The sequence below is a fragment of the Paraburkholderia sp. TE9906 genome (assembly GCF_056279605.1).
Genome location: NZ_JBWCCT010000010.1, coordinates 1 through 229,559 on the forward strand (window position 1 = coordinate 1; position 229,559 = coordinate 229,559).

Consider the following 229,559-nt stretch of genomic DNA (forward strand, 5'->3'; position numbering starts at 1 on the left):
GCTGCCCGCCGCCTCACACATCGATCCCGTTCGCTAGCAGCCGATCCTCTCGCGCGTCAACAAAATCCGCGACGGTGTAGATCCAATGCTTACGCCACAACTGCGGAGCGTGTCTGCATGCGTGTCAGTACGCACCGCCGCATGAATTCGCCGTCAACGTGCCGCGCTCGATGGCGCAAGTCCGCGTGACCACTTACACGGATTACGCGTGGCCGTCCGCCTTCGGTGCGCTGTACAAGCGCAACGGGCTGGTGCTTGCGCTCGCGCTGGTGCTCGGCTTCACACTGTTCATGACGTTGGGGCTGGCCGCGAACGGCACGCTCTGGGGAACCGTGAACGGCAGCTTCTACGCGATCTTCCCGCATAACCTGCTGGTCGCGCTATTCGCGCCGGTGTTCGTCTTCGCGGCGCTCGCACTCGGTGTCGGCGTGCGCCGCTTCTGGCGGCAGGAGGAGGTTGGTTCGCCTTCCGGCGCCGCATTGAGTGAGGCCGCGCATAACGTGTTGTCGCTCAAGTACCTGGACGGCGGGCACGGAGAAGGATGCAACAACGCGGACGACGCCTTCACGCATGCGCGCAGACGCTTTCATCACCTGACGTTTTACGGCTTCATGCTGTGTTTTGCCGCTACGTCGGTGGCGACGTTGTATCACTATGTGATGGGATGGTCCGCACCGTATGACTTCGTCAGCTTGCCGAAGTTGCTGGGCATGTCGGGCGGAATTCTACTGGCGGTGGGCACGGCTGGGCTCTTCGTGCTCAATCTGCGACGCCATCCGCTGCAGCAGGACCCCGCACAGCGTCCGATGGATCGCGGCTTCATCGCGTTGCTGTTCCTTACCGCTGCGAGCGGCCTCGTGTTGATGCTGACGAGAGGCACTGCCGCGCTTCCGTTGGCCCTGTGCGTCCACCTCGGTTGCGTGATGGCGCTGTTCGCGACGATGCCCTACGGCAAGTTTGCGCATGGCATTTTCCGGTGCGCGGCATTGCTGAAATGGGCGATCGAACGGTGTCAGCCGAACCGGCTGCAACTTGGGGATGATTGACGGGGCGCGCAGGAATCACCGCATGGATATGCTCAAGCGCGAGGACGCGAGCGCCGCAACCTCACGAGGCCGTTTGTGCTTCGTTGCGCGTTGCGTTGCCACTCGATGACCCACCGTGCGAATGTCACGTGCCGGCCGGACCATAAGGCCATGCTACGCAGCTTTCACGAACGCTCGGCCTCGCCGTTTACCGCAGTCTCGACAGTCACGCGTTCGATAGCCTTGAACGTTGCGAGGCGCGCCGGATCGGCGCTCGCCGATGTAATCAGACGCCAGTCGCGCTCGATGGGCGTCCAGTGTTGCTGACGTGCGCGGCCTAGCTTGTCATCATCGGCGAGCACGAAGATTTGCGCCGCCCGTTTGATGATGCAGTCTTTCAGATAGGCCTGCTCCGCGCTGGCTTCACACAAGCCGAACTCGGCAACCACGCCATCGGCGCCAAGGAACGCCTTGTCCACGCTCAGCCGGCTGAGCGTCAGCTCGGCAAGCGGTCCGAGCGTGCTCATGCTCGAACTGCGCAGGTCGCCGCCGATCAGCGTCAGGTGCACGCCCGGCGCACTGGCGAGCGTCATGACAGCGAGCAGGTTGTTGGTCACGACGCGCAGATCAAGCCGTGAGACCAGGTGCCGGGCCAGCGCGGCACACGTCGTGCCGCCGTCGAGCAGCACGGTATCGCCGTCATGCACGTGGGCCGCCGCGGCCTTGGCAATCGCTTCCTTCTGTTCGCGCTGCGTCGACTTGCGTTCCTCGAGCGACGCTTCCGGCTCGTGCGAGCCGATCAGCGCCGTCGCGCCGCCGTAAGTGCGCACCAGCCGGCGCTGGTTGGCGAGCGTCGTGAGGTCGCGCCGGATCGTCGCTTCCGATACGCCGAGAGCGACCCCGAGCTCTTCCACGTTGGCGTCGCGGGTCAGGATGAGATCGAGGATCGCGCGGTGGCGTTCGGACGCTTTCATGTTTTTCGTCATGCGTGAACAAGGCTGCCGATGTTACACCACGGCGCCGCGCACCACGCGAGGCAATCACCCGCGGCGCGTCGCGAGTTCGGCGCCTTGGCGCAGTGCTTCGAGCAAACTGCCTTCGTCGGCGATGCCCTTGCCCGCGATGTCGAACGCCGTGCCGTGATCCACCGACGTGCGGATCACTTCGAGCCCGACCGTCACGTTCACGCCGGCTTCGAGTCCGAGCACCTTGACCGGGCCGTGACCCTGGTCGTGATACATCGCGACGACGAGATCGAAGTCGCCGCGGCCGGCGCGGAAAAACAGCGTATCGGCGGGCAGGGGGCCGGTCACGTCGAGGCCGCGCTCCTGCAATACCTTGACCGCCGGAATGATCTTTTCCTCTTCCTCACCGTAGCCGAACAGGCCGTTTTCGCCCGCGTGCGGGTTGATGCCGCACACGCCGATGCGCGGTCGCTCGATGCCGGCCTTGATCAGCGTGTCGTTGCCGCGCTCGATCGTGCGTTGCACGAGACCGGGTTCGATCTTGCGGATCGCGTCGATGATGCCGATGTGGGTCGTCACGTGAATCACGCGCAGTTGCGGCGCGACCAGCATCATCGAGACTTCGTCGACGCCCGTCAGGTGCGCGAGCATTTCCGTGTGACCCGGAAACTTGTGGCCACCCGCGTGCAGCGCTTCCTTGTTCAGCGGCGCCGTGCAGATCGCGTCGATCTGTTTGGCCTCGGCCAGTTCGACTGCGCGCGCGATATAGCGGTACGCTGCATCGCCCGCGACGGCCGACAGCTTGCCGAACGGCATGTCGGCAGGAATCAGGCCGAGGTCGATACAGTCGATCGTTCCCTGTTCGTAACGCGCTTCGGACGCTTCCTTGATGCGCCGGATCTTCGCGCTGCCGCCGACAATCACGTTCGCCTGTTCGAGCCGGCCCGCGTCACCGATCACGAGCGGACGGCATTGCTGATAGACGGTGTCGTGAGTCAGGCTCTTGACGACGATTTCGGGACCGACGCCGGCGGCGTCGCCCATCGTGATGCCGATGACAGGAAGATAGTTGCTCATGATGTTTTGCCCGAATCCTTGATTGCGTTTGTCTTGCGTACTCGATCGCATGAAGTGCCGCGATCAGATTGAATGGTGTGGGACTGCGCCGGCGCCGGCTTCTTCGTGAAGATAGTTCCATGCCGCGTACAGCGCGTGATCCGTGCCGAACGCCCCCGCTTTCGTGACGACCCGCAGGTGTTGCGGAACGTTTGCACCGACCGGGCGCCCGACCGCAACCCCCGCTTCGATTTCCGCGAGCAGCTCCAGACCGCCGATGCCGACCGTGCCGAGCATTGCCCGCGCCGTTTCACCGCCGGTCGCGACGAGGCCGCCCAACGCGGCAAAATGCGGCTTCGCGAGCGCGGCCAGCGCGGAAGAAAGCAGGGCGCCCTCGGCGGCGTCGAATGCGTCGTCGCGGCCGATGCGCAGCAGCAGATCAGCGCGTTCGCCCAGCGTCGCGGCGATGCGCGCCTGCCAGGCGGGCCAGTCCGCGTGGCGCTCCTGTTGACGCAGCACGGCGGGCGGCACGATCAGTTCATGCACGTGGCCGCGTTCGCGCAGCATCGCGCATTGGCGTTCAGAGACGGCCGACAGACTGCCCACGAGGATCAGCACCGGCGCATCGTGCGCATCGTGCGTGGCGTGCGTCGTTCGTTCGTGCCGCGCGTGGCCGTCGAACAGGCCCGGCAGGCTCGCCATTTCGCGCGCAAGGCCGCCCGAGCCGACCCAGAACAGCGGGGTATCCATGCGTGTCGTGACCTGCGCGAGCGTGAGCAGGTCATCACCCGTTTCCGCGTCGACGATCAGCGCTTGCGTGCCGCTTGCCGCAGTTGCCGCGATCCGCCTGGCCAGTGCGTCGCCGCCCTGGCGCAATGCATCCAGATCGAGATGGGCGCTCGACAGGCCGGCTTCGGCCAGCATGATGCGCGGCTCGGCCGGGCGACCGGCGTGTTCGAGCTTCCACGTATCCGTCGTGTCGAGCGGCTTGCCATGCACGATCACATGACCGCCGCGCAACGTGCGGCCGGTGGCGGGGAACGCCGGCGCGACGATGGCGAGACCGGCGAGCGGCTGCAAGGCGGCGACTTCGGCGGCCCAATTGCCGCGCAGTGTCGAATCGATTTTCTTGTACAGGCGCCGGCCCGGCGCGTGCAGCGTGCTCCAGACTTGGGCCGTGCGCACGCCTGCTGCCGCTGGTGTGAGGCGGCGCGTGTCGGTATCGGCGGCGATCACGTCGGCATCGAGCGAATCGACGGCGTCGAGCGTGACCACCGTGCGATATCCCGCGCTCGCGAAGCCGATGGCGCAATCGGCCGCGCCGGACAGATCGTCCGCGATGATCAGCATGCTCATCGTGCAAGTTCCCCTGCCTTGCGGCGTTCAGGTATCCGTTTGGCGACGGCCGCGGTGAGGAGCGGCGAAAGTATCGCGGTCACCACCACGCAGGCGGCAACGAGGAGTGTCGCGCTTTTCGCCGCTTCCGCGTAGACCGGATTGGCCGCGGCGATGAGCGCCGGCACCGCCGCCGCGTTGCCCGCTGTATTGGCGGCCGCCGTGCCGGCTACGCCGGTGCCGCCCGTCAGGCGGTCCACCAGGTAAAGCGGAATGCCGGTCACGATGACAACGGCAATGCCGAGTCCGATGCCGAGCAAGCCGGCTTGCCAGACCTTGTGCAAATCGAGACTCGCGCCGAGCGCCAGCGCGAAGAACGGAATCATCACCGGCACGGCCCTGCTGAGGAAGTCGCGCATCTCGCGATCGAGATTGCCGAGCAACATGCCGACAGCGAGCGGCAGGATGCTGCCGACCAGCGTCGGCCACGGGAACGCGGACAGGCCTGCGACACCCAGCGTGACCATGGTGAGAAACGGTCCCGACTCGAGCGACATGATCGTGTAGGCGCCGACGTCTTCCGAGCGGCCGTACTGGCCCATCAATGCCATGTAGAGTCCGCCGTTCGTGTCGTTCATCGCGGCGACGACGGCGAGCGTCGAGATGCCTGCGAACAGCCCCGACGAGATCGGCTGTTCGCCGAGAAAGTGGCCCAGTACGACACCGGCCACGACCGCCGCGCCGACTTTCGTTGCGAGCAAGGCGCCGCCTTTCTTGAGCAGATAGGGGGTGGCCTTGACATCGATGCTCGCGCCCATGCACACGTAGAACACGGCGAGGATCGGCAGCGCGCCGGTGAACAACGCGTTGGTGAACGAACCGAAGAACTTCGGCATGCCGGGCAGAAAAGTCGCCACCAGCGATCCGAGTAGCAGCGGCACGATCATCATCCCGCCGGGTACGCGCTCGATTGCGCGCTTTATATGTATTTGGGCCATGCGAGTCTCCTGATTGATCGGCAGAATGATCGAATCAGTCACTATTTTGATTGAATCGATCAAATTGGATGGTACCTCTTCGCTCGGGAATGCGCAAATCGAGCATTGTTTTGATCGATTCGCGCAGTGCGGTGATTTCAGGAGGAGCGGACCTGGCATCGGCGAGGGCGCCGGTTTTCTTCGGTCGCGGATGTCCGCACGCGTTGCCCGGCGTTGCAGGCAATGAGGCACCGGGAGGAGGTAGATCGTGCTGCAGGGAAGCCGAACTAGTGAGGCGGGCGCGTCATTCGTGAGACTCAAAAATCCAAATTGATGGCCTGCCTGGACTTGGATGATGGTCCATCGCTAAGGCCTGAAACCGGCCAGAAGACGCTTTTGAAATATCGTGTCGGCTTCGTTCGTGGCGTGCATTAACCGCGTAGAACATGGTGAACGATACCTTCTGCAAGCTGCCGTGGCTCGTCGAACATGGTCGCAAGCTCAAACAACATGACAAACAGGCAGGCGTACGAAATTTTTGGATACCTGTCGATGAGTCGCACGATGGCCGGAGCGAATCGCTCCATGATCGGTCTTCGCGTTACCACCCAGGTCACGCCGACGCCGAGGATCATTCCTGCCAGAACGTCGCTCGGATAGTGCAAGCCTAGATAAACGCGCGGAATACTGATAAGGAAGATGCAGTGCAGCAGCGCGACCACGCCCATCCATCTGGAGACGAGAAATATTCCCATCGCGACCGCCGCCCAGATCATGGCATGGTCGCTAGGAAACGAACTCCAGGTTCGAAGAACCGCTTCCGGAGCGGCCGCTATCGGAAACGTCAGGCCGAGGCTCGGGTCGTAGAGGGGGCGTTGGCGGAAGGGCAAACCGTAAGCGAGAACCCTGCCGATGAAGAGTGCCAGCAAACCGCCCAGCACGGTGGCAACAACCATCTCCCGTTGCCACTGCCGACGCTCCCTTGTGTCGAACCAGATGGCACACAGCATGGCTAGTGGCAGCACACCCTTGAACAGGTAGAAGTCCGCAGCGAGCCTGACTGCGTGGTTGAAAGACTCCGAGTGCATCGCATGGTGTGTGACGACGGTCAGTATTGACGAGTCGAAGCTGTTCATGATTTGGCCTTGGCGGGGCATGTTGATTTACGAATCGCCTACGTGTCGGTGGAGGCGGCCAGTTGCAACGGAACGCGAACTGAACGGTATGCTTGCACTTCGCAATTCGTTAATATGTTTGCGAGCGTACATCCGTTCATAAAATTGTCACCTGCGGGTTTTTCTCCGTGACATCGTTGGGAACCCCCGGTTACAGGCGGCACCGCTCATCCTTGGCGTTGGCATGCCAGATCTGCGGCGCGCCAAGAGGGCGGCCGGTTTGGAAGCGGCTATGTTCTGAACCACAAGCCGCCGCATGATCAGTCGGCGTCGTAGGGTAGTGCGCGACAATCGCCAGGCACCTTGATATCGACGCGGGCCGCGCTCGCGCGGCGGACAAATCCGCAGAGTGCCACGCAAGCAATTTGTAATAGACGCGGCAGTCGCGCGAAGGGCTGCAATGTCTTCGACGTCGTATCCAGAGCGCGCCCCGGCGGCCCCTCCCTCACAAATCAATCTGCCAGGCATATCAGTCGCGCTTCCGACACGCTGCGTCTCCTCACATTCAATCGCATTGCCGGAGCCCGGCAAGTTGTGTATCGCGAACTCGGATATTCAAACTTCGCGCCTTTGAGAAATGTCTGCACATCTACCGCGAATTTTCTGTAAGCGTGACGTAGCACGCTTCTGAAAAAGTGCTGCTCACTCCCGCGAGGCGACCGCCGCAAGTGAGGGAATACCCTCTCATCGTCTTGCTTGAACGCCCGCAAAGTCGTGTGCTACAGTAAAAATTGTTACCGGTAACTAAAATCCGGCAAATCAAAGCCCGATCACTTCAGAAACCCCCTCTCTGATGAGCATTATTCAAAACCCTGTTCTGCGCGGCTTCAATCCAGATCCCTGTGTGTGTCGCGGTAAAGACGCGTGGTACATCGCCGTATCGACGTTCGAATGGTATCCGGGCGTTCTGATCTACGAATCGAAAGACTTCGTCAACTGGGAGCTCAAGGCCACGCCACTGGACCGACTTTCGCAGCTGAACCTCATTGGCGAACAACCTTCCGGCGGCATCTGGGCGCCAGCCTTGTCGTATCACGATGGCCTCTACTGGCTCGTCTATACCGACACGAAGGCATGGAAAGGCGAACAGAAGATTTCGCCGCTGCGCGACATGCACAACTATCTCGTGACGGCCCCTGACATTACCGGCCCGTGGTCGGAGCCAGTGCATCTCGTGTCAGGCGGATACGACCCGTCGCTGTTTCACGATGAAACGGGCAAGAAGTGGCTGGCGTATATTCGCCGCGATTTCAGGGGCATCCACGCGGATCTTTTCGCGGGCATCATTCTGCGCGAGTACTCGGTGGAGGAGCAGAGGCTGGTCGGCGAAGAGCGTGTCATCTACAAAGGAGCGAATCTGAAGACCGATTACTTCATGAAGTGCCAGATCTACGAAGCCCCGCATCTGATGAAGAAGGGAGAGTGGTATTACCTCATCACCGCGGAAGGCGGGACGGGCTATACCCATGCGACCTGCGTGTCCAGGTCGCGCAATATTTTCGGGCCCTACGAGTTTCATCCAGAAACGCCCATGCTGACCTCGCGCGAGGCAAGCGGACGAATCCAGCGTACCGGTCACGGCAATCTGGTCGAAGGTCCGCATGGCCAGTGGTATATGACGTACCTCGGTTCCCGGCCGATCGACGCGCAGACGAAGCGCTCACCGCTAGGCCGGGAGACCTGTATTGCGTCGATTGAGTGGCGCAACGAATGGCCTTGTCTCAGCGGCGCGGGTGTGATTCCATCGGAGTCCTTCACGGTCGATTCCGACGTCGAGCAGAACCTCGATAGCAGCTGGCATATCGATTTCAACCACTGCGCCACGCTGCCTCTGGAACTGCAGAGTCTGCGAGCGCCGAAGAGCGACACCTGGTGCAACCTGAAGGAACGCCCCGGCTACCTGCGCATACGTGGCCAGGAGTCGCCGACGTCGCGCTTTCATCAAAGCCTGTTGGCGTGCCGCGTGCGTGACTGGCAATTCGAAGTCGAAACGACGCTGGAGTTCTCGCCCAGCTCGTATCTGCACATGGCCGGACTGATGGCGCGATACGACGAGAGCACGTTCCACTACCTGTTCATCACCCGCGACGACGACGGTACGAAAATCCTCTCCTACATGGAGATGGATGCGGGCAGCTTCGCCTATGACAATCGCCTTGCCGTCCTGCCGGAAGGCTGCGAGACCAGCTTGCGGGTGCGCGTGGAGAACACGAAACTGCGCTTCTCCTATCGCTCGGACGAGGGCGCCTGGATAGAGGTCGGCGTGGAAAAGGATTTCACCAGGCTAAGCGATGAATATGCGACTCCCATTGGTTTCACGGGGGCTTTCGTGGGGATCACGGTCAACGACATGCTCGGCTTCCGTGAGCCGGCTGACTTTAGACTTTTCTCGTATCGCCAGTTGCCGGGGTAGGGATTGAGTCCCCGCAATTTTGCAATGAGCCCGTGAACCTCGCATCGGCGGCTTCGTGCCGATCTGCGAGGTCGCCAGTCAGGGACAGTCGTGTGGGCAACCCATAGCACGGCGTCGACGAATTCCCTGTTACCGGCTGCTTGTCCGGGCGTGACTTCCTGCCGTGTCCGGCAGCACCTGCGCAGTGCGCTCGGGTCTTTCACCTCACAGAAACCTTTGAACCATTCCGGCTGCGAAAAATACGAGAACGTGAACAGCTTCACGAAAACTTGACGAGCCTTTGCACCGTCACTCGTTGTCACCGGACCAATTGAAGGCTTTGCTATTTTTGCGGCAATCACGCATTAACGTTCCAAAATACAATCAAGGAGACGAAGTGACACGCAAAATCATCGGTCTGAGATGGTGGATCATCGGGACCATCATGCTCGCTTCATGCCTGAATTTCCTGACCCGAAGCACGCTTGCGGTCACCGCTCCAACGCTCACCACGCAGTTGCACTTGACCGCGCAGCAATACTCTTATGTGCTGAGTGCCTTTACCGCCACGAACGCTTTGCAGCCAATCACCGGTTATGTCATCGATGTGATCGGGCTGAAGTCGGGCTTTGCGCTCTTCTGCTTCGCGTGGTCGGTCATCACCATGTCTCATGGTTTGGTCCACTCGTGGCAGGGCCTGGCAGTGGCGCGGGGGCTTCTCGGCTTGCCCGAGGGGGCGGTCCATCCTGCGGGGATGAAGGCCACATCGCAGTGGTTCCCCGCGAAGGAGCGGGGCCTCGCGGGCGGCATCTATAACATTGGTGCGTCGTTGGGTTCGATGCTCGCGCCGCCGCTCGTCGTCTGGGCAACGCTGTTCTACAACTGGCAATTCGCCTTCGTGCTCACTGGTGGACTCGGCTTCATATGGTTGGCCCTGTGGCTGTGGCTCTATGACTCGCCGGAGAAGCACCGCGCCATTTCCTCTCGCGAGAAGGAATACATACTTTCCGGTCAGGAAAAGCATTTGCAGGCGAGCGCGGCACGACCGTCCATCTATTCAATCATCAGTCAACGCAATTTCTGGGGCATCGCCTTGCCGCGATTCCTCGCTGATCCGACGTGGATCACGCTCAGCTTCTGGCTTCCGCTCTATCTGAGTACGGTACGGCATATGGATCTGAAGCAGATCGCCCTGTTTGCATGGCTACCATTCCTTGCAGCGGATATCGGCAGCGTTTTTGGCGGGGCACTCGTCGCAGCACTGCTTAAATATACCGGGATGAGTGTGGTCAACGCCCGACGGTGCGTCTTCACCTTCGGTGCTGCGATGATGTTGCCCGTGCCGCTCGTCGGATTTGTTGAGCATCCCTTGACGGCCATCGCGCTGCTATGTCTGGGCGGTTTTGCTCACCAGACGTTATCGGTGACTGTTATCACCATGTCGAGCGACCTGTTTCGAAAAAACGAGGTTGCAACCGTGACTGGTTGCGTGGGGACCGTGAGCGCCATCGGTCAATTCTGCTTTACGTTGGTCGTTGGAGCAGTGGTCAGTCATGTTGGCTACAAGCCGATTTTCATTCTTCTGGCCGTATTTGATCTGGTGGGTGCGGCTGTGCTGTGGACGTTTGTTCGCGTCAAACTAGACCAGATCATTCCACCAGCGCACGCGCCGGAAACCAGTCCGGCGCTTCTGAAGCAGTAGGCGTAGTCGACCAGTGAGAGCCTGGCGTAACAACCTTTACCTCTACATAAGGGCTGGACATGGATTTTTTGAGCGTCACCGGAAATCAGATCATCGATGCTAAAGGAGAGAGGGTCCGCCTCAGAGGAACCTGTCCGGGCGGCTGGATGAATATGGAGGACTTCATTAACGGCTACCCGGGAGCGGAACATACACTCCGCGCCGAAATGAAGTCAGTTTTGGGCGTCGCCAAGGCAGAATTCTTTTTCGAGCGTCTGCTCGATCATTTCTTTAACGAGAGCGACGTCATCTACCTCAAGCGTATGGGCGCGACAGTAGTCCGCCTTCCGCTGAATTTCCGTCACTTCGAGGATGAGAGTGCGCCCTTTCAATACAATGAAAAGGGCTTTGCCCGTCTGAATCAGGTGCTCAAATGGTGCGAGAGGCACGGTGTTTATGCCATTCTCGATTTGCACGCAGTTGCCGGATGGCAAAACGTCCATTGGCACTCGGACAACGCCTCCCGCATCAATCTGTTTTGGGAGAGCGCGCATTATCAGGACCGCTTCATCGCGCTGTGGCAGGAGTTTGCGCGCCGCTATCGGGACGAAGCGGTGGTTGCCGGCTACAACCTGATGAACGAACCGTGCGTCAATAACTACAGGGGGGATCAGCCGTGGAACATCTACAGGAACTACCAGCCTGACTGGGCGCGCTTTAATGCGCTTTACAAGCGGGCGGTTACGGCGGTACGCGAGATAGACGCGAAGCACATTATCTTTCTCGAAGGCGACTGCTACTCACAGCTGTTCGCGGGCATGGACGCGCCGTTTGCCGATAATCTCGTGTATAGCAGCCACAACTATACGTCGTGCGGATTCGGGCCGGGCTCCTATCCCGGCGTTATCCAGTCACAGTCCGCCAGGACGGAGGAATTGACCGAATTCTGGGATCTTGCGCGACAGGAGCGAACATTCCTCGATCACGAGGGTACGGTGTTCACGCAAAAGCACGGTGTGCCGCTCTGGGTTGGGGAATTCGGCTCTGCTTACAACGGTGCAACGGAAGAAATTCCTGACCGGTTGCGCGCGATGGATGATCAGATCTCCATTCTTGAGCGCCACGGTGCCCATTGGACGACATGGAACTACAAGGACGTCGGAGTCATGGGCATGCTCACGGTCGATCCGGATTCCCCGTACATGCAGCTTGTTGGCGATCTCATTCGCAAGAAGGAAATGATCGGTACCGATGACTGGATGCACTGGTTGCCAATGACGCCAGTCAAGGACGCGGCTGTCCAGCTGGCCGACCAGATTCGGGCCATCATCGGCGATGAAGAGCAGTCACAGGCGTACACCCGTCGTTGTCTCAGCCAAAATCTGATGTGCTTCTTCGTCGGTGGCCTGATGCAGCCGGCTTACGCGAAACTATTCAAGGGACTCTCGGAAAGTCAGATTGACCATATCTTGATGTCCTTTTCGCGTGAGCAATGCAGGCCGAACGAGGGGCTCACCCCTATCTTGAAGAAATATATGGCGTACCCCGCCTGATGTGGCTGTCCCGGCGTCGATGTGGTTCGACGCCGCTAGTATTGCAGCAAGTACAAGGCTCAGATGTCGTGCGGTCCTCCTGTGATTTCACGCGCCGCTACCGGGATTATTTCAGCGCCTTAAAAAACGACGATACCAGTACGCTATCGCGCCGCTCCCGCAAGCAGCACACGTGAATGTGTGTGCTAACCGGATCTCCGTCGATCCGCAACGGCCGCAGCCTGTCATCGGGAACGTATTCGGATTGCGACACCGTCCCCACACCCAACCCACGCGCAACGGCCTCGCGCAACGCTTCACGGCTGCCTATCTCCATTGCCGTGCGCGGATTCAATCCCGCATCGATAAAGGCGGTTTCGAGCGCCTTGCGCGTTGTCGAGCCGGGTTCGCGCATCAATAGCGGCTCGGCAGCGAGTTCGTCGAGGGTGATCGTGTCGCGAGAGGCGAGCTTGTGTGCGCAATTGACGAACGCTATGACCGGATATCGCGCATACGGTTGCATGTGATAACGCTCGTCGTCGAACACGCTGGCAATCACACCGACATCGCACGCATAGTCGTTCAGGTCGTGTAACACGGCCTCCGAATTGCCGAGCGTAACGGCGAGATGCATATGCGGATATAGCGCGTGATACGACTCGATCATTTCCGTCACGTGAAACGGGCCGACCGCGCCGATCTTCAGCGAGCCATGCTTGAGCGTGCCACTGTCGTGCAGCATCGAATTGGCGTCGGCTTCGAGGCCGCTGATCTGCCGCGCGATCGGCAACAGGTCCATGCCGACTGCCGATAACTCGACACGCCGGCCACGCCGGTGGAACAGTTCGATCCCGTGTTCTTCCTCGAGCGCCTGAATCTGCGACGTGATCGTCGTCTGACTGATCGACAGTGCGCGCGCCGCGGCCGTGAAGCCGCCGTGCTGGACGACTGCGATAAAGCTGCGCAACTGAACGAGTGTCATAGGCGGATAGGCGAATTCATCGCAAATATTGTCCCAGGCGATCCATCGAAAAAATCGGTTGAAACCCAGTAATTAATCGGGTGATTCGATCATAGGTGCGTCATGTGACAAAACTAAGCTGTGTTCATCGACACCTCGCCACTTTTCGGGTCATGAACACGATGCAGCTATCCCCCTTTCAAACCGCCTACTCATACGGGCGCACGTATCGCGGCCCCGTCACGACCGCAATTTTCGACTGGGCCGGCACCGTGCTCGACTTCGGCTGCATGGCGCCAGTCGATGCATTTCGTCAGTGCTTCGCGTCGGCCGGCGTGCCGATCTCCGAAGCCGAGGCGCGCGCGCCGATGGGTGCGGCCAAACGCGAACACATCGTCGCGATTCTGCGGATGCCCGACGTGCAGTTGCGCTGGAAAGCGCGTCACGGCGCGCAATCGAATGATGGCGACGTCGACGCGCTGTACGCCGAATTCCTGCGCGTCGACGAGCGCAACGTAGCGCGCTATAGCGACCTGATTCCGGGCGCGCTCGATTCGCTGGCAGCGCTGCGCGCACGCGGCATCCGCATCGGCAGCACAACCGGCTATCCGCGCGAGGTGATGAACAACCTGCTGCCGATTGCGAGCGACAAAGGCTATCGCCCGGACCATTGCTGCACCGTCAGCGAAGTGTCGCGCGGACGCCCGTTTCCCGACATGTGCCTCGACAACGCGTTGGCGCTCGGTGCGCCCGACGTGCGCGCGTGCGTGGTCGTCGACGATAGCCCAACCGGTCTCGAATCCGGTCTCGCGGCCGGCATGTGGACCGTCGGCATTGCGGCGAGCGGCAACGAAGTGGGCCTCTCGCTGGCCGACTGGCAGTCGCTCGATGATGACGGCCGACGCACGCGGATCGAACCCGCGCGTCAGCGTCTCGCGCGAACTGGCGCGCACTACGTGATCGACAGTATTGCCGATCTGCTGCCAGTGATCGATGCGATCGAAATGCGTCTCGCCGCAGGAGAAAAAACGTGAAAACGTGGAGCTTTCATAACCCCGTGCGGCTGCGTCTCGGCGTCGATACGTTAAACGAAATCGGTACGCTGCTGAACGGCCGCAGTTACGCGGTCGTCACCTACCACGACGCGCCATTCCGCGCGGTGACGCAGCGGATCGAAGCGATTGCAGGTCCCGCGCTCGCGTGTATCGACAACGTCGAAGCGAATCCCTCCATTTCAATGCTGCGCGCCGCGTGCGCGCAACTCGCCGCATTGCCTCAATTGCCCGAGGTGCTGGTCGCGTTGGGCGGTGGCTCGGTGATGGATTCGGCGAAAGTGCTGGCCGCCGAACACGGCGAGTTCGAGCCAATGCTCGCGTATCTGACGCAAGGGCGCGAAACCGGCCGCCGCGCGTTGCCGATCATCGCCGTTCCTACCACGTCCGGCACGGGTAGCGAAGTCACGTCGTGGGCCACCGTGTGGGACCCGGAGAACGACCGCAAGCTGTCGTTGTCACGTGACGACCTGTACCCGGAGGCGGTGCTGGTCGATCCGCGCCTCGTGGTCGGCCTGCCGCGCGTGCAGACCGTGGCGAGCGGACTCGACGCGTTGTCGCATGCACTCGAAAGTCTGTGGAACGTGCATGCCAATCCGGTCACGCGCGGCCTCGCTGTCGAAGCCGCGCGCGAAATCATCGCCGCGCTGCCGCAAGTCGCCGCCGCGCCCACGAATCTCGACGCCCGTAGCCAGATGGCGCTCGGTGCGTTGCGGGCGGGTCTCGCGTTCTCGAATACGCGGACCGCGCTCGCACACAACATTTCGTATGCAATCACCCTCGGCCACGGCGTGCCGCACGGTCTTGCATGTTCGTTCTGTCTGCCCGCCGTGATGCAGGCTGCTATCGGCGCCGATCCGGCGTGCGACGCCGCGCTCGGAGCAATTTTCGGCTCGCTGGAACATGCGCCGCAACGTCTCACCGAATTCCTGCGACTGCTGGACGTCGATACGCACCCGGCCGCTTACGGTCTGGCGTCAGCCGAATGGACCGGCATTGTCGACGAAGCATTCGACGGCGCACGCGGTCGGAATTTCATTGGCTCGCGTGCCCGCTTTCCCTCTTTCGATTTCGAACCGATGTTGCTCAAGGAACCATCGTGAACTCTAGAAACACGACGCAAACCGACGCGCTCGCGCGTCTCGACAACATGCCGTGGACTCGCTTTCATACCTTGCTGATCGTCGCATTGGGCGTTGGCTGGGCGCTCGATTCGTTCGAGACCAATATCATCGGCAGCGTATTCGGCGTTTTGAAGATGCAGTGGCATTTGAGCGCCGGGCAGGGCTCCATCGCCGTCAGCGTGTGGGTGTTCGGGATGCTGGTGGGGGCGATCGGCTTCGGTTATCTGGCCGACCGGTTTGGCCGCAAGCGGCTCTTTCTCGCCACGTTGCTCTGGTACGCCGCGTTCAGCGTGATGACCGTGTTCTCATGGAACTTCGACTCGTTCCTGTTCTTTCGCGCGATGACCGCGTTGGCCGTAGGCGGCGAATATTCGGCCGTCACCGCGACGATGGGCGAATTCGTTCCAAAGCGGCATCGCGGCAAAACCGATTCGCTGATTCTGTCGGGCTTTCCGCTCGGTGCGCTGCTGTCGGCCGCTGTGTCGTATCTGGTGCTGAACAACCTGCCAGCCGACATATCGTGGCGGGTCGGCTTCGGTCTCGGAACGACGATGGCATTGCTGTTCTTCTGGATTCGCAGAGTGATTCCGGAGTCGCCGCGCTGGTTGCTGCAACAAGGCCGCGTGAAAGAAGCGGAAGCAGTCGTCGATCAGATTGTGAGCAGTGCTTCGCCGGAGCAGGCAGCGCAAGCGGGGCGACGTTATCCCTCGGTCGGATTCATGCCTGAACAGGCCGCGTTCTGGCGCAACGTGCGGGCGCTCTTTGGCGAATATCGAGGACGCTGCCTGGTGGCCAGCGCATTCAATTTCTCGCAGGCGGCCGTTGTATATGGGGTGCTTTCGCTGATGGCTCTGGTGATTCTGCCGTTCATGAAAGTGCCGGCCGGCGATATGCCGCTCTACTACATGTACGGCAACGCAGCGGCGCTGATGGGCGGCGTGACCGCCTCGGTACTGGTCGAGCGTTGGGGGCGGCGCGCATCGCTGTTCGTCAGCTACACGTTCACGACGTTGTCGATTCTCGTTATCTACGGCACAAGTTCGCTGCCCGGCATGGTGATCGGCTATTGCATGATCCAGTTCGGCGTGACATGGGCCTATATTTCCGGCTACGTCGTCTCGTCCGAAATTCTACCGACTCGTGTGCGGGCGACGGGGTTAGGTGTTTCCGTGGCCGTGGGACGCGTCGGCGCGGTCGTGGCACCGCTGATGCTGACGAATGCGTATGCGAGTTCGGGCACGCCGTCGTCGGCACTGATTGCGCTGCTGGTGCTAGCGTTGCCGGGGCCGATTGCGGCTGCGTACTGGTGGATTCGTGGGAACGAGACACGCAATGTCTCGCTGGAAACGGGGAGCGGGCAGGTTATTGCCGGTGCATTGCAGTAGGAAATCCGGATGAGGCGGTCGGTGAGCCAGCCGCTTCGCTCAACCGCCCCAGCCACGATGCCTTCGTCCTTGAACAACCTTAGCGGTACTGGCGGTATGAACCAGCCAAGACACCACCCTGAAATGGCCGTTGCCGCCACATTCGCACCTGGATCATCGCTTGTGCCGGCGAGGTCCGACACCTGCGTATAAGACAGCGGCCGCGACAGGGGCTGAATGAACGTGCACATGCGTTCGAGCGAACTCAGTTTCGCGGGCGAGTGATCGTTTGCAAAAAAACGCCGCGAGTCTTGTGAACTCGTGGCGTTTTTTCCGACAATTGTCAGTGCAATCCGGACGACGATGATTGATAGTCGATAATCAATCAGTAGTCCCAAAGCACAGGCACAAAACGGAAGCTTTCACCGTTCTTTGCAACGTGACCGATGGACGGGAACGCGACATGCGCTGCGGCCAGCAGAGCGCCGGTTTCGGCGGCTTCGTTGAGCAGCGCGATACGCACGTCCGCAGCGACGTCAGGATCGTGCTCGAAGCCATTTTGCCATTCGGGATTGTCGAAGTTGACTTCGAAAATCGCGTCGCCTACGAACGTCAGCTTCTCGCCGTTCGATGCGATGTCCACGACGCAGTGCCCCGGCGTGTGCCCACCCGTCACGCGTGCCGACACGCCCGCTGCGACTTCCACGGTCTGATCGAACTGCAGGATGTTTTCATCGTAGAGTTTTACGAACTTTGCAGCCGCTTTGCGAAGCGCGGGAGGAACCGTTTCCGGCATCACCGTCCTGCTGAAATCCGGATTTTTCCAGAACTCCACTTCCGCGGCCGCCACGTGAATCCGCACGTCCGGGCTCAGCCTGGCTTTGACGCCATCAACGGTCAGCCCACCGACGTGATCCATGTGCATATGCGTAATCACGATGTCGGTGATCGCAGCCAGGTCGATGCCCGCCGATTCCAGGCGCATCACCGACTGACCGGCGCGAGTGAAATATTCGAAACCATCGCCCACGCCCGAGTCGATCAGGATCAGGCGTTCGCCACTGCGCACGAGCGCGATATTCAGCGCCCAGTCGAACATGTCACGTTGCAGGAAACGACCGTCGAACCATTCGTTGCGGTCCGCTTCACTGACGTTAGTGGACATGGTGGAGGTCGGCAGCGGCAATACGCCATCGCTGATAAGCACGACGTCGACGTCACCCACGCGCACGGCGTAGCGGGATGGCACGAGTTCGCCTGAGCCTTCTTTGCCAAGGCTGACCGTAACCGGCTTCACATTGCGGGTTGTTTCGCTCATCTTCAATACTCCTGTTGATTAAGTGGGGTAAGCCGCACTGCGCGGCACGGTTCACGAGCACGACCACGAATTTCGCGCGTTTCGTTTTGCTCGCGTTTCGACCGACCGTATGAAAGATTCTAGTCAGCGGAGGCGAATGCCAGTAGCGCTGCGAATGTGTTCAGCATGTTGTCCGAACGACAACAATCGACGACGGACAGGCAATGAGATGCGACGCGAGTAACAGGCTTAGTGATTAGCGGTTCCGTAGGAAACTCTTCATCCATGAGGCGTCCACTCCATTAACGGATCTATCCGACGCCGTCAGCGCCTAGGCTACTTGGAGACGGTTTCATAAGGGCTGTCGGTGTGCCGGAGGGTATGCCAGCAGATCAGGCAGCAACCGAGTTTGGGGATGGCCTCGTGAATGTCAGCACGGCGCTCGAAACGAATACGGAAGCGCGGGAAGTGATGCAGCCAGGCATGCGTGCGTTCAACAACCCACCGATATTTGGCACGGGCGCTGCCATGTTCGGTGCGATGCTCGCGATGCCGCTCGGAGTCGTAGCCGCGATCGGCGTAGATCACGCACGGGTGTTGCAGTGGATGGCCGCGCAATCCCCTAGCCGGCGGAGTCGCGTCGATCAGCGGCGCCAATTGCTGACGTCGTTGACGTTCGCGCCTGTCGGGATTGCCGCGAGTGGAGTGCCGTAGGCGTCGGTGACGATGCGGAGCCAGGAACCTCCACGGGCACAGAAGACACCTGCCTGGAAGGGCAGCGCTGCGGATAGGTGCGACGAGGCCGCTTAGTTGTGAGAGAAGCACCACTATTTGCTTACACCTCTGGGACCATCGAACCGTCAAACCGCAGCGGAAAAAAGCGGCTCAATCAGAAGTGAAATGAACCGACGCGCCGCTTTTCGTCGTAGTCGCAACGTTGCGTGAGAAAAGCGATACGCCGCAAGTCAGAGCAGCTTGCCGGGATTCATCCGGCCTTTCGGATCAAGCGCGCGCTTGACTGCACGCATCATGTCGAGCTCGACATCGCTCTTGTAATGTGACAACTCTTCGCGATGCGCCCGGCCAATGCCATGCTCCGCACTGATGCTGCCGCCGTACTGCACCGCCATGCCATTGACGATCTTGCCGATGGCATCCACTCGCGCATCTCGATCGGCAATCTGTGCCCATACCGCATGCGGAAACAGCACGATCGAATGAATGTTGCCGTCGCCCACGTGGCCGACGTACAGAAAGCGCGCACCTTCCACGAGGGCGGCGTCGAGCAGCTTCGCCTCGGTCTGCGCAAGGCACTGCGGGATCTGCGAAATGGGCACGGAGATGTCGTGCGTCACGCTGACACCGAAGCGCACGTTGGCTTCGGACACGATATGCCGGATATGCCACAGCGCGGCGGACTGCGCTTCGCTCGCGGGCAGTGCGGCATCGAGCGCGATGCCGTCTTCGAGCGCGGCGCCGATCACGTTCTCGAGCATCGTTTGCAGCGGCGCATCGTGCGACGGGTCGGCGAGTTCGATCAGCACGACCCAGGGCGAACTGCCGTCGAGCGGATCGCGCGTGTCGGGCACTTCCTGATAGACGACCTCGAGCTGGCTGCGCGACATCAGCTCGAACGAGGTCAGCGCATCGCCGCAGGCGGCGCGGCAGCGCGCCAGCAGGTCGATGGCGGCATCGGCGGATTCGAGCGCGACCCAGGCGCTCGCGTGCACGCGCAGCGCAGGAAAGAGCTTCAGCACCGCCGCGGTGACGACGCCGAGCGTGCCTTCCGCGCCGATGAACATCTGCTTCATGTCATAGCCGGTGTTGTCCTTGCGCAGCCCGCGCAGGCCGTTCCAGATGCGCCCGTCGGGCAGCACGGCTTCGAGCCCGAGCACGAGCGCGCGCATGTTGCCGTAGCGCAGCACAGCGGTGCCGCCCGCATTGGTAGAGATGTTGCCGCCGATCTGGCACGAGCCCTCGCTCGCGAGCGAGAGCGGAAACAGACGATCGACGGACGCCGCCAGCTCCTGAATCTGCTGCAGCGTGCAGCCGGCTTCGACGGTGACGGTGTCGTTGCCGATGTCGATCTCGCGGACCTTCGCCATGCGCGCGAGGCTGATGATCACGGCGTCGCCCGCTTCGGACGGCGTCGCACCGCCCACGAGACCGGTATTGCCGCCTTGCGGCACCACGCAGATGTCGTGTTGGGCGCACAGCGCCATGACCTGCGCGATCTGTTCCGTGCTCGACGGTTTGACGATCGCGCGGGCCTTGCCATGGTAGCGGCCGCGCCAGTCGTTAAGCAGCGCATCTGCGTCGGCGGGGTCGATGAGGCCGGCCGGCCCCACGATGTCGCGCAGCGATTCGATCAGATTCATGATTGGACGGCTCTGGGAACAACGGTGACGTTCGGTTTGACGGCAGGCGCCGAAGCGCCCCGCGACGTGCCGGGCTGCGTACCGGCAATGCGCTCGTGCAGGGTGTCGATGCCCGTGCAACCGAGCAGGGTCATCGTGGTGACCATCTCCTCGTACAACAGCGCAAGGACATGATTGACGCCGGCCTCGCCGCGCGCGGCGAGCCCATAAAGCGGTGCGCGGCCGAGCAGCACACCGCGCGCCCCGAGCGCGACGGCCTTGACGATATCGGCACCGCGTCGCACGCCGGAATCGAGCAGGATGGGCAGCGAATCGCCGAGCGCGTCGGCCGCCGCCGGCAGCACTTCGATCGGCGCGTGCGCGCCTTCGAGCTGGCGGCCGCCATGGTTGGAGAGCACGATGCCGTCGGCGCCGTGTTGGCGCGCAAGACATGCGTCCTCGACGGACATGATGCCTTTGACGATGAGCGGTCCTTTCCAGTGCTTGCGCAGCCACCCCATGTCGGACCAGGCGAGCGAGAGATCCATCTGGCGCGCGAGCGCCGCCGCCTGACGTTGCAGGTCCGGCGCTTCGCCAAGACTCTTCGCGAGGTTGACGAGTTGCGGCGTGCCCTGGCGCGCCATCTGCAAGGCCCAGTGCGGATGACGCAGCAGGTCCAGGATCAGTTGAGGCGTGATCGGCAGGGGCAGGCGGTAGTTGTTGTGGATGTCGTGATCGCGCTTGCCGTGCACGGGCGTATCGACCGTGACGAGCAGTGCCGTGTAGCCCGCCTCGGACGCGCGCCGCATGATGCTCTCGGCGATGCGGCGGTCCTTCTGTACGTAGAGCTGCATCCATAGTTCGCCGTGCGGCGCGGCTTCGCGCACGTCTTCGAGCAGCGAAGTGGAGGCGCTCGACAGCGCGAACGGCACGCCGCGGGCCATGGCGGCGCGCGCGAGCAGCTCGTCGGCTTTCGGCCAGAAGAGCCCGTTGAGTCCGGTCGTCCCGACGGTCATCGGCGCCGCTGCCGCATAGCCGAAAAGCGGCGCGGCGGGCGAGACGCGCGAGACGTCCACCATCGCGCGCGGCGTGAAATGCACGTCGGCGAAGGCGGAGCGGTTGCGCGCCAGCGTGTGGCCGTCCTCGGCACCGCCGTCGAGATAGTCGAAGGCGATCTTCGCCAGCCGCCGGCGTGCAGCTTGCCGATAGTCGGCGACGTTGGCGAAGCCTCGCGTGGACGAATAGAGCAGACTCATCGCGGGATCGGTTGAAGACGGACCTGTTGAACGGCGCTCAACGCAACACCCATTCGTTGAAGCGTTCGATCGCGACGTCCTGATGCGCGGGCCAGTAAGCCGGGTCGATGCGCACACCGCGGCGCAAGTTCTCAGCGTAGGTCGGCAGGTTCTTCGCACGCTTCGCGTCGATGAACTGGAACGCGTCAGGATGCGTCGGGCCGACGGCGAGCGCGCTCGCGACCTCCGCCTGGCGTTTCGGGTCGGCACAGAACGCGACGAACTGGCGGCATGCATCGACGCTGTCGCCGCCCTTCAGAATGCCGAACCCTTGCGGGCCATAAATGTGGCCGCCCCAGGAAATGGCGAGCGGCGCGCCGGCGTCGATGGCGGGCAGCACACGCGCGAGCCAGCTCGCGGCCATGGCCACTTCGCCCGAGCGCAGGATCTGCTCGCACTGGGCGCCCGTCGTCCACCAGATGTCGATGTTCGGCTTCACACGATCGAGGCTCGCGAACGCCTTGTCGAGATCGCATGGATACACGCTGCTTGTCGGCGTGCCGGCTGCCATCAGTGACTGTTCGATGGTGTCGAACGGAAACTTGCGCAGCGCGCGCCGGCCGGGGAAGTTCTTCACGTCCCATAGATCGGCCCACGACGATGGCGCCTTGCCGCCCTTGATCGCATCGGTGCGGTAGGTCATCACCGTGGTGTAGACGTTGTGGCCGACCGCATAGGTGTCGACGAACTGCGCGGGAATCTTCGAGACCGTGGCGTTGCCTTCCAGCTTGACCGGTTCCAGGTACGTCTTGCCGTTGCGCGACAACAGGTACACCGCCGGGAAGCTCAGTTCGGCCATGTCCCACGTCTTCGCCCCGGTATCGACGATGCTCCTGATCTGCGCCGTCGGCTCCGCGCCCGACGCCACGCCCACCACCTCGATGCCGGTGGCCTGCTGGAATGGCTTGTAGAGCGTGCGGGTGTAGATGTCGGTGTAGACGCCGCCGGAATCGCGGACCACGAGGCGCCGGGCAGCGGCTTTCGCCGATGTCCAGATGGCCGGCATCGCGAGCCCGGCGGCGCCGGCTACGCCAAGACGGATGAAGTCGCGGCGCGAAGCGGCGGACGGCTTGTTTCGTTCGTTTGCCATCGAAGACTCTTTCTGCGAGAAGTGGAACCGGCGCGTGCCGCAAGGCAGTGCGCTGCGAGAAGGACGGGTGAGTGAACTGTCGAGGCACGTCCGTGGGACGTGCCTCGAAGGCTGCGTCCAATGTTCGGGCCGTGCGCGCGTTGGGCCAAACGAAATAAAAACACCAGGTGATTCGGAAAACTCATGATGCTCCGCACAAAGGACTCGACGTATCGCCGATCGCCTGCGCATCATACTGGCTGGCCTGTTGCAGCAGCCACAAGCGGAACTGTTCGAGCGGCTTGCTGTGGCTCAACTCGGTGGGATAGACGAGGTAGTACGCGGAATCGACCTTGGTGGTGGCTTCGAACGGCACGATGAGTCCGAGTTGCCCGAGCTGTCCGTTCACGAAGAACTTCGGCACCAGCGCGATGCCCAGCCCCGCTGCGGCCGCGTTGATTGCCATGGTGTGCAGTTCGTAGCGCACGCCATGCATCGTGCTGGCGTCTTCGACACCGAGGTCCGCGAACCATTGGGTCCAGCCGTCGGGGCGCGTGGTGGAATGTAGGAGCGGATAGGCGAGCAGTTCGTGCGCTTTCCTGATCGGCTGATCGAGCAGCGAAGCCTTGCAGACGGGCACCACTTCCTCGCCAAACAGATAGTCCGCCGCCGTGCCGGGCCAGGTCGGCTTGCCGTAGTGGATAGCCGCTTCGAAGTGCGAATCGGCAAACGAAAACGTCTCCGTGCGCACGCCCATGTTGACGCGCACGTCGGGCGTGCAGTCGTAGAAATGCTTGATGCGCGGAATCAGCCACTGCGACGCGAAGGTGGGCAGCACCGCGAGTTCCAGATAGCCGCCGCCGCTGCCGTGCGCAATGATGGACAACGTATCGCGGTCGAGCTGTTCGAGCGAGCGCCGCACCTGCGTGCCGTAGATTCGGCCGGCGCGCGTCAGCATCACGCGTTGCCTCGCGCGCACGAACAGCCGCACACCGAGATTCGATTCGAGCGTCGCGATCTGACGCGAGATCGCGCTCTCCGTGAGGAACAACTCTTTCGCCGCGTGAGTGAAGCTCTCATGCCGCGCGGCCGCTTCAAAAGCCAGCAGCGCACCCATGTTGGGGATCTTGAATTTGCGCATGGTGATTCTGAACATTCAGTACGTGGCAATTTAATCGCGCTTCACGTGCAATACAACGATTCAAAATAGTGTCGTCCACGCTGACGCGCGTGCACCGCCGGCAGTGTGACGAAATATCAACACCTCGTGAATATTCCTGGTTTGACGTCGCGCTCGCATTGACAGACAGTTGCGTGCGTGGCGGACGGCCCGTCGACTGACTGGATACCCTACGCGGAGAGAGGCGCTTGAACGATCAGATTACGCGGCCCCTCCGTGCATCCGCAATCACCAAATGGCAGATAAGTAGGATCACGTAATGAAGAAGCGCCTCCTGACGGTGGCCTCCGTGTCGTCACTCAACGAGAAGACTGACAGGGCTGTCGGAGCAGCCGACGCGAATGCTCAGGATGCCGACCTGTGGCGCTGGTTCACGCTCCTTGTGCAGGACCGGCGTTTGCGCTGGTGTCAGGCGCAGGACCGGTGGTTCGTCAGTGTCGACAACCGGCATGTCGCGACCGAATCATCGTTCGATCAAGCGATAAGAAGTGCGAAGGCACGCGTTCAAAAGCCGGGCCGCGACGGCCGTGCGGCGTGCCTATCGCCTTGAAACAGGCTTTGCGCGGCCGCGTGAGTCAGCCCACCAGATGGCCGTGCCGACAAAATCATAGATTGCCTAAGTTGCTGATTATGAAAAATAAGTTGCCAACAGGAAAACAAACTGATTGCATTGCGATCGTTGTGATTTTATTACAATTTTGACGCTCGTATGCTTTGTTCGAACGGGGATGCATGCCCCGACTCATGGGGTTCGCCTTGACTGCTGAAACCGAATTGATTGGTCGTTTTCGAACTCTGCTAGGCGATGACGCGGTCATTGCCGCCGCTGCGGAGATGGAAGGCTTCGTCGAAGACTTTCGCGGCCGTTATCGCGGCGCGGCGCTGTGTGTCGTGCATCCGTCGTCGACGGAACAGGTAGCGGCGGTGGTGCGCGCGTGTGCCGCCGAAGGCGTGCCGATGCTCGCGCAAGGCGGCAATACCAGCCTGTGCGGCGGCGCGGTTCCCGCTGCCGATGGGACGCCGCCCGTCATCATCAGTCTTGCGCGCATGCGCCGTATCCGCCGCATCGATGCAGCCAACGGCTCGATGGAAGTGGAAGCGGGCTGTGTGCTCGAAACCGTGCAGAACGCGGCGGCGCAAGTGGCGCGGCTCTATCCCGTCAGCCTGGGCGCCGAAGGGTCATGTCAGATCGGCGGCACGCTCTCGACGAATGCCGGAGGCACCAGCGTGCTGCGCTACGGCAACACACGCGAGAACGTGCTGGGCCTCGAAGTGGTGATGGCCGACGGCACGATCTGGAACGGCCTGCGCGCGCTGCGCAAGGACAACACGGGCATCGATCTGAAACAATTGTTCATTGGCGCGGAAGGCACGCTCGGCATCGTCACCGCTGCGACGCTCAAGCTGCATCCGCTGCCGACTCATCACGCGCTGGCCTGGTTCGCCCCGACCGATCCGCAAGCCGCGCAGCGAGTCCTCGGCCTGTTCCAGGCGAATTGCGGCGCTCGCCTGACGGCATTCGAATTGATGAACGCGCGGCAACTGCAACTGGTGGTCGAGCATGTGGCCGATCGCCGTCAGCCGCTCGAAGGCGCGCACGACTGGCACGTCCTCGTGGAACTCGCGGACACGCAAGGCGCGGCCGACATGGAAGCGGCCCTGCAGGCGACGCTGGAACAGGCGGTGGAAGCAGGGCTCGTGGAGGACGCGATCGTCGCGAGCAGCGACCGGCAGCGCGCGGCGTTGTGGGACATCCGTCACAGCGTGACCGAAGCCAACAAGAAGGCGGGCGTCGGCCTGACGACGGATTGCGCGGTGCCGGTCTCCGCGGTGTCCGCGTTCATCGAACAGGCCACGCAGGCAGCGCGCGCGCTCGACCCGCAAATCGACGTCGTCATCGTCGGCCATATGGGCGACGGCAACATTCATTTCATCCCGATGTACTCGTTCGATGCCTGGCGTGCGCTTGCCGATGCGGCTGCGACGGGCGCCGCGATGCGCCGCAGCGTGAACGACGCGGCGCATGCGCTCGGCGGCACGTTCAGCGCGGAGCACGGCATCGGCCAGACCGGCTTGCCGGAGATGGCGCACTACAAGTCCGGCGCCGAACTGTCGATCATGCGCGCCGTGAAAGCGGCGCTCGATCCGCGTAACCTCATGAACCCGGGGCGTCTCATCCCCGATCCGCTCCATTGAGCCGCTGCGCCAGCCTACCGCGGCTATCCGCTTAACGCAGGAGATCACCATGAAGCCGAAGTACAAGAACGACAGCGAGAAGACGATTCTCAACCCCGCTCGCCGCTCCGCGATCAAAGCCGTTGGCGCGGGCGTCGCGGCGACGGCCTTTCCGTTCATCTGGACGCCGTCGCGCGCGGCCAGCAAACGCATCGTCGTGCGTGACGACGGCGGCATCTACACGAAGGCCTATGGCGCCGTGTACTACAAGCCGTTCTTCGAGCAGACCGGCATCGAAGTGGTGGGCGTGCAGGCCAATGCCGAGCCGACCGCGCAGATCAAGAGCATGGTGGAGTCGGGAACCTATTCGTGGGATATGGCGAAGATCAGCCAGCCCGCCATCCTGCTGCTCACCTCGGGCGGCAAGGAGTATCTGGAAAAGCACAATCTCGAATCCGATCCGACCATCGCAAGGATTCCGAAGCAGTACATGTCGCCATACGGCGTGGGCACCAACGTCTATTCGACGGTGCTCGCCTATCGCACCGATGCGTTCAAGGGCCGCAAAGCGCCCAGTTCGTGGGCGGACCTGTGGAACGTGAAGGACTTCCCCGGCCGCCGGGCGTTGCGCAAGTATCCGTTCGATACACTCGAAGAATCGATGATGGCCGACGGCGCCACGACCAGTCAGGTGTATCCGATCAACTTCGACCGCGCGTTCGCGAGCCTCGACAAAATCTCGAAGCAGGTGGACGTATGGTGGAACACCGGCGCGCAGGTCGAGCAGATGCTGAACTCGGGCGAAGTCGCGATGGTCGCGACCTGGGCATCGCGCGCGCAGTCCGCGATGGCATCGGGCGCGCCGGTGGGCATTGTCTGGAATCAGAACATCTGGGGTTGCGACAACTGGTCGATTCTCAAGGGCACGCCGAACGCCGCCGCCTGCCGCGAGTTCATCAAGTTCGCCAGCGATCCCAGGCGTCAGGCCGCGCTGGTCGAATATTTCCCGGCCGGCCTCACGCAGCCGGAAGCCTTCAGCTACGTGAAACCGGAACAGGCCAGAAATTGCCCGACGTTCCCCGACAACATGAAGACCGGCGTGCAGATCAACGCGAAGTACTGGCAGGAGAATCAAAGCGCGGCGCTTGAGCGTTTCAACCGCTGGATTCTCACCTAACGGTCGGCATTGTTCATCAAGGAAGTGACCCGTATGGCTAGTATCAATCTCCAGATCTCCGGCCTCGGCAAGCGCTACGGCGATTTCGTCGCGCTGGCCCCGACCGACCTCGACGTCGAGCAAGGCGAGTTCCTCACGCTGCTCGGGCCGAGCGGCTCGGGCAAGACCACGCTGCTCAGTCTGATCGCGGGTCTGGCCCAGGCCGACAGCGGTTCGATCCGCATCAATGGCGTCGACGTCACCGACGGTGCGCCGTATGACCGCGACATCGGCATGGTGTTCCAGAACTACGCGCTGTTTCCGCACATGACCGTGGCCGACAATATCGCGTTCCCGCTGCAGATGCGCAAGGTCGATGCGGCGAGCGTGAAGAAGCGCGTGGCCGAAGCGTTGGAGATGGTGCATTTGCCGCATGTGGCGGGCCGCTATGCGCGCGAGCTCTCGGGCGGGCAGCAGCAGCGCATCGCGCTCGCGCGCTGCATGGTCTATCGGCCGTCGATCATTCTGATGGACGAGCCACTGGGCGCGCTCGACAAGAAGCTGCGCGACCACATGCAACTCGAGATCAAACGAATTCACCGTGAACTGGGCACGACGATCATCTACGTCACGCACGACCAGGAAGAGGCGATGACGATGTCGGACCGCATCTGCCTGATGAACGCCGGCTCGATTGCCCAGCTCGGCACGCCCGCGGAGCTGTATTTCCGCCCGAAGAGCGTATTCGTCGCGGACTTCCTCGGCGAATCCAACCTGCTCGATGCGCGCGTCACGGAGCGCCAGGGCGACCAGGTACGCGTCGCGATACAGGGCATGGACAAGGGCGCGGCCATGGTCTACGACCCGCAGGTGCAGTCGGGCAAGGACATCAAACTCATGCTGCGCCCGCAGAATCTGCGCGTGAATGCCCATGACGGTTCGGGCGCCGGCGTCGAATCGATGTCGGCGGAGCTGACCGACATCATGGTCACCGGCGGCATGACCCGGCTCTACATGCAGCGTCGGCAGCATGACGCGGATGCGTCGGCGCTGATCGCCTCGTTCCCGACCCAACGCCTCGGCGCGCAGTACGAGATCGGTCAGACGCTCACGCTGTCGTGGTCGGCCGCCGACGCCGTCGCGATTGCGGGGTAAGCACATGAACCACTCCGCCATTGCCGTGCAGACCGAAGCCAGGCCGGCGCGACCCGCGCGCAGCCGGCGCTCGCGCGAGAAGCTGCGCGTCGCCGCCATGGCCGCGCCGGTCGTCGTGCTGCTCGCCGTGTTCCTGATCTATCCGGTGGGGCAGCTGCTGCTGCTGAGCATTCACAATCAGAGCGGCTTCACGCTGGCCGAATACAAGCGGCTGTTCGCTTCGTCGGTCTATGTGGACGTGTTGTGGGTGACGCTCAAGGTGTCGCTGCTCACGACCTTCTTCTCCGTGCTGATCGGCTATCCGGTCGCGTACCTGATCTCCACGCTCACGCGCGAGCGCAAAAACCGGCTGCTGTACTGGGTGCTGCTGTCGTTCTGGACCAGCTTTCTGGTGCGCACCTTCGCCTGGGTCGTCTTGCTCGGCCGCAATGGCGTGATCAACTGGGCGCTCAGGCATCTCGGTCTCGCCGACTCGCCGCTCGGGTTGCTCTACAACCTGCCGGCGGTGATCGTGGGCATGACGCACGCGCTCATGCCGATCGCGATCATGACGATGCTCTCGGTGATGGAGAACATCGATCGCCGTCTGCCGAGCGCCGCGTCGACACTCGGCGCCCGACCGGGCACCGCCTTCTGGAAGGTCTATTTCCCGCTCTCGCTGCCGGGCGTGTTCGCTTCGGCGCTGATGGTGTTCGTGACCGCGATCGGCTTCTTCATCACGCCGACGCTGCTCGGCGGGCGCCACGAAACGATGATCACGCAGCTCATCATCGATCAGGTGCTGCAGGCGCTGAACTGGGGGTTCGCGGGTGCGATCTCGGTGTTGCTGCTGGCGGTGGTGCTGGTGGTCTTCGTGGTGTACGACCGCATGGTCGGCCTCTCGACGATGACGGGCGGCAGCAGCGCGGCGCGCGCACCGAAACGCGGCGGCGGCCTGAGCCGCAAGCTCGGCAACGCGCTGCTCACGGCGCTCGGCAACGCCACCGACGCGCTCATCGGTCTGCTGCCGAAGCGCCGCAAGCGTGCGGGCGACGGTGCGAGCCGCACCTTGCGCACGGTGGTGCTGCTGATTATCGTGTTCCTGAGCGCGCCGGCATTCCTGATGATTCCGCTGTCGTTCGATTCCGCTTCGGGCCTCGCATGGCCGCCGCATGGCGTGTCGCTACAGTGGTACCAGCAGGTGATCGACTCGCCGCTGTGGATGCAGGCCGCGACGCGTTCGCTCGTCGTTGGCGTCGGCACGGGCGTGTTGTCGATGGCCATTGGCACACCGGTGGCGTTTCTTCTGGTGCGCGGCGGATTGCGCTGGAACGCGACGATGCTCGCGTTCGTGCTCGCGCCGATCGTGGTCCCGCGCATGATTCTCGCGGTGGGCATCTTCTACTTCTTCGCGAAGATCGGGCTGGTGGGCTCGTCGCTCGGGCTGGTGCTGGCGCACACCGTGGTGGCCGTGCCGTATGTGGTGATCACCATGATGGCGGTGCTGCGCAACTACGACACGCGCCTGGACCTGGCCGCGCAAAGCATGGGCGCAGGACCGTTCACGACCCTGCGGCGCGTCACGTTTCCGATTCTGAGCGCGGGGATGCTGTCTTCGTTCCTGTTCGCGTTCGCGACTTCGTTCGACGAACTGACGATTGCGCTCTTTTCGTCGGGTGGTCTCAGCACTACGCTGCCCAAGCAGTTCTGGGACGAAACCACGATGCAGATCTCGCCGGTTATCGCGGCGGTATCCACCTGCCTGTTCGTCTTCATTTCGATCCTGATCTCGGTCGCCGACCGCCTGCGGCGCCGGGGAACGGCCTCCTGAGCCCTTCAAACAAAGAGAAATCCGTATGTCGTTGACGTCTCAATCCTTGCACGGCATCTTGCCGGCGATTCCCACTCCGGTGCATCCGGACGACACGATTAACGTCGAGGCCACCCGCGCGCTGCTGGGCTATCTGCTCGCGCAGGGCATCGACGGCGTTCTGCCGCTCGGCGGCACGGGCGAGTATGGCGCGCTCTCGCGCGAGCAGCGTGTGCGCATGGTCGAAGTCACGGCGCGCGAAGCGGCAGGCCGTGTGCCCGTCATCGCGGGCGTGCTCGACCCGGGGTATCACGATGCGATCAAGGCGGCGAAAGACTTCGCCGCCGCCGGCGCCGATGGCTTGCTGGTCCTGACGCCGTACTACACCAACCCGACGCAGGCCGGCATTCGCGACTATTTCATGCGCTATGCCGATGAATCGCCGGTGCCGATCCTCCTGTACGAGATTCCGTATCGCACGCGCATTGCGATCACGCCGGAAGTGATTCATGAACTGTCGCAGCATGAACGCATCATTGGCATGAAAGCGTGCAACACCGACATGTGGCATTTCCTGCGCGTGGTGGCAGGCGTCGACGAAAGCTTCGCGGTCCTGAGCGGCGAAGACACCTTGTTCCCGCTGCATATCGCGGCAGGCGCGCGTGGCGGTATCGTCGTGACTGCTTCGCTGTTGCCGAGCGCGTGGCGCCGTATCTACGAACTCGCCAGCGCGGGAAAGACCCAGGAAGCGCTTGCCTTGCATCGCACGCTGATTCCGCTGATGAACCTGGCCTTCGCCGAAACGAACCCTGGTCCGATGAAGTCGGTGATGGATCTCATCGGCGTGAACGCGCCCGACGTGCTCGCACCGCTCGTACGTGCCGACGCGACGCTGGCGAATAACCTGCGCGCCGAGCTCAAGAAGCAGCTTGCTGTTTTCGAGGGACGCGAGTGACGCATTGAGGTTTGCCCCAACGCGTTGAGCGTCTAGCGATGGGAGGTGGGCAGACGCGACTTCGAGATCGAGGTCGCGGCCACCTGAACATGCTTGGCCAATTCCGCCTCGACGCGTTCCACTGTCCAGCGAGTCGTGGGCACGGAGATGTTGATCGCCGCAACCGCGGCGCCGCCGTGATCCGTGATGGGTGCGGCAATGGAGATATCTCCCAGCACCGTTTCGTTCTCGACGATGGCATAGCCCCGGCGGGATGCCTGCCGTATACGTTCAAGCAGTTTCTTCGGATCGATCTCCGTGTAGGGCGTCATCCGCTCGAGCCGCGTTTGCGCGATGATGGCCTTCAGTTCCTTCTCGGGCAGGCGCGAAAGAATGGCGGTGCCGGATGCGGTGAAGAGCGCGGGCAGTCTCGCCCCTAATGCAATGTCGACGTTGAAGAGATGGCGCCCGGGAAAGCGCGCGACGAACACGATTTCATTCCCGTCGATTTCCTGCAGATTCGTCGTCTCTCCAAGATGACGGCTGATGTCCAGCAGATAGGGCGAGGCCTTATCGACGAGTTCATTGGCACGGATGTAGTTGTAAGAGAACTGGAGCACCTTGGTGGTGAGCCGGTAATTGCGCGTCTCCGGTACACGCGACAGGTAACCGAGCGCTTCCAGCGTATAGACGATGCGTTGCGTGGCGCTTCGGTCGAGCGCCGACGCTTTGGCGATGTCGGCGAGCGTCATGTGGCGGCTCGCGCCATCGAACGCGTGGAGCACCCGGAATGTCTTTTCGGCGGACCCGATGAACAGGGAAGAGCGTTCGGAAGACGCGTCACGCGACGCTGGCGCCGCTGCGGAAGATGCCTTGGGCATTGAGTCGAACGATCGTATTGCGATACGTTTGATTGTAGTCCAATTGCAGCGCTCAGAATTCGCGGAATTTATTCATTGGCGAGGATGAAAGGATTTTCGCTAATGGGGCGAAGCGTGGCTATCCAGAGACGCTACATAGCGCGCGACGTCCCGCACATCGTCGGCGTTCAGAGGAGCGGGAAACAAGCTTGGCATGATGCCCGATGGTTCCCGGATGCGGGCTTCGATATCGGCTGTCTGGAAGCGGTCCGAAATGCCGATCAAAGTCGGACCCACCGCGCCTTCGCCGCTTGGCCCGTGGCATGCTGCGCAATGGGCGGCGTAGATCGTTGCGCCATGAGCGACCGGCGGAATGCTTCGGGAAACTGACGAACGGCTGTCGTGCGCGCTGGCTGATGACGGGCTGGTTGCTGCATCTCGGGGCAGCTACGCGCTGCCCGTGCCGGCGATTTTCGTGTTCCTCATGCTGGGCGCGACGAGTACGGTAGTGCTGTTGCGGCGGAAATGGGCGCCTGAAGTCAATGATTGCGGACTCGATCTGCAGCGGGGTGAAGGGGCGTTGGCACACATTGCGCTATGCGCCGACGCGCTGGGATCGGAAACCCGGCCGATGCCGCGCAGCAGGTGATGCACTACGATAACTTTCGCGCCGGGTCCGTCCACCCGATCTTCCCGACAACAACACGATACAGAGCCAATTTTTCCTCTAATGTTCTAGGACAATTGTTTCCGCACACCGTTTGGCCGCAATATTGGGGCGACGCAGACAAATGCGAAACGCGGAACCCATACATAGCGGAGGCGGCGGTGATCGAGCAGTGGCGCGAAACTCTGCGCGCGGTACACGGCGTGGAATCGAAATACAAGCGGCTGGTCAAGGCGATCGCGGGCGACATTGAAAGCGGGTCGTTGCCGGCCGGCGCGCGCCTGCCGCCGCAGCGCGACGTCGCTGCGGATCTGGCGATCAGCGTGCAAACCGTCACGAATGCATATAAAGAGCTGGAGCGGCAAGGGCTGATCCGCTGCGAAGTGGGGCGCGGCAGCTTCGTGGCAGCGCGCGTCACCGAAACGATGTCGAGCTATATGCTCGATACCGCCGAGCGCTCGGTGGTCGACTTTTCGATTGCGCGCATCATTCATACGGCGGAGCACGATGCGATGTGGCGCAACGTGTGCGCGACGCTTTCGACTATCGACGACCAGCCCTGGATTCGCGCGTTCCGGCCGATTGCGGGCTTCGAGCATCACCGGCAGGCCGGTATGGCTTGGCTCGCGTCGTTGGGCATGCCGGCTTCGGCGGATACGCTGCTCATCACGAATGGCGCGGCACACGGCATCTTTCTGGCGCTGGCCTCGCTGGTAGGACCGGGCGACACGGTGCTGTGCGAAAGCCTCACGGATCACGGCGTAATCGGCTCGGCCAACGTGCTGGGCTTTACGCTGAAGGGGCTCGAAATCGACGAGTACGGCATCCATCCCGAACACTTCGAGGAGATGTGCGATAGCGAGCGCATCACGGCTCTCGTCTGCACGCCTACGCTGAACAATCCCACGGTCGCGCTGATGCCGGACTCGCGGCGCCGGGCGATTGCAAAGATCGCAGAGCGCTATGGGGTGTACGTGATCGAAGACGATGTCTATGGTCCGTTGCCCGCGAAAACCGCCACGCCGATTTCCAGTCTGATTCCGGAATTGTCGTTCTACTGCACGAGCCTGACGAAGTCGGTCATGGCCGGTTTGCGGATCGGCTATCTCGCCACACCGCGGCGGCTCGCGCTGCGCGCCGAAAGCGTGCTGCGCGTGAGCAGCTGGATGGCGACCCCGCCAATGGCCGAGGTTGCAACGCGCTGGATTACCGATGGCACCGCCGCGCGGCTCGTGGAGATACAGCGCGAACGGTTGGGGCGGCGTCAGGCGCAACTGCAGAAAACGCTCGGCAAGTATGTGCTCGGCGCGCATCCGCAAGCGCTTTCGGCCTGGTTGCGCGTGCCCGATCACTGGCGCACGGATCGTCTGGTGAGGGAGTTGCGCAACCGCGATATCGCGGTGACGTCGCCTGATCCATTTCTGGTGCGCGGTGCGGACCGGCCCAATGCCGTGCGCGTTTGCGTGGGCGCCGAAGTCGGCGAAGAGGCCTACAACAGCGCGCTGGAGACGATGCTCGGCGTGTTCGAACAGTATCCCCAGGTGCACGATTTCGGATGACGTGGGCCCGTGTTCGCACGCTGTGCATGAAATGAACTAGGACAATGAAAATCGTTTTTTAGAACATTAGACTGGGCCGGACTGAGAACGATGCAGCCGCGCCTAACGTGACAGGACAGGCACGGCGGCATCGGAAGCGAACCCTTTCGTGCAGAGCCAGGCCCATGTCCGTTCCTTCGCAGGCCGATCTATCGTTGGCCGACATCTACCGCGCGCGTCGCCGTATCCAGGGGCATGTCCGTCATACGCCGCTGGTTGAATCGCCGAGCCTGTCGGCGATCGCGGGCGTGCCGGTCTTTCTCAAACTGGAGACCGTGCAGCCGACCGGCAGCTTCAAGGTGCGCGGCGCGACTAACGCGCTCGCCCAACTCGCGGAACAGGGCTGCCGCAAAGTCGTCACCGCCTCGACGGGCAATCACGGGCGCGCGGTTGCCCATGCGGCTCGTACGCTCGACATCGACGCGACCGTCTGCATGTCGGCACTCGTGCCGGCGAATAAAGTCGATGCCGTGCGCGCACTCGGCGCGCATGTGCGGATTGTCGGCAAAAGCCAGGATGAGGCCGAACACGATGCGTTGAGACTCGTGCGCGAAGAGCGCTTCGCCTATGTCCCGCCCTTCGACGATCCCCATGTGATCGCCGGGCAGGCGACGATCGGCCTGGAAATCGTCGAGGCGTTGCCGGAGGTAGCCAGCATCGTCGTGCCGCTATCGGGGGGCGGATTGTTCGCGGGCGTGGCGTTCGCCGCTAAAAGTGCGAACCCCGCGATCGGCGTGGCCGGCGTGACGATGGCGCGCGGCGCCGCGATGCACGCGAGCCTCGCGGCTGGCCAGCCGGTGCTGGTCGAGGAAGTCGAAACGCTCGCCGATTCGCTCGGCGGCGGCATCGGGCTCGAAAACCGCTATACGTACGCGCTCACGCGCGATCTGATCGACCAGACCGTGCTGCTCGACGAAGCGTCGATTGCGCGCGGCATCGCGCATGCCTATCGGCATGAGCGGCTCGTCGTGGAAGGCGCGGCGGCGGTGGGCATTGCCGCGTTGCTCGATGGCGTGCTGTGCGCCGGGCGGATCGCGCGCGGGCCGCTCGTGCTCATCGTGACCGGCGCCAACATCGATATGGACCTGCATCGACGGATCGTCGATGCCACTTCGACACAACCCGACCCGCAACCGACGCTATGACTTCCATCACGCTCCTCGGCGAAACCGAACTTCGTGAACTCGTGCCGCTCGATCTTGCCGCCATCGATCAGGTGGAAGCGGCCTTTCTCGCGCTCGCAACCGAAGCCGTCGCGATGCCGCCGATCCTGCGTCTCGACTTGCCCGACCACAACGGCGAAATCGACGTCAAGACGGCGTGGCTGCCACGCTTCGATAGCCTGGCGATCAAGGTGAGCCCCGGCTTTTTCGACAATCCGTCGCTCGGGTTGCCGAGCCTGAACGGGCTGATGCTGGTGTTGTCGGCGAAGACCGGCCTGACCGAGGCGGTGCTGCTCGACAACGGCTACCTGACGGCGGTGCGCACAGCCGCCGCGGGCGCGGTCGCGGCGCGTTGGCTGGCGAATCCGCACACGCCGCAAGTCGCGGTGCTGGGCGCAGGCGAGCAGGCGCGTTTGCAATTGCAGGCGCTCACGCTGGTGCGGCGCGTGGAGCAGGTGCGCGTATGGGCACGCAATGCCGCCAGCGCGCACGTTTTTGCGGAAGAGATGAGCGCGTCGCTCGGCGTGCGATGCGATGTCGCGCGCGATGTCCGCCATGCGCTCGCCGAGGCGGACGTCGCGATCACCACCACGCCAAGCCGCTCGCCGCTGATCGAAGCCGCCGACCTGCATCCCGGTTTGCACATCACGGCGATGGGTTCGGATGCGGAGCACAAGAATGAAATTGCACCGGCGGCATTGGCGGCTGCGCGCTATGTGTGCGACCGCGCGCAGCAAACGCGCGTGCTGGGCGAACTGCATCACGCGCTGGATGCCGGCGTGCTACCCGCCGACACCGCGATAACGGAACTGGGCCAGGTGATTGCGCAACAGGCCATCGGCCGCGCCAGTGAAGCCGAAATCACCCTCTGCGATCTGACCGGCACCGGCGCGCAGGACACCGCGATAGCCGCACTCGCATTGAAGCGGGCGCGCGCGGCGGACGCCGGGGCGACTTTCCGCAACGACGGGAAACGTTGAGCGGTGGCGACGCCCGGAACGATTCAACTGGAACGGCACGGGAGCGCGGCTCCGTAGCCGAAGCGTCATGAGAAACGCCGCGTGAGCGGCTCGTGAAGGAGCAGTGCAGATGCGGGCATCACCTATTCAACCAACCATCGATTTCAACGTGGACGGCGAACAGCACGGCTTTCTGAGGCTGCCCCATTCGCACGACGGATCCGCGTGGGGCGCGGAAATGATTCCGATCACCGTGGTCCGCAACGGCGCAGGACCGACCGCGCTGCTCACCGGCGGCAATCACGGCGACGAATACGAAGGTCCGATCGCGTTGTCGAAACTGGCTGCTTCGTTGAAGGCAAAAGACGTGACAGGGCGCGTGATCATCGTACCGTTCATGAATTTTCCGGCGTTCCGCGCGGGCAGCCGCACGTCGCCGATCGATCGCGGCAATCTGAATCGCAGTTTCCCGGGCAGGCCGGACGGCACGATCACCGAGAAGATCGCCGACTATTTTCAGCGCTATCTGCTGCCGCTCGCCGATTACGTGCTCGATCTGCACGCCGGCGGCCGCACGCTCGACTTCGTGCCGTTCGCCGCGATTCACCTGTTGCCCGATGCGACCCAGCAGGCCCGCTGCGAAGCGGCGATGCGCGCCTTTGGCGCGCCGTATTCGATGCGGATGCTCGAACTCGATAGCGTCGGCCTGTACGACACGGCGGCCGAAGACGCGGGCAAGGTGTTCGTGTCGACGGAACTCGGCGGCGGCGGCACGGCGACGGTGCAAAGCGTGGCGGTGGCGGAGCGCGGCGTGCGGGGTTTCCTGCAGCACGCAGGAATCCTCAGCCAACGCGAAGGTGAGCAGGATGCGGTGCATGTGACCGCGCGTGCACGCACGACGACGCTGCTCGACATGCCCAACGGCACCTGCTTCACGACGAGCGAGCACGACGGTCTGCTGGAGCTGTGCAAGGATCTCGGCGAAACGGTCGAGAGCGGTGAAGTCATCGCGCGGATTTACGACGCGTCGCGCACCGGCGTCGCGCCCGTCGAATACCGCGCGCGCCGTGCGGGCATGCTCGCGGCGCGGCATTTCCCGGGCCTCGTGCGAATCGGCGATACGGTGGCGGTGGTGGCCGACGTCGTCGAACGCGGCATACCGGTGACAGTGTGAGCGTTCGATGAAACTCGACCGCTACGATCTCGCGATCTTGCGCATCCTCGCGCGCGACGGACGCATCACGAAGTCGCGTCTGGCCGAGGAGATCAATCTGTCGATATCGCCGGCGTGGGAGCGGGTCAAGCGTCTGGAAGAGGCCGGCGTGATTCGCGGTTATCGCGCCGACATCGACTGGGTGGGCGCGTTCAAGGGCAGCCGCGTGGTCGTGGAAGTCACGCTCGCGCGCCATACCGCGCACGACATGCGGCGCTTCGAGGAGCGCATTGCCGCGGCCCCGCAGGTCGTGCAATGTCACGCGACAGGCGGTGGCGTCGACTATGTGATGCACGTGATGTCGCGCGATATCGACCACTATCAGCGCTTTATCGATTCGCTGCTGACCGACGAACTGGGCATCGAGAAGTACTTTACCTACGTCGTCACGAAGGTGGTGAAAAGCGGCGTGGAAGATTTACCGGATTGGGCGGAAGAGCATATCGGCGACACCCTTTGAAGCGCTCGCGAGGCGCGCCAGAAAATCACCACACGTCGCTGCGAATTCCAGAAAAAGTCCACGCTTTACCACGCATCAACCGAAAAAAACGCAGCACCGCAGCACGTACAGTGACAGACATACATCGCAGACAGGAGGCGGTCATGTTGCTGGGTCATCCGGTTCTATTCAAATCACTGTGCTACGTCGATGGACGCTGGGTTCATAGCGCGAGCGCCGCCAGCGTCGCCGTGCAGAATCCCGCCGATCAGCAGGTGCTCGGCCACGTGCCGATGCTCGACGCCGCGCAGATCACCGAAGCAGTGGACGCGGCGCATGCCGCGTTCTCCACGTGGCGCTGGCTGCCGGTTGGCCAGCGTTCGGCATTGTTGCTGCGCTGGCACGAACTGATCTTGCGCCATCAACATGATCTGGCCGCGATTCTGTCGCTCGAACAGGGCAAGCCGCTTGCCGAGGCGCGCGGCGAAATCGCCTATGGCGCCAGTTTCGTCGAATGGTTCGCGCACGAAGCGCGCCGCCTGAATGGCCGCACGATCCCGACGCATATCGACGGCGCGCATCTCGGCACGCTGATGGAGCCTGTCGGTGTCGCGGCGCTGATCACGCCGTGGAATTTCCCGTGCGCGATGATCACGCGCAAAGCGGCGGCCGCGCTCGCGGCCGGTTGCACCGTGGTCGTGAAGCCCGCGCATGAAACGCCATTCTCGGCGCTGGCGCTCGCGCAACTGGCCGAAGAAGCGGGCTTTCCCGCCGGCGTATTCAACGTCGTGCTCGGCGAGCCGCAAATGGCGATGGAAACCCTGGTGGGCGATAGCCGGGTGCGCTCGGTGAGCTTCACAGGTTCGACTCGCGTTGGCGCATTGGTCATGCAGTGCGCGGCCCGCGCCGGCATCAAGAAGACCGCGTTGGAACTCGGCGGCAATGCGCCCTTCATCGTGACCGGCGACGCCGATCTCGATCAGGCCGTGCGCGTGGCCGTTGCGGCGAAATTTCAGACCTCCGGTCAGGACTGCTGCGCGGCCAATCGCATCTTCGTTGCGCGGCCGCTGTACGAAGCGTTCGTCACGCGATACAGCGAAGCCGTGAGAGCGCTGAAAGTCGGCGCCGCCTTCGAGAGCGAAGTGGACGTCGGCCCGTTGATGCATCAAGCCGCGTTCGACAGCACGGCGCAGCGCGTCGCCGAGGCGCAGGCAAAGGGCGCACGCATCACCGCGGGCGGCAAGGCGCACGAACGCGGCGGCTGGTTCTTCGAGCCGACCGTGGTCGCGGACGCTGCACCCGGAATGCGCATCTACGACGAAGAAAACTTCGCGCCGATCTCCGCGGTCTCGCCGTTCGATTCGCTCGATGAGGTCGTCGAACGCGCGAACGATACCGAATACGGCCTGGCCGCTTATGTCTGCGCAAAAGATCTCAACACGGTGTTTCAACTGATCCGCCGTCTCGACTTCGCGATGGTGTCGGTCAACGGTGCGAAATTCACCGGTGCGCCGATTCCGTTCGGCGGCATCAAGGCGTCGGGCCTCGGCCGTGAAGGCGGGGCCGAAGGCTTCGAGCCGTTTGTCGAAACCCGCTATTTCTGCCTCGGCCAACTTGGTTTGCCGGTTGCCGACAGCGTTCCGGCTTACCGCATGGCCGCCGCCACGGCCTGAGCCCATCCAACTCATTCATCGATCACACGAAGGAGCTTCCGATGACCCAACTCAATCAACTTTTCGACGCCGACCGCGCGCACTTCATGCATCCGTCGACGCACGCCCACGATCACGCGAGCGGAGCGCTGCCTGGGCGCATCGTGACCGGCGCGAAAGGCATCCGCATCGAAGATCATCAGGGCAAGTCGTATATCGACGCGTTCGCCGGTCTGTACTGCGTGAATATCGGCTACGGGCGCACGGAGGTCGCCGAAGCGATCTACGAGCAGGCGAAGAAGCTGGCCTACTATCACACGTATGTGGGCCACTCGACGGATACGATCATCGAATTGTCGGCGCGCATCATCGGTTGGGCGCCGCAAGGCATGAAGAAGGTGTACTACGGCATGTCCGGTTCGGATGCGAACGAAACCCAGATCAAGCTCGTCTGGTACTACAACAACGTGAAGGGCCGTCCGAACAAGAAGAAGATCATCTCGCGGCAACGAGGCTATCACGGCTCCGGCATCGTTACCGGCAGCCTGACCGGCCTGCCGAGTTTTCATCAATGCTTCGATCTGCCGATCGAGCGCGTCAAACATACCGTGTGTCCGCACTGGTACAGGCATGCACCTGCCGGAATGAACGAGGCGCAATTCGTCGCGTACTGCGTCGAGGAACTGGAAAAACTGATTGCGCAGGAAGGCGCCGATACGATCGCCGCATTCATCGCCGAACCCGTGATGGGCACGGGCGGCATCCTGCCGCCGCCAGCCGGTTACTGGCCGGCTATCCAGCAGGTGTTGAAGAAGCACGACATCCTGCTGATCTGCGACGAGGTGGTGTGCGGTTTCGGCCGGCTCGGTTCGAAGATGGGCGCACAACACTATGGCATCAGGCCGGATCTGATTACCGTCGCGAAGGGGCTGACGAGCGCGTATGCGCCGCTATCGGGCGTGATCGTGAGCGAACGCGTGTGGGACGTGATCGACAAGGCGTCGCAGGAATTCGGCGCGATGGGTCATGGCTGGACTTACTCGGGCCATCCGATCTGCGCGGCGGCGGCGCTCGCGAACCTCGATATTCTCGAGCGTGAGAACCTCACGCAGAACGCCGCGCAAACCGGTGCCTATCTGCTCGAACAACTTCACGCGGCGTTCGATTCTCATCCGCTGGTCGGCGAAGTGCGCGGCGCGGGCATGCTGGCCGCGCTCGAATTCATGGCCGACAAGGATGGCCGTCAGCCGTTCGATGCCGCGTTGAAGGTCGGGCCACGCGTCTCCGCTGCGGCGTTGGAGCGCGGCCTGATCGCGCGCGCGATGCCGCACGGCGATATTCTCGGCTTCGCGCCGCCGCTGGTCACCTCGCGCAGCGAGGTCGACGAAATCGTGAAACTGGCGCGCGCGGCGGTGGATGAAGTCGCGTCCGTCGTGCTCGCGCCGGCCGCTTCTGCCTGATGTAACGATGGGCCGGTTGGTGTCGCGGTGGATCGCGGCACCGCTGGTTACCGGCGCATCAGTCGGGCAACGGGTGGGAATGATATCGAGTGAATCGGGTGAAAGAATACAGCCGGAACCGCGCACGTTCCGGCTGCATGTCGTTGGCGCCAGCTATTTCAGGCCTGTTTCGCCGTCGTTTCGCCGTAGTGCCGGTCAGGAACCACGACGATATTGCCCACGAAGCGCTTTGCCATGAACTGCGTTTGCGCTTCATGAAACTTCGACAGCGGATAGGTGGCGGCGAGTACCGGCTTGATCGTGCCGGCCTGAATGTAGTCCAGCACGCGTTTGAACGCGCCGCGCGTACCCTGCGACGATCCGTTCAGCTGTAGCTGCTTCAGATACATCGTGCGCAAATCCAGTTGCACCACCGGTCCGGCAATTGCGCCCGCCGTCGTGTAGCGGCCTTCGGCGCGCAACACGTTCAGCAGTTTGGCGAACAGCGTGCCGCCGACCAGATCGGCCACCACGTCGACCGGGCGGCCCTCTGTCATCCGTTCCACAGCCGCGGCGAAATCCTCGCTGTCGCGGAGCATCACGCCTTGTGCGCCGAGCCTGAGCACCGCCTCTTCCTTGCCCTTGCTGACAACCGCATAAGGGATCGCGCCGCGCGCCCGGCATAGTTGAATGATTGCCGAGCCGACGCCGCCGGATGCGCCGGTGATCAGCACCGTTTCACCGCCTGCGACGGCCGCGCGCTCCAGCATCTGTTCGCCGGTGTGATACGCGCACCAGAAGGTCGCGAGTTCGGCATCGGAGCACGTGGAATCGACGCGATGGGCGCTCTGCGCGGGCACCGCCGTGTATTCCGCGTAACCGCCATCGCGGCCGTGGCCGATGTAGTCGATATCGGCAAGGCTGTCGTCGTCGCGGTTATAGATCGAAGCATCGACGACCACGCGCTCGCCGAGACGCGCATCGCTGACTCCGCTGCCGACGGCGACCACGCGACCGACGATGTCCGCGCCCTGGATGCGCGGGAACGAGAGCGTCGAGCGGCCGCGCCGCCAGGTGGAGACGGCTTGCGGGTCGTCGTCCGTGCCATAGGCGCCTTCGCGGACCCATACGTCGGTATTGTTCAGTCCGCACGCGGTGACGTCGAGCAATACCTCACCCGGGCGGCAGACAGGCACCGGTACGTCGTCGCGATAGACGAGTTTATCGAGGCCGCCGTGCGCAGTCAGCACGACGGCCTTCATGGTTTTTGGAAGCATGTTTCTCCTCTCGTGGCTCCCGTTGCGCGGCGCGCAACGGGAGCGCCTGCAGGTTGGCGTCTTATGGTTTGACGAAGAGCTTGCGCGGCGTGTTGCAGAAGGTCTCGACGCCGGTCTCGGTAATCAGGATGCTTTCGGTGATTTCGAGGCCCCAGTCGTCGAGCCACAGGCCCGGCATGAAGTGGAACGTCATGCCCGGTTCGAGGACCGTTTTGTCCCCCGGACGCAGGCTCATCGTGCGTTCGCCCCAGTCCGGCGGATAGCTCGCGCCGATCGGATAACCGCAGCGGCTGTTCTTTTCGATGCCGTATTTGTGCAGCATCGCGAAGAACGCGTTGGCGATGTCTTCGCAGGTGTTGCCCGGCTTCGCCGCAGCCAGTCCCGCCTCAATGCCTTCCACCACCGCACGCTCGCCGTCGAGGAAATGCTTCGGCGGCTTGCCGAGGTAGACGGTGCGCGACTGCGGGCAGTGGTAACGCTTGAAACAGCCGGCGATCTCGAAGAACGTGCCGGCGTCCTTCTCGAACGGTGTGTCGTCCCATGTCAGATGCGGCGCGGCGGCATCGGCGCCGGTCGGCAGCAGCGGCACGATCGCCGGGTAGTCGCCGCCGTAGCCGTCCACGCCGGTAATACCTGTCGCGTAGATTTCCGCGACCAGGTCGTTCTTGCGCATGCCGGGCTCGATCCGCTCGACGATATGCGCGTGCATCCGTTCGACGATGCGAGCGGCGACGCGCATGTATTCGATCTCGCGTGGCGATTTGACCGCACGCTGCCAGTTCACGAGCGCGGTCGCATCCTGCCATGTCGCGTTGGGCAGATGAGCGACGAGGGAACGATAGGCCGCGGCGCTGAAATAGTAGTTATCCATTTCGACGCCGATCCTCAGCGCCCCCCAACCGCGCGTCTCGATCACGTCGCGGGCGAGGTAGTCCATCGGATGCCGTACGGCGGACTGCACGTAGTGATCCGGATAACCCACGATCTGCTCGTGCTGCATGAACACCGTACGCTTTGCGCCGTTGGCGTCCTGGCCGCGGCCGAACCACACCGGCTCGCCGTCGAGCGCGAGCAGCACACACTGGTGTACGTAGAACGACCAGCCGTCGTAACCGGTGAGCCAAGCCATGTTGGTCGGATCGGACACGATCAGCAGTTCGACCCCTGCTGCCTGCATCGCCTTGCGTGTTTTGCCGATGCGGGCGGCGTATTCGGCGCGGTCGAACGGCAGGCGTAACGTCGGCGCCGCGACACGCGATTCCAGTTGCGTTGTATCTGACATCTTTCCCTCTCTCTGAGCGTGACGTCGTTGCGGAAAAGTCGCGCCTCATGCACGCAATGAGGCGCTTGCGGGTGCTTGCGAGTGTTTGTGACTATTTCTCGCCGCAGTCTAATGCGGCGAAAAAGCGCCTTTTAATGTGCTAGTTCAATCTTCGTTGCGGGCCTGAAACGGACTGCGCGGAGCGTAAAAAATTGCGTCGTACGTTCGTGCTGCGTCGCATAGGTATTGCCCCTGATACGCACCGATCCGGACGCCGGGCTGGTGCATGAAAGCCCTGTCGTGCGGCATCGTATAGCCCGTTTTTGGGCGCGGAAAAATAATTGTTCTAGAGCAATCGGATCGGGAATATGGCTTTGTATTCTGATTTGCATAGCGGCCCTGCGTGCACTGCTGCACCGCATCCAATCAAGCCCTGGTATGAGGAACGGGAACCCGAATCGAGATGAATACCGCGCGAGTCACTGACCTGCTGAGCGTTTCCGATATCGCCTCAGCGACCCTTCCGCCCGGCTTGCCGGCGGCGCCTGGCAACACCTCTCAGCCACGCGCCGAGGCGCCGGTGACCAGTCCGTTGATCAGGATCGATCGCATGACGAAGCGTTATGGCGCGCTGACCGTGCTCGACGAGTTGTCGCTCGATGTCATGCCGGGCGAGAAGCTCGCGTTGATCGGGCCATCCGGGTCAGGCAAGACCACGATCCTGCGCATCCTGATGACACTCGAGTCGATCGATGGCGGTCACGTGGAAATGGACGGCGAGCAGCTGTTTCATATGCAACGCGGCGACCGCATGGTGCCCGCGAACGAGCGGCATCTGCAGATGATGCGCGAGAAGGTCGGTATGGTCTTCCAGCACTTCAATCTGTTTCCTCATAAGAACGTGCTCGACAACGTCACGCTCGCCCCGATGCTGACCAAAGGCGAGAGCCGCGAATCGGCAGAAAAGCGCGCGCTCGAACTGCTCGACATGGTCGGTATGGCGGACAAGGCAAATAGCCGCCCGGCGCAGTTGTCCGGCGGGCAGAAGCAGCGCGTGGCGATTGCGCGGGCGCTTGCGCTCTCACCGAGGATCATGCTTTTCGATGAAGTGACGTCGGCGCTCGACCCCGAACTCGTCGAAGAAGTACTGAACGTGATGCACCGGCTCGCCAGTGAAACCGATATGACGATGTTGCTTGTGACACACGAGATGGGTTTCGCCCACGATTTCGCCGACCGCGTGTTGTTCTTTGACCGCGGCAGAATCGTGGAGGAAGGCAAGCCCGAGGATATCTTCAGTCATCCGAAGCATGAACGAACCCAGACGTTTCTGCGCAAGATCATCGCCGCGGGTCACCGGCTCTGAACGACGCCGGCCACACAGGCCGTTGAAAACTACTACGCTCGAGGAGAATAAATCATGAAATTGAAGGGAATTCTGACCACGGGGACGTTGTCGCTACTGACGCTGACCGGCATTGCAGTCGCCGCGCAGGACAAGTTGGCCCAACTCAGGGAGCAGGGTTTCGCGCGCATCGCGATTGCCAACGAGCCGCCGTTCACCGCGGTGGGCGCCGACGGCAAGGTGACGGGCGCGGCTCCCGATGTCGCGCGTGCGGTGTTCAAAAAGCTCGGCGTCAATGACATCGTCGCGTCGATCTCCGAATACGGCGCGATGATTCCAGGCCTCGCAGTGGGGCGGCATGACGCGATCGCGGCGGGTCTCTTCATGACGCCACAGCGCTGCGCCGCCGTGGCGTATTCCGAACCTGTGCTGTGCGCGGTCGAAGCATTTGCCGTCAAGAAGGGCAACACCAAAAGCATCAAGACTTACGAGGAAATCGCCAAGGACCCGAAGGCGGTGATTGGCGTGGAGGGCGGGACTACCGAACAGAAACTCGCGAGCGCCGCGAATATTCCGGCCGAGCGCGTCGTCATCGTGCCTGATGGGCAGAGCGGGCTGAAGATGCTGCAGGACGGCCGCATCGACGCATTCGCGCTACCGCTGCTGTCGATCAGCGATCTGCTTGCGAAAGCGAAAGACGCCAATCTGGAATCGATCGCACCGGTGCAGGGCACACCCGTGCAATGCGACGGCGTTGCGTTCCGCAAGCAGGACACCGCGCTGCGCGATGCGTTCGACGTCGAGTTGAAGAAGATGAAGGAATCCGGCGAGTTCGCGAAGATCGTCGAGCCGTACGGATTCTCGGCCAAGGCGGCGATGTCCACGAGCCGCGACAAGCTGTGTGCTGCGAAGAACTAAGCCCAGCCGATCCTGTTCGATGTGCAGCGCGATAGCACGTCGAACAGCCAACCCGAAGCACGACGAGGTGTGTTCATGAACGATTGGTCCGGCTATCTGCTGCTGATTCTGAAAGGCGCGCAGACAACTGTCGAACTCACGCTGATGGGCACCGCGCTTGCGCTCGTGATGGCGTTCGTGGCCGGCCTTGGGCGGCTGTCGCGCTTCGTCGTGGTGCGCTCGCTGGCGACCTCGTATATCGAGTTCTTTCGCGGCACGTCGGTATTCGTCCAGTTGTTCTGGGCGTATTTCGTCTTGCCGATGATCGGATTGACGCTCACGCCGTTGCAGGCCGGGGTGCTCGCACTTGGCTTGAACGTCGGTGCGTATGGCGCGGAAGTGGTGCGCGGTGCGGTCGTAGCGATTGGCCAGGAGCAGCGCAACGCATGCGTTGCGTTGAATCTGTCCCGCTATCAGCGCATGCGCCATGTGATCCTGCCGCAGGCGTTGCCGCTGATGCTGCCGACCTTCGGCAACAACGCCATCGAGCTGCTCAAGGGCACGGCGGTCGTATCGCTGATCTCGCTTGGCGACATGACGTTTCAGGCGCAGGTCGTACGCTCGCAAACCGGCAATACGTTGATACCGTTCGCGATGATCCTCGCGCTTTACTTCGCGATGGCGTGCCTGATTGGGTTCGGCATGCGCAAGCTGGAGCGGCGCATGAGCCTGGGTCTCGACGGAATGAGGAGATAGGCGCATGGAATGGGACTGGAGTTTCGCACGCGAGATTCTGCCGATCTTGCTGCAAGGTATGAAGATCACCGTACTCGCGACCTTGCTCGGCGCGATCGTGGCGGGGGTGGTCGGTATGGTGTTCGCGATTCTGCGCCTGTCGCCGAATCGCGCGGTGGCGAGTGCCACGACGCTGGTGGTGAGCTTCATCCGTGGCACGCCTCTGCTCGTGCAACTGTATTTCGTGTTCTATGTGTTGCCCGACATCGGCGTGCGCATGCCCGCGCTCGCGGCCGGTGTGCTCGCGCTTGGAGTGCACTATGCGACGTATACGGCGGAGGTCTATCGCAGTGGCATCGAAAACGTGCCGCGCGGGCAGTGGGAAGCAGCCAAGGCGTGCAATCTGAGCCCGTCGCAAACGTGGCAGCACATCATCCTGCCCGAAGCGGTTCCGCCGATGTTACCCGCGCTCGCAAACTATCTGATTTCGATGTTCAAGGAAACACCGCTGCTGTCAGCGATTACCGTGCTCGAACTGATGAACGAGGCGAAGATCATTGCGAACACGGACTACCGTTACCTCGAACCGATGACGCTAGTGGGCGTGCTGTTTCTGTGCATCAGTCTCATCGCGGTGACCGGTGTGCGGTTGCTCGAAAGACGCTTTCCTGATGTCGGGCATTGAGCGATGCAGACCGCCATCCAGTCCTCAGCCCACCCGCCGCGTCTTGACGAACGCGCCGTCGACAAACGTATCGGGCTCGTGATCCTGGCAACCGATCACACGACCGAGCCGGACTTTGCGGCGCTCGTGGCGAGTGAACGCATCGGTATTTACGTGAACCGCGTGCCTTACGCGAATCCGGTGACGCCGGACAATCTGCGCGCGATGCAGCCCTCGCTGACTGCCGGCGCCGCGCTGATCCTGCCGGGCGAAGCGCTCGACGTAGTGATGTATTCGTGCACGTCGGCATCAGTCGTGATCGGCGATGCGGAGATCGAGCAGGCCATTCATGCGGCGAAGCCGCGGACGCGCGTGGTCACGCCGACGGCCGCCTCGGTGGCCGCGCTGAACGCGCTTGGCGCACGGCGCATCAGCGTCCTGACGCCGTACACCGTTGAAACGAGCCAGCCAATGGCCGCGTACTTTGCCGCGCAAGGTTTTGTCATCGACCGGTTCATGTGCATGGGTCTCACCGATGACCGTGAGATGGCACGCATATCGCACGACGACATCGTGGAGTTCGCTCGTGTCGCGACGGCGGCGCAGTCCGATGCGCTTTTCATTTCGTGCACGGCGGTGCGGGCGGCGGCGGTCATTGCGCGGATCGAGGCGTCGATTGGCAAGCCCGCTGTCAGCAGTAATCTTGCGACCGCCTGGATGTGTTTGCGCCTCTGTGGCAGCAGTGACGCCAAACCCGAACGGGGACGATTGATGACACTACCGTTGCCACCGGTTCTACGTTGAGGTTCGGCGAACGGCTTACCGATATTTGTGAATTCGACGCGGTTCTGAATGCGTCGCATAGCTCGACATTCAGGAGGAACGATGGACTACGTACAGTCATGGGACAGCGACAGCGAGACAGTGCAACACGAGTCACGGAGCCTGTTGCGGCGCGCCATTGCCGCATCGGCGCTGGGTAACGCGACGGAATGGTTCGACTACGGCATCTATGCCTACGGCCTGACCTACATATCGGCCGCGCTTTTTCCCGGCAGCACGGCTCAGGCCACGCTCTTCGCGCTGGCCACCTTTGCGATTTCGTTTCTGGTTCGACCGCTGGGCGGACTCTTCTGGGGCCCGCTCGGCGACCGGCTTGGACGCAAGCACGTATTGGCGCTGACGATCATCCTGATGTCGGTGGCGACGCTGCTGGTCGGACTCGTGCCGACCTATGCGCGCATCGGGTGGTGGGCGCCGGCGCTGCTGATCGTCTTGCGGATGATCCAGGGCTTCTCGACCGGTGGAGAGTATGGCGGCGCGGCCACCTTCATGGCCGAATATGCACCGGACAAGAAGCGCGGTTTTTGCGGCAGCTTCCTTGAATTCGCGACGCTCGCAGGCTTTTCGCTCGGCGCGTTTCTGATGCTTGGCTGTTCGGTCGCACTCGGCAACGCGGCCATGCACGATTGGGGATGGCGACTGCCGTTTCTGATCGCTGCGCCGCTCGGCCTGATTGGCTTCTATCTGCGCTCGAAACTGGAAGACACGCCCGTCTTCATCGAACTGGAGCAATCGAACCACAAGGAGCCGCAGACTTGCGTCTCGCTGAAAGCCTTGCTGACCGGATACTGGAAGCCACTGGTGTTGCTCGGCGGCCTGGTCGTGGCGCTCAACGTGGTCAATTATGTGTTGCTGGCTTATATGCCGACCTTCATGCAGAAGCAACTGGGCATGAGCGACAACATGTCGTTGCTCGTCCCGCTTATCGGCATGCTGGCGATGATGGTGTTTCTTCCTTTTGCCGGCACGTTCTCGGATCGGATCGGGCGCAAGAATGTCTGGTGGTTTTCGCTGGTGGGACTCTTTGTCGCTGCCATTCCGATGTTCCTTCTGATGAAGCATGGCATTGCCGGAGCCCTCATCGGGTTTTCCGTGCTAGGTCTGCTATATGTTCCACAACTGGCAAGCATCTCGGCAATGTTCCCCGCGATGTTTCCCACGCAGGTGCGTTATGCAGGGATGGCGATTGCCTACAACGTGTCGACGTCGATTTTCGGCGGGACGGCGCCGATGGTGAACGAGTGGTTTATCGCACGCACCGGCAATGTACTCGTGCCGGCGTACTACATGATGGCCGCGTGTGTGATTGGCGCATTGGCGCTGATCTTCGTGACGGAGACATCGGGCTGCTCGTTGCGCGGGCGGGAGATACCCGGAAAGGAAAAGGGAAACCGGACTCCGAAGCGTGTCGATGCGGCGGGAAGAGGAGCCTGAGTGGCCCCGCCGGGCGACTTCAGGTGACTGTGGCAGGGCAGAAGTGGCCCCATACGACTCTTGCTTTCGACAATGCGAGCCGACGGTGACGCGGATGGATTTCCGCGTCGGGCCGGCGGAAAGCGCTCGATCACGCCGCCGAATTTGAACCGATAACCATTCAACCGAATTCTTCGTGTTGTGGCAGCTGATCGGTGATGTCATGCCACGCTGCCTTTGAACCCACAAAAATGTGAGCAGTGGGGCGAATGGTAGGCGTGTCGGCGAGCGTCCCCAACGTGACGTGCACGAACTCAGCGTTACGAACCACTGAGAACATCAGGCTTCCGCATGTCTTGCAGTGAACATCGTGCGACGCTCGTTCGTCACCGAAAATCAACAGGTTGTCTTTGCCCTGAGTGATACACAACTTGTCGCGCTCGATCCCCGCGAATGGTTTGAATGCTGAGCCGGTCGCACGCCGACAGCTTGAACAGTGGCAGTTCAACGCATAGATAAACTCGTCTTTTACCGAGTAATGGACAGCACCGCAAAGGCATCCGCCAGCGAGTAATGGTTTCATGACTGTTTTTCAGGCAGTAGGCACATCGCAAATGGATTGGGGAATAGCACATCCATGATTATTGATGGGCCGAAGGTCGATGTCCAATAGCCTGAATCGGCCGCGAATCCTGCTCCAATGCCAAAACGATAATTGAAATCATCTGGGCTCGACCTGTTCTGCGGGAGCGATGCATCCACCGCGTTGACGCTCGAAATAGGGAGGTTTTCCTGGTGGTCGAGCTTTTTGATCTTGCGGATTCCGTGGTTTGAGTCTGCCGCGTCCGACGTCGTTGTCATGCGACGTCATATCACAAAGTTGAATGAAGAACCACGTCGCGCGACGCCGCGATTGCACCATTCGGCTAAAGAAGAAATCAGATTCCAGATTCGCTCACAGTATGGGATCCGGCACGCTATCTATCAAAATTGCCGTAGTTTTGAGCGTGGATTCGAGCTGAACGTAACAAATTGTTTGTCGAGGGTAAACTCTATTGTCTGACATCGCACCAATACCGAGAATGGCCTCCAACAAAATTTCGAGTTCTAACTTGGAAAGACAGGAGGGGGCATGAAAACAAGGTTGTTGGCGATTGCGTGTGCGTGCATGGTTCTGGCAGGGTGCGGTGGGGATGGGAAGCTGAGCAATGATCCAGGGACGCCGGCCGCGTCGGCGCCTCCGGTTACGCCCGCGGATCCAGGCATTAGCCAGACGTACAACGTCAAAGACTTCGGCGCCAAGGGCGACGGTACGACTGACGACACTGCAGCGATTCAGAAAGCGCTCAATGCGGCGAGCGCCGCGAAGGGGACGGTCGTGTTCCCGCAGGGCACGTTCATGACCGGCGCATTGTTCGTCGGTTCGGATACGACGTTGCAAGTCGATGAAGGCGTGACGCTGAAGGCCATCCAGGCTCAGACCTGGTGGAACATCGAAACGACCATCGCTTCCGGTGCAACGAATGGCTTTTACCCGGATGGCCTGTCTCTCTACCCACAGGTGCCGACCCGAGTGCAGGGCATCGAGATGAACTGGGCGTCGGCGATCATCAATGTTCGCAATGCCAACAATGTGACTATTACTGGTAAAGGCGTGGTCGACGGCAATGGGCAAGCGTGGTGGTCGCACTATTATGCCGATGGTACGTCGTTTCACAAGACGCTCGGCGTGACATGGGCGCTCAACTGGGACGAGCAGCGCCCACGCGGCATCGAGACGTTCAATTCGACGAATGTCACCATCAAGGACGTGACCGTTCAGAACTCGCCGTTCTGGACCGTGCACATCTGCTACTCGGATCAGGTGCATCTGGATGGCGTCAAAGTCTACAATTTCCCGAGCGCTGCGACCGGGATCATGCCGAGTACCGATGGTATCGATCTGGATTCGTCGACGAACGTGCTTGTGGAGAACGCGGATATCGTCGCAAACGATGATGGCTTCGTCATCAAGTCCGGGCGTGACGGCGACGGGCTTCGCGTCAACAAGCCGACCGCGAACGTGGTGATCCGCAATTCTGTGGTTCGGGCCGGTGCGACCGCATTTACCATCGGCAGCGAAACGTCCGGTGGCGCGAACAACATTGAAGTGTCCAACATTCAGGTCACGCCGCTTACCGGGCAGATCAACAGCAACGTCGGATACAAGGCGGGCGGACCGGCTGTCTATAGCGCGTTCGTATTCAAATCGGCGCCGACGCGCGGCGGCACGATGGAAAATGTCTATATCCATGACATTACCGTCGACGATGCGTACTACTTCATGCAAGGAAACGAAGCATGGCCGGCCGGCGGCACGGTTCCAGCCACGTTTGGTTCGACGTACATGGAGCCTTCGTACTGGCCGCCGATTCTCGTGATGCCGGCCACGCCCGAAGATGGATATCCGATTTTCCGGAACTTCAGATTCGAGAACATCACGATGAAGCGTGTCGAAACGGCTGTGTTCGGCGTGGCGGGCTATACGCTTGCGGGTGAAGCAGAGAAGGGCCGGTTCACGAATTTCACGTTCAATAACGTGAATATCACAGCCGTCAATTCAGCGGGCGCGTCGGTGGGGGCCGGGTCGATCGCCAATGGCGGGAATTGGGTGTTCACTAACAGCACGATCAAGAATGCAGGCGGTGCGAACATCGTTCCGACTTTGTCCTCTACCACGACAAGCAATATCACCGGCCTGCCAACGCAATAGGTCATGCAGCGAAGGGCGATCGCGGCCGCCTGGATGGGGGCGCGATCGCCTGGTTGATCTCGTTCTGAGCGAGTTCGGGACGACGGTGTTTTGATTGAAAGAGATGCCGTGGGGGAACTCGACGTTACGCGCGCTCCGACAGCAAAACCGCGAGCAGTCGCCGCAACTCAGCACTTTCCAGCGGAGAAAGCGCAGCGGTGAGGATGCGATCGACATTGTCGACGCGAGGGCGCAAAGTGGCGAGCTGCTTTTTCCCCGCCGAGGTCAGGAACAGGATATAGCTGCGCTTGTCGGCGGGGTCGTCCTGCCGCTCGATCAGGCCGTTTCGCACCATGCGTGCAACCAGATCGGCAATCGTCGAGCGGTCTACATCCAACTCGTCGCCAAGCTGTCGCTGGTTGACGCCCGGCGTCTCGTGAAGGACGACGAGCGCCGCGTACTGCACGCTCGTGACCTCAGCCGAAACCTCGCGAAGCCATACCGCTAGGTGTCGCTGCTGAGCGCGGCGTACCAGGCTGCCCGTGTGTCGGGCAAGCCCTTTGAGGTCATCGGATTTTGTTGGCAATTTCGCAGTGTTCCGCGCAGGTTAATTGATTCGGAAAATGGGCTGCAGGAAGCTGCTCAACTCCGCATAGGCGTTCAGCGGTAGAACGTGAGCAACGTATTGATCCGGGCGGACCACCACCACTGCGCCCCGCTCGCGGTCGATACCGCGTTCGTCGAAGATATCAGTCACCGCGTCGCTCGTAAATGCCTTCTCGTAGTCGATGAGCCCGTAGCGTCCCTTGCATGGCAGCAGCAGGTCGGGCAGTTCCTCCAGACGCACCTCCCGATGGTCTTGCTGAAGCACCGCGCGCAGATCGAGCACGCTGTCCGGGTCGGCGTCGGTAGACGTAATTTGCCGCAGGATGGAATCGGACGAGTTGGAGAGATGGTCGCACAACGCATCAAGCGCTTTTCGGCCGGCATCGGCGAAAACGTACAGACGCCAACGGCCGTCCGCCTGTGCGGCGTGTCCGAGATGGACCGGCTTGGCGTCGGCGACGCGAACCACGGGAGATGAGTGGAACCGGGTGCCGATCGTGAAGCCGCTCGCGAGCGTTTGATAAGTCGACTCGCCCGTGAGCATGCCGGGGCGGTAGCGGGTGGCGACGCCCGCGGTGTATCTGCCGGCGCGCACGAAGTACGCCTGCAATTCAGCCGGATCGACTCCGCCTGCTTCCGGCCGGGCTGGATCCTTGGGGGGCGCCGCCATCATCGCCGACCACTCCTTGTCGAACTCGATCAACTCCTTCGCGATGGGTTGCCGCTCGCCAGAATAGGTGCGCAGCAGATCGACGTTGCTGCGTCCCTGAAGAACCGCGGCGAGTTTCCAGCCGAGATTGAACCCGTCCTGCATTGAGACGTTCATTCCCTGGCCCGCTTTGGCGCTATGCGTATGACAGGCGTCTCCGGCGATGAACACGCGAGGGTCACGATCGACTCGATCTGCGCTGACGGAATCGTCGAAACGGTCGGTCAGGCGCTGTCCCACTTCGTACACCGAGAACCATGCGACCTCTTTCACGTCGAGCGTGTAGGGATGCAGAATCCGTTGTGCGGTAGCGATGATGCGGTCAACCGTAATCTGTTTGATCGCTTCACGATTTTCAGGCGTTACGTCGCCGAGGTCGACATAGAAACGCACGAGATGGCCACCTTCGCGCGGAATGATGAGCAGATTGCCTTCGCGGGCGGACTGAATGGCGACCTTCAACCGGATGTCGGGGAAGTTAGTGACGGCAAGCGCGTCCATGACGCCCCACGCGTGATTGGCTGCGTCGCCGCGCAACGTTTGCCCGATTGCGGCGCGCACCCGACTGCGCGCGCCGTCGCAGCCTACGACATAGCGGGCGCGCACGCATATTTCCTCGCCGAGCCGCGCTGCAGCGGTGCGGCGCAACGTGACCCGCACCGGGTACTCGCCGACATCGTCGCGTTCGACGGCCACGACTTCGAGATCGTAGTCCGGTTCCATTCGCCGCGGGGATAGCCGCATCACGTCCAGCAGATAGTCCTGAATACGCGCCTGATTGACGATGACGTGCGGAAACTCGGAAAGGCCTGGTTCGGTATCCTGAACACGTCCGGTACGCTGGATCGCGCCTTGGTCATCTGCGTCAGGACGCCAGAAGACAGTTTCGTTGACCCAGTATGCTTCGCGCAGCAAGCGTTCAGCGAGACCGAACGCGTTGAACATCTCAACGGTCCGGCAAGCGACGCCGTCTGCCTGGCCCATCAAAAGCGGCCCTGACCGGCGCTCGACGATACGGGTCTTAATACCCTGAAATTTCGATAGCTGAGCGGCGAGGACGAGCCCCGCGGGTCCCGTGCCGGCGATGAGCACGTCGACCTGGTCGGGCACCCCGGGGCCGTGCATGTTCTCGGCGACGGGTTCGATCCCTGGGTCGCCGACCCGAAAACCGTTGAGATGAAATTGCATGATGTCTTCCTCCATGTTGGTGCTTATCGCGTTGGAGGGAATATACTCCGTATGCCAACTATTTCAATAGTTCTGTGTATCATCTGGGTTTACCCTTATAAAAACGAGGTCTGTGTGATGCCGAGTTCCCAGCGAGGCCAACACGGTCTCACTGTCTCGAACAAAGCTCCGCGATTTCCGCCCGCGCTACACTTTTGCGTTCGAGCGTTTGCCGGTTCATCCACTCGAAACGATCCGACTCGAGCGCCTGTTTGCCGATGACCACGCGCTGCCGGCAGGCGATCAACTCAGCGTCGGCAAGCTTCTTTCCGGCTTGCGTCAGGCGGTCGTCCACCAGCACGCTCAAGCCCCTTGCCTGTAGTTCGTGTTGCAGCGCCTTAGCAGCCTCCTGGCGTTCCAATCGATCCCACTCGATGACCGTCAGAGCCACATCAAAGGTATTGAATGCCTCGGTGCCCCAAAAGCCTCGCTCGTCGCGCTGGCGACTAAGCAGAAGCATTGCGAGCCGAGAAATGCCCACGCCAAAACAGCCCATTCTGACGAATTTGCCTTTGGCATTCACAAGCCCGAGAACCTTCGAATAGCGATCGCCCAGATCGAAAATGTGCGCGCATTCGAGCGCTTTCTGACCGTCGATCTCGTCCTCGCCGAGATCGCTGAGTACATGAAATTCCTCGGAGCTTTGCCCACCGATCTCTCCGTTGTCGCTGGACTTAACTACCGCGTCCAGCCCCAGCCGTCTGAAGACGCGCAGATAGGCTTCGCGAACGGACTCATACGCTGCGCGTGAGCCGGATTCCGTGGCATTGAAGGAGTACGCGTCTTTCATGATGAATTCTTTGGCCCGGGCCAATCCGCCACGGGTTCTTAACTCATCACGATATTTGTTGCCGAACTGATATAGGCCAAGACTCATGTCGGTCCTGTTGTAGTGCGTCTTGACCATGTTGGTGGTCAACTCCTCGCACGTCGCTCCGAGGCAAAACAGCCGGCCGGAGCGGCTCTTCACCCGCATCAGTTCGTCACCGTAGATATCGAGCCGCCCGCTTTGCTGCCACAGGTCTGCGTCATGCAGCAGGCTCATCTGGACCTCGCAGAAGCCGGCGCGGTCCATCTCCTCGCGCACGATGCTCTCGATGCGTCGCTGCGCCCTCAGGCCAAGCGACATCCACGAGTAAAGCCCTGCAGCGTCCTGATGAATAAAGCATGCCTTGCGGGCGAGGTCCGTCAGCTCCAGCCGGGAGTTGTCCTGTTCAAAGAAGCCGTTTGAGAAAAGTTGCTGCGAGAATTTCATGATCTGCTCCGGATTTCGAATTCAGCTAAAAACAACGCCTGAAATGAAAAACGCCCGCAAGCGGGCGTCCGGATCGTCGATTCTGAGGCAGCGCGTAGGCAATCAGCCTTCTTCGCGCGCACCTTGAGGACTCGAGCAGACTCCGGCCGCCATTGCGGGCACCGGAGGTCGTTGCAGGAGGGTCCTCGAAAAATTCATGATGTGTTGCTTCTCGTTTGAAATCTGTTTCAAAGCGGAACGCCGCGCTGAGTAGCTCAAGTGCTCACGGTGGCATTCACAGCCAATGTTCGTCCGTCAGCGTCAGTATGTTTGAAAATAGGCTCGATCGCAACCCGGCACGATACCGGCATCGCGTTCGCACATTGGGAAGCAATCACTCCCTTTTGTCCTTTGCCGACCATCGAGCGCGATTGCAAGTTGGTGGGGTCATCAGGTCCAACTGGACCCGCGCGACGCGGAAAACACCATGCGCACAAATAGTCCTCCATCAGAATGATTGCCCAGAATAAGACGACCTTCAGCATCCGAGACGAGTTTTTTGACCAACGCCAATCCTAGTCCCCAATGGCGACCGTTGTTTTCAGTGCGAGCCAGGCGCACGAATGTCGAAGTTGCATTCGATAGCTCGGACGGTTTGATGCCGGCACCATGATCCCGGATGCTCAGGATCCACTCATCGCGCACTCGGGACGTTTTTATTTCAATCGGCGGGACCCCATGGTCCAGCGCATTGTCGACGAGATTCGACATGACGCGCTCCAGAAGCGTGCGCGGCAATCTGAACTCCGCGCCTGCTCCGAACGTGCAACTGAAGAGTGCCGCATCCAGTGAACTTGTCATCATGAACCGATCGCGTATGAATGCTTCCACCGATAAATCGGTGGCCTGCTTCGGCGAGCACCCGGCTACCTCGACGAACTGCCTGGCGATATGCGAGAACAGATCAACATCTTCTACCAGCGCAACACGTTTCTGCCATTCTTTTACCAGCAGCGAAGTTTCACGAAGGCGGATCGCCTGGGATTCAAGGTGCGTGGCGAGGGCGGCAAGTGTCTCCGACTGTGCCTTTCTCGCGTGGCAGCGTCGCGTCAGCATTTCATTGAATGTCCGGGCGAGTCTTCGCAATGCTTCGGGGCCGGTCTCAGGAATGGCATTGGAAGGATCGCAATCGCCGGAAATCTCGCGGAAGGCCGCCGCCAGATTCCGCAGTGGCCGACCGGCTACCCAACTTCCGGTTAGTCCGAGCGCAACTGCTAGCAGGACAATCATCCAGGCGGAGATCGCCGTGTTGTCTTCTGATAGAGATCCGGGGTTGTCCTCGAACGCAGGCGAATCATTTCTTGAGATGCCGCGCGAGGGCAAGAAAGGTTGCGCCGGGAAACTGGACCACGTGCGAGCGAATAACGTTTCATCGATCTCCTCGCGGAGGTTAACCAGCGTTGCCCGCTCGACAACCAGCACAGCGGGCGGCGCGATGGTGAAGGGCATCAGCGGTTCGGAGCCAGACAGGTGCCCGGTGTGGTCTCGCTGAGACTCCGGCCATGCGAGAGGACGTTGCGACACGTAGGCCTGAGAAATGCCCGTAGGGCTGGCCTGCTGCGAAGTCCTTGCCATGACGTTCGAATCGATGCTCGATATCAGCATCGCGGTCAATACGATGACTCGTTGAAGCAATCTAATCAATCGTTCCTCTTCGGCTCTAATCGGCAATAGGTGGATCCGACGAATGCATACAGACGGCGAGCATGACATCAATCCGTTCGAGCTATAGGGTATGCGATCGCCGCTACTTTTTCAGGCATCGACCTGCTGAAGGACGCTCCCCGGATGACACGGCCGACCAATCATCAATGGCGCAGACATTCTCGTTGGTCTTCCCTGTGGGGCAAAGTGAACGCCGAGGCGAGGCCGGGCTACGAACCGCAGGCTGAGCCGATGATGTGCGATTGGGACGGATCAGGAAGCTGCGAACACTGGCCGCATCGCCGAATTGCTTACCAAATGTTTCCTGCTGCCGTCGGCTCGACTCACTCGATGAGGAGTTCTTTTGCTGCATGGATACGTGACTGTGAATTCCAGCCGTGGGACGGGCACATCTCTTATATTTTCCTGTCAGGTAGTGGCCGCGTTGCTCGTAGGTAGCAGAGGGCTTTTATGGGGGAAGAAATGCTTTCCGGCCGTGTGATACGAACGGCGCCTATTTTATCGAATGATCGCTCCCGGCAAGTTCGATCGAACACACGCATCGTCAATTGATGGGCATGTGAGTGTGGCTGCGATGCGTGCCCGTCTCCATGACGGAGCGCTTTAGCTCGCGCGACGTACATGAACACATGTTCGTCGCGGCCCGACTTCCACTGAATATTTGTCGGCCACGCGCCGACACTTTGCCCGATCCGCCTCCCCGAAAGACTATTGAAAGTCCCGTCCCGCAAGGGATACGTAAGCATGGCATGGACTCTGCGCTACAACGCGTCCAGCCGTAGCACGACCCGCCCATCTGTCCGAACCCGGATACCCGCACCGGATGCACGCCTGGAATCCTCGTGTCGCGCCCCGTTCGTGCGTGACACGCAATCGACCAGGTCGCCTCCCGGAGGACGTTGTGTTCATCTTGCTCATCTATCTGTTCCCGCTCTTGAGAAAGGCGCTTGACCGCGCTGAATACAGTCGCCGTGACGCGTACCTCGCGTCCGCCGCTGACATGGGCGAACTCGAACGCCGAATGAATTCGATGGAGATCGATCGCTGAGGGGACAAAGCCGATGCGCCGTCCATCGATCAGTCCGGATGCCGGAGCATGCGCACCCGCGAGCCGAGCCCCGCCGTCCTTCACGTGACTCTTTCGCTTGCCGCCATCAAATTCAAAAGAGGTGAGGGGCGAGCGCGTCGATGGGCTGGGGAGCGGCAGGGCCGTCGTGGATGAGTTAAAGAGTGCGCGGGCATCGAAATGCACTTGCTCGCCTAAGTTTCCACACTATTCACAACGTCAGATTAACTAGCGGGTTGCGTTGCATATGTTGCATCAACGTTGTGTTACCAATCGGTCTTCGACGCTTACACCAGTTGAGTTGCTGCATTCCGGCCCTCGATGTCGTCTTCCGGGGCGGCGGCGTTAAGCCACCGTAGCCGCTCGCACAAGTGGGGGGTGAATTGGCGAGGACGACGTCGATGCAGGCATCAGGTCTGACATTTCTGTGGGCTCGACAACCGCCACCCCATGTTCCCTGGTCGACCCGGATAAATCGCACGCACTAATAGTGCGGATTGAAATTCGCGAGTGTTGCCGGTTTCCATTGAAGAGGACCGGAGCGCTCTCAACGGATCATCCACGTCGCTATCACAACTAGCGCCCGGATCGCTTCGTGCGCGGTGTAGTTCGACGAACTTTCTGTGCAGATTCGCTTCGAGCCGGCTCCAACGGATGTTGCACCGCCGCCGCCATGATCCACTTGCTGAACGCCATGACTGCGTCATCGTCCGCGCGATCAGCGTTCACGACCAACGTGTAATCGGGTCCGCGCCACGCCGGCTCGGATATTGGACACACGAGGCGCCCCGTTGCGATCTCGCGTTCAATGAGCGGCAACGACGCCAACGTCACGCCAAGCCCTTCAGCCGCTGCGCCGAGTTGGAGAAAAACATGATCGAAGTCGAAATGGCGGGCACCCCGTAGGCCTGGCGCACCGGCCTCCCGTAACCAATCGGACCAGGCTGTGCGAGTGCTCGTGGAGTGAAGGAGCGTGTGATTTCGCAAATCGGCGACCGTCCTGATCGGGTGGCTCAGCAGCACCGCTGGATGACAAGCGGGCAGGCGCAAGTCGGGCATCAGCGTCGTTGAGATGAGGCCTGCCGCGTCCTCGGGTCCCGAGCGCACACCGACGTCGAATGCATCACCGATATAGCGCAACTTGCGTGAAGTTGTCGAGAGCCGTACATCAATGTCCGGGTAGCGAGTCTGGAAATCTGCCAGGCGCGGTATTAGCCAGCACAAAGCGAAGCTCGCCAGCGCATTCACGCGCACAACACCCGTAATACGACGCGTAATGGATTCGTGGCGCAGCCGGGTGACCGAGCTGCTTAAGCGCGCAAACGCACCGTTGACATCATTGAGTAGAGCCGCGCCTTCGTCAGTAGGAACGACGCCGCGTGAGCGGCGCTCAAAGAGCGGAACGCCGAACCAGTCTTCCAGCAATCGAATCTGTTTGCCGACTGCCCAATGCGTGACATGCAGATCGCTCGCCGCAGCCGCGAAACTCCCCAGGCGGGCGACCGCCTCGAAGTGCCGCAGCGCATTCAATGGGGGCAACTTTTCCGCGTCTTTGCCCGTGCGTTTGTCCATGCTCATACGGTGACTTTTTCTCCCGTCCGACTCAATTTTACGTCAGTTGTGGCGCGTTCTGGACGAATCTAGACTGTGGGTGTCCTGTAACACAACGCCCGAGCTGTCGCCAATGCCTGCGTTCCCACGATTCGGTTGAACCATGAGACGTTTCTCTCTCTCCTCTCCAAACACAGGGGTAGCCGACGGACCCGGCCGGCCGACCTCCGTTTCACGCACGCGTGTATTGTGGCTCTCCTGCATGGCGCACGCGCTGCACGATGGGTACACCGACATGATCTACGCCTTGCTGCCCGTCTGGCAGGCGGACTTTGGACTCAATTTCGGTGCCCTGGCTATTTTGCGCGGCATCTATGCGGGCACGATGGCGATGCTGCAATTGCCCGCAGGACGCCTCGCTCGTGCATTGGGCACGCGCGCGACGCTTGCGTTCGGCACGTTTATGGCCGCGCTCGGCTACGCTGTCGCAGGCATGTCAGGAACCCTGCTGGGCTTATGCGTCGCACTCGCCATCTCGGGAAGCGGTTCGAGCACGCAGCATCCCCTAGCTTCGGGAGCAGTCTCGCGCGTGTATGGACGCAAGGCGCGAGGGCCGCTCAGCATCTACAATTTTTCAGGCGACCTCGGAAAATCTGCGCTTCCGGCGGCTATCTCGCTTCTGATTACCATCATGCCGTGGCGCCATGCACTTTGGGCCATGTCGACCGTTGGCGTTTTAGTCGCGACGGCGATTGCACTTTTTCTCCCATCGGTGCCGAGAAACGAGTCTTCGTTAGAGGAAACGCCTGGCCAGAACAGCAACGGTTCGCGCGCGGGCTTCTCACTGCTGCTCACGATCGGCGTGCTCGACACAGCCGTGCGTATGGGGTTATTGACCTTCCTGCCATTTCTCCTGAAAGCAAAAGGCATCTCGACACCGATGATGGGCACGGCGCTCGCGCTCGTCTTCATCGGCGGCGCCGCCGGCAAGTTCGTGTGTGCCTGGCTCGGCGCGCGCGTGGGCGTAATCGGCACTGTGCTCGCCACTGAAGGCGGTACGGCAGCGTTGATCCTTGCTGTGATCTGCCTGCCACTGGCGCCCGCTGTGATCTTGTTGCCGCTGCTTGGCGTGATGCTCAACGGCACATCGTCCGTTCTTTACGGAACCGTACCCGAACTGACTTCGGTCGAGCGTACCGAGCGAGCGTTTGCGCTCTTTTATACCGGCACTATCGCTTCGGGGGCGCTTTCTCCGGTTGCCTACGGTCTTCTGGGTGACCGAATCGGCGCGCACGGTGCCACTATCGCGACTGCGGCCACGGCGCTGGCCGTCTTGCCACTGGCGCTTCTTCTTCGTCCGCATCTGCGCATGACATGAGCTTCATTCGGGACACGCTCCCTCTGTTATTCGGCTCCGCTAAGGCGGATTTCAACAAGGGTCGCAGTTGAGGGTCGTTGAAGCTGCGTCGAAGTGGCCCAAGGTGTACCGGTTGCGGCAATTGCGAACGAACTCGGCTGTACGAGTTCGAGCGCTTGAATTACGATGTTCAGGAAGGCATCAGGCGAGACACCGCAGCGTTATTTGAAGAGTGAGTCTACCTAGTTTAGTCGCGTACCGCCGGTACCGGCACCTGTGCGGAAGGTCTTCCGCACCACCGAAAAACATCATTAAAGCGGGATATTGTACGGTACAGTCCCCCTCAGGCCGCCAACCTCGCGCTGCTCCACGACCACAAATCCGAAGGCGACAGCGCCTTCGAGAAAAGAAAACCCTGCAGCTCATCGCACCCGATATCACGCAGGATGCGAGCCTGGTGCTCGCTCTCGACACCTTCGGCGACTACCCGTAGACCCAATTCGTGGCCCAGATCGATGATTGCCCGGATGATAGCGAGGTCGGCCGGCGCCTCAAGCATGTCCTGTACGAACGCGCGATCGATCTTGAGCCGATCGAGCGGAAAGCGGTTCAGATAGCTGAGGCTGGAGTAACCGATGCCGAAATCGTCGAGGGACAGCTTGACGCCGAGCTTGCGAATCGCGTTGATCGTCGTGAGATAGTCTTCCGCACTGTCCATGAGCACTGTCTCGGTGATCTCGAGTTCGAGCCGCTCGGGGGCGACGCGATGCGAGGCGAGACTGTGTGCGAGTGTGTCGATCAGGTCCGGGTCGCGCAACTGGACCGCCGACAGATTGATCGACACGCGCAGGCGCATGTCCCCTTCCATGTCCCATGCCGCGATCTGCCGGCATGCTTCGTCGATAACCCAGGCGCCGAGCGGAATGATGAGCCGCGTGTCTTCGGCAATTGGAATGAACTGCGCGGGCGACACCGTGCCGATCTGCGCGCTGTTCCACCGCAGTAATCCTTCTACCGCGACCAGTTCGCCCGTGAGCGCGTCAACGCAAGGCTGGTATTCGAGCCGGAACTCGTGCGTGGCGATCGCGGTGCGCAGGCAGGCTTCGAGCTTCAGACGGTGGCGCGCGCGTTCGGCCATCTCGGGCGCAAAGAACTTGACGAGGTTGCGTCCCGCGCTCTTCGCCTGATACATCGCCGCGTCGGCATTCTGCATCAGTGTTTCGATATCCTCGCCATCGTCGGGGAACAGTGCCACGCCGACACTGCATGACACCGGCAACGCGACGCCGCCTAGTTCGTGCGGCTGACGCACGAGCGGCAGCAAACGGTCCTCGATCGTTCGGCTGACGTCCGCCGCATTGCTCACGCCATTCAGGATCACCGTGAACTCGTCTCCGCCGAGACGGCTTACCGTGTCGTTGCTGCGCACGGCCTGCAGGAGGCGTCGCGAGACCGAGCGCAGGAGGTTGTCGCCGATGTGATGGCCCAGCGAATCGTTGATGTTCTTGAAGCGGTCGAGATCGATGAACAGTACCGCGACTCGCTGCCCCGTGCGGCGCGCGCTATCGAGCACCACGCCGAGGCGCTTGACGAAGAGCTCGCGGTTCGGCAGTTCCGTCAGCACGTCGTGTTCGGCGAGGAACTGGATGCGGGCCTCGCTCTTCTTGCGGTCCGTGATATCGATCAACGTGCAGATATAGTGCGACAGGTTCGCGCGCCGGTCGCGCACCGCGCTCACCATGAGCCATGCCGGATAGTCGCTGCCTGCGCGCCGTCGCACGTGCGCTTCGCCATGCCATGCGCTCAGTCGATCGACGGAATCGATGATGGCCGGAAAGATGTCGCCCGGCTCCTGGGCGCCGAAAAGGAAAGCGGGCTCCTTGCCCGCCACGTCGTCGGCGCGATAGCCGGTTGCGCGATAGAACGATGCGTTCGCGGTCACGAGCCGCCGCTGCGCATCCAGAATCAGAATCGCCTCGGATGATGCCTCGAACACTTTGCCCCACAGCTCGAGGCGCTGTTCCATCAGCTTGATCTGGTTGATCGGGGTGAATGCGGTCAAGACGGCGTCGCGCCCCTGGAAGTCGAGGCGCCGCGCCGACAACATCGCCCAGGTCGTTTCGCTACCGGCCTTCCAGCGCACCTCGAACTCGTCCACGGCATCGCGGTCCGAGAGTTGCTGGAAGAAACGCGCGCGCACTTCCGAGTCGAGACCGAAACCCCATGGGTCTACGGTGCAGCCATTGAGCCAGGCAAGCGCCGGTCGGTTCGCGTGCAATACCTCATGCCCCGGGATTGCCGTGACGACCATCGGCACGGGTGTCGCCTCGACGAGCGCGTACTGCGCGGCCGACGCGCGTGCTGTCGCCGCAAGTTCCTTCTGCGCGTCACGCTCGCGGTCGAGTTGCGCGAGCATGTCGTTGAAGCCTTGCACGAGCTGGCCGATCTCGTCCTGGCTATGCCAGTTGGCGCGCAGAGAGTGATCGCCTGTGCGACGCACGGTGTCCATCACGCGCGCCAGCTGGCGCAGGGGCCGCGAGATCTGCTGCGCGACGAAGTACACCATGCTCAGGATCGCGCATAGCAGGAAGAGGGCGGTCCCGAGGTGTAGCCACATCCGCTCGAAGAGGCCGCGCACGCGCTCATGCAAAAGTATTTCGAGCTGATCGCCGGTCACGCTCCACGCGTTGCTGATGTTCGTCACCACGCGCTGCTGGGCGGCATCGAGCGCGGCGAGCCTGGCCGCGTCGGGGCCGTCGTCGACGGCGGCGCCGGCCGCCCTGCGATAAGCGTCGATCGCGGCGAGCATGCGCGCGGTCGGCGGTCCGATCGTGCCGCTCAGTGCGCCGTTCGCGGCTGCGGCTTCCGAATAGTCCGAGCGCAGCCCCTGCAACACCGCGTCGAGTTGTCCCTCCAGGACGAGGTAGCGGGTACGCATCTCGTCGCGGCTCATCGGCGCGGCGCGGCGACTCGCGCCGGCATCGTGCAGGTGGCGGCCGATCCGGTTGACGTCGGCGAGCAACTCCGGATAACGCAGAATCGACAGCGACATCGAATAGTAGCTGTCGAGGTCCGGATCCAGAATCAGATTCGACTGGTTACCGACGCGCGTCACCAGTGCGCGCGTTGCCTCGAGGCCGCCGTCCACCGTCGCTGCGCTCGCATGCGGCGCCGCGCTGGCCGCGAGTGCGTCGAGTATCCGTTCATTGATCGCGGCGCTCTGCATATTCGCGCCATAGTGGCGCTCGGCATCGGCGAGTTTGCTGGCCGTGCGCTGCAATTGAGCCGCAGTCTGCGGTTGCCCGGCCCCCGCGAGTGCGAAGTCGATCAGCGCGTCGTGCACGGCGGCGACGTAGGCGTTGCCAATCAACTCCTTGTCGGAGAAGTCAATCGCGATGTACTTCTCGTGGATCAGGATGCCGCTGATGTACAGCACCGCGCTCAGGTCGAGCAGATAGATCAGCAGCAGCTTGCGGCCGACGCGAAGGCGTCCGAGAAACCGGAAGAACAGGTTGCGTTTCATGGGTGTGGTCGCTCGATCGCGAAGCTTGCGTCCCGGGGGCGATAAGCCAGACGTTTCACTGCGTTTCTCCGTGCAGGGAACGTCGGACCTCGGTCAGGCCCGACGGGGGAAAAGCCCCTGATCACGCTATCGACCAGTTGGAGAAGTTCTTTAGCTTTTGCTTAAAACGCCCCGGAAAGGTGCTGGAAATGGGACAAGTTGGTGCGAGTTTTTTCTCTGCGGGCTCTCTGTAGATGCATTTGCACCGGGTGGTTGGCAGACCGTACATGTCGGGCTGCTGCTTGAGGTAGAACAGGTTGACCTGACCGCCACTGCCGCAAGCATGGAAGTCGCGAACTCGCGCCCACTGTGTTAGCGCGCCTTAGAAACCGAGCCCAACGCCGACGCCTCCGAAGCCTGAGCCGCCGAAACTGCCTACACCGATCCCGATGCCGACACTGGGCCGGGGTGCGAAGTACCCCGGCGGGTCGCCGTATCCGTAATAGGGCGGTTGGGCCGTGACGCAGCCCGCAACACCGATCGCGAAAGCCAGGATGCCGAGTAGCCTGATCATGACGTTCTCCCTTTCATAAGAGGGGCATGGATATCGCCAGCAAGATCTGATCCCTCGTGAGCCGGCAGTCCCCTGATATTCTGACTCGATCTCCGCATCGGCGCTTCGGGACTGCGCTTCAGCAGTCGCAACGGTTGGGGGCACGTTTCGGCTGGCAGCCGCGCGAGCCTCATTAGCGCACGCGGAGTGCCTTCAGCAACGGCTTTTTATACGTTACGGCCGCGCTGGCGTGTCGAACCTATTCGCCCGGCAGGTTGAGGCGATGGCAGGATTCCAGTCGCGCTGGGCACCCGGTCGAGCATTCGTCGATTGCGGCATTCTTGAATCCGCTTCACAAGCGTATGCAGGTTCCAGCACCTGGTCACACCGTCGCTCGCACAGTAGTCTCGCGGAGGCGTGCATTCAGCTTGCAGTCGGAAGCCCAGGCCGTGACTGCGATGGCGGCTCGTCGCAACCCGACCGCAGCAGCCATCCCGACCGTGGCGATGTCGGTCGGCGTGCTTGCGACAATTCCGACCGCATAGGGCGCCGCGATGATCCAGGTGACGCACGCCTGGAGATCGCCTTCAATCGTGCCGTCGCATGCGTTGCAAGCGCATGAGTTGATCACGCACGTTACGCTCGACGCACCGCTTGCGGGCAGCCGCTCGGGCTATCTGAAGCTGCGCGACCGCGCGTCGTATCAGTTCGCGCTGGCATCCAGTGCGGTGATCGTGGCGATGGACGGGCCACGCATTCGCGAAGTACGCATCGCAATGGGCGGGGTTGGGACCAAACCCTGGCGCGCCCCGGAGGCGGAAGCGGCGCTGCGCGGTCAGACCGCTTCGATGGAAGTATTCGCGCAGGCGGCAAGCGCAGCGTTTCGTGATGCGCGGCCCTATGCACACAACGCGTACAAGGTGCCGCTCGGACAGCAGGCCATCATCAGGAATCTTCGCGACCTGACCGCCAGGGAGACCGCATGAGCGAACAGATTATCGGGACCCCGCACAAGCGTGTCGACGGCCGCCTCAAGGTGAGCGGTGCGGCGCGCTATGCCGCTGACTATCCGATGAACGGCATGCTGTACGCGTACGGCGTCTTCAGCACGGTGGCCAGCGGAAAAATCCATGCAATTCACGACGACGAAGCGCGTCGCATGCCCGGCGTCGTGAACGTGCTGCATCATGACAATTTCCTGAAGCTGCATCGAACGCCGAATGCGCCGCTCAATTTTGCGGAGATTCTGTCGTCGGCGATGGTCGACGAACATCGACTGCCCTTCGAGGACGATCAGGTTGACTATCCGGGCCAATTCGTCGCGCTGGTCGTAGCCGATACGTTCGAGCACGCCCGTGCGGCGGCGTATCGCGTGAAAGTGGACTACGTCGCGAGCGAACCCGTGAAGAGTCTCGCGCAGGCGCTCGACGCGCATGGTTCGAACAAGGGACCGCGCGGGCACGCTCGCGGCAACGTCGAGACGGGCCTCGCCGCAGCCGCGCATCGCCTCGAACAGACCTATACGACGCCCGTCGAAACTCACAATCCGATGGAGATGCATGCGACGACCGCCTACTGGGAAGGCGGTCGTCTGATCGTCTACGAATCCAGTCAGGGTGTGCTGAATCATCGCAACGTGCTGGCGAATATCTTCGATCTGACCGCGGACCAGGTCGAAGTGCGCGCGCCGTTCATCGGCTCGGGATTCGGCGGCAAACTGTGGCCCTGGCCGCATTCCATCGCGGCCTGTGCGGCGGCGCGTATGACGAACCGGCCGATGCAACTCGTGGTGCCGCGCGCGCAGATGTTCAGCACCGTCGGGCACCGGCCCGAAACGTTGCAACGGGTGCGGCTTGCTACGGATGCCAGCGGGAAGCTGGTGTCGATCAGCCATGAGTCGTACAACAGCACATCGACGATCGACGCCTACACCGAGGCGTGCGGCGGCATGACGAAGAGCCTGTACGCATGCCCCAACGTGCTCGTGACGCACAACAACAGCGCGGTCCATCGCGGAACGCCCACGTCGATGCGAGCACCGGGTGCGGCGCCGGGGCTGTTTGCACCGGAGTCGGCGGTTGACGAAATGGCGCTTGCGATCGGCATGGACCCTTTGGCGTTCCGCCAGCTCAACCTGTCCACGCGCGATGAAAGCAGCAATCTGCCGTGGTCGAGCAACCATCTGCCCGAAGCCATGACCACGGCCGCGGAGCGCTTCGGCTGGCAGCGACGCAATCCGGCGGTCGGTTCGATGCGTGAAGGCGACGAGATCATCGGTTACGGGATGGGTGCGTGCAACTGGGAAGCCTTCCGTGTGGCGACGGAAGCGCGCGTGACGTTGCGCGCCGACGGCACCGCGCTCGCGCAGTGCGGCTTGCAGGACATCGGCACCGGCACGTATACGATCGTCGCGCAGACGGTAGGCGAGCTGACCGGGCTGCCGCTCGACAAGGTCGAGGTGGAGCTAGGCAGCTCGGCGTTTCCGGCTGGGCCAGTGTCGGGCGGCTCCTGGGCGACGACCAGCGCGATGTCGGCGATTGCTGGTGCGACGCGCGAGGCGCTCAAGCGCATGAAGCAGTATGCGGTGGCCGCATCCGGACCGTTGGCCGGCGCGTCGGCCGATTCGCTCGTCGTACGCAACGGTGCGTTGTCGGCGGGTGCGAAGCAGGTTTCGTTCTGCGACGTGCTGGCCAGCCAGCGGCTCGCGCGCGGAAGGCTGGTATCGCAGCGAGGCGGCCGATATGTCGAAATTTTCATTCCGTTCGTTCGGCGTGCATTTCGTCGAAGTGCGTTGGGACCCGGGTATTTCTCGTCTGCGAGTGGCGCGGGTGGTGAGCGCGATCGACGTCGGCAAGGTGATCAACCCGTTGGCGGCACGCAATCAGGTGGAGGGCGGAATCGTAATGGGAATTGGCATGGCGCTGTTCGAAGCGGCGGAGTTCGACGCGCGCAACGGCTTGCCGGTGAACAACAACTACGCGGAGTACATGGTGCCCGTGCACGCCGATCAGCCGGAGATCGACGTGATCCTGCTCGACTATCCGGACTACAAGCTCGGCGAATTCGGTGCGCGGGGAATTGGCGAGATCGGCGTGACGGGGCTGGCCGCTGCGGTGGCGAATGCCGTCTATCACGCAACCGGCAAGCGTATTCGTAATCTGCCGATCACGCTCGACAAACTGATGGACGGCGTGCCGCCGGTGTCGGCGTAGCGGGAGCGGTTACCGCGGCATTCATGGGGACGGCGTCAGGCGCTTTTTCTGCCGCCGTCCTCAAAGCGTGCTGCCACTCAAACCTGGCGGCGTCCGCTTCATTCCCGACTCGCGCGGCCGCTAGCGCGCAAGTTGCCAACCTGCCGCCCCAACTGTTCGGCGCGATGATAAACGGCCTCCATCAGCAGCATCGCGCCTCTGGGCGGCGGCGAGAATTTCGAATACACGAACGTCGGAATCATTTCGAGTTCCTCGACGAGCGGCCGCACGGCGCAATCGATGCCGCCCGCCGCGAACTCGTCGACGATAGTCAGTCCCAGTCCGCCTTGTACCAGCGCCAGAGCCTGATCGGCGCGAGTGACGTCGACGACCGAGGTGAGTTCGACAGCGGCCTGCTGGCAAGCCCTGACGATAGCCGTGCCGAACGGAATGTCGCGCCTGAAAAGAATCATCGGTTCGGTCTTGAGATCGGCGAGTGCGATGCGCTCCTTCGCCGCAAGGGGATGCTTAGCCGGCAGCACGCACATCATGCGGCCTCGCATGAACGGCGCGACTTCAAGATATTCGTGCTCGATCGGCGTCGACGTCACCGAGAGGTCGACTGCCTTGCTTGGCACCTCCAGCGGCATGTCGGACATGAGCGTCGTGTGCCAGTCGATCCTGAGCTTCGGCATGCTGCGTTTCAATTCGACGATCGCGGGCGCGACGATCGTCGGCCCCGGCGAAGGACTGCAGGAGACACGCAACAGGCTTGCCGGACCGAGAGCGAGCGCCCGTGCGAATTCGTCGACGCGCAACGCCGACTGATAGACCTGCTCGACCTCGCGAAACAGGGCCTGGGCCTCAGCGGTCGCATCGAGTTGCCCGAGGGGCGCGTCGCGGGAGGGAGGTCGTGAGCGCCGCCCGAGTAGTGTATGTATGATCTACCGCGTCAACCCTTCGAGGACAAACAGATGGAGCGTTCCGACTACGCACGTGAAGACATCGGCAATCTTGTGCTGCTGGAACACGTCAATCTCACGATCCCGGACCAGCGTCTCGCGACCGCGTTCTATGTCAGTGCACTCGGTCTGACGCGCGATCCGTTTCTGATGACGGGCGTGACCAACATGTGGATCAACGTTGGCCGTTCGCAGATTCACTTGCCGCACGGCGACGCTCAGCGCCTTCGCGGGCATGTCGGGCTGATTGTGGGCAGGCGCGCGGCGCTCATCGAGCGGCTGCGCGCCGTTCGGCCTCTTCTGGAACAGACCCGATTCGGATGGACCGAGCGGGACGACCGCGTCGAAGTGATCTGTCCGTGGGGGAATCGTTACGACTGCCTCGATTCCGATGCGTGCGCGGCGAGCGACCCGTGGGCGGGCATCGATCTTGGTATCGCGTATGTGCAACTCGATGTGCCCGTCGGCGGCGCGGCGTCGATTGCTGCGTTCTATCGCGAGATCTTCGATGCGTCTGTCGAGGTGCGCGAGCGTAACGGTTCGCTGCAAGCGGCGGTCGCGGTCGGCAGGCATCAACAACTCGTCTATGCGGAAACGCCCGCCGCAAGCCAGGAATACGATGGACATCACATTCAGATCTATGTGGCCAATTTCTCCGGACCCTACGAGCGGCTCGCCGGCCGCGGGTTGAGTTATGGCGAGGAGGCTCACCAGTATCGCTTCGCCGAGCTCGTCGATCCTGTGAGTGGAACGCCCTGCTTCACGCTTGAACATGAAGTGCGGAGTCTGCGTCATCCGCTGTACGCGAGGCCGTTGGTGAACCGGAATCCGGATGTGACCAACCGAAATTATGGAAGGGGCAGTGAGGGGTTTGGCGGGGTGGTCTGACGGGTGAGGCGGGCCTAACAATTGTCAGCTACGTCAATGTGAACAGGCACGTATCGCCGCCGCGATTGCATCCTGCTCCGATGGCGTCTGGGAAAAGGCTGCCAGGAGGATGTGCGCGTCGTCCATTTTTGTCTGGAAACACACCCGATTGAAGCGACGCGGAGTCGTAGCGACCGACAGGCCGGCGAGGACCAGAATGGTCATCAATAAACCGGTGAGCGTCAGCGCAGCTACCCATTGTTGCGTCTCCACATCGCTAGCGGACAGGTGCTCACCGATTTCCGGCCCTCGCACATGAGCTGGCAGGGTAATGCGCGCGTCGGCAGCACCGTGATTGTCGATGATTTAACTTTCGACTCTTATATAAGACATAAGACATTTGACCGTGCAGGGGTATTGCAATTAGAATCGCGTTAGAGCAGTGCCCGGCACGGCCTTTGGCGTGCCGTAAAAGCCTTCCCCCTGAAACGCAAATACCAGCAGGTCCCCATGCTTGAAAATTTTCGTACTCACGTGGCCGCCCGCGCAGCGCTCGGCATTCCTCCTCTGCCGCTGACGGCTCAGCAGACCGCCGAGCTGGTGGAACTCCTGACGAATCCGCCCGCCGGCGAAGAGCAGACCCTGCTCGACCTGATCACTAACCGCGTGCCCGCTGGCGTGGACGAAGCCGCTCGCGTGAAGGCCGGCTTCCTCGCCGCCGTGGCCAAAGGCCAGACCACCTGCGCGCTGATCTCGCGCGCCCGCGCCACCGAACTGCTCGGCACGATGCTGGGCGGCTACAACATCCATCCGCTGATCGAGCTGCTGTCCGACGCCGAAGTGGCCACGGTAGCCGCCGAGGCGCTGAAGAAAACCCTCCTGATGTTCGACCAGTTCCACGACGTCAAGGAACTGGCGGAGAAGGGCAACGCCAACGCCCAGGCCGTGATGCAAAGCTGGGCCGACGCGGAATGGTTCACCAGCCGTCCGGAAGTGCCGCAAAGCCTGACCATCACGGTCTTCAAGGTGACGGGCGAAACCAACACCGACGACCTGTCGCCGGCCCCGGATGCAACCACGCGTCCGGACATCCCGCTGCACGCGCTGGCGATGCTGAAGAACGCCCGCCCCGGTATCACGCCGGAAGAGGACGGCAAGCGTGGCCCGGTCAAGTTCATCGAGTCGCTGAAGGAAAAGGGCCACCTGGTCGCGTACGTGGGCGACGTGGTCGGCACCGGCTCCTCGCGCAAGTCGGCCACCAACTCGGTGCTGTGGTTCACCGGTGAAGACATCCCCTTCATCCCCAACAAGCGCTTCGGCGGCGTGTGCCTGGGCAGCAAGATCGCCCCGATTTTCTACAACACGATGGAAGATGCCGGCGCCCTGCCGATCGAACTCGACGTGTCGAAGATGGATATGGGCGACGTGGTCGAACTGCGCCCGTACGAAGGCAAAGCCCTGAAGAACGGCGAAGTGATCGCCGAGTTCCAGGTCAAGTCCGACGTGCTGTTCGATGAAGTGCGCGCCGGCGGCCGCATTCCGCTGATCATCGGCCGCGGCTTGACCGCCAAGGCACGTGAAGCGCTGGGTCTGGCTCCGTCGACCCTGTTCCGCCTGCCGCAACAGCCGGCCAACAGCGGCAAGGGCTTCTCGCTCGCCCAGAAGATGGTCGGCCGCGCCTGCGGCCTGCCGGAAGGCGAGGGCGTGCGCCCCGGCACATACTGCGAACCGAAGATGACCTCGGTCGGCTCGCAGGACACCACGGGCCCGATGACCCGCGACGAACTCAAGGACCTGGCGTGCCTCGGCTTTTCGGCCGACCTCGTCATGCAGTCGTTCTGCCACACCGCCGCCTATCCGAAGCCGGTGGACGTGAAGACCCACCAGACCCTGCCGAACTTCATCAGCACGCGTGGCGGCATCGCGCTGCGCCCGGGCGACGGCGTGATCCACTCGTGGCTGAACCGCATGCTGCTGCCCGACACCGTGGGCACCGGCGGCGACTCGCACACGCGCTTCCCGATCGGCATCAGCTTCCCGGCCGGTTCGGGCCTGGTCGCCTTTGCGGCCGCTACCGGCACGATGCCGCTGGACATGCCGGAATCGGTGCTGGTCCGCTTCAAGGGCAAGATGCAGCCCGGCGTGACCCTGCGCGACCTGGTCAACGCGATTCCCTTGTACGCCATCAAGCAAGGCATGCTGACGGTTGCCAAACAAGGCAAGAAGAACATCTTCTCGGGACGTATTCTCGAAATCGAAGGCCTGCCCGAATTGAAGGTCGAGCAAGCGTTCGAATTGTCGGATGCTTCCGCCGAACGCTCGGCCGCCGGTTGCACGGTTCACCTGAACAAGGAGCCGATCATCGAGTACCTCAACAGCAACGTCACGCTGCTGAAGTGGATGATCGCCGAGGGCTACCAGGACCCGCGCAGCCTGCAGCGCCGCATCAAGGCGATGGAGCAGTGGCTGGCCGACCCGCAACTGCTGTCGCCGGATGCCGACGCCGAGTACGCAGCCGTTATCGAGATCGACCTGGCCGACATCCATGAGCCGATCGTGGCCTGCCCGAATGATCCGGACGACGTGAAGACGCTGTCGGACGTGGCCGGTGCCAAGATCGACGAAGTGTTCATCGGCTCGTGCATGACCAACATCGGACACTTCCGTGCCGCGTCGAAGCTGCTTGAAGGTAAGCGCGACATCCCGGTCAAGCTGTGGGTGGCGCCGCCGACCAAGATGGACCAGAAGCAGCTGACCGAGGAAGGCCACTACGGCGTCTTCGGCACCGCCGGTGCCCGTACGGAAATGCCGGGCTGCTCGCTGTGCATGGGCAACCAGGCACAGGTGCGCGAAGGCGCGACGGTCATGTCGACCTCGACCCGTAACTTCCCGAACCGCCTGGGCAAGAACACGAACGTGTACCTCGGCTCGGCGGAACTGGCGGCGATCTGCTCGCGTCTGGGCAAGATTCCGACCCGGGAGGAGTACATGGCCGACATGGGCGTGCTCAACGCCAACAGCGACAAGATCTACCAGTACATGAACTTCGACCAGATCGAAGACTTCAAGGAAGTGGCCGACACCGTGACGATGTAAGCGTGCTGTCGGGCTACGGCGTGTCGTTCGCGTCGTAGTATCACAGAATGGCGCTGCAAGCTGAACGCTTGCAGCGCCATTTTTTTGCGGCACCGGAGTGGTACCCCTTGGCAGGCTTTCGAAAAGGAACGTCACCGAATGACTTTCTGGGCGCTCCGCATCCGCAACGAATGGTCTGTTCGCCCTTTCGTCGGCGTGCTTGCCTATCGGCCAGTCACCGTTCTCCACATAGCGGACCGGCGTCGGCCATGGTCCGCGCAGGTGCGCGACTAAAACATGTGGACGATCCCGACGATCCCGCTCGTGATGTTCTTGCCCGCGGCGACCGTTATGCCCGCTCCCCCTGCATTGTTGACCGTGAACGACGCCTTGCTGTGATTGCGAACTTCGGCGACACCCGCCTATACGCCCGTGCGCTTCGAGAGGTGATAGTCGTAACGAATCGCATAGGATGTCGAGTCGCCATCACCATGGGTTTTGAGGAAGTACTGGCCGCAATGTCAGGTCATAAACTCGACTTTCCCGCCGCTCAGGTGATACATCGCGCCTACCATCTTTATCTTTCCCTCCTTTTCCATTGACGCCAGGATTTCGCTGCGCTTGCGTAAGTCGTTGATCGTGTTCTGGACATTCGTTCTCGCAACCTTGTCTACGAATTCAATGTTGCTGCCCGTGCGTTTCCCTTCATACTGCGTGGCATCGATGGCAGGCTTTATCTTCGCCAGCAAGCCGGTCAGATTGCCGAGCTGGACGTTGTCTATAGCGCCCTTGATCGCGCCGCAATCCGTATGACCCATGACCAGCACGACCTTGGCTCCGGCTGCGGCGCACGCGAATTCGAGACTTCCGGCCAGATCCTCATTGGCAATATTGCCCGCGATACGCGCGTTGAAGGTATCGCCGATGCCGGAATCGAGAATGAGTTCTGCGGGGGTGCGGGAGTCGATACAACTGAGAATGACGGCGGCGGGGAACTGGCCACCGGCGCTTGCCCGTTTCTGTGCGAGATAGTCGTGCTGATGCGCATTTCCCGAGCGAAAGCGTTCGTTGCCTTTCTTCATGCTTTCGATGATCTGATCGGGCGTCAGACTGTCACGCTGTTTTTGCGTGAGTGCTGCGGCGAGCGAGACAGACGACACCGAGAACGCGGCGGTGCCGACCGCTCCGGCAAGTGCGATGCCGAGGCCTGTTTTCAGCGCTGTACGTCGGCCTTTTTCAATGGAATGTGGGGAATCGGGACAGGTGCAGTGACGAGACTCGCAAGCCATAATCGGTCCTCCATCGGGCAGACTGTTGAGTGTTCAGTCTATGTTGTCTTTCATACAATTCATAGGAGTTCTTGCCGTGTGTCAGATGAGGCGGGAGTTCGCCAGTCCCCAGGCCGCGAAGGATGCCGTCGCGCAACGCAGCAACGACAATCGAGGCCCAGGGTGACAAGCGAGTGCGCCAAGGCACAACGCACTATCGCGGAACACTCACTGTCATGTGCGGCGCCTGCAGAAAATCGAAATCGCAACCTTCATCCGCCTGGGTGACCGAGCGCAATAAGCAGCTTGCGATAGCCGCGTTCGTTCGTCTCGGTCGCGATAGGCGGCAACGGCAACGCGGCGAGACGTTCGGCGATCTGCGCGTCGTCCAGTTCGAGCGCGACGACGCGTTGCGCCACGCTCAGACGGATGCGGTCGCCGTTACGCACGATCGCGAGCGGCCCGCCGACGGCTGCCTCGGGCGTGACATGCAGCACGATCGTCCCTGCGGCGGTGCCGCTCATGCGGCCATCGGAGATGCGCACCATGTCTTTCACACCCTGTCGCGCCAGCTTCTTCGGGATCGGAATGTACCCGGCCTCCGGCATGCCGGGTGCGCTGACCGGGTCGATCCGCTTGAGCACGAGCACGTCGTCGGCATGCACGTCGAGGTCGGGATCGTCGATGCGGCGCGCGAGGTCCTCGGCATCTTCGAAGACGACCGCCTGCTAGTTCTATCAGCGCCGGATTGGCCGCGGACTGTTTGATGATCGCGCCACGCAGTGCCAGATTGCCGTTCAGTACCGCGATGCCGCCTTCGGGCTAGATCGGGTTCTGCATCGAACGCACGATGTCCTGCGGGAAGTCAGCGGGCGCGGCGTTCAGGTCCTCGCCCAGGGTGCGTCCGGTCACGGTGAGCGCGTCGAGATGCAGCAGACGGCGCATGCGCCGCATCACAGTTGGCAGGCCGCCCGAGCATCGCCTAATGAGCAAGATTGCCGAATCGTTGTATGCAGCACCATTGAATTTTGCTTTATTTCTAAGTGATTACCCTCGTAAACATCGATAAAATGCGCGCTAATGCTTGATGATCCAATTTGTCTGTATACAATTGACTCGTGCAAGTTACTGAATTCCACTCATGACCCAGCGCCGCTCAATACCGGTTCCCCCGCCTGACCTCGATGCAGATGCAGCCATCGGCGACGCCGCGGCAAGAGAATCTGCCGGCGAGGATGGGCCGGACGAGGCGAACGCACATCGCGCCCGAGCGCCCGGCACCGCGTCGCAAACGGAACGCGCGCTGCTCGGCTTGCGCGAACTGATCGTCGAAGGTCACCTGCTCGCTGGTGCGCGGATTTCCGAACTGTGGGTGGTCGACCGTCTTGGCGTGTCGCGCACGCCGGTGCGCGCCGCATTGAATCGGCTGGAAGAAGAAGGCCTGCTCGAACCGATCGCGTCGGGCGGCTTCGCGGTTCGTTCGTTCACGGTCGACGACATCGGCGATTCGATCGAATTGCGCGGGACGCTGGAAGGCCTGGCCGCGCGGCTCGCGGCCGAACGCGGCGTGGACGCCGCCCACCTGCAAGAACTGCATGCCTGTATCGATGAAATCGACGTGATCCTCGCCGGCGAACTCACCGACGACGCGTTCTCGGCCTACGTCGATGCGAACCGGCGCCTGCACGCGCTACTCGCCGCGGCGAGCAACAGCAGCGTGATCGAACGTCAGATCGAGCGCGTGATGACGATGCCGTTCGCCTCGCCGAGCGCATTCGTCATGGCGCAATCGATCGATGCCGGCGCGCGCGACATGCTGCGAATCGCGCAGTCGCAGCATCGCGCGGTCGTCGAATCGATCGAACGGCGTGAGGGCGCCCGTGCCGAGGCGCTCATGCGCGAGCATGCCCGCATTGCACAGCGCAACCTGCATGCGGCGCTGGAAAACCAGAATGTGATGACACAGGTTCCTGGCGGGAAGTTGATCCGCCTGCCGATCGCGCGTTAAGACGGTCCGCCGGAACACGCCGGATAGATTGCATGTCCGGATCATGAAATCAGTATAACTAAGGAGATAAGAATGTTTTTGAAGAACGCGTGGTACGTTGCCTGCACGCCTGATGAAATCGACGGCAAGCCGCTGGGCCGCACGATCTGCAACGAGAAAATGGTGCTGTTCCGCGGCGACGAAGGCAAGGTCGCGGCACTCGAAGACTTCTGCCCGCATCGCGGCGCGGCGCTGTCGCTGGGGTTTCTGCGCGACGGCCAGCTCGTGTGCGGCTACCACGGTCTCGTGATGGGCACCGATGGCAAATGCAAAGCGATGACCGCGCAGCGTGTGGGTGGCATTCCGGCGATTCGCCGCTATCCGGCCGTCGAGCGCTACGGCTTCATCTGGGTTTGGCCGGGCGACGAGGCGCTCGCCGATCCGGCGAAGATCCATCATCTCGAATGGGCCGACAATCCCGAGTGGGCCTATGGCGGCGGCCTGTATCACATCAACTGCGATTACCGGCTGATGATCGATAACCTGATGGACCTGACGCACGAAACCTATGTGCACGCGAGCAGCATCGGTCAGCCCGAGATCGAGGAAGCGCCGCCCGCCACACGCGTGGAAGGCGATATGGTCATCACCGGACGCCACATGAACAACATCATGCCGCCGCCGTTCTGGGCTGCGGCTCTACGCGGCAACGGTCTCGCGGACAACGTGCCGTGCGACCGCTGGCAGATCTGCCGCTTCACACCGCCGAGTCATGTGCTGATCGAAGTCGGCGTCGCGCACGCGGGGCACGGCGGTTACGATGCGCCGGCCGAGTATCGCGCCGGCAGTATCGTCGTCGATTTCATCACGCCGGAAACCGACACGTCGATCTGGTATTTCTGGGGTATGGCGCGCAACTTCGCGCCACAGGACGCAACGCTCACCGATACGATTCGCGAAGGGCAGGGCAAGATTTTCTCGGAAGACCTCGCCGTGCTCGAAGCGCAGCAGCGCAATCTGCTTGCCAATCCGCATCGAAAGATTCTCAGTCTGAACATCGACGCGGGTGGCGTGCAGTCGCGCAAGATCATCGAACGTTTGCTGAAAGAAGAGCGTGACGCCACTCAGGAGGTGACCGCGTCATGAAGGTTCAGCTTATTCGCAAGACTGAAGTGGCGCGCGACATCCTGTCGTTCGAATTCGCCGATCCCGCCGGCGCGGCCTTGCCCGCGTTTTCGGCCGGCGCGCACATTGACGTGATGCCTGCCGATGGCATCGTGCGCCAGTATTCGCTGTGCAACGATCCGCGCGAAACGCACCGCTACGTGTTGGGCGTGCTGCATGAACCGTCCTCGCGTGGCGGCTCCACGGCGATGCATGCATTGCGCGAAGGCGCGCTCCTCGATATCAGCGAGCCCAGAAACCACTTCCCGCTCGCGCACGATGCCGCCCATTCGATTCTGCTGGCGGGCGGCATCGGCGTGACGCCGATTCTGTGCATGGCCGAGCGGCTCGCGCATGCGGGCGCTTCGTTCGAGCTGCACTACTGCACGCGCGAGCCTGAACGAGCGGCGTTTCGCGAGCGTTTCGCCGCACCACATCTGAAGCCGCACAGCCGGTTGTACTTCGATACTGCGTCGGCCGACGGACGGCTCGATCTCAAACGCGTGCTGGCGGCGCCCGCCGCCGACCGGCATGTCTACGTGTGCGGTCCTGCGGGGTTCATCGACTTCGTGCTCGATGCGGCGCGCCAGCTTGGCTGGCACAGCGAGAACGTGCATCGCGAGTATTTCGGCGCGCCGGCGGCGAATGCGGTGGCGCACGACAGCGACGGTCCGTTTCAGGTGCGGCTTGCTAGCAGCGGCCGTATCGTCGATGTGGCCGCGACACAAACCATCGCGGCGGCGTTGGAGAAGGCCGGCGTCGCCATCGCGACTTCGTGCGAGCAGGGTGTCTGCGGCACGTGTCTGACACGCGTGCTGGCGGGCGAGCCGGATCATCGCGACGTGTATCTGACCGACGAAGAACGCGCCGCGAACGATCAACTGCTGCCCTGCTGTTCGCGTTCGAAGTCGCCGTTGCTGGTGCTCGACCTGTAACGCCGCTTCAACGTATGGCGGCCCCACGGCCGCCAACCGTCACGCTTCGCGCGCAGTCCGGCCCGCACGTTTCGTATTGCGCAGCGGCTCGTGCTGCTGCGGCCCATTGATCAGTTCGCTCATGGTGCCGCGCATCCAGCGGTTCGCCGGCTCATGATGAAAGCGCGAATGCCAGTGCAGATGCAGGTCATATCGCGGCCCGGGAAACGGCAGCGGCAATAGCTTGATATTGACGAACTCGGCAAAGCGCCGGCCGACGGCCAGCGGCACGGTCGCGATCGTGTCCGAGCCGGCGACGATGAACGGAATGCCCATGAAACGCGGCAGGTTGAAGCGCACGTTCACGCGAATCCCGAGGCGCTCATGCGCGCGCTCGAGGATGTCCTGCGCGCGTCCTTCCGGATGCACCATCGCATGAGGCGCCTCAAGGTACTGGTCAAGCGATAGCGTGTCGTGGATGGTCGGATGATCCTCACGCACGATGCACACGAACGAATGCTGGTAGAGCGCCTTGCGCCGCAGCGCCGCGCCCTCGAGACCCGGAAAATAGCCGACCGCCACATCCACGTCCCCCGATGTCAGCGCCTCTTCGAGCTCCGGTGTGCTGAGCGCGACCGTCTTGATCTTCACGTTCGGCGCATGCGCGTCGAGATGCTTCAGCAGGCGCGGCAGGAACACCATCTCACCAATATCGGACATGCACAGGACAAACGTGCGTGTGGATTCGCCCGGCCGGAATTCCGGCATCGGCAGAATTTCGTTCTGCACCAGTTCGAGCATGCGCGCGACCGGCTCGCTCAACGCCTGCGCGCGCGGCGTCGGCTCCATACCGCGGCCGGTACGCACGAACAGCGGATCTTCAAATAACTCACGTAGTTTCGCGAGCGCGTAACTCATCGCAGGCTGACTGAGCCCGATACTGATGCCGGCCTGGGTAACGTGGCGTTTTTTCAATAACGCGTCGAACACTTTCAGCAGATTGAGGTCAACCTGGCGGATATCCATGGATTGGATGATGCCTATCTACGTTGCATGATTGACGGATTTTAGTCCCGTTTTTACCATCAGTTGCATTAAAAAAAGGAGTGAGACGAATGTCCGAAGGACGCAAACCGCAACGCCCGTTGCGCAGCAATCTTCCTCGCGGTTCCTATCTCGGCGCTGTGCGCGCCGCCCAGTGGCTCAATCTCGGCATCGCCGAAGACGATCTCGACAAACCGAAGATCGCGATCGTCAATTCATCGTCCGAACTGGCGAGCTGCTTCAGCCATCTCGATGGCATCGCGGCCGAACTGAAGCAGGCGATTCGCGCGGCCGGCGCGCTGCCGTTCGAGATTCGCACGGCGGCGCCCAGCGACTTCATCACCGGTGTGGGCGCGCGTGGTGCATATATGCTGGCGGCGCGCGATCTCGTGACCAATGACATCGAAGTCGCGGTCGAAGGCGCGCAGCTCGACGGCATGGTGTGCCTCGCATCGTGCGACAAGACGGTGCCCGGCCAGTTGATGGCGGCCGCGCGCCTGAACATTCCGACGATCGTCGTTGCGTGCGGGTATCAGCCGAGCGGCGAGTATCGCGGCGAACATGTCGATATCGAAGACGTGTTCGTCGGCGCGATGCATACGCTGACGGGCAAGCTGCCTGTCGACGATCTGATCGGGATGAGCCGTAACGCGATCCGCGGGCCCGGCGTGTGTTCCGGACTCGGCACCGCGAACTCGATGCACATGGTGAGCGAGGCACTCGGCATGTCGTTGCCGGGCAGCACGCCGATCGCCGCCAACAGCGACAGAATGTTCGCCTATGTACGCGCGGCGGGCAAACGGATCGTACAGATGGTGCTCGACGATCTGAAGCCGCGCGACATCCTCACGCCCGACGCTTTCGCGAACGCGGTGATGACGGTGCTCGCGGTCGGAGGCTCGATCAATACCGTCAAGCATATGCAGGCGGTGGCGACGGAAGGGCAGATCGACGTCGACGTATATGGGCTTTTCGAGCGTTACGCGTCGCAGATTCCGGTGTTGACCGCGGTGCGCCCGGTGGGCCACGACACGATCGAGCAACTCGAAGCCGCAGGGGGCGGCCGCGCGGTGATGAAGCGGCTGGAGCCCTGGCTCAAACCCGGTGCATTGACGGTGACGGGCGCCAGCGTGGCGGACAATCTGCGCGACGCGCTCGTCACGGACGACGAGGTGGTGCGCACGCCGGAGCGCGCATTCGCGCGGCAGCCGGCCATCGTGCTGGTGCGCGGCAATCTCGCACCGCAAGCGGGCATCGTCAAGTTCGGCATTGCGCCCGACAAGCAGCGATCGTTCAGCGGGCGCGCGCTGTGCTATTCGACCTCCGACGCCGCGATCAAGGCGATCCAGGACGGCACGATTCAACCGGGCGCGGTGGTCGTTATGCGAGGCGCGGGCGTGTGCGGCGGCCCGGCAATGGGCGGCGGCGCGTCTCGCGTGGTGTTTGCGCTGGACGGCGCCGGTCTGTCCGACAAAGTCGCGATGCTGACCGACGGTCATCTGTCCGGACTCGTCTGCAAGGGCATCGTGGTGGCGGAAGTGGCGCCGGAGGCGGCCACCGGCGGACCGCTCGCGCTCGTCGAGGACGGTGACACGATCGAGATCGACCTCGATCGCCGCACCTGCGACCTGCACGTCGACGAAGCCGAACGGCAGCGCCGTCGCGCCGTGTGGCAGCGCCCCGCGCCTGTCAACGACACCGGCTGGCTGAAGATCTACCGTGCGAATGTCGGCTCCATGCCGCAAGGCGCCGTGCTGACCGGGGACAAGGCATCGGCTGCGCCCGGCACGGCCGAGGACGGCAGTCCATCGTCCAGCGCGCGCTCGATCCATGGCGGGGAGGCTTGAGATGAACTCCCCGGCAATCATCGACATCGGCGAGGTGATCGAACGCCAGAAGGGCGGCCGCTTCGCGACGCTGCTGATCGTGGCGATGGGCGTGATGATGCTCACCGAGGGCTACGATCTCGGCGCGATGGCCTTCGCCGCACCGGCGCTCGGCCGCGCGTGGCATATGGGGCGCGGCGCGCTCGGTCCTGTGTTCGGCGCGTTCGTGTTCGGCACGATGGTCGGCGCGTTCGTGCTCGGGTATCTCGGCGATGTGATCGGTCGCAAGCGCACGATCGTGATCGGCAGTCTCGTGCTGTCGCTCTTCTCGTTCGCCGCGGCCGGCGCAACGCGGCTCGATCATCTGCTGATCCTGCGATTCTGCGCGGGCATCGGCATCGGCGGCGTGGTGCCGAACGCCATCACGTACATGAGCGAGTTCGCGCCGCGCCGCTGGCGCGCCACGTGGATCACGCTGATGTACACCGGCTACACGATCGGCACGGGCCTGGGCGGCGTGGTGTCGGCGTGGCTGATTCCTTCGTTCGGCTGGCAGGTCGTGTTCGTGATCGGCGGCATCGCGCCGCTCGTGACCGGGCTGATGCTGCTTGTCGGCGCGCCGGAATCGATCCGTTTCCTGACGCTCAAGGGGAACCGCAACGCGGAGATCGCACGCATCGTGCGGCGGCTCGCGCCCGATATCGTCCTGACACCGGACACGACGTTCGTCATCGGCAACAGCCGCGAGGCGGCGCCGCATGCGCGTCAGAACGCGCCGCTGCGGCTGCTGTTCGCGGGCCGTCTTCGAATGGTCACGCCGGTGCTGTGGGCCGTGTACATCGCCAACTCGATGGCGCTCTTCTTTCTCAACAGCTGGCTGCCGATGTTGATCGAAAGCATTGGCTTGCCGGCGCAGCGAGCGGCGCTCGTGTCAGCGATGTTCCAGGTCGGCGGCACGCTCGGCGGCCTTGCGCTGATGCGCCTGGTCGATACGCGCGGCGCCGTGATCATCACCGTGCTGCCATTGCTCGGTACGCCGCTGGTCGCGTTGCTCGGCATCGGTCTGCCGGAACCGATGCTGATCGCCGTGGTGTTTCTGATCGGCTTCGCGGTGGTCGGCACGCAGTTTGGCCTGAATGCGGTCGCGCCGCTCGTGTACCCGACGGCGTTGCGCGCGAAGGGAACCGGCGCGGCCGTCGGCATTCAGAAGATCGGCGCGATCGCCGGACCCGTGATCGGCGGCATGCTGCTTGCCGGGCATCTGCCGGTGCGGGAGCTTTTCTATCTCGGCGCGGTACCCGTCGCGGTCGTCGCGCTGCTGGCTTTCGTGCTCGGCCGTCTGCATCGTCGCGACGATGAAGCCGGCGACGACGCGAACGACCGTGCCGACGAAAGCGCCAACCACGCCACGACCCACGCCGTCATCCAGGCGGCCGCGCAGACCAACACCGGAAAAGGAGCCGCCCATGCCGCTTGAAGTCACTCCCTTTGATCCCAGCCACCCCGATTTCGTCGGGCTCGCGAGCGGGATCGCGCTTGCCGCGCCGCTCGCGCCCGACACCGCGCGTGCAATCGATGAAGCGATGAACCAGTACGCAGTCCTCGTTTTTCGCGGACAACCGCTCACGCAGGACGAGCAGCTCGCGTTCGCGCGTGCGCTCGGTCCGCTCGATCTCGGCTTCAAGCGTGTCGCCCGTCCGCACGCGCGGCTTGCCTATCAGGAACTGGCCGATATTTCGAACGTCGACGAAAGCGGACAGATCGCGGATCGGGCGCACCGGCGCATCGTCGGCAATCTGGCCAATCAGCTATGGCATAGCGACAGTTCGTTTCAGCAGCCGTCCGCCCGTTATTCGATGCTGCACGCGGTCGTCGTGCCCGAGTGGGGCGGCGCCACCGAATTCGCCGACATGCGCGCGGCCTGGGACGCGCTGCCGGCGCGCGATAAGCAGGATCTCGAAGGCTTGCACGCGGAGCACTACGCGCTTTATTCGCGCTTCCTGCTCGGCGACACCGACTACAACGAAGACCAGCGCAACGCGTTGCCGCCGGTGCAGTGGCCCGTCGTCCGCACGCATGCGGGGTCGGGGCGCCGGCATCTGTTCATCGGCGCCCACGCGACGCATGTGGTCGAGCAGACGGTCGCCGAGGGCCGCATGTTGCTGATGGACCTGCTCGAGCATGCGACCCAGCGCGCGTTCGTCTACTCGCACGAGTGGCAGCCGGGCGACCTCGTGATCTGGGACAACCGCTGCACGTTGCATCGCGGCCGGCGCCACGATCTGTCGGCGCGGCGCGAATTGCGGCGCGCGACCACGCTCGACATCGACGCGGCCGACGCATTCGTCGAAGAGCCGGTGCGGGGAGCGGCATGACGATGCGACTGAACGACGACGAACAGGCGATGCTCGACGGCCGCGACGGCCCCGCCGTGCAACGCGCGATGGATCTGCTGGTGCGCTACGGCACAGCGCTGGGCGCGCAGCGGATGGTCGACACAAACAACGTGTGCGGGACGGTGGGCGCGACGATGCCGTTCCTGCGCGATTACGCGACACGCAAGGACGGCGGTCTCGACGCGGTCTTTTCCGAATTCAACCTCGACAGCCCGGACGTCCTGGCGATTCCGAAGGTGAAGGCGTATAGCAGTCATCTGCAGCAGGGGCTCGATCCAGAACATGCGGAACGGCAGAACGTCGGCAGCGAGATCGTGAAGATCTACCGGGCGGGCGCGGCGTACACGGCGAAGCTGGGCATCCAGCCGCTGAACACCTGCGCGCCCTATCAGGTCGGCAACGTGCCCGTGAAGGGCGAGCATTGCGCATGGATGGAATCGTCGGCGGTGATCTACATCAACTCGGTGCTCGGCGCGCGCACGAATGCGGAAGGCCGCGAGAGCGCGGGCGCGGCGATGCTGACCGGCAAGATCCCCTACTGGGGTCTGCACCTCGACGAGAATCGCGGCGGCACACACCGCATCGAACTCGAGATCGACGTCGTGAGCGTCGCCGATTGGGGGCTGCTCGGCTACTACGTCGGCGAAGCGGTGCAGGACCGGATTCCCGTCATCGACGGTCTGCACAGCGTGCCGAACCTGCCGAAGCTCAAGCATTTCGGCGCGGCTGCGGCTTCGTCGGGTGGCGTCGAGATGTACCACATCGTCGGACAGACGCCCGAAGCGCCGACCTACGAAGCGGCGATGCGCGGCCGCCGGCCGGTCGAAACGATCCGCTACGGCGCGGCCGAACGGCGTCTTGCGTACGAGCGGGTCAACACGACCGCGAAGGACGCCCAGGTCGATTTCGTGATGCTCGGCTGCCCGCATTACTCGATCGAGCAGATCTGGGAAGTCTGCCAGTTGCTCGATCAGCAGCGCCTGAGCGCAAACACCGAATTGTGGATCTTCACCGCGAAAGCAACCAAGCAACTCGCCGACCAGGCGGGCTACACGAAGATCATCGAAGACGCGGGCGGTGTGCTGATGACCGACACCTGCTCGTCGGTTGGGCGCGTGATGCCGAAAGGCACGCGCGTGGCGGCCGTCGATTCCGCGAAACAGGCGCACTACCTGCCCGCGATCATGAACGTGCAGGCATGGTTCGGGACCACGGCTGAATGCATCGCCGCCGCTGTGACAGGCCGCTGGAACGGAGGCTACGCATGACGAGCACGACAGCCATGAACAGCGCAGAGAAAAAAATCATCGTGCTGCGCGGCCGGAAAGTGGTGGGCGGGCTCGCCCAAGGGGAAGCGCTCGTCACGCGCGATCGCATCTCTGGCTGGGGCGGTATCGATCCGCGCACCGGCACGATCATCGAAACGCGGCACGAACTGCGCGGACAGAGCTTCGCGAACAAGGTGCTGGTGTTTCCGGGAGCCAAGGGATCGTCGGGGTGGTCGAGCCAGTTTCACATCGCGCGGCTCGCCGGCAGCGCGCCCGCCGCGATGCTCTTCAACGAGATGACCACGAAGATTGCCCTCGGCGCAGTGGTTGTACACGCGCCGGCCTTGACCGACTTCGATGCCGATCCGCTCGACATCATCGAAAGCGGCGACTGGGTCAAGGTCGATGCCGAGCGCGGCATCGTCGAAATCACCAAGGCCCGCGACCGGACCTGAACCACGAAGCGCCGCGCAAATCAGCGTGGCGCGCGGTACCCGGCGATGGCCGCCGGATCATCATCGATTCGCTCGTTGTCACTTTTTACGGAGAACTGTTTTGGAAACCAGCACCCGCACCGTTCGTCGCGACGTCAGCACGACCGGCTGGAAACTCGATGCCGACATCTGCATCGTCGGCGCCGGCATCGCCGGTACTTCGGCTGCTCTCGAAGCGGCCGCCCTCGGCCGCAAGGTGGTTCTGGTGGACAGCATGCCCGCGCTCGGCGGCCAGGCGGTCAATTCGATCATCGGCACTTTCTGTGGTTTGTTTTCGAACGGCCCGAAGCGCTATCAGGTGACACACGGCATCGCCGACGGCATTCTGCGCGATCTCGGCGCCAAAGGGGCATTGCACTACAAGGAAGGTCCGTTGACAACCGTCGTGCTGTACGACGAAGTCGCGCTGGCCCGCTGGATCGAACAGAAGATTCTCGAGGCTGGAATCACCGTGGTGCTCGGCGCGGTATTGCGCGACGTGGTGCGCGAAGGCCGCCAGTTGCGCGAACTCGAAGTCGCCACGCGCTACGGCGATGTGCGTATTGCGGCGGACGGCTTCGTCGACGCAAGCGGTGACGCGGCGCTCACGTGGCTGGCTGGGCTGGAATGCCAGGAGCCGCTCAAGCCGGTGCAGGGCACGCAGATGATCGTGCTCGAGAATCTCGACGAAACCGACATTCCGACACCGCCGGTGTTTCGCGAGCGCGTCGAGGCCAAGGCGGCGGACTACGGCATCGAGCGCAAGGACGGCCTCGTTTTCTACTTTCGAGGCCGCAATATTGGCATCGTGAACATGACGCATATTGAAACGCCGCTGGAGCCGATGGCGGCCTCGCGTGTCGCGCTCGCCGGCCGCGATCAGGCCGATCGCGCATTCGACTTTCTGCGCGGCGAGTATCCGCACATCTACCGCAACGCGCGCATCCGCAGCTACGGCTTGCCGGGCATCCGGCAGACACGCTGGATTGTCGGCACCCATCATTTGCGCTCGGAGGAAGTGATCGCCGCGACGAAGTTCTCGGATGCGGTGCTGCGCACGTCGTGGCCGATCGAACTGCATGACCGCGCGGAAGGCTACGAATGGAAGCCGTTCGGCGACGACCATCTGCATACGGTGCCGCTCGGCAGCCTGCTCGCGAAGGGCGCGGACAATCTGATCGCGGTGGGCCGCTGCATCGACGGCGATGCGACCGCGCTGTCGAGCGTGCGCGTGATGGGACCTTGCATCGCAATGGGTGCCGCGGCCGCGCATGCGTTCGATCTCGCCGATGGTGGCAACGTTCACGAGATCGACCGCGCGATGCTGCGCGAACGTTTGTACGACAACATCGAGCGGATCGATCCGCCGCATCTGCCGCAATAGCCTTTCGCCGTGCAAAGCAGCGCTCGCGCCAGCGGCCCGTTCAAAGAGGCTCGCGGCGCGCAGCCACCGCGTTGAACCCGTTGCCCGTCACAGGTAACGGTCGAACCGTCGCCGCGCTGCGTCAAGCGCACGTGCGACGGACATAAGGAGGAGACATGCTTGATCAGAAGGTTCTCAGCGGCGAGCCGATCGACGTATCGCGTCTGATCGACGGACAGAAGGTCGGCTGGTTCGCCGTCGTGCTGATTTTTTCGACGTGGCTCGTGATGCTCACCGACGGCTACGAGCTCAGTGCGCTCGCGTTCGCCGCACCTGCGCTCATCAAGGCGTGGCACATCGAACGCGGCGCGCTGGGGCCGGTGTTCGGCGCGAACATCTTCGGCATCATGGTCGGCTCGATTCTGTTCGGCTATATCGGCGACCGCATCGGGCGCAAGCGCGCGATCCTGTTCGGCGCCTGTTGGTATGGGCTGCTGACGCTCGCGACGATTTGGACCACGCAGGTCCATGAACTGCTGTGGCTGCGCTTCGCGGCGGGCATCGGCATTGGTGGCGCGGTGCCGAATGCGTTCGTGCTCGTCTCCGAGTTCGCGCCGAAACGGCTGCGCGCGACCTGGGTCACGGTGATGTTCACCGGCTATACGCTCGGCGCGGGCTTCGGCGGCGCGGTCGCCGTCTGGCTCGTTCCGCACTTCGGCTGGCCGGCAGTGTTCGTCGTGGGCGGGCTAGCGCCGCTCGTCGTCGCGGCGTCGCTGGCGGTGGTGATGCCGGAATCTCTGCGCTTTCAGGTGCTCAGGCAGTGGCCGCAATGCGGCATCGTCGCGACCGCGCGGCGCCTGCGGCCCGAGCTCTCGCTCGAAGCGAATGTCTCGTTCACCGTCGCCGACGAGCGCGCGTTCCGCACTTTCACGCCGCGCCTGCTGTTCGCGGGACGCCTGCGCTACATCACGCCGGCGTTGTGGCTCGCGTACATCGCCAACTCGATGGCGCTGTTCTTTCTGCAGAACTGGCTGCCGGTGCTGATCGAAGCTGTCGGCGTGCCGCCGCGCCAGGCCGCATTGATGGGCACGCTCTTCTCGATCGGCGGCACCGCGGGCGGCCTCGCGCTGATGCGTTTCGTCGACCGGCGCGGCGTGCTGCTGATCACGTGCCTGCCGGTGCTCGGCTTTCCGCTCGTCGCGGCGCTCGGCATGGGTCTCGAGGCCGGCTGGCTGATGGCGGCGGTGTTCGGCGTCGGCTTTTGCGTGGCCGGTACGCAGTCCGGCCTGAATGCGGTCGCGTCGATGGTCTATCCGACGAGCTATCGCTCGAAAGGAACCGGCACCGCGATCGGCATTGCGAAGATCGGCTCGATCTCCGGGCCGGTGATCGGCGGCATGCTGTTGGGCGCGCATCTGCCGGTGCCCGAGCTCTTTCGCGTCGCGTCGATTCCGGTGATCGCGGTCGCGGTGCTGTCGTTCATTCTCGGCAAGGTGTACCGGCCGAACGTTGACAGCATGGATGAGAGCGTCCGCGAGACGACACCGTTTTCCCGCGCCGGACCCGCCACTGAACATTGAAGCAGTGGCCGCGCCGGCGGCCTATACAAGGCTGCGTGCGGACACCGGCGACGAAGTGCGTGCCGCACCGCAGCCGTCATAACAACCACATCAATCCAGCCTGGAGAAGACAAATGAGGACAGCAGTCTGCGCTGCTGCGGTTTTGTGCGCCTGTCTCGCACCCGCCGCTCACGCACAGAGTTCGATCACGCTTTATGGGATCATCGATAACGGTATCGCCTATACCAATTCGGTGGCTTCGTCGATTCACGCAAAGGGCGCTTCGCGTTGGTCGATGGCGACAGGCTTCGGCAGCGGCGATCGCTGGGGTTTCTATGGCCGCGAAGACCTGGGCGGCGGGATGGCGGCGGTCTTCCGCCTCGAAAGCGGTTTTAGCGGCATCAACGGCACGTCGTCGCAAGGTGGGCGGCTGTTCGGCCGGCAAGCCTACGTCGGACTTTCCAGCGACCGGTACGGCACGGTGACGTTGGGGCGTCAGTATGATTTCACGTTCGACTATGTCGCGGTGCTGATGTCGTGGTTGCAGTTCGGCAGCATCTACGGCGCGCATATCGGCGATGTCGACGATTCGTTCCAAACCTTTCGCCTGAATAACACAGTCAAATACGAAGTCTCGCCGTTCAGCGGATTGAAGCTCGGTGCGTTGTACGGGTTCAGCAATCAGGCGGCGGGCGAGAACGGCGCGGGTTTTGCGAACAACCGCGCGTATGCGTTCGGGCTCGACTATCTACGTGGGCCGATGCATATCGTGGCGAGCTATCTCGAACTGAGCAATCCGTCCGCGGGACTGGCGACGTCGACGAATCCGGGAGGCACCGTCGGCGACGAATACAGCGGGTCGACCAGCATCTTCTACAACGCGGGCTTCGTCGAACGTCAGCGCATCTACGCGCTCGGCGGCGGCTATGCGTTCGGCCCCGCGACGCTGAATGTGATCGTAACCGACACCCATCTCGACTATCGCGGCGCGCATCATCTGCGTGTCGACAACTACGAAATCAACGGACGCTATCAGGTGACGCCGGCGCTGACCGCCGGCCTCGGCTATATCTTCACGAATGGTGACGGTTATACCGGCAGCGGCGCGGCGTCGTTCGCGACGGGTGACCATCCGAAGTGGCACCAGGTGAATGCGGGCGTTTCGTACCTGCTGTCGAAGCGTACCGATCTGCATTTTTCAGCGGTCTATCAGCGCCTGGCCGGCGATGCCAGCGTAGTTGCGATTAACGTGTTCGGGCCGGCGGGAGAGGGAAGAAATAGCCAGCTCGCGCTGCTCGCTGGGTTCAGGCATCGCTTCTGATGCGTTAAAAGAACTTGCAACGATGACGTGCCGTTGTCTGCCGCCACCGGTCACTTCGTCTCTGTACTCGACAAGTCTGCTTGCGACCCGTGAGGTGTCGCTCTCCTCGTATGGCGTCGCTCTTCTTGCGCGACGCTGTCGGTCTTTTTTCATTCCTGCCACGATGCGATAGGTGCGCTGATAGCCGGCGTATCCAACATGGGAATCAACATCGGTCGTTCACAGACTCACCTGCCGCATGGCGATGCGCAGCGCCTGCGCGAGCGCGTGGCACTGGTAGAGAGTAAGCGCGAATTGCAGGTCGAACGGCTGCGCCCAGTTCGGTCCGTGCTCATGGGAACGGCGTTCGGATCGACCGGGCGCGCCGACCGCGTAGAGGTCATCGGTCCATGGGGACACCGCGTGGCCGCTGGTGAACCGGAATCCGGATCAAAGTAACCGGTTGGCCGGGAGGTCAAGTCAGAAATGCGCTTCCAGCCGCGAGCGTGATCGTGCATTCGACCGTGTGCTGTTCTGGCGCACGAGGGTAAACTCCACGCCACACCATGTCATGCGCTGCCGATTCACGCCCCTGCGCGTCAAGTTCGGCGTTCTCCCGAACTGCACACATGGCGTTAACCCTATCAAGACAAGGCGCCTTTTCGCGCCTATTCTTTGGATACAGAGTTCGGAACACGAAATTCAGAGGTCGGCGTTCAGCAATGAACAGCCTGACCGGGCGTCCCTATCAATCACTGGAGGAAACCAGACATGAGCGTCAAGTCAGAGAAGATGGATGAGCAGAAGCGCACGGGTGGCTCCGCCCCGGTTGCGAAAAAGCTGATTCCTTTTGGCGGGTACTACACGAACAAGGTACCGGACCACGACCCCGAACTGACCGAGACGGGTCCCGGTACGCCGATGGGCGAATTCATGCGCCGCTTCTGGCATCCCGTGTGCATGTCGCTGGAACTGACCGATACGCCGCGTTTCCTCAAGATTCTGAACGAGGAACTCGTCGCGTTCCGCGACAAGAGCGGCAACGTCGGGGTGCTGCATGCCCACTGCGTGCACCGTGGCGCTTCGCTCGAATATGGCGCCATCCAGGAGCACGGCATCATGTGCTGCTACCACGGTATGGTTTTCGACGTCGACGGCACGTGTCTGCACGTTCCTTTCCCGAAAGGCGAGGAGAAGGAAGCCGAAAAATTCGCCTGCTCGATTCGTCAGGGTGCATACAAGGCGGTCGAGCGCAACGGACTGGTGTTCGCCTACATGGGCCCACCCGACGACGAGCCGCCGTTCCCCGAATGGGAAGGCGACTTCACGGTGGCCCAGGGAGACGAACTCGTTCCATACAGCAACTTCCAGCACTGCAACTGGCTGCAGGTTCAGGACAACGCCGCCGATAACTATCATCCGACAGCGCTGCATGCGGGCAAGAACGTCGTGGATGGGCACTATCAAGGTACGACGTTCGACGAAGTCGGCGCCGCGTCGATGGAAGTCGCGCCTGACATGAATTTCGTGCCGGTGCAGGGCGGCCGCAGCCTGGCTTGCGCAGGCGCCCGCCGGGTCGACAAGGACAAGCTCTTTGTGCGCGTCCAGCATCAAGTGCTGCCGAACCTGAGCCTGCATGCCTACACATCCGAAGACGGCTCGAAGAAAAAGCTGTTCAGCCGGTTTCACATCATCCGCTGGACAGTTCCGGTCGACGACGAAAACAGCAAGATGATCGGCTGGCGCGTGATGGGCCCGGGCATAGACACGCGCGGCATCGGCAATAAAGAACTGGTCGGCTACGAGTCCATCGACTTTCTGGAAGGGCAGGTCGCGATGCGCCGCCCCGAGCGCTTCGGCCAGTACAAGCTGGAAGACTTGCCGCCCATTCCGCCGAATCACCGTGAGCGCGCGAACTATAAGGCAGCGCAATATGCGCCGGGCGACTATGAAGCCATCATCAGCCAGCGTCCGATCGCCGTCCATGCGCTAGAAAATCCGACCCGGTTCGACGCGGGTCTCTATCAGTTCCGCAAGATGTTGCGCGACGCGGTTCGCGGCACGAATGCAGCTGCCTCCGCGCAGGGCTTCGCCGAATGGCTCCGCGAACTGGGAGGCGCGCCCAACAGCTATTGCACCGGCAACGTGTTCGAGATTGCCGAGGGAGAAACGCTCGAGGATGAAGTCGCCCGCCGCCGGAAAGTCTTGAAGACCGTCGTCGCGATTCTCACCGAGAGTGACCCTCTCAAGGGCAGTGCGCGTGCGGAGTTCGTTCGCGAGAAGTTCGACGAACTCGAGCAGTCGCTCAAGCGCTGAAATCGTTCGTCATATTGACCAGATTGCGTAGATATCAGCCGGGCCGGCCACTGCGTCGACGAGTGGCCGGCGACGAGCGAGGAAGGGAGATAACGATGGAAACCTCACTGGAAACGGACACGGAAGAGGCCATTCAGGATATCGAAGCCGGCACGCTGGATGTCCGCGTGAAGCAGGTGCGGTATGAAGGCAAAGGTATCAACTCGTATGAGCTGACCAGCCCGGCAGGTGCAGCGCTGCCGCCTTTCGAAGCCGGCTCGCACATCGACATCCACCTGAAAAACGGCGTGATTCGTCAGTATTCGCTGTGCAATCCGCCGGCCGAGCGTCACCGCTACGTCATCGCGGTCCTGAAGGATGAAGCCGGTCGCGGCGGCTCGCGCTCCATGCATGACGACGTGGCGGCGGGCGACGTCGTCACCATCAGCAGGCCGCGCAATCACTTCGCGCTGGACGGCAATGCGAAGAAAGTCATTCTCATCGCCGGCGGCATCGGCGTCACGCCGCTGAAGGCGATGGCGCATGAACTTGAAGCGCATCACGTCGACTTCGACATGCATTATTGCGCGCGCAGTCGCGAAGCGGCGGCATTCAGCGAGCAACTCGCGAACATGGAGCGCGCCGGCAAGTTGCACTATCACTTCGACGATGGTGACGAAAGCAACCGGCTGGATCTGACGAAGCTGCTGGCGCATCCCTCTGCCGGAACGCATGTCTACTACTGCGGCCCCGCCGGTTTCATGAAGGCGTGTGCCGACGCGGCCAGCCACTGGCCAAAGGGTACGGTGCACTTCGAGCACTTCAAGGCGCCCGAGCAGCCGAAGCGCGCGCCTGCCAGCGTGGAATCCGCGCACGGATGCGACGTGACCATCGCCAGCACGGGACAGGTCGTGCATGTCGGCGCGGATCAGAACTTCGCAGAAGTACTCAATGCCGCGGGCGTCGAACTCCCGACGTCGTGCTGCGCGGGTTTGTGCGCAACCTGCAAGGTCCGTTACCGCGACGGTGAAGTCGAGCACAACGACTTCATCCTTGGCGAGGAAGAGCGGCAGGAGTATCTGACCGCGTGCGTGTCTCGCCCGGTAAGCACGACGCTGGTTCTCGAGTTGTGAGAGAGACGGTCGAATCGCTTTGGTCGACCGCACGCGGAAAAGGGCCCCTAACGAAGCCGGCGCTGGATATCACCAGGATATGTCCACGCCGTCGACAAGGACGCTGAAACCATGACATCGAAGCTGCTCAAACTTCAACCGCGCCCGGATTACGTCGAAGAGGTCTATGAGGTCCTTCTCGACGCAATCTGTGATGGTTCGCTCGCACCGGGAACACGCCTGACGCAGGAAGACATTGCGGAGCAACTCTGCGTGTCGCGCTCGCCGGTGCTGCAGGCGCTGCGACTGCTCAAGAAGGACGGGCTTGTCCGGGACGCGCCGGGGCGTGGGCTGCTCGTCGCGCCGCTGGAACCAGCAGCGCTCGCCGACCTCTACGAAATACGCGGTGCGCTCGATGTGCTCGCGGCGAAGCTGGCTGCCGCAACCAGAGCAAAACTCGACCCGAAACTCATCGAGCGCGGCCGGAAAGCGGCGCAGACAGGCAACGTCCACGCCATGATCGACGCGGATATGACGTTCCATTTCGCCGTCTACACAGCGTCGGGAAACCGTCTGATTGCGCAAACGGCGCATGGTCATTGGGTGCATATCCGGCGTGTGATGGGTGCCGTCCTTCAGGCGCCGGATCAGCGTCCTTCGATCTGGGACGAACACGCAGCAATCGCCCACGCGATAGAGCAGGGCGATGGCGCGCTCGCAGCACGTCTCGCGGAGGCTCACTCTAAACGCGCAAGTCAGTTGGTCGTCGGCCGGATCGGTGCGTTGCCCGGTGTGCTCGATCCGTGCGCCGAGCCCGCTACCTCGGTCGCCTGATCAGCGAATTGCAGGTCATGCCGGCGGTGATGACTTCATTGCCGGAATCAAAGGTGCAGTGTCGGCAGCAGCGCGACTGTTGCCGACGTACTTCGTCAGTTCCCATTCAATACGTAGGAGATCGAACATGTCTACTGCAGTTGCCGAATCCAGAACAGAATCCATCGTCAAACCGGGGAAGGTTTCGATTTATCAGCCAGACCAGGAAGGGTTGATTTTCCCCGAGGTTCCCGAGTTCACTTCGGCGCAAGCGCACCGTCAGCATCTCAAGGAACGACTGGTCGCGGCATGCCGTGCGTTTGCATTGCAGGGCTTTGACTACGGATTCGCGGGTCACCTGACCATTCGCGACCCCGAACATCCCAGCCTCTACTGGACGAATCCGATGTGCGTGCATTTTGCGCAGGTCAAGCTCTCGAATCTCATCTGCGCCGACCACAAGGGGAATGTCGTCGAGGGCAATTACGCGATCAATCGTGCCGGCTTCGTGTTGCACGCGGCGGTCCACGAGCAGCATCAGGACATCGTTGCGATGTGCCATGCGCATACCACGTACGGTACCGCCTTCTCTTCGCTAGGCAGGCCGCTCGCGCCCATCTCGCAGGACGCCGCGGCGTTCTACGAGGACCACGTCGTCATCGGCGACGAGGCTGGCAAGGTGGCAGTGGAAGTGAAGGGCGGCAACAAGGTTGCCAATGCTTTCGCAGGGGTCAAGGCGGCGATTCACCAGAACCACGGCCTGCTGACGGCGAGCCGTCACAGCATCGATTCGGCGGCGTTCTGGTTCATCGCACTCGAGCGCTGCTGCCAGCAGCAACTGATGATCGAGGCCACGGGCATTACGCCGAAGGAAGTGACGCCCGAGCGTGCGCGCTATAGCCGTGAGCACGTCGGTAGCGACTACATCGGCTGGTTGCACTTCCAGACCATCTGGAATGACCTCGTTGCCACGCAGCCGGACATGTTCGACTAAACGCAACGGCGAACGCAGGCTCGCGGCGGGGCTTCTTCGGCTGCCGTCGCGAGTCACTACCGGTGGGCATAAGAAAGAGAGCAACCACCGTCATCGGAAGGCCCCTCAGGAGACAACAATGAGTTCCCACAGTCCGGCCGTATATCTGGAAGAGAGCGAATCATCCGCGTTTGCGAAAGCCGCGTGGCGCCTTATTCCATTTCTTTTTCTCTGCTATCTGTCTGCTTACCTCGACCGAATCAACGTTGCATTTGCCAAACTGCAGATGCTCAACGACCTCGGTTTCAGCGAGGCGGTTTATGGATTTGGTGCGAGTGTGTTTTTTGTCGGTTACCTGCTTTTCGAGGTGCCAAGCAACCTGATTCTGCTACGCGTGGGTCCCCGCCGCTGGATTGCCCGGATCATGGTCACATGGGGCATCGTTTCGGTCGGCATGATGTTCGTGAGGACGCCGACGACGTTCTACATCATGCGCTTCCTGCTCGGTGTCGCAGAGGCGGGGTTCTTCCCCGCCATCGTCCTGTACCTCACGTACTGGTTTCCGTCTTCCCGGCGTTCGAAAATGACAGCGCTTTTCATGACGGGTATCCCGATGTCCGGCGTGATCGGCGGGCCCCTGTCAGGCTGGCTGATGACGGCGCTCAGCGGCGCACATGGATGGGCCGGCTGGCAATGGCTGTTCCTCGTCGAGGGCGTGCCCACGGTCTTGCTCGGTGTGATCGCCTATTTCTATCTGGACGACAAGGTGCAGGACGCGAAGTGGCTGACCGACGAACAGAAAGCCGTCATCGAGCGCAAGCTCGTCGAGGAGAAGCCTGATGGCCTGCTGCACTCGGTCAAGGACGGTCTTCTCAATCCAAAGATTCTCCTCGTCAGCGCCATTTATTTTTTCTACACGATGGGCCTTTACGGCGTGAGCTTCTGGCTGCCCTCGCTCATCAAATCGAGCGGCGTAGCCGATCCGCTTCACGTGGGTCTGCTGACTGCCATTCCGTACGCGGTCGGCGCGCTCGCCATGGTCGTGGTCAGCGTGAGTTCGGACCGGATGGGCGAGCGGCGTTGGCACCTGATCGTGCCGGGCCTCGTCGGCGCGTTCGGGCTCGCGATGAGCGTCTGGTTCTCTGACTCGACCGTGCCGGCGATGATTGCGTTGACCATCGGAACAATGGGCGTGATGACGACCATCTCGCAGTTCTGGGTGCTGCCACCGGCATTCCTCGGCGGTGCCGCAGCCGCAGCGGGTCTCGCCTTCGCGAATTCTGTCGGCAGTATCTCGGGCGTGGTCAGCCCGTCACTGATCGGTCTCGTCAAGACCGCGACGGGCTCGGCTGGCGCCGGCGTAATCGTGCTCTCGGTTAGCCTCGTCATAGCGGGTCTGCTGGTGCTATGCGTGCCGCCGGCTCTCGTCAACCGCCGCCGCTAGTTGTCTGCCTATGACGCAATCGCCGCCGCGGGCCATGGGTCCGCGCGGCGGCTATCGCTTCGGAAGTCAATTGAAAATGCGCCTAGCGTGCGGAGCGAGCGGGGGTATCTGTTTCCGCCATCGCCTGGCTCATGTGGCGCACCAGGTTTTCGCGGGCGACTTCGGTGTGTTGCAGGCTGAGCTTCGCGGCGAGCTCCTCATCGCCCTGTGCGATCGCGTCTGCAATCGCCGCATGTTCGTCCCACACGGATTTGCGCTGGCCCACTACCTGATGAACCGCTCCCATCACTCGCCGCAGATGCATCCAGTGCAAGCGCGCGCTGTCGACGATGAGCGGGTTGCCCGCAGCCGTGTAAATGGCGGTGTGAAACGCCATGTCGGCCTCGATCATCGCCTTGATGTCATCGCCCTTCGAAAGTTTGCGCCCGGTCGCCACGAGCGCTTTGTCCAGCTTCACTTTCTTCCTTGCGGCCAGACGCGCGGCCTGGCTGTCCAGCGCGCCGCGAAGCTCGTAGAGGTGACCGATGCGTGTTCCATCGAGTGGCGTGACCTGCAATCCCCGGCCGGGCGCATCTTCCACCAGTCCATCTTTTTTCAGCAGCCGGAAGGCCTGCAGGACGGGCGAGCGCGAGACGGCCAACTGCTCGGCGATTTCTTCCTGGACGATTCGAGTCCCTGGGGCAATTGAGCCCTCGCTGATCGCATCGAGCAGGACTCGATAGACCTCGTCGACGTAGTCTGTACGCGCCTGGATTTTCAGGAGTTTTGCTGGCATGGCTGCAGTCGCTGTGGATACAGAATACTAGTAGCTTACCAGCATTGATTAAGGCTGTTCAGGTGGATATGCGCTCGATTTGATGTGATGCAAGCCGTTGATGGAGTGGGACGAGGGCGATGCCGGGATAGTCAGCTTTTGCCCGACAGACTGGCGATCCAGACAGGGGGGCTGGACCGCCTGCTGAGATAGAGCCGGTTCAGTTCAGGGACGTCTGTCCCAAAGGTCTTTTCCAACGCTTTGCGCCCGATTTCTGCCTCCTTGTCGGTCGCTGCCTGCACGAGAATGACGACGGTCTCTGCGGCGAAGCGCTGCGCCGCCTCAGTCGCGAACTGTGCATCGTCTGCAAGGCGGCCTGCAGTGCAATCGCGGGCATCGCGAATCGCAACGGAAACTAGCCCGGATGAAGCACGCGCAAGAATCCAGCCCGCGAAGAGAGGGCGTTGCTTATGTGACCCGGTTGGCACGCCGACAAGACCCACGATATCCACAAATTGCGGGTTTTTCGCGAGTACGTCGCGGGCGCCGGCAGGCAGACCCGTGCCGCTCGTCCAGGTATCCATGACTGATGGCGGTCTGTCCGAGCCGCTGAACGAAAACCCCGTTTCGCCAAGTACGAAACGCTGTGATTTGCCGTCGCTTGCGGGGCGCGCTATCAGGAAGTCCGCTTCTTTCATGCCGTCTCCGTTCTTCATCGTGGGGAGAGCCTGGCTTATCCGCTGGCGGTTTTTTTGGGGTATTGTGTTCGCGGAACTCAGAACTCTGTATACAAATAGAGTAGTGGGTGCGACGTTGGCGGCCTATCAGTGGAAGTACTGAGCCGAGCCCGTCGTTCAGGAGGCGACACCGCATGCCTTACCTGCGTGTTGACGGATTCCATATCTCTGACTAAAGTCAGAGATATGGAATCCGACATTCTTCAGATCCGTCGCTTTAACCGCATAGTCGCCGAAAGCATTGGCGCTATCGATGACCATTTCCTCGGACGTGGCCGCCCGATGGGCGAATCACGCCTGCTATGGGAGATCGGCGTCGAAGGTGCGGATATTCGTACGCTTCGCGCGCGGCTAAATCTTGATTCAGGCTATGTCAGCCGTACGTTGGCGTCTCTTGAACGGCAAAAGCTTGTCGCTGTCCTCGCTCATTCGGGCGACCGGCGGGTACGCCGGGCTTGCCTGACTCAGAAAGGCCTCACGGAAAGGGCCGAACTCGAACGGCTCTCTGATGAGGTTGCTTTGCGCGCGCTCGAACCGCTCGGCGATGAGCAGCGTCGGAGACTGCTCGCCGCCATGTCTGAGGTTGAGCGTTTGCTACAGGCATCCCTCGTGAATTTCGCGCTGGAGGATCCAGATGCTGACGACGCGCGATGGTGCTTTGAACAATATTTTGGCGAGCTTGATCAGCGCTTTAAAGGAGGATTCGACCCGTCCAGCAGTCTGCCGGCGGATGCGCATGAACTGAAGGCACCGGCGGGCGCGTTGATCGTCGCGAGACTGCATGGAAGCCCGATCGGCTGCGTCGCATTGAAATTTCATAAGAAGTCCCCGGCCGAGCTCAAAAGAATGTGGGTGAGCCCTTCCGCTCGCGGTATGGGTGTAGGCCGCCGGTTGATTGTCGAGGCGGAGAAACGTGCCCGGCAGGCCAAAGTGCGCATTATTCACCTTGAGACAAATCGAACGCTGGTCGAGGCGATTTCGCTATACCGGCAATCGGGATACGTGGAAGTCGATGCGTTCAGCGCGGAACCGTATGCCCACCACTGGTTTGAAAAGCGGCTGGTCTGAACAGCCGAAACTCGCTGCTCTGCGGACGTTCGACTGTCGCTGATGTTCGTCTCATGTGGCGCTTTCCCCCGCTGTCCAAGTTCGCTCGTCACGCCTCTTGAAGCAGTCGAGTCATCGTGCGCGGCGGTTTCGCCCGTGTGCGTGCTTCGATCGGGGCGTCTGCACTCACATCACAATTCGCACCTCCTATCTCCGGGCCGCGCAAAAAGGCGGGCGTGGCTTGAAGCGTCCTATTTTCAGACATCCTCGCGACGCCCTCCAGCGCAAAACGTCCGATTTTGCGACAGCGAACGGGAACGGCCACGGGCTCGCCGGGCCTTATCGCGCTAGCGCTTCATGCCTGCATGCCGACTGAGCCAGGTGTGTTCGTTTCCGCTTTCTTGGCATAAGCATTGCTTTATCAGCGTTCGCCGCGCGCAAAGGCGCCGCTCGTACGGTACGTGTATTTCGCGGCCATATCTGAACGGAGGAGACAAAAGTGAAAGCTGCTGTGCTGCACCAGTACGACGAGTCGTTGACTCGAGAAGAATTCGTGCGCTATGAAGACGTCGACGATCCGAGGATCGAGCGACCCACCGATGTGATCGTCCGGATTGGTGGCGCCGGTGTGTGCCGCACCGATCTGCATGTAGTGGAAGGCATCTGGCGCAGCAAGGTCGATGTGGCGTTGCCCTACATCATGGGCCACGAAAACGCCGGCTGGGTCGAGGCGGTGGGCCGCGGTGTCGAGAGCGTCAAGGTGGGTGATCCTGTCATCTGCCATCCGCTCGTGACAAGTGGACATTGCCTTGCCTGTCGGCGCGGCGACGATATGCACGCGACGGACAGCCGGTTTCCCGGCATCAACGCCAACGGCGGCTACGCTCAATATCTGCTGACCGGCGAACGCTCACTGATCCAGTTGCCGAAATCGCTCGCGCCGAAGGATGTTGCTCCTTACACCGACGCGGGCCTTACCGCGTATCGCGCTGCAAAAAAGGCTTCGCGTCATTTGCTCCCCGGTCAGTTTGCCGTCGTGATTGGTGCCGGTGGCCTCGGGCACATAGGCATTCAAGTCCTGAATGCGCTCTGCGCGGCGGAAATCATCGTCGTTGACCGCGCTGATGTTGCGTTGCAACTTGCAAAGGAATGCGGCGCACATCACACGGTCAAGGGCGACGGCAACGAGGTAGAGCGGGTGCTCGAACTGACGGGCGGCAACGGCGCAGAAGCGGTGATCGATTTTGTCGGTGAAGGTGACGCAATCGCAAAGGGTCTCGCAATGACGCGCAACGCGGGCTTTTACTACATCGTCGGCTATGGCGGAAAGATCGAGTTACCGACCATCGACATGATCACTAGCGAGAAGACCATCGTCGGCAATCTCGTGGGCACCTATCCGGAACTGGTCGAACTCATGGCGCTCGCCGACCGTGGTCTCGTTCATCTGGCGACACGGGAATACCGTCTTGGCGAGGCGAACCAGGCGCTCAAGGACCTGCATCACGGGAAGGTCAAGGGCCGGGCGGTGTTGATTCCGTAGACGCCAGGACGGGCGGGTCTGAACAGGGAGATCGCCATGACTGTGGAGCGTGACGCAGCCTCAGCCTCAGAGCGCATGCGTCTGGTTATCGCATTGACTGAAGTCAACTCCCGTCACTTGCGAGGTGAAAGCAGACGCGCCGGCGCGGAGATCGAACTGGCGTGCGCATTGGCTTGCGAGGAGCGCGACGGCGTCTCGCAAACAGGAACGGCAGATGTCGAACAGTTACGCGAGCGCCTCAGCGAGGCCGAGCGCACTTTACTGGCGATCGAATCCGAACAGCAGGGACTCGTGGACGAACTTGCCCGTTTGGACAGTAGCGCGTCAACCGGTTCACAGGGAGACTGGCAATGAATCGGATCCCGGTTACGGTGCTCACGGGCTTTCTTGGCGCAGGCAAAACCACGCTGCTCAATCGAATTCTGGGCGAGCAGCATGGGCGGCGCTATGCGGTGGTCGTGAACGAATACGGCGCGATCGGCATTGACGGTGGCCTCGTCGTTGGCGCGCAAGACGAGGTTATCGAGTTGAACAACGGCTGCGTATGCTGCAAGGTGCGTGGCGATCTGATTCGAGTCGTGTCTGCGCTAGTGAAGCGTAAGGATGGTTTCGACGGGATACTGATCGAAACTTCCGGCCTGGCCGACCCCGCACCGGTGGTGCAGACCTTCTTCATCGATGACGAGATCCGGCAACGCACGCGGCTCGATAGCGTGATCTGCGTGGCCGATGCGGTGCATTTGCCGGCGCGTCTCGCGGATAGCCGCGAGGCGGCGGAGCAACTCGCGCAAGCCGACATCGTGCTGATCAACAAGACCGACCTCGTCGATCCGGCCGCCCTCGCTTCGGTTCAGGATGCCGTGCGACGCATCAACCCGACAGCGGAATGGCTGACCAGTGTGCGATGCGAAACTCCGCTTGCCGCGTTGCTCGATCGCGGCGCGTTCGATCTCAAGCGCATGAAGCTGGCCACGTCGCCGTGTGAGAACGGCGAATTATCGCGCGGTGCGCGGACGTACCGCTATGTATCTGCTGGGACGGGCGCACGAGTCGATCAGGGACGTCATAGTCACGGAATAGATAGCGTGTCGTTGTGCGTCCGGCGTCCGCTCGAGCGCACGCGCTTCCTCTCGTGGTTGCAGCAACTGATAGTCGAACAAGGTCAGGATCTACTGCGCACAAAAGGTATCGTCGATCTCGCTGGATCGGCGCATCGCTTTGTTTTTCAGGGTGTGCACATGACGATGGATACGGATTTCGACCGACCATGGAGAGCCGGCGAACACCGCGAAAGCCGCCTTGTGTTTATCGGCCGCAACCTCCATCGGCGGGAATTGCGGGAGAGCGTCAGGCATTGCGAGATCGACTCATGAACGCGCCACCCGCTCTCGTGGAGCTGCTTGGAGCCCGGTGGGTCGCCGAGGCGTCCGTCATCGAAGTCGTTTGGGATACATCGGGTCAATGGGCTGGCTTCGCGCTCGGTGACGGTACGCTTGCGCTCGCTACCGGTGTCTGGGACGGCGGCCCCCGACTCAAATTGCGCGAGGGTGGCAGCGTCGAATTCCAGCAGGCACAGGCGCCGCCGGCGCCACTTGCTCGCTTCAGCGTGCATGAAAACACGTGTCTGGCTCTTGCCACCGACCCTGCAGGGGGATTTCTCAGCGCTGGCGACGATGGCCGTCTCGTTCATCTGCGCCTCGACGGTTCGAGCGAACTGATTGCGCACGAAGACGGCGCATGGATCGACCGCGTGGCTGCCAGTCCTGCGGGTGGGCGAGCCTATGCGTGCGGCCGAAAAGTTCATTGGCTGGGGCCGAAGCCAGCCTGCCTGATGCTGTCCGGCTCGGCGACATCGCTGGTATTCGACCCGTCCGGTACCCAACTGGCGATCTCGCATCACGGCGGTGTGACTATCTGGGCGGCCGATACGCTCAGAGAGCGTCAGCTTACGTGGCCGGGCTATCACCGTGACGTCGCGTGGAGCCCTGACGGCCGCTATCTCGTGAGCGGGATGGAGGAGAACGCGTTGCACGGCTGGCGGCTCCCGGACGGCGGTGACATCGAGATGGGCGGGTATCCCGGTCAGCCGCGCTCACTATCGTTTTCCGCTGATGGCCGTTTTATTGCGACGAGCGGCGGCATGCGCGCGGTGTGCTGGAGCTTTGATTCACTCGGGCCCAATGACGGGCCGCACGAATGCGGCATTGCCGGCAAGTCGCCGGTGAGCCGGGTGGCGTGTCATCCGGCTCACTCACTGATCGCGGTGGGATATCACGGCGGCGCGGTGTTGTTATGCCAGCCGGGCAGCAGCGACATATTACTCATCCAAGGTTCCGGCAACAGCGCTGTAACCGCGATGGCCTGGTCGCCGGATGGCCGCCGGCTCGCGCTAGGAACGGATGCTGGCGAACTGGCAATCGTATTTCTCCCTAACGAATTGTTCCGCTTCGGAGCTCGCAGGTAAGTCGGCCATGTGGCCACCCCAATTCAAATCGGAGGCGACTATGAGTAATGGAAGCACACCCAAGGAGCAGTTCTTCGAGCGCCTGGGCGCCGTAGCAGACGAGATGATCGAAGCGTACGGCAAGGACTTTGCGGTGGGCGCGCTGATTCTCACTGCCCGCTTCGTTGCCGAAGGGAAGACGCCTGATGATGCAGCCCACGGCGTGATCCTTACGCGCGAAAGCCACGGCAGTGTGGCGACGTAGAAAGCGTCACGCGGGTTCGTGATTGTTTGCTCGATAAATAGGGCGCGGAAGCGCTAGTGTTGACCAGTCCGGCATCTTCGCTCTGACTCAAATGTCCCAATATCGGACAAGCCTGCGAATCGGAGTTGTCGCAGAACACGACATGGTGTAGTGAGCGTTTTTTAACAGAAGGCTGTGCGCCTTGGCAGGCTTGACGTAGGAAAAATTAGCATTTCTGGCACGCTTATCGCTCTATCGGTACAGGTCAATCGGGAGCGTCGACGTCACGAAGTACAAAGTGAATACGACAGGAAACTCGATCGTCAAGACTGGTTAATCCAGTCTGCAACGCGATTCGGTATCCTAAGTTATTAAAATTCTGATGAGACGAATCGCCCCATGTTTTTGACTCCGGTCCTGGCACTGGCCGGCCCGCCCGAAGCGTCGCCTTGCGACGGTAATCGAAACGGAACTAGGAGATCTCAATGTCTGATGGATTAACGCTTAACAAGATCACGTCCCAGCGCGGGATCAGTATCGGCGAAGCGGCACGCCGCGTTGCCGATCTCGGCTGGACTCCCAGCTACGTCCAGGAGGCGATGACCTTCCCGACGGACTACAAGATCAGCAAGGCGCCGCGTGACCCGATGAAACAGGTGCTGCGCTCCTATTTCCCGATGCAGGAGGAAAAGGACAATCGAGTCTACGGCGCACTCGACGCGGCATTGCGCGGCGACATGTTCCGCAACGTCGAGCCTCGCTGGGTGGAATGGATGAAGCTATTCCTCGCGATCATTCCGTTCCCGGAAATCTCGGCAGCGCGCTCGATGGCGATGCTTGGCCGCCTCGCCCCCGGTGAAGAGTTGCGTACCGGCTTTACGATGCAGATGGTCGACGAGTTCCGGCACTCCACGATCCAGATGAATCTGAAAAAGTGGTATATGGAAAACTATATCGATCCAGCCGGATTCGATATCACCGAAGCCGCGTTTGGCAAGTGCTATGCGACCACGATCGGCCGTCAGTTTGCCGAGGGCTTTCTCACCGGCGATGCAGTGACTGCCGCGAACGTGTTCCTGCAGGTGGTGGCTGAAACGGCTTTCACCAACACGTTGTTTGTCGCGATGCCGTCGGAAGCCGCCCGCAATGGTGACTACGCCCTACCGACAGTCTTCCTTTCCGTGCAGTCGGATGAGAGCCGCCATATCGGCAACGGCCACTCGCTTGTGATGTCGATCATCAACGATCCGGACAATCATCTTTTGCTGGAGCGTGACCTACGCTACGCGTTCTGGCAGAACCACGCGATCGTCGACGCGGCGATCGGTACCTTCATTGAATACGGCACCACGGACCGCGACAAGAACAAGGAGTCATATGCGGAACTCTGGCACCGTTGGATCTACGAGGATTACTACCGGACCTACATGCTGCCGCTGGAGAAGTACGGCATCAAGATTCACCACGACGACATCGCCGCCGCGTGGGACCGCATTGTCAAGCAAAACTATGTCCATAAGGTCGCACAGTTCTTCTCGGTAGGCTGGCCCGTCAACTTCTGGCGCATCGAAGCGCAGACCGAGAAAGACTTCGAGTGGTTCGAGCACAAATATCCTGGCTGGTACGCCGAGTTCGGTGACTTCTGGAAGTGGTATGCGAAAAAGAGCGTGCCTGGCGAAACCAACATGCTGTTCGATCAGGAAAACGGCTACGTGTATCCGCATCGTTGCTGGAGCTGTCTCGTGCCCTGTCTGATTCGTGAAGACTTCGTCGTGGACGAGGTTGACGGCCAACTGTACACGTATTGCTCGGAGCTATGCCGCTGGACGCATAAGGTGGCGTTCGCACCGGAATACGAAGGCCGGCCAACTCCGGCAATGGGGCGCTTCAGCGGACGCCGTCAGTGGGAAGAGTGCTACCACGGCTGGGACCTGGCCGATTGCATCAAGGATCTCGGCTTCGTGCGCAGCGACGGCAAGACACTTGTGCCGCAACCGCATCTGCGCTTTGACGACAGGCAGATGTGGACGCTCGACCACGTGCGCGGTTACAAGATTCAAAGCCCGATTGTGCTGTTGCGCGGCATGACACCGGAACAGCGCGAGAAACACATTGCTGAGTATCGCGCCGGCTTCAAGATCAATCCGGTGACTTGACCAGGTTATCGGAACCGGCGGCGCCGATACCGCCGCCGGATGCGATCGGGAGCAAGAGATGAGCGACACGCAAGAGACGAGGCGCGCGATGGCGGACAAACGTGACGACAAGGTATTCCATACAGTGTACTTCGAGCCGGTCGGTGTGCAGATGTCGGTGGCGGAGGGCGAGACGGTGCTCGACGCCGCGTTTCGCCAGGGTATTGCGGTGATGCACGGGTGCAAGGAGGGGCAATGCAGCAGCTGCAAGTCGCTGCTGATCGAAGGCGATGTGGAACTCAAGAAGTATTCGACGTTCGCGCTGCCCGACTACGAACGCGAGTCCGGCCATATTCTGCTATGCCGCACGCTTGCCTATAGCGATTTGACCGTCGAGTTGTTGAACTATGACGAAGACCTGATGCGCCGATCGATCGCAGTGAGCGAATATGACGCGACGCTCACGAAGATCACCGCGCTGACACACGACATCAGGCTACTGGAAGTGAAGTTGTCGAGGCCGCTGCGATTTTGGGCCGGGCAGTACGTGGACCTGACAATTCCGGGTGTTGGCATCACGAGATCGTTCTCGATGGCGAATACCCCTGTCGGCGAATCGACGCTGCAGTTCATCATCAAGAAGTATCCCAACGGCGCGTTCTCTTCGCAGCTGGATGGCGGACTCAAACCCGGCGACAGGCTGATCGCGAAGGGGCCGTATGGTACGTGCTTTCGGCGCGAGGACCAGCCTGGGCCGATGGTGCTGGTCGGCGGCGGGTCAGGCATGTCACCGCTGTGGTCGATCCTCAACGATCACGTGCAAAGCGGTGAAGAGCGACCGGTCCGGTTTTTCTATGGCGCACGTAGTCGTCGCGACCTGTTCTATCTGGACGAATTCGAAGAGCTGGAAGAAAAGCTGCCGGATTTCCGCTTTATTCCGGCGCTCTCGAACGCCGAACCGGACGACGGCTGGACGGGCGAAACCGGCCTGATCCACGAGGTGCTTGGCCGACGCTTGCGCGAGGAATCGCTCGCAGGCGAGATCGATGGCTACGCGTGCGGGCCCACTCCGATGATCGAGGCGGTGATGCCGGTGCTTCAGGTGGCGGGTGTTGCGCCGGAGCGGCTCTATTTCGACAAGTTTACGCAGGCGGTTCGCTAACCGGATCTGGCAAAGCGCCTATTCGAAGTGCCTATAACCGAAACAGGAAGGAGGACTAACATGAGCACATTGGCAGAGCAGTCGCCGGCTAAGTCGTCGGGCGCGGCGGGCGCGGCCCAGTTCGCCGGCTGGGACAGCCGCAAGTACAACTACTTCGAGCCGAAGGGGCGCAAGGCTAGCCACTACGAGGACATGACGGTGGATGTCCAGCCCGACCCGAACCGTTATCTGCTGCAGGATTGGATTCTGTCGTTTGCTGACGGCACGCCGACGTATTCGCAAACCTGGACGGCGGCCAAAAGCTCGGACTGGCATCAGTTCCGCGCGGTCGATGAGGAATGGGAGCGCACCCATTATCAGCGTCAATCGACCATCGTCGGCATGGTTACCGGCGCGATCCAGAACGGACGGCGCTCGGGTGCTGTGAAGCGCTTCGATAAGACCTGGATAAAGGTTCTGGAACAGCATCTCGGCGCATACAAGCATGCGGAGTTCGGTTTGGGCACGGCCACGATGCACGCGCAGCGATACGGCTACACCCAGATGATCAATAGCGCCATCCTCACCAATGCATCGTACAAACTGCGCTTCGCTCAGGACTTGACCCTCTACCTTGGCGAGATCGCGCTTGACTTGCCCAATCTCGACCTCGATGCGGGCAAAGCCCACTGGCTGACCGATCCGATCTGGCAGGACACACGTCGGGCGATAGAGACGATTGGCGGCGCCACGGACTTTCTCGAGAAGTACTTTGCCGTGAATGTCGTATTCGAGCCGCTCGTGGCGGATCTGTTTCGCAGCGGTTTCATCATGCAGATCGCCGCCGCGCAAAACGATTTTCTGACGCCGACGGTGGTGTCCGCGGCAGAAGGCGATTATGAGCGCAACCTGGCCAACGCGGTCGAGTTGTTTCATATGCTCGCGAACGACCCGCAGCACGGCGAAGCCAACCGTCAACTGTTCGGCGAATGGCTGGAAAAGCACGGTGCGCTGGCTTCGGCCGCGGCAAAGCAGCTGCAGCCGATCTGGTCGATTCCGCATGTGAAGACTGCCCAGTTCAACGATTGCCTGAACAGCGCGGTCGAGCGCGCGGAGATGATCGCCAAAGAGATCGGCGTCGCCTTTCCCTCGTCGATCCGCGCCTGAACGCGTCTCGATTCATTCGAACCAACTGCAAGAGGAGTACGCAATGTCAGTGCATACCGACAATATTTTCAAATCGATGAAGGATGTTCGCTTCGAACAGACCATCTCGCACCAATGTGGCGTCACGATGAACGACAGTGTCGAGGCTCGGGCGATTGCCGAATTGATGTCCACCAAGCCCGGTATTACGGTGACCTATCTGCCCGCAATGATCCGCATTGATGGGCAAGGCAAGATCGAGTTCAAGATGGGCGAGATCAGCGAAGTGCTCGGCCGTGAAATGACGCCGCATCTGTTCGAGATATCCACCTCGACCCACTATGGACGGATGGTGATGATCGACGACGAGACAGTGGTGCTGTTCGGCAATATGGACGATGCGATGGCTTACGAGTGAGCGGAAAACCCCAGCAGCCAATCGGGCGTCCCGCTGGCCACGAGGAGGACGGGCCGCTCATGCAACCAAGGAGACGAAAGCCATGTATCGAACCACGGACGGCGAGGAAATCTTCATCATCGACGGGCACGTTCATCTATGGGATGGCAGCAAGGCCAATCTGAAGAACGTGCACGGCCAGCAGTTTATCGATTGCTTCTACGCGTATCACTCGAACCTGAGCCCCAAGGAATATCTGTGGCCCAAGGAAAAGTTCGACAAGTACGGTGAAGAGGCGATGTATCGCGACCTGTTTGTCACCGGTTACGACGACATGGCGATCTGTCAGCCGACCTATCTGACGGACTTCTACAAGAACGGCTTCAACACGACCGAGGGCAACTACGTGCTGAAGCAGAAGTACCCGCACCGGTTTATCGTCAATGGCGCGTTCGATCCGCGCGATGGGGAGGCGGGGCTCGATCGTCTCGAGGAGTTGGCGTCACTCTACAAGATTCAGGGGGTCAAGCTCTACACGGCGGAATGGCGCGGCGACAGCAAGGGATACAAGCTATCGGACCCCGGCGTGCAGCGTTATCTCGAGCGTTGCGAGAAGCTCGGTATCAGGAACATCCATGTCCACAAGGGACCGACTATCCTGCCTCTGAATCGCGACGCCTTCGACGTGGCCGATGTCGACGATGTCGCCACAAGCTTCCAGAACCTGAACTTCATCGTCGAGCACTGCGGTTTGCCGCGTCTTGACGACTTTTGCTGGATCGCCACGCAGGAAACGAATGTCTACGGTGGTCTCGCCGTGGTGCTTCCATTTATCCATACACGTCCTGAGTACTTCGCGCATGTGATCTCGGAACTGCTGTTCTGGATCGGAGAGGACAAAATCCTTTACGGCAGTGACTACGGCATATGGTCGCCGAAATGGTTGATCGAGAAGTTTATGGCTTTTGAACTGCCCGAATCGATCAGCAAGGAAACCGGCGTGCAGTTGTCGCTCACGGCCAAGAAAAAGATCCTCGGGCTCAATGCCGCGCGGCTGTATGGAATCGATATCGAGGCGCAAAAGGCTCTGCTGGAGGACGTTCGGCAGCCGGCGGCGGCTGGCGCATGAGCACCGTGCCTGTTTTTAAGGCGCTAGCCGCCATCGCGTCGAGGATCGCTTCGGAGCGTGTCGCTGAGGTCTGGGCCCGGCTCGAGACGGTCGCTGACCCGGAACTCGACGAGTCGGTGACAGAGCTTGGTTTCGTCTCCGGTCTGGAAGTCGACGGCGGTTGCGTGTCGATCGGCTTTCGCCTGCCGACTTACTGGTGCGCGGCCAACTTCGCCTACCTGATGGCGGACGACATGAGGCGGTCGATCGCGGACTTGTCATGGGTGACCAGCGTCACGATCACACTCGACGAGCACATGTATGCCACTGAAATCAATCGGGGCATGGCCGCTGGACTATCGTTCCAGGGGACCTTTGGCAATGATGCCAACGGCGACGTGGAGGACGTACGCCGCATTTTTCAGGTCAAGGCTTTTCAGCGGCGGCAGGAAGCGCTTCTAACCTGGTTGCTCGCACAAGGCAACGAGCCCTCCCTGCTGGTGCGATGGCGCATGGCGGAACTATCGGCGGTTGCAATCACGTGCACGGATGATGCCAATGCTCAGAGGCTGATCGCGCGATATTGCGAGCGGCGTTTTGTGGTGGGGCGGAGCGTCGACGAAGCGGATCATGGCGGCGAGCTCGCTTTCGTCGACACGGACGGTACGCCGCTGAATCCCGATGAGTTGGAGGCATATGTGCGTGCATTGCGAAGAGTCGGCATCAATGCCGAATTCAACGGTGCGCTATGCCGCGGTCTTCTTGCTGCCCGCTATGGCAAGACCGGTGACGCCGCGCCAAATGTCGAGATCAAACCGGTGCATTTCGTCCGTACTGGCGGGCCGAAGCCAGGAAGCGCGTTCGCGTTATCGCGAGGAGCGTGCGGAGCAGCAGAGTAAAAAAATCAGCAATTCGAACTAACCGGATCAGGAGAAGCAGGATCATGCCAAACATCATGTTGCATGACGACGACGCCCGCATGGCACTTGGTCGAGGCGTTGCGAAACTGGCCAAGGCGGTGCGGGGTACGCTCGGCCCGCGCGGAATGAATGCAATCATCGATCGACCGATCGGCACGCCAATCATCTCGCGCGACGGGGTCAGCATCGCCAATGAAATCGAACTCGAAGACCCGTTCGAGAATATCGGCGCGCAAGTCGTTCGCGAAGTGTCCAGGCAGACCAACGAAGTCGCCGGCGACGGCACGACCACGGCCACCGTTCTGGCCGATGCGCTAGTTCAGGACGGTCTCGCCTGCCTCGCGCAAGGGGCTAACCCCGTTGAACTCGTGCAAGGTCTGGAAATGGCCGTCAACGAGGCGATCGACGTGCTCAAGCGTCATGCTACGCCTCTACGCCGTGGCGACGAGGTCCGCGCCGTGGCGGTGGTGGCGGCCAATGACGAATTCACAGGGAAGCTGGTGGCCGAAGCCTTGGAGCGGGTGGGCGCGGACGGGATTGTCGATGTGGAATATGGCACCACGGTTGAGACTCGCCTGGAGGTGGTCGATGGCATGGCTTTCGACCGTGGATACCTGTCGCATCACATGGTGACCGACATCGAGAGAATGCAGGTGGTACTGGACAATCCGCTTATTCTGATGACAGACCAGCGGCTGCAATCTCTGGAGGAGGTCACAGCGCTTCAGACGCTGGCCGCTCGCAGCAAACGTCCACTGCTGATCATTGCCGAGGAGGTAGCGCCTGCCTGTGTGATTGCGCTCCTCGCATGGCGCGACAATGGCGGCCTGCCTGTGGCCGCTATTCACCCGCCAGAGTATGGACATTGGCGTAAGGCGATGCTCGAGGATATCGCGATCGCCACGGGCGGTAAGGTGGTCGCCCGCGATCTGGGCGGGAAGCTGGAAGCCACTGAATTGCGCGACCTCGGCAGCGCGCGGCAAGTCCGCATCTCGTCGAACCAGACGATCATCACGGCCGGAGGCGGCGATCCGGCGGCCGTGGCAGCGCGCCGTCAGCAAGTGGCCCGGCAGTACGAGATGGCGCCGGAGAACGTCGAGCGGGACAAATTTCAGGTGCGCCTTGCGAAACTGTCCGGCGGCACCGCACTGATTCTCGCGGGCGGGGCGACACCAGTCGAACAGAAGCGCCGACTGCATCTGATCGACGATGCGATTCACGCGGCGCGTGCGGCGATTGCCGAAGGTGTCGTGCCCGGCGGAGGGACGGCGTTGTTGCGGGCGTCATCCGAACTTGAGGGCGTCATTGCCCGCAGCGAGGGAAGCGTGCAGCAAGGCGCGCGGCTCTTGCAGCGTGCTTTGGCGAAGCCGCTCTTTCACATTGCGACGAATTGCGGCCTCGACGGTGCGGCTGTTGTAAGCGAAGCGATGCGGGCGAAACCCGGCATGGGGCTCGACGCGCGCAGCGGCGCCTTCGTCGATCTCGTCGAGGCCGGCATCATCGATCCGGTAAAGGTCAGCTACAGTGCGGTGCGCAACGCCGCGTCGGTAGCTGGGCTGATTCTCACCACCCAGACGCTGATCGCCAAGAAGCCCGAGACGATCGATCCAACCGCCGGGCCGGCGCTTGGGGCGGGCGCGGAACTGCTTGGCCGCCAATAGACACGTGAGACGGACAAAATAGCCGGCCCCTGTAATCGGGGACCGGCATAAAGGCTGATGGCGCAGACCAGGCAGCCGACAGTAAAAGGAGACGAACAATGACTACAGGAACGGCCCGCCGCTTCAACGCAATTGGGAAGACTGCCGAACATCTCGCCGCGATGCCTTCTACGCGACTCATCAAGCTCACCCTGGGCTGGGGCATCACACTGTGTGGGACGCTTGTTCTGGTAAGCCGTGCGAGCGCATCGATCGCTCCTTTTTATCATCATGTTGCCAGTGTGATTACTCAGGCGATGATGTGACTATCACGCCTGCATATCTGGACGGCCGCTTTCTCGATTTCCGTAGGCAAGGGGAACGCAAGCATGGATGATCGCGTTCGGCCGACCGGTTTCACGAATCCGGTAGCGAGCACCGCCCACACTGCGCGCGCAGTGCGTGAGGTACTGGAAGGGCGCCGCCGCGGTGCGTTGATTCTGCTACCGCTTGCCGGTCCGGCGGTCGTCGTATCCGTCGCCTATGTGGACCCCGGCAACTTCGCGACGAATATACAGGCGGGCGCCAGGTATGGTTATGCGCTGCTGTGGGTAGTCCTGTTGGCGAACCTTGTGGCTATGATGTTTCAGGCGCTGTCGGCGAAACTCGGCATCGTGACCGGGCGCAACCTCGCGCAACTGTGCCGGGAGAGGCTACCAAAGCCGCTGGTGTTGGTCATGTTGGGCGTGAGCGAGATCGCAGCGATGGCGACCGATCTGGCCGAGTTCATTGGCGGAGCAATCGGGCTCGCGTTGCTGTTTCACATACCATTGCTGGCCGGTATGACGATCACAGCAGTGATCACGTATGGTGTCCTGTTGTTCGAGAACGCGGGCTTCCGGCCTCTTGAACTGGCTATTGGCGCGCTGGTGGGCATCATTGGCCTTTCTTATCTCGCCGAGCTATTCATTGCCCCCGTGGATTGGCCGCAGGTATTGGTCCACACACTTTCCCCGCGACTGCCGGACTCGGATGCATTGATGATCTCGGTCGGTATCGTAGGTGCGACGGTAATGCCGCATGCACTTTTCCTGCATTCGGGACTCACGCAGGCTCGCGTGTCGGCGCGGACCGGGGAGGAGCGCAGAAAGCTGCTGAAGTTTTCGAATATTGAAGTGGTTATCGCGCTAAGCATCGCCGGATTGATCAATATGGCGATGGTGATCATGGCTGCGGGCGCATTTCATCACGGCCATCCAGAAGTTGCGGAAATCGAAGAGGCGTATCGCACGCTTGCACCGCTTCTCGGCGCGGGCGCCGCCGGCATCTTTCTGTTGTCCCTGATCGCCTCGGGCATATCCAGTTCGGTGGTTGGCACGATGGCGGGCCAGATGATCATGCAGGGGTTCGTCGGTTTTCGAATTCCTCTGTGGTTGCGCAGAGCCGTCACACTGGTCCCGAGTTTCGTGGTGGTGGCGCTTGGCGCCGACACGACGCACGCGCTTATCTTGAGCCAGGTGGTATTGAGTCTCGCGTTACCGTTGCCGATGGCAGCGCTGTTGTGGTTCACGAGTTGCGAAGATGTGATGGGCGGTTACACGAATCGCATGTGGGTGACGGTTGTCGCAACGCTGGCCGCGCTGGTGGTCTTGTCGTTCAACGTCATTCTTGTCCTGCAAACGTTCGGCGTTGCCATTCCCGGCCTGGCGGGGTAACGAATTGTTGACGAAGGGACAACAAAAGGAGACTAACGCGATCTGTCGAGCCGACCGTGTTTTCCCCAAAAGACGTGTTCAGGAAATAGGCCCATACTAGAGCGCGCGTTCGCTGCTGGGTTTGAAAAATCGAAAGAAACAGGCTAAGCCCAGACGTAACATTGTAGCTAGTCAAGACGAAGCCCGCCGCAGAGTTTGGTTCCGCGTTGACCCATCGCCCTGGAGGAGAGCTGTGGCGAGGAGACATCAGATTGGCAGCACGTTGGGTCTAGGTGATCAAGCCGCGATGCGCAGCATTGTGGCCAACGCACAGCGCGCTAATCTCCGTCATTCCGACCGGGGCACGATGCTTGCGTGGGAGCGCTTTCTGGCAGGCGAATCGTCGACGTCTGCACCCCCGGCGCTCATCGATTCATGGCAGCGCAGCCTGCAGTCCGGCGTTAGCCCGACGGCCGTCTCGGCGCCCATCGCGGTCCATGGCGACGCGCTTGCGGCGCTATGCTGGCGCCATCGGGACCTGCTGGCAGCGGCCGAGCGCCTGTTCGCCGTCACGGCTGATCTTTTCGCCGATTCACATTCGGTCCTGCTACTGACGAACCAGGACGGTGTGATCCTTAGAGCGGCCGGCGATCTGCGCACGCAAGAAGCAGGCGAAAAGATCCATTTGTCGATCGGCGGCGACTGGGGAGAAGGCAGGGCAGGCACCAATGGCATCGGCACCGCCATCGCAACCCGTGAGCCGACGTATATCCACGGCTCCGAGCATTTCTGCGAAGGCATCAAGTCGTGGAGTTGCGCGGCCGCACCTATTTGTGAGCCGGGCACCGGCGCGGTGATCGGTGTACTCGATATTTCTGGACCGCCTTCCACGTATCAGATCAACAACCTCACCTTGGCGGTGACGGCTGCGCGCCAGATCGAAATGGTGCTTGCCGAGCAGGCCGCTCGCGAGCACATGCGTTTGTTGGCCTTCTGTTTGCAACGCTTATCGCCGTCGGATGCTTCCGGGATGGTCGCGATAGACCGCACCGGCCGGCTTGTGCACACCACAGGCAGACTCGCATTGCCGGTCGGAATCGGCGAGCGTTTCCCGGGGATGAACGAGGCTTCGGCAGTGGAGGACTGGGTGCAACATTTGCCCACAGGACTGAACGCCGAATGGTTCAATCCCGTCGTTGTCGACGGCAATACGATTGGGGCCATGCTGGTTGTTCCTGCGCGAGCCCGATCCGTCAACGTGCGAGCAGTGGATCGGAGTAGCGAGGCTGATCCGCAGCGCAACTGTTTCGCGCAGATTCAGGGGCAAAGTGAGGCGATGCAGGCCGCCGTCACTCGCGGACGCCAACTTGCCAGCAGGCGCGTTCCAGTACTGATCGAAGGCGAAACCGGCGTGGGCAAGGAACTGTTCGCTCGCGCAATTCATGGTGAAGAGGGCGGAGGCGGCCCATTTATCGCGTATAACTGCGGGGCCGCGTCGAAAGAACTGATTGCCAGCGAGTTGTTTGGCCATGTGCGTGGCGCTTTTACTGGCGCGACGACAGAAGGGCGGCCCGGCCGTTTCGAGTTGGCTCATGGCGGAACGCTTTGCCTCGACGAAATTGGTGAGATGCCGCTGGAGCTTCAACCGGTTTTGTTGCGTGTGTTGGAAGAAGGCGTCATCTACCGTCTCGGAGATACGCAGCCGCGGCGGGTCGATGTGCGCCTGCTGGCGATGACCAACCGCAATCTGCTCGAAGAGGTCGAGTCCAGGCACTTCCGCCGCGACCTGTATTACCGGATCAGTGTTACGCGCATACGCATTCCGCCGCTGCGTGAGCGAGATATAGACATTGATCTGCTCGCCGGGCATTTCAATCAGAAGCTCGCCTTGCGGCACGGGGTGCCCGAGCGGCGACTGAGTGCCGAGATCATCGCGGCGCTGCGCGTCTATTCGTGGCCTGGCAACGTCAGGGAAATGCGCAACCTGATTGAGAATCTGCTTTTGACGTCAAGAGAGCCCGCTGTGTCACTCGACGAATTGCCACGCGAGTTGCTCGACGAAATCGCGACGTCTGGCGCCATGCCCTCGCTGCGCGACGAGGAGCCGAGTCTCGAGAAAACGGAACGTTTAGCCATTGCACGCGCAGTGCACAATGCGCATGGCAATCTTGCGCAGGCCGCGCGCGCTCTCGGTGTGTCGCGGAGTACGCTGTATCGCAAGATTGAACTCTATCAACTGGAAGGCATCGTCAAATCATCAGTCAGGGAATGACGTGTGAGCAGTCGGCACTATCGGTCATCCGCGCGTTGCCACGTTGCTGTGGTGGTCACAGAAAATCGGGGATAAAAAATTATGCTCGCCGCAGCGGATGGTTGGGCGGATTCAACCGGTGGATGCAACACACCGAAGACTGCGCATGCAGTGGGAGTGTTGCAGATGAAACAGCGACGGATGCTGCCGCGACCCATTCGGGCGTAGATGGAGGATACTTCGTAGCAGCAAGCCAACGCGTCCAGCCAGGACTCTGCACATGAAGACACTTTCTCTACTGACTCTTTGCGCAGCGTTGTTCTCGTTCGGCGGTACGGCGTACGCGCAAGTCGACCAATCGGAGCCTCAGCTTCTGATCAAGACCGCGACGCAACAGATACTCGACGAGGTGCGGACCCGAGCGATCGCGCCAGACGATATTCCTCGCATTATTGATATCGTCAACCGGGACATTATTCCCTACACCGATTTTCACCGCACCACGTCACTGGCGATGGGCCGTTACTGGCGCACGGCTACGCCCGCGCAACAGCAGCAACTGGTCGAACAGTTCAAGATGCTCCTGATCCACACTTATTCGGGTGCTATCGGTCAGCTCCGTCCAGACCAACGGATCGACTACCCGCCGATACATATCGCTCCAACCGATACGGACGTGGTGGTGCGCACGGTTGCAACCAGGAACGGCGAACCAGCGGAGATCGACTACCGGCTGTACAGCACGCCGCAGGGCTGGCGGTTGTATGACCTGAATGTGCTCGGCGTCTGGCTAATCCAGACATATCGGCAGCAGTTCAGTGACAAGATCAAGGAAAGCGGCGTTGACGGTCTGATCCAGTTTCTTGCTGAGCGCAACCAGCAGCTCGCTTCCGGCAAGCAGTAGGTGACCGCTGGGTGATGGCGCGGACGCTTACCGGCCGACTACCGACGTTCGCCCACGCTTGCGCGTGGATGCTCGAACGTCGGCTATATTCGGAATATCAGACTTCTGGGTACGGGTTAATCACGGCTTTCGTGGATGACAATGCGCTTGTCGAAGCGAATCGTCGTCCGTTAAACCAGCACGTGGCCACCGTCGACGATGACGACCTGTCCCGTGCTAAAGCCCTGTTGCATCAGGTAAAGATACGCTTGAGCAACGTCGCTTGCCTCCCCGACCCTTCGTACCGGCATTTTTTCCGCAATATAGTCATAAAGACCTTCGCGATCGACTTCGCTCATGTTGTCCCACAAGGCCGTGCGCAGGACGCCGGGCGCCACGGCATTTACACGCAGCGGCGCAAGCTCGACAGCCAATGTGCGAGTCAGAGACTCGATCGCACCAAGGATGCTGGACGGAATCGTCCAGGCAGGTAGAGGACGCGACGATGCCACCCCGCTTGTCAGGGTGATGGAGCCGCCCGTGCGAATGAGGGGAGCCCCATATTTGACGGCCTTGAGCGCGCCCCAGTAGCGCACCTCGAAGGCTCGCTGCGCGGCTTCAATGCTGAGCTCGGCAAGGTTTTGCAGGAGCAGTGTTTCGCCGGCGGTGTAGACGAGATGGTCGAACGCGCCGACGCGCGTGAAAAACGCGCTCACTTGTGCCTCGTCGGTAAAATCAAGCGGCTCGCCGCGAGTACCTTGAGGTAGTCGCTCCAGGGCCGCTGCGACGCGTTCCGGACTGCTCGATGCGATGATGACCTCAGCTCCGGAATGCGCTGCAGCTTCGGCCACTGCGAAGCCAATTCCTGACGTGCCGCCGGCTACGACGACTCTGCTTTGTTCAAGCGTGATACCCGAAAGGTGATTGTTTCCCATGTTTGACGATTTAGTAAGAAAGAAGTCCACACGGTGACGTCGAACGTCAGGCAGCACGTGCTGCCTGACCTGAATCGATGCGCTACCGCGGCTGCGGCAGAGTGTACGTGGTTTGCGGTAATCGAGTCGGAGGCGCTGCACCCGCAAACTTTATGTATCGGGAGATCACCTATGTTGGATCATGGTTACGAACGTTTGAGAGACACGGTGAAATTGACGGATGTCCTGTCTGAGAATTTTGACGACCGACCCGAAGGAACGAACGGCCGCAGCACCTCGGAGGCGGCCATCGACAAACTGTTTGGTCCGATGGCCGCCTTGGGTCCGACAGGCGCCAAGCGCATCGCCTGAACGCTTCATCCGTTGGCGGACACTTACCTGCCACGGCAACGAGCGGCAAGGCGTTACTGCTCTATCAATTCTGAGCAGCGGGTCAGATGCGAGACCTGTGCAAAGGCCCGTCAAGCTGTGCGGTGCCTTTCAGCCTCCCCATATTCGCCCTATGTCGCCATTCGCGTAAGTCCCGATAGTGAGAACCTGTTGCTTGACAGGGTCATAGCGAATAACGCCGCACATCACATCTCCAAACTGCGGCCCATAGGCCAAGTAGGAACTGATGAGAGTAAGTTCGACGTCGGTCGCGGTTGGCGGCACCGGGGCGAGGCTAAATTTCAGCTCTGGATTGTTCTTGAGGAATGAGACGATCTGCTCTGACGTAGAAAAGTACCTCGGTATAACGTCACAATTATCAATCAAGTTAAGGAATGCGAGCTTCACTTCGTAAAGCTTATTGTTAATTGCGTGCAGAATCATAACGACCTCGTGGAGAAAACGATCTGATTGGAGTCGCATCGTTGACTCGCGTACCTCAACTGGGCGAGCGACCCGAGGACTGGTGCTTCAAGATGCGCAACAATTTTCGCGTTCACCAGTATTCAAGATTTCTAGGCGGCTACAAGGAGATTTTCAAGGTCGGCACCACGGTGCTCACAGAGAAGGCAGAGCCTTCCCGGGCAGCGTGGACTGTACGAAGCAAATTTATCGTTACCTGCACGCGTGGAATCTGCTCCCTCAGGCGGTCGCGCCCAGTGGTAGCCGTAGCGACAAAGATCGGGTCGGCTGGGGCAGTTGCGCGCCGCGACACAGCCAAACACTCGCAGGACGGTGACGAACTTCTGAACTCGGCCAGGAGCCGCTGTTCACCATAGCCTCCACGTGGTCGTTTGAGCGGCTCTGCGCGCCCGAAACGGCCCCTCGCTCCAGGGAGCCCTGCGGCTTGCACCGCGAGGCGCAGCGTAGTTCCGGTGATAGGCCGCGAATTAGCTGGTCATTCCATTAACGCCAGCGGGAAAAAGAAATAGCCCGTCTTCAATGAAGTACGGGCCTCATCCAACCAGGAACAGCGTGTTTCTGTCAAAACATAGCGCTCTATAGTCCCGACGGTCGCATGCCGGCTTACAGCTTGCCTTCGGCGACGCTACCTGAAGCGCCGTCAGCGCGCGCCGATTGTGGTCCATGCGGATACGGATGAGAGTCCGGTTGACCTTGTTGGTGCGACGTGCATGCTCAGCCAACTTTTGCAGTTGCGCCCACAGGGCCGCAATGCGCGCATCCCTTCGGCTGATGAATTGCCCGGGAAGCGAAGAGCGAATGGCTGCTGTACTTCGGCGTTTATCGAGCGGAAGCAGCCACGAACGCGCCGGGGAATTGAGTCCATCACCCGTCGCTATTTAGTTCGAAAAACCGCATGCCGTCGTGGTAAGCACAAAACGCGGTTGCTCAACATCGCGAAAATCTGCGCATCGGCCAAAAGTTTGCTGTTTCACGCCACGCGGTCCGCAAGCCGCGCTACGGACCACTATGATCCACCACAGACGACGCAAAACGCGTGGCGAGCATGAGAGCGTGCAATGCACCACATGAAGTATGGTGTTTGGCGCTATGCCGCCGATCTACGACGGCCCAGAATTCAGACCCGCGAGAAAGTGCGAGCGTGATTAATTTCGTTCGTAGATATCTGGCGGCTTCGGCAACTTCCGTTCTTGCGGGGAGAACCAATGACCCACAGGGTGATTTTATTTCGAGGGCGCAGTATGCAATTGATTCGGACTACATTTAATCGACGGTCGGCGCTCAGGGCAATTGGAGAGATGAAGAACGCATGCGCAACACGCGGTGATTTACGGGGCTGTCACTTGGACGGAAAAACCGGACTAATTTCTTACTGAACGCCCGGCTCGGCCGGGGAACTACTGCGCTGATAGAAGGCCCGATAAGTCAACCTTAGACGCTCGATCAAGTTTGTTGCTAAGGGAGATGCCTATCGCAGATGCTTCGAGTCAAATTCCCCCTCATACCAGTTAATCGCCGCCTCGCCCCTTCCGGGCTATTTTATTTAGACATACGAATTGAGTCCGTCGAGGCGTAAAACCGTTGCGTCGTCGTACCGCAGTTGCGTTCGTCTCTCACTCGGTCTACCCAGCACGAATCTCGTGAACCGCAGGTTGCCTGGTCTTGTTTGCATTGCTCCCGCGCCTGCCTTTATGGTCAAACGCTTTCATCCATGAATCGCCGGCCGATATAAGCACGTTCATCGACGTAACAGTTGCCCAAGACCGCGACCTCCGCCGGCCCGCCGATGCAAAGGCAATCCCACTCGAAGCAGTGAGCTTCGAGGCCGTGCCGTCCACGCCACGCTTCTCGCCCGACGTTTGCGGCAAGTGCGTTGCTGAATTCGAGAGTTCTCACAATGACTGAATCGGGTTAAGTGCATGCCGACAGCGAAGCTCAATAGTGGTCGTTGGTTCAACGATGCGCATTTCTCTTTTGGCCTGCTATAACTTAACCAGTGCGCTGCGGGTGTCCACTGGCATCGTCGGATAGGGGATGTGCCGGCGAGTCCAGATGCTGGCCACACTAACGTTTACCGTAAGCCGTGCGCCGTGCGACCGGATGGGTGGCTTGCCTTGATTGCTACACGCTCAAGTCGGCTATTGCGTTGCGGAAAGCGCAGCAAGTGGACCACCGCCGGATTCAACGTCCTCATCGAGCCTTCAGGCGTTCGTGTTTTTCTGCACAACCCACGGACAGCCTGACGGCAACAGAACCGGAACAACGCCATGCGCTACATAGCGAGCGCGGAGTCAACCGCAGGCAGATAGGTGTTGCAGCCCGCTTCGACGAGAGCCGCGCGTGCGCGTTCGAGTTCGCGCCGCGCGGTTTCGCCAGAAGGGTCTTGCTGCGCGTAGGCGAGCGCACGGCCACGCATAGCAAACAGATCCGCCCACGGTAGCGGCTCGACGCGCGTGTAATCTTCGAGCGCGCAGACATAGCGCAACGCATTTGCCGGGTCGCCCGCAGCCAACATCGCTTCAATGGCATCGCGGTAAAACCACAAATGGTTGTGGCCGACCGCTCCGCATTGCAACATCGCGGCGCCTTCGGCAAGCAGACGCCTACGCTCGCCGTCGTCATCGACCGCGCGGCTCAGTGCGCTTACAGCCTTCGGCGCGCTGAACTGCGTTCCCACCTCGCGACAAATCGCTAGCGCTTCACGCAACAATTCGGCAGCCTCTCGCCGACGCCCGCTATCGAGCAGCACGCGCGCTCGCATTTCGATGTTCTGCGCTTCGAATCGACGCGCGCCCAGTTGACGGATGATCTGCAACTCACGATCGAGATGGACGAGCACAGATTTCATGTCGCCAATCTCATAGCTTGCAAAAACGCCAAGCGTTTCGCACAGCATCTGCGCACGCGGCTGGCCGACCAGCGCGGCAGCGTGTGCGGCGGCGCTTGCGTCTTCGCGCGCCGCGCGTGCCTCGTTGAGGAAAATCCGGCTGAAACCTGCCATCGAACGATTGGCAACCTCGATGCGGCCGAGGCCGTGTTCTCGACTCAACGTGACACACCGGCTGAAATGCTCGAAAGCGGTGCGCATGCGACCTTGTGCATAGGCGGCATCGGCGAGTCCGCCGAGCGCCCGCGCTTCCGCTTCCGGCAAGCCGAGTCGCTGGGCATGGGCGAGTCCGCGCTCGTGTTCGGCGCGGCAGTCTTCGATTCGGCCGAGCGGAAAGAGAATGTTGCCGCGAAGGTGATGCAGGTGCGCGAGTTCAGGAACCAGGTCCAGCCGTTGTGCGATTTCCTGGGCCGCGTCGAGCAGCGAGAGGGCTTCGACGAGGCCTTCACTGACTCTCAGCCCCTCGGCAAGGCCCAGTTGCGAGCGACAGAGAGCCGCTTCGTCGGGAGCGGCGGTCACGGCTGCCCGGTAGGTCGCGATCGAAGCGGCGATGTCGCCGAGGTCTCCTTGGAGTTCGCCTTTGAAGCAGATCAGCGCGTGACGATCCGTATCCCTTTGCGCGATCTGCAGACCTCGTTCGACTAGCCGGAATGCCGCTTCGGTGACGTAGGCCGCGCGTTGGAAGATCGCGGCGTCGAGGTAGGCGAGGGGGGCTCGCTGGTCTTCGGCGCGATCGAGATGCTGGGCGCGTAAAACCGGGTCAGTCGGGGCAAACCAGTCGGCGGCGAGGCGGTGCAGCTCGCGCCGGCGCGTGCGCAGGAGTGTCGAGTAAGCGCTCTCCTGGATGAGCGCGTGGGCAAACAGGAAATCTTCGCCTTCCGACAAAACGAGCGCGTTGGCGACGAGCGCGTGACAGTCGTACTCGGGTGCATCGATCATGCGCCGCAACAGGGCGAGCCCGAAGCGCTGTCCAATCACTGCAGCAGCCTGGAATGCCTCGCGATCACGTGTGCTGAGCCGGTCCATGCGCGCCAGCACGAGGCTCTGGATGGTCGCGGGGACCCCATCCTCGCTGCCTTCCTCGGCGTTGTGCAAAAGTTGTTCGAGGAAAAGCGGATTGCCGCCGGCTCGCTCGATGCAGGCACGCGCGATACGCCCGGTCGCTTCGATAAAGCCGCCGGCGAGACTCACCGCCTCGTCGCCGCGCAGCGGGCCGAGGTCGATCGTGGCGAAAGGCGTGCCGCGGCAACTGGCTCGCCACGCCGTATCGAGCGGATCGCCGTCCACGCGCGACGTCATCACGAGCAGCCCTGGCACGTCAGCCATAGCCGTCGCGAAGACCGCCAGATAACTGAGCGCCTGCGGGTCCGCCCAATGAAGGTCTTCCACGAGAATCAGGGTTGGGACGCGCTGGCACGCATCCTTGACGATCTCTGCGGCGACCGCCCGCTTCCCGCGCGTGCGCGCGGCGTTGTCCATCGCATCGTAAAGCGTGCGCCATTCGCCGGTCTGCGGCAGATCGAGAATGTCGTGGAGAAACATCAACTGATCGGCGCCAATGGCACCGGATGCCGCAGCTTGCGCAGCCGCGTCGCGCCGTTCATCGGCACTGGCTGCGAGCCGCAGTCCCAGCAGGCTGCCGACAACCGTGTGAATGGCATCCTGGCCTTTGCCCACGCCGAAGTCCAGCACGAGGCCTCGGTGGCAAGCAAAGCCCAGTGTTTCGACAAAGCGGCGCATCTCGTCGACGAGCCGCGTTTTGCCGATGCCAGCCTCGCCACGCACATAGACGAGATGGCCGGCCCGCTGATCGAAGCACGCGCGGGCGAGGCCCTTGAACTGTTCGAGTTCGGGCTTGCGGCCGACAAACACACTGCGGCTTGGCATGAGGGAGTCACCAGCGAGACCGCACAGACGCCATACGCGCACCGGTGAGTCGATCCCCTTGAAACGCATTGCACCGACAGCCTCGCTTGTCACGGAGTCTCCGAGCGCACGATGCACGCTGTCGGACAGCAACGTTTCTCCGGGGCCGGCCGCGGCGACCAGCCGGGCGGCAAGATTCACGGAGTCGCCGAGCACCGTATAGTCGCGAGCGTCGGCACGCTCCAACGAACCCGCGACCACCTCGCCGCAGGCAATGCCCACGTGCGCCCTCAGCGGCGGCGCTGCGGGTTCGTTCAGTCCGTTAAGCGCCTCATGAATTTCCAGCGCGGCGCGTGCCGCGCGTAGTGGATCGGTGTCGTGCGCGCGTGGCGCGCCGAAGATTGCCATCACGGCATCGCCGATGTGCTTGTCGATTGTGCCGCCGTAGCCGAGCACGATCCCATCGACGAGCGCCGTGTAACGCCCCGTCAACTCGCGCAACTCTTCAGGATCGAGCGTTTGGGACAGCGCGGTGAAGCCGCATAGGTCAGCGAACAGAATCGTGGCTTGCCGGCGCTCGCTCACAGGCGCATTCCCAGCGTGCGGCGGGACGCACGGAGCGGCGGCACGTTCATCGGCAATTGCCGCCAGCAGGCGCTTGCGATGGCCGAGCGAGGCGACGCCAAGCTCTTTGAGATCTGCGTCGTCGAGCTGCTTCAGCATGGCGAGATCGATGTCGTTCGCGGCAAATGCCGGCGCGTATTGTTCAAGGTCAAATGCATGCAGCCACTCATCGATATCCATCGCCGCCGCCCTATCCAGTCAATCGCGCCATCCGCTGCATTGACGCACGTGCTCCATCGCCGCTCGTTGTCGCGCAGCCTGTCGAGCCTGATGTCCGGAGCGCGCCGCCTGTACCAACAGATCATACGAATCGATGTGCAGCCCTTTGCCAGGCTGCGACTGTCTCAACGAACCCGTCTTCGAGCGCTCCAGACACAAAATACAGTGTAGATCCGGGGTTAAGCAAAGGGATGCTGGTTGTGAGCGGCGAGGCCAGATGCAGGTTAGGCCAACCCGGCGGTGTGCCGCAGTGCGTTTGACACGGCCAGCGGCCACGACGGATACTCATGTGGCAAGTCGGGCGCGATGCTGGGCGAGCAGGCATGCGCTATATGAAATCGTTCGTCATCCGGAACGATGGGCGACGGTCGAACCCGGCACGGCTCCAGCAATGCACGAATCGCGCGACCCAGGCGAGACTGCATCTGCCCTCATGGGGAAACACTGTGAAGCCCGCTACGACAGGTTCCTCACCCAATGTCCGCTCCGGGTCACGCATCACGGGCCTGGCCGGCGACCTGACGGCCGGCATGGTGTCGATGCTACTCATGCTCTGCTACGCAATGAGCTTGGGCACCATGATCTTTAGCGCGGATCTTGCCCGTTACGCCGAGCTTGGCGTGCCCACCGCCTTCATCAGCTGCGTAGTGACGGCACTCGTGATCGCCTTGATGAGTTCGATGCGCATGAACATCGCCGGACCCGACGGCAATGCGACGGCGTTTCTTGCCGGTGTTGCGGCCGGCGTCGCGAGCAGTGTGCGAGCCGACGGCGGTACGCCACAGACAATCCTGCTGACAGTGCTGATTGCCATCGCGTTGTGTTCGGTGGTGACGGGCATCATTCTGTACGCAGTCGGGTCGTCCAGGCGTAGCCGTTCGCTGCAATTCCTGCCTTTTCCGGTCGTCGGTGGTTTCCTTGCCGGGACTGGCTATCTCCTGCTGGCCGGTGCGTTTCGGGTCGTGACCGGTGAGCCGTTGAACGGGCACGCATGGGCATTGTTGACGCAGTTGAACTGGCTGACATGGTCACCTGCGCTGCTGGTGTGCGGGTTGGCCACGCTCCTGTCGCACACCTCGAAACACGCCGCTGTGCTGCCTGTCACGCTTGCACTCGGCGTTGCATTGTTCTACGTGCTCCTGTTTGCCGAAGGCCTGTCGATCGACGATGCACGCGACACGCGATTATTGCTTCCGCGCGTGGCACTGCATCCCATCAGGCTTCCCGACCTGCATCTGCCGGCGTTGCTGGCGCACGGAAGCATCGACTGGTCCGCCATTGTCGCGCACCTGCCGGAGACGCTCGTCGTCACGTCTATTTCGGCCATCACGATTCTCATGAATTCCACTGCGATCGGCGCAGCCAGCGGCGAAGACGTCGACCTGAACCGCGAGATGCGGGCGGCCGGCGTCGCCAACATCGCGAGCGGCATGCTGGGCGGCATGGTGGGTTACCAGTCGTTCAACCGCTCGATGCTCAACGCACGCGCAGGCGCGACAAGTCGTCTGGCGGGCGTGTTCGCGGCCCTAGGCTGTCTGTTCGTGCTGGCCGTCTCGCCGGACCTGGTCGCACTCTTCCCGGTGCCGGTGCTGGTCGGGCTCCAGCTCTTCATGGGGCTGCGTCTGCTGATCCAATGGCTGGTCGGTGCGTATCGCAAGCTCAACTGGCATGAGTACCTGCTTGTCCCGCTCATACTGTGTGCTATCGCGTTCTATGGTGTCGTCACGGGCGTCGTGGCCGGCGTGATTGCCGCCTGTGTGATGTTCGCGTTGCTATACGGTCGCGTCAGCTGCGTTCGTATGGAATTTGACGGCGGCACGCGCACGTCGAATGTCGAGCGCAGTATCGAGGCAACCGAACGACTTCGCGAACTAGGTGCACAGGTGTGCGGAGCGTGTCTGCAAGGCTTTCTCTTCTTTGGCACGGCCAATTCGATTTTGCAGCGCATGCGCGAACGGCTGGCCACGCGAGGGCCGGCACCCATTCGCTTCGTCATCCTTGATTTCGCGTCAACCAACGGCATGGACGCGTCGGTATCGGTCAGCTTTGTCAAGCTCAGGCAGTTGTGCGCGGCGAATGATGCGGATCTGGTGTTGACCGGGCTGCCCGCGCGATCGCGCGAACTGCTAGTGAAGACCGGCACGCTGAACCTGCGGATTCACGAGTTTGCGACGCTGGATGCCGGGCTGGAGTGGGTCGAAGACACGCTTCTCGCGTCGGATTCACGCGCGCTGTCTTGTGAAGAGGAAGACTTCCAGACGATGCTCGCGCCGCATTTCACTCCAGACGCGCTCGCAAGACTGCTGGCTCTTCTGGATGTTCTCGACCTGGGCGCAGGTCAGGCCGTGTTCCGGCGCGGCGACCCAGGGGACGCCATGTACTTTGTCGAGCACGGCCGTGTCGCCGTATTGTTGCCGCTGGCGGGCGGCGGGTTCCTCAGGCTGCGCTCGTTCGGGCCGGGTACAGTCATCGGCGAAATGGCGGTGTACACGCAGCACACGCGTAGTGCGGATGTTCTCGCCGAGGGGCCCGCGCGGGTCCGGCGTTTGACGCTCGAGTCGCTGCATGTGCTCGAACGCGACGATGCCGCGACCGCGCAGCAGTTTCATCGTTTTGTGGTCAAGGTCATGGCGTCGCGGCTTGCTGTCGCGGACGAGGCCTTGCGCGCGGCTCATTGACAGGCAGGGTGATCAGTGAGAACCGACAGCCACATCGTGTCCACGGGCGAAGGCGCGATCGGCGAGCCCGCGACTGCCCTTCAAGTGCTTTGGACCGGCCGGTTGAATCCGCCCCGGAAAGCTGACGTAGAAGTTGCGCCGCCTCGACGGGCCGCAACGGGTCCAGCTTGTGTGGAAACGGGTTTTTCACCGCTAAGCGAGCGATTGCCAATCAGGTCAATCTAGTTCGGCACAGACGCGTTGCACGATCGACCGTCGCATGCGCAACAAAGCCTCCTGGGGCTTTAGCTTTCGAGCATCTTCATGGCCTTCAATGTTCCCTGAACGCCGAGTATGTTCATGACCCGCTTGATGTTGTAAGCCAACACCTGAAGGCTCATTTCCGTACTTACCCGCTTGAGCGTCCTGGTCAGGAAGTGTGCAGGCCCCATCCAGTGCTTGAGCGTGCCGAAGACATGCTCCACGGTACTTCTGCGGATGGTCATGGCGTCTGGCTTCCGGTCGAGCCGGCGCTGCATCATTTCCAGCGTATTCTCGTGTTCCCACCGCCGAATTCGACGATAGTCAGAGGGTGAACATCGTTCCTTGAGATGGCAACGCGGGCACGCGCTGGGCCAGTAGACTTGCAGATTCATATCATGCTCGACAGTGGTGAATCGATGGATCGCCCGCTCGCCAGCAGGGCATCGATACGTGTCGCTTTTCGCTATGTAAATAAAGTCGGCCTTCGTAAACAGACCTTTTTTCCGGGATGCCGACGTGAGCGGTTTGGGAACATACGCGCTAATTTCATTCAGATCGCATGCTCTTATTTCTGGTCCGCTAAAGTACCCGCGGTCTGCAACAACCTTCAGCCTCGATCTGCCCATCGCGTGCTTCGCAGCTATCGCGACTTTGCTGAGTTGTCCATGATCGTTGCCGACATTGGTTACTTCGTGCTCGACGATCAGATGATGTTTCGTATCAACTGCTGCCTGAACGTTGTAGCCGACTATGCCGGAACCTCTCCCACTTGTCGCCATTGAGCGTGCATCCGGATCTGTCATTGACAACTGCTTGTCCGGCTGCTTTTCCAGCTGTTTGCTGATCTGCTTGAGCTCGCGCATCTGCTGGCGTAGCGCGGCGATCTTCTCGTACAGCCGGACAGTCTTCACATCGAATCCGGTAGGACTGGTGCGGTCCGCGGTTTCAATCAGGTCGAGATATCGCTGCACACTTTCCTCGATCTGCTTCTGGCGCTTGTCGATCTTGCCTGGCGTGTAGTTCCTGTCGCGGGTGTTTGATGCCTTGAATTTGCTACCGTCGATAGCCACCATGTCACTGGATAGCAGCTTGAGCCCGCGACACAGTTCAACGAAACGCCGACATACATTGCGGATCGCCGCGCCGCTGTCACGGCGGAAGTCCGCGATCGTCTTGAAGTCCGAAGCGAGCCTCCCTGTCAGCCACATCAGCTCGACATTACGTTGGCATTCGCGCTCAAGTCTCCGGCTCGACGGTATCCGGTTCAGATAGCCGTAGATATAGATCTTCAGCATCACGCCAGGATGGTAAGACGGCCGGCCCGTGAGCGCCGGAATGGAACCGTTGAAACCTAGCTCCACGAGATCAAGTTCGTCGACGAAGGCATCGATTACTCTCACCGGATTGTCCTGCCCGACATAGTCATCGACACATTCGGGAAGTAGTGCGACCTGCTTGCGGTCATCGCCTTCAACGAATCGCTTCATGAGTCACCCGGTCTCAGTGCGTTGATTCAGTTTAGGCGATCGATGTGTTTTCACACAGGCTGGGTCGCCTGCCGACGATCGACGTCACGCAGACCGGCTCGAAACGACATTCACGATTTTAGAAGCACGCCTGGATCGTGCGGAAACCGGGGCGTGAATGCATCCGGAATCGGAAGCCCGATGTTTTGCTTCCCGCGCTACACGCTGTTGCGCTCCGCACGCTGTGGCTCGACATCTTATGCGGCGCTCCTTAGCGAAGTGCAGCCGCCACGGCCTCGTCAATCTGCAGCGCAAAGCGCGCTTCGACATTGGGCACCGCGTAGCCAATCGACAATTCCAGATACGCGTCACCGAGCACCAACTGAACGAACGTCGCTGCCCGCATTACAGCAGTCGATTCGTCAAATCGCTTTCGCAGAATTTTCCCGGCGAAGGCACGCACGACCTTTGCACCATTTTCGTAAAACACCTGGCCAAGTTCCGGAAGACGCTCGGCCTCCGCAACGATGGCGCGGTAAAGCCGCAGATTTTCCAGCGTGATAAGGCTTCGTGCCAACACCCATCCCAACTCGCGCAACTCGACTTCGGGTGCGCCACCGGTTTGCTCGCCCTGAGCGCTGGCAAGCAGCACGCCCACCTGAGCGCACATCTCGCTGACGAGACCAGTGAAGAGTGCCTCCTTCGACTTGAAGTGACGGTAGACCGTCTGTTTTCCGACGCCAGCGGCCGCGGCGACATCGTCCATCGTTGCCAGGCCGAAACCCTGGCTTAAAAAAACGGCTTTCGCGCCGTCGAGAATGGCGGACCGCTTACGGCGTTGCAGCGGGCTCAGGTCGGGGAGAGGGGACGTATTCATGGCCGATAAATAACAGATCGTCGCGCAGTTGACAAGACTGGTCAGTCTCGTTTAGATTTGTCAAAACGAGACTGACAAGTCTCGTTTGTATGACTATTCAACTTCGCAGTCAATCAATGGAGAACGCTTTGAAACTGTTCATTACAGGTGGTACTGGCTTCATCGGGCAAGCGGTCGCGCGCAAGGCAATCAGCCTCGGGTATCAGGTGACGGCGCTGGTGCGAGACGACAGCTCGGCGGCTGCCGGCGCGCTGGCACGTCTCGGTGTGACACTGCATTCCGGCGACCTGCGCGAGCCACAGTCTTTCGCTGCGACTGCCGGTGGCGCTGATGGCGTGGTGCACACCGCGTCGACCAACGATGCTTGCGCCGCTGCTGCCGATGAGGCCGCAGCTGTAGCGATGCTTTCGCATTTGCGTCCGGGCGCAGCGTTTGTCTATACGTCGGGCACCTGGGTCTACGGCAGTACGGAAGGGGAGCCCGCGACTGAAGCATCGGCGCTGAACCCAACACCACTGATCGCCTGGCGGCCCGCAGTGGAGCACCAGGTGCTGGCGCTGGCAGCACGCCGCTCGATTGCCTCGATGATCCTCAGGCCGGGTATGGTGCACGGCCATGGCGGCGGCATCTTCGGCATGCTTGCCGGCATGGTCCGTCAGACGGGCAGTGTGAGAGTCGTCGGCGATGGTCGTAACCATTGGCCTGCCGTGCACGTCGATGATCTCGCCACGGCGTATCTGAGCGCGGTGGAGCGGTTGGCAAGCGGGGACGTCCGAGTCACCGGACAGATCTTCAACGTGGTTGCGGAAGAGGCCGTTGGCGTTGCCGAAATGGGCGAAGCGATCCGGGCCTCGGTGGGCGCCGACCGCGTCGAATTTTGGCCGCTCGACGATGCTCGCAAATCGCTTGGGCCATTTGCTGACGCATTGGCGCTCGACCAGGCGGTAAGCGGCCGGCATGCCCGGCGAGCTCTTGCGTGGGAACCCCACGGCCCTGGCCTGATTGCGGACCTCTCTGTACGGAATCACTTTCAGCAAAGCAACGGAGCATGACCATGACATGGAACGGTGTATCTTTCGAATCGATTCTCACGACGATCGTAGCGGTTCTGTTCGCGGTTGCTGGGGCGGTCAATCTCGCAGGACGCGGCGCGGTGAAGCGCGACTTCGCACGCTGGGGTTACCCGGCATGGTTCCGGTTGCTCTGTGGCGCGCTCGAACTGCTCAGTGCCGCACTTCTTCTTGGACAACAAACCAGAGTTTTAGGCCTAACGCTGGCCGGTGCGATCATGATTGGCGCGCTCATCACGTTGCTACGAAACCGGGAGCCGTTCCGGCATTTGGCGCCGGCGCTGATCTTCTCGGCTCTCATTGTGGTTACTATGGCGGTCCGCAGTTGAAGCCTCTCGCCATCAGGCGCGTGAGCCCGGTACGCGAAGCCTGGAACCCACATTGCCCTTGGCGAAGGTCCGTTGTTGAGAGCGGCGACCGTCGCTTGCGGGTCGCGTGCCGTCGGTCAATATCTCGGCGTAGGCGGCACGCTCATGCCGATCGAATGAGGCGATGATCGGCCATGAGCCGTCATTCGCCCGCCCGTCGCTCGGACGCTCAGATGTCAGCTCCGCCCCACCAAACGGCCATTCCGCTTAACCTGCCGCCGAGACGGGTCCGCAGAAATCCCCCTCCTATCTGTGCGTAATTCGCCTCACCGTACTGGTAATCAGGTCTACATAGAAAAGGTCCCCGTTCTGTCCAACTTTCAAATCCACTGGCCCTCCCTGCAGACCCTTTGCAAATGTCCGAGGCGTGGTATCCGGAGGCTGCATTGTCCAGATGCATTTCCGGAGAAGGTCGCCAAAGTACAGAGCGCTCTTGAACGGATGAGGATAGGTCGTGCTGGTGCCGTCAGTGAACCCGATGGCGGAGATCACACTGCCGTTCTGATCCGGGCCCCCGCCGGACGGCTTGGCGCCGCAACCCTTTCCTCGGCTGTCCTCGGGTGTAATGTAACTCTGATGAGCATACGCAAAGAACGGCGCGGTGACACCCCCCACGCTCCCACAATAGGCACTGCTCTGGTACTCGCTCTCAGGAGCCGGACCGAAGTTGTTATTGGGATCCCATCCTTCGAAGCACGGCCAGCCAAAGTTCTGCCCGGCGACGCTGACGTGATCAATGGCCTCCCAGGTGTTCCAACCCACATTGCCGACATACAGGTCATCCGTGTCGGGCATCCGGGCGAAACGGAAAGGATTGCGCAAGCCGTTTGCGACAACGGAAACTCTTTGGCTTGTGGTACTTGGGTTCGTTATCCGGAGAATAACGCCATCGCTGAAAGGCGAAACGCTCTGACTGCGAAATGCCCCCTGCGGCAGATTTGTACCATCGCCGCAAGCGCTATCTAACTGCCCGTAATCCACCTGGTCGAAGCTGGCGCCGTCGCCGGCACTGACATACAGGGTTCTGTTATCGGCTCCGAAGACTAAGGCCCCGATACTGTGAGACGTGTAGTAAAAGCACCACGTCTGATGGGTGGACCCGGCGGGGGGAAGGAGCTTCGTTTCGCCCGACACCGTCAAAAGCGAAAGTTGGCCGCGGGTCAGAACGTTTCCGCTACACGCTCCTGTAGCAGGAGCCGTAGTGTAAAGAACGTAGACATTGCCATCATTCTGAGGATCGATTGCAAGTCCAAGAAGTCCCCGGTCGCTATCGTTGCAGATTTCACTGCCAAGGTCGGCAAATAACGTGCAGGTAGGCCTCGCCAAATCACAATTCCAAACCTTGCCGCCCTTCTCGGCAACGAAAACCCTGGTCTTATTTCCGTTGAAACTTATCGCGGTCGGCTGATTAAGGCAGCCACGGTACATAATCTGCTCGGTAAAACCCCTTGGGAGGTTCGGTTGCGGCCTGGTGACGGAAGTGGGTTGACACGTAACCGACTGCGCAACAGCCGTGGCTTCGGGCGGAGCAGCACCCGGGCGAGCCGCGTGCGCCGCATTGGTCAAAAATGGCAACGTCAGCAGCAGTGCCAGCGCGGCAATTACGCGGCTTTGGAATAACCACTTTTCCATATGGCGCGACATTTTATCCTCCCGCACGGATCGAACCGCGAGGCAGCGCCACGCAACACGCGTGAATCGTTGGTTTTGACGCCGCAGATCATTCAATATTGGACCGTCCGCTCGCGGGCGGCGGACAAAAGACTGTCACCGCTCGCCACGCAAGTAACCTGAAGGGGCCGATGAGATGCAGCGCGGCACGCGCGCCCCTGGCAAAAACGCTGGATGCCCAAACCTGGTTTGTCGGTGGCGAGAAAAGCAACGCCGGCACTTGAGTCATTGCCCCACCACTGCGCTTTATTCACAAGGATGCGCGGCAGTGCGATCCTCTCGAACCAAACCGAAAGTTGTCGTGGCGCAGAGCAATGTCCGAATGGCCGCAGTGGGTCGAGACGACTCTTCGTCAATGACGAAAGCTGAGCTTCGCCGGCATCTAGTCGCGAATGTCGGCAAAGCGATCTGGAACGGCCGCACGTTTCCTGATCGGCCGCCGTCGGCTTTGGCCGAACAACGGTCCATGAATCGCTTGCGGGCGCGTTCGGCTTAGTCGTCTTCTCTGGGCGTCGACCTCAGTCGTGCATTGCGGCGGGTGGGCCCAGCGAGTACGACGGTCTCAGGGGGAGTTTCTGTTTGATGGCGTGTTGTCCCCAACCCCGAGTCCTCGTCACAAAGGCATCAAGGCGCGCCTGTATAGCCTGGGGAGAATCATCGATGGTTCGCGCGCGAGGTTTCTTTCGGCGCGCTGAGAGCGTTTCATATGTCGATCTTGCAAATTAACCCGATTTGGCGGCGGCGGAGCGTGCCGCGCGAGAACCGGTGACATGGGCAGCGAAAGCGCCAGCGATCAATGAGGTCGGCGGCCCTTTTATCCCGAGCGCCGCACGCATCGATCATGCAGCGTTCAGCAGACGTGCCTGATTATCTATTTCGCTGGTGCGAACCACTTCCCGTAGATCTGCTCATAGGTTCCATCCTCGTACATCGCGAGCAGCGCCTCGTTGATTCTCTTGCGCAACGGACTACCCTCGGCCACGGCAATACCGTATTTTTCCGGCCGGAATATTGGCCCGACAACCTGGAAAAAGCCATTGCCGCGCTTGGCAGCCCAGTACTGAAGGGTAGGCGCATCGTAGACGATGGCCTGCACGTCGCCTTGCGTGAGCATACGCATTCCTTCGTCGGCGGTCGTCACGTTGACAAAGGGCAAGCCGCGTTGAGTCAGGTAGTTTGCCGCGACGGTACCCGGCACCGTACCGATGGTTTTGCCGGGAAGATCGTCCGGACCCCGAATGGACGATTGCAGACGCGCGACGGTCTGCGAAGACGTGACCGTTGCCGTCAATTGGGCAATCAGCACGACGCCGATCAACCACATCGAGGGCACCAATATGCGTCGCCACATGTTGGCTGCGTCGCGTTCGCCGTGCTCTCCGGTTGCGATGATCAACATGGTCACCCATAGACCTTCGCCGATTGCGCGCACATACGGCTTCTGAAAATTACGGTCCTGTCGGCGCTCGATCAACCAGACCAGATTGGCGAGAAGGAAGACGATGGCGATCGCCACGCCCAGAAGCTCACCGATGAGCCGCCACGGAATTGACCAGAAAGTCGTCAGAAAACTGCTTTCGTTCTTCGTGCGGACGATGATCTGCAGGCCGGAGTCGAAATAGGGAAGCGAAAAGTCCACGATCTTTTCGCGCTCCGGCGTCATGGTGACAGCAGATATCGCGACATCCGCCTGACCGCGCTGCAAGGTGGGCAGCACATCGGCCCGCGCCGAAATCACTACCCATGTGAAGTCCACGCGCATGCGGCGCGCCACTTCGGTCCATAGGTCGATGCTGAAGCCTGCCGGCGTCGTGGTTTGCGGCAACACGAAGGGCGCGATCGGCGCAATCACGACCCGCAACGGACTGTCCGCGACCGAGGCCGTGATAGCCGCGCGCTCCACGGCGTAGCTGGGGTCCATCGCGGACGAAGCGAGCACGAGGGCACTCAATGTGAACGACCATTTCGACGGCGCGTGCATCCGTTCCCTCCCGAATTCGTATGGCGCGACATGTGCGAGCACGTGAATGGCCACGTCGAACATCGTCCATGCACGCCTGATCGATGTCGGGGCGATTCGAAACGGGACCGCGCGGCGACCCCATGACCAGACGCGGAAATCCGCCGCCATGTCGACGTCGGTGCGGGCTTCGAGCCAGCCTGAGCGGCGAGCTTCGACAAACACCTCGTAATCATGCTCCATCTGATCGGCGTATGCATCCGCGTACTTGACGAGCGCATCGACCATCTGTTCGCCACGTCCAATGTATCCGCCGATCTCCCCAGAGTTCGGTGCACCCGCCAGCGTGAGATTCGCTCACTCAAGCGTCGCTCGTTGCGCTCCTTTAGATATGCGAAGGACGTCACGCCTGTGGTGCCATTCACTTCAGCCCAGGCGGATTGGCGATCCGCAGCCTCCAGCCACCGTCGCGGCCCTTTTCCATAACCTGCGTAGCGGTGCCGCACTCTTCGTGCTCCCGGCCGTCCGGTAGCGTCACGTTCAGGGTCCAGTCGAGCAGGACGAGGGCTAGGTCGCCGCTCGTCAGTACACGACGCACGTCGTTACGGATGTGTGGGCGCAGTGCCAGCAAGTGAGCGAGGCCCATGCGCAAGTCGGCGGGGCTCTCCTGTACCACCTCGCCATTCGTCATCCGCATCGTGGCTCGATTGCAAAACATACCGAGCAGGGCATCGAGATCGCCGGCGTTCAGAGCGGCATCGAAAGCGGCCGGGACCTGCTCGGGCGAACTGCACACGACTGACTTGTTCTCGATGGCTGCGACGAATCGCGCGATGATCCGCGCCACCTCGGCCGGCGCCTCTAGCGGCGACAAGTGTCCCGTTCCGGCCAGGACGTGCATCGCCGCGTGCGGGATGCGAGGCAGCAGTTCCGCCTGCAGTGTCGCGACGCGATCCACCTGGTCGAGTTCGCCGGAGATGACGATGGTCGGCGCGTCGATTGACGCCACCGCGGCGGTGATGTCTTCGCGCATGGCCACATCTGGCCAGGCCGCTTTAGCCTGCGGTGCGGCCCTCAGGCTGTCCTCGATGACCTGCTCGCGGCGAGCGGCGTCGAGCGGTTTTGCGGTCAAGACGTGATCGATAACGAATTCGACCGATTCGCGCGACTGATACGCGCCGCTCAACGTCGCACGTTGCTCGTCGGAGAGGAACATCGGTGACGGAGGCGACGGCGCGACGAGCACAAGACCGTCGAGCCCGCCCGGCCGGCGCGATGCGATAAGTTGGGCAACCTTCCCACCCATCGAATGACCGACCAGCACGTAACGCCGCAGCCCCAGTGCTTCGATGACACCTTCGGCATCGGCGGCAAGATCGGCAATGCGGTAGCCGTCGGCGGGCGCCTCGGAATCGCCCCAGCCACGGTGATCGGTGGCAACGATTCGATACCGGTCGGGCAATGCGCTCGCTACCGCGTTCCATGTGCGCGACGAGCCGCCGTAGTAGTGCAGGAACACCAGCGCCAACTCGCCGCTGCCCCGCTGCATGACGTGAATCCGCGTACCGTTCGACCTGATTTCCATTTCCGTGCCCCTGTCCGTTAGCTGGTGCCCGAATAGTAGATTCAAGTTGTCAGCTTGATAATTGCCGGATTGGTGTGTTCAATCGATAATCATGTTATCGAATGGGGAAATCAAAATGGACCGGCTTACGAGCCTCGGCGTATTCGTCGCCGCTGTCGAGGAGGGTAGCTTTGCCGCGGCCGCACGCCGCTTCGGGTTATCGGCAGCGATGGCCGGCAAGCACGTGAGCGCTCTCGAGGCCGAACTGAATGCACGGCTACTCCAGCGCACCACCCGGCGCTTGAGTCTGACCGACACGGGTCAGACTTACTACGAACGCTGCAAGCGGATTCTCGAAGCCTTCGACGAAGCGAGGCGGGAAGCGAGCGACTCGCAAGGCACGGCGCGCGGTGTGCTGCGCGTCGCGGCGCCGGTCACGTTCGGGGCGATGCATTTGGGCGAGGTTGTGGCGCGCTATCTGGATGACCATCCGCACGTCAACGTGGAAGTGCTGCTCGGAGACCGCTACGTGGATCTCATCGATGCGGGCGTTGATGTCGCAATCCGGATCGGACGGCTGGAGGACCCGGGGCTTGTGACGCGCCGGCTTGCGCCGTGCCGAATGGTCGTGTGTGCGTCTCCCGCCTACCTCGAGCGCCATGGAACGCCGCGCAAGCCGGACGACCTGGTGCATGCGCAACGGCTTGCTTTCAGCGAGGCCGTCTCGGCAGGCGACTGGACGTTGCGCGACGGGAAAAACCGCGCGCACGTCATCAACGGACCTTGCCGGATGACGGCCAACAATACGCAGATGCTGCTCGCCTCCGCGCTTGCCGGAGCAGGCATCGTGTACGGTCCGACCTTCGTGTTCGGCGCGCACATCCGGCGCGGCGAGCTCGTAGCGCTGCTGCCGGCCTATCGCGCGGCTGATCTGACCATTCAGGCGGTTTATCCGAGCGCGCGGCGCATACCGCTCAAAGTGCGCCGGTTTGTCGACTACCTCGCCGGGGCGTTTGGCGATGAACCGCCTTGGGATCGACCACCGTCCGCTTAGGCCGATGAGCGGTACTTGTATCGCCACAGCCGAAGTGGGGCAAACGGCAGGTCGTGAAATCGCATCGATTCATGGCTATATAGACAACGAGGCCTTTCCAGAATGCTTCGCTGTCGACGCCGGTCCCGCTCAACGATCAATCAATCGATCAGCCGTTGAGACTGTTTGCTGCGGTTCTGGCCACTTGCGAATCCTGATCCGGCTTGACACCGGACACGCCCACCGCGCCCACGACGTGCCCGTCGATCAGAACGGGGACGCCGCCTTCCAGTGTGCCGGCCAGCGGTGCGCTCAGAAACGCGGTCCGCCCGCCGTTGATCATGTCTTCGTACTGCTTCGATTCACGTCGGCCGAGCGCTGAGGTACGCGCTTTTTCGGTCGCGATGTAAGCGCCTATCGGCGCACAGCCGTCGAGACGGAGCAGGCTCAGCAGATGACCTCCGTCATCCACGACCGCGATGGTGACGGCCCACTGGTTTTTCTCGGCTTCCGCGCGCGCGGCTTCGAGGATTCTGGTCGCTTCTACAACGGTCAATACGGGTTTGCTTTGCATGTCGGGGTTATCAGTCAGTGTTTCGAAGTGAGTGTCGCCACCGGCGCATGCCGGTGGCCGGGATACGTTTCGCGGCCAACCGGGTCATCCACCCAAGGCGCCCTGCGTGTTGACGTGCACCGCGTAAATGGACTGCGACGATGCCATGAACAGCCGGTTACGCGCGCGTCCGCCAAAACACAAATTCGCGCAGCGCTCGGGCAGGGCGATTCGGCCAATCATTTTTCCTTGCGGCGAAATGACCATGACGCCATCGAGTTCGTCATTGCCCATGCCCCAGCCGCACCACAAATTGCCGTCGATGTCCGCGCGCATTCCGTCGATCGTGCCGGCCCCCGCGTCATAGAACATTCGTCCTTTACCGATTCCGCGGCCGTCCGCGTCCATTTCATAAACGTGGATCATCCGGTTGGGCACACCGCGCGATTCGATGATGTAAAGCAGCTTCTCGTCGGGTGAAAAGCACAGGCCGTTCGGCCCTTTCAAGTCGCGAGTGACGATGGACGCTTCGCCCGTCACGCCATCGATCCGATACACGGAGTGCGGCAGTTCCTGCTCTGCCTTGATTCCTTCGTAGTGCCCGGAAATGCCCATCGGCGGATCAGTGAACCAGATAGAACCGTCCGACTTCACCACCAGATCGTTGGGGGAATTAAGCGGCTTGCCTTCAAAGGATTCGAGAAGGACGGTGATGCTGCCGTCGTATTCGGTGCGTGTAACACGGCGGCCGTGCTCGCATGTAACGAGCCGCCCTTGCCTGTCGCGAGTGTTGCCGTTCGCGTAGTTGGAGGGTTTTCGGAACACGCTGACCACGCCCGTTTCCTCCTCCCATTTCAGCATCTGGTTGTTCGGAATGTCGCTCCAGAGCAGGTAGCGCCCATCGCCGAACCATACCGGACCTTCAGTCCACCGGTAGCCGGTAGCCAGCCGCTCGACAGCCGAAAAGGCCACGCGGTATTTATCGAAGGAAGGGTCTAGCGAAATCACCCGGGGGTCGGGGTATCGCTCAGCTTGTTGCCACATCTCAATCTCCTGTTCGGGGGCCCGGCATTTCCGCCTCTGCGGCGGCACGACAGGTAGTATAAAGCGAAATGAGTAAGCGCTTTCTCTTGAATTCGAACTTGAAGTACCATAAGATGCCTGAAATGTTGATGTTTCTAGCAGTGGCGCATTGACTGTAGTGGCTATACGAGAAAGCGATTACTCGTCTTCCGCTATTTTTTGAGCGCCCGCGCGAATTTCTGGAAGGGCAATGCCTGATGACTGAGATGACGAGCAAGAATGTGACCGGGCCGGTGATCAGGTTGCATCCCGCTGACAATGTGGTAATCGCGCGCATCGACGTCGCAATCGGCACGCCGGTTCCGGCGGAAGATTTTGTTTGCCGCAGCCAGGTGGCCGCAGGCTATAAGATCGCGGCGACGCTCATCAAGAAAGGCGAGCCGGTTCGCAAATACAACGTGGTGATTGGTTTTGCGGCGACGGATATTGCGCCCGGCACGATGGTCCATAGCCACAACGTCGAGTTCCGCGAGTTCGACCGGGACTACGCATTCGGCGCGGACTACCGGCCCGTCGAGATGGTGCCCGAAGCCGCGCGCGCTACGTTCCAGGGGATCGTGCGAGATAACGGCGAGGTTGCTACGCGCAACTACATTGGCGTGCTGTCGACCGTCAATTGTTCGGCCACGGTCGCACACAAGATCGCCGAATGGTTCACGCCGGAACGGCTAGCGGACTACCCGAACGTAGACGGAGTGGTTGCATTTACGCACTCGATCGGTTGCGGCATGGAAATGAGCGGTGAACCGATGGCGCTGCTGCGCCGGACGATGGCGGGTTATGCGCGCCATCCCAATCTCGCCGCGGCGCTGATTGTCGGGCTGGGATGCGAACGTAACCAGCTGGCGGGACTGATGGATCAGGAAGGCCTGAAGGCTGATTCGCGGCTGCACACGTTCATCATGCAGGAGAGCGGTGGCACGCGCCGGACCATCGAGGCCGGCGTGGCCGCGGTCCGGGCGCTGTTACCCGATGCCAATCGCGTGAAGCGCACGACGGTTCCCGCCAGCCACCTGAAGATCGGTCTGCAATGTGGCGGCTCGGACGGCTTTTCGTCGATCACCGCCAATCCTTCGCTCGGCGCGGCGATGGACTTGCTGGTCCGTCATGGCGGCACGGCCATCCTTTCCGAAACACCCGAAATCTACGGCGTGGAACATACGCTTACGCGGCGTGCGGTCAGCCGCGAAGTCGGCGAAAAGCTGATCGAGCGGATCCGCTGGTGGAAAGACGTGTATTCGGTCGGCCGAGACGTTCAGATCAACGGTCAGGTCAGTCCTGGCAATCAGGTGGGCGGACTGGCGAACATCTTCGAAAAGTCGATTGGATCGGCGATGAAAGGCGGCACCGGGCCGCTGATGGATGTATATCGATACGCCGAGCTGGTAAAGCAACCGGGACTCGTATTCATGGACACGCCCGGTTTCGACCCCGTCTCCGCAACGGGTCAGATTGCAGGCGGTGCAAATCTTATTGCCTTCACCACAGGCCGCGGTTCGATGTTCGGCGCCAAGCCCGTGCCGTCGCTGAAGCTCGCCACCAACACGCCGATGTACACGCGTCTGACCGAAGACATGGATCTGAACTGCGGGGGGATCCTGGATGGCATTGCGTCGATTCAGAGCACGGGCCAGAAAATCTTCGACGCTATTCTTGCAGCCGCATCGGGCGAGCGCACAAAGAGCGAAATGCTTGGGTTAGGCGATCACGAGTTCGTGCCGTGGCAGATCGGCATCATGAGTTGAGTCCCCAGTGGCTCGGCGTGTCGCAAGGGCGAACGGCCATTTTCACCCATAAGAAAAACCGCCGCCCCTAGCTAGTCCAACCAAACAGTGGAGACAGCCCTTGAGTACCCAAACCCCGGCAATACGAATACCTGACAGCGCGGCAAGCAACTCCATCTACACGCGAGTGACCTGGCGCTTCATGCCCTTGCTGTTCGTCTGCTACGTGGTCGCGTATCTGGATCGGGTCAACGTGGGCTTCGCCAAGCTCCAGATGCTCAACGATCTGAACTTCAGCGAGGCGATGTACGGCTTCGGCGCCGGCATCTTCTTCATCGGGTATTTCTTCTTCGAGGTGCCGAGCAATCTGCTGCTGCACCGGCTCGGCGCACGCCGCTGGATCGCCCGGATCATGCTCACCTGGGCCGTGCTCTCGGCTGCGACCGCGTGGGTCACGACGCCCACGATGTTTTACGTATTGCGTTTCTTTCTGGGCGTGGCCGAAGCGGGCTTTTTTCCGGGGTTGGTGCTGTATCTCACCTACTGGTTTCCATCGCATCGGCGCGGCAAGATGATCGCGTTCCTGATGGCGGGCAACCCGGTGGCGGGCATTGTCGGCGGGCCGATCTCGGGCTTCATCATGCAGCGCCTGGCGGGGCATGCGGGGCTTGCCGGTTGGCAGTGGCTGTTCATTCTGGAAGCGGTCCCCGCCGTGGTCCTGGCAGCCGTCATTTTCTGGTTCCTCGACGACCGGGTGAAGGACGCAAAGTGGCTGCCGGTTCAGGACCGCGATTTCATTGCATCGGAAATCGAAGCGGAAGCACGCACCAAAAGTCACGGCTCCGTACGCGAGGTCTTCACGTCGCTCAAAGTCTGGACCTTGTGCACGATTCTCTTCGGCATTGTGATGGGCTCTTATGCCGTTGGCTTCTGGCAGCCAACCATCATAAAGAGTTCCGGAATCACGGACGCTTTCACCATCGGCCTGCTGACGGTCGTGCCTTATCTTGCCGCCTTGATTCTCATGATAGTGGTCGGCCGCCACGCGGACCGTACACGTGAGCGCCGCTGGCACGTCGTCGTGCCGCAATGCATGGCGGCTGCGGGCTTCGTGATGTGCGCCTACGCGGGCAACAATACATATATTGCGTTGCTTGGTCTGACGCTTGCCGCTTCGGGCGTGATTACGGCCTTACCCATGTTCTGGGCCTTGCCCACGTCCTTTCTCGGCGGCACCGGTGCGGCCGCGGGCATTGCCTTGATCAATTCGACTGGCAATCTCGCAGGATTCGTCAGTCCTGCGCTTGTGGGGTGGCTAAAGACGGTCACGCATTCACTTGATTCGAGTCTGTTCCTGATTGCGGGGTCGCTGATCGTCTCCGCATGTCTCATCTTGACGCAGCTTCCCGCAAGACTTGTCAACAAGTAGGACTTCCATGGCACTCGACAGAAGTGCCAGATAACAGAATTCGGTATCCTAAATTACATGGAATAGAGACAAAATGAAGACAGGGAAGTATCGCTATGTTGTCGCCTTGCTGCTGTTTATTGCGGGCGCGATCAATTATATGGACCGCGCGGCGCTTGGTGTAGTCGCACCTGTCCTCAACAAGGAGCTGAGTCTTTCGCCGTCGCAACTCGGCGTGGTGTTCAGCAGTTTTTTCTTCGGCTATTCCATCTTCGCATTCGTCGGCGGACAACTTGCCGACAAGTACGGACCGCGCAGGGTGTTTTCCTGGGCGATGGGCACCTGGTCCATTCTTTGCGGGTTGACTGCGGCCGCGACGGGATTCGGCACGCTGCTGATCTTCCGGGCATTGTTCGGTTTCGGCGAGGGTCCGATGAATTCGACGACCAACCGGACCATCACCAACTGGTTTCCCCGGCATGAAACCGCGACGATGGTCGGCTTTACCTTTTCCGGCCAGACGGTAGGCAGCGCGATCGCGGGGCCGGTGGTCGGACTGATTGCCATTGCTTACGGCTGGCGCACGTCGTTTGTCATTATCGCGGCGTTCGGCCTGGCGTGGATCGTCGCCTGGCGCATATTCGCGACCGACAAGCCGGCGCAAAGCGCGTGGGTCGGTCAGGCCGAACGCGAGATGGTCGAAGCGAGCCGCAACGCGGCACATCCGGCAGAAGGCGGCGACGAAAGCACGCCGCTGCGCAGCTACCTGTTTCGTCCGAGCACGCTCGCGCTCGGCGTCGGCCTGTTCGCGGTGAACTACACGCTGTTCGTGTTCATCTCCTGGATGCCGAGCTATTTCACCAATGCGCTGCATCTGGACATGAAGCACATGAGCATTCTGAGCGCAGTGCCATGGGCATGCGGCGGGATCGGATACTTCGGCGGCGGCCTCGTCGCCGACGCGTATTTCAAGCGCGCGAGCAACAAACTGCTGGCGCGCAAGGTCTCGGCGATCGTGCCGCTCGCGCTCTCGGGTCTCGCCCTCGTGGGCGTGAGCATGGTCGATTCCGTAACACCCGCAGTACTGCTGGTCGCGTTCGCCGTGCTGTTCCTGACGGCTTCGTCGCAAGCGTGCTGGGCCATCATGCACGAACTTGTGCCGGGCAGGCATCTTGGGGGCGTAAGCGGCTTTGTTCACCTGATGAGCAACATTTCGGGCATCGTCGGTCCGACCATGATGGGTTTAGCGGTCCAGTACCTTGGCGGTTACAGCAGCGGCTTCATGCTCGGCGCTGCGGTCGATCTGGTTGGCGTGCTGGCAATGCTGCTGGTCATCGGCCGGCGCGCGGCAGCCGGGACAGTCGAGACGCACACCACCGCGGCATAAGCGGCCCGCCCTGCCACGCGAGCCGTCAGGGCGACACGCGGCCAACCTACTGCGACCGTGCGCGCGGCTGCACGATCGGTCCCGTGAGCATCGTTATTTTTTCGAGTCGATCTATTGCTATGAAACACGTCATCGTTGAACCTGAGCATACCGACTATCAGGCCCCTGCGCGGATCGTTTCGGTGGAGGCGCGCACCATCCGGGTGCCGCTTGACCGTCACACAGCATTCTCGACCCGTCTCGTCACTGCCCGCGACTACACGGTCGTGCGCGTCAGGACAGCCGACGACCACTACGGCATCGGCTTTTGCTACAGCGGCAATCGCGCCGGCATGCTGGTCACGTATGCCGTGCGCGAATTGTTCGCGCCGCTGTTGCGCGGGCGCGCCGCACTCGATGTCGAAGGCCTGTGGTGCGCCATGTACGACGAGTCATTGCTGCAAGGGCGTGCCGGCTCGGTCATGCGCGCGCTGTCCATCATCGACATCGCCTTGTGGGATCGCAATGCACGCGCGACCGGCCTGCCGTTGAGCCGCTATCTCGGCGGCACATGTAGCGCCACCGTGCCGGCCTATGCCAGCGGTGGCTATTACCTCGAAGGCAAGACGCCAGAGCATCTCGGCGAAGAGATGGCGGGTTACGTGGCGCTGGGGTTTCGCGCCGTGAAGATGAAGGTGGGGCGGCTCGATCCGCGCAGCGAGGAAGCGCGGATCAGGGCGGCGCGAGAAGCGATCGGCGACGACGTGCTGCTGATGCTCGATGCCAACAACGCCTGGTCCGACGTTCCGACCGCGCTCGAATACATGCGCCGGTACGAGCCATTCAATCCGTACTGGATAGAAGAGCCCTTCAGTCCGGATGACGTGGAAAGCCATGCGCAACTGAGTCGGCGCACGCCGGTGACCGTTGCGACCGGTGAGATAGAAGCGGGGCGCTGGCGGCATCAGGCGCTGCTCGACAAGCGCGCGGCCATGATCCTTCAGTCGGACGCGGCGGTATGCGGCGGGATCAGCGAATGGCGACGGATTGCGGCGTCGGCCGCGGCCGTGGGCGTGACGATGTGCCCGCACTGGTTTCACGATCTGCACGTGCATCTGGTGGCGTCGACGCCGAACGCGCGCTATGTCGAATTTTTTCCTGACGATCAGGTGCTGAATTTCCGTCGGCTGGTGGATACGCAACTGTCGTTCGCGGACGGCAAGCTGACCGTGCCGACTCGTCCCGGCTTGGGATTCGACTTCGATGAAGCCGCGCTGAACGAATACGCGCTCGACGATTGGGCGTGAAGCCGAAATAACGAATAGCAGGTGAAACCGCCGGTTGTACGTGCAGCCGGCGGGTGTTTCTGCGCGACATCAGGCGACGACTTCGACCCCCGGCATCGAGAAGCCGATTTCGCGGAGGGCGGCGGCGAGCGCATCGCACTGCGCTGGCGTCAGATCGACGAGGGGAGGACGTACGACGCCCCACTCGGGGTCGTTCGAATACACGCCGATCGCTGCCTTGAGCGCGGGGATCATCGGAAACCTGGCGAACACCGCGCGCGTGGCATCCAGTGCTGCCTGACGGGCATCGGCGTCGGCCGATTGCCAGTGACGATACAACTGCACGATCGCCGCTGGATTGACGTTGCCGGTTGCCGTGATACAGCCGACGCCCCCCGCGCGCATGGTGGCCAGCAAAAAGGTTTCACTGCCGGCGAACACATCGAAGCCATGCGGCTGGAAGCGCTCGAGCATGGCCTGGGTGTTGCTCCAGTCGCCCGAACTGTCCTTCACGCCGGCGATTACGCCCGGGAAAGCAGCTAGCAGCCGCTCGATCAGCGCCAGGCTGAGCGGCACCTGGGACACCGGCGGGATGTGATACAGGTAAATGCGCAATGCGTCGGAGCCCACGCGCTCGATGATCTGCGCATAGCTGCGGAACAGGCCTTCGTCGGTGACGCCCTTGTAGTAGAACGGCGGTAGCATCAGCACATTGTTCACGCCCAGCGAAAGCGCATGGCGTGTCAGTTCGACGGTGTCGGTGAGTGCGGAACTGCCGGTGCCTGGCATCAGGCGATCGACCGGAATGTCCGCGCCAACCAACGTTTCGAGCAGTTTCATTTTCTCGCTGACGGCCAGCGAATTCGCTTCCGAGTTGGTGCCGAAAACAGCGAGTCCGACGTCCTGTTCGATCAGCCATCGGCAATGACGGACATAGCGCTCGTGATCGGGAAGAAGGTCTCTCGTGAACGGCGTGACCACGGGCGAGTAGACGCCGCGGGGCCGGTTGACTGAGGTCATCACGTGTTCCTTTTGATTGAAGTGACAGTATTTCGCGCCATTCAGCCGGCGATCTGTTGCGCAGACGAGCGGGCGTGGAGCGCTTCAGGATTGACACAGGTCGACGAGAGCTGGCCGTCGAGTGCATCGATGAGATTGCGCACCGCGCGCATGGCCATGTTCTCGCGCGTTTGTCGCGTAGCGGAACCGATATGCGGCACCGCTACCACGTTCGGTAACTGGAGCAGCGGCGAGTCCGGCGCCACCGGTTCGCGTTCGAACACATCGAGACCGGCGCCGAGAATGCGGCCTTCACGAAGATGCGCAATGAGGGCGGCCTCGTCGACGACCTGTCCGCGAGCGCAGTTGATGAGGATGGTCGAAGGCTTCATGGTCCCGAGTTCCGCGCTACCGATCAGGCGCTCGGTGGCGGGCGATAGCGGCACAAGCACGCAGACGAAATCCGCAGTCGCGAGCAGTTCGGGAAGCGGGCGCCATTGCGCGCCGTAGCGTTCCTCTGCTTCGGGGTTGCGCGAGCGGTTGGAATAGATCACGTCCATGCCGAAGCCGAGGGCGGCCCGCCTGGCAACCGCGCTGCCAATGCGCCCAAGCCCGACGATTCCCAGCGTTTTGTGATGCACGTCGACACCGAATTGCGCCTCGCCGACAGTACGCGTCCACTGGCCGCGCCGGGTCCAGTCGGCGAGTTCGGAGATGCGCCGGGCGGTCGCGAGAATCAAACTGAACACGAGGTCGGCGGTGGTTTCTGTGACTTCTTCCGGCGTATTCGTCAGAACGATGCCGCGGCGCGAGAGTTCGGGGACATCGAATGCATCGAAGCCGGCCGAAATGGTGGACGCGACCTGAAGCACAGGCGCTGCATCGAGGATCTCAGGCGTAATCTTGAGATTGTTGCCGACCATGCCGTGAGCCGTGCCCAGGGCGCGCCTGAACGGCGCGAGGTCGCCGGAGGATACGTCGACCAGTTCGACGGAACAGTGCTCACGGAGTAGCCCCAGCACGGCAGGAGGCAACGGACGATAGGCCACGACATGCTTCATGAAGACCTCGCGGAATGCTGTTGGAGAGAGTTGCCAGGCGGCATCGAGCGCGATCAAAAAGAATCGCTTGCAGACAGACTATAAGTATCGGTAACATTCCCGTCAAGATTATTGATAATCTCATTGACGATCTAGGAGCGATAATGAGCGAGAAGAAAAGCGGCTTGCGGCAGGGCCTGACGAACTACGGCGACGAAGGTTTCTCGCTTTTTCTACGCAAGGCGTTCATCAAGGGCGCGGGTTATACCGACGACGCGCTATCGCGTCCCATCGTCGCCATCGCGAACACGGGCAGCGCCTACAACCCGTGCCACGGCAACGCGCCGCAATTGATCGAGGCGGTCAAGCGCGGCGTGATGCTGGCTGGCGGGCTGCCGGTCGAATTTCCGACGATTTCGATTGCCGAGAGCTTTTCGCATCCGACCAGCATGTACCTGCGCAACCTGATGTCGATGGACACGGAGGAGATGATCAGGGCCCAGCCAATGGATGCGGTGGTGCTGATCGGTGGCTGCGACAAGACCGTCCCGGCCCAGTTGATGGGTGCGGCGGCGGCGGGCGTTCCGGCCATTCAACTGGTGACGGGTGCCATGCTCACGGGCTCGCATCGCGGTGAACGGGTGGGGGCATGTACGGACTGCCGTCGTTTCTGGGCGAGTTTCCGCGGCGACCAGATCGACGAAGCCGAGATCGAAGCGGTCAACAATCAGCTCGTGGCAACGGTCGGAACCTGTTCGGTGATGGGAACCGCGAGCACGATGGCTTGCATCGCGGAAGCCTTGGGCATGATGCTTCCGGGCGGTGCGTCCGCGCCTGCCGTGACCGCCGACCGCATCCGCATTGCGGAGCGCACCGGCGCGCAGGCCGTGGCCATGATCGGGCGGGACCTGAGTCCGGCGACCATCCTGACGCCCAAGGCGATCGAAAACGCGTTGCGGGTGCTGCTCGCAATCGGCGGCTCGACCAACGGCATCATTCACCTCACGGCAATCGCGGGCCGGCTCGGGATTCGCATCGACCTTCAGCAGCTCGACCGGATGGCGCGTGAAACGCCGGTGCTCGTCGATTTGAAGCCGTCTGGGCAGCACTACATGGAAGACCTGCATCGCGCCGGTGGGTTGACCACGGTGATGCGCGAGATAAGAGGGCTGCTGCATCTCGATGCGCTCACTGTGACCGGCCGTACGCTCGGCGAGGAACTGGATGCCGCTCCGGCGAGCTTCGCGCAAGAAGTCGTCCGCCCGTTTGACCGCCCGATCTTTCCGCAAGGCGGCATTGCGGTGCTGCGTGGCAACCTCGCGCCGGGCGGCGCGATCATCAAGCAGTCCGCGGCAAGCGCCAGCCTGATGGAGCACGAAGGGCGGGCCGTTGTTTTCGAGGACGCGGAGGACCTGGCTCTTCGCATCGACGATCCGGAACTGGACGTGGAGGCGGACGACGTCCTCGTGCTCAAGCGGATCGGTCCGGTCGGTGCGCCCGGAATGCCGGAAGCGGGCTACATTCCGATTCCGCGCAAGCTCGGCCGCCTGGGTGTGAAGGACATGGTGCGCATTTCGGACGGCCGCATGAGCGGAACGGCGTCCGGCACAGTGGTCTTGCACGTCACACCCGAAGCGGCTATCGGCGGTCCCCTCGCGATCGTGCAAACGGGCGACCGGATTCGCCTGAGCGTGGCCGAGCGGTCGATCGAACTTGCCCTTGGTGACGAAGAAATTGCAACTCGTCTCGCGGCGTTGCCGACGCGCGAGGTCAATCCTGACGAGCGTGGTTATCGCAAGCTCTTCCTGACGACGATCACGCAGGCAGACGAGGGCTGCGACTTCGACTTTCTGCAAGCTGCCCGGATGACTGCAACCGTGCCCGGCAACGGAAAGAAGGATTAAGGTCATTTTTTCGTATAGGCTCGCGGCTTGGATCATTTTGCGGACCCTTTTATGAGCAACGCTGCCACGCCCAAACGCTCCGATGCACCCACTGCGAAGACGGTCGAACGCGACCGCAATGTCGACGAGACGCTGCGCAGCGTCTCGGACGAGCTCGAGGAACAGATCGTTCTGGGCGTTCTGCATCCGCGCGAACGGCTCGTGGAAGACGATCTGTGCGAGCGCTTCAACCTGAAACGCCACGTTGCACGTCAGGTGCTGGCGGAGGTGGAGCGGCGCGGCCTGGTGGAGCGCCGCAAGAATGTGGGCGCGGTGGTCAAGTCGTTTACACCGCGCGAGGTCACTGAACTGTATGCGCTGCGCGAACTGCTGGAAGCCGACGCGGCGAGGCGTATTGTTTTTCCGGTCAGTAGCGAGGCGCTCGATGCGTTGACGGCAATTCAGGCAGAGCACGACGAAGCAGCCATCGCAGGCGATCTGCGGCGCGTGTTCCGCGCGAACATGGCCTTTCACCATGCGTTCTTTGCGTTGTCGGAAAGCCAGGTTCTAACCGAGGCGATTCGCGAATATGAACGCCGCACGCATGCCATCCGTTCGGTGTCTATCGTGTTTCCTCAGTATCTGGAGAAGGCGCGCGCCGAGCACCACCAGATGATCGAGGCGCTTCGAACCGGCGACCGGGAATCGTTGATCAAGCTGTGCCGGGAACACCTGGTGCCATCGCGCGACGCGTATCTTGAAGCGCACCATCGCCGCTCGGCCGGCTACGCGGTACAGAAGGGCGCAACCGATTAACCGTATTTGCTGAATCACAGAGAGGGTATCAATGACTCGAGTACTGATTACCGGCGCGGCCGGTCACATTGGACGTGTGCTCCGCGCCGGTTTCCAGGGGCACTATGCACTGCGCCTCGCCGATATTGCGCCGCAGGCGCCGGCGCAGGCAGGCGAGGAAATCGTGACCGCGGACATCACGCGGCTCGAGGATCTTCTCCCGGCCATGGAGGGTGTCGACGTCGTCGTGCATCTTGCCGGCATTCCTGACGAGGCTCGCTGGGAGCGCATCCGCGATATGAACATCGAGGGTTGCTACAACGTGTTCGAAGCGGCGCGGCAAGCGGGCGTCAAGCGCGTGGTGTTTGCGAGTTCAAACCATGCGGTGGGCTTTCATCGTCGCGACCGGATGATCGACAACAGCGTCGAGCCGCGCCCTGATAGCCGCTACGGCATCTCGAAGGTGTTCGGCGAGGCGCTTGGCCGGATGTACGCCGACAAGCACGGCATGTCGGTTGCATGCATTCGCATCGGCTCGTTCCGCCCGGACGACCGGCCAACCGCACCGCGTCACCTCTTCACATGGATCAGCCATCGCGACATGGTGCAGGTGGCGCGCCGCTGTATCGACTATCCGGAATTTCACTTCGCGGTCGTGTATGGCGTATCCAATAACGCGCGCAATCGCTGGGACAACGCCAATGTACGCTATCTCGGGTTCGTGCCGGAAGACGATGCCGAACTGTACGCGGCTGAGATCGCGGCAACGGGAAAGGCGGAAGATGCGCGTGAAGCGCTGTTTCATGGCGGCTTCGGCTGCCTGGTCGAATTCGACGGTGATCCGCTGCGGATCGATTGACAGCGGCAGCCAATGAGCTTCGGCGTGATGGACGGCGACATGCAAATGGCTCGCTCTGGACAGGGTGTGCGTGCGCTCAAGGGTCTCGGCCGTACTCGGCCTGAAGGCCACAATGGGTTCACCGAAACCAGGACGCGTATCGAGGATCGCGTGCAATTCGCGCGATTCGCGATCGCCCTCGTCATCGATGACGGAGAGCAGCAGCCCTGTCGTTCAGCTGATCGCCGGAGCGAAAGCGCTGCCGGTATTCGGCGGGACTGATCTGAAGCCGGCGGCTAAACGTACGCCGAAGTGTGTCCGCGCTCTCGAAGCCGCAACGCTTCGCGATTTCGCCAATCGGGTGGCGGGTGCTTTCGAGGTAGCGACGCGCGGCGTCGATGCGCGCGTCGTTCAGGAATGCGATCAAACTGACGCCGCATTCCTTGGTGAAGATGCGGGACAGATTGCGCGGACTCATTTTTAACCGGTGCGCAAGCGACGCGGTCGTATGGTTCAGATGAAGATTGTCGAGCAGGTACTCCTGAATTGACTGGATCTGGGAATCGCTGGCGGCTTGAGTTTCCAGCAGCGGGCTGAACTGCGATTGGCCGCCCGCGCGACGCACGTACACGATCAGATATTTCGCGACGTCGAGCGCCATTTTCTTGCCGAAGTCCTCTTCGATCATGACCAGTGCGAGATCGATGCCGGCGGTCACGCCCGCAGTCGTGTAGAGGCCGCTGTCTTTTACATAGATCTGGTCGGGTTCGACCTTCACCTTCGGAAACATCGCCGAAAGACGCGTGGCGTCCATCCAGTGTGTCGTGACCGTACGGTTATCGATCATGCCGGCGGCGCCGAAAGCAAAAACGCCGTTACAGATAGCGGCGATCCGCCTGCAACTCTTGTGCTGCTTCACGAGCCATTCGCTAAGCGTCGAGTCTTCGAGTACTTCGAATACACCGAGGCCGCCGGGCACGATTACCGTGTCGAAATGCGGACACGGATCGAAGATGGTCCGGTCCGGCATGACCGTCAGTCCGCTGGAAGACAGCACACTGCCCCGCGTCGTGCCGACTGTCAGCATCTCGTATTCGCACGCCCCCTGACTGAGAATGCGGACTTCCGCAAAGGCGTCCTTGGGGCCCGCGATATCGAGCAGCTGGAATCCTGGGAACAGGACCATTCCGACGGTGATCTTGCGCATAGGTGTCAGTCAAATGGAGCCGAGGCTGGCGCGGCGCGTGCCGCATGCGCTCGCCTAGCGGCTTGTCCCGAGTTCGTCGAAGCGCCGGGCCCGGTAAAGCACCATCGATACGATCCAGCTCGCGGCGAAGACGCCGATGATGACGTAGCCCAGCGTACCGAAGTTGTCGTTCAACGTACCGATAGCATCCCACAGCTTGCCTTCGAGCTTCAAGTGGTCAGAAATCAGGCCCAGCGCCTCGATCGTGCCGACCAGCAGCGCAACCGCGACCGACACCAGCGTGATCGTCATGTTGTAGTAGATCTTACGAATCGGCTTTAGATACGCCCAGCCGTAGGCGCCGAGCATCAGGTGGCCGTCGAGCGTATCGACCAGCGACATCCCCGCGCTGAAGAGCGCCGGGAACACCATCACCGCCCATGGCGAAATGCCGTGCGAAGCCTGCGACGCCGACATGCCGAGCAGGCTCACTTCGGTCGCGGTATCGAAACCCAGTCCGAACAGAAAGCCAAGCGGGAACATGTGCCAGCTGCGTCCGACGAGCCGGAACATAGGCCGGAAGATCCGCGCGAGGAAGCCGCGATCGGCTAGCAACATGTCGAAGTCGTCGTCGACGTAGGCGCCGCCTGCGCGTATGTGACGCCATGCCTGGAAGATCGATTTCATAATCAGCAGGTTCAGGAACGCGATGGCGAACATGAAGAGGGTCGATACCGATGTGCTGATCAGTCCACCCAATTCCTTGTATTGGACAAAGCGCGTGCTCAACACGCCTGCGACTGCCGCGACCGCGAGCGAGGCGACGACGATGATGGTCGAGTGACCGAGCGAGAAGAAAAAGCCCACGGCGACAGGACGCTTTTTATCCTGCATCAACTTACGGGTCACGTTGTCGATCGCGGCAATGTGATCGGCATCGACCGCGTGGCGCAAGCCGAGTCCGTAGGCAATCAACGCGGTGCCGAGCAGGACCGGGTGGTCCCGGAACGACACGAACGCCCAGATCCACGCGGCGGCATTAGTCACCAACAGCAGGCTGTAGATGCCGAGGAGCTTGCGCTGGACCTGCGGATCGGATCCGCTGAGTACATTGGACAGTTGCTTGAGCATGATAGGTATCCTGATGAAACGGCGTTGCGCGATATGGCGCGCGCTTCGCGCCCCTGCCTGAACGCCGGAAGCAAGGGCACGGCTCAGTTGCCGGACGGACGCAATGCGCGCAGATCCAGCGATGCCATGTCGGTGGCCGACAGCACCCCGGCCTGCGTCACGGTCTTTTCGAGGGCGAGCAGAAAGCGCTCGTAGTAATCCCACGGCGGCTGCCCCGCGCAGTATCCGTCTTCCCATTCGGCGATGGACGCCATGAGATTCTGACGGAAGTCTTCCCACTCGAAGTGCCCCGCCTTCGACAACGAAAGCGCGAGCCCGAATGCCTGCCGTTCCCATGGCTTGTCGAACAGCAGTTTGCCTTGCATGCGCGGCGGAGAGTCCGGACTACCAAGCATGCTGGAAGCGGCATATTCCTCGAAACGGGTAAACATGATCAGACCGCCTGCCACGGCGAGGCGGAAGGCGAGGGCACCAGCGCCACACCCATCATCGCTTCCGGCGTGACGAGCGCCGCCAGTTCCACTTCGCTCATGCCTTCGGTGCCGGCGGGCCGCTCCGGGATGACGAACCAGCGGATTTGCGCGCTGCTGTCCCATACCTTGACTTCCGTATCGTCCGAAACCGGCACGCCAAACTCCTTCAGCACGGCGCGCGGTTCGCGCACGCCGCGCGCGCGGAACACCGGGTCCTTGTACCAGTAGGGCGGCAGACCCAGCACCGGCCAGGGATAGCAGGAGCAAAGCGTGCAGATGATGAGGTTGTGAACACCGTCGCCGTTGGCGACTGCGGCCATGTGTTCGCCTTCCGCGCCTTCCATTCCGGCCGGGAAGTCCATTTCCGCAATCGCCTTTGGTGTGTCTTCGACAAGGCGTGCCTTGAACGCCGGATCGATCCATGCGCGCGCCACGATTTTCGCGCCATTGAACGGGCCGGCCATCGTTTCGAAATGACTGAGCACGGTATCGACCGAGTCGCTGCCCAGCACCCCTTTCTCGATCAGAAGCGCTTCGAGCGCCCGTACTTTGGCTGCGCTCGCGGCCTCGCGTTCTTCGTCGTATTTGAATAGTTCACTCATGGTGGTTCTGTATCAGATGATAGGTGTAGAGATTCAGTTCGATGCGTCGAGATACGCTTCGTATAGATCGGCGTAGATCGTCGTGTTCGGTTCGCTCTTGTCCTTGCCCCAGATGTCCTCGGCTTTGAACGCAATGCGATAGACGGGCATCGGCTCGCCGATGCCGTCGGGTCCGGTCGAAACGAAGTAGGAGTAGGCACCCGGATAGACGAAGTCGATCACGCCGCGCTTGTTGCGCAGATAGCCGGGCAAACGCGTGTGATCGACGGCGGCCGGATCGGCTATGCACACCTCGGCGCCGGATTCGAAACGCGGTGCCTGCTTCAGTGCGTTCAGTCCCGAATCGCCTTTTGCAAGGTAGTCGCTGATCTGCGAGGCGATTGCCGGACTCGGCTGTTCCGGCAGCGGCGCTTCCGGATGGGCGCGGTAATGCGCGGTCTTCTGCGCAAGTTCGTCGGCCGATACGTAACCCTGATCGATGAAGAATTGCGAAATCCCCATCAGCCACTTTTCGTAGTACCGGTATTTGAAGTATTCGAACGGCTGCATGCCTTCGGCGCCGGTGCGCAGCGACGCCCAGGTCCACGTATTCCTGAACGCGGTAGGCAACGTTGCTACCGGGTACTTTGGCAGCGCGTCCGACAGATGCGTGCTTTCCGCCATCATCACCGTATGAATGCCGAAAATGCGCTTCTCCCACGGCTCGACGAAAACTCGTGTCTCGACATTGACGGGGCCGAGGTTTTCGAGCCCCCCAAGGCTGTGCTGTAGTTTCATGGTGTGCGGTTCGTGAAGTGTGAGATCAGTTGAGTTGATGCTGAGGCTTGTGGCTCAGCGCGTCGCCGAACGCTTCGGAGACGATGCCGAATACGGCGCCGGTGACGAGCGCGGCGGCAGCCACCAGCGCGGGGTTCTGAATGCTGAGTGTGGTAATCGCCTTGCCCGTGGCGACGGTGGTGCCGACCGTCGAAGCAAAGCCCCACACGACGGCCGGCAGCACATTCAGCAGCTTCAGTTTCGATACCTGCACCATCGCCGCACTCCCGACACCGACGCAAATCGCTGCGACGAGCGGCGTCGGGCCGGCATTGGCGACGGCCAGCAGCGAGAGCGACGCGATGACGAGGCCGGTGAGGTTGGATGCGACGCTCTGCACGAAGCCGCGCGGACCGCCGCCGACCACGAAGAACGAAGCCCACGCGATAAAGGTGACCCAAACCGGGACTGGAAACACCGTTGCCGTGACGTAGGTGTCGACGACGGCGAGCAAGCCGATACTGACGGTAAGCGCATCAGTCTTCTTCATTGCAGAATCCTCGAGGTAAGTTGGGCTAGTGGATACAGCTGAGAAACGATTCACGTAGTTGCGAAAAATTCAGATTGCGACCGATGAACACGAACCTGTTCTCGCGCGGCTCGTCCTTCAGCCATGCGCGTCCTGGTTCGGCCTCCAGCAACATGTGCACGCTATGGAAATGAAACTGCCGCGCTTCGGCGTGGAAGTTGAGAACCCCTTTCATCCGCATCAGTTGCTGGCCTTGCTGTTGCACGAGTTCGTTGATCCAACGGCTAAAGCGCGTCGCATCGAGGTCGCCCTTTTCGACCAGCGCGCACGATTGAATCGACGCGTCGTGTTCGTGGTCGTGAGCGCCTTCGTCGAGCAGATCGGGCTCGATCGCAAGCAGCGTGGGGAGCGAGAAGCGGCGCATACCCAGCAGAGCGTCCGCGCGGATTGGCGAACGGGTCGAGGTGATGATGGCGGCGGTTGGATTCAATGAACGGATCGTTCGCTCGACAGCGATAAGCTCGTCTTCCGTGATCAGGTCGAGCTTGTTGATCAGAATGACGTCGGCGAAGGCCACCTGTTCGCGCGCAATGTCGTCGTCGAGTTGGCGGCGCAGATGCAGTGCGTCGACCACGGTGACGACCGATTCGAGATCCACGGCTTCGCGTAGGTCGGGATCGGCCAGGAACGTTTGCAGGACCGGCGCCGGATCGGCGAGTCCGGATGTCTCGACGATCAGCCGGTGCATGGGCGCAGCAGCGGTCCGCGGGCGCGCCAGCAGCGCTTTCACACTGCTGACGAGGTCCGCGCGCACCGTGCAGCACACGCAGCCGTTATTGATTTCGACCATCGCCTGTTCTTCGGCGAGGATCAATTGTCCGTCGATGCCGACTTCGCCGAATTCGTTGACGACCACGCCGATCGAACCCGGCGCGCGCTGCTGCAGCAACTGATTGACGAGCGTGGTCTTACCCGCGCCGAGAAACCCGGAGATGACGGTGACGGGAAGCTTGCGCAGTGTGGGTGTGCGATTCATGAGGAGTCCATTGCTGATCGAGACTGGCTCAATAGAGCGAGTACCGGACCTGTCGCCGTCATCCGTCTGCGCCGGAAATCAGCTTGTCTCGAATGCGCTGAAAATGTGGCGGCTTTTGTCCGAGTCGGACAATCAGGACAAAATGGCACGACGACGCGGCATGATTCCGATGCCAAGCGCTGGTGCAGGTGAGAGATTCGATGCTCCGCGACGGTGCGCAATGCTCCGCGAATATGCGGCGGGATGGACGACCACCTCGACAGAGCGCGATCCTGTTGAGCGCGGGCACCGCCGGTTCACGTGCTGACCGCTTGGGCGACGGTGGGCCGTATCGTCAACATGGCGGCGCTGCTGGAGCTCGCCCGGGCGTGACGCGCTGGGTAGTCTGCCGGTTCGGTGGATCCACCAGGCCAGCGCCCATCACTTTCTAATCGCCTCGGTCGCCATGCGACTCACGTGCGTCCATCCTGGGCGGCCTTTTGCGCGTGCCCGCTCCGTGCAGAATTCCCACCACGTTGCTCTCCTGCGGCGCCCCAGTGTCAAGATTCTTGCAGTCATTCGTCGGTTGACGACCATAATTTCTGCGATTGAATCGGAAGCTCAATCGGATAAATGGGGAGAAACCGCGAAAAACGGGTCGAATGTGCTCAGCGTGTCTGAGACGTTCGCTAACCAGATTTTTTTGCATATTCCGTATGTCGTCAATTGACGATTTATTTTCTCGGAGATATCTTCGCGTCTCAAGAGGTAGCCGAAGCAGCGGCTACGCCACGTGTGAACAGTGCCGCGCAAACGGTCGGAGCGAGCCATGAGTAACGTCGTCAATAGATCCGGGAACAGTCGTCGTCGATTTCTACAGGTGTCGGCGGGTGCGGGGCTCGCTGCTTCTGGTTTGATGGGTGGGATGTCCCGGGCCTTCGCTGCCGACAGCGTGAATCTGCATACCTGGTCGGCCGGCGTCGATACGGTGAAGCGCATGCTCGTGCCGTTTCAGAAGGAAACGGGGCTGAACGTCAACTACAACAACCTCCCGTTCGCACAGTATCGCGAGGCGATGGTGACGAAATTCGTAGGCCAGGCGCCGATCGACGTGCTGTGGGTGTCCGACGGCTGGCTGCCCGAGTGGGCCGACGCGGGCTGGCTTGCGCCGCTCGACGGCTATCCGCAACTGCTCAGGTACAACGGCGAGGTGCAGGATTTCTGCACCCAATCGATGCGCTACAAGGGTCGTCAGTACGGTCTCACCTACTACACCGACTACATGGCGTTTCTGTACGACGCCGACAAGCTCGCCAAGGCGGGCATCGCGGCGCCGCCTGCAACGTGGGACGAACTGGTCGCGCAATCCCTGAAGATCAAGAATGCGGGTCTCTCGCAATACCCGCTGATGCTCTCGATGGCACGCGAAAGCTGGCTGATCGAGTTCATGTCGTCACTGGTGTTTTCGAATGGCGGCCGCTTTGTCGACGACAGCGGCAAGGCGGTGATGGACGATCCGAAGCACGGCGCGGTGACTTCGCTGCAATGGGTTGCCGATGCGGTCAACAAGCACCACATCGTTTCGCCTGCGTGCGTCGAGTTGGGAGAATTGAACGGCTTCAAGGCCGTGGCGTCGGGCAATCACGCGTTCGCATTATTGCCTCGCTACCGGGTTCAGGCGCTTAACGATCCGCGCCAGTCGCGCGTCGCGGGCCATATCAGGCAGGCGTTGATGCCGGCCGGCCCGAACGGTTCGCACGCCACGGTTGCGTGGATGCGTATGCACGCGATGAGCGCCGCGGCCGGCGCCAACAAGACGCGGGCCGCTGAGGCGACGCGTCTGATCGAAGCGTTCGGTGGACGATTCGATGGCCAGTACGCGTTTCAGAAAGCGATGTTCATGGACACCGGCACGGCATTCGGCGTGAAGCCGCTCTTTAACGACCCCGAAGTCCGCACCGCGTATGAAAAGTACGGCGACTTCTCGATGTTTCAGAAGCAACAGGATCTGGCTCGCAAGAAGGATGTGATCACGCGCTGGTTCGGCGAATGGGACGAGACCAACGGGACGGCATGGCAAGCGGCGATCCTCGGTCAAGCAAGCGTGGCCGACGCGCTGAAACGGTCCGCGCAGAAGTGGACCGCGTTGAGCAAAGCCTGAGGTCGATATGAGCGTTCATGCCTTGGGCCGCCGCTGGCTTGCCAGACATTCCGTGGCGTCTTCCGATCAGCGTAGCGCAATGCTGCTGCTGACGCCGATGATGCTGGTGCTGCTCGCAGTCGCCGTGTTTCCGGTCCTTTACTCGTTCTGGACGAGCCTGTTCGACATTCATTTGACGCGCATGAACAGGGTGTCGTTCGTCGGCCTGGGCAACTACATCCAGACCTTTCGCGATCCGATGTTCTGGGCTGCGGTCGAGCGCACCGCATGGTTCACCGTCGTGTCGGTCCTTGCGATCATGATCATTGCGACGCTGATGGCGCTATTGCTGAATCAGGAGTTTCGCGGCCGGCGCATCCTGTCGACCGCCCTGCTGATTCCATGGGCCATTCCCTATGTGGTCGACGGTCTGATGTGGAAGTGGATCTACGACTCAGGGTACGGTGCGCTCAACGGACTGCTATTGCAGCTTGGCGTGATCGGCCAGTACATGGTATGGCTGGGCGACACGCACAAGACGCTGGCGTTGATCTCCAACGCATTCGTGTGGAAGGAAGTGCCGCTCGCGACCATTCTGCTGCTTGTGACGATGAAGTCCATTCCGTCGGACCTTTACGCGGCGGCGAGAGTGGACGGCGCCAACGTGTGGAGCCGATTCGTGCACGTGACGCTGCCGGCGATGCGTCCCGGCTTCATGCTCGTGATGATCTACGAAGCGATGATGGCGGTCCGGCACTTCGACCTCTTCTTCATTCTGACGGAGGGCGGCCCGGCCGACGCGTCTCATGTGCTCTCCTGGCACATCTACGTCGAGACGTTCCGCAACCTGTCGTTCGGCACCGGTGCGGCGGTCGCGTATGTGCTCGCGCTCGCCACGTTTGCGATGTCGTACGCGATCATTCGTCTACTCGGCAAGAGGCTTTAAGCGATGTCTTCTTCTGTTGTGAAGCGCCTTGCGCTGCTGGCCGGTTCAATCGTGATGTTGCTGTATGTGCTGGCACCGGTTGCGTGGCTGCTGTCGTCCTCGTTGCAGCGCGAAGCGGATATCACGTCCATTCCGCCACACTGGATTCCCCATCCGCCGACGCTGTCCAGCTTCAAGGCGATCGTCGCGGCAAGCACCGGCACGGCGTCGGACGACGGCAACGCCGCATTCGTTCCGTCCACCGCGCAGTATCTGTTGCCGGCGCTGCGCAATAGCCTCGAGGTCGCCGCTGCGGTGGTGCTGCTGAATCTGCTCGTCAGCGTTCCCGCCGCTTATGCGATGGCGAAGATCCGGTATATCGGCCGCGATCTGTCGGTGTATTTCATGCTGGCTACCCGCGTGATTCCCGATATCGCACTCGTCGTGCCGTTCTTTCTGTTCGTGCGCAAGCTCGGCCTGCTCGACAGCGTCGGGTCGCTGATCATCACTTATCTGGCGATCACGGTGCCGTTCAGCGTCTTCATGTTGCTTAGTTATTTCGAATCGCTACCCGACGAGCTCGACAAGGCGGCTCGGGTCGATGGCTGCTCGCGGATTCAGGCTTTGCTGAAGGTGTTTTTGCCACTCGCGGTGCCATCGCTCGTCGCCGTCATCATGTTCACGTTCCTGACTAGCTGGAACGAGTTCCTGTTCGCCTTGATGTTTACGCAGACCGCCGCGTCGCAGACCGTCCCGATCATCGTTGCGTCTTTCACGTCGGATTTCACGACGAGCTTTTCGTTCATCAACGCAGCGGGCGTGGTCGCGATCGTGCCGCCTGTGATCATCGCCGTGGTGTTCGAGCGTTACATCGTGTCTGGTCTGACTGCCGGCGCGGTAAAGGGATAAAGGGAAAGATCATGGCTCAAATCGAATTTCAGCAGGTGGGCAAGCGATATGCGAACGGACATGTCGCATTGGACAACCTGAATCTGCAGATCAGGGACAAGGAGTTTCTCGTTCTGCTCGGACCGTCCGGCTGCGGCAAGTCGACGACGCTCAACATGATCGCGGGACTGGAAGAGGTCACGCAGGGCAGCTTGCGGTTCGACGACGTCGAAGTCAACGGCTTGCCGGCGCACCGGCGCGACGTGGCGATGGTGTTTCAAAGCTACGCGCTCTACCCGCACAAGAACGTGTACGACAACATCGCCTTCGGCCTGCGGATGCGCAAATATCCGCAACAGGAGATCGATGCGCGGGTGCGCGCGGCCGCGCAGTCGCTCGAAATCGCGCATCTGCTGGACCGGCGGCCCGGGCAACTGTCGGGCGGGCAGCGCCAGCGCGTCGCGCTCGGCCGCGCCATGGTGCGCCAGCCCGCGGTCTTTCTGATGGACGAACCGCTGTCGAACCTCGACGCGGCGCTGCGTGTATCGATGCGCGCGAGCATCAAGGCATTGCATCAGTCGATGCAGACGACTTTCGTGTACGTGACGCACGATCAGGCCGAAGCGCTGACGCTCGCCGACCGCATCGTCGTGATGCGCCAGGGCGTCGTGCAGCAGATCGGCTCGCCCGATGATATCTACGAGCGGCCAGCCAATAAGTTCGTCGCCAATTTTCTCGGCAGCCCGCCGATCAACTTTATCGATGGCGTCCTCACGCAAGGCGACCATGGTTTGCATTTTCGCAGAGGTGATTTTTCGCTCGCCCTCGATGACGAGACGCGGCGCCTCCTCGCGGGATGCAGCGGCCGGGCCGTGTCGGCCGGCATTCGTGCCGAGGACATCGACGAGCATGACGACTCGACCGATTGTTCGCTGACAGGCGACATCGCCTCGTTGCTGCCGGTAGGCTCCGATCAGTTTATCGGCCTGCAATGTCTGGGGCAGTCAATGTTTTTTCGTGTCGGCAAGGAGCGTTCCTGCAAGGTCGGTGAACGCGTGACCCTGTCGATCAACCGCCGCCGTCTGCACCTTTTCGATCAGGCGAGCGGCGTGAACCTGAAGGTGCAGAACGCATGAAACCCGCGGTATTTTCGTATCACCGGCCTCGCACGCTTGAAGAGGCGCTGTCGCTGCTCGCGCTGCACGGCTTCGACGCCAAAGTCATCGCGGGAGGGCAAAGCCTCGCGCCGATGATGAACATGCGCTTTGCGCAGCCGGCACACCTGATCGACCTCAACGCATTGCCGCAACTCAGCGGTGTGACGCTTGCGGGTGAGTTGCTCTCCATTGGCGCGATGACGCGCCATCACGAGGTGGCCGTCAGCGGCACGGTGCGCGCCGTTTGCCCGCTGCTCGCGGAAGCGGCGGCGACCATTGGGCACTACGCGATTCGCCAGCGCGGCACGCTTGGGGGCAGCCTTGCGCATGCGGACCCTGCTGCGCAAATGCCGCTCATTGCAAGCACGCTGGGTGCGAGCATCGAGATTGCCGGACCGGACGGCAGCCGCGAGATGCCGGCCACGGAGTTCCTGATTGCAGTGATGACGACCGATCTCGCCGCCGAAGAAATCATTCGAGCGGTGCATTTCCCGGTTGCACGCCCGGGCGAGCGGCACGCATTTGAAATCTTTAGCAGGCGGCACGGCGACTTCGCGATTGCTGCTTGCGCACTGACCGTCATGCTCCACGGCAACAGATTTGCCAGCCTGCGCATTGGACTCGGCGGCGTGGCGGACACTCCGCTTGTGCTGGACGAACTCGCTGCGGGCTTCGTCGGCGCTCCGGTGGATGCGCCGACGCTTGCTGCAATCGCCGACGCGGTGGCTGGCGCTATCGATCCATACGATCAACCGGACATCAGCGCCGCTTACCGGCGCGATCTCGTCAAGGCGCTCACGGCGCGAGCGTTGCGACGCGTGACGCATTCGGCCAACACGACCGCCCATTGAGCCATGGAAAAGAGAACAATTTATCTCGATGTGAACGGTAGCCGTCACGAAGTGCACTGCGAGCCTCGCAAGCTCCTTTCCGATGTGCTTCGTGAAGACTGCCGTCTGACCGGCACGCACGTCGGCTGCGAGCACGGTGTATGTGGCGCATGCACCGTGCTGATCGACGGCCGTCCGGCGCGCTCGTGCCTTGCGTACGCCGTTCAGATGGACGAAGTGCGGATTACCACGATCGAAGCTGTCGCGCAGGATGGCCGCCTCTCGCCGCTGCAGCAGGCGCTGCATGAGTGTCATGGCCTGCAGTGCGGCTTTTGCACGCCGGGCATCGTGATGACCTTCGAGGCCTATCTGCGCGAGCACCCGAGCCCATCCGAGTCCGAGGTGCGCGAGGCGCTTTCCGGCAACCTGTGCCGCTGCACGGGGTACCAGAACATCGTCCGGGCGATCCTGCGCGCGGCCGCGCGGATGCGGGGGGAGAGCGCCGATGTCTGAGCAGACGTTTCGCTACCTCAACAAGGCGGTGCCGCGCACCGAGGACTATCGCCTGCTGACGGGCTATGGCCGGTATCTCGACGATATCGAAATCGCGGGCGCCCTGCACGTGAGCTTCGTGCGCTCGCCCCATGCGCATGCGCGGATCGTCTCGGTAGATACCGCCGCGGCTATCGGCATGCCTGGCGTCGTGACCATCGTTACCGGACGGGAGCTGGCTCAGTGGACCACGCCGATGCGTGTCGCTGCGCCGGTCGAGGGCTTGTTGCCGGTCGAGTTCGCGACGATGCCGACCGACGTCGTGCGCTTTCAGGGCGATCTGGTCGCGTGTGTGGTTGCGACCGACCGGTACCTCGCAGAAGACGCGGCTGAGCAGGTCATAGTCGAGTTCGAGCCGCTGCCTGTGGTGACCGATATGTGGCAAGCACTCGAAGCCCATGCCGCGCAAGTCGACCCAGGCGTGCCCGGCAACCTGGTGTCGCACCAGCGCTACTCGAACGGCGACCCGCAGAGCGTCGCCCAGCGAGCTTACCGCGTGGTCGAATCGACCTTCCAGCAGCAGCGGCAGACCCATGTGCCCATCGAAACACGCGGTTGCGCAGCAGTCTGGGACGCCGGGCGCCACCACCTGACGTTTCACATCGGAACCCAGGTGCCGCATCCTTTGCGCACTCAGCTCGCGCAACGGCTCAGACTCAGCGAGTCGCAGGTGACGGTGATTTCGCCTGACGTCGGCGGTTCGTTCGGTCAAAAAATCGCCTTGTACCGCGAGGAGCTGACCGTTGCCGCACTCGCACGTCATTTGAAGCGACCGGTGCGCTGGCGCGAAGACCGTCTCGAGAATCTGACCGCAGCGGCCAATTCCCGTGAAGACTTCTGCCGCACGCGCGCTTCGGTGGATGAGCACGGCACGCTGCTCGCGCTCGATCTGGAGATCCGCGAAGACTTCGGCGCGTATTGCTTCTTTCCGGCGAACTACCTCGCGCGCGTCGTCGCAATGGTGTTGAGTGGACCGTACCGGCTGCAGCACTACGCTTTCGACGTGAAGGTCGTGCTCAGTCACAAATGTGGCAATGCACCCATGCGCGCGCCGATGTCCATCACCAGCTGGGTCATGGAAGGCACGATGGAAGCGATTGCGCGCGAGCTGAAGCTGGATCCGGTCGAAGTGCGCCGCCGCAACCTGTTGACGCCGGAGGAACTGCCGTACCGCACCGCCACCGGCGAATTGCTGGCCGACATTACGCCGTCGCAGACCTTTGAGGCGGTGCTGGCGGCCTTCGACTACGACGCTTTTCGCGCGCGTCAGCAGGCGGCGCGGGCAGCCGGCCGCTATCTCGGGCTTGGCCTGTGCAACGTGGTGGAGCCGACGACGTACGGTTCGCGCTTTTATAAATCGGCCGGCATTCCGGGCTCGGGACACGAGGCCAGCTGGATTCGGATCGAGCCGAGTGGTGTCGTGAACGCGTCGGTGGGGCTCGGCCCCAGCGGGCAGGGCTATGAAAGCGCGATGGCCAATGCGGTGGCCGAAGGCCTGGGTGTGGACCCGTCGAGCGTGCGTATCCATCTGGGCCACACCGATATCGCGCCATACGGAATGGGCAGCCGCGGCGCCCGCAGCGGCACAGCGGGCGGCGGCGCGCTTTATTTATGCGCACTCGATGCGCGCCGCAAGGTGCTCGCCATTGCCGCCGGTTGTCTCGACCTGCCCGACAGCGACTCGCTTCGCCTTGTCGACGCGCGCATCGAGCGCCGCAGCGGCGACGCGTGGGTCGAGACAGGTCTAACGCTCGCCGACGTGGCGCGGCGCGCCTATATGGATCCAACTTCGTTGCCCCAAGGCCTCACGCCCGGCCTCGAGTTTCATTTGACCTATGATCCGCCGCCGATGACCTACTCGAATTCGACGCACGGATGCGAGATCGAGCTGGACGTGGCCACCGGCGCGATCCATATCGCGCGCTACGTGATCGCCGAAGACTGCGGCACGCTGCTCAATCCCACCGTGGTGACAGGGCAGCAACACGGCGCAGTGGCGATGGGACTGTCCGGCGCGTTGTTCGAGCATACGCGCTACGACGAAACGGGACAGAACGTGAGCGGCTCGCTGGCCGACTACCTGATCGCCACTTCGACCGAACTACCCAATTTCGAGATCATTCCGTTGCATACGCCTAGCCGCGCGACGGCGGCGGGCATCAAGGGGATGGCCGAAGGCGGCGTGATGGGCGCGCTCGGCGCCTTGACCAATGCCGTCAACGACGCGCTGGCGCCATTCGGCGTGGTGGCGGACCGTCACCCTTTGACTCCCATGCTGTTGCGCGACCTGCTGCGCGACAAACTCTGACCGGATCAAACAATCATGAATCAATCTGCAAGCAAACCCGCCGTCGGCTTTGTCGGCCTCGGCATCATGGGCGCCTCGATGGCGGCGCGGCTCGCCGCAGCCGGCTATCCGTTACACGTCTATAACCGCACGCGTGCGAAGGCCGAGCCGCTCATCGAAGCGGGCGCGAGCTGGCACGCCACGCCAAAGGCGCTCGCTGAAGCATCCGACGTGGTCATCTCGATCGTCGGCATGCCGGACGACGTGCGTGCGCTGTATCTCGGCGACGACGGTCTGATCGCGAACGCGCGGCGCGATGCCGTGCTGATCGACATGACGACTTCGAGTCCGCAACTGGCCGAGGAGCTGGCCGCGCAAGCCGCGGTTCGCGGCGTGCAGATGCTGGACGCGCCGGTTTCGGGCGGCGATGTCGGCGCGCGCGAGGGGCGGCTGTCCATCATGGTGGGCGGCGCGGCCGATGTGCTCGCGCGCGTCGAGCCGATGCTGCGCTGCCTCGGCACGAACATCGTGCTGCAAGGCGGACCGGGCTCGGGTCAGCACACCAAGCTGTGCAATCAGATCGTGATCGCATCGACGATGATGGGCGTGTGCGAGGGCCTCGCGTATGCGCACAGCGCGGGACTGGATCCGCAGACCGTCCTGAGCGCGATCGGCGGCGGCGCGGCTGGCGGCTTCCAGTTGAACAACCTGGGGCCGCGCATCGCGAAAGGCGATTTCGCGCCTGGCTTTTTTATCGAGCATTTCATCAAGGACATGCGGATTGCGCATGAGGAAGCCGCTCACATGGGACGTGAGTTGCCGGGTCTTGAACTGGTGCGCAGTCTTTATCAGAAGCTCGCCGAGCAAGGCTTCACGCGTAACGGCACTCAGGCGCTCTTCAAACTCTACGAGCGCTGAGGAATGGCGATGAAGTTGGCTGATCAATGCATCCTCCCGGCACGACCCGAGACCGTATGGCGTGCGCTGAACGATCCTGCCGTGCTCGAGGCGTGTCTGCCCGGGTGTAAATCGCTCGCGATGCTGGACGAGCGGCATTTCGAGTCGACCGTGCAGATTCGCGTCGGCCCGGTGGCCGCGACCTTCAAAAGCAATGTGGAGCTGTCGGATCTCGATCCACCCAGGGCCTACACGATCGTCGGCACGGGCAATGCGGGCGCAGTCGGCTTTGCCAGGGTCACCGCGCGCGTGCAACTCGAACCGCAAGCCGAGACGACCGTGCTCGCATACGACGCGGATGTCGAAATCGGTGGAAAGCTGATGAGCGTGGGGTCCCGGCTGATTCAGTCCGCGGCGGGCAAGAATCTCGACGCCTTCTTCGGCGCGCTGAAGGCGCACATCGAAAAGGAGGCGGCGCCTGCGAACGCTGTGCCAGATATCGAGCCGGCGCTGCCGGCTCGGCCGGACAACGTGCCACCGATCGGCGGCGTGCAATCTCAGCCGCACAGCGAGACGAAGCCGTTCACCGTCACAGCCAAACCCGGTCCGACACCCGGTCTGCGGGTCTGGCTGGTCGGTGCAGGTTCGGGTCTGGTCGGTTTGCTGGTTGGATTTTTGATTGGGCACGCGGGCTGACGGTCCGTGTCGCGCTGGCGGTGCCCGGTGAGCGTGCAGACCGGGCACCGTTCCGAAGCGTGAGCAGGCTCGGCGCCGCAATGCGTGAGCGCACTGCGCGTGGATCACATGCCGTTCCAGTGGCAACCTTGTTCGTTCTGTAGTTCAGCGTTTGATCAACTCCATTTTTCATTCGACGGGAATTTTCATGAGCAGAAAAATAGTTGTCCTAATGGCATTGACCTGCCTTGCAGAGGCGGCTCGCGCACAAAGCAGCGTGACCCTCTACGGCGTCGCCGACGATGGCATTACCTACACCAACAATCAGGGCGGACATGCCAATTACCAGACCTTCAGCGGTGGGATGGGCGGCAGCAAGTTCGGCCTGCTGGGCAGCGAGGATCTAGGTGGCGGCACGAGCGCAATCTTCCAGCTCGAGAGCGGCTATGACGTGAATAGCGGCAAGCTCGGCTATAACGGCCGGCTGTTCGGCCGTCAGGCATATGTGGGTTTGTCCGGCAACTACGGCAGCGTGCGCCTCGGGCGGCAGTATGACTTCATGGTGACCAACCTGCAGCCGCTGACCTCTTCGCTGGCGTTCGGCGGCTCGCTGTCGGCGCATGCGGGCGATGTGGACGGAATCTGGGGCACGTATCCCGTCAATAACACGGTCAAGTACGTGAGCCCGACGTATCACGGCGTCACGGCGGGCGCGCTCTATAGCTTTGGCGGCGTGGCCGGCTCGGTCGGCGCGTCGCGGCAGTACGGCTTCGGCCTGAGCTATGCGAACGGCCCGCTGAAGCTGGCGGCCGCCTATCTCTATGTGAACAACCCGGCGGTGACGCGATTTGACGGCGCCACGGGGGCGACAGCGGGCCAGGCGTTCACGAATCCCGTAACGACACCGATTTATAGCGGCTACGCCACCGCGCACAGCATGCAGACGCTCGGTGTGGGCGGCAACTATCAGTTCGGCACCACAACGCTGGGGGCGCTTTACACCAACACGCGCTTCAGCAACGCAGTAGCGACCAGCAGCACCACGTTCCAGGGGGCCGCGACACTCGACTCGTACGAGGCGTTCGTCAGCCACCGCTTTACACCTGCTGTCATGGGGGGTCTGACTTACAACTACACGTCGTCACCGCATGCGCACTACAACCAGCTGGCGGCGGGCTCGCAGTACCTGTTTTCGAAGCGTACGTTCACCTACCTGATCGTTGCCTGGCAACGCGCCAGCGGCGTTGATTCGACGGGACACGCAGCGGTAGCCGATCTGACCTATCTGTCACCTTCGTCGACGCCGAATCAGGTCGCGCTGCGCGTGGGCATACGGCACAGCTTTTGATTTGCGGTGGAGTGCAGGTCTGCCTGGCCGCGTGACGGTGTGCTCGGGCGGACGTCGTTTTGTGAATGTCTGAATGACAACAGGAGGCAATCATGCTGGTTGAAATGCGTGCATACCAGATTACGGCAGGAAAGGTGGGCGAGTTTCTGCAAATTTACGAGCGCGAGGGGCTGGAGATCATCAGTCGGTACGCACGGCTCAAGGGCTGCTGGACTAAAGACTCGGGGACGTTGAATTCGGTCGTGTTCTGCTGGAGCTATGACGACTATGCGCACCGTGCCGCGCAGCGCGCGAAGCTCGCCGCCGATCCGCATTGGCAAGCTTTCACGCCTCGCATCTTGCCGTACCTGGTGCATCAGGAATCAGTGTTCCTTTCGCCGGTGCCGTTTTGCCCGGCTGACTGAAGCAGCCGAGGTGGTGAATTCTTCTGACTGTCGGATGTGCAACGTTGCCTGTCGCGCCGCAGTCGGCCTGTGCTTGTGTGCATTTGAGGTTCGATCTGTTTTTCAGATCCCAAGGTAACGGTCGTAACTGATCTGAGCGGCATCTGGTTTCGATCCGGGCAACCGTCTATTCCGGTTTGAGACGACCGGTCATTTGAATGTAAGGAAGAGAGATTCAATGCAGAACTTTACGTTTCACAACCCCACACGAATCATTTTCGGCGAAGGCCAGATTGCCGCACTCGATGCTCACGTCCCACCGAACGCACGGGTGCTGATTACGTACGGCGGTGGCAGTATCAAGAGCAACGGTGTGCTCGCGCAAGTGCAGGCGGCGCTCGGTGAGCGCGCGTGGCACGTGTTCGGCGGCATCGAGCCGAATCCCACTTACGAAACGCTGATGGAGGCGGTTGCGCTCGCGCGTGAGAAGAACATCGACTTTTTGCTGGCGGTGGGCGGCGGCTCGGTGATCGACGGGACGAAGTTCATTGCGGCGGCGATGAAGTTCGACGGCGAGCCGTGGGACATTCTGGCCAGGCAGGCCCCGGTGCGCGATGCGGTGCCGTTCGGCTGCGTGCTGACGCTACCCGCGACCGGTTCGGAAATGAACAATGGCAGCGTCATCAGCTACCGCGCGAAGGGCGACAAGCTGTTTTTCACGAGCGACGCGACCTATCCGCTCTTCTCGGTACTCGATCCGACGACGACCTATTCGTTGCCGCCGCGGCAGATTGCCAACGGTGTCGTCGATGCGTTCGTTCATATCGTCGAGCAGTATCTGACCTATCCGGTGGACGCGCGAGTACAGGACCGTTTCGCCGAAGGCCTGCTGATCACGCTGACCGAAGTCGGCCCACAAGCGCTTGCCGAGCCGCACAACTATGCGGTGCGAGCCAACCTGATGTGGACCGCGACGTTGGCGCTAAACGGCCTGATCGGCGCCGGCGTGCCGCAGGACTGGGCGACCCACATGCTCGGCCACGAGATCACGGCGCTCCACGGACTCGATCACGCACAGACGCTCGCCATCGTGCTGCCGGCCATGCTGAGCGTGCGCCGCGAGTCGAAGCGCGCGAAGTTGCTGCAGTACGCCGAGCGCGTCTGGAACATCACAGCGGGCAGCGAGGACGAGCGTATCAGTGCGGCGATTACGGCGACCCGCGTGTTCTTCGAACGTATGTCGGTGGGTACCCGCTTGCGCGACTACCGGATTGGCGGACAGTCCATCGCGACGCTGATCGCGAAGCTCGACGAGCACGGGATGACGGCATTGGGCGAACGCGGCGACGTGACGCTCGACGTGAGCCGTCAGGTCTATCAATTCGCAGTCTGAACGGGCCGCGCATTCGCGCGGCTGATCATCTGGAGTGTCACTATGAAAATTGGATTTGTAGGACTGGGCGCGATGGGCGCCGCGATTGCGAAGAACCTGATCGACGCCGGGCATGACGTGCAGGTTTTCAACCGGAGTCCGGCACGCGCCGAACCGTTGCGCGAAGCCGGGGCGCGCGTCGCGTCGAGTCCCGCGCAGGCGGCGCTCGGGGCCGACGTGGTGTTCACGATGTTGGCCGACGATGCCGCGCACGCCGCGGTCACGTTTGGCGAGGAGGGCATCGCCAGCACGCTGAAACCGGGGGCGCTGCACATCTCGATGAGCACGATCAGTGTTGCCACTGCGCAGGATCACGCAGCGAAGTATCGTGAAGCGGGTCTTGCCTTCGTGTCCGCGCCGGTGTTCGGCCGGCCCGATGCCGCGGCGGCGCGCAAGCTGTTCATCATGGCGGCCGGAGCGGACGAGCACCTCAAGGTCGCCGTGCCGCTTCTGGAAACGCTTGGGCAGTCGGTGGGCATTGTCGGCGAGGAGCCTTCGCAGGCCAATCTGGTGAAACTGATCGGCAACTTCATGCTGTCCGTGGTCATCGAAACGCTGGGCGAAGCCTGTGCCGTGGCGGGCAAGGCCGGCATCGATCCGATGCGTCTGGTGGAACTGTTGACGAGCGCAAGCTTCAACGCGCCGCCATACAAAATCTACGGTGCGCTGATTGCGTCGCAACAATTTCAGCCGCCTGGCTTCTCGTTGCCGCTCGGTCAAAAGGACAACCGCCTGATGCTGGCCGCCGCTGAGGCGCTTGGCGTTCCACTGCCGCTGGCAAGTCTCGTGCACGACCGGTTCCTGACGTTGCGCTCGCAAGGGCTCGGCGCTGAGCATGACTGGTCGGCGGTGGCGCTTTGCGCGCTGTCCGATGCCGGCATGAGCAACGCGCTTCGCGGCGGCTGAGCGCAATGGGCACGAATGCCGCTCGTGATGAGCGGCATTCGACGTCTCGAACCGCGCGCGAACCGGGACGTCGAGTACTCGCGGGCCCAGGGTACTATCCTGGGCTCAGCTACGGCCCATATTCGGCTCCGCCGTCGCATCACGCTCACGTCGTGGTCTCGCAGTGTCCTTGATCAACATCACGAACGCGCTTGTGGCAATCAGACAGAAGCCCATTACCAACAGTCCGGCGGAAAACGAGTTGGTCAGCGAGCGCGCGAAGCCGACGAAGTAAGGCCCTCCAAATGCCCCGATCATCCCGATACCGTTGATCATGCCGCTAATTCGGGCCGTCACTTCAGAGGGCACCAGTTCGGTGGCGATCGACCACAGTACCGGCTGCGATCCGTAAAGCGTCGCGCCAGCGATGACGAGCAGCGCCATGTTCGCGACAAACGGATTGGACTCAAAGGTTTCGCCGCCAACCAGAAGGGCCAGGCCGGAAATAGCCAGCGGTATCGCGGAAAAGAGCCGCCGGTCCAGTTTGCGGTCGGACCAGTAAGTCAGGATCGGCATGAGCACGATCGCGAATGCGTAGGGAATCGATGAGAGCCAGCCGATGTCCGTCGGCGAAAGCCCCGGCTGTTGATGAATCACGCTGGGCAGCCAGATCACAAAGCCGAGGAAGCCGGTGTTCCAAAGCAGGATCGCGGTTGCGAAAAGCCATACTGCCGGGCGCCGCAATTGCGAGCCGAAGGATACCGGTATGGGTGACGGCGCTTGCGATGCGTGCCGCCTGTTTTCCGAGTCGAGGCGTTCGATCAGTTGCGCGCGATCGGCGGCTTTCAACCACTTCGCGTTGCGCGGCGAATCGGCTACGCCCCACAACCACACCAGTACCCACACGAGCGGGAAAATGCCCTCGACGATGAACAACGTGCGCCAGTCGCCGAGCTTCAGGATGTAGCCGGCGATGGGGCCGCTCGCCATCGCGGCGAACGGGTAACACAGCTGCCAGATGCCATTTGCGCGAGCACGCTCGGAAGGCGCGAACCAGTTCCTGACGAACAGCAGGAAAGTCGGAAATATACCGCCTTCGAATACGCCGATCGCGAAACGAACCACGACCAGCTGCTGCGCATTGTGCACAAACCCCTGCGCCATTTCGATCGTTCCCCACAGCACCATCAGCACGGCGATCAGCGCCTTGCCGTAGCCCTTGTCGGCGATCCAGCCGCCCACGACCTGCGAAGTGCCATAGCCGATAAACAGCACACCCGACGCGAATCCGAGAATCGAGGCGGTCAGCCCGAGTTCCTTGCCCATCGTCGGAATCGCAAAGCCGATGTTGGTGCGATCCATGAACGCGATGACAAGCGTCATCATCATCACGGGCAGTAAGCGAAACCATCTTTGCTCCATCGTCTGTCTCCATCCATGTTTTGCGTGCATAGCGACAAGGCGGCAAGCAGCCCTGCGCGACAGCACGTGTTTGTCTTTGTATAGCTACGTGTTGCAAACGATCCTGGCACTGCATCGCGACGGTCTTGGCCGCCTCGGCATGCGAGGCACTGCACGAACCTCCGCTCTGGCAACCCAACAATCGAATCCGGTCTGGCACCGCCCTGAGCGTGCGGAGCCGGACCGTCCGTCTCACGTGTAGCGATGCGGCGCCGGTTGCCACTTCTTCCAGAAATCGGGATCGTGGCAGATCACCAGTTCACCGCCGAAGAACTCGCGCAGCAGGCGCAGCCGCGCGATCGATGCGATCGCGAGTTCGGTGTTGTGCGCATTGCCGGGCGGCGAGTCGGGTTCGAGGTTGGCCGGGCAGAACACCGCGTCGCCGGTCATGAACATGAGCGAGCCCGACGGCAGACGCACCATCAGCGATTGATGTCCCGGCGTATGGCCCGGCGTCGTGAGCACGGCCACGCCGGGCTTTATCACCTGATCGCCGCGCAACAGTTCATAGTCGATTTCACAATCGAAGTAGGCGCGCTCGTACGGTCGCGCGGCAAAGCTGTCCGGTTGATACGCAAAGCGATATTCCGAACTCTGCACGAGGAAGCGTGCATGAGGGAATAACAGGTTGCCGCCCGAGTGGTCCCAGTGGAAGTGGCTGTTGATGACAATCTTGACGTCCTCCGGCGTACGGCCGAGCTCGGCCAGCCGTGCGCGAATGTCGTCCTGTCGCTCATAGCGCGCGATCATTTCGGAAAAGCGCTTCATCGACAGACAGAGAGGGGGACGATCATCCCGTTCGCAGTCGTGCGGCAGAAGACCGGTATCGAACAGGATATGTTCGCCGTCCGTCATCTCGATCAATGCGCCGGTCACGGGAACCTCGACCCGCGTACCCATTCCGCGCCGCATCGTCAATGACGACTGGTCGTTGATGAGCGTGCCGAGGTTGAACAGCGCAACGCTTTTGACAAGCGTTCCGATGGTGCCGGATAGGGCGGCTGGCACAGTCATCGTCTCCTTCCTTTCAGGAATCGCCGAGTTCCCGGTCGAATCTCTCGTGGTCCATCAGTCATGCCAACTGATGGCGCTCGCAGAACAAGCGGGCCGGGCGTGATCTTGCCAGCCGATCGCGTCATCGGTGATGCCCCATTTTCCATCAGCCGCCAGATGAACCGGAGGGCGCGTTTGCGAGGAGTATGCTGGTCATCGCCCCTCAGAAGAAGTAGTCTTTGCTTTCTTCAAAACATAAAATTTATTTCGATGGACTCCCGCTTTCTTCAGAGCTTTGTCTACGTGGTCGAATTTGGCTCGATCGCGGAAGCCGCTCGCCGGCTCGATCTGACGCCGGCCGCGGTGGCACAGCGCGTGAAGATGCTGGAGGCGGAGTTGGGCGGCCAACTCGTGCGGCGCTGCGGACGCACGGTCGGTACGACGGAAGCCGGCGAGCGCATCCTCGAACGCGCTCGCAAGGTGTTGCACGAGATCCGCGACCTCAAGTCGGATCTGGAGAATCCGTCGACGCTGGGTGGACAACTGCGCCTCGGCGGCATGGGAACGATGATGACGAGTCTGATCCCCGTCATGCTTGCGGAATTGCTGGCGCGTCATCCCGGAATCGACTTTTATCTCGAGCCCGGCACCTCGCTCGACCTGTATCGGAAGGTCGTCAGTGGTGATCTCGATGCCGCGGTCGTCGCACGGCCACCGTTCAATCTGCCGAAAAGTTGCAACTGGCACACGTTCAGGGAAGAGCCGCTCGTGCTGTTGACGCCTGCCGCGATGAATGTGACCGATCCGCACGTCACATTGCAGACGGAGCCGTTTCTCCGTTACGACCGCAATGCTGTCGGCGGGCAACTTGCCGAGAGCTACCTTCGGCAACATGGCATTACTCCGCATCAACGTTGCGAGCTCGACGGGCTCGGCGCGATTGCCGCGCTGGTGGACCGCGGTCTGGGCGTTTCACTCGTGCCCGACTGGACGGCCAAACCGCTCAGCGATCTATCACTTGCCAAATGGCCGCTGCCGCATCCCTTTCAGAAGCGCGTGGTCGGATTGATATGGCGACGCTCCTCAGTCCGTCTCCGACTGATCAAGGCCTTTCTGCAAGTGGCTTCGGAGTTCAAATATGGCTAATGCACGCAGTGCAAGCGTAATTGACGCGCATGCGGCCTCGGCGATATCGCTATAGAATTGTCGCGCCACAACCGTGAATGTCGACTATTAGCAAACCTGTTCGCAAACCAGTCGGGCCGTCTCGCAACTCTCTCTCTTCGATACACTCTCAATGTCTCATAGTACTCGCCGGCCCACGGGCCGCGCTTCTTCTGGTCGGCGTCATTTGAGCAAGGAAATGCTGCTCCCAATGACGAGGCAAGCCGTCTCTGATATCTCGCTCGCGAATCACCTCGCTCTTGCGGTCTGTCGCAAAGGGCAAGGGAATGCTCATCTGCTCAATGAACTGATCAGAGTCGTATATCTGACGTACTACTTACAAGATGCCGGATTCGGTAATGCGCCTGTCGATTTGTACCGACGTGCGGAGGCTGAATTGGATCAAGCTGTTGACAGGGCGCAGTATGACGGAGTGTGGCAAGTCAGCGCCGAGGTCGCATCCATGCTCGAAGAAATCCTGGCCATTCACGACCAGCAACTGACGGCGGCTGCGACCCGGCACGTGATGGAGGCCAACGCGCGGTTTTCCAGGTTCATCAAAAGCGATCTTCATTCGCCAATGTCGAAACACGCACAGCCGACCGCTCGCCACGACGACATCGAACTCAACGTCACCGCGAGCGCCAACAGGTTGCAATAGGCCTGACAGGGAACGTGCTCCGAAGTAGTCAAAATACTACGGGGCATACCGTTCCCACGCCGTGCAGAGGCGTTCAGTTAGCGCTGCGCTCCGTTGCCGTTGCGATGAGTGCCGGCGCCGCAGCCGCTTGCGCGAGTTCATCGCTCGACCATCCGCCGCCGAGCGCATCCAGGAGTTGCACATTCGCGCTCAGCTGGCGTGTCTGGATATCGAGCACGCTGCGTTGCGCGTCGAGTGCGACCGTCTGCGCCTGCACGACATCGAGGTAACCCACTACGCCCTGGCGATATTGACGTAACGCGAGGTCGACCGAGTACTGAGCGGCGTTTGCTGCATCACGTTGCTCACCAAGCGCGGTGCCGAGATACGACAGCAGGGCAAGGTTGTCTTCAACCTGCTGGAATGCGGACAGGACAACGCTGCGGTAACGTTCTCCCGCTTCTTCGGTTGCCGCCTTGGCGGCGTCGAGTTGCGCACGGCGGTACCCGCCGTCGAACACGTACTGCACCAGTTGCGGGCCGACCGCCCAGAACAGATTGGGCGCGCTGACCAGGCCCGCGTAGGCTGCGCTTTGCACACCCCCCTGCAAGCTGAGCGTGATGTCCGGAAAGTAGGCCGCCCGCGCGACGCCAATTTTTGCGTTAGCCTCGGCCACCCGTCGTTCCGCTGCAGCGACGTCGGGCCGTCGCTGCAGCAGGGTCGAGGGCAGGCCGGTCGGAATCGCCGGCAACGCGATGGCGGCGGTCTGGGACGGCAGGCTGAATTCCGACGCGGAGGTTCCAACCAGTACCGCGATCGCATGTTCAATCAAGGCCCGTTGCGCCAGGTTCTGCGACAGCTGCGACTTCGCCGACGAAAGTTGCGTTTGCGCCCGGGAAACGTCGAGGCCGGACACGATCCCGCTGTTGTGCAACGTTTGTGTGAGTTGCAGGGCCTTCGCAAATGCCACGACGGTCTCGTTCAACAGCTCGGTTTGCTGGTCGAGGCCGCGCAAGCGGACATAACTATCCGCCAGTTCGACCTGCAGGCTCAGCCTGACCGAGGCCAGATCGGCCTTGGTCGCCTGCGCCTCGTCCTTGCCGGCCACCACCGAGTCGCGCACGCGGCCCCAGAGATCGAGGTCGTAGTCGATTTCGCCGCCAAGCGTGACGGAGTTGTAGTTGTTCGGGCCGCCCACGCGCAACGGCCGGTTGTCGGACTGGCGCTCACGCAGCGGCACGGCACTCGCACTGATCGACGGGTACAGCCCCGACTGGACCTGCGCCACGAAAGCCTGCGCTTGCGCATAATGTGCGTACGCCGCGCGCAAGTCGGTGTTGTTGGCCAGCAGCCGTGCTTCGAGATCGTCGAGCTGTGTGTCGCCATACATCTTCCACCAACCGTTGCGGTCTATCCGGTCGGCGGGCTGTGCGGTGGTCCACGGACCAAACGTTTTGTATTGCGCAGCGATCGGCGCCGGCGGGACCTGATATTGCGGCGCGAGCGAGCAGGCACAGAGCGCGACGACGCTCGCGAGAAGCGCCGGAAGTCCATACTTAACCATGTGCAACTGCCTTCTTGTCGGTCGCCGTCGCAATCTGCACGCTGTCGCCGTTAGCGAGTCCGTCGGGCGGCGTATCGATCACGCGATCGGTCGCGGCGAGCCCAGCGCCAATCTCCACCGAATTGCCCAGGTCGCGGTCGATCTTCACCTGCTTGAACAGCACATGACCGCTCGCGCCAAGCGTGGCGACCATGACGCCACGGCCATCGAAGACGAGCGCACTGGCCGGTACACGGAGCGCATCGGCGGAGGCGGGCAACGAGAATTTCAGGCTGGCGAACCCACCCGGCAGCAGCTTGCCGTTGGCGTTGTCCACCAGTAGTTGAACGAGCGTCGTCCCCGAACTCGAATTGACCGAGTCTGACGCTGCCACCACGCGCGCGGTGAACTGCTGGTCGGGATATTCGGGAACGCTCAGGACGGCGGTCGTGCCGTCGTGTATCGCCGGTGCGTAGTTCTGCGGCACCTGGACATACACGCGTAACTGCTTGACATCGGAGACCGCGAACAGCTCCTGGCCTACCCCGCCGCTGCCGGCGTTGACCAACGCGCCGACGTCGGTATCGCGCGCGGTTACCACACCGTCGAATGGCGCGACGATGCGCGCGAAGGCCTTGGTGGCGACGAGGCGGTCAACGTTGGCCTTTGCGGCCGCTACGATCGCCTCCTTGGCGGTGTAGTCGGCGGTGCGCTGATCGACATCCTGCTGGGCGACGGAATCCGTGCCGCTTAGCGCTTCCCAGCGCTTGGCCGTCGTACCCGCCACTAATGCGTTCGCCTGCGCACTCTGGAGATCCGCGCGCGCCTGCAATAGCTGCTGGTCGAGCTCGGGGGTTTCGATTTCGGCAAGGACCTGCCCCGCTTTGACCGGCGCGCCGATATCGACACTCCATGATTTTAGATAGCCGCTGACCTGCGCGAAAATCGGCGCTCGCGTAAACGCTTCGAGGCGGCCGGGCAGTTGCAGCGATGGGCCGTTGGCGTCACGCAAGGGCTGGATCACGTTGACGGTCGGCACGGCCTGGGCGTCGGTCCAGGTTTTCAGCTTGCGGGCGTCGGTGGCTCGCAGCGTAAGGCCGGCAACGACGATGCCGAGGGCGACCAGCAGGCCGACCACCCCCGCTACCAGAAGCGGGCGGCGCGACGGTCTATTGGTGGGAAAAGTGGATTCAGACGACATGAGCAGGACCTCCCGTGACGGATGCCGGGGTAGCCGCGCGCCCGGGGCGCGCGTGCACGATACAAAAAATGACGGGGACGAGGAACAGTGAAGCGGTGGTGGCAAACAGCAGACCGCCGATCACGGCGCGGCCAAGCGGCGCGTTTTGCTCACCGCCTTCGCCGAGGGCGAGCGCCATCGGCATCATGCCGATGATCATGGAGAGCGCGGTCATGAGCACGGGGCGAAAACGCGTAAAGCCCGCTTCGAGTGCGGCCTTGAACGGGTCGCCGTGTGCGGCAAGTCGCTCGCGGCAGAAACTGACAACCAGAATCGAGTTGGCGGTCGCCACCCCCATGCACATGATCGCGCCAGTCAATGCGGGTACGGAGAGCGTCGTGTGGGTCGCGAACAGCATCCAGACGATACCTGCCAACGCGGCAGGCAATGCGGTCACGATCACGAACGGGTCGGCCCACGACTGGAAATTGACCACGATCAGCAGATAGATCAGCGCCACCGCGCCCAGCAGGCCGAACAACATGCCGGCAAAGGCGCTATTCATCGTCTGCACCTGGCCCAGCAGCGCGACGTTCGAGCCCTTGGGCAAGGTGCCGGCATTGTCATGCACGATGCGCTGGATATCGGCTGCCACCGCGCCGAGGTCGCGGCCCTGGGTGGTCGCGAAGATCTCGACCATGGGCTGGATGTTGTACTGGCTGACAACCTCGTTGCTGCCGGTGCGTTCGACTGTCGCCAGACCGCCGAGGATCTGGGCGGTGCTTCCGCCGCTGGCCGTGATCGGCAGATTTTGCAGGGCGGCGAGCGAATCGAGGCTGTATTGCGGCGTTTGCATCACGATCGGATACGATACGCCGTTCGCGTTGTTCAGCCAGAACGTGGGCGCGACCTGGCTGGAACCCGCGAGGTTCACCACCATGCTGTTCGTCACGTCGCGCTCGGTGATGCCGAGCAATTGCGCGCGCGTGCGGTCGACATCGACATTGAAGGTCGGGTTGTCGTGCGACTGTTCGATGCGCGCGTCGACTACGCCCGGCACATCGCGAACCTGGCGCAGCAGACGGTCCGCATAGGCGTAGTTGGCGTTCAGGTCATTGCCGCGAATCTGCAGATCGATCGGCGCCGGCGAGCCGAAGTTCAGGATCTGACTGATGATGTCCGCCGGTGGGAACGAAAACGTGACGCCCGGAAATTCGCGCGGCAGTCTTTCGCGCATGACGCGAACGTATTCGTCGGTGGGACGATGGCCATCATTCAGCGCGATCTGGATGTCGCCGTCTTGCGAGCCGACCGTACCGGTGTTGTTGTACGCGGTATTGATGCCGCTGACGGGCAGACCCATGTTGTCGACCACGGTGCCGAGATCCTCCGGTGGAATGATCCGGCGGATCGCGCCTTCGACATTCGCGAAAATCTGCGCGGTCTTTTCAACGCGAACGCCGACGGGCGCGCGCACATGCATCAGGATCTGTCCGGAATCGACCGAAGGGAAGAAGTTGCGGCCGAGGAACGGCACCAGCGCGAACGAGAGTACTACAAAGCCGAGGAAGCCACTGACGAACGGACGCCGGTGGGTCAGCGCGAGTTCGAGCAAGCCGCGGTAGGCGCTACGCACCTTTTCAAAGCGCGCTTCAAAGCCACGCTGGAAACGCGTGAGCGGACCGGGGCGCTTCGTTTCATGCGCGTGCTCGTCCTGCACATGCTGCTTCAGCAGGTATTTCGCCATCGTCGGCACGAGGGTTCGCGACAGGATGAACGACGAGATCATCGCGAAGATCACGGCTTCAGCCATCGGTACGAACAGGAAGCGCGCGACGCCGCTCAGGAAGAACATCGGCACGAACACGATGCAGATACACAGCAGCGAGACGAATGCCGGCGTGACGATCTGCGCGGCACCGTCGAGAATAGCCGTCTCCACCTCTTTGCCGTGCTCGAGGTGCCAGTTGATGTTTTCAATCGTCACCGTGGCATCGTCGACCAGAATTCCCACCGCTAGTGCGAGACCGCCGAGCGTCATGATGTTCAACGTTTCGCCGAGCGCGGACAGTGTCGCGATGGAGCCGAGGATGGCGAGTGGGATTGAGGTTGCGATGATGATCGTCGAGCGCCAGCTGCCCAGGAACAGCAGGATCATCAGGCTCGTCAGCACGGCCGCGATCACGCCCTCGCGCGCCACGCCGGTGATGGCCGCCCGCACGAACAGCGACTGGTCACCGATGGGTTCGATCTGCAGGTTATCGGGCCACGACGCTTTTCCCGCGGCAAGCCGCTGCTTAATGCCGGAGATGATGCCGAGCGTCGAAACCGAGCCGTTCTTGAGCACGGACATCAGCACCGAGCGCCGGCCGTCGACGTGCACGATATTGGTCTGCGGCGGACTACCGTCGCGCACATTCGCAATGTCACGGATATAGACCGTGGTGCCATTGGCCGCCTTGACCGGCAGATCGCCCAAGGCTTTGATTTCCGATGGCGCATTGTTCAATTGCAACGTGTACTCGTAGTCACCGATCTTTTCAGTGCCTACCGGCGTAATCAGGTTCTGGCCGGCAAGTGCATTCGCTACGTCCTGCGCGGATAAGCCGCGCGCCTGGAGCGCCGCCGGGTCGACGTCGATCTGTACCTGACGTGTCTTGCCGCCGAACGGGTATGGAATGGCTGCGCCTGCGACCGTCGTGAGAACCGGGCGCACCGCATTCAGACCCAGGTCGCCGAGATTCTGCTCGGTGAGTCCCTTGCCAGATAGCGCCAGCTGGATGATCGGTACGGTCGACGCACTGTAGTTCAGGATTAGAGGAGGCGTCGTGCCCGCAGGCAACTGCCGTAATTGAGTTTGCGCGACCGCGGTTACCTGCGCGTTCGCCGTGCTGATATTCACGCCCGGCTGGAAGAAGATCTTGATGATCCCGAAGCCGGCGACCGATTCCGCCTCGATATGCTCGACGTCGTTCACGGTTGTCGTCAACGTGCGTTCGAACGGCGAGGTGATGCGGCCGACCATCTGGTCCGGCGGCAGCCCCGTGTACTGCCACACGACGCTGATGACGGGGATATTGATATCCGGAAAGATGTCGGTTGGCGTCCTCATCGCGGACAACGGGCCGATGATGAGAATGAAGATCGCCAGGACTACGAAGGTATAAGGTCGCCGGAGGGCGATGCGGACTAGGCCGAGCATGAGAATTCCTGAGCTTGGGGTAGAACGTAAGAGTGTCCTGGTAAAGGCTAGCGCGGCGTGCGATGACCCGCAGCCGCGTGCTTGTACCTGACACAAGCACAGGACGAAATTGATCTGACGGTATATTCGACTGTGACGGAATACTGGCTAGGGATTCGCATAATCTGCATTTCTTGAGAACTGCTGTACTGCTTAAGATCAATCAAAAAGCTTGCGCGCATCTTTCAATTGCCCGGCGTTTGACAGAGAAATACAACAGGAAGAACATGCGCAACAAAGAAGGTTGCCTTGGGACGCGTGCCGATGTGCCGCAACGCAACCCAAGCGCGAATGTACACAAAGCCCGGCACTTCTGCTGAAGGACAAAATGAAACGCCAGGCTTGTGGATGTCGGATGGGCTTATCCCGCTTTGTCCGCATGCGCCGGCAATACCTTGTCGTTGTTGACAGAGCAAGGCCTGGCAAGAGCCAGCGCAGAAGTATGAGCGTCGTTTCCCTGAAGGCTAAACCCCCAACGAGTTTTTTATTACCGATTGTTCAAGAGGCGCATTCGCGCTCTGGACGCAGGCTCTAATCGGCAACCAAAAGAACTGACTTCCATGCCCGAGATGAAGTATTCCAGTCACTGTCACATTGTTCACGATGATCATCGCTGGCTAACTGGGACGTATTCTGGTGCGCCGAATTTAGCGGGAACGTAACGGTGAGTTGTAGAAGTGGCTTTTTGCGCAAAACAGTTGTGTGCAAAACCGGTAGACTGGGAAATGGCTTTCATACTGCCGACAGCGTAGGGCAATCGCCATTTGAGGCCGTCCTGGGAACATGATCCACGCGTGCATGGCTTCGACCTTGCGGATATCGAACTGCCATAACCATTCGCAGCAGCTCACAAGGTTCGGCCTTATCGTTTGAGCATCGCATGGTTGTTTTGAAACGCTCGCAATCGAAAACTTATCTACACCTATTTCGTGCGTCGGCCTCGGAGTTCGGAGCCGATGAAAAGCAATCGGTGGCGGTGACCCCCAGGGCTCGACGGCAGCATCGGCCACCGCGAGAAATATCCAGACTTCAATGAAAAGAGGAGCCGCGGGAGCTAGAGTTTCAAAGCAGCGGCCGGCGTGTCGCATTGTCGCCCGCAGGGATATCAAACTTCATTCGCGCAACACCAGATGCCTACGCGTGGCAGCCTACTTCGACATAACCCGGTACACGTCTGGCTGCCGCTTCTTTGGCGGCACGATCATTTCGATTTTGCCGACCAGGAAGATATACGAAAGGATGCCCAGAACCGCGACGATCGAGACGTACCACATCGCATAGTGGAAGCTATGCGTGCGTTGCAGGATCACGCCGAAAACGATGGGCGTGGCAATGCCTGACAGATTGCCGAACAGATTCAGGAAGCCGCCCATCGTACCGATGAAATTGCGAGGAATGACGTCCGTAAATACCACCCAGCCGAGATTCGCGACGTTGTTTCCAAAGAACGCCAGCGAAAGGATCCCGATTGCAATGACAGGCTGGTTCTCGAAGAAATTGACGGTGACGATCATGGCTGTCAACACGAGGCCGACTATCACGGGCACCTTGCGCGCGACAGTGACCGATTTACCTCTTTTCAGGAGGCTGTCGCTGAGGAAGCCACCCGCCAGCATGCCGACCATCGCCATGAGATAAGGAATGGATGCGCCTAGTCCCGCTTTGGAAAGCGTGAGATTCAATGCCTTCTCGAGGTAGACGATGAACCATGTCATGAAGAAGATCAGCGTCGAGTTATAGGCGAACTGCGTGATGAACAGGCCCCAGACAGTTTTGTTCTTGAGGAAGTACAGCACGTCGTCTCTCTGGACCACGGTGCCGACCGTGGATTGATCCTCAGACCCATAGCCACCCCCGGCCTTGATAAGGTCGAGCTCGACCTGAGCGGTTCTGCTGCTGTCTTTAGGGTCGCGATAAACAATCAGCCAGTAGACCCCAAAGACGATCCCTACGCCACCGGTTGCATAGAAAACCATTTGCCAGCCGTAGCGGCTCGTCAGAAAAGTCAGGACCGGGGTGAACAATGCAAGACCGATGTATTGCGAACTGATATAGGTCGCCGTCGCCCGTGCGCGTTCGTTCTTCGGAAACCAGTTCGCGACGATTTTCGTATTCGAGAGGTACGACGGCGCTTCAGCGAGCCCAATCAGGGCCCGGCAGACCAGCAGCACCGCAAACGAGGCGCCCAGGGCCGCGAAAAGATGATGCGAAGCAAAGCCCATCGCGAATGTACATGCGCTCCAGATGACTATTGCACTGCCGTACAGAACTCTCGATCCGATTCGATCCAGGAGATACCCGACGGGAAGCTGGGCGGCCGCATATGTCCACGTGAACATCGAAAAGAGCAGGCCGAGCTGGGTCGGCGAAAGGCCGAAGTCCCCCTGGATCCTGCTACCCGCGATCGATAGGTTCGCACGATCCATGTAGTTGATGGCCGTGACTATGAATAGTAGAAAGACAATGAAATAGCGGGTCTTTGTTGTTTTCATGATTTCGAATTAAAGAAGCCGTCCGGAGGCACGCCCAGACGTACATTGCCTGCCTGGAACACCGGCTTCGTTCTCCTGCTCAGAGTGGGAGCTTTACAACCGCATTGTTCTGCGTGCTGCGATAAATAGCGGTGAACAGTTCCACGGTCTTGCGGCCGTCCAGTCCGTCGATCAAAGGCTTCGTGCCGTTGCCGACGGCAGTCAGAAAATCATCTATCTGCTGCTCGTGATAGAAGTACAGGGAATCCGCGGAATTAAAAAACTCCGCATCCGCTTTTTTCCACTCGGCGAGCATTGCTTCTTCGCTTCTGATCGTCCAGATATCGTTGTAAGGCGGTTCGGTGATGGTCGAGACGCCGGCGATGAACATCGCGCCGCCGTCCGTCTGCACGCCGACCGACGCGCCGTTGTCTCCGTGAATATGGACCTTCCCATACAAAGCAGGATTCTGTGAATTGCTGACCAGGACGTTGGCAATCGCGCCGCTTTTGAACTTGATGATGGCCGCCGCGGTGTCTTCGACTTCGATGTAGTCGTGGTTGACGTTTTTCCACACGCCGTAGACCTCATCGATGTCGCCCAGATACCAGAGAAGCAGATCGAGCTGATGAGGTGCCTGGTTGACGAGCACGCCTCCTCCTTCGCCGGCCCACGAGCCACGCCAGGGATCGCTTTCGTAGTACTGGCGGTCGCGCCATCCGAGCATGACGACGTTGCCGATCACAGGGCGGCCGATCTTGCCCGCATCGATGGCCTGCTTGATTCGCATCGCGGACGGATAAAAGCGCCGTTGGCACACGACGCCGACCGTACGCCGGCACGCTTCGGCACATGAAAGGATGGCATCGCAGTCTTCGAGCGAAGAAGCGAGGGGCTTCTCCACGAGAACGTGACAGCCGCTCTTCAAGGCGGCGATCGCAACGGGGGCATGCTGAGGATGCGGAGTGCAGATGCATACGACGTCGACCTGCGCGGCCTCGATCATCTCTTCGACGTTATCGAACGCACGCACGCCGTATTGGTTGCCGAAGGCGATTGCTCGATCGATAGAGGTGCCGCATACCGCGACGAAGTCCGAGTTCTCGAGATTCGAGAGAGCCCGGGCATGAAAATGACCGACCTTTCCGCAGCCGACAATGGCCGTTCTGAGTTTTATCATGGCAATTCGGTGTTACGTTGCTGGTTTGAGAGCGAGCGAGGCGCCGCCACCAGACCTGGTGGCAGCGCACGATGTTGGTCGTGGATTGCGTGGCGCCTGGCGTGAAGGCGCATCCGTCGGCTTGATGACGTGGCAGGCGGCCCGACGGCGCACGGTCAAGTGAATGAAGTCTCTGCAGACACAAGTCGACTTCACGATGGAGCTACTGCGATCCGGCCGAAGGTGGGCATCGGTGTATGACTTGCGATCTCGCAGGGCGGACCGGGAGCGATCCCGGCCGCATCACACGCTACGCCTTGAGATGGGGCCCCAGCAGCGACAGGTCAGCAATTGAAAGACGATCGTGCGCGGTCTGCACCTGATGCCAGTACGGGTAGAGCAGGGGCGGCGCGCTCACCTTGTCGAGCCGCTCGCGCTGTTCGGCGCTCAGCCTGAGATTCGCCGCGCCGAGGTTGTCGAGCAACTGCTTCTCGTTGCGGCCGCCGATGATGACCGACGTAACGGCGGGGCGACCGAGCGTCCATGCGAGCGCGACTTGAGCGGCCGAGACGTTGTGCTCGCCGGCGATCTCGACAAGCGTGTCGACAATCGACCACAGTCGTTCGGCGTCGCGAATCGGCGGCTCCGTCCAGCCCGCTAGCTGACGCGTGCCCTCGGGCGTCGAGTCGCGGCGGTGCTTACCCGACAGCAGGCCGCCTGCGAGCGGGCTCCAGACGAGAATGCCCAGGCCTTGATCGAGCGCGATAGGCGCGAGTTCGTACTCCGCTTCGCGTGCTTCGAGCGTGTAATGTATCTGCTGGCTCACGAAGCGCGACAGACGATCGCGTTCGCTTACATGCAACGCTTTCATCAGGTGCCAGCCTGAGTAGTTCGAGCAGCCGACATACCGGACCTTGCCATGCCGGACCAGCAGGTCGAGCGCTTCAAGCGTTTCTTCGAGCGGCGTGAGTCCGTCCCATTCGTGCACCTGATAGAGGTCGATCACATCGGTCTTGAGACGGCGCAGGCTCGCCTCGCAGGCTTCTATCAAATGATGCCGCGACAGGCCCCGGTCGTTCGGGCCGTCACCCATGGGAAAGCGGGCTTTCGTCGCGATCAGCACGCCGCCTTTGCGCTTGCCGCCGAGCGCCTGGCCGACGATTTCCTCCGATGCACCGTTCGAATAGACGTCCGCGGTATCGATCAGGTTGACGCCCGCGTCGATGCATATGTCGATCTGCCGGCGCGCGTCGTCGAGGCCGACCTCGCCGACGCTCGCGAATTTGCCTTTGCCTCCCATCGTCATCGTGCCTAGCGTGATGGTCGACACCTTGAGGCCCGAACGGCCCAGTTGACGGTAATCCATGATGAAGCAATCTCCATGTATGTTGCGAGGATTCGCAGCCGGCGTGCGGTCGTTAAGGTTTATTGCGCCCGAATTTCGTGCCCAGTGTTCCTTGACGTCCCCGGAGGTCCGACGATAGCGGAGATTGACTTACCATTCCAATAGAAAGATATGATTCAATTGTGCGGTTTTCGTGATTAATCGTCTCTTTGAGAAAGAGTGTCAACGTGGATTTGAAGCAGTTGGAGCATTTTATGGCGGTCGCGGAAGAGCGGCATTTCACGCGCGCGGCGCGCCGCCTCAACCTCGTGCAGTCCGGCTTGTCTGCGTCGATCCGCTCACTGGAAGAAGACCTGGGCGGACCGTTGTTCAATCGCAGCACGAGGCGAGTCGCTTTGACGCCTGCCGGCGAAGTGCTGTTCGCAGAGGCGCGGCGGGTACTGGCCGCCGCGCGTGACGCGCGCCATGCCGTCACGCAGGTTCACGGGCTCGCACGCGGCCGGCTGAGTATCGGTGCGATTCACGGGCTCGCGCCTTTCGTCGACTTGCCCGCTTCGCTAGGGCAGTTTCGGGCTGCGTTTGGTGGGATCGATATCGAATTGACTCTGGACGGATCGCGCGCATTGATCGACGAGGTGCGGGAAGGACGCCTCGACCTCGCGTTCACACAGCCCCCGGATACGCTGCTCGACGATCTCGGATCGCACATGTTCGCATGCGAGGCAATGGTCGTCGTCTGCGCGACGCATCATCGTCTTGCTGGCGCCCGCGAGCTGGCGCTAGCCGATCTCGTCGACGAAACATTCGCCGACCTACGCCCGGAGTGGAGCGTGCGGCGGCTTGTCGATCGATCTTTTGAGGCGGCAGGGCTGCAGCGCCGGACCAGCTTCGAGGTCAACGACATGCCGATGTTGCTTGAACTGACCGCACAGGGGCTTGCGATCAGTATGGTGCCCGAATCTGTGGCCGCCACAAGGGGAATCAACACGCGCGGCGCGCCGGTCGCAACGGCGAGCCTGCGCGAGGCCGAGGAACCCTGCTGGGAACTCGCGGCCGTTTTTAAGGGAAGCGCGGGAGAGCCGCTCATACCTGTCGCCCGTGCTTTCCTGGATTTGCTCAAATTGCCCGTCGTGGCGACTTGACGCTCGCCATATGCATGCGCGATTGTTCGAGGCGTAAAAGATCCGGCACGATGTCCGGCGCCCCGGGGGAAATGGACATCCTGCGAACCTGGCCGGATGGTCGCCAGAAGGTCGCAGCCTTCCGCACTATACTTAGGGTCGCTAACCAACGAGAGCCCTGTCGGTCGCGCTAAATAGTTCATGCTAGGATCGCTAACTCACTGTTCCAACAGATCGGAATCGCGGTCGTTTGTTGGCGTCGCGATTCCTGCACCAACGAGGATTCTGATGACTCATTCTGCGATGACCCCGGGCGGCGTCGCCGTGATCACCGGCGGCGCCGCCGGCATTGGCCTGGCTGCTGCCAAACGCTTTGCGCGGCTTGGGCTGCGCATCTGCATTGCCGATCTCGGCACCGACCGCATTGCGCAAGCCGTAGAGGAAATCGCGGCGCTGACCGCAAACGGCACACAAGACGTCTTCGGGGTTGAGACCGACGTCAGCGTCGCCGACGATGTTCGCCGCCTGCATGCATCCGTCGTCGAACGGTTCGGTGGAACAGATGTGCTGATGAACAACGCCGGCATTCAGCCCGGCAGCGGGATGTTCGGTCCAACCGGGAACTGGGAGCGCGTGCTGGGCGTCAACCTGTGGGGCGTGATCCACGGTACGCAGATCTTCGTACCGGACATGATCAAGCACGGCCGTCCGGGGCTCGTGATCAATACCGGTTCAAAGCAAGGCATCACGACGCCGCCGGGCGACCCCGCATACAATGTTGCGAAGGCCGGTCTGAAAACGTTCACTGAAGCGCTGCAACATGAATTGCGCAACACCGCCGACTGCCGGATTAGCGCTCATCTGCTGATTCCCGGTTTCGTGTTCACGGACCTGACACGGAAAGGCCGCGCGGAAAAGCCCGTCGCCGCATGGACGCCCGAGCAGACCGTCGATTTCATGTTCGAGCGTCTCGATGCCGGCGACTTCTACATACTGTGTCCCGACAACGACGTGCCGCGTTCGCTCGACGAACTGCGCATTCTATGGGCGGCAGGCGATATCGTAGAGAACCGGCCCGCGTTGTCGCGCTGGCATCCGGACTACGCCAGGGCGTTCGATGCGTTCATCAAGCAGCCCCGTTGACTCAAGCGTCGGCGCCAAGCGGCAACAAAGAGAAACGTATCCCGATCCGGCCGTGGATGTACTCGATCCGCGCTTCCTGAAATACCGGATCACGAACGCGGCAGTCGAACGGCTTGCGACGGGCATGCGCTTCGGCGAGGGACCGGTGACGGCCGCTTCCCGCTATGGTGCGACATTCCGAACACAATCGCAGCCTGTCGCCTCATTCCGCCACGCCGAAGACGTCACACGTTTTGCCGGCAGTTCAGCAGGCCGGCCGTCTGTGGGTCGTATACGTTGATCTTCGAGCGCAGCAGCGCTCTTTCCGTGAGATGCCGGAATAGGGTACGGGTAAATCGATAGAGGACACCTGTCCATATAGTCCGGAATTACCGCTACGGGTGGACTCACCGGATGCGAAGGCAAACCACGTTGATCATGGACGCAGTGACTGGCTAGCCACAACGCGAATTTCAAGATTGATAGCGCGCGGATGCGACTGCGAGAGGAAGCAGCCAGAAGTGCGCGTGGTGCCGATTTGTCGTCAAGATAACAAAAACGTAATCCCAAGGTCAGATTTCGGTCGAGGTGCGTCTACAACAATAGGAATGGCAAGACGCTTCGCGCCTAACACCGGAATGTGACACAGGACGACGCCGTGAATCAATTAGCTGCAATTCGTATATTCGCCAAGGTCGCCGAGTGTTTGAACTTCGCGGAAGCGGCCAAACAGCTTGGCATTTCGAACTCGGCCGTTACGCGTAGCGTGGCAGTACTGGAGCAACACCTCCGTGTTCGCCTGGTTAACAGGACGACTCGCCGCGTGTCACTGACGGCTGCGGGTCAATCGTACTCAAAACATTGCGAAGAGCTGCTAAGGCAGATTTCCGTGATGGACGAGTTCATGGCAACGGCCGCGGGCCAGACGGGCGGATCTCTACGTATTGCGTCGTCTTCTTCTTATGCCTCCATCGATTTGCTGGAGCTACTGGCGGCTTATCGGCTGCAAGAGCCACGTATGCAGTTCGAGTTGACGGTATTCGATAACATGACGGATGACATCATGGCGAATTCCGATGTTTGCTTCAGCGCTGAGCGCGGCGTGCGCGATTCGTCGCTGGTTTGCCGTCCGCTCGCGCAGACGCGGGATGTGATTGTCGCGTGTCCCGCATACCTGTCTCGCCGAGGCCTACCGCGAACACCATTGGAGCTCTCTTCGCATGATGTACTCGTGACATCGGACGCGCCTGGCCGTTACTGGGATTTCCGCGACAAGCACGGCACACAACGCGTGGAGGTTCGACCTATCCTGAACACGCAGAGTCCGCTTCTGGTAAAGCGCGCGGTGCAGGCGGGCCTCGGTATAGCGCGCCTGTCAATGTCGCTCATTCAAAGTGAGTTGTCGGATGGCACATTACGGCCGCTACTGACGCATGTCGAATTGTGCGGCGATGAGCGGCCTGTATGGCTTTTTTACTCCGGACAACCGCGTATGGCGCTGACGCTCAGAAGATTTATCGACTTCGTCGTCGAACGCTACCGTCAAAGTGAGGCTGAAGAAAACAAGGAGGCCGTTATCCCCGTGTGATCGACCGGGTCTCCAGTTCACGCAAGCTGTCGTGCAGAACTTCGACGCGCTGCAAATGACTGTTACCGCGCTCAAGCAGGCGTTCCGCGACCAGCGAGCAAATCAGGTTGACCACTGACGTCATACCCGCCTTGCTGTCGAACAGCATCAAGCCATCGGTATGGCATCGGATCACCCAGCGCGCCAGCCGCGCAGGTTTGCCCGCGATCACATCCGACATATACAGAACCGGCACGCCTGCCTCGGCCAGCGCGGTGGCAGCCAGGCCCACCGCCGGCACGCGGCGCCGCAAGCCAATGATGATCGCGAGATCCTTCGCGTTCAGATCGGCCAGGTACTCGCCGATGGTGTCGCCGGGCGCGGGCAATAGCATCACGTCCGAACGCACCTGAATCAGTTCGCGCCGGATCATCGTGGCGACCGTGTGGCTATGTCGATAGCCGATGATCGCCACGCGTCGTGCTTGCGCGATTGCGTCGACCACCTCGCTTAGCACTTGCGTATCGAGCGAACGATAGGTGTTCGCCATGTTTTCGACTTCGTGCTGCAGATGGGCCTGGATGATGTCGTCGAGTTTCGAGCCTGCCGTCTTGCGCCCCCTGTCCTGTAGATATAACGGCGAACCGCCGACCTGTGCCGCTCGTGCAATCGCTCGGGCATCGTCATAAGACGCATACCCTAGTTTCTGAAAGAACCGTGTGGCGGTTGCCTTCGACACTTGCGCGGTCGCCGCCAGTTCGGTGGCGGTTTGCATCGCCAGTTGTCCCGGTGAACTCAGAATCACATCGGCAAGCCGCTGATCGATTTCAGACAGTTCGTCATAGCATTCCGCAATCCGACTTTCGATCGATGGTAGGGGTCGCTTCTCTTTTTTTGCCTGAGCGTTTGACATTTGGCTTGTGGATAAATTGGTTGCCCGTGATGGTGCGATGCCAGCACCGGAAGCGTGCATCTAGGCTTGTCCGCACGAGACAAGTGCAGATAAGCGCCATCTCGCATGAACTTCATTATAGGTCCGGCATCGAAAACGTGAAATCAATGTTTCTCTCAAGTCCATATGGAAACACATGTTTTCATCCAATAATTCTTGAAACGAACGTTTCAGATATCCCGCTGGTACGGATCATGCATTGCATCCGGCATCGTCCACCTGTCTACAGGAGTTCTACTGATGTCGAAGCACCGCCTCTCCAGCATTGCCCTTGCCGCGTTGTTGCCGTTTGCCGCGTTGATTCACTCGGTCGCCGCGAGCGCCGATACGCTCGACGACATCAAGAGTCGCGGCACGATGACGGTCGGCATCGATCCGACCTTCGCGCCATACGAATACACAGATGCCAGCAGCAACATCGTCGGCTTCGATCCGGCCATCCTGGCGGCTGTCGCGAAACATCTCGGCGTGAAGATCGAATATCAGCGCATGGCGTTTAGCGGCATCATTCCCGGCCTGCTCGCGCATTCGTTCGATATCGAGGGTTCGGCGCTGAACGTGACCGCCGAACGCGCGAAGCGTCTCGCGTATGTCGTCCCGACCAGCAAGACCGTCAACGGCGCACTCGTACGTGCCGATTTCAAGAAGATTCCGGCGAACGCCACCATCGAATCGCTCGCGGGCCTGACCGCGGCGGTCAAGAGCGCAAGCGCGCCCGAGCAGATCCTCAAGCAGTTCAACGAAACGCTGAAGGCCAAGGGTCTTGCGCCAATCACGCTGATCAGCGTGGATAGCGTCGATCAGACGGTGGCCGCATTGATGACGCGCCGCGCCGATTTCGTGTTCGACGATATGACCGTGCTCGCGGGCGTGGTCAAACAGAACCCCGGCAAGCTCAAATCGACCGGTGAGCTCGGCCCGTCGCAATGGATCGCGTGGGCGACTCGCCCCGACGATACGCGTCTGAACAAGGCGATCAGCGACGAAATCATCGCAATGAAGAAATCAGGCGAACTCACACGCCTGCAAAAGGCCAATCTCGGGGTGAGCTTCGATACGCCGACGTCCGACTTCATTCCCAAGCAGTAAGCGCGAGCAGGCCGAATCAAATGACAGATCCAGTTCAGACTCTCACCGTCAAGGCGGGACATGGCCGTACCTTCGAAGTGAAGGCCGGCCAACGATTGACGATCATAGATGTGGAAGGCCAGCAGGCCGCCGATTTCGTCGCGGTCGTCGCCTCGAACCATACCGAGAAGCTGTCGCCGACCCACACGCGTCGTCAGCTTCGCACGCTGTTTTTCAATGTCGGCGACGCGCTGTATTCGTCGTTGGGACGGCCTCTGCTGCGGGTCGTCGAGGACACGGTCGGTGTTCACGATGCCAATGTGCCCGCGTGCGACGACACGCGTTTCACGGTCGATTTCAACGTGATCGGGCATCGCAACTGTCTCGACAACATGCACGCGGGTCTCGCGCTGTACGGTCTGTCGCCGTTCGACGTGCCCGAGCCGTTCAATCTGTTTCAGAACGGCCCGGTTACCGCCGACTGCCGGATGCAGGTCACCGATCCGACCAGCAAGCCGGGCGACCACATCACCTTCGATGTACTCGAAGACCTGGTGTGCGCGGTGTCGTCGTGTCCGCAGGACATTATCCCCGGCAATGGCCTTAAGGTCACCGACATTGCCATTTCCATCCTGCCCGCGGCGCCCGTCGCCGCCTGAACGGACTCAACCATGCTGCTTCTCAAAGAACCGCCCGCACGCCCCGCGCTGCCGCCGCAAACCATCGCCGTGCCCGCCGGCGAAAGCCGCGCCATCGAAGTCAAGGCCGGCCAGATTCTGCGCATCGAGGCGAAAGAACCCGGTGCGGTTGCATCGATGTTCGGCTTCAGCCGCATCAACGACGACGTCTACATGTCGGTCCATCACACGCGTGTCTTCAGCAATTCGTACGTGTTGCAGGCGGGCATGCGAATCGTCAGCAACCGTCGTCGCGCGATGATGGTGCTCGGCAAGGATTCGAGCGGCAAGCACGACTTGTTGCTGCCCGCATCCACGAGCGCGTATCTCGCCGAACAAGGCTACGTCGGACAGACCGGTTGCGTCGAATCGGTCGGCGCGGTGATCGGCACGCTCGGCCTCAAGCCGCCGAAGATGCCTGATCCGGTCAACCTGTTCATGCACGTCGCACTGCATCGAGACGGCCGCATCGAACCGCTGCCGAACACCACGCGCGCGGGAGATTTCATCGCATGTCGGGTCGTCACGGATATGACGTTCATCGTGTCGGCGTGTTGCACCGGAATTGCGGGGAACGACACGCCTGGTGCGCTCGAACTCTCGAGCGCAGAAGAACTCGACGAACTCTGATTCCGGGAAAACGCCGCAATGGGCTTCGACCCGCAAGTGATCCATAGCCTGCCGACGTTGATCGACGGCTGGTTGCTGACCGTGGAACTGACGCTCCTTGGCGCGACTGGCAGCGTCGTATTCGGCCATCTCGCACTGGCGATGCAACTGACGCGTATCGCGCCACTACGCTGGGTCGCGCGCCTCTACATCAGCTTCATGCGGGGCACGCCGGCGCTCGTGCAACTGTTCATGCTGTTCTTCGCGCTACCGCTGATCGGACTGGGCGGTCGACCGATGCTGGCCGCCGCGCTGACGCTCGGCCTGAACAGTGGGGCGTACACGGCCGAAATCCTGCGCGGCAATCTCCGGGTCGTCACGGCCGGTCAGTATGAAGCGGCGATTGCGCTCGGCATGGCGCCGTGGCGCATCGCGTTGCGGATTACGTTGCCGCAGATGCTGAAAGCGAGCTTGCCTGCGTTCGTCAACGAATTCACGATCCTGCTGAAGACCACGCCATTGGCGTCGGTCGTGGCTGTCACCGAACTCACGTATGCGGGACAAATGGTGATCGCGCGCACCTACACGTCGACGCAGGTGATGTTGTTCGTCAGCGTCGGCTATCTGGCGGTCGCGCTTCCCGTCATCTACGCCGCGCGACGCATCCAGCGTAAGCCGCGCGTACCGCGCGCCGCAGGCATCGCAACCGGAGTCGCACGATGAGGTTCGACCTCGGCGTTCTGTCAGGTTATTGGCCCGAACTCGTGCAGGGACTCGGCGGCACGATCTGGCTCTGTGCGGCCGGCGCGGCGATGTCGGGCGTACTCGGTGTGTTGCTGACGATCGGTCAGCGTCGCGGCGCGCCGTGGCTCGTCGCGCTGATTCGCAGCTATACGGCGTTGACGCTTGGTTTGCCCTTGCTCGTATTACTTTACGTGACGTTCTTCGTCTTGCCGGATTTTGGCGTGCTGTTGCCTGCGCCGCTCGTCGGCACCATAACGCTCGCGATCTATTACGGCCCGTACGTCGCGGAAGTGATTCAGGCCGCCATCGCCGCCGTGCCCGCGGGCACCGTCGAAGCCGGTGTCGCCATCGGCATGTCGCCGGCGAAAATCGCGCAACGCATCATCACGCCGCAGGCGCTGCCGCTGTTACTGCCCACGTTGACCGGCCTGTTGATCGGTCTGGTCAAGGATTCCGCGTTGCTGTCCGTGATCTCGGTTCATGAGTTCATGTTCGCCGCGAAAGCCGTCGTGTCCGACACCTACGCACCACTCGAAGTCTATTTCATCGTCGCGATGGTCTACTGGGCCGCGACATCCGTCATCCATCTCTCGACCCGTCATTGGGAACGCCGCCTCGGGCGCCCCCAACGGGTCGCCTTGCCCCGGTGATCAGCATGAACCTATCCGGCAACACGACGCGCGTGGCGTTGAAGGCGAGCGGCATCGTCAAGTCGTTTGGTCCGAATCGCATCCTGGACGGCGTCGACCTGACAGTCGCGCGCGGCGAAACGATCTGCGTACTCGGCCCGTCCGGTTCCGGCAAATCGACCTTGCTGCGCTGCCTGAACTGGCTTTCTCCGCCCGACGAAGGCGCGGTCTGGATCGGCGACGAGCGGATCGGTTTGCGTGAAAACGCGAACGGCTCGACCGGACCACGTCCTGACCGCGAGATCCGCGCGCAGCGCAGCCGGATCGGCATGGTGTTTCAGAGCTTCAATCTGTGGCCGCACATGACGGTGCTCGAAAACGTGGCGGAAGGCCTGCTGTCGGTCAAGCGGATGAGCCGCCTTGCCGCCAGCGACCTCGCGGTCGAAGCGCTGCGGCAAGTAGGGTTGAGTGGCAAGCGCACAGCGATGCCCGCGGACCTGTCGGGCGGACAGCAGCAACGCGTGGGCATCGCGCGCACTCTGGCGATGGCGCCGGAAGTGATCCTTTTCGACGAGCCGACCAGCGCGCTCGACCCGGAACTTGTCGGCGAAGTACTCGCGGTGATGCGCGGTCTCGCCGCGAATGACACGACGATGATCGTCGTCACGCATGAGATCGGCTTCGCGCGCGATGTCGCCGACCGCGTGATCTTTATGGACGGCGGACGCATCGTCGAACAGGGGCCGCCGGCCGAGGTGCTCGACGCACCGTCGTCGCCCCGTCTCCAGCAATTTCTCTACCGCTTCAACTCGGAATCTAAAAGCTCATGAGCTACACGAATCAACCCACATCGACCGTTCCCGCCGGCCACGGCAAAGCCGTTCGACTCAAAGCAGGCCAGGCCGTGCGCGTCATCAATACGCATGGCACCCAGGTGGTGGATTGCTGGGCCTGGAATGCGTACGACCTGAACGAATACATGTGCATGGAAACCACGCGCGTGTGGAACCAGCGGCTGAACCCGATCGTCGGCGACAGCTTCGTGACGAATCAACGTCATCCGGTGCTGACCGTAGTCGAGGATACGACGCCTGGCGTTCACGACACCTTCATGGCGGCCTGCGATCGCAAACGCTATGAACTGCTCGGCGTGCGCGGCTATCACCGCAACTGTTGCGACAACATGTTCGAAGGTATGTTCGAACTCGGCGTCACGCCGCCGCGCCAGAACCTCGCGTCCTTCAACATCTTCATGAATATTCGCGTGCAGCCCGACGGCATCACGCTCCATACCTTGCCCACCGTGACGAAGCCCGGCGAGTACATCACGTTGCGCGCGGAAATGGATTGTTTCGTCGCGTTTTCCGCCTGTCCGCAAGACATCGTGAAAATTCAGGGGCAAGGCGACAACACGCCAAAGCCCGTAGAAATTGCGGTGCTCGACAACTTCGAGTCGGATTTGCAAGGCACGCAATCGTGGGTGCCGGCCGCCTGAGCGTCCCAGTCCCTTAACCGATCACTTCGCGTACAGACACATGGCACTTCCCACTTTCGATCCCGACGCACCCGCCTTCACACGCACGGGCATCAACCTCGCGGACCCGCGACTCGGCGCGCAGGCTGTATTCACCAGTGACGATTTCTTTGCACCGATGGCACGCATGCTTGACCCGGAACCGGCCGTCTTCATTCCTGGCAAATACGACGAAAACGGCAAATGGATGGACGGTTGGGAATCGCGCCGCAAGCGTGAGACTGGCCACGATTTCTGCATCGTCAAACTGGGGGTGGCGGGCGAATTGATGGGCGTCGATATCGACACGAGTCATTTCACCGGCAACTTTCCGCCGGCTGCGTCGATCGACGCATGCCGTTGCGACGACGATATTCCGCCCGCCGAGGCACAATGGACTGAAGTGCTGCCCGCGACCGCGCTCAACGGCAACGCACATCATTATCACGCGATCGATTCGGCCACTCGCGGAATCTATACGCACGTGCGCCTCAATATCTATCCTGACGGCGGCGTAGCCCGTTTTCGCGTGTATGGCCGGCCGCGCCGGGAACTCGCGCCACGCGCGGAACTTGATCTCGCGTCCGCGATGAACGGTGCGCGAATCGTCGCCGCGAACAACCAACATTACGGTTCAGCGTCGAACCTGCTGCTGCCGATGCGCGCGGCCAACATGGGCGAAGGCTGGGAAACCCGGCGACGCCGCGAACCAGGCTGCGACTGGTGCATCATCGAATTGGCGACACCCGGTGAAATCAGTCAGGTCAGCGTTGACACCGCGCATTTCAAGGGAAATTTTGCGGACCGATGCTCGCTACAAGGCGCGTTCGTCAGCGCGGGAACGGACGAGTCCCTGATTACGCAATCGATGTTCTGGCCGGTATTGCTCGACGAGCAGAAGCTGGAGATGGACAGGGTACATACCTTTGCGCCAACCCGAAACATGTCTGTTACACATGTGCGTTTCAACATATTGCCGGATGGTGGCGTCTCGCGGCTGAGTCTGATGGGGCGCACCTCGACTTGATCGCGGGCAAGGCTTCGCCTGCATTAATCCGCAGTCTGCTCACGCCGGTTGCCCGACTCGCTCGTAAGCAGCCGCCCGTTGGCCGGCCGCGGGCGATTCCAGGCTCGCGCACAGCCGCGTTGCAGGGATCATCTGGCGATTTTGCTAAGGTAGTGCTGGGCGGCGCGCAGGACGTGCCGCTCTGCGAGCATGGCGGCCAGTGCCGCATCGCCCGACTGGACGGCGCGCAGAATGGCTGCGTGCTCTGCCCAGGTTATGCGGATTTCCTCGTCGTTGGTGTTGACGAACAGCATGCGTGTGCGATCGCGCAGCGAGCGCATCAGGTCGGTAAGCATGGAGTTTGCACCGGCCGAGTAGAGCAGATCGTGAAACCGCGCATTGAGGTCGAGCAGCCCGGCGGTTTCGCCCTTGCTCACCCGCGCATTGCCCTCGGCGAGCACTTCCTCGATTTCCGCGACCAGTTGCTGCGTGCAGTGCTCGGCAGCGAGACGGGCGTTCAAGCCTTCCAGGGTGGCGCGGATCTGCACCATCTCGCGTGCGGACGACGGTTCGAGCGAAGCGACCACCGCGCCATGACGCGGCCGCACTTCAACGAGTCCTTCCGCCGCCAGCGCCCGCAGCGCTTCGCGCACCGGCACGCGCGACACATTCAGATCTTCGGCAATGCGTCCTTCAACCAGACGGTCGCCTGGTGCGTAAGCGCCTGTCATGATGGATTCGCGGATGCGAACGAGGACAAGTTCAGACAGTTGCTTGTGCCGAATCGGGGCGGATCGCTCCTGCTTGCCTGTGGAGGCCGGCGAATCGGGGTGGGTGCTCATTAAGTCTCCATACGCTGGACGTCGCCGGCGGCGCCGGCATATCGAATATTCTAACTCAGTGACGGAGCGTTGTAGACAGTACACGGCATACCACATTCGGCTGATTCGAAGGCCGCCGCCCTGATGCCGCGATCGTTTGCGAACCGCATGCATACGGAATCGCGTGCGGTCAACCGCGCGGCACGCTGGCTAAAAAGGCAAGAATTTCGCTGCCCAGATAGGTTTCCCCAGAGTTGAAGTGCGCCACGATCGACGTGTGATTGTGGCCGCGCAGTTGCACGAACCTGGGCGGCACGCCGCGATGGCGCAGCACGTCGACGAACATCTGCGCGCCGTATTCATCCAGATACGGGTTCTCGTATTCCGCCACGGCGATCATCAGCGGTACAGACGAGCGCGTGACGTGGGTGAGCGGCGAGCGTGCGGCATACAGCGACTCGTCCGCGCCGAAATAGGTGCGCACCGGTTGCGCGTTGGGATTGCCAGGCCGCACATCGGCGACGACACGGGCGCTGATGAGTACCAGTCCCGCGACATCGGTTTCGCCGACCCGGCCGGCTAGTGCTGGATCGAACAGATACGCTGCGGCATGCGCGCCGCCTGCCGAATGACCGATGACGAAGATCCGGCGCGGATCGAATCTCGTGTGCGAAGCCAGTCCGCGGACAAAGACAAGTGCGTCCGCAACGTCTTGCGCGCCACCCGGGTAAGGTGCCTCGTCGGCCAGCCGGTATTCGATATTGAACGCGACGACGCCCTGGTTGGCGAACCAGTGGCACACGTTGTCGTAGATTTCGCCATTCACGCTCTTGTTGCCGCGGACGAAGGCTCCGCCGTGTACAAACACCACGGCGTCGCGCAACGCGCCGTCGCCATGTTCGTGAACGGATGCGGGCGGCAAAAAGATGTCGAGCGTATGCCGCGCGTGCGGACCGTAACGCACGTCGCGCTCGACGGCCGCGAGCTTGGGCGCCGCGGCCGCTATCGGCGTATAGGCGTCCACCACCATTTTGCGATTTCTCACGATATCCTCGCCCCAACGAGGACCGAGCGCATGCATGGCGCGGCGGTCTGTTTCGGCAAGCGCGCTGAACGGTTCCATGGCGGGATCGGGCTTCACCATGACACGCTCACGTCGCCTTTGACGAACGTCTGGCAGGCCATGCGATAGCCCGCCGCGAGTTCCTCCGCACTGAGGTGGCGTTTCTCCTTGGCCTTCACGGTGTCCGTATTTTCCATTCCCTGCTCGACCTTGCATTTGCAGGTGCCGCAGAGTCCACCGCCACATTTGAAGGGAATGCCGCCCTGCTCGCGCAACGACACGCGCAGCAGGTTGCTATCGGGCGGCGCTTGCACGGTTTTGCCGCCGTTCGTGATGAAAGTGACCTGAATCATGAGATAAACCTGTTCAAGAAGCGCCGGCCGGCTTGTCGAGCGGCACGATCTCCGCATCGGCGTGACTCGCACCTGCGAGATGGGACAGTGATTGAAAAGCCGCTTCGAGCGTGTCGAAGTGGTCGAAGAACTTGGTCGGCACGAAATTGACATTGGCGGGTGTGGCTTCATCGAAGATCCTCACGCGCGTTTCGCGCTGCAACTCGGCAATTGTGAAGGTGGCGACGTGTCGACTGTCGTAGCGGTACACGTACGACTGCAAGGGTTGCAGGCCGTCGGTGACTTCGCTGCGGTATTGTCCCGGCTTGCTGGTCAGAATGATGTACATGGCGCGATGGCTGAAGTCATGCAGGTAGTGTGTCGTCAGGGGGCGTGTCGTTCTGTGCCAGTTCGATGTCGTGATCAATCCATAGCTGGCAGGCGAGGCGATAGCCTCGTGCGAGACGCTCGCCGAGCTGCTTGCGCTCCTTCCAGTTCGGTTCGGGCAGATGCTCGGCCCCGCTGATAACCACGCATGCGCATTGCGCGCATTTCCCCATGCCGCACCCATAACGCAGGTGCGGATATGGAAACTGCCGGATGCCGGCGCGCACCACGAGATTGGTGTTGTCCTTGACCGAGTCACGGTACGACTCGCCGTTTCTGTGAAAGACCACGTTTGGCATTGCTTTCTCCTGGCTCTAGCCGCGATTAAGTAAGGCGGCACGCCGAGTGACATTAAGAATGTACATCGTATACAATAGCGGCGATCGGCGTTCTCAATTTTTGCTCTGCATCACGTCGATCCACCCAACAGTCCTTTTGGGCGGCGCGGTAAAGGCAACTCACCAATGCCCAAGCTCTATTTGCAGTATACCGTATACTTTAATTTGATCGTCAAGTTGTCAATTTGTCGGGCGCACGCATCTGGCGACCCGTCCGGCGTTTTTTCACCCTTCAAGGAGTGGCATCCGATGATTCATCTGACCGACCAGCAGATCGACGAACTGATCGGCTTTGACGACGCAATTCCCGCGCTCGACATTGCCTTTCGCACCTTCGCGCGCGGCGACGCCGCCGTGCAGCGGCGCGTGCGCACCGAGGCCGGCGGCGTGAAGCTGTCGACGCTCGGCGCAGTCGTTCCGGAGTTGGGCGTAGCCGGCGCCAAGGTGTACTCGACCATCGCTGGGCGATTCAACTTTTCGATCATCCTTTTTTCAACCGACGACGGCCGGCCGCTCGCCACGCTCGAAGCAAACGCAATCACCCGCTTGCGCACCGCGGCGACGACGGTGCTCGCGCTGCGGGCGCTGGCCAAACCCGGCGCACGCACCGTCGCCCTGTTCGGCACCGGCGTACAGGGACGTGCCCACGCGCACGCGCTTGCGGCGTTCACGTCGCTCAGAGAGTTTCGAATCGTTGGACTGGAAGGAACGGCTGAGCTTGCCGACGACCTCAATCGCACGTATGCGGAGCGCGGCGTCCAGGCGTGTCCGGCGTGCGCCGGGGACGCGGTTGAAGGCGCGGACGTCGTCGTGACGGCGACCCGTGCGACTGGTGCACTGTTCGACGGCAATCTGCTGTCTCCGGGCGCCACGATCGCCGCGATCGGATCGAGCCTGCCGTACACGCGCGAACTCGACGATACGACGGTGTCGCGTGCATCGCGAATCGTGGTGGAGTTGCGCGAACAGGCGCGAGAGGAAGCGGGCGATCTGATACAGACTGCGCCGGGCACGTTCGCCTGGGACGACGTGGTCGAACTGGGCGCGGTGCTCGAAGACCCCGCCACGGCACGCCGCGACGACAGCGACATCGTGTTGTACAAGGCTGTTGGGATCGGCTTGCAGGATGTCGCGCTGGCCGCCCGCGCCTATGCGCGCGCGACCGGCCACGCTGCCGCGCCGGGCGTCGCACCGACTTTGGCGTGACTGCCATGAAGGTCTCCCGTGAGCCGGCCGTGTGGGTGTTGCGCGCTTGCCGCTGATTGAACGCGTTGCGAGAGAGAAGGGCACGCACGGGAAGCGCGCCGGTCCAACCGGGTGAATGGCCGCCGGCGCGTTTGGTCGAACGCCGGCGGCGCGTCAGAGATAGCGCCAGCAGTTGGGCACGCCGCCCGCGCTGCCAGGTCTCAGCCTTGCACCTGTCGCCGCATGAGCATGTGACCGACAAGCGGGACTAAGATGGCGATCGCCACGCTGACCAGAAATCCCGCATCGATGCCAAACGGTGAGCCGGACATGCCGCCACCAATCTGCTGTAACGCGCTATCGACATGGCGGTCGGCTTGCAGTATGTCGCCCGCAATCCAGCCGAGCAGCGCCGCACCAACATAGGTCAGCGCAGGCAGACGTTTCAGAACCGCGATCATCGCGTTACTGCCAAAGGCAATGACCGGCGCGCCCACTGCGAGACCCATGAACACGTAAAACAGCCGAGAGGCTTCCGGCAGCGTTTGCGCGATGGCCGCCGTGGCAACCGCATTGTCCAGACTCATGGCGAAGTCGGCGCAGACGATCGTAAGGACCGCGCGCCACAATGCCGAGGCGGCGTGCGTGGTTTCCTCGTCGTTCTGATGCTGGAGCATTTGCACGCCGATCCACACCAGCAGCGCAGCGGCGATCACGTGCATGTATGGCACGGCGAACACCGCGCCAATCACGCCGATCAGCAGTAACCGGAGCACGATGCCGAGGACCGTGCCGAGCATGATGCCGATACGTCGCTGACGCGGCGCGAGGGAGCGGCAGGCCATCGCGATGGCGATCGCGTTGTCTCCGCCCAACAGCACATTGAAGAACACGATCTGCAGTACGGCCCAGCCGTCATGAGCGAGCGGGGCCGGCAAGCCTGGAAACGTCATTGGAAATGTGTTCCTTCAACTGATTGCAATTGCGACGACGGTAGCCGCGATCAGCCCGCAAATGACCGGCAGGAACAGCGCGCGCACCGCTTCGAGTACGGGAACACGGGCGAAGCCAGTCACCGCGATCAGCGAGGACCACGCGATCAGCGTGCCACCGCCCGTCCACACCGCGCCCATCTGTCCGATCGCGGCAAGCGTGGCCGCGGGCATGTGCGCCATCGGTGCAAGTGCGCCGGAGAGCGAACCCGTGAGCGGCAGCCCCGCGAAACCGGAGCCGTCAATACCGGTCACCATGCCCGTCAGCAGCACGCCGAATGACACGAAGACCGGGCTTTGCGGAATGAACTGGCTACACGCCTGGACCAGTTCGAACAGCAGCGAAGGCACATGCTGGCCCGGCGCAATGCCGAGAATCGTGCCCGCCGTGCTGCTGTCGCCGACGAAGAAGAAGCCGGCAATCGGCAACACCGCGCCCATCGCCTTGAATGCGAACACGAGGCCGTCGATGATGTGTTCCGCCGTGCGATCGAGAAAGCCGCGGCGACCGCTCGACAGCGTCGTCAACATCATGAGGATCGCGGCCACCCCGCCGATCAGCGCGGCTGCGTCGCCGCCACGGATCGTGTCAGCGCCGATGATCTGCGGGCGCGTCATGACAATCACGACGGCAAGAAACGCGAGCGGCGTAACGACCGAGAAGGTCTTGGACCACATTTCATGGCGCGACATCGCGGCGCCGCCGATCATGCCCGGCATGGTCAGCGCTGCGCCGCCGCCCGCCGAGGCGAGCGCCGGCTGCGGTTCGTTCAGGTGTCCACCGCTCGTGCTGCGGGCCAGTTCAGCCTTGGCGAAGCTGCCCTGGTGCAACTGCGGCGCGGGTTCCGCCGTGCCAGATTCGCCTTGCGCTTCCCACGAGATCAGATTTGCCGCGCCGGGTTTGCGCACGCTGCGCCGCACGGTCATGAACCAGGTCATGCCGAGCGCGACCGCGCCTGCCACGATCGAAAGCAGAAAGGCCGTGTTGGCGACAGTCAGCATGTCGGCGCCGGCAGCCTTCGCACTGATTCCGGGCGCGACCTTGATCACGTAATCCGACGAGAGCGCCATGCCCTGGCCGGCGATCGCGATGGCGGCCGCAGCGCCCAGCGGCGAGAGGCCAGCGTAGATCGCAGCGGGAATCAGAATGGCGCCTACCAGCGGCACCGCCGGCGTCGGCCAGAAGAACAGCGAGATCAGGTACGTGATCAACGCGAGGATGAAAAACGCCACGTGTCCATTGACCATGATCCGTTTGAACGGCCGGACCATGCGCACGTCGGCGCCGATTTCGCGCAGGCCGTTGAGCAGCGCCGTCATCAGCGCGATCACGAGGAAAATGTTGAAGAGTTCGTGCGCGGCGGTGAGGCTGCCCATGAAAATGGCCTGCAGGCCAGTCAACAGTTTGCCCGACGAGGCGACGGCCACCGCAAAGGTAGCGAGAATCGCGGGTACGACCACATTGGCCCGGAAGATCATTGTCGCGATGATGGCAACCACGCCTATCAAATAACAGTAATGGGCCGGTGTAAGTGACGAGAGGAGGTGCATGGGGGGAACCTCTGTTTGTAAGAGAGATAAGAGCGGTTGATCGGTATGCTATGTGCAGCTTGATGCGTGTCAAAAATGCGGGCTTTTTTTCTTTCTGTGGAATTGGCTGTCAGTCCGGCTCAGTTGCAAATTATTACGGATGACTAACAAAATACGACGTCGCCCGCCGCGAGTTGGTCTCTGTTTTGCTTTGCCGACGCTGATCCGTAGCGCGACGCGGTCCGCCAGGCCCGTCGGACCATCGACGCTCAGGCCTGCGCGTCTGACTCGGCCTGCTGGAACGTGAATCCGTCGGCGTAAAAATAACGGGCGCTCACGCCAAGTTCGGCGAACGCGCGTTTGGCCGAGGCGATCATGTCTGGCGAACCGCACGCGTAGACCGCATGCTCGGACAGGTCGGGAAACTGCGTGGCGACTGCCTGCTGCACATATCCTCGCGCGCCGGTCCATGTCTCATCCGCTCGCGACAGCACCGGCGTGTAGTCGAAGTCGTCGTGCTGTGCGGCGAGCGCCACGAGCGTATCGTGCAGATACAGATCTTGCGGCGTGCGTCCGCCCCAGAACAGCGCGATGGGCGGACGGTCCGGATCGGCGAGCAGTTCGCCGAGCATCGCGTAGAGCGGGGCGATGCCTGTGCCGGTCGCGATCATCACGATCGGGCGGTAGTCCTCTGCGTGATAGCCAAAGCCGCCGAGCGGCAACTCCACGTCGAGGGTGTCGCCGACCGCGAGCGTTGCCAGGCGCTCGCCCGTGAAATAGCCGCCTTCGATCCTGCGAATGTGAAAGGCAACGGTCGCCCCGTTTGGAGACGAGGCCATCGAAAAGCTGCGCACGCCGACTTCGCCGAGATGCACGTGCATGTATTGTCCTGGCCTGAACGCGATGCGCTCCTGTCCATCGATGGCAAGCGTGAGCGTGACCACATGGGTGGCGGCGTCCTCCAATGCAACCACCGACGCGCGATGCCGGGCGGCCGGCACCGGCGATGCAAGCGGACGGTCCGTACTGACGACAAGCGAAGACGTGGCGCGGGCCTGGCAAGCGAGCGCATAGCCTTCAGCCGCCTCCTGTTCGGAGAGTCCCGGCGGCATCTCGTCGTAGCGCACCGAGCCGCTCAGCAGCTTGACGCGGCAGGTGCCGCACGCGCCGAAACAGCATTCGGAGGGCAGCATCACACCGGCGCGAACGGCCGCGTCGAGCACGGTCTCGCCATCCGCGGCATCGAACGTGCATGCTTCCTCGATCCAGGTAACCTGATGATTCACGGCGCTACCTCTGCGTCAGTTACAGCTTGATATCGCTTTGAACGAGAACCTCGCGGCCCGAGTCGCGCAGCAGGTCGCGCAGCGCGGCAAGGCCGGCGAGCCCCGCGGCGGTGTCCTGCTCGCCGTTGCCGCCGCTCAGACCGATGCCGCCCACCACCTGCTTGTCGACAACGATCGGGAAACCGCCGACGAACACCGCGAATTTGCCCTCAAAGCTCCATTGAATGCCGAAGGCTTCGTTGCCGGGCAGCGCAGGGCCGTTCGGCGCAGTGTTGAACAGGTGCGTCGAGCGCTTGTGGCCCGCCGCGGTAAATGCCTTATTCCAGGCGATTTGCGGACCGGTGACGCGGCCGCCGTCCATGCGTTCCATGGCGAGCGGAAAACCGCCTTCGTCCGTGATGCAGATGGTTTCGAGCACGCCGATTTCCTGCGAGCGGGCAATGGCCGCGGCAATCATGTGACGGGCTTCAGCCAGTTCGAGTTTGAAGAAAGGTTTCATGAGAGACGAATACGAATAGGTGGACCGGGTGGCGTCAGACGCCGCGATAGACGGTTTTGGTCTGCAGATAGAACTCGAGGCCGTCGCGTCCCGACTCGCGGAACGTAGCCGTGCTCGAACGTTTGAGTCCGCCGAAAGGCGCATTGACGAGGTTGCCGGTGGTGGTGCGGTTGATCTTCACCGTGCCGGCCTCGATGTCGCCGGCGAAGCGGTCCATCAGCGCGGCGTCACGCGTGACGAGCGCGGCCGAGAGGCCATATTCGGTGTCGTTGGCTACGGCGATTGCGTCGGCGTAGTCGGCTACGTCGATCACCGCGATAACCGGGCCGAAGATCTCCTCACGGGCGATACGTGCATTGCGCGGCACGTCGATGAACACCGTCGGCTGGACAAAGTAGCCGTGCGCAAGTTCGCCGTCGATCAACTGCTCGCCGCCGGCGGCAAGCGTCGCTTCGCGCTTGCCGGCTTTGATGTACTCGAGCACCGTGTGCAACTGACTGGCGGTGGCCAGCGGACCGATCTGGGCGTCCGCTTCCATGCCATTGCCGATTTTTAGCGCGGCAGTCTTCTCGACGAGTTGCGCGACGAACGCCGCCTTGGCTTGGGGTGTGACGAGTACGCGGCTCGTGCCGGTGCATGCCTGGCCGGTCAGTGAAAAGCCGCCTTTGATCGTCAGATCGACCGCGAGCGGCACGTCGCTTTCTTCCAGCACGATCAGCGGATTCTTGCCGCCCAACTCCATCTGCGTACGCGTGGATAGCGACGCGGCGCGATGGATCTGCTCGCCCGCGGCGGTCGAACCGGTGAACGAAATGGCGCGGATTTGCGGCGCCTCGATGATCGCGGGACCGACCTCGCCGGCCTTGCCGGTGACGAAGTTCAACACGCCGCGCGGCAGGCCGGCTTCAATCAATGCTTCGGTCAGGCGCAATCCGGCAAGCGGCGCATCGGACGACGGCTTGAACACCACCGTGTTGCCGCACACCAGCGCGGGCGCGATTTTGCGCGCGGGGATCGAGACGGGGAAATTCCACGGACTGATCACCGTGACGACGCCGAGTGGTTCGCGTAGCGTGTAGACGCTCATCTTCGGATCGTCGTTCGGAAAGGTTTCGCCGCCGAACGATTGCGCTTCGATCGCGTAATAGCGCAGCGTCTGCGCGGAGCGCATGAATTCGTCGCGTGCAAGCGTGCGCGGCTTGCCTTCCTCGCGGGTGAGTTCGTCGCCGAAACGCTCGGCGTGCTGTTCGAGGTAATCGGCCGCTTTCAGCAGATACTTCGCGCGTGTTGCCACCGACAGCTTTTTCCAGCCCGCGAACGCAGCCGATGCCGCCTTGACGGCCGCCATCGCGTCCGCAGCGTTCGACGCCTGGAACCGGCCGACGAGGTCGCGCGTATCGGCGGGATTAAGGTTGTCGAAGGTGAGACCGGACAGGCTGGCGCACCATTCGCCGTCAATATGGTTGAAATAGGTGGGAGCGTTCATCATGATTGTTGCGTCCTGCAAATGGGGAAACCAGCTCATCTGAAGCGGCGAGACCATCATTGCGGCCCGGCGAACGGACTCCTCCGCGGGTTGCCGGCGGCCCGCAGCCCATGAGAATCGGCCTGACGCGACATGCGTCGGGCCGATCGAACCGTCAGGCCGCGAGACCCAGTTCCGGCAGCGAGATTTCCTTTTCCACGTAGTCGTGATAGAGCGCGGTCGTGTAAAGCAGCCGCATCTGCGCGCCCACTTCGCAAATCTTCAGGCAGCGCTGCTGCAGCTCCGGGGTCGTCGCGTGTTCGAGGACGATCTGGTAGCCGCGCTCGCCGTGAATTTCGTCGGACACGATGTGCAGGTCGAAGAACTCCACCTCCTCGTCCGTGAACTTGTACTTCTCGCGCAGCGTCGGCGTCTGCTTGCGATAGATGGACGGCACCTGCGATTCGAGACCCACCACCAACGCGGCGACCGCAACGATCGGGTCTTCTCGCATCGCCACCGAGTAGCACCAGCCTTGCAGGCCGCGCGTGGTGGGCGACATGTTGTCCGGATCGGTGACGCGTTCGCGCGTCGTGCCGCATGCTTTCGCGAAACGGATCAGCAGATCCGTGTGACGGTCGCCGCCGATCTCTTCCTCGTACATGTTGGCGAGCAGGAAGTCTTTCGCCTCGGTCATGTGTTCCGGCATGCGGGCATACAGGTAGCCCAGGTAATCCGCGAATGGGCCGACGTAGTGGTAGTGGTTCTCCGCCCAGCGCGCGAGGTGCGCGCGGCTCAGCTTGCCACTTGCCCACGCGATGCTGAACGGTGCCTGATTCGCACTCTTGCCCTTGATCGCTTGTTCCAGTGCGACGCGGAACGCGTCGCGGCTCATCAGTTCAGCCATAAAAAACTCCTTGTTCGTGAAGAGGAGGTGTTGATCCAAGTGGATCCGTCGTGCATTTCAGTACACTGTATACTGTCCGCTTCGCGGTGCCAACACTTTCTGATCGTTTTGCGGCTAGAACGCGTGACGCAGGCCGATGCCGGCCGCAGCCTGATTTTGCGTGCTCGACGCCGAGACGAACTGCGTGACCTGGGCGACCAGGCCGGCGGTCATCGCGTGCTGATAAGTGGCGAATGCGTAGACCTGCGTGCTCTTGGACAACGCGTATTGCGCGATCGCGTTGTACTGAAGGTAGCGGGGATCGCTGTCGTTCGCCTCGACGGTGCCGTCCGTGTAGGTCACGCCAAGGCCGGCGGAAAGCGCGGGCGTAAAGGAGTACAGCCCGTTCACCTCGTAGTTCATGAAGTGCACGTTCTGCCCTTCGAAGCCCTGCTTGTAGCTCGTGCTGGTGATGTTGGCACTGGCCTTGAGTGCGCCGAATTTGTACGATGCGCCGCCGCCGGCCGTCAGGAACGAGTGCGCAGCAAGCGCGTAGGCACCCACGGCGGAGTTCGTGTCCTTCCAGAACGTGCCTGGCGACAGATTGCCCGGCTGTCGCGCGTAGGTGGCGCCGAAGCCGACATACAGCGGTCCTTGCGCGTAGCTGCCGCCCACGCTCCACATGCTGTTTTCGCCGAAACTGCCGGCCACGCCGCCGAAGCTGTACATCGCGCTGCCCGTGAAACCGCCGTAGCTGTTCTGGTAACGCACGGCGTTATTGACGCGCACGCCGCGGTTGGTCAGATCCATGTCGCCGGGATGTTCCATGTACACAGACCAGTCGGCGGCGGTGAGTTGCGCCACGTAATCGACCATCGACTCGTACTGGCGGCCCATAGTCAACTGGCCCCAGCGGTCGTTGGCAAGACCCACGTACGCTTGACGCCCGAACAGCAAGCCACCTTGGCCGAGCGAGCCGTCGGTCACGTCAAAACCGTTTTCCAGCCGGAAGATGGCCGTGGTGCCGCCGCCGAGGTCTTCGGAGCCGAGAAAGCCGACCCGGCTGCCGCGCGTCGTGCCGCTGGAGGCGCCCCATGTGCTGCCGCCGCCCTGGTTGTTGACGTAGCCGAGCGAAGTATCGATCAGGCCGTACAGAGTGACGCTGCCTTGCGCGTAGGCCGCACCGGCCGAACCGAGGCAGCCGATCGCGGCGGCTGTAGACAGGAATTTCTTCATCGTAAACCTTGTGTAATGGCCGGCGGCGGGCGCGGCGCGGGGGATGGAAACAACTAAACGCTGAATTCGGTAGGAAGTATGCGGTATACAAAAAAGACGCAATTGTTTTTTGGTACGAGACAGGAGCGTGTGGAGCTCTCGCGGCCAGGCAACGAATTTAAGAGTGAATTGTTCTTCCAGAAGGCACGCGGAAAGGACTTGACGTCACGATCGGAAAACGCTGGCCGAGGGAAGTATCGGTGTGTCGCACCCGGAAGCAGCGGTCGTCACCGTCATGGGATTGCTGCCCGGCAGGTGAACATGTTCGTTCATCCGGCGACGCAGGAAGAGGTGCCAGGTGCGCGGCTCCATGGGAGCTCTATCGGGCACGGCAAGGCGGATGAAGCATGGCTTGCTGCCCTTCATGAACGGACGTCACCGCATGGCCACCCGAGCAGACCGTCGGTTTCATGTTCGAGCGTCTCGACGCCGGCGACTTCGACATGCTGTGTCCCGACGACGATGTGCCGCGTTCGATCGACGAACTGCGCATTCCAAGGGCGGCAGGCGATATCGTAGAGAATCGCTCCGCGTTAGCGCGCTGGCATCCGGACTACGCCAGGGCATTCGAAGCCTTCATCAAGCAGCTGCGTCGACTCAAAGCTGCGTCGACTCAACGGGCGGCGCAGCGCACAACCGGCTGTTCATGGCCTGCGGGCAGTAGCTGTACGCGCTATACGTCGATGCAACCGCAGCGGTCTCAACCTGAGCGCGTCGGCGGGTTGCGCCCGCGCCCGGTCGGCCGCGGCGCCACCGCATACAGGCCGGTCACGATGCGAACTCATACGACCTCAAGACGTGCGCTGGCGCTCGCTGAACGGAACGCCACCTCTTGATTTGGAATCTGGTGAAGACTCGACGATCTGCACGACAACCTGTTCGGCGGCGACACCGAAGCTGTCAACCACAGCTTTGGTAATCCCCGTCATCAGCGCTTTCTTTTGCTCGGCCGAGCGGCCCGCAACTGCGTAAACAACGACTTCCGGCATAACGTACTCCAATGGGGTGGTAAGGAACTGCAGTTGGAATCCTGGCGGCACTGCACGTCTTGATCTTCGCCTCGGGATCGGCCCGGGCCGCGCTACGGGCGGAAGTCTACCTGCGTAAGCTCTTCGCACACCTGCCATAGTCGGCCGGCAATCGACGCGTCCTTTGCCGGCCTGGCGACGTTCGCTTCTCCAATCCTGCTTCCCCGTGCCTCCAGAAAGCCTTGCGGGCCATAGTAGCCACCGTCGCTGACGTCAGGCGAAGTGGCGGCGTAAAGGGTCGGCAGGGCGCCGGCATGATCCGTATTCAGCAGGCTACCGATGACATGACCAAGAAGCTCGCGAGCAACTGCTGAAATCGCGGAGCGATCCCCAGCCCGAAACAGATTCGTGTTGGCGACGCCAGGGTGAGCGGCAACCGACATGACACGCGAATTCGCAGCGCGCAAACGCCGGTCGAGCTCGAACGCAAACATCAGATCCGCGAGCTTCGATTGCCGATAGGACTGCATTGGCGAATAGGTCTTTCTGGATTGGAGGTCGTCAAAATCGATGCGTCCGTGTTTGTGCGCGATGGAAGCGATCGTGACGATGCGCGGTCGATCAGGCGAATCGGCCGCCGCCAGTCTGAGAGCGGGCATCAGGAGCGCGGTCAACGCGAAATGGCCGAGTACGTTGGTGCCGAACTGGAGCTCGAAGCCGTCGGCAGTCTCAAGCCGTTTTGGCGGCGCCATGACGCCAGCGTTGTTGACCAGAATGTGAATGTGGCGTTGGCTGGCCAGCTCCTTACGTGCGAACTGGCGTACGGACTCGAGGGATGCGAGATCGAGAATCGCGAGTTCGGCGCGAGCGTCGGGCACGGCAGCGTTCAGCCTGGCTAAGGCGTCTTTACCGCGCTGTTCATCGCGGCACGCGAGTATGACTTGCGCACCTTTGCGCATCAACACCAATGCGGCATGGTAGCCAATGCCGCTGTTCGCTCCGGTGATGAGCACTCGCTTGCCGGTCTGCGGCGGAATATCGGTGATGGTCCACTGGTTGTTCATAGTGCTTCGGCTCGGCATAGTGATAGTCGCCTTCGAGACTACCATTAGCGAGTCGCGGGCGTCGCTATCGGCCAGGTCGCGTACTGCATGCGGAGGATGCCGGTTCGCGCTCCGGGAGGGGTGGTGCGTTCCGAAGTCACGGCGCGTGCTGGTGAGGCGCTTCTGTACGTGATCGCCGGTCAGCTATCACGAACGCCGATGACCTGGACGGAGATGAATAGTCGAAGGCCATCGCGTCACTCCGCTGCCAGCCGTCCTGCACCGTGCACGACACTCCGTGGATCGGGCCGGGCGCGCGAACGCGCCGGCGGTCAACCCGTTCGGCCAGCCGGCAACCCGGTGCTCGACTGTGCGCCTGACCCGCAGCCGCACCCCGCTCCATGCTGGTGCGTGTAAACCGCGCGTTCGTTGATTTGACGTTCGGCGCTCCCGGCCGACGACATAAAGGCCAGCGCAGGCATGGCCAGCATCCGCTGCGCAATAGCGCTACACGTGGGGCAAGTACAGATCGCGTCGCGTTCGGCGACGGCACGCATGACGGAGAACGCGCCACAGGTTTCACAACGATAGGGATAAATCGGCATGGCCTTTCTTTCCTCTTTCCTCGAAATAAGAAGTTCTGCAACAGACTGGCGCATGCCAGTTACGCGGGCCGTAACCGTTCGGGAATCGATGGTGTTCACGGCACGATCGTCCGCGCCAGGCCGGCCATGCCCGCGCGCGGCGACGCTGACGCAACCGGGTGCGCAAGCGTCGCGAGCCGGGGAAGCCGCCCGATACGACGGGGCGGACAGGAACACCGACTCGAGATTAGTGGGTGACCCGATGTCATTTCCTCAACGCTTGGGCAAGTACTTTTTGTCGACCTTACAGATATAGGTGTATTTCGGATTCACCATCTGGGTACAGCGCGCTTCCGCGATCTGGCCGAGCAGCATGTAGGCTTCGGCACCCGGAATGCCGTAGCCCTCCTCCAGCCAATAGACCATTTCCTCGAACGCGATACGCAGCGCGTCGTCGAGCGGCCGCGCGCAGCCGACCGTACAGATGTGCGTCGGTGTCTCGATGCGCGGCCAGGTCATGCGGCTCGGTGCGCGCACGAGATCGACCTTGAGCTTCAGGTGGCCACGAATTTCGATTGCGCCCATGCCGTTACACTCGGCATCGCCCTGCAACGCGTGCACGTCGCCGAAATACAGATACGCGCCTTCATGGAACACCGGAAACATGATGCGATTGCCGTTCGTGACTTCCTGGATGTCCAGGTTGCCACCGTGGGTGCCGTTGTCGACGGTGAGCGTGCCGCCCGCCACCGGGGCCACACCGATCACGCCGATCATGGGCTTGGCTTCCAGCTTGAGCGAGTCGCTCCAGTGAACAATGCCATTTTCGACGACGACGTTGCGATTCTGGATGCCGAATTCTTTCTTGCGGACCCAATCGGGAAAAATGCCGATACCCGGCCACAGGGCGGTATAACCAAGACCGTGCACGCCAACTTCGAGGACGTCGATCACGACCATGTCGCCGGGCTTCGCGCCGCGCAGGCGCACGGGCCCGGTGGCTGGATTGACGAACGGAAGCTTCACTTTCGACTCGTCCAGCTTTTCGTCGAGCTGCGTGATCAGGTGGCCGCCAATGTTCAATTCGGTTTCGACCTCGAAGGTTTCGCCAGGCGAGACTTCGGCGATGAAACCGTCGGTAGCGGACAGTGCGTACTTCAGGTCATCTTTGCGGATGATCTGGTGATGGCTGGATAGCGTGCTCATAGGATGCTGCGTACTCCTTCAGGGGTTGCTGAATGCCGGCCGCCGGCAACGTCGCCGCGGATGGCTTAACTCAATCAAACTTGTGCCAGGGCATGAGGAATCGCTCGAGCCGACCGACGAGAAACGATAGGAAGAGCGCGAGTGCGATGGTTACCACCACGCCGGCAAACACTTTGGGGATGATGTAGAGGCTGCCCGCCTTGAAGATGGCATGGCCGAGCCCGTCGTCTGAAGACATGAACTCGCCGACGATGGCACCAATCAACGCAAAGCCGACCGTGAGCCTGAGGCCCGCGAAGATGTCGCGCAGCGAGGCGGGGATCACCAGCTTGCGGAAAGTCTGCCGCTTGGTCGCGCCGAGCGTGCGCATCTGATTGATCTGGTCGTCATCGACGCTGGTCGCCCCCTTGTACGCGGTGACCAGCGCGACCACCACGACGGATAGCGTCGACATGGCGAGCTTCGAGCCGAGTCCGGTACCGAACCAGATGATGACGATGGGCGCGAGTGCGACGATCGGAATCGAGCCCAGCGCAACGATGAACGGCTGCATGACCTTCGAGACGAAGCGCGAATACCAGAGCGACAAGCCGAGCACGGTGCCGATGACATTGCCGAACAGAAAGCCGAGCAGCGTTTCCATGCCAGTCACGCCGGCGTCGTGCACGAGACTGCCGTCCTGCTGCATCTTGACCAGGTAGCCCCAGATCTGGCTGGGCGAACCGAACAGGAAGGCGAGCGCCTGACTCGAGGTCGCAACTTGCCACAGGGCGAGCAGGGCAGCGAGTAGGGCGATCTGACAGGCGGCCACGACGAGCTTGCCGCGGCAGCGGCGCACCAGCCTGCGCCATTTGACGGATGCCGGCGCATACGGGGGGGCCGGGGAGCGGTTTTCTTGCACGCGGGTTCCTTCTCAACGGTCGCCCATGCGCACGTCGAGCTGGGACCAGATCTCGCGCACGTGGGCGGTGAAGCCCGCAGCATCGCGGGCGGCCATCATGTCGTTGCGGTCGCAATCCAGGTTGATTTCGTGGATCGCCTTAATGCGGGACGGACGATGGGTGAGGACGATCACACGGTCCGACAATGAGACCGCCTCCTCGACGTCGTGTGTGATCAGCAGGACGGACCGACCTTGGCCCCTGACCAGCCGGGCCATGTCGCTCTCCAGCACCAGTTTCGTCTGGAAGTCGAGCGCGGCGAACGGCTCGTCGAGCAGCATCACCTCGGGGTCGGTCACCAGCGTGCGCGCGAGCGCAACGCGCGCACGCATGCCGCCCGATAGAGCCGAAGGGTAGTAGTTGTAGTACGGTCCGAGTCCGACCTTGCCGAGCATCGCATGCGCTTTTTTCTCGCGATGCGCGCGCGGCATTCCGGTCAGTTCGAGGCCAAGTGTGACGTTGGCCAACACGTTGCGCCACGGCATCAGCATGTCCTTCTGCAACATGTAGCCGATGCCCTTGGGGACGTCTTCCAGCGCCTGGCCGTGCCACAGCACCGCGCCACGCGTCGGTTGTGTAAGACCGCTCATCAGGTTCAGCAGCGTGGTCTTGCCGCAACCGGAGGGGCCCACCAGGCTGACAATTTCCCCGGCGCGCAGGCTGAAGGAAATATCACCGATGACCTGATTCAACTCGCCGTCGTCTTCGCCATATGCTTTACCGACCCCGCGCGCAACCAGCGGCGCAGGCGGGCGGGACGGCCCGCCCGCCTGCGCTGGAGGCGCTTCCGCACCCGCTACCTTCATTTGGACCCCGCCACCGTGACGCCTGCACCTGCCACGGCGGTTTTAACCGCTTTGCTGGAAAAGGTGTTGTCGATCACGTCGTTGTAGGACAGCGTCCCTTGTACATTGCCCAGGTACTTCTGCATCGATATCAGCTTGTCCCACTGCTGCCGATCGACCGGCAGCGTCTGCGCCGGGATCTTGTACTGCAACTCCATGTCGATTGCCTTGTTCACTACCTCGGGCGGCAGGTCCGGGAACTCCGCGCGGGCAACTTCCTTCGCGTAGTCGGGCTTGGCATACGTAAGACGCGCGGCTTCTTCGAGTGCGTTCACGAGAGACTGCACGATCTCGGGATGGGCTTTGGCATACTCGGGCAGAACCATGATGCCCGTATTGCAGAACGGACCCATGTAGCTCGAGAAGTCGAATACCACTTTCGCCCCTTGCGCCATCGCCGCCGCCACCATTGGCTGCTGCGCGAACGCGATGTCGGCGCGGCCCGCGAGCATGGCGCCGATCTCCGTGCCGGGGGTGACTTCGACGATCTTCGCGTCCGTACCGACTTTCAGGTGATTGTCCTGCAGCAGTTTCTTCGTGACGCTGTACTCGGTATTCGGATCCGGCGACGTGACCAGGGTCAGGCCTTTGAAAGCCTTGGGATCGGTGATAGGCGCCACGGTCTTCGATACGCCAAAGTAATGTGCTCGCTGCACCAGCGTCCCGACGACCATGCCCGGTCCGCCGCGCTCGCGAGACATCTCCACCATGGTCGGATCGCCCACGGCGAACTGCGCGGTCTTGCCGAGTACCGCGGCAAAAGCCTGCGTGTCCCCACCGGCTGCGGTGAGGTGCACCGTCAGCCCGTACTTCTCGAACAGCTTCGCGTGCTGTGCAACGTAAAGGTCGATGTAACCAAGGTTATGCACGGCTTCGGAAAATTCGATGGGTTGCAGCGGTGCCGCGTAAGCGGGGTGAGCGAACCCAATAGCGCAGGCGCTGAGCGTAGCGAGCAGAACACGCCCGAGCGGGGGCACAGCACCGGTAGCAGAGCCCAGACCATCTGTTGAAAACGCACGTCTTTTCATTGCTTCGACTCCGACAATAATGAGAGCGCAAAACAAAAAAGGTCCGGCATCAGACGCGCTGATGTCGGACCTTTTTGGCCGGTGTCATCCAGGACGCCTTTGTCCAGGACAACGGAAGTGTTGTTTGACGCTCGCCGTGCACAGCGAACCTCGGCGAAGCTTTAAGCAACGGCTATGCCAATCGGCGCGATGCCGTGCGTATGGAGTTCGTCGATCCTTGCGAACCTCCGACGGAAGTGGGATTGCTCACATTTCACGCGAAGCAAACAAGGCCACGCGAACGACCTGCGCAAGCGCCGGGGGTGCACCACTTCGCGCGTACATTCGCGTTACAGCACGCCAATGGTGCGACGATGCACGGGAAACCGGCATTCGATAATGTCGCGAGGCTCACGGCGATACTTTGGGCTGGCGCTGTCAAATTAGCGGAGAGTTCGGCGAGCCGTCACGCGAGACCGAACAACTCGCGATGAAGTGGACTGCTCGCCGAATGAAGCGTAAGACGCACTACTGCAACCCGCCGATCAGCCGCGCGAGAAATGCATCGCACGCGTCGAGCTGCGCGAGCGCGACGTATTCGTCCCGCTTGTGCGCGACGTCGAGGAGACGCTCGGTGCGCGGCTGTGCGCGCTCCATATCTATCGCGCCCGCAAGCGCACCATCAACCGGGCAGCTTCGCTGTATGAGGTTGCCAGTCGGCCTGCAGCAGCTGGGCGCGCGCGTAGACTTTCTCCATCTCCGCACGCAGCGGCGCGACGGATTCATCCGCGAGGTCGAACTCCGCGCCCAGCGCATGGTAAGCGGCGTTGATCTCCCGCAGCAGCGCGCCTTCATCGACACACGTGAGTCGTCCGTTGCGCATGACTGCCTCGCCCGCAACAAACACGCTGTCGATAGCGGCGCCGCGCTCGGCATACACCAGTTGCCGCACCGGATCGGTGAGCGGCGTGAAGCTGATCGCGTCAGTCCGGTAAGCGACCAGGTCGGCGCTATAACCCGGCTTGATTACACCGAGCTTGCTGCCTAGTCCGAGCGCCGTCGCGCCGCCAATTGTCCCCGCATGCAGCGCTTCAGCCGCGGACAACCAGCGCGAATAATCGTCGCCGCGTATCTTCGACACCGCTGCGGCGCTGCCAAGCACGTTGAGCATATTGGTGGTGACCGTCGACGCGCAGCCGTCGGAGCCGAGACTCACGTTGACACCCGCATCGAGCAGCGCTCGCACTGGTTGAATGCCCGAGCCGAGCATGAGATTGCTCCATGGATTGTGCTGAACGCTCGCACCCGATTGAGCCAGACTGGCGATCTCAGCATCCGACAACCAGACCGCGTGGATCAGCGACGTGCCTGGCCGCAGAAATTCCAGTTCGGCAAGGCGCATCACCATGGACTTGCCGTAGAAGGCTTGCGCCGTTGCCACCTGCAAGCGCGTTTCCTGAACGTGGATGATGACCGGCAGATCATGCGTGTCGGCGAATTCGCGGCAACGCGCGAGAAATTCTGGCGTGCAGCGCTGCGGTGCGGAAGGGGCGATCAGCATGCCCACCCGATCATGCTGGGGATGGCGATGCGCCAACTCGCTTTCCAGCAGCGCGAAGAACGCATCGGGAGAGGGCCGCGGCTGCGCACGTAGTTGCGCAAGCAGCGCGGGCGGGAAAATGCTGTCGACCTCCGGGAAGTTATCAACGATCGCGCGATCCATCATCGAGAACCCCACGAGCGCGCGAATCCCCGCGTCCTCGTATGCCTGGAAGATGGCGTCGACGGCGGCGGGGTCAATGGCCTGACCGAGGCTCACGTCGTCGACCAGTGTGGTTGCGCCGCTGCGCAGCGATTCGAGCGCGCCGATCAACGTTCGCAAATAGATTTGGCGCGGCGTCAGCTTCACGGGGCGCGGCGCGCGCACGTAGTGCATCCACAACTCGAGCGGCAGGTTTTCGAGCCGTCCCTTGTGAAAATGCTCGTGCGAATGTTGATGGCCGTTGATGAGCCCCGGCACCAGCAGGCAGTCGTCGAGCGGTATGCATTCGCCGTCGGTCGCGCTGCCGCCCGGCACGATAGCGGCGATGCGCTCGCCTTCGATCACGACGTCGACGCGTCGCGGCTCATAACGCTGTTCGGTGCCGTGTAGTGCCCTGACGTTGGAGAGTATCTTGCGCACGGTTTCTGAGTGATCAAAGGAAGGGGTTGACTGCGACGGCTAGCGAAACTGCCGCGACAAGCCGGCGAGCCGCTCCATCAGCAGCATGGAAATCAAGGTGGCGATGATCAGCACACCCGAGGCCGCGGCCGCCCGCACGTCGAGGCTGTCCTCGATGATATGCCACAGGTGGATGGGCAACACTTCAGATCGCGCGTCCGACAGGAACAGCGACAGCGCGACGTTATCGAACGAGTTCATGAACGCAATGAACGCCCCCGACGCAATGCCTGGCACCAACGCCGGCAGTACGACGCGGCGGAACGTGAACCAGCCGCCAGCGCCGAGGCATGTCGAGCTGTCGAGCAGCGCGGGATCGAGCTGCGCATAACTGGCCGACGTCGTGTAAAGCACATACGGTGCGCACAGCACGATATGTCCGGCGAGCAGACTGTAGAACGAGAGCCCCGCGCTTTCGAGGTTGAACAGGATCAGGATACCCAACCCCAGTGCCAGCGACGGAATGGTCAGCGGCGCCATGAAAAACGAATCGAGCAGTCGCGCAGAGAACGTGCGGCGGCGCGCGAGCGTCACCGCGGCGGCGACCGCCAGCACGGTCGCGCAGGCGGTCGCGGCGGCAGCGAGCCTCAGGCTCAACAGCAGGTCGTCGATGATCTCCGGCGAATCGAAGATCAGCGCCTGATACCAGCGCAATGACAGTCCCGGCGGGGGAAACTTCAGCGAGTAGCCCGACGTGAGCGACGTCACCAGTACGATCAGCGTGGGCCCGATCAGCATCAACAGCCCGATGCCGCCCATCAGGCCCATCACCGCATTGAAAGACAGGCGACCCGGCTGAGTGCGGCGCGCCGGCATGACGCCGGGCGCGGCAAGCGTGGAATTAGCCATGGACAAACCCTCTGGTCTTGCGGCCGAAATAGTTGAGCAAGGTCACCATGAGCAGCACGCTCACCAGCAGAATCACGGCAAGCGTCGCCGCAAACGGATAGTTCTGCGTCTGGATGGCCTGTTCGTAGATGTAGAACGGCATGTACATCAGCTGGCCGCCGCCCACCAGGGTTTGAACCACGAACGCACTGACCGCGCCGGTAAACACCAGCAAGGTTCCGCTGAGCAGACCCGGCATCGCAAGCGGCACGGTGATCTTCCACCAGGTGCGCCAGCTGCTGGCGCCCAGCGCATGCGACGCCTCGGGCAGGCGCGTGTCGAGCGACGTGAGCGAGGTGACGAGCGGCAACACCATCAACGGCAATTCGATCTGCGCAAGCGAGAGGATCACCGCCAGCGGCGTGTACAGGAGCTTGACCGGTTGGCCCGTATACCCGAGCGCCACCAGCAGCGCGTTGACCAGTCCTTCATTGCCGAGAATGACGACCCACGCAAACGTGCGCACCACCGAACTGGTCAGAAGCGGCAGCAGGATCAGCACGATCAGCACACGCCGCCAGCGCGGCGGGCTCACCACGTACAGATGCGCGACCGGATAGCCGAGCACGATCGTCACCAGCGTGGTCGCGACCCCAAGCCAGAGTGTTTGCCAGAGGATGCCGCGGTTATAGCTGTCGCCAAAGAAGACCATGTATTGGCGAAAGCCGAAATGCGTCATGGCGGTGTCGTTGTGCAGGCTGATCAGCGCGACGAGCAACAGCGGCACGCCCACAAACGCAATGAAGAACAGACCCAGTGGCAGCACGAGCAGCCAGTCGCGCGGCATCCGGTGATTCGCGTTCATGATGCGTCAGGCCTTGACCAGACGGTTGAACCGGTCGATATATTCAGCGCGGCGCGGATTGATGCGTGCCCAGTCGACCTGCACGAACGACGTCATCTCATTGGCGTTATGAGCGACAGCGGCGAGCGCCGCACCAAACGGCACCTTCGTGTTGGTCGGCGCGACGTAGTAGGGCGCGCTCGTCATCTGCTGCTGCACTTCGACGCTCAACGCGGTGTTGATATACGCCGCGGCGAGATCCGCCGCCTGGGTGTTCTTCACGATATTCATCGTGCTGCGCACCATGCCCCAGTTGCTTTCGGGGCGCGCGAGCGCCACCGGCACGCCCTTGGCCTTCAGCGATTCCACATTGTTGATGTAGTGGCAGGCAATATCCACCTGACCTTGCTGGAACAGCGTGCCGAGTGCGCCCGGATTGGCGGCAACCGCGCCGACGTTCGGCATCAGCCGCTTGATGTAATCGAAGGCCGGGTCCATATGATCCTCGTCGCCGCCCAGCATCTTGGCGAGCGCCACCATCCATACCGTGCCCAAGGTGGAGTCGAGACTCACGAGGCCGACGCGGCCCTTGAATTCCGGCTTGAGCAGATCATTCCAGGATTTCGGCGCGGTCTTCACGCGCTCCGTGTTGTACGCGATGCCATAGACCTGCGCGGACACATAGACGCCCAGACCCTTCGGGTCGACGAAGCGCGCGGGCAGATTCGCCAGGTTCGGCACCCGGGCTGCCGGAATGGGTTCGAACACGCCCTGCGCGACGCCCTGCAGGTAGGGTCCCTCGTCCATCATGACCACGTCGAACGGCGGGTTGTTGCGCGCGGCCACCAGCTTGGTCAGCGTATCGACCGCTTGCGATGCGGTCAGCACGGCGCTCACGCCCGCAGCCTTGCGAAACGCGGGCAACAGTATCTTGCGTTGCGACTCTTCCCATGCACCGGGAAACGTGGTGGCGGCGAGGGATTGGGACGCCGCCATGGCAAGCGGGCTGCCTGGCGACAGGCCGACAGCCCCCGCTGCGCCCATCAGTTGCAGGAGCTTGCGACGTTGGTGATCGATCAGCGACATAGAACCTCTGGATGGATAGTTAAACAGGATGATCCGGCGATAACGAAGCGGGCGGCAGGTTGGACCAGGACGATCGTGACCGTGCGCTAAACACCTGCGGTATGGGGTTGCGCCGCCTTGAACGTGCGCACTCGCGCACCCGGCTTGAAATCGAGCGCGACGCGCATGCCAGGGCGCAACTCGGCGCCCTCTGCGCGCGGCACGGAAATCTTCACGGTCTGTCCGGCATCGGTCTGCAGATCGACCACCAGCGTGGGACCGATAGGCATCGCCAATTGCACCGTTGCCAGCAGCTGACGCGCGCTGGCGCCGGGCTGCGGCAACTGCCACGCCCATTGCTCGGGGCGAACCGCCAGTAGCGCCGCGCCGGCGTCGCGCCACGGGCCGGGCTGGGCAACGGTCAGCACGGCGCCGTCGTCGAAGGTTGCCAGGCACTGGTTGCCGTGCACGCGCAAGGTGACCGGCAGCAGATTCGCCGTGCCGACGAAGGTGGCGACGAAGGGGGTTGCGGGCCGATCGTAGATCGCGACCGCCGGGTCGTATTGTTCGAGCCGCCCGCGATTGAGCACCGCGACCCGGTCGGCCATGCTCATGGCCTCTTCCTGATCGTGCGTCACCATCACGGTCGTGATGTTCAGTTCGCGCTGCAGACGGCGGATTTCGATCTGCATATCGAGCCGCAGGTTTTTGTCCAGCGCCGCAAAAGGTTCGTCGAGCAGCAGGATGCGCGGCTCGACGGCAAGCGTACGCGCCAGCGCGACGCGTTGCTGTTGACCGCCCGACAACTCGCGCGGATAGCGTTTCGCCAATGCTTCCATGCGCACCATCTCCAGCATCTGCATGGCCTTCTGAGCAGCATCCCGACGCGCGACGCCATTGGCTTCGAGACCGTAGGCGACGTTGGCGGCGACCGTCATGTGCGGAAACAGCGCGTAGTTCTGGAAGACAATGCCCACGCCGCGCTGGCGTGGCGCGAGGCCGTCCACGCGTTGCCCGCCGATATGCACTTCGCCCTCGGACTGCACCTGCAGACCGGCAAGGATGCGCAACAGGGTGCTCTTGCCGCAGCCCGATGGGCCGAGCAACGCAACCAGTTCGCCTGCGGCAATTTCAAGCGTCACGTCTTCGATCACCGGCACGGCGGCGAAACGATGCCGGATGCCACGCATCTGCACGGCGGCGCCGGCTTGCGAGGTGCGTGCTGGCGAAGCTGCAAGATGGGCGCCCGCTGCGCCTTGCTTCGGCTGTGAAACGACAGTGTGCGGGGTGCTCATGCGCTGGCCCTTTTCCATAGTTGCGTGGCGGCGTGCTTTCCAGCCGCGATGACGGCATCGGCGTCGCAACGCGTGGGGGCACCGCCGTCCACCACGATCTCTCCATCCACGACGACCATCTCGACATCACGCCCAAGTCCCGTGTGCACCAGCGTGCCCAACGGATTGGGGTGCGGAGTCAGATGCGCGCGCTGGAAATCGAATACGGCGAGGTCGGCGAGCCAGCCTGACTTGAGGCAGCCGAGTTCGTCGCCAAGCCCCATGGCGTGCGCGCCGTTGTGCGTCGCCATGGTGAGCGCATCGGTGGGTTGCCAGTCCGCGGCGACTTCGCCCAACTGGATGCGCGCGATGGCCAGCGCCCAGCGCATGACCTCGGTCATATCCGCGTGCATGTTGTCGGTGCCCAATGCAATGCGCGCGCCGGCCGCGCGCAGACGCGGCGTGGGCGCCATCGTGCCGCCCGTCGCGTTGCCCTTGGGGATGTGCGCCACCGTGATGCCGGCCCGTCCGACGCGTGCGATGTCGTCGTCGTCCAGATACAGACAGTGCGCAGCCACGAGCCTTTCATTGAGCAGCCCGACCTCGTCTAGCAACTGCGCGGGGCTCTTGCCCGAACGCTTCTTCACCACGTCGACTTCGGTGCCGCTTTGCGCAAGGTGAGTCGTCACGCCGAGGTCATGCGTACGTGCCGCCTCGGCGATCAGCCGCAGAAAGTCGTCGGAGCAGGTGTCGGGCGCATGAACGGCGAGTTGGACGCCTGTGCGCCCGTTGCGCTTGCGATGCCAGCGCCCGGCCAGCGCCAGTGCGTCGTTGAGCGTGCGCTCGCCGGTCGCGGCATGGTATTCCCAGCGTCCGTCCGCGACGCCGGAGAAATCGACGTCGTGCAGGCGGCCGCATGAATACACCCGCAGGCCGAGGTCGGCCATGGCATCCATGGTCAGATCGGCGTGGACGTAGCTGTCGTTGATCAGCGTCGAGCCGAACAGCATCGCTTCGAGTGCGCCGAGACGCGCCAGCGCGATCGCTTCGTCTGGGCGCACGTCATGGCCGTGGGGAATCCCTGGCGTGTAGGCGGGCGCGAAGCCCAGGTCTTCGGCGACGCCGCGCACCATTGTCAGAATGGCGTGGGTATGGACGTTCACGTAGCCGGGCACGATGACGCGTCCGGCAAGCCGGCGCGTGGTCCGCGTGCGTGTCCGCACCGGCAGATCCTGCGCGTAGCCGACAAAGGCGAGCCGGTTGCCGCGAATGCCGATGGCCGCGTCGTGCAACAGCGGTTGAGCCGGGTCCATCGTCACGACGGTGGCGCCCAGTAGCAACAGGTCAAGGTCAAGCTCGATAGGTGGGGCAGTCATCAGCCAGGTGGTCCGGTTCAGTTCAGGTGTGCAGGTGCTGCAGGAAACGCCGCGTGCGCTCTTCGCGCGGACGGCCGAAGACGTCGCCGGGCGTGCCTTGTTCGACGATGGCGCCGGCGTCCATGAAGACCACCCGATGCGCGACGTTGCGCGCGAAGCTCATTTCGTGCGTCACGACCATCATCGTCATACGGGCCGCGACGAGATCGCGCATCACGTCGAGCACTTCGTTGACGAGTTCCGGGTCGAGCGCCGAGGTCGGCTCGTCGAACAGGATCACCTGCGGCTCCATCGCGAGTGCGCGGGCAATCGCCACGCGTTGCTGCTGGCCGCCCGAGAGTTGCGCGGGCCGCTTGTCGGCATGCTGCGCGAGGTGGACTTTTTCCAGGGCAACTTGCGCGCGAGCGCGGGCCGCGTCACGCGAGAGTCCCAGCACGCGCTGCGGGCCGGCGGCGACGTTATCCAGTGCACTCAGATGCGCGAACAGGTTGAAGCGCTGAAACACGAAGCCGAAGCGGCTGCGCTGCCGCGCCAGTTCGGCTTCGGGCAGCGCGCGGCCTTGCTCCGACAAGCCGATACGCTGGCCGCCAAGGCGGATCGTGCCGCCGTCCGGTCTTTCCAGGAAGTTGAGACAGCGCAGGAGCGTGGTCTTGCCCGAACCCGACGGCCCGATCAGCACCACGGTTTCGCCGTGCCCGACCTCCAGTGAGACGCAGGGCAGGATGACCTTGTCGCCGAAGCGCTTGTGCAGCCCTTCTATGGACAGCAGCGTTGCAGCCCCGCCTTCATGCGCGCGCGCGGTGGCGTCCATAGCGGACGCCGCGGGCCGGTCAGAGACGGTAACGATGGAAGACATGCGGGAACCCGAGCTCATGAAGTCAGTATTGCGGCAGTCGCCGCTCGAGGTAGCGCGACAGCCACGCCAGCGCCGAGATCAATGCGTAGTAGTAGAGGGCGATCAGCAGGAAAATCTCGAACGGCGAAAAATACGTTGCGATGATTTCCTGACCGGCGTGCGTGAGCTCATACACGGAGATCGCGGACAGCAGCGCCGAACCCTTGATCAGCGAGATCAGTTCGTTGGTGAGCGGCGGCAGGATGCGCCGCCACGCTTGCGGAAAGAGCACGTGCAGAACGATCTGGCCGTGACGCATTCCGATCGATTGCGCGGCTTCAGTCTGGCCGCGATCGATCGACTGCATGCTGGCGCGCACGATCTCGCAGATGAAGCCGCCCGCGTTCAGACTGAGCGCGATGACGCCGGCCCAGTACTCGTCGAAGTTGATGCCGATGACGGGCAGCGCGAAATAGACGAGAAAGATCTGCACGAGCAGCGGTGTGCCGCGCACGAAATCTACATACGCCAGTACGGCGATGCGAACCGCCCTGAAGCGGCTGAGCGCACCGAAACCCAGCGCGAAGCCGAGCACGATGCCAATCGCGATGGCCGCGAGGCAAACCTTCAGCGTGGCGAGCAGGCCGACCGCGAGGATCGGCAACGCCATGACGATAATGCTCCAGTCCATGGACGCCGCGCTCTCAGGACAGCACCGGAATCGCATCCGGCAAGTTCATGTCGAAACCAAACCATTTCTGCTGCAGCGTACGCAACGTGCCGTCTGTTCTGAACTTGCGCAATTGCTGGTCAATAAAGCCGATCAGCGCGGTGTCATCCGTACGTGCTGCGATGCCCGCCCAGTTATCCGCGCCGATGCCCTTGACGATCGCGTATCTGCCCGGCGCATTCTTCAGAACGAGCGAAAGCGTCGGCAATGTGTTGAGCACGCCGTCCACTTTGCCTTCTGCCAGCGCGATATAGGCGGCTGGATGGTCGTCGAAGGTTTTCACTCCCTTGAAACCCGCCCCGCCCGCTGCTTTCAATTGCGCATCGAGCTTCGGTTCGAGTATCTGACCCGGCGAGCCGAGCTTGAGTCCGAGCACCTTGCCGTTCATGCTGTTGAGGCTCGCGACGCTCTTCAGATCCGCCGCGCGAATCAGCAGCGCCTGCGAGGCCTCGACGTAAGGCACGGAGAAGTCCACGTGTTTCTCGCGTTCGGCCGTGTAGCTCAGACTGCTCATCACCAGATCGAACTTCTTCGTGTAGAGCGACGGAATCACGCCCGACCAGACCGTGTCGATGAACTGCGCCTTGACGCCGAGATTGCGGCAAAACGCGTTGGCGAGATCCACGTCGTAGCCGATCATCGCGCCGCTCGCGTCGCGATACGTCAGCGGCGGATAGGTCGCTTCGCAGCCGATGCGCAGCACGCCGGCCTTCTTGATGTCGTCAAGCGTGAGCCCGGTGGCCATCGCAAAGCGGGGCAGGCCAATCGACACCATGGTTGCAGCCGCGCCAGCACGCCGGAGGAATTGGCGACGCGAAAATCGTTCGAACATCAGGCTCTCCAGAGAAAATCACAGTACGCAGGTTATAAAGACAGCGTGTAAAGCGGCGCGGAAGGTGCCGAATGCGCTGCACGTTCCGCGCGAGCCCGCCAAGCCATTCCTGCTTGCGATAGACGGCTGGCAAGGCAAAGCGAGGTAGCTCCCGGTGCGCGTCAATGCGTGGGTTCAACGGCCGAAGCGGTTGCGCCAGTTGCGGGCGCAAGAATTTCCTCGTCGTCGAACTGGGCCAGCGCCTGTTCGGACAGTGCGATCCGGGTCACCCGGAAGCGGCCGAAATGCGCACTGACGTCGGGCAGGCCCGCGAGCATCGTCGAAGTGACCGGCTCGAGAACCGTGTTGGAAGACGAGGTCAACATGCCAATCAGAGTGCGTTGCGTCATGATTTTCCATATCAAGGGGAGCTTCTGGCGGACCACGCCGGAAAAGGCTGCCTGAGGGATTCTCCTGATGCAAACTTTGTGCCAACATAAATCTGCGTATTTGTACGCAATACAAACGAGATTGTATGCAATGTTGGATGCGCGTTCGATAGCGGAGGCGCCTGCTTCCTGAGCACCTTCTCTGGAACGAACCTCAATGAATCGTGGCGGAAAATACGATAAGTACGCGGGCAGGAAGATGGTGCGAGCGCGCACCAAAATTGAATCATTGGCACCAAATGAGGGTTGTTGCGGGGGCCAAAATGCTCCGCAAAAAGAGGTCTCAAAGTTGTCAGACCCGACAAGCACCATTGAATGGTTGCATACAAAAAATTGCGATTTCCTCCGGTGTAAAATGGTTTCGATGCGCACGCTCAATCGAATTTTTGTGTACAAAAACGCGCGTGATTGGTCTATCATCGATTCATTTCCCCAGTTGCGAGAAACCCTTTGAGCCGAGCCTCCTCCATGCCTGCCAGTAAGGTTGCCGCGCCCAGGGCGCCGTTTACGAACGAGGAAATCTACGGCCGCATCCAGAAGGCGGTGCTTGAACATCGCCTTGCACCCGGGACAAAATTGATTGAGGAGCGGCTCGCGGAAGTCTCGGGCGTGAGCCGGACCAAGATTCGCGAAGTGCTCAACAAGCTTGCCCATGAGGGGCTGGTCGAGCTGGTGCCGAATCGCGGAGCCTTTATCGCCAGCCCGAGCGTCCAGCAGGCGCGAGACGTATTTGTCACGCGGCGCATGATCGAGCCGGAAATGGCCAGACTGTTGAGCCGTACCGCAACGTCGGCGCAAGTGCGTGCGTTACGCAAGCACGTGCGGCAGGAAGGCGACGCGCGCAAGCAGAATGACCGGCCCGCCATCATCCGGCTGTCAGGCGAGTTTCATGTGCTTATCGCGGAGATGATCGGCAACGAAATCCTCTTGCGGATGATGCGAGAACTCGCGCCGTTGACGTGCCTCGTCATCACGCTTTACGACAAGCCCAACGCGCCGGCGTGCCCGCATCACGAGCACAGCGATCTGATCGATGCAATCGAAGCGCATGACGAAGCAAAGGCTGCGGCGAGCATGCTGGAACACCTGCAACATATCGAAGCGACACTGAACTTCGACGTGGTGAAAGACGCGTCGCCGGATATTGAAGCGATCTTCTCCTGAGATAGCCCGGCCTCACTCTGTTGTTTTTGCCTGGCGCAGTGCATCTGCCACCGCCGTATTGCGCTGTGCGATAGCCATTTGCAGCGCGGTGCCGCCGCGCGCATCCAGATGGTTCGTGTTGGCGCCGTGCGCCGCCTGGCGCCCATTCGACGTGAATAGCCTACGGCCGGGTGTTCGGTTTGGCTGCGCTTAGCTTGTCGAAGTCTTGAGCGGAAATGCCGCGTCCTTTGTAGAGGAACGCCGTCAAGTCCCAGATCGTCTGCTCGTCTTGCGTTTTGCCGAACGCGGGCATCGCGGTCATTTTCACGCCGTTTTTGATCACCCAAAACATCATCTGAGGATTGTTGCGGCGTGTTGCGCTTAGCAATTCCGGCGCCATCGGAAGGATGCCCTGGCCAATTGGGCTCAGCGTTTGCCCCGGTGCGCCGTGACACGCCGCGCAGGTGCTCCGATAGAGACGGGCGCCGGCTTCGACGTTGGCGACGGTCATCAGGTCGGTCGGCACATGGATACCGGCCGCATGGCGGTGCAGAGACTGAATGTAGGTCTTGTGCAGCGCCCAGGCGACAAATGGGTTGTGTCCGGATGCCGCCGACACATCGTACAGGCCCGAATACATAACGCCGAATCCGGCCGCCGCGGCCGCGACAATGACTGCAACGAAAGCGCTGAGCGTGGGATGACGGACAAGAAAAGAGGAGCCTTTAGCTATGCTCATGTTTGATCACCTGTTGGAAGCGATATAACTGTCGGTTTGAATCTTGAAGGAGATGCACGCAAACAAGGTGGCCATCAATTCTCGAACAACGGATATGCCGTGAAACAAGCAGCAGTTTCAGGCCGGGCAGTTCGCCTGCACGTGCAGGGACTGGCATGCGACGGGCGTCCAGGACGACGTTCGCACGCCTGTTCGAGGTGTCCCTGTTCCGGATTCAGTCGGGCGAGTACTCGCACAACCGCCGGTGGAAAGCGCGACGAGAACGATCGCAAGGCAAAGCGGGCATTCATGAGAATCCAGATATTCGGCGAGAGTCGTCGTCTGCGACAAGGAGGCCCGGCGATACCGGATGCCTCTTTAAGCGGGACGTAAACGTTCGTGCGATCAAGGTGCACACGCGCGCTCCGTCCGCGATTGCGATCGACTCGGGCGACTGAACCTGAACGCGCCTTGCTGGCGTTGAGACAGTGCGGTCATTATGGGATCCGGTAAATGACGGCACTCTTGCTCGCTGATTACAGATTCGTCATTGACCGGTGGCGAGCAGACATTCGGCAGCGCTCGTTATTGGACAAAACGCGCCGTGGCCCGGTATTGCATGACGTTGGCGCACGTCAAGGCCGCCGTTACCTGTCCTGTGATTGCGTCGAACCGTATCAATACGCCCGATGGAGCTGAAAGGATTCTTGCAGTGGGCTCGGCCGATCTCGTATCCATGGCGCGACCACTGCTAGCCGATCCAGACTTCGCACAGAAGTCGCGCCTTGGTCGGCCGGGAGAGATTAATACCTGTATCGCTTGCAACCAGGCGTGCCTCGACGGGATCTTCACTGATCGTTCCGCTACTTGTCTTGTCAATCCGCGAGCCGGACGCGAGATCGAGTTTGTCCCGAGTCCGATTACGAGAAGGACGAAGCTTGCCGTTATCGGCGGCGGTCCAGCCGGAATGGCGTTTGCAATCAATGCGAGCGGGCGGGGGCACTATGTTTCACTATTCGAATCGGCGGCGTCGCTTGGCGGACAGCTGAACCTCGCACGTGCGGTTCCGGGAAGGAGCGAATTCAACGAGATGCTCAGATATTTTCGTACGCGTCTGGCAACGTTTGGTGTCGACGTTCGCCTTGGCGCGGATGTGATGCCATCCGACTTCAGAGGCGGAGGGTTTGACGAGATTGTGGTTGCAACTGGCGTGCGACCGCGCACACCGGACATTGAAGGTGCGGACCATCCGAAGGTGCTGTCTTACATCGATGTGCTCGGTGGTAGCAGTTCGGTCGGCAATAGCGTAGCGATCATTGGCGCAGGTGGAGTCGGGTTCGATGTCGCTGAGTTTCTCGTCGGCAATGCACACGGGTCCTCACAGACCCGGACGAGCCTGAGAAGATTCTGCGTAAGATTCGCCTTCGTACCAGACCTTCTTGTTCGTCATGCCTGTCTCCTCTTCAGATTCGGCGTTCGCAAGTCGCCCTGTTTCTCTAGTCTGCCGGCCATTCTCGGCATTGATCTTGGCGGCACCGTCGAAGCGGTGGGTTCCGGAGTGACGGATTTCGTGCCCGGCGACGAGGTGTACGGCATGGCCGGCGGCGTCGGCGGACTGCAGGGCACGCTCGCGGAATATGCGGCAGTCGACGCAGACCTTCTGGCGGCAAAACCGGCGAACCTTTCGATGCGGGAGGCGGCTGCGCTCCCATCCGTGGTCATCACCGCGTGGGAGGGTCTGGTTGATCGTATGGCCGTTGGTGCAGGAGATACTGTTCTGGTCCAGGGTGGTGCCGGCGGCGTCGGCCATGTTGCGGTCCAGTTCGCGCGCGCTTTCGGTGCAGAGGTTTTCGCGACCGGATCGGCGCATAGCCGCGCGGTCATCGAGCGCTTGGGCGCGACCTTCATCGAGCGGACT

At 61.7% G+C, this 229,559-nt stretch carries 198 protein-coding genes and 7 pseudogenes; 112 read left to right on the forward strand and 93 right to left on the reverse strand.

Annotated features, from left to right (window positions below):
* Nucleotides 1-89 precede the first annotated feature (89 nt).
* A pseudogene (tcuB, locus tag ACZ9H4_RS25270) lies at nucleotides 90-1,046 on the forward strand (tricarballylate utilization 4Fe-4S protein TcuB); the annotation flags it as partial.
* Nucleotides 1,047-1,210: 164 nt separating this feature from the next.
* Here tcuB and ACZ9H4_RS25275 read toward each other — a convergent pair.
* The 5 genes from ACZ9H4_RS25275 to ACZ9H4_RS25295 all read right to left on the reverse strand — a co-directional run bounded on the left by ACZ9H4_RS25275 (nucleotide 1,211) and on the right by ACZ9H4_RS25295 (nucleotide 6,494).
* Nucleotides 1,211-1,999 (reverse strand): DeoR/GlpR family DNA-binding transcription regulator, encoded by a 789-nt coding sequence (locus ACZ9H4_RS25275; RefSeq protein ID WP_408141161.1) that lies wholly within the window; start codon nucleotides 1,997-1,999, stop codon nucleotides 1,211-1,213.
* Nucleotides 2,000-2,065: 66 nt separating this feature from the next.
* Nucleotides 2,066-3,067: a 4-hydroxythreonine-4-phosphate dehydrogenase PdxA gene (gene pdxA, locus ACZ9H4_RS25280; RefSeq protein ID WP_408141162.1), complete on the reverse strand. Its 1,002-nt coding sequence runs from the start codon at nucleotides 3,065-3,067 to the stop codon at nucleotides 2,066-2,068.
* Between the two features lie 63 nt (nucleotides 3,068-3,130).
* A complete protein-coding gene (locus tag ACZ9H4_RS25285; RefSeq protein ID WP_408152231.1) occupies nucleotides 3,131-4,402 on the reverse strand; it encodes a four-carbon acid sugar kinase family protein in 1,272 nt (423 codons plus the stop codon).
* The gene (locus ACZ9H4_RS25290; RefSeq protein WP_408152232.1) at nucleotides 4,399-5,379 is read right to left on the reverse strand and encodes a 2-keto-3-deoxygluconate permease; all 981 of its coding nucleotides are present in this window, start codon (nucleotides 5,377-5,379) and stop codon (nucleotides 4,399-4,401) included. The genes ACZ9H4_RS25285 and ACZ9H4_RS25290 overlap by 4 nt, the downstream gene beginning before the upstream one ends.
* A gap of 410 nt (nucleotides 5,380-5,789) precedes the next feature.
* A complete protein-coding gene (locus ACZ9H4_RS25295) occupies nucleotides 5,790-6,494 on the reverse strand; it encodes a phosphatase PAP2 family protein (RefSeq protein WP_408141165.1) in 705 nt (234 codons plus the stop codon).
* Nucleotides 6,495-7,326: 832 nt separating this feature from the next.
* On the opposite strand from ACZ9H4_RS25295, the gene ACZ9H4_RS25300 reads away from it, so the two are divergent.
* From ACZ9H4_RS25300 to ACZ9H4_RS25310, 3 genes are all read left to right on the forward strand, one after another.
* Nucleotides 7,327-8,946 (forward strand): glycoside hydrolase family 43 protein, encoded by a 1,620-nt coding sequence (locus tag ACZ9H4_RS25300; protein ID WP_408152233.1) that lies wholly within the window; start codon nucleotides 7,327-7,329, stop codon nucleotides 8,944-8,946.
* A gap of 376 nt (nucleotides 8,947-9,322) precedes the next feature.
* Entirely contained in the window at nucleotides 9,323-10,627 is a 1,305-nt protein-coding gene (locus tag ACZ9H4_RS25305; RefSeq protein WP_476121516.1) for an MFS transporter, read from the forward strand.
* A 59-nt stretch (nucleotides 10,628-10,686) separates the two neighbouring features.
* Nucleotides 10,687-12,159: a glycoside hydrolase family 5 protein gene (locus ACZ9H4_RS25310; protein WP_408152234.1), complete on the forward strand. Its 1,473-nt coding sequence runs from the start codon at nucleotides 10,687-10,689 to the stop codon at nucleotides 12,157-12,159.
* Nucleotides 12,160-12,265: 106 nt separating this feature from the next.
* On the opposite strand, the gene ACZ9H4_RS25315 is transcribed toward ACZ9H4_RS25310, so the two are convergent.
* The gene (locus ACZ9H4_RS25315; RefSeq protein ID WP_408141169.1) at nucleotides 12,266-13,120 is read right to left on the reverse strand and encodes a LysR substrate-binding domain-containing protein; all 855 of its coding nucleotides are present in this window, start codon (nucleotides 13,118-13,120) and stop codon (nucleotides 12,266-12,268) included.
* A 161-nt stretch (nucleotides 13,121-13,281) separates the two neighbouring features.
* On the opposite strand from ACZ9H4_RS25315, the gene phnX reads away from it, so the two are divergent.
* The 3 genes from phnX to ACZ9H4_RS25330 are packed head-to-tail and all read left to right on the forward strand — an operon-like array spanning nucleotide 13,282 to nucleotide 16,660.
* Nucleotides 13,282-14,133: a phosphonoacetaldehyde hydrolase gene (gene phnX / locus ACZ9H4_RS25320; RefSeq protein WP_408152235.1), complete on the forward strand. Its 852-nt coding sequence runs from the start codon at nucleotides 13,282-13,284 to the stop codon at nucleotides 14,131-14,133.
* The gene (gene psrA / locus ACZ9H4_RS25325; RefSeq protein WP_408152236.1) at nucleotides 14,130-15,254 is read left to right on the forward strand and encodes an iron-containing alcohol dehydrogenase PsrA; all 1,125 of its coding nucleotides are present in this window, start codon (nucleotides 14,130-14,132) and stop codon (nucleotides 15,252-15,254) included. Before phnX ends, psrA begins: the two co-directional genes overlap by 4 nt.
* Nucleotides 15,255-15,301: 47 nt before the next feature.
* On the forward strand, nucleotides 15,302-16,660 hold the full coding sequence (locus ACZ9H4_RS25330; RefSeq protein WP_408141268.1) for an MFS transporter: 1,359 nt from the start codon (nucleotides 15,302-15,304) through the stop codon (nucleotides 16,658-16,660).
* 364 nt (nucleotides 16,661-17,024) lie between these two features.
* Here the strand turns inward: ACZ9H4_RS25330 and ACZ9H4_RS25335 are convergent, their stop codons facing one another.
* The 6 genes and pseudogenes from ACZ9H4_RS25335 to ACZ9H4_RS25360 all read right to left on the reverse strand — a co-directional run bounded on the left by ACZ9H4_RS25335 (nucleotide 17,025) and on the right by ACZ9H4_RS25360 (nucleotide 23,798).
* Nucleotides 17,025-17,957, reverse strand: a complete 933-nt coding sequence (locus tag ACZ9H4_RS25335; RefSeq protein ID WP_408152237.1) for an MBL fold metallo-hydrolase — start codon at nucleotides 17,955-17,957, stop codon at nucleotides 17,025-17,027.
* A gap of 315 nt (nucleotides 17,958-18,272) precedes the next feature.
* A pseudogene (locus tag ACZ9H4_RS25340) lies at nucleotides 18,273-18,688 on the reverse strand (transposase); the annotation flags it as partial.
* Nucleotides 18,689-18,901: 213 nt separating this feature from the next.
* Nucleotides 18,902-20,314, reverse strand: coding sequence for an FAD-binding oxidoreductase (locus ACZ9H4_RS25345; RefSeq protein WP_408152238.1), 1,413 nt, complete (start codon nucleotides 20,312-20,314; stop codon nucleotides 18,902-18,904).
* On the reverse strand, nucleotides 20,311-21,549 hold the full coding sequence (locus ACZ9H4_RS25350; protein ID WP_476121520.1) for an alpha-hydroxy acid oxidase: 1,239 nt from the start codon (nucleotides 21,547-21,549) through the stop codon (nucleotides 20,311-20,313). The genes ACZ9H4_RS25345 and ACZ9H4_RS25350 overlap by 4 nt, the downstream gene beginning before the upstream one ends.
* Nucleotides 21,550-21,586: 37 nt before the next feature.
* Complete coding sequence (locus ACZ9H4_RS25355) at nucleotides 21,587-22,678, reverse strand: ABC transporter substrate-binding protein (protein ID WP_408152240.1); 1,092 nt, start codon at nucleotides 22,676-22,678, stop codon at nucleotides 21,587-21,589.
* A gap of 181 nt (nucleotides 22,679-22,859) precedes the next feature.
* Entirely contained in the window at nucleotides 22,860-23,798 is a 939-nt protein-coding gene (locus ACZ9H4_RS25360; RefSeq protein WP_408152352.1) for a LysR substrate-binding domain-containing protein, read from the reverse strand.
* 298 nt (nucleotides 23,799-24,096) lie between these two features.
* Between ACZ9H4_RS25360 and ACZ9H4_RS25365 the strand changes: the two genes are divergently transcribed.
* The 6 genes from ACZ9H4_RS25365 (at nucleotide 24,097) to dapA (ending at nucleotide 31,067) form a co-directional block, all read left to right on the forward strand.
* A complete protein-coding gene (locus tag ACZ9H4_RS25365) occupies nucleotides 24,097-24,387 on the forward strand; it encodes a hypothetical protein (RefSeq protein WP_408141177.1) in 291 nt (96 codons plus the stop codon).
* Between the two features lie 194 nt (nucleotides 24,388-24,581).
* Nucleotides 24,582-26,033: an FAD-binding oxidoreductase gene (locus ACZ9H4_RS25370; protein ID WP_408141269.1), complete on the forward strand. Its 1,452-nt coding sequence runs from the start codon at nucleotides 24,582-24,584 to the stop codon at nucleotides 26,031-26,033.
* Nucleotides 26,034-26,082: 49 nt separating this feature from the next.
* The gene (locus ACZ9H4_RS25375; RefSeq protein ID WP_408141178.1) at nucleotides 26,083-27,189 is read left to right on the forward strand and encodes an ABC transporter substrate-binding protein; all 1,107 of its coding nucleotides are present in this window, start codon (nucleotides 26,083-26,085) and stop codon (nucleotides 27,187-27,189) included.
* Nucleotides 27,190-27,222: 33 nt separating this feature from the next.
* A complete protein-coding gene (locus tag ACZ9H4_RS25380) occupies nucleotides 27,223-28,323 on the forward strand; it encodes an ABC transporter ATP-binding protein (protein WP_408141270.1) in 1,101 nt (366 codons plus the stop codon).
* A 97-nt stretch (nucleotides 28,324-28,420) separates the two neighbouring features.
* Nucleotides 28,421-30,133 (forward strand): ABC transporter permease subunit, encoded by a 1,713-nt coding sequence (locus ACZ9H4_RS25385; protein ID WP_408141271.1) that lies wholly within the window; start codon nucleotides 28,421-28,423, stop codon nucleotides 30,131-30,133.
* A gap of 25 nt (nucleotides 30,134-30,158) precedes the next feature.
* Nucleotides 30,159-31,067, forward strand: a complete 909-nt coding sequence (gene dapA / locus ACZ9H4_RS25390) for a 4-hydroxy-tetrahydrodipicolinate synthase (protein WP_408141179.1) — start codon at nucleotides 30,159-30,161, stop codon at nucleotides 31,065-31,067.
* Nucleotides 31,068-31,099: 32 nt separating this feature from the next.
* Here the strand turns inward: dapA and ACZ9H4_RS25395 are convergent, their stop codons facing one another.
* Together ACZ9H4_RS25395 and ACZ9H4_RS25400 are read right to left on the reverse strand one after the other, a co-directional pair.
* Nucleotides 31,100-31,927, reverse strand: coding sequence for an IclR family transcriptional regulator (locus tag ACZ9H4_RS25395; RefSeq protein WP_408141180.1), 828 nt, complete (start codon nucleotides 31,925-31,927; stop codon nucleotides 31,100-31,102).
* Between the two features lie 99 nt (nucleotides 31,928-32,026).
* Nucleotides 32,027-32,353, reverse strand: a complete 327-nt coding sequence (locus ACZ9H4_RS25400; RefSeq protein WP_408141272.1) for a c-type cytochrome — start codon at nucleotides 32,351-32,353, stop codon at nucleotides 32,027-32,029.
* Between ACZ9H4_RS25400 and ACZ9H4_RS25405 the strand changes: the two genes are divergently transcribed.
* The 8 genes from ACZ9H4_RS25405 (at nucleotide 32,280) to ACZ9H4_RS25440 (ending at nucleotide 41,057) form a co-directional block, all read left to right on the forward strand.
* Nucleotides 32,280-32,555, forward strand: coding sequence for a hypothetical protein (locus ACZ9H4_RS25405; protein WP_408141181.1), 276 nt, complete (start codon nucleotides 32,280-32,282; stop codon nucleotides 32,553-32,555). The genes ACZ9H4_RS25400 and ACZ9H4_RS25405 overlap by 74 nt on opposite strands.
* 179 nt (nucleotides 32,556-32,734) lie before the next feature.
* On the forward strand, nucleotides 32,735-34,132 hold the full coding sequence (gene ehuR, locus ACZ9H4_RS25410) for a MocR-like ectoine utilization transcription factor EhuR (protein ID WP_408141182.1): 1,398 nt from the start codon (nucleotides 32,735-32,737) through the stop codon (nucleotides 34,130-34,132).
* A 164-nt stretch (nucleotides 34,133-34,296) separates the two neighbouring features.
* Entirely contained in the window at nucleotides 34,297-35,316 is a 1,020-nt protein-coding gene (gene eutB, locus ACZ9H4_RS25415; RefSeq protein WP_408141183.1) for a hydroxyectoine utilization dehydratase EutB, read from the forward strand.
* Entirely contained in the window at nucleotides 35,313-36,314 is a 1,002-nt protein-coding gene (locus ACZ9H4_RS25420) for a cyclodeaminase (RefSeq protein WP_408141184.1), read from the forward strand. The genes eutB and ACZ9H4_RS25420 overlap by 4 nt, the downstream gene beginning before the upstream one ends.
* A gap of 109 nt (nucleotides 36,315-36,423) precedes the next feature.
* Nucleotides 36,424-37,467 (forward strand): N(2)-acetyl-L-2,4-diaminobutanoate deacetylase DoeB, encoded by a 1,044-nt coding sequence (doeB, locus tag ACZ9H4_RS25425; RefSeq protein WP_408141185.1) that lies wholly within the window; start codon nucleotides 36,424-36,426, stop codon nucleotides 37,465-37,467.
* A 7-nt stretch (nucleotides 37,468-37,474) separates the two neighbouring features.
* Nucleotides 37,475-37,966: an Lrp/AsnC family transcriptional regulator gene (locus tag ACZ9H4_RS25430; RefSeq protein WP_408141186.1), complete on the forward strand. Its 492-nt coding sequence runs from the start codon at nucleotides 37,475-37,477 to the stop codon at nucleotides 37,964-37,966.
* Between the two features lie 143 nt (nucleotides 37,967-38,109).
* The gene (locus tag ACZ9H4_RS25435; protein ID WP_408141187.1) at nucleotides 38,110-39,618 is read left to right on the forward strand and encodes an NAD-dependent succinate-semialdehyde dehydrogenase; all 1,509 of its coding nucleotides are present in this window, start codon (nucleotides 38,110-38,112) and stop codon (nucleotides 39,616-39,618) included.
* 41 nt (nucleotides 39,619-39,659) lie between these two features.
* The gene (locus tag ACZ9H4_RS25440) at nucleotides 39,660-41,057 is read left to right on the forward strand and encodes an aspartate aminotransferase family protein (RefSeq protein ID WP_408141188.1); all 1,398 of its coding nucleotides are present in this window, start codon (nucleotides 39,660-39,662) and stop codon (nucleotides 41,055-41,057) included.
* Between the two features lie 158 nt (nucleotides 41,058-41,215).
* On the opposite strand, the gene ACZ9H4_RS25445 is transcribed toward ACZ9H4_RS25440, so the two are convergent.
* Complete coding sequence (locus ACZ9H4_RS25445; protein ID WP_408152242.1) at nucleotides 41,216-42,313, reverse strand: alcohol dehydrogenase family protein; 1,098 nt, start codon at nucleotides 42,311-42,313, stop codon at nucleotides 41,216-41,218.
* A 61-nt stretch (nucleotides 42,314-42,374) separates the two neighbouring features.
* Nucleotides 42,375-43,595, reverse strand: a complete 1,221-nt coding sequence (gene doeA / locus ACZ9H4_RS25450) for an ectoine hydrolase DoeA (RefSeq protein ID WP_408141190.1) — start codon at nucleotides 43,593-43,595, stop codon at nucleotides 42,375-42,377.
* 442 nt (nucleotides 43,596-44,037) lie between these two features.
* Between doeA and ehuA the strand changes: the two genes are divergently transcribed.
* The 6 genes from ehuA to ACZ9H4_RS25480 all read left to right on the forward strand — a co-directional run bounded on the left by ehuA (nucleotide 44,038) and on the right by ACZ9H4_RS25480 (nucleotide 49,492).
* Complete coding sequence (gene ehuA, locus ACZ9H4_RS25455) at nucleotides 44,038-44,940, forward strand: ectoine/hydroxyectoine ABC transporter ATP-binding protein EhuA (RefSeq protein WP_408141191.1); 903 nt, start codon at nucleotides 44,038-44,040, stop codon at nucleotides 44,938-44,940.
* Nucleotides 44,941-44,994: 54 nt separating this feature from the next.
* Nucleotides 44,995-45,837, forward strand: a complete 843-nt coding sequence (gene ehuB, locus ACZ9H4_RS25460) for an ectoine/hydroxyectoine ABC transporter substrate-binding protein EhuB (RefSeq protein WP_476121528.1) — start codon at nucleotides 44,995-44,997, stop codon at nucleotides 45,835-45,837.
* A gap of 75 nt (nucleotides 45,838-45,912) precedes the next feature.
* Complete coding sequence (gene ehuC, locus ACZ9H4_RS25465) at nucleotides 45,913-46,572, forward strand: ectoine/hydroxyectoine ABC transporter permease subunit EhuC (RefSeq protein ID WP_408141193.1); 660 nt, start codon at nucleotides 45,913-45,915, stop codon at nucleotides 46,570-46,572.
* Nucleotides 46,573-46,576: 4 nt separating this feature from the next.
* Nucleotides 46,577-47,236, forward strand: coding sequence for an ectoine/hydroxyectoine ABC transporter permease subunit EhuD (gene ehuD, locus ACZ9H4_RS25470; protein WP_408141194.1), 660 nt, complete (start codon nucleotides 46,577-46,579; stop codon nucleotides 47,234-47,236).
* Nucleotides 47,237-47,239: 3 nt separating this feature from the next.
* Complete coding sequence (gene eutA / locus ACZ9H4_RS25475) at nucleotides 47,240-48,019, forward strand: ectoine utilization protein EutA (protein ID WP_408141195.1); 780 nt, start codon at nucleotides 47,240-47,242, stop codon at nucleotides 48,017-48,019.
* 81 nt (nucleotides 48,020-48,100) lie between these two features.
* Nucleotides 48,101-49,492, forward strand: coding sequence for an MFS transporter (locus ACZ9H4_RS25480; RefSeq protein WP_408141196.1), 1,392 nt, complete (start codon nucleotides 48,101-48,103; stop codon nucleotides 49,490-49,492).
* A 160-nt stretch (nucleotides 49,493-49,652) separates the two neighbouring features.
* On the opposite strand, the gene ACZ9H4_RS25485 is transcribed toward ACZ9H4_RS25480, so the two are convergent.
* Entirely contained in the window at nucleotides 49,653-50,054 is a 402-nt protein-coding gene (locus ACZ9H4_RS25485; RefSeq protein WP_408141197.1) for a GFA family protein, read from the reverse strand.
* Nucleotides 50,051-50,332, reverse strand: coding sequence for a hypothetical protein (locus ACZ9H4_RS25490; protein ID WP_408141198.1), 282 nt, complete (start codon nucleotides 50,330-50,332; stop codon nucleotides 50,051-50,053). Before ACZ9H4_RS25490 ends, ACZ9H4_RS25485 begins: the two co-directional genes overlap by 4 nt.
* 307 nt (nucleotides 50,333-50,639) lie before the next feature.
* Between ACZ9H4_RS25490 and ACZ9H4_RS25495 the strand changes: the two are divergent.
* Nucleotides 50,640-50,867, forward strand: a pseudogene (locus ACZ9H4_RS25495) (glycosyl hydrolase family 28-related protein); the annotation flags it as partial.
* 3 nt (nucleotides 50,868-50,870) lie between these two features.
* A complete protein-coding gene (locus ACZ9H4_RS25500; RefSeq protein WP_408152354.1) occupies nucleotides 50,871-52,223 on the forward strand; it encodes a glycoside hydrolase family 28 protein in 1,353 nt (450 codons plus the stop codon).
* 124 nt (nucleotides 52,224-52,347) lie between these two features.
* Here the strand turns inward: ACZ9H4_RS25500 and ACZ9H4_RS25505 are convergent, their stop codons facing one another.
* The 4 genes from ACZ9H4_RS25505 to ACZ9H4_RS25520 all read right to left on the reverse strand — a co-directional run bounded on the left by ACZ9H4_RS25505 (nucleotide 52,348) and on the right by ACZ9H4_RS25520 (nucleotide 57,643).
* Entirely contained in the window at nucleotides 52,348-52,788 is a 441-nt protein-coding gene (locus ACZ9H4_RS25505; protein ID WP_408141200.1) for a MarR family winged helix-turn-helix transcriptional regulator, read from the reverse strand.
* A gap of 21 nt (nucleotides 52,789-52,809) precedes the next feature.
* On the reverse strand, nucleotides 52,810-54,705 hold the full coding sequence (locus ACZ9H4_RS25510; protein ID WP_408152356.1) for an FAD-binding monooxygenase: 1,896 nt from the start codon (nucleotides 54,703-54,705) through the stop codon (nucleotides 52,810-52,812).
* Between the two features lie 148 nt (nucleotides 54,706-54,853).
* A complete protein-coding gene (locus ACZ9H4_RS25515; protein WP_408141202.1) occupies nucleotides 54,854-55,999 on the reverse strand; it encodes an aminoacyl--tRNA ligase-related protein in 1,146 nt (381 codons plus the stop codon).
* 429 nt (nucleotides 56,000-56,428) lie between these two features.
* Nucleotides 56,429-57,643 carry an ATP-binding protein gene (locus ACZ9H4_RS25520; RefSeq protein WP_408152358.1) on the reverse strand — a complete coding sequence of 405 codons (1,215 nt, stop codon included), beginning with the start codon at nucleotides 57,641-57,643 and terminating at the stop codon, nucleotides 56,429-56,431.
* 961 nt (nucleotides 57,644-58,604) lie between these two features.
* Here ACZ9H4_RS25520 and ACZ9H4_RS25525 point away from each other — a divergent pair.
* Nucleotides 58,605-58,751, forward strand: coding sequence for a DUF3563 family protein (locus ACZ9H4_RS25525; protein WP_408152243.1), 147 nt, complete (start codon nucleotides 58,605-58,607; stop codon nucleotides 58,749-58,751).
* 594 nt (nucleotides 58,752-59,345) lie between these two features.
* Here the strand turns inward: ACZ9H4_RS25525 and ACZ9H4_RS25530 are convergent.
* The gene (locus ACZ9H4_RS25530; RefSeq protein WP_408141205.1) at nucleotides 59,346-60,347 is read right to left on the reverse strand and encodes a LysR substrate-binding domain-containing protein; all 1,002 of its coding nucleotides are present in this window, start codon (nucleotides 60,345-60,347) and stop codon (nucleotides 59,346-59,348) included.
* A gap of 235 nt (nucleotides 60,348-60,582) precedes the next feature.
* On the opposite strand from ACZ9H4_RS25530, the gene ACZ9H4_RS25535 reads away from it, so the two are divergent.
* A complete protein-coding gene (locus tag ACZ9H4_RS25535; RefSeq protein WP_476121534.1) occupies nucleotides 60,583-61,698 on the forward strand; it encodes an MFS transporter in 1,116 nt (371 codons plus the stop codon).
* A 322-nt stretch (nucleotides 61,699-62,020) separates the two neighbouring features.
* On the opposite strand, the gene ACZ9H4_RS25540 is transcribed toward ACZ9H4_RS25535, so the two are convergent.
* Entirely contained in the window at nucleotides 62,021-65,200 is a 3,180-nt protein-coding gene (locus tag ACZ9H4_RS25540) for a bifunctional diguanylate cyclase/phosphodiesterase (RefSeq protein WP_408141207.1), read from the reverse strand.
* Nucleotides 65,201-65,561: 361 nt separating this feature from the next.
* Nucleotides 65,562-65,753 (reverse strand): hypothetical protein, encoded by a 192-nt coding sequence (locus ACZ9H4_RS25545; RefSeq protein ID WP_408141208.1) that lies wholly within the window; start codon nucleotides 65,751-65,753, stop codon nucleotides 65,562-65,564.
* A 533-nt stretch (nucleotides 65,754-66,286) separates the two neighbouring features.
* Between ACZ9H4_RS25545 and ACZ9H4_RS25550 the strand changes: the two genes are divergently transcribed.
* Together ACZ9H4_RS25550 and ACZ9H4_RS25555 are read left to right on the forward strand one after the other, a co-directional pair.
* Nucleotides 66,287-66,718, forward strand: a complete 432-nt coding sequence (locus ACZ9H4_RS25550) for an FAD binding domain-containing protein (protein ID WP_408152245.1) — start codon at nucleotides 66,287-66,289, stop codon at nucleotides 66,716-66,718.
* A 95-nt stretch (nucleotides 66,719-66,813) separates the two neighbouring features.
* Nucleotides 66,814-68,944, forward strand: a pseudogene (locus ACZ9H4_RS25555) (xanthine dehydrogenase family protein molybdopterin-binding subunit).
* Between the two features lie 98 nt (nucleotides 68,945-69,042).
* Here ACZ9H4_RS25555 and ACZ9H4_RS25560 read toward each other — a convergent pair.
* The gene (locus ACZ9H4_RS25560) at nucleotides 69,043-69,654 is read right to left on the reverse strand and encodes a LysR substrate-binding domain-containing protein (protein ID WP_408141273.1); all 612 of its coding nucleotides are present in this window, start codon (nucleotides 69,652-69,654) and stop codon (nucleotides 69,043-69,045) included.
* Between ACZ9H4_RS25560 and ACZ9H4_RS25565 the strand changes: the two genes are divergently transcribed.
* Both ACZ9H4_RS25565 and ACZ9H4_RS25570 read left to right on the forward strand, forming a co-directional pair.
* Nucleotides 69,617-69,751 (forward strand): hypothetical protein, encoded by a 135-nt coding sequence (locus tag ACZ9H4_RS25565; protein WP_408141276.1) that lies wholly within the window; start codon nucleotides 69,617-69,619, stop codon nucleotides 69,749-69,751. The genes ACZ9H4_RS25560 and ACZ9H4_RS25565 overlap by 38 nt on opposite strands.
* Before the next feature lie 107 nt (nucleotides 69,752-69,858).
* Complete coding sequence (locus tag ACZ9H4_RS25570; protein ID WP_408152246.1) at nucleotides 69,859-70,773, forward strand: VOC family protein; 915 nt, start codon at nucleotides 69,859-69,861, stop codon at nucleotides 70,771-70,773.
* A gap of 33 nt (nucleotides 70,774-70,806) precedes the next feature.
* On the opposite strand, the gene ACZ9H4_RS25575 is transcribed toward ACZ9H4_RS25570, so the two are convergent.
* Complete coding sequence (locus ACZ9H4_RS25575) at nucleotides 70,807-71,025, reverse strand: hypothetical protein (RefSeq protein ID WP_408141211.1); 219 nt, start codon at nucleotides 71,023-71,025, stop codon at nucleotides 70,807-70,809.
* A gap of 237 nt (nucleotides 71,026-71,262) precedes the next feature.
* Between ACZ9H4_RS25575 and acnB the strand changes: the two genes are divergently transcribed.
* Nucleotides 71,263-73,848: a bifunctional aconitate hydratase 2/2-methylisocitrate dehydratase gene (acnB, locus tag ACZ9H4_RS25580; protein ID WP_408152247.1), complete on the forward strand. Its 2,586-nt coding sequence runs from the start codon at nucleotides 71,263-71,265 to the stop codon at nucleotides 73,846-73,848.
* A gap of 500 nt (nucleotides 73,849-74,348) precedes the next feature.
* On the opposite strand, the gene ACZ9H4_RS25585 is transcribed toward acnB, so the two are convergent.
* Entirely contained in the window at nucleotides 74,349-75,116 is a 768-nt protein-coding gene (locus ACZ9H4_RS25585) for a carbonic anhydrase family protein (protein ID WP_408141213.1), read from the reverse strand.
* Between the two features lie 193 nt (nucleotides 75,117-75,309).
* Nucleotides 75,310-76,070 (reverse strand): annotated as a pseudogene (locus ACZ9H4_RS25590) (IlvD/Edd family dehydratase); the annotation flags it as partial.
* A 166-nt stretch (nucleotides 76,071-76,236) separates the two neighbouring features.
* On the opposite strand from ACZ9H4_RS25590, the gene ACZ9H4_RS25595 reads away from it, so the two are divergent.
* From ACZ9H4_RS25595 to ACZ9H4_RS25605, 3 genes are all read left to right on the forward strand, one after another.
* Entirely contained in the window at nucleotides 76,237-77,103 is an 867-nt protein-coding gene (locus ACZ9H4_RS25595; protein ID WP_408152248.1) for a GntR family transcriptional regulator, read from the forward strand.
* A 72-nt stretch (nucleotides 77,104-77,175) separates the two neighbouring features.
* Entirely contained in the window at nucleotides 77,176-78,228 is a 1,053-nt protein-coding gene (locus tag ACZ9H4_RS25600) for an aromatic ring-hydroxylating dioxygenase subunit alpha (RefSeq protein WP_408141215.1), read from the forward strand.
* A complete protein-coding gene (locus ACZ9H4_RS25605) occupies nucleotides 78,225-79,181 on the forward strand; it encodes a PDR/VanB family oxidoreductase (protein WP_408152249.1) in 957 nt (318 codons plus the stop codon). Before ACZ9H4_RS25600 ends, ACZ9H4_RS25605 begins: the two co-directional genes overlap by 4 nt.
* Before the next feature lie 39 nt (nucleotides 79,182-79,220).
* On the opposite strand, the gene ACZ9H4_RS25610 is transcribed toward ACZ9H4_RS25605, so the two are convergent.
* Nucleotides 79,221-80,186, reverse strand: a complete 966-nt coding sequence (locus tag ACZ9H4_RS25610; protein ID WP_408141217.1) for a LysR family transcriptional regulator — start codon at nucleotides 80,184-80,186, stop codon at nucleotides 79,221-79,223.
* 89 nt (nucleotides 80,187-80,275) lie between these two features.
* Between ACZ9H4_RS25610 and ilvD the strand changes: the two genes are divergently transcribed.
* From ilvD to ACZ9H4_RS25680, 14 genes are all read left to right on the forward strand, one after another.
* Entirely contained in the window at nucleotides 80,276-82,051 is a 1,776-nt protein-coding gene (gene ilvD / locus ACZ9H4_RS25615; RefSeq protein WP_408152250.1) for a dihydroxy-acid dehydratase, read from the forward strand.
* 1 nt (nucleotide 82,052) lies between these two features.
* Nucleotides 82,053-83,507, forward strand: a complete 1,455-nt coding sequence (locus tag ACZ9H4_RS25620; RefSeq protein WP_408152251.1) for an MFS transporter — start codon at nucleotides 82,053-82,055, stop codon at nucleotides 83,505-83,507.
* Entirely contained in the window at nucleotides 83,497-84,405 is a 909-nt protein-coding gene (locus tag ACZ9H4_RS25625; protein ID WP_408152252.1) for a TauD/TfdA dioxygenase family protein, read from the forward strand. The genes ACZ9H4_RS25620 and ACZ9H4_RS25625 overlap by 11 nt, the downstream gene beginning before the upstream one ends.
* 2 nt (nucleotides 84,406-84,407) lie before the next feature.
* On the forward strand, nucleotides 84,408-85,694 hold the full coding sequence (locus tag ACZ9H4_RS25630) for an aconitase X (protein ID WP_408152359.1): 1,287 nt from the start codon (nucleotides 84,408-84,410) through the stop codon (nucleotides 85,692-85,694).
* Complete coding sequence (locus tag ACZ9H4_RS25635) at nucleotides 85,691-86,149, forward strand: aconitase X swivel domain-containing protein (RefSeq protein ID WP_408141221.1); 459 nt, start codon at nucleotides 85,691-85,693, stop codon at nucleotides 86,147-86,149. Before ACZ9H4_RS25630 ends, ACZ9H4_RS25635 begins: the two co-directional genes overlap by 4 nt.
* Nucleotides 86,150-86,249: 100 nt before the next feature.
* Entirely contained in the window at nucleotides 86,250-87,551 is a 1,302-nt protein-coding gene (locus ACZ9H4_RS25640; protein ID WP_408141222.1) for an FAD-dependent oxidoreductase, read from the forward strand.
* Between the two features lie 155 nt (nucleotides 87,552-87,706).
* Nucleotides 87,707-89,110 carry an MFS transporter gene (locus ACZ9H4_RS25645; protein WP_408152253.1) on the forward strand — a complete coding sequence of 468 codons (1,404 nt, stop codon included), beginning with the start codon at nucleotides 87,707-87,709 and terminating at the stop codon, nucleotides 89,108-89,110.
* A gap of 113 nt (nucleotides 89,111-89,223) precedes the next feature.
* Nucleotides 89,224-90,411, forward strand: coding sequence for a porin (locus ACZ9H4_RS25650; protein WP_408141224.1), 1,188 nt, complete (start codon nucleotides 89,224-89,226; stop codon nucleotides 90,409-90,411).
* Nucleotides 90,412-90,609: 198 nt separating this feature from the next.
* A complete protein-coding gene (locus ACZ9H4_RS25655) occupies nucleotides 90,610-90,849 on the forward strand; it encodes a hypothetical protein (protein ID WP_408152254.1) in 240 nt (79 codons plus the stop codon).
* 312 nt (nucleotides 90,850-91,161) lie between these two features.
* Nucleotides 91,162-92,706, forward strand: coding sequence for a Rieske 2Fe-2S domain-containing protein (locus ACZ9H4_RS25660; protein WP_408141226.1), 1,545 nt, complete (start codon nucleotides 91,162-91,164; stop codon nucleotides 92,704-92,706).
* A gap of 95 nt (nucleotides 92,707-92,801) precedes the next feature.
* Complete coding sequence (locus tag ACZ9H4_RS25665) at nucleotides 92,802-93,818, forward strand: PDR/VanB family oxidoreductase (protein WP_408152255.1); 1,017 nt, start codon at nucleotides 92,802-92,804, stop codon at nucleotides 93,816-93,818.
* 111 nt (nucleotides 93,819-93,929) lie between these two features.
* The gene (locus tag ACZ9H4_RS25670) at nucleotides 93,930-94,631 is read left to right on the forward strand and encodes a GntR family transcriptional regulator (RefSeq protein ID WP_408152256.1); all 702 of its coding nucleotides are present in this window, start codon (nucleotides 93,930-93,932) and stop codon (nucleotides 94,629-94,631) included.
* A 127-nt stretch (nucleotides 94,632-94,758) separates the two neighbouring features.
* Complete coding sequence (locus tag ACZ9H4_RS25675) at nucleotides 94,759-95,604, forward strand: class II aldolase/adducin family protein (protein ID WP_408152257.1); 846 nt, start codon at nucleotides 94,759-94,761, stop codon at nucleotides 95,602-95,604.
* Between the two features lie 118 nt (nucleotides 95,605-95,722).
* The gene (locus ACZ9H4_RS25680) at nucleotides 95,723-97,027 is read left to right on the forward strand and encodes an MFS transporter (RefSeq protein WP_408152258.1); all 1,305 of its coding nucleotides are present in this window, start codon (nucleotides 95,723-95,725) and stop codon (nucleotides 97,025-97,027) included.
* Nucleotides 97,028-97,109: 82 nt separating this feature from the next.
* On the opposite strand, the gene ACZ9H4_RS25685 is transcribed toward ACZ9H4_RS25680, so the two are convergent.
* Both ACZ9H4_RS25685 and ACZ9H4_RS25690 read right to left on the reverse strand, forming a co-directional pair.
* Nucleotides 97,110-97,802: a GntR family transcriptional regulator gene (locus ACZ9H4_RS25685; RefSeq protein WP_408141231.1), complete on the reverse strand. Its 693-nt coding sequence runs from the start codon at nucleotides 97,800-97,802 to the stop codon at nucleotides 97,110-97,112.
* Nucleotides 97,803-97,933: 131 nt separating this feature from the next.
* A complete protein-coding gene (locus ACZ9H4_RS25690; RefSeq protein WP_408152259.1) occupies nucleotides 97,934-98,479 on the reverse strand; it encodes a hypothetical protein in 546 nt (181 codons plus the stop codon).
* A gap of 225 nt (nucleotides 98,480-98,704) precedes the next feature.
* On the opposite strand from ACZ9H4_RS25690, the gene ACZ9H4_RS25695 reads away from it, so the two are divergent.
* The 17 genes from ACZ9H4_RS25695 (at nucleotide 98,705) to ACZ9H4_RS25775 (ending at nucleotide 117,131) form a co-directional block, all read left to right on the forward strand.
* A complete protein-coding gene (locus ACZ9H4_RS25695) occupies nucleotides 98,705-99,586 on the forward strand; it encodes a bifunctional helix-turn-helix transcriptional regulator/GNAT family N-acetyltransferase (RefSeq protein WP_408152260.1) in 882 nt (293 codons plus the stop codon).
* A 478-nt stretch (nucleotides 99,587-100,064) separates the two neighbouring features.
* Nucleotides 100,065-101,108, forward strand: coding sequence for an NAD(P)-dependent alcohol dehydrogenase (locus ACZ9H4_RS25700; RefSeq protein ID WP_408141234.1), 1,044 nt, complete (start codon nucleotides 100,065-100,067; stop codon nucleotides 101,106-101,108).
* 36 nt (nucleotides 101,109-101,144) lie between these two features.
* Complete coding sequence (locus tag ACZ9H4_RS25705) at nucleotides 101,145-101,462, forward strand: hypothetical protein (protein WP_408152261.1); 318 nt, start codon at nucleotides 101,145-101,147, stop codon at nucleotides 101,460-101,462.
* Nucleotides 101,459-102,481, forward strand: coding sequence for a CobW family GTP-binding protein (locus tag ACZ9H4_RS25710; RefSeq protein ID WP_408152262.1), 1,023 nt, complete (start codon nucleotides 101,459-101,461; stop codon nucleotides 102,479-102,481). The genes ACZ9H4_RS25705 and ACZ9H4_RS25710 overlap by 4 nt, the downstream gene beginning before the upstream one ends.
* Nucleotides 102,478-103,572: a WD40 repeat domain-containing protein gene (locus ACZ9H4_RS25715; RefSeq protein WP_408152263.1), complete on the forward strand. Its 1,095-nt coding sequence runs from the start codon at nucleotides 102,478-102,480 to the stop codon at nucleotides 103,570-103,572. Before ACZ9H4_RS25710 ends, ACZ9H4_RS25715 begins: the two co-directional genes overlap by 4 nt.
* A 40-nt stretch (nucleotides 103,573-103,612) precedes the next feature.
* Complete coding sequence (locus ACZ9H4_RS25720) at nucleotides 103,613-103,816, forward strand: hypothetical protein (protein WP_408141238.1); 204 nt, start codon at nucleotides 103,613-103,615, stop codon at nucleotides 103,814-103,816.
* Nucleotides 103,817-104,280: 464 nt separating this feature from the next.
* Nucleotides 104,281-105,951, forward strand: a complete 1,671-nt coding sequence (locus tag ACZ9H4_RS25725; protein WP_408152264.1) for an aromatic/alkene/methane monooxygenase hydroxylase/oxygenase subunit alpha — start codon at nucleotides 104,281-104,283, stop codon at nucleotides 105,949-105,951.
* 58 nt (nucleotides 105,952-106,009) lie between these two features.
* Entirely contained in the window at nucleotides 106,010-107,092 is a 1,083-nt protein-coding gene (locus ACZ9H4_RS25730) for an NADH:ubiquinone reductase (Na(+)-transporting) subunit F (protein ID WP_408152265.1), read from the forward strand.
* A 60-nt stretch (nucleotides 107,093-107,152) separates the two neighbouring features.
* Nucleotides 107,153-108,238: an aromatic/alkene monooxygenase hydroxylase subunit beta gene (locus ACZ9H4_RS25735; RefSeq protein WP_408141241.1), complete on the forward strand. Its 1,086-nt coding sequence runs from the start codon at nucleotides 107,153-107,155 to the stop codon at nucleotides 108,236-108,238.
* Between the two features lie 43 nt (nucleotides 108,239-108,281).
* Nucleotides 108,282-108,635, forward strand: coding sequence for an MmoB/DmpM family protein (locus ACZ9H4_RS25740; protein WP_062137265.1), 354 nt, complete (start codon nucleotides 108,282-108,284; stop codon nucleotides 108,633-108,635).
* Nucleotides 108,636-108,717: 82 nt separating this feature from the next.
* A complete protein-coding gene (locus tag ACZ9H4_RS25745) occupies nucleotides 108,718-109,743 on the forward strand; it encodes an amidohydrolase family protein (protein ID WP_408152266.1) in 1,026 nt (341 codons plus the stop codon).
* Nucleotides 109,740-110,621, forward strand: coding sequence for an iron-sulfur cluster assembly protein (locus tag ACZ9H4_RS25750; RefSeq protein ID WP_408152267.1), 882 nt, complete (start codon nucleotides 109,740-109,742; stop codon nucleotides 110,619-110,621). The genes ACZ9H4_RS25745 and ACZ9H4_RS25750 overlap by 4 nt, the downstream gene beginning before the upstream one ends.
* Nucleotides 110,622-110,665: 44 nt before the next feature.
* Nucleotides 110,666-112,303, forward strand: a complete 1,638-nt coding sequence (gene groEL, locus ACZ9H4_RS25755) for a molecular chaperone GroEL (protein ID WP_408152268.1) — start codon at nucleotides 110,666-110,668, stop codon at nucleotides 112,301-112,303.
* Between the two features lie 98 nt (nucleotides 112,304-112,401).
* The gene (locus ACZ9H4_RS25760) at nucleotides 112,402-112,608 is read left to right on the forward strand and encodes a hypothetical protein (RefSeq protein WP_408152269.1); all 207 of its coding nucleotides are present in this window, start codon (nucleotides 112,402-112,404) and stop codon (nucleotides 112,606-112,608) included.
* 63 nt (nucleotides 112,609-112,671) lie between these two features.
* On the forward strand, nucleotides 112,672-113,997 hold the full coding sequence (locus tag ACZ9H4_RS25765) for an Nramp family divalent metal transporter (protein ID WP_408152270.1): 1,326 nt from the start codon (nucleotides 112,672-112,674) through the stop codon (nucleotides 113,995-113,997).
* Between the two features lie 286 nt (nucleotides 113,998-114,283).
* Nucleotides 114,284-116,248, forward strand: coding sequence for a sigma-54-dependent Fis family transcriptional regulator (locus tag ACZ9H4_RS25770; RefSeq protein WP_408141247.1), 1,965 nt, complete (start codon nucleotides 114,284-114,286; stop codon nucleotides 116,246-116,248).
* 259 nt (nucleotides 116,249-116,507) lie between these two features.
* The gene (locus ACZ9H4_RS25775; RefSeq protein WP_408141248.1) at nucleotides 116,508-117,131 is read left to right on the forward strand and encodes an MlaC/ttg2D family ABC transporter substrate-binding protein; all 624 of its coding nucleotides are present in this window, start codon (nucleotides 116,508-116,510) and stop codon (nucleotides 117,129-117,131) included.
* A gap of 170 nt (nucleotides 117,132-117,301) precedes the next feature.
* On the opposite strand, the gene ACZ9H4_RS25780 is transcribed toward ACZ9H4_RS25775, so the two are convergent.
* Nucleotides 117,302-118,045: an SDR family oxidoreductase gene (locus ACZ9H4_RS25780; protein WP_408152271.1), complete on the reverse strand. Its 744-nt coding sequence runs from the start codon at nucleotides 118,043-118,045 to the stop codon at nucleotides 117,302-117,304.
* A gap of 171 nt (nucleotides 118,046-118,216) precedes the next feature.
* Between ACZ9H4_RS25780 and ACZ9H4_RS25785 the strand changes: the two genes are divergently transcribed.
* On the forward strand, nucleotides 118,217-118,396 hold the full coding sequence (locus tag ACZ9H4_RS25785; RefSeq protein ID WP_408141250.1) for a hypothetical protein: 180 nt from the start codon (nucleotides 118,217-118,219) through the stop codon (nucleotides 118,394-118,396).
* 129 nt (nucleotides 118,397-118,525) lie between these two features.
* Here the strand turns inward: ACZ9H4_RS25785 and ACZ9H4_RS25790 are convergent, their stop codons facing one another.
* From ACZ9H4_RS25790 to ACZ9H4_RS25800, 3 genes are all read right to left on the reverse strand, one after another.
* A complete protein-coding gene (locus tag ACZ9H4_RS25790) occupies nucleotides 118,526-118,858 on the reverse strand; it encodes a hypothetical protein (protein WP_408141251.1) in 333 nt (110 codons plus the stop codon).
* Nucleotides 118,859-119,430: 572 nt separating this feature from the next.
* Nucleotides 119,431-119,775, reverse strand: coding sequence for a flagellar export chaperone FlgN (flgN, locus tag ACZ9H4_RS25795; RefSeq protein WP_408152361.1), 345 nt, complete (start codon nucleotides 119,773-119,775; stop codon nucleotides 119,431-119,433).
* 1,394 nt (nucleotides 119,776-121,169) lie between these two features.
* On the reverse strand, nucleotides 121,170-124,454 hold the full coding sequence (locus ACZ9H4_RS25800) for an adenylate/guanylate cyclase domain-containing protein (protein WP_408152272.1): 3,285 nt from the start codon (nucleotides 124,452-124,454) through the stop codon (nucleotides 121,170-121,172).
* Between the two features lie 485 nt (nucleotides 124,455-124,939).
* Here ACZ9H4_RS25800 and ACZ9H4_RS25805 point away from each other — a divergent pair, with 485 nt between their 5' ends.
* Complete coding sequence (locus ACZ9H4_RS25805) at nucleotides 124,940-127,171, forward strand: SulP family inorganic anion transporter (protein WP_408152273.1); 2,232 nt, start codon at nucleotides 124,940-124,942, stop codon at nucleotides 127,169-127,171.
* A 284-nt stretch (nucleotides 127,172-127,455) separates the two neighbouring features.
* On the opposite strand, the gene ACZ9H4_RS25810 is transcribed toward ACZ9H4_RS25805, so the two are convergent.
* Nucleotides 127,456-128,901 (reverse strand): IS1182 family transposase, encoded by a 1,446-nt coding sequence (locus tag ACZ9H4_RS25810; RefSeq protein ID WP_408152274.1) that lies wholly within the window; start codon nucleotides 128,899-128,901, stop codon nucleotides 127,456-127,458.
* A 250-nt stretch (nucleotides 128,902-129,151) separates the two neighbouring features.
* Nucleotides 129,152-129,757 (reverse strand): TetR/AcrR family transcriptional regulator, encoded by a 606-nt coding sequence (locus tag ACZ9H4_RS25815; protein WP_408141255.1) that lies wholly within the window; start codon nucleotides 129,755-129,757, stop codon nucleotides 129,152-129,154.
* A gap of 128 nt (nucleotides 129,758-129,885) precedes the next feature.
* Between ACZ9H4_RS25815 and ACZ9H4_RS25820 the strand changes: the two genes are divergently transcribed.
* Nucleotides 129,886-130,809 carry an NAD-dependent epimerase/dehydratase family protein gene (locus tag ACZ9H4_RS25820; RefSeq protein WP_408152275.1) on the forward strand — a complete coding sequence of 308 codons (924 nt, stop codon included), beginning with the start codon at nucleotides 129,886-129,888 and terminating at the stop codon, nucleotides 130,807-130,809.
* A 2-nt stretch (nucleotides 130,810-130,811) separates the two neighbouring features.
* The gene (locus tag ACZ9H4_RS25825) at nucleotides 130,812-131,156 is read left to right on the forward strand and encodes a DoxX family protein (RefSeq protein WP_408152276.1); all 345 of its coding nucleotides are present in this window, start codon (nucleotides 130,812-130,814) and stop codon (nucleotides 131,154-131,156) included.
* 285 nt (nucleotides 131,157-131,441) lie between these two features.
* Here ACZ9H4_RS25825 and ACZ9H4_RS25830 read toward each other — a convergent pair whose 3' ends face one another.
* From ACZ9H4_RS25830 to ACZ9H4_RS25845, 4 genes and pseudogenes are all read right to left on the reverse strand, one after another.
* Nucleotides 131,442-132,839, reverse strand: a complete 1,398-nt coding sequence (locus ACZ9H4_RS25830; protein ID WP_408152277.1) for a PQQ-dependent sugar dehydrogenase — start codon at nucleotides 132,837-132,839, stop codon at nucleotides 131,442-131,444.
* An 898-nt stretch (nucleotides 132,840-133,737) separates the two neighbouring features.
* A complete protein-coding gene (locus ACZ9H4_RS25835) occupies nucleotides 133,738-134,718 on the reverse strand; it encodes a transporter substrate-binding domain-containing protein (RefSeq protein ID WP_408147176.1) in 981 nt (326 codons plus the stop codon).
* A gap of 258 nt (nucleotides 134,719-134,976) precedes the next feature.
* Nucleotides 134,977-135,147: pseudogene (locus ACZ9H4_RS25840) on the reverse strand (DUF2252 family protein); the annotation flags it as partial.
* Nucleotides 135,148-135,247: 100 nt separating this feature from the next.
* On the reverse strand, nucleotides 135,248-136,411 hold the full coding sequence (locus ACZ9H4_RS25845) for an alpha/beta fold hydrolase (protein WP_408152278.1): 1,164 nt from the start codon (nucleotides 136,409-136,411) through the stop codon (nucleotides 135,248-135,250).
* A gap of 115 nt (nucleotides 136,412-136,526) precedes the next feature.
* Here ACZ9H4_RS25845 and ACZ9H4_RS25850 point away from each other — a divergent pair, with 115 nt between their 5' ends.
* Nucleotides 136,527-137,444 carry a LysR family transcriptional regulator gene (locus tag ACZ9H4_RS25850; protein WP_408152279.1) on the forward strand — a complete coding sequence of 306 codons (918 nt, stop codon included), beginning with the start codon at nucleotides 136,527-136,529 and terminating at the stop codon, nucleotides 137,442-137,444.
* A gap of 148 nt (nucleotides 137,445-137,592) precedes the next feature.
* Here ACZ9H4_RS25850 and ACZ9H4_RS25855 read toward each other — a convergent pair whose 3' ends face one another.
* Nucleotides 137,593-137,997 carry a heme-binding protein gene (locus ACZ9H4_RS25855; RefSeq protein ID WP_408152280.1) on the reverse strand — a complete coding sequence of 135 codons (405 nt, stop codon included), beginning with the start codon at nucleotides 137,995-137,997 and terminating at the stop codon, nucleotides 137,593-137,595.
* Between the two features lie 84 nt (nucleotides 137,998-138,081).
* Nucleotides 138,082-139,020, reverse strand: coding sequence for an SMP-30/gluconolactonase/LRE family protein (locus tag ACZ9H4_RS25860; protein ID WP_408152281.1), 939 nt, complete (start codon nucleotides 139,018-139,020; stop codon nucleotides 138,082-138,084).
* A gap of 236 nt (nucleotides 139,021-139,256) precedes the next feature.
* Between ACZ9H4_RS25860 and ACZ9H4_RS25865 the strand changes: the two genes are divergently transcribed.
* From ACZ9H4_RS25865 to ACZ9H4_RS25880, 4 genes are all read left to right on the forward strand, one after another.
* Nucleotides 139,257-140,804 carry a UxaA family hydrolase gene (locus ACZ9H4_RS25865; protein WP_408147186.1) on the forward strand — a complete coding sequence of 516 codons (1,548 nt, stop codon included), beginning with the start codon at nucleotides 139,257-139,259 and terminating at the stop codon, nucleotides 140,802-140,804.
* A gap of 100 nt (nucleotides 140,805-140,904) precedes the next feature.
* Entirely contained in the window at nucleotides 140,905-142,212 is a 1,308-nt protein-coding gene (locus ACZ9H4_RS25870; protein WP_408152282.1) for an MFS transporter, read from the forward strand.
* A 73-nt stretch (nucleotides 142,213-142,285) separates the two neighbouring features.
* A complete protein-coding gene (locus ACZ9H4_RS25875) occupies nucleotides 142,286-143,578 on the forward strand; it encodes an MFS transporter (protein ID WP_408147190.1) in 1,293 nt (430 codons plus the stop codon).
* Nucleotides 143,579-143,697: 119 nt separating this feature from the next.
* The gene (locus ACZ9H4_RS25880; protein WP_408152283.1) at nucleotides 143,698-144,864 is read left to right on the forward strand and encodes a mandelate racemase/muconate lactonizing enzyme family protein; all 1,167 of its coding nucleotides are present in this window, start codon (nucleotides 143,698-143,700) and stop codon (nucleotides 144,862-144,864) included.
* Nucleotides 144,865-144,933: 69 nt separating this feature from the next.
* Here ACZ9H4_RS25880 and ACZ9H4_RS25885 read toward each other — a convergent pair whose 3' ends face one another.
* Together ACZ9H4_RS25885 and ACZ9H4_RS25890 are read right to left on the reverse strand one after the other, a co-directional pair.
* Nucleotides 144,934-145,863: a dihydrodipicolinate synthase family protein gene (locus ACZ9H4_RS25885; protein ID WP_408152284.1), complete on the reverse strand. Its 930-nt coding sequence runs from the start codon at nucleotides 145,861-145,863 to the stop codon at nucleotides 144,934-144,936.
* 41 nt (nucleotides 145,864-145,904) lie between these two features.
* Nucleotides 145,905-146,903 (reverse strand): 2-hydroxyacid dehydrogenase, encoded by a 999-nt coding sequence (locus tag ACZ9H4_RS25890; protein WP_408152285.1) that lies wholly within the window; start codon nucleotides 146,901-146,903, stop codon nucleotides 145,905-145,907.
* Nucleotides 146,904-147,046: 143 nt separating this feature from the next.
* Here ACZ9H4_RS25890 and ACZ9H4_RS25895 point away from each other — a divergent pair, with 143 nt between their 5' ends.
* Genes ACZ9H4_RS25895 through ACZ9H4_RS25905 form a run of 3 tightly spaced genes read left to right on the forward strand, consistent with a single transcriptional unit; the run spans nucleotide 147,047 to nucleotide 150,419 of the window.
* The gene (locus tag ACZ9H4_RS25895) at nucleotides 147,047-148,786 is read left to right on the forward strand and encodes an IlvD/Edd family dehydratase (protein ID WP_408147364.1); all 1,740 of its coding nucleotides are present in this window, start codon (nucleotides 147,047-147,049) and stop codon (nucleotides 148,784-148,786) included.
* 51 nt (nucleotides 148,787-148,837) lie between these two features.
* Nucleotides 148,838-149,581: a GntR family transcriptional regulator gene (locus ACZ9H4_RS25900; protein WP_408147197.1), complete on the forward strand. Its 744-nt coding sequence runs from the start codon at nucleotides 148,838-148,840 to the stop codon at nucleotides 149,579-149,581.
* Between the two features lie 31 nt (nucleotides 149,582-149,612).
* Nucleotides 149,613-150,419, forward strand: coding sequence for an NAD-dependent epimerase/dehydratase family protein (locus ACZ9H4_RS25905; protein ID WP_408147199.1), 807 nt, complete (start codon nucleotides 149,613-149,615; stop codon nucleotides 150,417-150,419).
* Nucleotides 150,420-150,600: 181 nt separating this feature from the next.
* Here ACZ9H4_RS25905 and ACZ9H4_RS25910 read toward each other — a convergent pair whose 3' ends face one another.
* From ACZ9H4_RS25910 to ACZ9H4_RS25940, 7 genes are all read right to left on the reverse strand, one after another.
* On the reverse strand, nucleotides 150,601-151,605 hold the full coding sequence (locus tag ACZ9H4_RS25910) for a GlxA family transcriptional regulator (RefSeq protein ID WP_408147201.1): 1,005 nt from the start codon (nucleotides 151,603-151,605) through the stop codon (nucleotides 150,601-150,603).
* Nucleotides 151,606-151,659: 54 nt separating this feature from the next.
* A complete protein-coding gene (locus ACZ9H4_RS25915) occupies nucleotides 151,660-152,715 on the reverse strand; it encodes a HoxN/HupN/NixA family nickel/cobalt transporter (protein ID WP_408152286.1) in 1,056 nt (351 codons plus the stop codon).
* An 83-nt stretch (nucleotides 152,716-152,798) separates the two neighbouring features.
* A complete protein-coding gene (locus ACZ9H4_RS25920; RefSeq protein WP_408152287.1) occupies nucleotides 152,799-153,146 on the reverse strand; it encodes a nitrile hydratase accessory protein in 348 nt (115 codons plus the stop codon).
* 2 nt (nucleotides 153,147-153,148) lie between these two features.
* Nucleotides 153,149-153,790 carry a nitrile hydratase subunit alpha gene (gene nthA, locus ACZ9H4_RS25925; protein WP_476121559.1) on the reverse strand — a complete coding sequence of 214 codons (642 nt, stop codon included), beginning with the start codon at nucleotides 153,788-153,790 and terminating at the stop codon, nucleotides 153,149-153,151.
* 33 nt (nucleotides 153,791-153,823) lie between these two features.
* Nucleotides 153,824-154,567 (reverse strand): nitrile hydratase subunit beta, encoded by a 744-nt coding sequence (gene nthB, locus ACZ9H4_RS25930; RefSeq protein ID WP_408152289.1) that lies wholly within the window; start codon nucleotides 154,565-154,567, stop codon nucleotides 153,824-153,826.
* A gap of 25 nt (nucleotides 154,568-154,592) precedes the next feature.
* Nucleotides 154,593-155,096: a DUF1097 domain-containing protein gene (locus tag ACZ9H4_RS25935; protein WP_408152290.1), complete on the reverse strand. Its 504-nt coding sequence runs from the start codon at nucleotides 155,094-155,096 to the stop codon at nucleotides 154,593-154,595.
* Nucleotides 155,097-155,121: 25 nt separating this feature from the next.
* A complete protein-coding gene (locus ACZ9H4_RS25940) occupies nucleotides 155,122-156,111 on the reverse strand; it encodes a CobW family GTP-binding protein (protein WP_408152291.1) in 990 nt (329 codons plus the stop codon).
* Nucleotides 156,112-157,015: 904 nt separating this feature from the next.
* On the opposite strand from ACZ9H4_RS25940, the gene ACZ9H4_RS25945 reads away from it, so the two are divergent.
* From ACZ9H4_RS25945 to ACZ9H4_RS26005, 13 genes are all read left to right on the forward strand, one after another.
* Nucleotides 157,016-158,251 carry an extracellular solute-binding protein gene (locus tag ACZ9H4_RS25945; RefSeq protein ID WP_408147213.1) on the forward strand — a complete coding sequence of 412 codons (1,236 nt, stop codon included), beginning with the start codon at nucleotides 157,016-157,018 and terminating at the stop codon, nucleotides 158,249-158,251.
* Nucleotides 158,252-158,258: 7 nt separating this feature from the next.
* Complete coding sequence (locus tag ACZ9H4_RS25950; protein WP_408147215.1) at nucleotides 158,259-159,176, forward strand: carbohydrate ABC transporter permease; 918 nt, start codon at nucleotides 158,259-158,261, stop codon at nucleotides 159,174-159,176.
* Between the two features lie 3 nt (nucleotides 159,177-159,179).
* Nucleotides 159,180-160,064: a carbohydrate ABC transporter permease gene (locus tag ACZ9H4_RS25955; RefSeq protein WP_408147217.1), complete on the forward strand. Its 885-nt coding sequence runs from the start codon at nucleotides 159,180-159,182 to the stop codon at nucleotides 160,062-160,064.
* 11 nt (nucleotides 160,065-160,075) lie between these two features.
* On the forward strand, nucleotides 160,076-161,179 hold the full coding sequence (locus tag ACZ9H4_RS25960) for an ABC transporter ATP-binding protein (RefSeq protein WP_408147219.1): 1,104 nt from the start codon (nucleotides 160,076-160,078) through the stop codon (nucleotides 161,177-161,179).
* Nucleotides 161,176-162,051 carry an FAD binding domain-containing protein gene (locus tag ACZ9H4_RS25965; RefSeq protein ID WP_408147221.1) on the forward strand — a complete coding sequence of 292 codons (876 nt, stop codon included), beginning with the start codon at nucleotides 161,176-161,178 and terminating at the stop codon, nucleotides 162,049-162,051. The genes ACZ9H4_RS25960 and ACZ9H4_RS25965 overlap by 4 nt, the downstream gene beginning before the upstream one ends.
* Before the next feature lie 3 nt (nucleotides 162,052-162,054).
* Complete coding sequence (locus ACZ9H4_RS25970) at nucleotides 162,055-162,543, forward strand: (2Fe-2S)-binding protein (protein ID WP_408147223.1); 489 nt, start codon at nucleotides 162,055-162,057, stop codon at nucleotides 162,541-162,543.
* A complete protein-coding gene (locus ACZ9H4_RS25975; RefSeq protein ID WP_408152292.1) occupies nucleotides 162,536-164,890 on the forward strand; it encodes a xanthine dehydrogenase family protein molybdopterin-binding subunit in 2,355 nt (784 codons plus the stop codon). The genes ACZ9H4_RS25970 and ACZ9H4_RS25975 overlap by 8 nt, the downstream gene beginning before the upstream one ends.
* Nucleotides 164,891-164,905: 15 nt before the next feature.
* Nucleotides 164,906-165,787 (forward strand): NAD(P)-dependent oxidoreductase, encoded by an 882-nt coding sequence (locus ACZ9H4_RS25980; RefSeq protein WP_408147227.1) that lies wholly within the window; start codon nucleotides 164,906-164,908, stop codon nucleotides 165,785-165,787.
* A 9-nt stretch (nucleotides 165,788-165,796) separates the two neighbouring features.
* Complete coding sequence (locus ACZ9H4_RS25985; RefSeq protein WP_408152293.1) at nucleotides 165,797-166,462, forward strand: CoxG family protein; 666 nt, start codon at nucleotides 165,797-165,799, stop codon at nucleotides 166,460-166,462.
* Between the two features lie 187 nt (nucleotides 166,463-166,649).
* Nucleotides 166,650-167,789, forward strand: a complete 1,140-nt coding sequence (locus tag ACZ9H4_RS25990; RefSeq protein WP_476121566.1) for a porin — start codon at nucleotides 166,650-166,652, stop codon at nucleotides 167,787-167,789.
* A gap of 92 nt (nucleotides 167,790-167,881) precedes the next feature.
* Complete coding sequence (locus tag ACZ9H4_RS25995) at nucleotides 167,882-168,193, forward strand: NIPSNAP family protein (protein ID WP_408152295.1); 312 nt, start codon at nucleotides 167,882-167,884, stop codon at nucleotides 168,191-168,193.
* A gap of 217 nt (nucleotides 168,194-168,410) precedes the next feature.
* Nucleotides 168,411-169,565 (forward strand): alcohol dehydrogenase, encoded by a 1,155-nt coding sequence (gene yqhD, locus ACZ9H4_RS26000; RefSeq protein WP_476121568.1) that lies wholly within the window; start codon nucleotides 168,411-168,413, stop codon nucleotides 169,563-169,565.
* Nucleotides 169,566-169,607: 42 nt separating this feature from the next.
* Nucleotides 169,608-170,510, forward strand: coding sequence for an NAD(P)-dependent oxidoreductase (locus ACZ9H4_RS26005; RefSeq protein ID WP_408152297.1), 903 nt, complete (start codon nucleotides 169,608-169,610; stop codon nucleotides 170,508-170,510).
* 105 nt (nucleotides 170,511-170,615) lie between these two features.
* Here ACZ9H4_RS26005 and ACZ9H4_RS26010 read toward each other — a convergent pair whose 3' ends face one another.
* Both ACZ9H4_RS26010 and ACZ9H4_RS26015 read right to left on the reverse strand, forming a co-directional pair.
* Nucleotides 170,616-171,911, reverse strand: coding sequence for an MFS transporter (locus tag ACZ9H4_RS26010; protein ID WP_408152298.1), 1,296 nt, complete (start codon nucleotides 171,909-171,911; stop codon nucleotides 170,616-170,618).
* A gap of 231 nt (nucleotides 171,912-172,142) precedes the next feature.
* Nucleotides 172,143-172,964 (reverse strand): N-acyl homoserine lactonase family protein, encoded by an 822-nt coding sequence (locus ACZ9H4_RS26015; protein ID WP_408147241.1) that lies wholly within the window; start codon nucleotides 172,962-172,964, stop codon nucleotides 172,143-172,145.
* A 249-nt stretch (nucleotides 172,965-173,213) separates the two neighbouring features.
* Between ACZ9H4_RS26015 and ACZ9H4_RS26020 the strand changes: the two genes are divergently transcribed.
* Complete coding sequence (locus tag ACZ9H4_RS26020) at nucleotides 173,214-174,089, forward strand: LysR substrate-binding domain-containing protein (protein WP_476121603.1); 876 nt, start codon at nucleotides 173,214-173,216, stop codon at nucleotides 174,087-174,089.
* A gap of 229 nt (nucleotides 174,090-174,318) precedes the next feature.
* Nucleotides 174,319-174,768, forward strand: a complete 450-nt coding sequence (locus ACZ9H4_RS26025; RefSeq protein ID WP_408323337.1) for a hypothetical protein — start codon at nucleotides 174,319-174,321, stop codon at nucleotides 174,766-174,768.
* 73 nt (nucleotides 174,769-174,841) lie between these two features.
* On the opposite strand, the gene ACZ9H4_RS26030 is transcribed toward ACZ9H4_RS26025, so the two are convergent.
* The 6 genes from ACZ9H4_RS26030 to ACZ9H4_RS26055 all read right to left on the reverse strand — a co-directional run bounded on the left by ACZ9H4_RS26030 (nucleotide 174,842) and on the right by ACZ9H4_RS26055 (nucleotide 185,707).
* A complete protein-coding gene (locus ACZ9H4_RS26030) occupies nucleotides 174,842-176,311 on the reverse strand; it encodes an efflux transporter outer membrane subunit (RefSeq protein WP_408323338.1) in 1,470 nt (489 codons plus the stop codon).
* Entirely contained in the window at nucleotides 176,304-177,491 is a 1,188-nt protein-coding gene (locus tag ACZ9H4_RS26035) for an efflux RND transporter periplasmic adaptor subunit (protein WP_408147249.1), read from the reverse strand. Before ACZ9H4_RS26035 ends, ACZ9H4_RS26030 begins: the two co-directional genes overlap by 8 nt.
* Nucleotides 177,481-180,672, reverse strand: a complete 3,192-nt coding sequence (locus tag ACZ9H4_RS26040; RefSeq protein WP_408152302.1) for an efflux RND transporter permease subunit — start codon at nucleotides 180,670-180,672, stop codon at nucleotides 177,481-177,483. The genes ACZ9H4_RS26035 and ACZ9H4_RS26040 overlap by 11 nt, the downstream gene beginning before the upstream one ends.
* A gap of 1,187 nt (nucleotides 180,673-181,859) precedes the next feature.
* Entirely contained in the window at nucleotides 181,860-183,203 is a 1,344-nt protein-coding gene (locus tag ACZ9H4_RS26045) for an MFS transporter (RefSeq protein ID WP_408152303.1), read from the reverse strand.
* Nucleotides 183,204-183,282: 79 nt separating this feature from the next.
* On the reverse strand, nucleotides 183,283-184,362 hold the full coding sequence (locus ACZ9H4_RS26050) for a Gfo/Idh/MocA family protein (protein ID WP_408152304.1): 1,080 nt from the start codon (nucleotides 184,360-184,362) through the stop codon (nucleotides 183,283-183,285).
* Between the two features lie 289 nt (nucleotides 184,363-184,651).
* Nucleotides 184,652-185,707 carry an aldo/keto reductase gene (locus tag ACZ9H4_RS26055; RefSeq protein WP_408147257.1) on the reverse strand — a complete coding sequence of 352 codons (1,056 nt, stop codon included), beginning with the start codon at nucleotides 185,705-185,707 and terminating at the stop codon, nucleotides 184,652-184,654.
* Nucleotides 185,708-185,913: 206 nt separating this feature from the next.
* Here ACZ9H4_RS26055 and ACZ9H4_RS26060 point away from each other — a divergent pair, with 206 nt between their 5' ends.
* From ACZ9H4_RS26060 to ACZ9H4_RS26075, 4 genes are all read left to right on the forward strand, one after another.
* Nucleotides 185,914-186,828: a LysR family transcriptional regulator gene (locus tag ACZ9H4_RS26060; RefSeq protein WP_408147259.1), complete on the forward strand. Its 915-nt coding sequence runs from the start codon at nucleotides 185,914-185,916 to the stop codon at nucleotides 186,826-186,828.
* A gap of 267 nt (nucleotides 186,829-187,095) precedes the next feature.
* On the forward strand, nucleotides 187,096-187,950 hold the full coding sequence (locus ACZ9H4_RS26065; RefSeq protein WP_408152305.1) for an SDR family NAD(P)-dependent oxidoreductase: 855 nt from the start codon (nucleotides 187,096-187,098) through the stop codon (nucleotides 187,948-187,950).
* Nucleotides 187,951-188,002: 52 nt separating this feature from the next.
* On the forward strand, nucleotides 188,003-188,230 hold the full coding sequence (locus ACZ9H4_RS26070) for a hypothetical protein (protein WP_408152306.1): 228 nt from the start codon (nucleotides 188,003-188,005) through the stop codon (nucleotides 188,228-188,230).
* Nucleotides 188,231-188,587: 357 nt separating this feature from the next.
* The gene (locus tag ACZ9H4_RS26075) at nucleotides 188,588-189,517 is read left to right on the forward strand and encodes a LysR family transcriptional regulator (protein WP_408152307.1); all 930 of its coding nucleotides are present in this window, start codon (nucleotides 188,588-188,590) and stop codon (nucleotides 189,515-189,517) included.
* On the opposite strand, the gene ACZ9H4_RS26080 is transcribed toward ACZ9H4_RS26075, so the two are convergent.
* Nucleotides 189,504-190,469, reverse strand: coding sequence for a MurR/RpiR family transcriptional regulator (locus ACZ9H4_RS26080; RefSeq protein ID WP_408147267.1), 966 nt, complete (start codon nucleotides 190,467-190,469; stop codon nucleotides 189,504-189,506). The genes ACZ9H4_RS26075 and ACZ9H4_RS26080 overlap by 14 nt on opposite strands.
* A 219-nt stretch (nucleotides 190,470-190,688) precedes the next feature.
* On the opposite strand from ACZ9H4_RS26080, the gene ACZ9H4_RS26085 reads away from it, so the two are divergent.
* From ACZ9H4_RS26085 to alc, 8 genes are read left to right on the forward strand one after another with little or no spacing between them, the layout of a single operon-like run.
* Nucleotides 190,689-191,537, forward strand: coding sequence for a transporter substrate-binding domain-containing protein (locus ACZ9H4_RS26085; protein ID WP_408147269.1), 849 nt, complete (start codon nucleotides 190,689-190,691; stop codon nucleotides 191,535-191,537).
* 20 nt (nucleotides 191,538-191,557) lie between these two features.
* Entirely contained in the window at nucleotides 191,558-192,175 is a 618-nt protein-coding gene (locus ACZ9H4_RS26090; protein ID WP_408147270.1) for a DUF1989 domain-containing protein, read from the forward strand.
* Between the two features lie 12 nt (nucleotides 192,176-192,187).
* On the forward strand, nucleotides 192,188-192,823 hold the full coding sequence (locus ACZ9H4_RS26095) for an urea carboxylase-associated family protein (protein ID WP_408152309.1): 636 nt from the start codon (nucleotides 192,188-192,190) through the stop codon (nucleotides 192,821-192,823).
* Between the two features lie 18 nt (nucleotides 192,824-192,841).
* Complete coding sequence (locus ACZ9H4_RS26100; protein WP_408152310.1) at nucleotides 192,842-193,525, forward strand: amino acid ABC transporter permease; 684 nt, start codon at nucleotides 192,842-192,844, stop codon at nucleotides 193,523-193,525.
* Complete coding sequence (locus tag ACZ9H4_RS26105; RefSeq protein ID WP_408152311.1) at nucleotides 193,522-194,196, forward strand: amino acid ABC transporter permease; 675 nt, start codon at nucleotides 193,522-193,524, stop codon at nucleotides 194,194-194,196. Before ACZ9H4_RS26100 ends, ACZ9H4_RS26105 begins: the two co-directional genes overlap by 4 nt.
* 5 nt (nucleotides 194,197-194,201) lie before the next feature.
* Complete coding sequence (locus tag ACZ9H4_RS26110; protein WP_408323340.1) at nucleotides 194,202-195,005, forward strand: amino acid ABC transporter ATP-binding protein; 804 nt, start codon at nucleotides 194,202-194,204, stop codon at nucleotides 195,003-195,005.
* Nucleotides 195,002-195,670 (forward strand): DUF1989 domain-containing protein, encoded by a 669-nt coding sequence (locus ACZ9H4_RS26115; protein WP_408147280.1) that lies wholly within the window; start codon nucleotides 195,002-195,004, stop codon nucleotides 195,668-195,670. The genes ACZ9H4_RS26110 and ACZ9H4_RS26115 overlap by 4 nt, the downstream gene beginning before the upstream one ends.
* Nucleotides 195,671-195,710: 40 nt before the next feature.
* Entirely contained in the window at nucleotides 195,711-196,715 is a 1,005-nt protein-coding gene (alc, locus tag ACZ9H4_RS26120) for an allantoicase (RefSeq protein WP_408152313.1), read from the forward strand.
* A 128-nt stretch (nucleotides 196,716-196,843) separates the two neighbouring features.
* On the opposite strand, the gene ACZ9H4_RS26125 is transcribed toward alc, so the two are convergent.
* The 5 genes from ACZ9H4_RS26125 to ACZ9H4_RS26145 form a co-directional block, all read right to left on the reverse strand.
* Entirely contained in the window at nucleotides 196,844-197,536 is a 693-nt protein-coding gene (locus tag ACZ9H4_RS26125) for a GntR family transcriptional regulator (protein WP_408147284.1), read from the reverse strand.
* A gap of 169 nt (nucleotides 197,537-197,705) precedes the next feature.
* On the reverse strand, nucleotides 197,706-198,560 hold the full coding sequence (locus ACZ9H4_RS26130; protein WP_408323341.1) for an alpha/beta hydrolase: 855 nt from the start codon (nucleotides 198,558-198,560) through the stop codon (nucleotides 197,706-197,708).
* 92 nt (nucleotides 198,561-198,652) lie between these two features.
* Nucleotides 198,653-198,931, reverse strand: coding sequence for a 2Fe-2S iron-sulfur cluster-binding protein (locus ACZ9H4_RS26135; protein WP_408147288.1), 279 nt, complete (start codon nucleotides 198,929-198,931; stop codon nucleotides 198,653-198,655).
* Between the two features lie 13 nt (nucleotides 198,932-198,944).
* On the reverse strand, nucleotides 198,945-199,259 hold the full coding sequence (locus tag ACZ9H4_RS26140) for a hypothetical protein (RefSeq protein ID WP_408147290.1): 315 nt from the start codon (nucleotides 199,257-199,259) through the stop codon (nucleotides 198,945-198,947).
* 16 nt (nucleotides 199,260-199,275) lie between these two features.
* Nucleotides 199,276-199,596 carry a 2Fe-2S iron-sulfur cluster-binding protein gene (locus ACZ9H4_RS26145; protein WP_408147291.1) on the reverse strand — a complete coding sequence of 107 codons (321 nt, stop codon included), beginning with the start codon at nucleotides 199,594-199,596 and terminating at the stop codon, nucleotides 199,276-199,278.
* A gap of 288 nt (nucleotides 199,597-199,884) precedes the next feature.
* On the opposite strand from ACZ9H4_RS26145, the gene ACZ9H4_RS26150 reads away from it, so the two are divergent.
* The gene (locus ACZ9H4_RS26150) at nucleotides 199,885-200,841 is read left to right on the forward strand and encodes an ornithine cyclodeaminase family protein (RefSeq protein WP_408323342.1); all 957 of its coding nucleotides are present in this window, start codon (nucleotides 199,885-199,887) and stop codon (nucleotides 200,839-200,841) included.
* Between the two features lie 200 nt (nucleotides 200,842-201,041).
* On the opposite strand, the gene ACZ9H4_RS26155 is transcribed toward ACZ9H4_RS26150, so the two are convergent.
* The 25 genes and pseudogenes from ACZ9H4_RS26155 to ACZ9H4_RS26275 all read right to left on the reverse strand — a co-directional run.
* Nucleotides 201,042-201,773: a YjbE family putative metal transport protein gene (locus ACZ9H4_RS26155; protein WP_476121580.1), complete on the reverse strand. Its 732-nt coding sequence runs from the start codon at nucleotides 201,771-201,773 to the stop codon at nucleotides 201,042-201,044.
* 15 nt (nucleotides 201,774-201,788) lie between these two features.
* Entirely contained in the window at nucleotides 201,789-203,363 is a 1,575-nt protein-coding gene (locus ACZ9H4_RS26160) for a hypothetical protein (protein ID WP_408147297.1), read from the reverse strand.
* 248 nt (nucleotides 203,364-203,611) lie between these two features.
* On the reverse strand, nucleotides 203,612-204,628 hold the full coding sequence (locus ACZ9H4_RS26165; protein ID WP_408152317.1) for a 2Fe-2S iron-sulfur cluster-binding protein: 1,017 nt from the start codon (nucleotides 204,626-204,628) through the stop codon (nucleotides 203,612-203,614).
* 19 nt (nucleotides 204,629-204,647) lie between these two features.
* The gene (locus ACZ9H4_RS26170) at nucleotides 204,648-205,127 is read right to left on the reverse strand and encodes a GlcG/HbpS family heme-binding protein (protein WP_408147300.1); all 480 of its coding nucleotides are present in this window, start codon (nucleotides 205,125-205,127) and stop codon (nucleotides 204,648-204,650) included.
* A gap of 34 nt (nucleotides 205,128-205,161) precedes the next feature.
* Nucleotides 205,162-206,616, reverse strand: a complete 1,455-nt coding sequence (locus ACZ9H4_RS26175) for an aldehyde dehydrogenase family protein (protein ID WP_408152318.1) — start codon at nucleotides 206,614-206,616, stop codon at nucleotides 205,162-205,164.
* 151 nt (nucleotides 206,617-206,767) lie between these two features.
* The gene (locus tag ACZ9H4_RS26180; RefSeq protein WP_408147304.1) at nucleotides 206,768-207,499 is read right to left on the reverse strand and encodes a TenA family transcriptional regulator; all 732 of its coding nucleotides are present in this window, start codon (nucleotides 207,497-207,499) and stop codon (nucleotides 206,768-206,770) included.
* Between the two features lie 114 nt (nucleotides 207,500-207,613).
* On the reverse strand, nucleotides 207,614-208,714 hold the full coding sequence (locus ACZ9H4_RS26185) for a porin (RefSeq protein WP_408152319.1): 1,101 nt from the start codon (nucleotides 208,712-208,714) through the stop codon (nucleotides 207,614-207,616).
* Nucleotides 208,715-209,544: 830 nt separating this feature from the next.
* Nucleotides 209,545-209,742: a tautomerase family protein gene (locus ACZ9H4_RS26190; RefSeq protein WP_408147309.1), complete on the reverse strand. Its 198-nt coding sequence runs from the start codon at nucleotides 209,740-209,742 to the stop codon at nucleotides 209,545-209,547.
* A 92-nt stretch (nucleotides 209,743-209,834) separates the two neighbouring features.
* Complete coding sequence (locus tag ACZ9H4_RS26195; RefSeq protein ID WP_408152321.1) at nucleotides 209,835-210,785, reverse strand: oxidoreductase; 951 nt, start codon at nucleotides 210,783-210,785, stop codon at nucleotides 209,835-209,837.
* Between the two features lie 311 nt (nucleotides 210,786-211,096).
* The gene (locus tag ACZ9H4_RS26200) at nucleotides 211,097-211,468 is read right to left on the reverse strand and encodes an FmdB family zinc ribbon protein (protein WP_408152322.1); all 372 of its coding nucleotides are present in this window, start codon (nucleotides 211,466-211,468) and stop codon (nucleotides 211,097-211,099) included.
* A gap of 153 nt (nucleotides 211,469-211,621) precedes the next feature.
* The gene (locus ACZ9H4_RS26205) at nucleotides 211,622-212,554 is read right to left on the reverse strand and encodes an acetamidase/formamidase family protein (RefSeq protein WP_408147313.1); all 933 of its coding nucleotides are present in this window, start codon (nucleotides 212,552-212,554) and stop codon (nucleotides 211,622-211,624) included.
* Nucleotides 212,555-212,624: 70 nt separating this feature from the next.
* Nucleotides 212,625-213,455 carry an ABC transporter permease gene (locus ACZ9H4_RS26210; RefSeq protein ID WP_408147315.1) on the reverse strand — a complete coding sequence of 277 codons (831 nt, stop codon included), beginning with the start codon at nucleotides 213,453-213,455 and terminating at the stop codon, nucleotides 212,625-212,627.
* Nucleotides 213,456-213,467: 12 nt separating this feature from the next.
* Nucleotides 213,468-214,301 carry an ABC transporter ATP-binding protein gene (locus tag ACZ9H4_RS26215; protein ID WP_408147317.1) on the reverse strand — a complete coding sequence of 278 codons (834 nt, stop codon included), beginning with the start codon at nucleotides 214,299-214,301 and terminating at the stop codon, nucleotides 213,468-213,470.
* On the reverse strand, nucleotides 214,298-215,368 hold the full coding sequence (locus tag ACZ9H4_RS26220) for an ABC transporter substrate-binding protein (RefSeq protein WP_408323345.1): 1,071 nt from the start codon (nucleotides 215,366-215,368) through the stop codon (nucleotides 214,298-214,300). The genes ACZ9H4_RS26215 and ACZ9H4_RS26220 overlap by 4 nt, the downstream gene beginning before the upstream one ends.
* Nucleotides 215,369-215,875: 507 nt before the next feature.
* Nucleotides 215,876-216,004: a hypothetical protein gene (locus ACZ9H4_RS26225; RefSeq protein ID WP_408152324.1), complete on the reverse strand. Its 129-nt coding sequence runs from the start codon at nucleotides 216,002-216,004 to the stop codon at nucleotides 215,876-215,878.
* A gap of 25 nt (nucleotides 216,005-216,029) precedes the next feature.
* Nucleotides 216,030-217,529, reverse strand: coding sequence for an amidohydrolase family protein (locus tag ACZ9H4_RS26230; RefSeq protein ID WP_408152325.1), 1,500 nt, complete (start codon nucleotides 217,527-217,529; stop codon nucleotides 216,030-216,032).
* Nucleotides 217,530-217,568: 39 nt separating this feature from the next.
* Nucleotides 217,569-218,417 (reverse strand): ABC transporter permease, encoded by an 849-nt coding sequence (locus ACZ9H4_RS26235; RefSeq protein ID WP_408323346.1) that lies wholly within the window; start codon nucleotides 218,415-218,417, stop codon nucleotides 217,569-217,571.
* Nucleotides 218,410-219,261 carry an ABC transporter permease gene (locus tag ACZ9H4_RS26240; RefSeq protein ID WP_476121589.1) on the reverse strand — a complete coding sequence of 284 codons (852 nt, stop codon included), beginning with the start codon at nucleotides 219,259-219,261 and terminating at the stop codon, nucleotides 218,410-218,412. Before ACZ9H4_RS26240 ends, ACZ9H4_RS26235 begins: the two co-directional genes overlap by 8 nt.
* Nucleotides 219,262-219,267: 6 nt before the next feature.
* On the reverse strand, nucleotides 219,268-220,326 hold the full coding sequence (locus tag ACZ9H4_RS26245; RefSeq protein ID WP_476121591.1) for an ABC transporter substrate-binding protein: 1,059 nt from the start codon (nucleotides 220,324-220,326) through the stop codon (nucleotides 219,268-219,270).
* An 86-nt stretch (nucleotides 220,327-220,412) separates the two neighbouring features.
* A complete protein-coding gene (locus ACZ9H4_RS26250) occupies nucleotides 220,413-221,600 on the reverse strand; it encodes an ABC transporter ATP-binding protein (protein ID WP_408152329.1) in 1,188 nt (395 codons plus the stop codon).
* Nucleotides 221,597-222,955, reverse strand: a complete 1,359-nt coding sequence (locus ACZ9H4_RS26255; RefSeq protein WP_476121594.1) for an amidohydrolase family protein — start codon at nucleotides 222,953-222,955, stop codon at nucleotides 221,597-221,599. The genes ACZ9H4_RS26250 and ACZ9H4_RS26255 overlap by 4 nt, the downstream gene beginning before the upstream one ends.
* 22 nt (nucleotides 222,956-222,977) lie before the next feature.
* Nucleotides 222,978-223,811 carry an amino acid ABC transporter ATP-binding protein gene (locus ACZ9H4_RS26260; protein ID WP_408152331.1) on the reverse strand — a complete coding sequence of 278 codons (834 nt, stop codon included), beginning with the start codon at nucleotides 223,809-223,811 and terminating at the stop codon, nucleotides 222,978-222,980.
* A gap of 22 nt (nucleotides 223,812-223,833) precedes the next feature.
* Nucleotides 223,834-224,481, reverse strand: coding sequence for an amino acid ABC transporter permease (locus ACZ9H4_RS26265; protein WP_408152332.1), 648 nt, complete (start codon nucleotides 224,479-224,481; stop codon nucleotides 223,834-223,836).
* 13 nt (nucleotides 224,482-224,494) lie between these two features.
* A complete protein-coding gene (locus ACZ9H4_RS26270) occupies nucleotides 224,495-225,352 on the reverse strand; it encodes a transporter substrate-binding domain-containing protein (protein WP_408152333.1) in 858 nt (285 codons plus the stop codon).
* A 200-nt stretch (nucleotides 225,353-225,552) separates the two neighbouring features.
* A pseudogene (locus tag ACZ9H4_RS26275) lies at nucleotides 225,553-225,741 on the reverse strand (maleate cis-trans isomerase family protein); the annotation flags it as partial.
* Nucleotides 225,742-226,248: 507 nt separating this feature from the next.
* On the opposite strand from ACZ9H4_RS26275, the gene ACZ9H4_RS26280 reads away from it, so the two are divergent.
* Nucleotides 226,249-226,944, forward strand: coding sequence for a GntR family transcriptional regulator (locus tag ACZ9H4_RS26280; protein WP_408152334.1), 696 nt, complete (start codon nucleotides 226,249-226,251; stop codon nucleotides 226,942-226,944).
* A 160-nt stretch (nucleotides 226,945-227,104) separates the two neighbouring features.
* Here the strand turns inward: ACZ9H4_RS26280 and ACZ9H4_RS26285 are convergent, their stop codons facing one another.
* Nucleotides 227,105-227,662 carry a c-type cytochrome gene (locus ACZ9H4_RS26285; protein WP_408147325.1) on the reverse strand — a complete coding sequence of 186 codons (558 nt, stop codon included), beginning with the start codon at nucleotides 227,660-227,662 and terminating at the stop codon, nucleotides 227,105-227,107.
* A gap of 529 nt (nucleotides 227,663-228,191) precedes the next feature.
* Between ACZ9H4_RS26285 and ACZ9H4_RS26290 the strand changes: the two genes are divergently transcribed.
* A partial coding sequence (locus ACZ9H4_RS26290; protein ID WP_476121597.1) for an FAD-dependent oxidoreductase occupies nucleotides 228,192-229,559 on the forward strand: 1,368 nt, incomplete at its 3' end.

Coding starts and splice junctions, on each gene's coding strand:
- ACZ9H4_RS25275 (WP_408141161.1), bottom strand. CDS start 1,999: ATGAAAGCGTCCGAACGCCACCGCGCGATCCTCGATCTCATCCTGACC.
- pdxA (WP_408141162.1), bottom strand. CDS start 3,067: ATGAGCAACTATCTTCCTGTCATCGGCATCACGATGGGCGACGCCGCC.
- ACZ9H4_RS25285 (WP_408152231.1), bottom strand. CDS start 4,402: ATGAGCATGCTGATCATCGCGGACGATCTGTCCGGCGCGGCCGATTGC.
- ACZ9H4_RS25290 (WP_408152232.1), bottom strand. CDS start 5,379: ATGGCCCAAATACATATAAAGCGCGCAATCGAGCGCGTACCCGGCGGG.
- ACZ9H4_RS25295 (WP_408141165.1), bottom strand. CDS start 6,494: ATGAACAGCTTCGACTCGTCAATACTGACCGTCGTCACACACCATGCG.
- ACZ9H4_RS25300 (WP_408152233.1), top strand. CDS start 7,327: ATGAGCATTATTCAAAACCCTGTTCTGCGCGGCTTCAATCCAGATCCC.
- ACZ9H4_RS25310 (WP_408152234.1), top strand. CDS start 10,687: ATGGATTTTTTGAGCGTCACCGGAAATCAGATCATCGATGCTAAAGGA.
- ACZ9H4_RS25315 (WP_408141169.1), bottom strand. CDS start 13,120: ATGACACTCGTTCAGTTGCGCAGCTTTATCGCAGTCGTCCAGCACGGC.
- phnX (WP_408152235.1), top strand. CDS start 13,282: ATGCAGCTATCCCCCTTTCAAACCGCCTACTCATACGGGCGCACGTAT.
- ACZ9H4_RS25330 (WP_408141268.1), top strand. CDS start 15,302: ATGCCGTGGACTCGCTTTCATACCTTGCTGATCGTCGCATTGGGCGTT.
- ACZ9H4_RS25335 (WP_408152237.1), bottom strand. CDS start 17,957: ATGAGCGAAACAACCCGCAATGTGAAGCCGGTTACGGTCAGCCTTGGC.
- ACZ9H4_RS25345 (WP_408152238.1), bottom strand. CDS start 20,314: ATGAATCTGATCGAATCGCTGCGCGACATCGTGGGGCCGGCCGGCCTC.
- ACZ9H4_RS25350 (WP_476121520.1), bottom strand. CDS start 21,549: ATGAGTCTGCTCTATTCGTCCACGCGAGGCTTCGCCAACGTCGCCGAC.
- ACZ9H4_RS25355 (WP_408152240.1), bottom strand. CDS start 22,678: ATGGCAAACGAACGAAACAAGCCGTCCGCCGCTTCGCGCCGCGACTTC.
- ACZ9H4_RS25360 (WP_408152352.1), bottom strand. CDS start 23,798: ATGCGCAAATTCAAGATCCCCAACATGGGTGCGCTGCTGGCTTTTGAA.
- ACZ9H4_RS25365 (WP_408141177.1), top strand. CDS start 24,097: ATGAAGAAGCGCCTCCTGACGGTGGCCTCCGTGTCGTCACTCAACGAG.
- ACZ9H4_RS25370 (WP_408141269.1), top strand. CDS start 24,582: ATGGGGTTCGCCTTGACTGCTGAAACCGAATTGATTGGTCGTTTTCGA.
- ACZ9H4_RS25375 (WP_408141178.1), top strand. CDS start 26,083: ATGAAGCCGAAGTACAAGAACGACAGCGAGAAGACGATTCTCAACCCC.
- ACZ9H4_RS25380 (WP_408141270.1), top strand. CDS start 27,223: ATGGCTAGTATCAATCTCCAGATCTCCGGCCTCGGCAAGCGCTACGGC.
- ACZ9H4_RS25385 (WP_408141271.1), top strand. CDS start 28,421: ATGGCCGCGCCGGTCGTCGTGCTGCTCGCCGTGTTCCTGATCTATCCG.
- dapA (WP_408141179.1), top strand. CDS start 30,159: ATGTCGTTGACGTCTCAATCCTTGCACGGCATCTTGCCGGCGATTCCC.
- ACZ9H4_RS25395 (WP_408141180.1), bottom strand. CDS start 31,927: ATGCCCAAGGCATCTTCCGCAGCGGCGCCAGCGTCGCGTGACGCGTCT.
- ACZ9H4_RS25405 (WP_408141181.1), top strand. CDS start 32,280: ATGCTTCGGGAAACTGACGAACGGCTGTCGTGCGCGCTGGCTGATGAC.
- eutB (WP_408141183.1), top strand. CDS start 34,297: ATGTCCGTTCCTTCGCAGGCCGATCTATCGTTGGCCGACATCTACCGC.
- ACZ9H4_RS25420 (WP_408141184.1), top strand. CDS start 35,313: ATGACTTCCATCACGCTCCTCGGCGAAACCGAACTTCGTGAACTCGTG.
- doeB (WP_408141185.1), top strand. CDS start 36,424: ATGCGGGCATCACCTATTCAACCAACCATCGATTTCAACGTGGACGGC.
- ACZ9H4_RS25430 (WP_408141186.1), top strand. CDS start 37,475: ATGAAACTCGACCGCTACGATCTCGCGATCTTGCGCATCCTCGCGCGC.
- ACZ9H4_RS25435 (WP_408141187.1), top strand. CDS start 38,110: ATGTTGCTGGGTCATCCGGTTCTATTCAAATCACTGTGCTACGTCGAT.
- ACZ9H4_RS25440 (WP_408141188.1), top strand. CDS start 39,660: ATGACCCAACTCAATCAACTTTTCGACGCCGACCGCGCGCACTTCATG.
- ACZ9H4_RS25445 (WP_408152242.1), bottom strand. CDS start 42,313: ATGCTTCCAAAAACCATGAAGGCCGTCGTGCTGACTGCGCACGGCGGC.
- doeA (WP_408141190.1), bottom strand. CDS start 43,595: ATGTCAGATACAACGCAACTGGAATCGCGTGTCGCGGCGCCGACGTTA.
- ehuA (WP_408141191.1), top strand. CDS start 44,038: ATGAATACCGCGCGAGTCACTGACCTGCTGAGCGTTTCCGATATCGCC.
- ehuB (WP_476121528.1), top strand. CDS start 44,995: ATGAAATTGAAGGGAATTCTGACCACGGGGACGTTGTCGCTACTGACG.
- ehuC (WP_408141193.1), top strand. CDS start 45,913: ATGAACGATTGGTCCGGCTATCTGCTGCTGATTCTGAAAGGCGCGCAG.
- ehuD (WP_408141194.1), top strand. CDS start 46,577: ATGGAATGGGACTGGAGTTTCGCACGCGAGATTCTGCCGATCTTGCTG.
- eutA (WP_408141195.1), top strand. CDS start 47,240: ATGCAGACCGCCATCCAGTCCTCAGCCCACCCGCCGCGTCTTGACGAA.
- ACZ9H4_RS25480 (WP_408141196.1), top strand. CDS start 48,101: ATGGACTACGTACAGTCATGGGACAGCGACAGCGAGACAGTGCAACAC.
- ACZ9H4_RS25485 (WP_408141197.1), bottom strand. CDS start 50,054: ATGAAACCATTACTCGCTGGCGGATGCCTTTGCGGTGCTGTCCATTAC.
- ACZ9H4_RS25490 (WP_408141198.1), bottom strand. CDS start 50,332: ATGACAACGACGTCGGACGCGGCAGACTCAAACCACGGAATCCGCAAG.
- ACZ9H4_RS25500 (WP_408152354.1), top strand. CDS start 50,871: ATGACCGGCGCATTGTTCGTCGGTTCGGATACGACGTTGCAAGTCGAT.
- ACZ9H4_RS25510 (WP_408152356.1), bottom strand. CDS start 54,705: ATGCAATTTCATCTCAACGGTTTTCGGGTCGGCGACCCAGGGATCGAA.
- ACZ9H4_RS25515 (WP_408141202.1), bottom strand. CDS start 55,999: ATGAAATTCTCGCAGCAACTTTTCTCAAACGGCTTCTTTGAACAGGAC.
- ACZ9H4_RS25520 (WP_408152358.1), bottom strand. CDS start 57,643: ATGCTGATATCGAGCATCGATTCGAACGTCATGGCAAGGACTTCGCAG.
- ACZ9H4_RS25530 (WP_408141205.1), bottom strand. CDS start 60,347: ATGAGCATGGACAAACGCACGGGCAAAGACGCGGAAAAGTTGCCCCCA.
- ACZ9H4_RS25535 (WP_476121534.1), top strand. CDS start 60,583: ATGGCGCACGCGCTGCACGATGGGTACACCGACATGATCTACGCCTTG.
- ACZ9H4_RS25540 (WP_408141207.1), bottom strand. CDS start 65,200: ATGAAACGCAACCTGTTCTTCCGGTTTCTCGGACGCCTTCGCGTCGGC.
- ACZ9H4_RS25545 (WP_408141208.1), bottom strand. CDS start 65,753: ATGATCAGGCTACTCGGCATCCTGGCTTTCGCGATCGGTGTTGCGGGC.
- ACZ9H4_RS25550 (WP_408152245.1), top strand. CDS start 66,287: ATGATCCAGGTGACGCACGCCTGGAGATCGCCTTCAATCGTGCCGTCG.
- ACZ9H4_RS25565 (WP_408141276.1), top strand. CDS start 69,617: ATGCTGCGTTTCAATTCGACGATCGCGGGCGCGACGATCGTCGGCCCC.
- ACZ9H4_RS25570 (WP_408152246.1), top strand. CDS start 69,859: ATGTATGATCTACCGCGTCAACCCTTCGAGGACAAACAGATGGAGCGT.
- acnB (WP_408152247.1), top strand. CDS start 71,263: ATGCTTGAAAATTTTCGTACTCACGTGGCCGCCCGCGCAGCGCTCGGC.
- ACZ9H4_RS25585 (WP_408141213.1), bottom strand. CDS start 75,116: ATGGCTTGCGAGTCTCGTCACTGCACCTGTCCCGATTCCCCACATTCC.
- ACZ9H4_RS25595 (WP_408152248.1), top strand. CDS start 76,237: ATGACCCAGCGCCGCTCAATACCGGTTCCCCCGCCTGACCTCGATGCA.
- ACZ9H4_RS25600 (WP_408141215.1), top strand. CDS start 77,176: ATGTTTTTGAAGAACGCGTGGTACGTTGCCTGCACGCCTGATGAAATC.
- ACZ9H4_RS25605 (WP_408152249.1), top strand. CDS start 78,225: ATGAAGGTTCAGCTTATTCGCAAGACTGAAGTGGCGCGCGACATCCTG.
- ACZ9H4_RS25610 (WP_408141217.1), bottom strand. CDS start 80,186: ATGGATATCCGCCAGGTTGACCTCAATCTGCTGAAAGTGTTCGACGCG.
- ilvD (WP_408152250.1), top strand. CDS start 80,276: ATGTCCGAAGGACGCAAACCGCAACGCCCGTTGCGCAGCAATCTTCCT.
- ACZ9H4_RS25620 (WP_408152251.1), top strand. CDS start 82,053: ATGAACTCCCCGGCAATCATCGACATCGGCGAGGTGATCGAACGCCAG.
- ACZ9H4_RS25625 (WP_408152252.1), top strand. CDS start 83,497: ATGCCGCTTGAAGTCACTCCCTTTGATCCCAGCCACCCCGATTTCGTC.
- ACZ9H4_RS25630 (WP_408152359.1), top strand. CDS start 84,408: ATGCGACTGAACGACGACGAACAGGCGATGCTCGACGGCCGCGACGGC.
- ACZ9H4_RS25635 (WP_408141221.1), top strand. CDS start 85,691: ATGACGAGCACGACAGCCATGAACAGCGCAGAGAAAAAAATCATCGTG.
- ACZ9H4_RS25645 (WP_408152253.1), top strand. CDS start 87,707: ATGCTTGATCAGAAGGTTCTCAGCGGCGAGCCGATCGACGTATCGCGT.
- ACZ9H4_RS25650 (WP_408141224.1), top strand. CDS start 89,224: ATGAGGACAGCAGTCTGCGCTGCTGCGGTTTTGTGCGCCTGTCTCGCA.
- ACZ9H4_RS25655 (WP_408152254.1), top strand. CDS start 90,610: ATGGGAATCAACATCGGTCGTTCACAGACTCACCTGCCGCATGGCGAT.
- ACZ9H4_RS25660 (WP_408141226.1), top strand. CDS start 91,162: ATGAGCGTCAAGTCAGAGAAGATGGATGAGCAGAAGCGCACGGGTGGC.
- ACZ9H4_RS25665 (WP_408152255.1), top strand. CDS start 92,802: ATGGAAACCTCACTGGAAACGGACACGGAAGAGGCCATTCAGGATATC.
- ACZ9H4_RS25670 (WP_408152256.1), top strand. CDS start 93,930: ATGACATCGAAGCTGCTCAAACTTCAACCGCGCCCGGATTACGTCGAA.
- ACZ9H4_RS25675 (WP_408152257.1), top strand. CDS start 94,759: ATGTCTACTGCAGTTGCCGAATCCAGAACAGAATCCATCGTCAAACCG.
- ACZ9H4_RS25680 (WP_408152258.1), top strand. CDS start 95,723: ATGAGTTCCCACAGTCCGGCCGTATATCTGGAAGAGAGCGAATCATCC.
- ACZ9H4_RS25685 (WP_408141231.1), bottom strand. CDS start 97,802: ATGCCAGCAAAACTCCTGAAAATCCAGGCGCGTACAGACTACGTCGAC.
- ACZ9H4_RS25690 (WP_408152259.1), bottom strand. CDS start 98,479: ATGAAAGAAGCGGACTTCCTGATAGCGCGCCCCGCAAGCGACGGCAAA.
- ACZ9H4_RS25695 (WP_408152260.1), top strand. CDS start 98,705: ATGGAATCCGACATTCTTCAGATCCGTCGCTTTAACCGCATAGTCGCC.
- ACZ9H4_RS25705 (WP_408152261.1), top strand. CDS start 101,145: ATGACTGTGGAGCGTGACGCAGCCTCAGCCTCAGAGCGCATGCGTCTG.
- ACZ9H4_RS25710 (WP_408152262.1), top strand. CDS start 101,459: ATGAATCGGATCCCGGTTACGGTGCTCACGGGCTTTCTTGGCGCAGGC.
- ACZ9H4_RS25715 (WP_408152263.1), top strand. CDS start 102,478: ATGAACGCGCCACCCGCTCTCGTGGAGCTGCTTGGAGCCCGGTGGGTC.
- ACZ9H4_RS25720 (WP_408141238.1), top strand. CDS start 103,613: ATGAGTAATGGAAGCACACCCAAGGAGCAGTTCTTCGAGCGCCTGGGC.
- ACZ9H4_RS25725 (WP_408152264.1), top strand. CDS start 104,281: ATGTCTGATGGATTAACGCTTAACAAGATCACGTCCCAGCGCGGGATC.
- ACZ9H4_RS25730 (WP_408152265.1), top strand. CDS start 106,010: ATGAGCGACACGCAAGAGACGAGGCGCGCGATGGCGGACAAACGTGAC.
- ACZ9H4_RS25735 (WP_408141241.1), top strand. CDS start 107,153: ATGAGCACATTGGCAGAGCAGTCGCCGGCTAAGTCGTCGGGCGCGGCG.
- ACZ9H4_RS25740 (WP_062137265.1), top strand. CDS start 108,282: ATGTCAGTGCATACCGACAATATTTTCAAATCGATGAAGGATGTTCGC.
- ACZ9H4_RS25745 (WP_408152266.1), top strand. CDS start 108,718: ATGTATCGAACCACGGACGGCGAGGAAATCTTCATCATCGACGGGCAC.
- ACZ9H4_RS25750 (WP_408152267.1), top strand. CDS start 109,740: ATGAGCACCGTGCCTGTTTTTAAGGCGCTAGCCGCCATCGCGTCGAGG.
- groEL (WP_408152268.1), top strand. CDS start 110,666: ATGCCAAACATCATGTTGCATGACGACGACGCCCGCATGGCACTTGGT.
- ACZ9H4_RS25760 (WP_408152269.1), top strand. CDS start 112,402: ATGACTACAGGAACGGCCCGCCGCTTCAACGCAATTGGGAAGACTGCC.
- ACZ9H4_RS25765 (WP_408152270.1), top strand. CDS start 112,672: ATGGATGATCGCGTTCGGCCGACCGGTTTCACGAATCCGGTAGCGAGC.
- ACZ9H4_RS25770 (WP_408141247.1), top strand. CDS start 114,284: ATGCGCAGCATTGTGGCCAACGCACAGCGCGCTAATCTCCGTCATTCC.
- ACZ9H4_RS25775 (WP_408141248.1), top strand. CDS start 116,508: ATGAAGACACTTTCTCTACTGACTCTTTGCGCAGCGTTGTTCTCGTTC.
- ACZ9H4_RS25780 (WP_408152271.1), bottom strand. CDS start 118,045: ATGGGAAACAATCACCTTTCGGGTATCACGCTTGAACAAAGCAGAGTC.
- ACZ9H4_RS25785 (WP_408141250.1), top strand. CDS start 118,217: ATGTTGGATCATGGTTACGAACGTTTGAGAGACACGGTGAAATTGACG.
- ACZ9H4_RS25790 (WP_408141251.1), bottom strand. CDS start 118,858: ATGATTCTGCACGCAATTAACAATAAGCTTTACGAAGTGAAGCTCGCA.
- ACZ9H4_RS25800 (WP_408152272.1), bottom strand. CDS start 124,454: ATGGATATCGATGAGTGGCTGCATGCATTTGACCTTGAACAATACGCG.
- ACZ9H4_RS25810 (WP_408152274.1), bottom strand. CDS start 128,901: ATGAAGCGATTCGTTGAAGGCGATGACCGCAAGCAGGTCGCACTACTT.
- ACZ9H4_RS25815 (WP_408141255.1), bottom strand. CDS start 129,757: ATGAATACGTCCCCTCTCCCCGACCTGAGCCCGCTGCAACGCCGTAAG.
- ACZ9H4_RS25825 (WP_408152276.1), top strand. CDS start 130,812: ATGACATGGAACGGTGTATCTTTCGAATCGATTCTCACGACGATCGTA.
- ACZ9H4_RS25830 (WP_408152277.1), bottom strand. CDS start 132,839: ATGTCGCGCCATATGGAAAAGTGGTTATTCCAAAGCCGCGTAATTGCC.
- ACZ9H4_RS25845 (WP_408152278.1), bottom strand. CDS start 136,411: ATGGAAATCAGGTCGAACGGTACGCGGATTCACGTCATGCAGCGGGGC.
- ACZ9H4_RS25850 (WP_408152279.1), top strand. CDS start 136,527: ATGGACCGGCTTACGAGCCTCGGCGTATTCGTCGCCGCTGTCGAGGAG.
- ACZ9H4_RS25855 (WP_408152280.1), bottom strand. CDS start 137,997: ATGCAAAGCAAACCCGTATTGACCGTTGTAGAAGCGACCAGAATCCTC.
- ACZ9H4_RS25860 (WP_408152281.1), bottom strand. CDS start 139,020: ATGTGGCAACAAGCTGAGCGATACCCCGACCCCCGGGTGATTTCGCTA.
- ACZ9H4_RS25865 (WP_408147186.1), top strand. CDS start 139,257: ATGACTGAGATGACGAGCAAGAATGTGACCGGGCCGGTGATCAGGTTG.
- ACZ9H4_RS25875 (WP_408147190.1), top strand. CDS start 142,286: ATGAAGACAGGGAAGTATCGCTATGTTGTCGCCTTGCTGCTGTTTATT.
- ACZ9H4_RS25880 (WP_408152283.1), top strand. CDS start 143,698: ATGAAACACGTCATCGTTGAACCTGAGCATACCGACTATCAGGCCCCT.
- ACZ9H4_RS25885 (WP_408152284.1), bottom strand. CDS start 145,863: ATGACCTCAGTCAACCGGCCCCGCGGCGTCTACTCGCCCGTGGTCACG.
- ACZ9H4_RS25890 (WP_408152285.1), bottom strand. CDS start 146,903: ATGAAGCATGTCGTGGCCTATCGTCCGTTGCCTCCTGCCGTGCTGGGG.
- ACZ9H4_RS25895 (WP_408147364.1), top strand. CDS start 147,047: ATGAGCGAGAAGAAAAGCGGCTTGCGGCAGGGCCTGACGAACTACGGC.
- ACZ9H4_RS25900 (WP_408147197.1), top strand. CDS start 148,838: ATGAGCAACGCTGCCACGCCCAAACGCTCCGATGCACCCACTGCGAAG.
- ACZ9H4_RS25905 (WP_408147199.1), top strand. CDS start 149,613: ATGACTCGAGTACTGATTACCGGCGCGGCCGGTCACATTGGACGTGTG.
- ACZ9H4_RS25910 (WP_408147201.1), bottom strand. CDS start 151,605: ATGCGCAAGATCACCGTCGGAATGGTCCTGTTCCCAGGATTCCAGCTG.
- ACZ9H4_RS25915 (WP_408152286.1), bottom strand. CDS start 152,715: ATGCTCAAGCAACTGTCCAATGTACTCAGCGGATCCGATCCGCAGGTC.
- ACZ9H4_RS25920 (WP_408152287.1), bottom strand. CDS start 153,146: ATGTTTACCCGTTTCGAGGAATATGCCGCTTCCAGCATGCTTGGTAGT.
- nthA (WP_476121559.1), bottom strand. CDS start 153,790: ATGAGTGAACTATTCAAATACGACGAAGAACGCGAGGCCGCGAGCGCA.
- nthB (WP_408152289.1), bottom strand. CDS start 154,567: ATGAAACTACAGCACAGCCTTGGGGGGCTCGAAAACCTCGGCCCCGTC.
- ACZ9H4_RS25935 (WP_408152290.1), bottom strand. CDS start 155,096: ATGAAGAAGACTGATGCGCTTACCGTCAGTATCGGCTTGCTCGCCGTC.
- ACZ9H4_RS25940 (WP_408152291.1), bottom strand. CDS start 156,111: ATGAATCGCACACCCACACTGCGCAAGCTTCCCGTCACCGTCATCTCC.
- ACZ9H4_RS25945 (WP_408147213.1), top strand. CDS start 157,016: ATGTCCCGGGCCTTCGCTGCCGACAGCGTGAATCTGCATACCTGGTCG.
- ACZ9H4_RS25950 (WP_408147215.1), top strand. CDS start 158,259: ATGAGCGTTCATGCCTTGGGCCGCCGCTGGCTTGCCAGACATTCCGTG.
- ACZ9H4_RS25955 (WP_408147217.1), top strand. CDS start 159,180: ATGTCTTCTTCTGTTGTGAAGCGCCTTGCGCTGCTGGCCGGTTCAATC.
- ACZ9H4_RS25960 (WP_408147219.1), top strand. CDS start 160,076: ATGGCTCAAATCGAATTTCAGCAGGTGGGCAAGCGATATGCGAACGGA.
- ACZ9H4_RS25965 (WP_408147221.1), top strand. CDS start 161,176: ATGAAACCCGCGGTATTTTCGTATCACCGGCCTCGCACGCTTGAAGAG.
- ACZ9H4_RS25970 (WP_408147223.1), top strand. CDS start 162,055: ATGGAAAAGAGAACAATTTATCTCGATGTGAACGGTAGCCGTCACGAA.
- ACZ9H4_RS25975 (WP_408152292.1), top strand. CDS start 162,536: ATGTCTGAGCAGACGTTTCGCTACCTCAACAAGGCGGTGCCGCGCACC.
- ACZ9H4_RS25980 (WP_408147227.1), top strand. CDS start 164,906: ATGAATCAATCTGCAAGCAAACCCGCCGTCGGCTTTGTCGGCCTCGGC.
- ACZ9H4_RS25985 (WP_408152293.1), top strand. CDS start 165,797: ATGAAGTTGGCTGATCAATGCATCCTCCCGGCACGACCCGAGACCGTA.
- ACZ9H4_RS25990 (WP_476121566.1), top strand. CDS start 166,650: ATGAGCAGAAAAATAGTTGTCCTAATGGCATTGACCTGCCTTGCAGAG.
- ACZ9H4_RS25995 (WP_408152295.1), top strand. CDS start 167,882: ATGCTGGTTGAAATGCGTGCATACCAGATTACGGCAGGAAAGGTGGGC.
- yqhD (WP_476121568.1), top strand. CDS start 168,411: ATGCAGAACTTTACGTTTCACAACCCCACACGAATCATTTTCGGCGAA.
- ACZ9H4_RS26005 (WP_408152297.1), top strand. CDS start 169,608: ATGAAAATTGGATTTGTAGGACTGGGCGCGATGGGCGCCGCGATTGCG.
- ACZ9H4_RS26010 (WP_408152298.1), bottom strand. CDS start 171,911: ATGGAGCAAAGATGGTTTCGCTTACTGCCCGTGATGATGATGACGCTT.
- ACZ9H4_RS26015 (WP_408147241.1), bottom strand. CDS start 172,964: ATGACTGTGCCAGCCGCCCTATCCGGCACCATCGGAACGCTTGTCAAA.
- ACZ9H4_RS26020 (WP_476121603.1), top strand. CDS start 173,214: ATGGACTCCCGCTTTCTTCAGAGCTTTGTCTACGTGGTCGAATTTGGC.
- ACZ9H4_RS26025 (WP_408323337.1), top strand. CDS start 174,319: ATGACGAGGCAAGCCGTCTCTGATATCTCGCTCGCGAATCACCTCGCT.
- ACZ9H4_RS26030 (WP_408323338.1), bottom strand. CDS start 176,311: ATGGTTAAGTATGGACTTCCGGCGCTTCTCGCGAGCGTCGTCGCGCTC.
- ACZ9H4_RS26035 (WP_408147249.1), bottom strand. CDS start 177,491: ATGTCGTCTGAATCCACTTTTCCCACCAATAGACCGTCGCGCCGCCCG.
- ACZ9H4_RS26040 (WP_408152302.1), bottom strand. CDS start 180,672: ATGCTCGGCCTAGTCCGCATCGCCCTCCGGCGACCTTATACCTTCGTA.
- ACZ9H4_RS26045 (WP_408152303.1), bottom strand. CDS start 183,203: ATGAAAACAACAAAGACCCGCTATTTCATTGTCTTTCTACTATTCATA.
- ACZ9H4_RS26050 (WP_408152304.1), bottom strand. CDS start 184,362: ATGATAAAACTCAGAACGGCCATTGTCGGCTGCGGAAAGGTCGGTCAT.
- ACZ9H4_RS26055 (WP_408147257.1), bottom strand. CDS start 185,707: ATGGATTACCGTCAACTGGGCCGTTCGGGCCTCAAGGTGTCGACCATC.
- ACZ9H4_RS26065 (WP_408152305.1), top strand. CDS start 187,096: ATGACTCATTCTGCGATGACCCCGGGCGGCGTCGCCGTGATCACCGGC.
- ACZ9H4_RS26080 (WP_408147267.1), bottom strand. CDS start 190,469: ATGCACGCTTCCGGTGCTGGCATCGCACCATCACGGGCAACCAATTTA.
- ACZ9H4_RS26085 (WP_408147269.1), top strand. CDS start 190,689: ATGTCGAAGCACCGCCTCTCCAGCATTGCCCTTGCCGCGTTGTTGCCG.
- ACZ9H4_RS26090 (WP_408147270.1), top strand. CDS start 191,558: ATGACAGATCCAGTTCAGACTCTCACCGTCAAGGCGGGACATGGCCGT.
- ACZ9H4_RS26095 (WP_408152309.1), top strand. CDS start 192,188: ATGCTGCTTCTCAAAGAACCGCCCGCACGCCCCGCGCTGCCGCCGCAA.
- ACZ9H4_RS26100 (WP_408152310.1), top strand. CDS start 192,842: ATGGGCTTCGACCCGCAAGTGATCCATAGCCTGCCGACGTTGATCGAC.
- ACZ9H4_RS26105 (WP_408152311.1), top strand. CDS start 193,522: ATGAGGTTCGACCTCGGCGTTCTGTCAGGTTATTGGCCCGAACTCGTG.
- ACZ9H4_RS26110 (WP_408323340.1), top strand. CDS start 194,202: ATGAACCTATCCGGCAACACGACGCGCGTGGCGTTGAAGGCGAGCGGC.
- ACZ9H4_RS26115 (WP_408147280.1), top strand. CDS start 195,002: ATGAGCTACACGAATCAACCCACATCGACCGTTCCCGCCGGCCACGGC.
- alc (WP_408152313.1), top strand. CDS start 195,711: ATGGCACTTCCCACTTTCGATCCCGACGCACCCGCCTTCACACGCACG.
- ACZ9H4_RS26125 (WP_408147284.1), bottom strand. CDS start 197,536: ATGAGCACCCACCCCGATTCGCCGGCCTCCACAGGCAAGCAGGAGCGA.
- ACZ9H4_RS26135 (WP_408147288.1), bottom strand. CDS start 198,931: ATGATTCAGGTCACTTTCATCACGAACGGCGGCAAAACCGTGCAAGCG.
- ACZ9H4_RS26140 (WP_408147290.1), bottom strand. CDS start 199,259: ATGTACATCATTCTGACCAGCAAGCCGGGACAATACCGCAGCGAAGTC.
- ACZ9H4_RS26145 (WP_408147291.1), bottom strand. CDS start 199,596: ATGCCAAACGTGGTCTTTCACAGAAACGGCGAGTCGTACCGTGACTCG.
- ACZ9H4_RS26150 (WP_408323342.1), top strand. CDS start 199,885: ATGATTCATCTGACCGACCAGCAGATCGACGAACTGATCGGCTTTGAC.
- ACZ9H4_RS26155 (WP_476121580.1), bottom strand. CDS start 201,773: ATGACGTTTCCAGGCTTGCCGGCCCCGCTCGCTCATGACGGCTGGGCC.
- ACZ9H4_RS26160 (WP_408147297.1), bottom strand. CDS start 203,363: ATGCACCTCCTCTCGTCACTTACACCGGCCCATTACTGTTATTTGATA.
- ACZ9H4_RS26170 (WP_408147300.1), bottom strand. CDS start 205,127: ATGAAACCTTTCTTCAAACTCGAACTGGCTGAAGCCCGTCACATGATT.
- ACZ9H4_RS26175 (WP_408152318.1), bottom strand. CDS start 206,616: ATGATGAACGCTCCCACCTATTTCAACCATATTGACGGCGAATGGTGC.
- ACZ9H4_RS26180 (WP_408147304.1), bottom strand. CDS start 207,499: ATGGCTGAACTGATGAGCCGCGACGCGTTCCGCGTCGCACTGGAACAA.
- ACZ9H4_RS26185 (WP_408152319.1), bottom strand. CDS start 208,714: ATGAAGAAATTCCTGTCTACAGCCGCCGCGATCGGCTGCCTCGGTTCG.
- ACZ9H4_RS26190 (WP_408147309.1), bottom strand. CDS start 209,742: ATGCCGGAAGTCGTTGTTTACGCAGTTGCGGGCCGCTCGGCCGAGCAA.
- ACZ9H4_RS26195 (WP_408152321.1), bottom strand. CDS start 210,785: ATGAACAACCAGTGGACCATCACCGATATTCCGCCGCAGACCGGCAAG.
- ACZ9H4_RS26205 (WP_408147313.1), bottom strand. CDS start 212,554: ATGAGCACGCTATCCAGCCATCACCAGATCATCCGCAAAGATGACCTG.
- ACZ9H4_RS26215 (WP_408147317.1), bottom strand. CDS start 214,301: ATGAAGGTAGCGGGTGCGGAAGCGCCTCCAGCGCAGGCGGGCGGGCCG.
- ACZ9H4_RS26220 (WP_408323345.1), bottom strand. CDS start 215,368: ATGAAAAGACGTGCGTTTTCAACAGATGGTCTGGGCTCTGCTACCGGT.
- ACZ9H4_RS26225 (WP_408152324.1), bottom strand. CDS start 216,004: ATGGAGCGCGCACAGCCGCGCACCGAGCGTCTCCTCGACGTCGCGCAC.
- ACZ9H4_RS26235 (WP_408323346.1), bottom strand. CDS start 218,417: ATGGCTAATTCCACGCTTGCCGCGCCCGGCGTCATGCCGGCGCGCCGC.
- ACZ9H4_RS26240 (WP_476121589.1), bottom strand. CDS start 219,261: ATGAACGCGAATCACCGGATGCCGCGCGACTGGCTGCTCGTGCTGCCA.
- ACZ9H4_RS26245 (WP_476121591.1), bottom strand. CDS start 220,326: ATGTCGCTGATCGATCACCAACGTCGCAAGCTCCTGCAACTGATGGGC.
- ACZ9H4_RS26250 (WP_408152329.1), bottom strand. CDS start 221,600: ATGAGCACCCCGCACACTGTCGTTTCACAGCCGAAGCAAGGCGCAGCG.
- ACZ9H4_RS26255 (WP_476121594.1), bottom strand. CDS start 222,955: ATGACTGCCCCACCTATCGAGCTTGACCTTGACCTGTTGCTACTGGGC.
- ACZ9H4_RS26260 (WP_408152331.1), bottom strand. CDS start 223,811: ATGTCTTCCATCGTTACCGTCTCTGACCGGCCCGCGGCGTCCGCTATG.
- ACZ9H4_RS26265 (WP_408152332.1), bottom strand. CDS start 224,481: ATGGACTGGAGCATTATCGTCATGGCGTTGCCGATCCTCGCGGTCGGC.
- ACZ9H4_RS26270 (WP_408152333.1), bottom strand. CDS start 225,352: ATGTTCGAACGATTTTCGCGTCGCCAATTCCTCCGGCGTGCTGGCGCG.
- ACZ9H4_RS26280 (WP_408152334.1), top strand. CDS start 226,249: ATGCCTGCCAGTAAGGTTGCCGCGCCCAGGGCGCCGTTTACGAACGAG.
- ACZ9H4_RS26285 (WP_408147325.1), bottom strand. CDS start 227,662: ATGAGCATAGCTAAAGGCTCCTCTTTTCTTGTCCGTCATCCCACGCTC.